General features: G+C 64.3%; 209 protein-coding genes, 3 tRNA genes and 1 pseudogene (1 of these 213 cut by a window edge). 109 read left to right on the top strand and 104 right to left on the bottom strand.

The annotated features are described in order from the left end of the window. From AC3G7M_RS16730 to AC3G7M_RS16710, 5 genes are all read left to right on the top strand, one after another. Window positions 1–517: the 3' portion of an ABC transporter ATP-binding protein gene (locus tag AC3G7M_RS16730; protein WP_489213259.1), read on the top strand. 185 nt of this gene lie to the left of the window's left edge; only the last 517 of its 702 coding nucleotides appear in the window; its start codon lies beyond the left edge, outside the window; its stop codon occupies window positions 515–517. A 114-nt stretch (window positions 518–631) separates the two neighbouring features. Continuing rightward, window positions 632–2,149 carry a sodium:solute symporter family protein gene (locus AC3G7M_RS16725; protein ID WP_489213258.1) on the top strand — a complete coding sequence of 506 codons (1,518 nt, stop codon included), beginning with the start codon at window positions 632–634 and terminating at the stop codon, window positions 2,147–2,149. A gap of 77 nt (window positions 2,150–2,226) precedes the next feature. Further along, window positions 2,227–2,460 carry a hypothetical protein gene (locus AC3G7M_RS16720; RefSeq protein ID WP_489213257.1) on the top strand — a complete coding sequence of 78 codons (234 nt, stop codon included), beginning with the start codon at window positions 2,227–2,229 and terminating at the stop codon, window positions 2,458–2,460. After that, entirely contained in the window at window positions 2,457–4,040 is a 1,584-nt protein-coding gene (locus AC3G7M_RS16715; protein ID WP_489213256.1) for a GMC family oxidoreductase, read from the top strand. The genes AC3G7M_RS16720 and AC3G7M_RS16715 overlap by 4 nt, the downstream gene beginning before the upstream one ends. Further along, complete coding sequence (locus AC3G7M_RS16710) at window positions 4,040–5,143, top strand: class II histone deacetylase (RefSeq protein ID WP_489213255.1); 1,104 nt, start codon at window positions 4,040–4,042, stop codon at window positions 5,141–5,143. Before AC3G7M_RS16715 ends, AC3G7M_RS16710 begins: the two co-directional genes overlap by 1 nt. Window positions 5,144–5,170: 27 nt before the next feature. On the opposite strand, the gene AC3G7M_RS16705 is transcribed toward AC3G7M_RS16710, so the two are convergent. After that, complete coding sequence (locus AC3G7M_RS16705) at window positions 5,171–5,629, bottom strand: MarR family winged helix-turn-helix transcriptional regulator (RefSeq protein WP_489213254.1); 459 nt, start codon at window positions 5,627–5,629, stop codon at window positions 5,171–5,173. A 256-nt stretch (window positions 5,630–5,885) separates the two neighbouring features. Here AC3G7M_RS16705 and AC3G7M_RS16700 point away from each other — a divergent pair, with 256 nt between their 5' ends. Beyond that, window positions 5,886–6,725 (top strand): alpha/beta fold hydrolase, encoded by an 840-nt coding sequence (locus AC3G7M_RS16700; RefSeq protein ID WP_489213253.1) that lies wholly within the window; start codon window positions 5,886–5,888, stop codon window positions 6,723–6,725. A 67-nt stretch (window positions 6,726–6,792) separates the two neighbouring features. Here the strand turns inward: AC3G7M_RS16700 and bfr are convergent, their stop codons facing one another. From bfr to AC3G7M_RS16685, 3 genes are all read right to left on the bottom strand, one after another. Further along, on the bottom strand, window positions 6,793–7,278 hold the full coding sequence (gene bfr / locus AC3G7M_RS16695; protein ID WP_489213252.1) for a bacterioferritin: 486 nt from the start codon (window positions 7,276–7,278) through the stop codon (window positions 6,793–6,795). 95 nt (window positions 7,279–7,373) lie between these two features. Then, window positions 7,374–7,562 (bottom strand): (2Fe-2S)-binding protein, encoded by a 189-nt coding sequence (locus AC3G7M_RS16690; RefSeq protein WP_489213251.1) that lies wholly within the window; start codon window positions 7,560–7,562, stop codon window positions 7,374–7,376. Window positions 7,563–7,758: 196 nt separating this feature from the next. Then, the gene (locus AC3G7M_RS16685) at window positions 7,759–9,363 is read right to left on the bottom strand and encodes a transglycosylase SLT domain-containing protein (protein WP_489213250.1); all 1,605 of its coding nucleotides are present in this window, start codon (window positions 9,361–9,363) and stop codon (window positions 7,759–7,761) included. A 337-nt stretch (window positions 9,364–9,700) separates the two neighbouring features. Here AC3G7M_RS16685 and AC3G7M_RS16680 point away from each other — a divergent pair, with 337 nt between their 5' ends. The 6 genes from AC3G7M_RS16680 to AC3G7M_RS16655 all read left to right on the top strand — a co-directional run bounded on the left by AC3G7M_RS16680 (window position 9,701) and on the right by AC3G7M_RS16655 (window position 15,033). After that, complete coding sequence (locus AC3G7M_RS16680; RefSeq protein WP_489213249.1) at window positions 9,701–10,159, top strand: hypothetical protein; 459 nt, start codon at window positions 9,701–9,703, stop codon at window positions 10,157–10,159. Between the two features lie 104 nt (window positions 10,160–10,263). Next, on the top strand, window positions 10,264–11,139 hold the full coding sequence (locus AC3G7M_RS16675) for an ABC transporter permease (protein ID WP_489213248.1): 876 nt from the start codon (window positions 10,264–10,266) through the stop codon (window positions 11,137–11,139). A gap of 2 nt (window positions 11,140–11,141) precedes the next feature. Further along, a complete protein-coding gene (locus AC3G7M_RS16670; RefSeq protein ID WP_489213247.1) occupies window positions 11,142–11,933 on the top strand; it encodes an ABC transporter ATP-binding protein in 792 nt (263 codons plus the stop codon). Window positions 11,934–12,027: 94 nt separating this feature from the next. Further along, the gene (locus tag AC3G7M_RS16665) at window positions 12,028–12,984 is read left to right on the top strand and encodes an acetyl-CoA carboxylase carboxyltransferase subunit alpha (RefSeq protein WP_489213246.1); all 957 of its coding nucleotides are present in this window, start codon (window positions 12,028–12,030) and stop codon (window positions 12,982–12,984) included. Window positions 12,985–13,093: 109 nt separating this feature from the next. After that, entirely contained in the window at window positions 13,094–13,996 is a 903-nt protein-coding gene (locus AC3G7M_RS16660) for a glycosyltransferase family 2 protein (protein ID WP_489213245.1), read from the top strand. A gap of 113 nt (window positions 13,997–14,109) precedes the next feature. Further along, on the top strand, window positions 14,110–15,033 hold the full coding sequence (locus tag AC3G7M_RS16655) for a hypothetical protein (protein ID WP_489213244.1): 924 nt from the start codon (window positions 14,110–14,112) through the stop codon (window positions 15,031–15,033). Window positions 15,034–15,050: 17 nt separating this feature from the next. Here the strand turns inward: AC3G7M_RS16655 and bcsD are convergent, their stop codons facing one another. From bcsD to AC3G7M_RS16605, 10 genes are all read right to left on the bottom strand, one after another. After that, window positions 15,051–15,560, bottom strand: a complete 510-nt coding sequence (gene bcsD, locus AC3G7M_RS16650) for a cellulose biosynthesis protein BcsD (RefSeq protein ID WP_489213243.1) — start codon at window positions 15,558–15,560, stop codon at window positions 15,051–15,053. Between the two features lie 62 nt (window positions 15,561–15,622). Continuing rightward, a complete protein-coding gene (locus AC3G7M_RS16645) occupies window positions 15,623–19,519 on the bottom strand; it encodes a cellulose biosynthesis protein BcsC (protein ID WP_489213242.1) in 3,897 nt (1,298 codons plus the stop codon). Beyond that, a complete protein-coding gene (gene bcsA, locus AC3G7M_RS16640) occupies window positions 19,516–24,063 on the bottom strand; it encodes a UDP-forming cellulose synthase catalytic subunit (RefSeq protein WP_489213241.1) in 4,548 nt (1,515 codons plus the stop codon). Before bcsA ends, AC3G7M_RS16645 begins: the two co-directional genes overlap by 4 nt. A 29-nt stretch (window positions 24,064–24,092) precedes the next feature. Next, complete coding sequence (locus tag AC3G7M_RS16635) at window positions 24,093–24,944, bottom strand: cellulose synthase operon protein YhjQ/BcsQ (RefSeq protein WP_489213240.1); 852 nt, start codon at window positions 24,942–24,944, stop codon at window positions 24,093–24,095. Between the two features lie 58 nt (window positions 24,945–25,002). Further along, window positions 25,003–26,067, bottom strand: coding sequence for a hypothetical protein (locus tag AC3G7M_RS16630; RefSeq protein ID WP_489213239.1), 1,065 nt, complete (start codon window positions 26,065–26,067; stop codon window positions 25,003–25,005). Window positions 26,068–26,087: 20 nt separating this feature from the next. Further along, on the bottom strand, window positions 26,088–27,113 hold the full coding sequence (locus tag AC3G7M_RS16625; RefSeq protein ID WP_489213238.1) for a family 8 glycosyl hydrolase: 1,026 nt from the start codon (window positions 27,111–27,113) through the stop codon (window positions 26,088–26,090). A gap of 284 nt (window positions 27,114–27,397) precedes the next feature. After that, a complete protein-coding gene (locus AC3G7M_RS16620; RefSeq protein ID WP_489213237.1) occupies window positions 27,398–28,453 on the bottom strand; it encodes an NAD(P)-dependent alcohol dehydrogenase in 1,056 nt (351 codons plus the stop codon). 158 nt (window positions 28,454–28,611) lie between these two features. Continuing rightward, window positions 28,612–28,755: a hypothetical protein gene (locus tag AC3G7M_RS16615; protein ID WP_489213236.1), complete on the bottom strand. Its 144-nt coding sequence runs from the start codon at window positions 28,753–28,755 to the stop codon at window positions 28,612–28,614. 24 nt (window positions 28,756–28,779) lie between these two features. After that, window positions 28,780–30,366 (bottom strand): phosphoglycerate dehydrogenase, encoded by a 1,587-nt coding sequence (serA, locus tag AC3G7M_RS16610; RefSeq protein WP_489213235.1) that lies wholly within the window; start codon window positions 30,364–30,366, stop codon window positions 28,780–28,782. 6 nt (window positions 30,367–30,372) lie between these two features. Further along, window positions 30,373–31,557: a phosphoserine transaminase gene (locus tag AC3G7M_RS16605; protein WP_489213234.1), complete on the bottom strand. Its 1,185-nt coding sequence runs from the start codon at window positions 31,555–31,557 to the stop codon at window positions 30,373–30,375. 211 nt (window positions 31,558–31,768) lie between these two features. Here AC3G7M_RS16605 and AC3G7M_RS16600 point away from each other — a divergent pair, with 211 nt between their 5' ends. The 3 genes from AC3G7M_RS16600 to AC3G7M_RS16590 are packed head-to-tail and all read left to right on the top strand — an operon-like array spanning window position 31,769 to window position 33,443. Continuing rightward, entirely contained in the window at window positions 31,769–32,356 is a 588-nt protein-coding gene (locus AC3G7M_RS16600) for a sigma-70 family RNA polymerase sigma factor (protein ID WP_489213233.1), read from the top strand. Further along, complete coding sequence (locus AC3G7M_RS16595; protein WP_489213232.1) at window positions 32,349–32,993, top strand: NrsF family protein; 645 nt, start codon at window positions 32,349–32,351, stop codon at window positions 32,991–32,993. Before AC3G7M_RS16600 ends, AC3G7M_RS16595 begins: the two co-directional genes overlap by 8 nt. A gap of 30 nt (window positions 32,994–33,023) precedes the next feature. Next, window positions 33,024–33,443 carry a DUF6314 family protein gene (locus tag AC3G7M_RS16590; RefSeq protein ID WP_489213231.1) on the top strand — a complete coding sequence of 140 codons (420 nt, stop codon included), beginning with the start codon at window positions 33,024–33,026 and terminating at the stop codon, window positions 33,441–33,443. Here the strand turns inward: AC3G7M_RS16590 and AC3G7M_RS16585 are convergent. The 23 genes from AC3G7M_RS16585 to der form a co-directional block, all read right to left on the bottom strand. After that, a complete protein-coding gene (locus AC3G7M_RS16585) occupies window positions 33,429–34,154 on the bottom strand; it encodes a DUF1223 domain-containing protein (protein WP_489213230.1) in 726 nt (241 codons plus the stop codon). The genes AC3G7M_RS16590 and AC3G7M_RS16585 overlap by 15 nt on opposite strands. A gap of 54 nt (window positions 34,155–34,208) precedes the next feature. Next, entirely contained in the window at window positions 34,209–35,282 is a 1,074-nt protein-coding gene (locus AC3G7M_RS16580; RefSeq protein ID WP_489213229.1) for an acyltransferase family protein, read from the bottom strand. Further along, window positions 35,279–36,109, bottom strand: coding sequence for a bifunctional hydroxymethylpyrimidine kinase/phosphomethylpyrimidine kinase (gene thiD, locus AC3G7M_RS16575; protein WP_489213228.1), 831 nt, complete (start codon window positions 36,107–36,109; stop codon window positions 35,279–35,281). The genes AC3G7M_RS16580 and thiD overlap by 4 nt, the downstream gene beginning before the upstream one ends. Beyond that, entirely contained in the window at window positions 36,109–37,506 is a 1,398-nt protein-coding gene (gene glmM / locus AC3G7M_RS16570; RefSeq protein ID WP_489213227.1) for a phosphoglucosamine mutase, read from the bottom strand. The genes thiD and glmM overlap by 1 nt, the downstream gene beginning before the upstream one ends. Window positions 37,507–37,695: 189 nt before the next feature. Beyond that, window positions 37,696–37,962 carry a hypothetical protein gene (locus tag AC3G7M_RS16565; protein ID WP_489213226.1) on the bottom strand — a complete coding sequence of 89 codons (267 nt, stop codon included), beginning with the start codon at window positions 37,960–37,962 and terminating at the stop codon, window positions 37,696–37,698. Window positions 37,963–38,047: 85 nt separating this feature from the next. Continuing rightward, window positions 38,048–38,881 carry a dihydropteroate synthase gene (gene folP, locus AC3G7M_RS16560; protein ID WP_489213225.1) on the bottom strand — a complete coding sequence of 278 codons (834 nt, stop codon included), beginning with the start codon at window positions 38,879–38,881 and terminating at the stop codon, window positions 38,048–38,050. A 69-nt stretch (window positions 38,882–38,950) separates the two neighbouring features. Continuing rightward, window positions 38,951–40,891 carry an ATP-dependent zinc metalloprotease FtsH gene (gene ftsH / locus AC3G7M_RS16555; protein WP_489213224.1) on the bottom strand — a complete coding sequence of 647 codons (1,941 nt, stop codon included), beginning with the start codon at window positions 40,889–40,891 and terminating at the stop codon, window positions 38,951–38,953. 182 nt (window positions 40,892–41,073) lie between these two features. Then, on the bottom strand, window positions 41,074–42,408 hold the full coding sequence (gene tilS / locus AC3G7M_RS16550) for a tRNA lysidine(34) synthetase TilS (protein WP_489216089.1): 1,335 nt from the start codon (window positions 42,406–42,408) through the stop codon (window positions 41,074–41,076). Window positions 42,409–42,431: 23 nt separating this feature from the next. Next, entirely contained in the window at window positions 42,432–43,316 is an 885-nt protein-coding gene (locus AC3G7M_RS16545) for a tol-pal system YbgF family protein (protein WP_489213223.1), read from the bottom strand. 220 nt (window positions 43,317–43,536) lie between these two features. Further along, on the bottom strand, window positions 43,537–44,046 hold the full coding sequence (locus tag AC3G7M_RS16540; protein WP_489213222.1) for an OmpA family protein: 510 nt from the start codon (window positions 44,044–44,046) through the stop codon (window positions 43,537–43,539). A 193-nt stretch (window positions 44,047–44,239) separates the two neighbouring features. Beyond that, a complete protein-coding gene (gene tolB, locus AC3G7M_RS16535; RefSeq protein ID WP_489216087.1) occupies window positions 44,240–45,568 on the bottom strand; it encodes a Tol-Pal system beta propeller repeat protein TolB in 1,329 nt (442 codons plus the stop codon). Between the two features lie 85 nt (window positions 45,569–45,653). After that, entirely contained in the window at window positions 45,654–46,853 is a 1,200-nt protein-coding gene (locus AC3G7M_RS16530; RefSeq protein ID WP_489213221.1) for a hypothetical protein, read from the bottom strand. A 102-nt stretch (window positions 46,854–46,955) separates the two neighbouring features. After that, window positions 46,956–47,459, bottom strand: a complete 504-nt coding sequence (gene tolR / locus AC3G7M_RS16525; RefSeq protein ID WP_489213220.1) for a protein TolR — start codon at window positions 47,457–47,459, stop codon at window positions 46,956–46,958. Window positions 47,460–47,462: 3 nt separating this feature from the next. Then, on the bottom strand, window positions 47,463–48,179 hold the full coding sequence (gene tolQ / locus AC3G7M_RS16520) for a protein TolQ (RefSeq protein WP_489213219.1): 717 nt from the start codon (window positions 48,177–48,179) through the stop codon (window positions 47,463–47,465). Between the two features lies 1 nt (window position 48,180). Next, complete coding sequence (gene ybgC, locus AC3G7M_RS16515) at window positions 48,181–48,651, bottom strand: tol-pal system-associated acyl-CoA thioesterase (RefSeq protein WP_489213218.1); 471 nt, start codon at window positions 48,649–48,651, stop codon at window positions 48,181–48,183. Beyond that, complete coding sequence (gene ruvB / locus AC3G7M_RS16510) at window positions 48,648–49,715, bottom strand: Holliday junction branch migration DNA helicase RuvB (protein WP_489216085.1); 1,068 nt, start codon at window positions 49,713–49,715, stop codon at window positions 48,648–48,650. The genes ybgC and ruvB overlap by 4 nt, the downstream gene beginning before the upstream one ends. A gap of 50 nt (window positions 49,716–49,765) precedes the next feature. Then, entirely contained in the window at window positions 49,766–50,380 is a 615-nt protein-coding gene (gene ruvA, locus AC3G7M_RS16505; protein WP_489213217.1) for a Holliday junction branch migration protein RuvA, read from the bottom strand. After that, window positions 50,377–50,892: a crossover junction endodeoxyribonuclease RuvC gene (ruvC, locus tag AC3G7M_RS16500; RefSeq protein WP_489213216.1), complete on the bottom strand. Its 516-nt coding sequence runs from the start codon at window positions 50,890–50,892 to the stop codon at window positions 50,377–50,379. Before ruvC ends, ruvA begins: the two co-directional genes overlap by 4 nt. A 29-nt stretch (window positions 50,893–50,921) precedes the next feature. Beyond that, window positions 50,922–51,674, bottom strand: a complete 753-nt coding sequence (locus AC3G7M_RS16495; RefSeq protein WP_489213215.1) for a YebC/PmpR family DNA-binding transcriptional regulator — start codon at window positions 51,672–51,674, stop codon at window positions 50,922–50,924. Window positions 51,675–51,806: 132 nt separating this feature from the next. After that, window positions 51,807–52,097 carry a type II toxin-antitoxin system RelE/ParE family toxin gene (locus AC3G7M_RS16490; protein WP_489213214.1) on the bottom strand — a complete coding sequence of 97 codons (291 nt, stop codon included), beginning with the start codon at window positions 52,095–52,097 and terminating at the stop codon, window positions 51,807–51,809. After that, window positions 52,090–52,332, bottom strand: coding sequence for a type II toxin-antitoxin system ParD family antitoxin (locus AC3G7M_RS16485; RefSeq protein WP_489216083.1), 243 nt, complete (start codon window positions 52,330–52,332; stop codon window positions 52,090–52,092). The genes AC3G7M_RS16490 and AC3G7M_RS16485 overlap by 8 nt, the downstream gene beginning before the upstream one ends. A gap of 76 nt (window positions 52,333–52,408) precedes the next feature. Beyond that, on the bottom strand, window positions 52,409–53,149 hold the full coding sequence (gene lexA / locus AC3G7M_RS16480) for a transcriptional repressor LexA (protein WP_489213213.1): 741 nt from the start codon (window positions 53,147–53,149) through the stop codon (window positions 52,409–52,411). Between the two features lie 193 nt (window positions 53,150–53,342). Next, complete coding sequence (der, locus tag AC3G7M_RS16475; RefSeq protein ID WP_489213212.1) at window positions 53,343–54,716, bottom strand: ribosome biogenesis GTPase Der; 1,374 nt, start codon at window positions 54,714–54,716, stop codon at window positions 53,343–53,345. A 147-nt stretch (window positions 54,717–54,863) separates the two neighbouring features. On the opposite strand from der, the gene AC3G7M_RS16470 reads away from it, so the two are divergent. Both AC3G7M_RS16470 and AC3G7M_RS16465 read left to right on the top strand, forming a co-directional pair. Further along, entirely contained in the window at window positions 54,864–56,084 is a 1,221-nt protein-coding gene (locus AC3G7M_RS16470; RefSeq protein WP_489213211.1) for an MFS transporter, read from the top strand. 100 nt (window positions 56,085–56,184) lie between these two features. After that, on the top strand, window positions 56,185–56,841 hold the full coding sequence (locus AC3G7M_RS16465; RefSeq protein ID WP_489213210.1) for a hypothetical protein: 657 nt from the start codon (window positions 56,185–56,187) through the stop codon (window positions 56,839–56,841). A 16-nt stretch (window positions 56,842–56,857) separates the two neighbouring features. On the opposite strand, the gene rnd is transcribed toward AC3G7M_RS16465, so the two are convergent. Further along, on the bottom strand, window positions 56,858–58,078 hold the full coding sequence (gene rnd / locus AC3G7M_RS16460; protein WP_489213209.1) for a ribonuclease D: 1,221 nt from the start codon (window positions 58,076–58,078) through the stop codon (window positions 56,858–56,860). A 47-nt stretch (window positions 58,079–58,125) separates the two neighbouring features. Next, on the bottom strand, window positions 58,126–58,563 hold the full coding sequence (locus AC3G7M_RS16455; protein WP_489216081.1) for a winged helix-turn-helix transcriptional regulator: 438 nt from the start codon (window positions 58,561–58,563) through the stop codon (window positions 58,126–58,128). A 114-nt stretch (window positions 58,564–58,677) separates the two neighbouring features. Between AC3G7M_RS16455 and AC3G7M_RS16450 the strand changes: the two genes are divergently transcribed. Continuing rightward, entirely contained in the window at window positions 58,678–59,556 is an 879-nt protein-coding gene (locus AC3G7M_RS16450) for an NmrA family NAD(P)-binding protein (protein WP_489213208.1), read from the top strand. A 140-nt stretch (window positions 59,557–59,696) separates the two neighbouring features. Continuing rightward, entirely contained in the window at window positions 59,697–60,002 is a 306-nt protein-coding gene (locus AC3G7M_RS16445) for a hypothetical protein (protein ID WP_489213207.1), read from the top strand. Window positions 60,003–60,055: 53 nt separating this feature from the next. Here the strand turns inward: AC3G7M_RS16445 and glgX are convergent, their stop codons facing one another. Together glgX and AC3G7M_RS16435 are read right to left on the bottom strand one after the other, a co-directional pair. Then, window positions 60,056–62,416: a glycogen debranching protein GlgX gene (gene glgX, locus AC3G7M_RS16440; RefSeq protein WP_489213206.1), complete on the bottom strand. Its 2,361-nt coding sequence runs from the start codon at window positions 62,414–62,416 to the stop codon at window positions 60,056–60,058. 69 nt (window positions 62,417–62,485) lie between these two features. Beyond that, window positions 62,486–62,788 carry a hypothetical protein gene (locus AC3G7M_RS16435; RefSeq protein WP_489213205.1) on the bottom strand — a complete coding sequence of 101 codons (303 nt, stop codon included), beginning with the start codon at window positions 62,786–62,788 and terminating at the stop codon, window positions 62,486–62,488. A gap of 243 nt (window positions 62,789–63,031) precedes the next feature. On the opposite strand from AC3G7M_RS16435, the gene aspS reads away from it, so the two are divergent. Together aspS and AC3G7M_RS16425 are read left to right on the top strand one after the other, a co-directional pair. Further along, window positions 63,032–64,819: an aspartate--tRNA ligase gene (gene aspS, locus AC3G7M_RS16430; RefSeq protein WP_489213204.1), complete on the top strand. Its 1,788-nt coding sequence runs from the start codon at window positions 63,032–63,034 to the stop codon at window positions 64,817–64,819. Between the two features lie 272 nt (window positions 64,820–65,091). Further along, entirely contained in the window at window positions 65,092–65,652 is a 561-nt protein-coding gene (locus tag AC3G7M_RS16425; RefSeq protein ID WP_489213203.1) for a phosphorylase family protein, read from the top strand. On the opposite strand, the gene hpnH is transcribed toward AC3G7M_RS16425, so the two are convergent. Next, a complete protein-coding gene (gene hpnH, locus AC3G7M_RS16420) occupies window positions 65,593–66,765 on the bottom strand; it encodes an adenosyl-hopene transferase HpnH (protein WP_489213202.1) in 1,173 nt (390 codons plus the stop codon). The two genes, AC3G7M_RS16425 and hpnH, sit on opposite strands and share 60 nt — an antisense overlap. 19 nt (window positions 66,766–66,784) lie before the next feature. Continuing rightward, window positions 66,785–67,714, bottom strand: a complete 930-nt coding sequence (gene ispH / locus AC3G7M_RS16415) for a 4-hydroxy-3-methylbut-2-enyl diphosphate reductase (RefSeq protein ID WP_489213201.1) — start codon at window positions 67,712–67,714, stop codon at window positions 66,785–66,787. A 384-nt stretch (window positions 67,715–68,098) separates the two neighbouring features. On the opposite strand from ispH, the gene AC3G7M_RS16410 reads away from it, so the two are divergent. From AC3G7M_RS16410 to AC3G7M_RS16375, 8 genes are all read left to right on the top strand, one after another. Next, window positions 68,099–68,734 (top strand): ABC transporter substrate-binding protein, encoded by a 636-nt coding sequence (locus AC3G7M_RS16410; protein ID WP_489213200.1) that lies wholly within the window; start codon window positions 68,099–68,101, stop codon window positions 68,732–68,734. A 27-nt stretch (window positions 68,735–68,761) separates the two neighbouring features. Further along, window positions 68,762–69,964, top strand: coding sequence for a bacteriohopanetetrol glucosamine biosynthesis glycosyltransferase HpnI (gene hpnI, locus AC3G7M_RS16405; protein WP_489213199.1), 1,203 nt, complete (start codon window positions 68,762–68,764; stop codon window positions 69,962–69,964). After that, the gene (gene hpnJ / locus AC3G7M_RS16400) at window positions 69,961–71,391 is read left to right on the top strand and encodes a hopanoid biosynthesis associated radical SAM protein HpnJ (RefSeq protein WP_489213198.1); all 1,431 of its coding nucleotides are present in this window, start codon (window positions 69,961–69,963) and stop codon (window positions 71,389–71,391) included. The genes hpnI and hpnJ overlap by 4 nt, the downstream gene beginning before the upstream one ends. Before the next feature lie 8 nt (window positions 71,392–71,399). Beyond that, a complete protein-coding gene (hpnK, locus tag AC3G7M_RS16395; RefSeq protein WP_489213197.1) occupies window positions 71,400–72,281 on the top strand; it encodes a hopanoid biosynthesis-associated protein HpnK in 882 nt (293 codons plus the stop codon). 116 nt (window positions 72,282–72,397) lie between these two features. Then, a complete protein-coding gene (gene dapD / locus AC3G7M_RS16390; RefSeq protein WP_489213196.1) occupies window positions 72,398–73,252 on the top strand; it encodes a 2,3,4,5-tetrahydropyridine-2,6-dicarboxylate N-succinyltransferase in 855 nt (284 codons plus the stop codon). Further along, window positions 73,252–74,382 carry a succinyl-diaminopimelate desuccinylase gene (gene dapE / locus AC3G7M_RS16385; RefSeq protein ID WP_489213195.1) on the top strand — a complete coding sequence of 377 codons (1,131 nt, stop codon included), beginning with the start codon at window positions 73,252–73,254 and terminating at the stop codon, window positions 74,380–74,382. The genes dapD and dapE overlap by 1 nt, the downstream gene beginning before the upstream one ends. Window positions 74,383–74,393: 11 nt before the next feature. Then, on the top strand, window positions 74,394–74,984 hold the full coding sequence (locus tag AC3G7M_RS16380) for a hypothetical protein (protein WP_489213194.1): 591 nt from the start codon (window positions 74,394–74,396) through the stop codon (window positions 74,982–74,984). After that, complete coding sequence (locus AC3G7M_RS16375) at window positions 74,981–75,589, top strand: hypothetical protein (RefSeq protein WP_489213193.1); 609 nt, start codon at window positions 74,981–74,983, stop codon at window positions 75,587–75,589. Before AC3G7M_RS16380 ends, AC3G7M_RS16375 begins: the two co-directional genes overlap by 4 nt. Window positions 75,590–75,660: 71 nt before the next feature. Here the strand turns inward: AC3G7M_RS16375 and AC3G7M_RS16370 are convergent, their stop codons facing one another. Together AC3G7M_RS16370 and AC3G7M_RS16365 are read right to left on the bottom strand one after the other, a co-directional pair. Beyond that, on the bottom strand, window positions 75,661–76,545 hold the full coding sequence (locus AC3G7M_RS16370) for a DUF2076 domain-containing protein (protein WP_489213192.1): 885 nt from the start codon (window positions 76,543–76,545) through the stop codon (window positions 75,661–75,663). Window positions 76,546–76,660: 115 nt separating this feature from the next. Continuing rightward, window positions 76,661–76,978 carry a CoA-binding protein gene (locus tag AC3G7M_RS16365; protein ID WP_489213191.1) on the bottom strand — a complete coding sequence of 106 codons (318 nt, stop codon included), beginning with the start codon at window positions 76,976–76,978 and terminating at the stop codon, window positions 76,661–76,663. 580 nt (window positions 76,979–77,558) lie between these two features. Here AC3G7M_RS16365 and rplM point away from each other — a divergent pair. The 7 genes from rplM (at window position 77,559) to AC3G7M_RS16330 (ending at window position 82,358) form a co-directional block, all read left to right on the top strand. Next, entirely contained in the window at window positions 77,559–78,023 is a 465-nt protein-coding gene (gene rplM, locus AC3G7M_RS16360; RefSeq protein WP_489213190.1) for a 50S ribosomal protein L13, read from the top strand. Between the two features lie 2 nt (window positions 78,024–78,025). Further along, a complete protein-coding gene (gene rpsI, locus AC3G7M_RS16355) occupies window positions 78,026–78,520 on the top strand; it encodes a 30S ribosomal protein S9 (protein WP_489213189.1) in 495 nt (164 codons plus the stop codon). 32 nt (window positions 78,521–78,552) lie between these two features. Next, window positions 78,553–79,488, top strand: a complete 936-nt coding sequence (argC, locus tag AC3G7M_RS16350; protein WP_489213188.1) for an N-acetyl-gamma-glutamyl-phosphate reductase — start codon at window positions 78,553–78,555, stop codon at window positions 79,486–79,488. Window positions 79,489–79,493: 5 nt separating this feature from the next. Beyond that, window positions 79,494–80,015, top strand: a complete 522-nt coding sequence (locus tag AC3G7M_RS16345) for a gamma carbonic anhydrase family protein (protein ID WP_489213187.1) — start codon at window positions 79,494–79,496, stop codon at window positions 80,013–80,015. A gap of 74 nt (window positions 80,016–80,089) precedes the next feature. Beyond that, window positions 80,090–80,650, top strand: coding sequence for a hypothetical protein (locus AC3G7M_RS16340; RefSeq protein ID WP_489213186.1), 561 nt, complete (start codon window positions 80,090–80,092; stop codon window positions 80,648–80,650). A gap of 92 nt (window positions 80,651–80,742) precedes the next feature. After that, window positions 80,743–81,258, top strand: coding sequence for an adenine phosphoribosyltransferase (locus tag AC3G7M_RS16335; RefSeq protein ID WP_489213185.1), 516 nt, complete (start codon window positions 80,743–80,745; stop codon window positions 81,256–81,258). A gap of 20 nt (window positions 81,259–81,278) precedes the next feature. Next, window positions 81,279–82,358, top strand: a complete 1,080-nt coding sequence (locus tag AC3G7M_RS16330; RefSeq protein WP_489213184.1) for a hypothetical protein — start codon at window positions 81,279–81,281, stop codon at window positions 82,356–82,358. Window positions 82,359–82,409: 51 nt separating this feature from the next. Here the strand turns inward: AC3G7M_RS16330 and AC3G7M_RS16325 are convergent, their stop codons facing one another. Beyond that, entirely contained in the window at window positions 82,410–82,739 is a 330-nt protein-coding gene (locus AC3G7M_RS16325) for a DUF2934 domain-containing protein (RefSeq protein WP_489213183.1), read from the bottom strand. A gap of 221 nt (window positions 82,740–82,960) precedes the next feature. Here AC3G7M_RS16325 and AC3G7M_RS16320 point away from each other — a divergent pair, with 221 nt between their 5' ends. Beyond that, complete coding sequence (locus tag AC3G7M_RS16320; protein ID WP_489213182.1) at window positions 82,961–83,737, top strand: gamma-glutamyl-gamma-aminobutyrate hydrolase family protein; 777 nt, start codon at window positions 82,961–82,963, stop codon at window positions 83,735–83,737. A 6-nt stretch (window positions 83,738–83,743) separates the two neighbouring features. On the opposite strand, the gene AC3G7M_RS16315 is transcribed toward AC3G7M_RS16320, so the two are convergent. Beyond that, window positions 83,744–84,853, bottom strand: coding sequence for a potassium channel family protein (locus AC3G7M_RS16315; RefSeq protein WP_489213181.1), 1,110 nt, complete (start codon window positions 84,851–84,853; stop codon window positions 83,744–83,746). A 155-nt stretch (window positions 84,854–85,008) separates the two neighbouring features. Between AC3G7M_RS16315 and AC3G7M_RS16310 the strand changes: the two genes are divergently transcribed. The 5 genes from AC3G7M_RS16310 to cyoD all read left to right on the top strand — a co-directional run bounded on the left by AC3G7M_RS16310 (window position 85,009) and on the right by cyoD (window position 89,924). Beyond that, a complete protein-coding gene (locus tag AC3G7M_RS16310) occupies window positions 85,009–85,557 on the top strand; it encodes a cysteine hydrolase family protein (protein WP_489213180.1) in 549 nt (182 codons plus the stop codon). A gap of 395 nt (window positions 85,558–85,952) precedes the next feature. Then, window positions 85,953–86,882, top strand: a complete 930-nt coding sequence (cyoA, locus tag AC3G7M_RS16305; protein WP_489213179.1) for a ubiquinol oxidase subunit II — start codon at window positions 85,953–85,955, stop codon at window positions 86,880–86,882. Window positions 86,883–86,909: 27 nt separating this feature from the next. After that, a complete protein-coding gene (gene cyoB / locus AC3G7M_RS16300; RefSeq protein ID WP_489213178.1) occupies window positions 86,910–88,910 on the top strand; it encodes a cytochrome o ubiquinol oxidase subunit I in 2,001 nt (666 codons plus the stop codon). Further along, the gene (gene cyoC / locus AC3G7M_RS16295; protein ID WP_489213177.1) at window positions 88,900–89,526 is read left to right on the top strand and encodes a cytochrome o ubiquinol oxidase subunit III; all 627 of its coding nucleotides are present in this window, start codon (window positions 88,900–88,902) and stop codon (window positions 89,524–89,526) included. Before cyoB ends, cyoC begins: the two co-directional genes overlap by 11 nt. Next, window positions 89,526–89,924, top strand: coding sequence for a cytochrome o ubiquinol oxidase subunit IV (cyoD, locus tag AC3G7M_RS16290; protein WP_489213176.1), 399 nt, complete (start codon window positions 89,526–89,528; stop codon window positions 89,922–89,924). The genes cyoC and cyoD overlap by 1 nt, the downstream gene beginning before the upstream one ends. Window positions 89,925–90,011: 87 nt before the next feature. Here cyoD and AC3G7M_RS16285 read toward each other — a convergent pair whose 3' ends face one another. Beyond that, complete coding sequence (locus AC3G7M_RS16285; RefSeq protein ID WP_489213175.1) at window positions 90,012–91,304, bottom strand: MFS transporter; 1,293 nt, start codon at window positions 91,302–91,304, stop codon at window positions 90,012–90,014. 179 nt (window positions 91,305–91,483) lie between these two features. On the opposite strand from AC3G7M_RS16285, the gene AC3G7M_RS16280 reads away from it, so the two are divergent. Next, window positions 91,484–92,719, top strand: coding sequence for an MFS transporter (locus AC3G7M_RS16280; RefSeq protein WP_489213174.1), 1,236 nt, complete (start codon window positions 91,484–91,486; stop codon window positions 92,717–92,719). On the opposite strand, the gene AC3G7M_RS16275 is transcribed toward AC3G7M_RS16280, so the two are convergent. Both AC3G7M_RS16275 and AC3G7M_RS16270 read right to left on the bottom strand, forming a co-directional pair. Further along, window positions 92,705–94,549: a glycoside hydrolase family 15 protein gene (locus tag AC3G7M_RS16275; RefSeq protein ID WP_489213173.1), complete on the bottom strand. Its 1,845-nt coding sequence runs from the start codon at window positions 94,547–94,549 to the stop codon at window positions 92,705–92,707. The genes AC3G7M_RS16280 and AC3G7M_RS16275 overlap by 15 nt on opposite strands. A gap of 93 nt (window positions 94,550–94,642) precedes the next feature. Then, window positions 94,643–95,317 carry a DUF1028 domain-containing protein gene (locus AC3G7M_RS16270; protein ID WP_489213172.1) on the bottom strand — a complete coding sequence of 225 codons (675 nt, stop codon included), beginning with the start codon at window positions 95,315–95,317 and terminating at the stop codon, window positions 94,643–94,645. A gap of 77 nt (window positions 95,318–95,394) precedes the next feature. Here AC3G7M_RS16270 and AC3G7M_RS16265 point away from each other — a divergent pair, with 77 nt between their 5' ends. Further along, window positions 95,395–96,219 (top strand): Cof-type HAD-IIB family hydrolase, encoded by an 825-nt coding sequence (locus AC3G7M_RS16265; RefSeq protein ID WP_489213171.1) that lies wholly within the window; start codon window positions 95,395–95,397, stop codon window positions 96,217–96,219. A 15-nt stretch (window positions 96,220–96,234) separates the two neighbouring features. On the opposite strand, the gene AC3G7M_RS16260 is transcribed toward AC3G7M_RS16265, so the two are convergent. Together AC3G7M_RS16260 and argE are read right to left on the bottom strand one after the other, a co-directional pair. Then, entirely contained in the window at window positions 96,235–100,053 is a 3,819-nt protein-coding gene (locus AC3G7M_RS16260) for an autotransporter domain-containing protein (RefSeq protein WP_489213170.1), read from the bottom strand. Between the two features lie 119 nt (window positions 100,054–100,172). Then, window positions 100,173–101,309 carry an acetylornithine deacetylase gene (gene argE / locus AC3G7M_RS16255; protein WP_489213169.1) on the bottom strand — a complete coding sequence of 379 codons (1,137 nt, stop codon included), beginning with the start codon at window positions 101,307–101,309 and terminating at the stop codon, window positions 100,173–100,175. 93 nt (window positions 101,310–101,402) lie between these two features. Here argE and AC3G7M_RS16250 point away from each other — a divergent pair, with 93 nt between their 5' ends. The 4 genes from AC3G7M_RS16250 to AC3G7M_RS16235 are packed head-to-tail and all read left to right on the top strand — an operon-like array spanning window position 101,403 to window position 106,266. Then, window positions 101,403–102,293 (top strand): ABC transporter permease, encoded by an 891-nt coding sequence (locus AC3G7M_RS16250; protein ID WP_489213168.1) that lies wholly within the window; start codon window positions 101,403–101,405, stop codon window positions 102,291–102,293. An 8-nt stretch (window positions 102,294–102,301) separates the two neighbouring features. Next, entirely contained in the window at window positions 102,302–103,102 is an 801-nt protein-coding gene (locus AC3G7M_RS16245) for an ABC transporter ATP-binding protein (protein WP_489213167.1), read from the top strand. Between the two features lie 23 nt (window positions 103,103–103,125). Then, entirely contained in the window at window positions 103,126–105,240 is a 2,115-nt protein-coding gene (locus tag AC3G7M_RS16240; protein WP_489213166.1) for an oxidoreductase, read from the top strand. Between the two features lie 27 nt (window positions 105,241–105,267). Beyond that, window positions 105,268–106,266, top strand: coding sequence for an ABC transporter substrate-binding protein (locus AC3G7M_RS16235; RefSeq protein ID WP_489213165.1), 999 nt, complete (start codon window positions 105,268–105,270; stop codon window positions 106,264–106,266). Window positions 106,267–106,363: 97 nt separating this feature from the next. Here the strand turns inward: AC3G7M_RS16235 and AC3G7M_RS16230 are convergent, their stop codons facing one another. Next, complete coding sequence (locus tag AC3G7M_RS16230) at window positions 106,364–108,214, bottom strand: DEAD/DEAH box helicase (protein ID WP_489216079.1); 1,851 nt, start codon at window positions 108,212–108,214, stop codon at window positions 106,364–106,366. A gap of 238 nt (window positions 108,215–108,452) precedes the next feature. Between AC3G7M_RS16230 and AC3G7M_RS16225 the strand changes: the two genes are divergently transcribed. Genes AC3G7M_RS16225 through AC3G7M_RS16210 form a run of 4 tightly spaced genes read left to right on the top strand, consistent with a single transcriptional unit; the run spans window position 108,453 to window position 112,527 of the window. Continuing rightward, entirely contained in the window at window positions 108,453–108,731 is a 279-nt protein-coding gene (locus tag AC3G7M_RS16225; RefSeq protein ID WP_489213164.1) for an exodeoxyribonuclease VII small subunit, read from the top strand. A gap of 26 nt (window positions 108,732–108,757) precedes the next feature. Beyond that, the gene (locus AC3G7M_RS16220; RefSeq protein WP_489213163.1) at window positions 108,758–109,669 is read left to right on the top strand and encodes a polyprenyl synthetase family protein; all 912 of its coding nucleotides are present in this window, start codon (window positions 108,758–108,760) and stop codon (window positions 109,667–109,669) included. Between the two features lie 6 nt (window positions 109,670–109,675). Further along, complete coding sequence (gene dxs, locus AC3G7M_RS16215) at window positions 109,676–111,601, top strand: 1-deoxy-D-xylulose-5-phosphate synthase (protein WP_489213162.1); 1,926 nt, start codon at window positions 109,676–109,678, stop codon at window positions 111,599–111,601. Further along, window positions 111,601–112,527 carry a flavin reductase gene (locus tag AC3G7M_RS16210; protein WP_489213161.1) on the top strand — a complete coding sequence of 309 codons (927 nt, stop codon included), beginning with the start codon at window positions 111,601–111,603 and terminating at the stop codon, window positions 112,525–112,527. The genes dxs and AC3G7M_RS16210 overlap by 1 nt, the downstream gene beginning before the upstream one ends. Window positions 112,528–112,615: 88 nt before the next feature. Here the strand turns inward: AC3G7M_RS16210 and AC3G7M_RS16205 are convergent, their stop codons facing one another. Beyond that, complete coding sequence (locus tag AC3G7M_RS16205) at window positions 112,616–114,523, bottom strand: hypothetical protein (protein WP_489213160.1); 1,908 nt, start codon at window positions 114,521–114,523, stop codon at window positions 112,616–112,618. A gap of 226 nt (window positions 114,524–114,749) precedes the next feature. Here AC3G7M_RS16205 and AC3G7M_RS16200 point away from each other — a divergent pair, with 226 nt between their 5' ends. Beyond that, the gene (locus AC3G7M_RS16200; RefSeq protein WP_489213159.1) at window positions 114,750–116,042 is read left to right on the top strand and encodes an MFS transporter; all 1,293 of its coding nucleotides are present in this window, start codon (window positions 114,750–114,752) and stop codon (window positions 116,040–116,042) included. On the opposite strand, the gene AC3G7M_RS16195 is transcribed toward AC3G7M_RS16200, so the two are convergent. Beyond that, complete coding sequence (locus AC3G7M_RS16195; protein WP_489213158.1) at window positions 116,039–116,734, bottom strand: MarC family protein; 696 nt, start codon at window positions 116,732–116,734, stop codon at window positions 116,039–116,041. The two genes, AC3G7M_RS16200 and AC3G7M_RS16195, sit on opposite strands and share 4 nt — an antisense overlap. 12 nt (window positions 116,735–116,746) lie before the next feature. Beyond that, window positions 116,747–117,454 carry a MarC family protein gene (locus AC3G7M_RS16190; protein ID WP_489213157.1) on the bottom strand — a complete coding sequence of 236 codons (708 nt, stop codon included), beginning with the start codon at window positions 117,452–117,454 and terminating at the stop codon, window positions 116,747–116,749. A 116-nt stretch (window positions 117,455–117,570) separates the two neighbouring features. On the opposite strand from AC3G7M_RS16190, the gene AC3G7M_RS16185 reads away from it, so the two are divergent. Continuing rightward, on the top strand, window positions 117,571–118,389 hold the full coding sequence (locus tag AC3G7M_RS16185; RefSeq protein WP_489213156.1) for a bestrophin-like domain: 819 nt from the start codon (window positions 117,571–117,573) through the stop codon (window positions 118,387–118,389). 28 nt (window positions 118,390–118,417) lie between these two features. Here the strand turns inward: AC3G7M_RS16185 and AC3G7M_RS16180 are convergent, their stop codons facing one another. From AC3G7M_RS16180 to AC3G7M_RS16155, 6 genes are all read right to left on the bottom strand, one after another. After that, window positions 118,418–118,660, bottom strand: a complete 243-nt coding sequence (locus AC3G7M_RS16180) for a type II toxin-antitoxin system PemK/MazF family toxin (protein ID WP_489213155.1) — start codon at window positions 118,658–118,660, stop codon at window positions 118,418–118,420. Window positions 118,661–118,757: 97 nt separating this feature from the next. Continuing rightward, window positions 118,758–119,051, bottom strand: a complete 294-nt coding sequence (locus tag AC3G7M_RS16175) for a hypothetical protein (RefSeq protein ID WP_489213154.1) — start codon at window positions 119,049–119,051, stop codon at window positions 118,758–118,760. A gap of 68 nt (window positions 119,052–119,119) precedes the next feature. Beyond that, on the bottom strand, window positions 119,120–121,156 hold the full coding sequence (locus AC3G7M_RS16170) for an ABC transporter ATP-binding protein (protein WP_489213153.1): 2,037 nt from the start codon (window positions 121,154–121,156) through the stop codon (window positions 119,120–119,122). Then, on the bottom strand, window positions 121,149–122,036 hold the full coding sequence (locus tag AC3G7M_RS16165) for an ABC transporter permease (protein WP_489213152.1): 888 nt from the start codon (window positions 122,034–122,036) through the stop codon (window positions 121,149–121,151). The genes AC3G7M_RS16170 and AC3G7M_RS16165 overlap by 8 nt, the downstream gene beginning before the upstream one ends. Then, a complete protein-coding gene (locus tag AC3G7M_RS16160) occupies window positions 122,033–122,992 on the bottom strand; it encodes an ABC transporter permease (protein WP_489213151.1) in 960 nt (319 codons plus the stop codon). The genes AC3G7M_RS16165 and AC3G7M_RS16160 overlap by 4 nt, the downstream gene beginning before the upstream one ends. A gap of 26 nt (window positions 122,993–123,018) precedes the next feature. Further along, on the bottom strand, window positions 123,019–124,683 hold the full coding sequence (locus AC3G7M_RS16155; RefSeq protein WP_489213150.1) for an ABC transporter substrate-binding protein: 1,665 nt from the start codon (window positions 124,681–124,683) through the stop codon (window positions 123,019–123,021). 376 nt (window positions 124,684–125,059) lie between these two features. Here AC3G7M_RS16155 and AC3G7M_RS16150 point away from each other — a divergent pair, with 376 nt between their 5' ends. Continuing rightward, entirely contained in the window at window positions 125,060–125,986 is a 927-nt protein-coding gene (locus tag AC3G7M_RS16150; protein WP_489213149.1) for a LysR substrate-binding domain-containing protein, read from the top strand. Further along, window positions 125,983–127,131: an alpha-hydroxy acid oxidase gene (locus AC3G7M_RS16145; protein ID WP_489213148.1), complete on the top strand. Its 1,149-nt coding sequence runs from the start codon at window positions 125,983–125,985 to the stop codon at window positions 127,129–127,131. The genes AC3G7M_RS16150 and AC3G7M_RS16145 overlap by 4 nt, the downstream gene beginning before the upstream one ends. Window positions 127,132–127,211: 80 nt before the next feature. Here the strand turns inward: AC3G7M_RS16145 and AC3G7M_RS16140 are convergent, their stop codons facing one another. Then, window positions 127,212–127,877, bottom strand: a complete 666-nt coding sequence (locus tag AC3G7M_RS16140; protein WP_489213147.1) for an alpha/beta hydrolase — start codon at window positions 127,875–127,877, stop codon at window positions 127,212–127,214. Window positions 127,878–128,238: 361 nt separating this feature from the next. Between AC3G7M_RS16140 and cysE the strand changes: the two genes are divergently transcribed. The 4 genes from cysE to AC3G7M_RS16120 are packed head-to-tail and all read left to right on the top strand — an operon-like array spanning window position 128,239 to window position 131,588. Then, window positions 128,239–128,919 carry a serine O-acetyltransferase gene (cysE, locus tag AC3G7M_RS16135; RefSeq protein ID WP_489213146.1) on the top strand — a complete coding sequence of 227 codons (681 nt, stop codon included), beginning with the start codon at window positions 128,239–128,241 and terminating at the stop codon, window positions 128,917–128,919. Then, the gene (locus tag AC3G7M_RS16130) at window positions 128,916–130,043 is read left to right on the top strand and encodes a cysteine desulfurase family protein (RefSeq protein WP_489213145.1); all 1,128 of its coding nucleotides are present in this window, start codon (window positions 128,916–128,918) and stop codon (window positions 130,041–130,043) included. Before cysE ends, AC3G7M_RS16130 begins: the two co-directional genes overlap by 4 nt. Then, complete coding sequence (locus AC3G7M_RS16125) at window positions 130,040–131,206, top strand: cysteine desulfurase family protein (protein WP_489213144.1); 1,167 nt, start codon at window positions 130,040–130,042, stop codon at window positions 131,204–131,206. Before AC3G7M_RS16130 ends, AC3G7M_RS16125 begins: the two co-directional genes overlap by 4 nt. Before the next feature lie 52 nt (window positions 131,207–131,258). Beyond that, complete coding sequence (locus AC3G7M_RS16120; RefSeq protein ID WP_489213143.1) at window positions 131,259–131,588, top strand: ferredoxin family 2Fe-2S iron-sulfur cluster binding protein; 330 nt, start codon at window positions 131,259–131,261, stop codon at window positions 131,586–131,588. Window positions 131,589–131,645: 57 nt separating this feature from the next. On the opposite strand, the gene AC3G7M_RS16115 is transcribed toward AC3G7M_RS16120, so the two are convergent. Beyond that, on the bottom strand, window positions 131,646–134,471 hold the full coding sequence (locus AC3G7M_RS16115) for a phosphoenolpyruvate carboxylase (RefSeq protein ID WP_489213142.1): 2,826 nt from the start codon (window positions 134,469–134,471) through the stop codon (window positions 131,646–131,648). A gap of 221 nt (window positions 134,472–134,692) precedes the next feature. Here AC3G7M_RS16115 and AC3G7M_RS16110 point away from each other — a divergent pair. Next, window positions 134,693–134,768, top strand: a tRNA-Glu gene (locus AC3G7M_RS16110). Window positions 134,769–134,800: 32 nt separating this feature from the next. On the opposite strand, the gene AC3G7M_RS16105 is transcribed toward AC3G7M_RS16110, so the two are convergent. Beyond that, a complete protein-coding gene (locus AC3G7M_RS16105; RefSeq protein ID WP_489213141.1) occupies window positions 134,801–135,253 on the bottom strand; it encodes an Lrp/AsnC ligand binding domain-containing protein in 453 nt (150 codons plus the stop codon). Between the two features lie 126 nt (window positions 135,254–135,379). Here AC3G7M_RS16105 and putA point away from each other — a divergent pair, with 126 nt between their 5' ends. Further along, complete coding sequence (gene putA / locus AC3G7M_RS16100) at window positions 135,380–138,886, top strand: bifunctional proline dehydrogenase/L-glutamate gamma-semialdehyde dehydrogenase PutA (protein ID WP_489213140.1); 3,507 nt, start codon at window positions 135,380–135,382, stop codon at window positions 138,884–138,886. Between the two features lie 4 nt (window positions 138,887–138,890). Here putA and AC3G7M_RS16095 read toward each other — a convergent pair whose 3' ends face one another. The 3 genes from AC3G7M_RS16095 to AC3G7M_RS16085 are packed head-to-tail and all read right to left on the bottom strand — an operon-like array spanning window position 138,891 to window position 142,245. After that, entirely contained in the window at window positions 138,891–140,612 is a 1,722-nt protein-coding gene (locus AC3G7M_RS16095; RefSeq protein WP_489213139.1) for an IlvD/Edd family dehydratase, read from the bottom strand. A 37-nt stretch (window positions 140,613–140,649) separates the two neighbouring features. Next, window positions 140,650–141,447: a carbohydrate ABC transporter permease gene (locus AC3G7M_RS16090; protein ID WP_489213138.1), complete on the bottom strand. Its 798-nt coding sequence runs from the start codon at window positions 141,445–141,447 to the stop codon at window positions 140,650–140,652. Between the two features lie 27 nt (window positions 141,448–141,474). Continuing rightward, window positions 141,475–142,245 carry an SDR family NAD(P)-dependent oxidoreductase gene (locus AC3G7M_RS16085; protein WP_489213137.1) on the bottom strand — a complete coding sequence of 257 codons (771 nt, stop codon included), beginning with the start codon at window positions 142,243–142,245 and terminating at the stop codon, window positions 141,475–141,477. Window positions 142,246–142,463: 218 nt separating this feature from the next. Between AC3G7M_RS16085 and AC3G7M_RS16080 the strand changes: the two genes are divergently transcribed. From AC3G7M_RS16080 to AC3G7M_RS16065, 4 genes are read left to right on the top strand one after another with little or no spacing between them, the layout of a single operon-like run. Continuing rightward, a complete protein-coding gene (locus AC3G7M_RS16080; RefSeq protein ID WP_489213136.1) occupies window positions 142,464–143,711 on the top strand; it encodes an ABC transporter substrate-binding protein in 1,248 nt (415 codons plus the stop codon). Between the two features lie 35 nt (window positions 143,712–143,746). After that, window positions 143,747–144,667 (top strand): carbohydrate ABC transporter permease, encoded by a 921-nt coding sequence (locus AC3G7M_RS16075; protein ID WP_489213135.1) that lies wholly within the window; start codon window positions 143,747–143,749, stop codon window positions 144,665–144,667. Continuing rightward, the gene (locus AC3G7M_RS16070; RefSeq protein ID WP_489213134.1) at window positions 144,664–145,431 is read left to right on the top strand and encodes a FadR/GntR family transcriptional regulator; all 768 of its coding nucleotides are present in this window, start codon (window positions 144,664–144,666) and stop codon (window positions 145,429–145,431) included. Before AC3G7M_RS16075 ends, AC3G7M_RS16070 begins: the two co-directional genes overlap by 4 nt. Window positions 145,432–145,435: 4 nt before the next feature. Further along, window positions 145,436–146,098 (top strand): RraA family protein, encoded by a 663-nt coding sequence (locus AC3G7M_RS16065; RefSeq protein WP_489213133.1) that lies wholly within the window; start codon window positions 145,436–145,438, stop codon window positions 146,096–146,098. 24 nt (window positions 146,099–146,122) lie between these two features. On the opposite strand, the gene AC3G7M_RS16060 is transcribed toward AC3G7M_RS16065, so the two are convergent. Continuing rightward, window positions 146,123–146,899, bottom strand: a complete 777-nt coding sequence (locus tag AC3G7M_RS16060) for a hypothetical protein (RefSeq protein WP_489213132.1) — start codon at window positions 146,897–146,899, stop codon at window positions 146,123–146,125. A gap of 271 nt (window positions 146,900–147,170) precedes the next feature. On the opposite strand from AC3G7M_RS16060, the gene greB reads away from it, so the two are divergent. Together greB and AC3G7M_RS16050 are read left to right on the top strand one after the other, a co-directional pair. Further along, window positions 147,171–147,707: a transcription elongation factor GreB gene (greB, locus tag AC3G7M_RS16055; RefSeq protein WP_489213131.1), complete on the top strand. Its 537-nt coding sequence runs from the start codon at window positions 147,171–147,173 to the stop codon at window positions 147,705–147,707. Between the two features lie 309 nt (window positions 147,708–148,016). Further along, entirely contained in the window at window positions 148,017–148,769 is a 753-nt protein-coding gene (locus AC3G7M_RS16050) for a hypothetical protein (RefSeq protein ID WP_489213130.1), read from the top strand. Between the two features lie 45 nt (window positions 148,770–148,814). Here the strand turns inward: AC3G7M_RS16050 and AC3G7M_RS16045 are convergent, their stop codons facing one another. Both AC3G7M_RS16045 and AC3G7M_RS16040 read right to left on the bottom strand, forming a co-directional pair. Further along, window positions 148,815–148,973 carry a hypothetical protein gene (locus tag AC3G7M_RS16045; protein ID WP_489213129.1) on the bottom strand — a complete coding sequence of 53 codons (159 nt, stop codon included), beginning with the start codon at window positions 148,971–148,973 and terminating at the stop codon, window positions 148,815–148,817. 590 nt (window positions 148,974–149,563) lie between these two features. Continuing rightward, a tRNA-Thr gene (locus AC3G7M_RS16040) sits at window positions 149,564–149,638 on the bottom strand. Window positions 149,639–150,065: 427 nt separating this feature from the next. Between AC3G7M_RS16040 and AC3G7M_RS16035 the strand changes: the two genes are divergently transcribed. Both AC3G7M_RS16035 and AC3G7M_RS16030 read left to right on the top strand, forming a co-directional pair. Continuing rightward, a complete protein-coding gene (locus AC3G7M_RS16035) occupies window positions 150,066–151,037 on the top strand; it encodes a S1C family serine protease (RefSeq protein WP_489213128.1) in 972 nt (323 codons plus the stop codon). 164 nt (window positions 151,038–151,201) lie between these two features. Further along, entirely contained in the window at window positions 151,202–151,336 is a 135-nt protein-coding gene (locus tag AC3G7M_RS16030; RefSeq protein WP_489213127.1) for a hypothetical protein, read from the top strand. Between the two features lie 99 nt (window positions 151,337–151,435). On the opposite strand, the gene glnA is transcribed toward AC3G7M_RS16030, so the two are convergent. Together glnA and AC3G7M_RS16020 are read right to left on the bottom strand one after the other, a co-directional pair. Continuing rightward, the gene (glnA, locus tag AC3G7M_RS16025) at window positions 151,436–152,860 is read right to left on the bottom strand and encodes a type I glutamate--ammonia ligase (RefSeq protein ID WP_489213126.1); all 1,425 of its coding nucleotides are present in this window, start codon (window positions 152,858–152,860) and stop codon (window positions 151,436–151,438) included. 109 nt (window positions 152,861–152,969) lie between these two features. Beyond that, window positions 152,970–153,308 (bottom strand): P-II family nitrogen regulator, encoded by a 339-nt coding sequence (locus AC3G7M_RS16020; protein WP_227306787.1) that lies wholly within the window; start codon window positions 153,306–153,308, stop codon window positions 152,970–152,972. A gap of 300 nt (window positions 153,309–153,608) precedes the next feature. On the opposite strand from AC3G7M_RS16020, the gene AC3G7M_RS16015 reads away from it, so the two are divergent. Beyond that, window positions 153,609–154,808 carry an aminotransferase gene (locus AC3G7M_RS16015; RefSeq protein WP_489213125.1) on the top strand — a complete coding sequence of 400 codons (1,200 nt, stop codon included), beginning with the start codon at window positions 153,609–153,611 and terminating at the stop codon, window positions 154,806–154,808. 62 nt (window positions 154,809–154,870) lie between these two features. Beyond that, window positions 154,871–154,946: transfer RNA gene (locus tag AC3G7M_RS16010), tRNA-His, on the top strand. A 138-nt stretch (window positions 154,947–155,084) separates the two neighbouring features. On the opposite strand, the gene AC3G7M_RS16005 is transcribed toward AC3G7M_RS16010, so the two are convergent. Continuing rightward, on the bottom strand, window positions 155,085–155,651 hold the full coding sequence (locus tag AC3G7M_RS16005; protein WP_489213124.1) for a biotin transporter BioY: 567 nt from the start codon (window positions 155,649–155,651) through the stop codon (window positions 155,085–155,087). Between the two features lie 314 nt (window positions 155,652–155,965). Here AC3G7M_RS16005 and hemA point away from each other — a divergent pair, with 314 nt between their 5' ends. From hemA to AC3G7M_RS15980, 5 genes are all read left to right on the top strand, one after another. Then, window positions 155,966–157,177: a 5-aminolevulinate synthase gene (gene hemA, locus AC3G7M_RS16000; protein WP_489213123.1), complete on the top strand. Its 1,212-nt coding sequence runs from the start codon at window positions 155,966–155,968 to the stop codon at window positions 157,175–157,177. A 109-nt stretch (window positions 157,178–157,286) separates the two neighbouring features. Then, the gene (locus tag AC3G7M_RS15995; protein ID WP_489213122.1) at window positions 157,287–157,751 is read left to right on the top strand and encodes a CHRD domain-containing protein; all 465 of its coding nucleotides are present in this window, start codon (window positions 157,287–157,289) and stop codon (window positions 157,749–157,751) included. 428 nt (window positions 157,752–158,179) lie between these two features. Then, window positions 158,180–158,839 (top strand): DUF3313 domain-containing protein, encoded by a 660-nt coding sequence (locus AC3G7M_RS15990; RefSeq protein WP_489213121.1) that lies wholly within the window; start codon window positions 158,180–158,182, stop codon window positions 158,837–158,839. 8 nt (window positions 158,840–158,847) lie between these two features. Continuing rightward, window positions 158,848–159,048 (top strand): hypothetical protein, encoded by a 201-nt coding sequence (locus AC3G7M_RS15985; RefSeq protein WP_489213120.1) that lies wholly within the window; start codon window positions 158,848–158,850, stop codon window positions 159,046–159,048. A gap of 198 nt (window positions 159,049–159,246) precedes the next feature. Beyond that, complete coding sequence (locus tag AC3G7M_RS15980) at window positions 159,247–159,822, top strand: TetR/AcrR family transcriptional regulator (RefSeq protein ID WP_489213119.1); 576 nt, start codon at window positions 159,247–159,249, stop codon at window positions 159,820–159,822. Here AC3G7M_RS15980 and AC3G7M_RS15975 read toward each other — a convergent pair. The 7 genes from AC3G7M_RS15975 to cysQ form a co-directional block, all read right to left on the bottom strand. Continuing rightward, window positions 159,773–160,762, bottom strand: a complete 990-nt coding sequence (locus tag AC3G7M_RS15975; RefSeq protein WP_489213118.1) for an ABC transporter permease — start codon at window positions 160,760–160,762, stop codon at window positions 159,773–159,775. The two genes, AC3G7M_RS15980 and AC3G7M_RS15975, sit on opposite strands and share 50 nt — an antisense overlap. Continuing rightward, window positions 160,759–161,775, bottom strand: a complete 1,017-nt coding sequence (locus tag AC3G7M_RS15970; RefSeq protein WP_489213117.1) for an ABC transporter permease — start codon at window positions 161,773–161,775, stop codon at window positions 160,759–160,761. The genes AC3G7M_RS15975 and AC3G7M_RS15970 overlap by 4 nt, the downstream gene beginning before the upstream one ends. Before the next feature lie 18 nt (window positions 161,776–161,793). Continuing rightward, entirely contained in the window at window positions 161,794–163,293 is a 1,500-nt protein-coding gene (locus AC3G7M_RS15965; protein WP_489213116.1) for a sugar ABC transporter ATP-binding protein, read from the bottom strand. Window positions 163,294–163,295: 2 nt separating this feature from the next. Continuing rightward, window positions 163,296–164,393 (bottom strand): sugar ABC transporter substrate-binding protein, encoded by a 1,098-nt coding sequence (locus AC3G7M_RS15960; protein ID WP_489213115.1) that lies wholly within the window; start codon window positions 164,391–164,393, stop codon window positions 163,296–163,298. A gap of 207 nt (window positions 164,394–164,600) precedes the next feature. Further along, window positions 164,601–168,356: a glycoside hydrolase family 99-like domain-containing protein gene (locus AC3G7M_RS15955; RefSeq protein ID WP_489213114.1), complete on the bottom strand. Its 3,756-nt coding sequence runs from the start codon at window positions 168,354–168,356 to the stop codon at window positions 164,601–164,603. 99 nt (window positions 168,357–168,455) lie between these two features. Then, window positions 168,456–169,436 (bottom strand): L-threonylcarbamoyladenylate synthase, encoded by a 981-nt coding sequence (locus AC3G7M_RS15950; protein ID WP_489213113.1) that lies wholly within the window; start codon window positions 169,434–169,436, stop codon window positions 168,456–168,458. Beyond that, entirely contained in the window at window positions 169,433–170,212 is a 780-nt protein-coding gene (cysQ, locus tag AC3G7M_RS15945) for a 3'(2'),5'-bisphosphate nucleotidase CysQ (protein WP_489213112.1), read from the bottom strand. Before cysQ ends, AC3G7M_RS15950 begins: the two co-directional genes overlap by 4 nt. 128 nt (window positions 170,213–170,340) lie before the next feature. Here cysQ and AC3G7M_RS15940 point away from each other — a divergent pair, with 128 nt between their 5' ends. From AC3G7M_RS15940 to ygfZ, 4 genes are read left to right on the top strand one after another with little or no spacing between them, the layout of a single operon-like run. Beyond that, a complete protein-coding gene (locus tag AC3G7M_RS15940; protein WP_489213111.1) occupies window positions 170,341–171,813 on the top strand; it encodes a leucyl aminopeptidase in 1,473 nt (490 codons plus the stop codon). Between the two features lie 49 nt (window positions 171,814–171,862). Beyond that, a complete protein-coding gene (locus AC3G7M_RS15935; protein ID WP_489213110.1) occupies window positions 171,863–173,326 on the top strand; it encodes a leucyl aminopeptidase family protein in 1,464 nt (487 codons plus the stop codon). Window positions 173,327–173,348: 22 nt separating this feature from the next. Further along, window positions 173,349–173,798, top strand: a complete 450-nt coding sequence (locus tag AC3G7M_RS15930) for a DNA polymerase III subunit chi (protein WP_489213109.1) — start codon at window positions 173,349–173,351, stop codon at window positions 173,796–173,798. Continuing rightward, window positions 173,780–174,628 carry a CAF17-like 4Fe-4S cluster assembly/insertion protein YgfZ gene (gene ygfZ, locus AC3G7M_RS15925; RefSeq protein WP_489213108.1) on the top strand — a complete coding sequence of 283 codons (849 nt, stop codon included), beginning with the start codon at window positions 173,780–173,782 and terminating at the stop codon, window positions 174,626–174,628. Before AC3G7M_RS15930 ends, ygfZ begins: the two co-directional genes overlap by 19 nt. A gap of 22 nt (window positions 174,629–174,650) precedes the next feature. On the opposite strand, the gene AC3G7M_RS15920 is transcribed toward ygfZ, so the two are convergent. After that, window positions 174,651–175,184, bottom strand: coding sequence for a hypothetical protein (locus AC3G7M_RS15920; protein ID WP_489213107.1), 534 nt, complete (start codon window positions 175,182–175,184; stop codon window positions 174,651–174,653). 198 nt (window positions 175,185–175,382) lie between these two features. On the opposite strand from AC3G7M_RS15920, the gene AC3G7M_RS15915 reads away from it, so the two are divergent. Then, a complete protein-coding gene (locus AC3G7M_RS15915; protein ID WP_489213106.1) occupies window positions 175,383–175,688 on the top strand; it encodes a hypothetical protein in 306 nt (101 codons plus the stop codon). Between the two features lie 82 nt (window positions 175,689–175,770). Here the strand turns inward: AC3G7M_RS15915 and lpdA are convergent, their stop codons facing one another. The 10 genes from lpdA to rfbB form a co-directional block, all read right to left on the bottom strand. Beyond that, complete coding sequence (lpdA, locus tag AC3G7M_RS15910) at window positions 175,771–177,162, bottom strand: dihydrolipoyl dehydrogenase (RefSeq protein WP_489213105.1); 1,392 nt, start codon at window positions 177,160–177,162, stop codon at window positions 175,771–175,773. Window positions 177,163–177,289: 127 nt separating this feature from the next. Beyond that, on the bottom strand, window positions 177,290–178,816 hold the full coding sequence (odhB, locus tag AC3G7M_RS15905) for a 2-oxoglutarate dehydrogenase complex dihydrolipoyllysine-residue succinyltransferase (RefSeq protein WP_489213104.1): 1,527 nt from the start codon (window positions 178,814–178,816) through the stop codon (window positions 177,290–177,292). 41 nt (window positions 178,817–178,857) lie between these two features. After that, window positions 178,858–181,764: a 2-oxoglutarate dehydrogenase E1 component gene (locus AC3G7M_RS15900; protein ID WP_489213103.1), complete on the bottom strand. Its 2,907-nt coding sequence runs from the start codon at window positions 181,762–181,764 to the stop codon at window positions 178,858–178,860. A 214-nt stretch (window positions 181,765–181,978) separates the two neighbouring features. Continuing rightward, complete coding sequence (gene sucD / locus AC3G7M_RS15895) at window positions 181,979–182,854, bottom strand: succinate--CoA ligase subunit alpha (RefSeq protein ID WP_489213102.1); 876 nt, start codon at window positions 182,852–182,854, stop codon at window positions 181,979–181,981. A gap of 1 nt (window position 182,855) precedes the next feature. Then, window positions 182,856–184,052, bottom strand: coding sequence for an ADP-forming succinate--CoA ligase subunit beta (gene sucC / locus AC3G7M_RS15890; protein WP_489213101.1), 1,197 nt, complete (start codon window positions 184,050–184,052; stop codon window positions 182,856–182,858). A gap of 485 nt (window positions 184,053–184,537) precedes the next feature. Continuing rightward, window positions 184,538–185,476 (bottom strand): glycosyltransferase, encoded by a 939-nt coding sequence (locus AC3G7M_RS15885; RefSeq protein WP_489213100.1) that lies wholly within the window; start codon window positions 185,474–185,476, stop codon window positions 184,538–184,540. 8 nt (window positions 185,477–185,484) lie between these two features. Further along, a complete protein-coding gene (rfbD, locus tag AC3G7M_RS15880; protein ID WP_489213099.1) occupies window positions 185,485–186,384 on the bottom strand; it encodes a dTDP-4-dehydrorhamnose reductase in 900 nt (299 codons plus the stop codon). Window positions 186,385–186,399: 15 nt separating this feature from the next. Continuing rightward, window positions 186,400–186,966, bottom strand: coding sequence for a dTDP-4-dehydrorhamnose 3,5-epimerase (gene rfbC / locus AC3G7M_RS15875; protein WP_489213098.1), 567 nt, complete (start codon window positions 186,964–186,966; stop codon window positions 186,400–186,402). A gap of 191 nt (window positions 186,967–187,157) precedes the next feature. Beyond that, complete coding sequence (gene rfbA, locus AC3G7M_RS15870) at window positions 187,158–188,030, bottom strand: glucose-1-phosphate thymidylyltransferase RfbA (protein WP_489213097.1); 873 nt, start codon at window positions 188,028–188,030, stop codon at window positions 187,158–187,160. A 67-nt stretch (window positions 188,031–188,097) separates the two neighbouring features. Beyond that, window positions 188,098–189,153 carry a dTDP-glucose 4,6-dehydratase gene (gene rfbB / locus AC3G7M_RS15865; RefSeq protein WP_489213096.1) on the bottom strand — a complete coding sequence of 352 codons (1,056 nt, stop codon included), beginning with the start codon at window positions 189,151–189,153 and terminating at the stop codon, window positions 188,098–188,100. A 336-nt stretch (window positions 189,154–189,489) separates the two neighbouring features. Here rfbB and ykgO point away from each other — a divergent pair, with 336 nt between their 5' ends. Then, window positions 189,490–189,615, top strand: coding sequence for a type B 50S ribosomal protein L36 (ykgO, locus tag AC3G7M_RS15860; RefSeq protein WP_227306753.1), 126 nt, complete (start codon window positions 189,490–189,492; stop codon window positions 189,613–189,615). A 136-nt stretch (window positions 189,616–189,751) separates the two neighbouring features. On the opposite strand, the gene AC3G7M_RS15855 is transcribed toward ykgO, so the two are convergent. Next, on the bottom strand, window positions 189,752–191,041 hold the full coding sequence (locus tag AC3G7M_RS15855; protein ID WP_489213095.1) for an adenylosuccinate synthase: 1,290 nt from the start codon (window positions 191,039–191,041) through the stop codon (window positions 189,752–189,754). 31 nt (window positions 191,042–191,072) lie between these two features. Beyond that, window positions 191,073–192,221, bottom strand: coding sequence for an ATP phosphoribosyltransferase regulatory subunit (locus AC3G7M_RS15850; protein ID WP_489213094.1), 1,149 nt, complete (start codon window positions 192,219–192,221; stop codon window positions 191,073–191,075). A 170-nt stretch (window positions 192,222–192,391) separates the two neighbouring features. On the opposite strand from AC3G7M_RS15850, the gene AC3G7M_RS15845 reads away from it, so the two are divergent. The 4 genes from AC3G7M_RS15845 (at window position 192,392) to AC3G7M_RS15830 (ending at window position 197,658) form a co-directional block, all read left to right on the top strand. After that, window positions 192,392–193,837 (top strand): MBOAT family O-acyltransferase, encoded by a 1,446-nt coding sequence (locus tag AC3G7M_RS15845; RefSeq protein WP_489213093.1) that lies wholly within the window; start codon window positions 192,392–192,394, stop codon window positions 193,835–193,837. Between the two features lie 6 nt (window positions 193,838–193,843). Further along, window positions 193,844–194,845, top strand: coding sequence for a hypothetical protein (locus AC3G7M_RS15840; protein ID WP_489213092.1), 1,002 nt, complete (start codon window positions 193,844–193,846; stop codon window positions 194,843–194,845). A 32-nt stretch (window positions 194,846–194,877) separates the two neighbouring features. Further along, window positions 194,878–196,971 (top strand): ATP-dependent helicase, encoded by a 2,094-nt coding sequence (locus tag AC3G7M_RS15835; protein ID WP_489213091.1) that lies wholly within the window; start codon window positions 194,878–194,880, stop codon window positions 196,969–196,971. Between the two features lie 75 nt (window positions 196,972–197,046). Continuing rightward, window positions 197,047–197,658, top strand: coding sequence for a YceI family protein (locus AC3G7M_RS15830; RefSeq protein WP_489213090.1), 612 nt, complete (start codon window positions 197,047–197,049; stop codon window positions 197,656–197,658). Here the strand turns inward: AC3G7M_RS15830 and AC3G7M_RS15825 are convergent. Further along, window positions 197,633–198,361 (bottom strand): metallophosphoesterase, encoded by a 729-nt coding sequence (locus AC3G7M_RS15825; RefSeq protein WP_489213089.1) that lies wholly within the window; start codon window positions 198,359–198,361, stop codon window positions 197,633–197,635. The two genes, AC3G7M_RS15830 and AC3G7M_RS15825, sit on opposite strands and share 26 nt — an antisense overlap. A 179-nt stretch (window positions 198,362–198,540) precedes the next feature. Here AC3G7M_RS15825 and AC3G7M_RS15820 point away from each other — a divergent pair, with 179 nt between their 5' ends. Beyond that, window positions 198,541–199,605 carry an aldo/keto reductase gene (locus tag AC3G7M_RS15820; RefSeq protein ID WP_489213088.1) on the top strand — a complete coding sequence of 355 codons (1,065 nt, stop codon included), beginning with the start codon at window positions 198,541–198,543 and terminating at the stop codon, window positions 199,603–199,605. A 46-nt stretch (window positions 199,606–199,651) separates the two neighbouring features. Here the strand turns inward: AC3G7M_RS15820 and AC3G7M_RS15815 are convergent, their stop codons facing one another. Further along, window positions 199,652–202,192, bottom strand: a complete 2,541-nt coding sequence (locus tag AC3G7M_RS15815) for an HWE histidine kinase domain-containing protein (protein WP_489213087.1) — start codon at window positions 202,190–202,192, stop codon at window positions 199,652–199,654. After that, entirely contained in the window at window positions 202,189–202,740 is a 552-nt protein-coding gene (locus AC3G7M_RS15810) for a biliverdin-producing heme oxygenase (RefSeq protein WP_489213086.1), read from the bottom strand. Before AC3G7M_RS15810 ends, AC3G7M_RS15815 begins: the two co-directional genes overlap by 4 nt. A 302-nt stretch (window positions 202,741–203,042) precedes the next feature. Between AC3G7M_RS15810 and AC3G7M_RS15805 the strand changes: the two genes are divergently transcribed. From AC3G7M_RS15805 to AC3G7M_RS15735, 15 genes and pseudogenes are all read left to right on the top strand, one after another. After that, on the top strand, window positions 203,043–203,807 hold the full coding sequence (locus AC3G7M_RS15805) for an SDR family oxidoreductase (protein ID WP_489213085.1): 765 nt from the start codon (window positions 203,043–203,045) through the stop codon (window positions 203,805–203,807). Between the two features lie 141 nt (window positions 203,808–203,948). Then, window positions 203,949–205,457 (top strand): sugar ABC transporter ATP-binding protein, encoded by a 1,509-nt coding sequence (locus AC3G7M_RS15800; RefSeq protein ID WP_489213084.1) that lies wholly within the window; start codon window positions 203,949–203,951, stop codon window positions 205,455–205,457. Window positions 205,458–205,468: 11 nt separating this feature from the next. Continuing rightward, on the top strand, window positions 205,469–206,515 hold the full coding sequence (locus AC3G7M_RS15795; protein ID WP_489213083.1) for an ABC transporter permease: 1,047 nt from the start codon (window positions 205,469–205,471) through the stop codon (window positions 206,513–206,515). 49 nt (window positions 206,516–206,564) lie between these two features. After that, window positions 206,565–207,671 (top strand): substrate-binding domain-containing protein, encoded by a 1,107-nt coding sequence (locus AC3G7M_RS15790; RefSeq protein WP_489213082.1) that lies wholly within the window; start codon window positions 206,565–206,567, stop codon window positions 207,669–207,671. A 60-nt stretch (window positions 207,672–207,731) separates the two neighbouring features. Beyond that, on the top strand, window positions 207,732–208,637 hold the full coding sequence (locus tag AC3G7M_RS15785) for an SMP-30/gluconolactonase/LRE family protein (RefSeq protein WP_489213081.1): 906 nt from the start codon (window positions 207,732–207,734) through the stop codon (window positions 208,635–208,637). A gap of 13 nt (window positions 208,638–208,650) precedes the next feature. Then, window positions 208,651–209,697 (top strand): LacI family DNA-binding transcriptional regulator, encoded by a 1,047-nt coding sequence (locus AC3G7M_RS15780; protein ID WP_489213080.1) that lies wholly within the window; start codon window positions 208,651–208,653, stop codon window positions 209,695–209,697. A 95-nt stretch (window positions 209,698–209,792) separates the two neighbouring features. After that, window positions 209,793–209,876 (top strand): annotated as a pseudogene (locus AC3G7M_RS15775) (hypothetical protein); the annotation flags it as partial. Between the two features lie 9 nt (window positions 209,877–209,885). Beyond that, a complete protein-coding gene (locus AC3G7M_RS15770) occupies window positions 209,886–210,038 on the top strand; it encodes a hypothetical protein (protein WP_489216135.1) in 153 nt (50 codons plus the stop codon). A 3-nt stretch (window positions 210,039–210,041) separates the two neighbouring features. Beyond that, window positions 210,042–210,470, top strand: coding sequence for a type II toxin-antitoxin system VapC family toxin (locus tag AC3G7M_RS15765; protein ID WP_489213079.1), 429 nt, complete (start codon window positions 210,042–210,044; stop codon window positions 210,468–210,470). 102 nt (window positions 210,471–210,572) lie between these two features. Then, entirely contained in the window at window positions 210,573–211,616 is a 1,044-nt protein-coding gene (locus AC3G7M_RS15760) for an MBL fold metallo-hydrolase (RefSeq protein ID WP_489213078.1), read from the top strand. An 82-nt stretch (window positions 211,617–211,698) separates the two neighbouring features. Continuing rightward, a complete protein-coding gene (locus AC3G7M_RS15755; protein WP_489213077.1) occupies window positions 211,699–211,884 on the top strand; it encodes a DUF4089 domain-containing protein in 186 nt (61 codons plus the stop codon). A gap of 10 nt (window positions 211,885–211,894) precedes the next feature. After that, window positions 211,895–213,298: an AtzE family amidohydrolase gene (locus AC3G7M_RS15750; RefSeq protein WP_489213076.1), complete on the top strand. Its 1,404-nt coding sequence runs from the start codon at window positions 211,895–211,897 to the stop codon at window positions 213,296–213,298. 11 nt (window positions 213,299–213,309) lie between these two features. After that, entirely contained in the window at window positions 213,310–213,714 is a 405-nt protein-coding gene (gene hpxZ, locus AC3G7M_RS15745) for an oxalurate catabolism protein HpxZ (protein ID WP_489213075.1), read from the top strand. Between the two features lie 13 nt (window positions 213,715–213,727). After that, window positions 213,728–214,618 carry a 2-dehydro-3-deoxygalactonokinase gene (locus AC3G7M_RS15740; protein WP_489213074.1) on the top strand — a complete coding sequence of 297 codons (891 nt, stop codon included), beginning with the start codon at window positions 213,728–213,730 and terminating at the stop codon, window positions 214,616–214,618. A gap of 16 nt (window positions 214,619–214,634) precedes the next feature. Then, a complete protein-coding gene (locus AC3G7M_RS15735; RefSeq protein ID WP_489213073.1) occupies window positions 214,635–215,252 on the top strand; it encodes a 2-dehydro-3-deoxy-6-phosphogalactonate aldolase in 618 nt (205 codons plus the stop codon). Here AC3G7M_RS15735 and AC3G7M_RS15730 read toward each other — a convergent pair whose 3' ends face one another. Then, complete coding sequence (locus AC3G7M_RS15730; RefSeq protein WP_489213072.1) at window positions 215,253–215,768, bottom strand: LysR substrate-binding domain-containing protein; 516 nt, start codon at window positions 215,766–215,768, stop codon at window positions 215,253–215,255. Continuing rightward, on the bottom strand, window positions 215,768–216,154 hold the full coding sequence (locus AC3G7M_RS15725; protein ID WP_489213071.1) for a LysR family transcriptional regulator: 387 nt from the start codon (window positions 216,152–216,154) through the stop codon (window positions 215,768–215,770). Before AC3G7M_RS15725 ends, AC3G7M_RS15730 begins: the two co-directional genes overlap by 1 nt. Window positions 216,155–216,244: 90 nt before the next feature. Here AC3G7M_RS15725 and betC point away from each other — a divergent pair, with 90 nt between their 5' ends. From betC to AC3G7M_RS15710, 3 genes are all read left to right on the top strand, one after another. Next, window positions 216,245–217,786, top strand: a complete 1,542-nt coding sequence (gene betC / locus AC3G7M_RS15720) for a choline-sulfatase (RefSeq protein ID WP_489213070.1) — start codon at window positions 216,245–216,247, stop codon at window positions 217,784–217,786. 1 nt (window position 217,787) lies between these two features. After that, entirely contained in the window at window positions 217,788–217,910 is a 123-nt protein-coding gene (locus AC3G7M_RS15715; RefSeq protein WP_489213069.1) for a hypothetical protein, read from the top strand. 95 nt (window positions 217,911–218,005) lie between these two features. Continuing rightward, window positions 218,006–218,707, top strand: a complete 702-nt coding sequence (locus AC3G7M_RS15710) for a YbhB/YbcL family Raf kinase inhibitor-like protein (protein WP_489213068.1) — start codon at window positions 218,006–218,008, stop codon at window positions 218,705–218,707. A gap of 37 nt (window positions 218,708–218,744) precedes the next feature. On the opposite strand, the gene AC3G7M_RS15705 is transcribed toward AC3G7M_RS15710, so the two are convergent. Genes AC3G7M_RS15705 through AC3G7M_RS15695 form a run of 3 tightly spaced genes read right to left on the bottom strand, consistent with a single transcriptional unit; the run spans window position 218,745 to window position 221,519 of the window. Continuing rightward, complete coding sequence (locus AC3G7M_RS15705; RefSeq protein WP_489213067.1) at window positions 218,745–219,773, bottom strand: SAM-dependent methyltransferase; 1,029 nt, start codon at window positions 219,771–219,773, stop codon at window positions 218,745–218,747. Next, the gene (locus tag AC3G7M_RS15700) at window positions 219,770–220,573 is read right to left on the bottom strand and encodes a DUF1295 domain-containing protein (RefSeq protein WP_489213066.1); all 804 of its coding nucleotides are present in this window, start codon (window positions 220,571–220,573) and stop codon (window positions 219,770–219,772) included. The genes AC3G7M_RS15705 and AC3G7M_RS15700 overlap by 4 nt, the downstream gene beginning before the upstream one ends. Before the next feature lie 7 nt (window positions 220,574–220,580). Beyond that, window positions 220,581–221,519 carry an alpha/beta hydrolase gene (locus AC3G7M_RS15695; RefSeq protein WP_489213065.1) on the bottom strand — a complete coding sequence of 313 codons (939 nt, stop codon included), beginning with the start codon at window positions 221,517–221,519 and terminating at the stop codon, window positions 220,581–220,583. 164 nt (window positions 221,520–221,683) lie between these two features. Between AC3G7M_RS15695 and AC3G7M_RS15690 the strand changes: the two genes are divergently transcribed. The 3 genes from AC3G7M_RS15690 to AC3G7M_RS15680 are packed head-to-tail and all read left to right on the top strand — an operon-like array spanning window position 221,684 to window position 225,083. Next, window positions 221,684–223,069 carry an NAD(P)/FAD-dependent oxidoreductase gene (locus AC3G7M_RS15690; protein WP_489213064.1) on the top strand — a complete coding sequence of 462 codons (1,386 nt, stop codon included), beginning with the start codon at window positions 221,684–221,686 and terminating at the stop codon, window positions 223,067–223,069. 17 nt (window positions 223,070–223,086) lie between these two features. Continuing rightward, a complete protein-coding gene (locus AC3G7M_RS15685) occupies window positions 223,087–223,863 on the top strand; it encodes a DUF1365 domain-containing protein (RefSeq protein WP_489213063.1) in 777 nt (258 codons plus the stop codon). Between the two features lie 2 nt (window positions 223,864–223,865). Continuing rightward, window positions 223,866–225,083 carry a class I SAM-dependent methyltransferase gene (locus AC3G7M_RS15680; RefSeq protein WP_489213062.1) on the top strand — a complete coding sequence of 406 codons (1,218 nt, stop codon included), beginning with the start codon at window positions 223,866–223,868 and terminating at the stop codon, window positions 225,081–225,083. Window positions 225,084–225,095: 12 nt separating this feature from the next. On the opposite strand, the gene AC3G7M_RS15675 is transcribed toward AC3G7M_RS15680, so the two are convergent. Together AC3G7M_RS15675 and AC3G7M_RS15670 are read right to left on the bottom strand one after the other, a co-directional pair. Then, on the bottom strand, window positions 225,096–225,668 hold the full coding sequence (locus AC3G7M_RS15675) for a histidine phosphatase family protein (RefSeq protein WP_489213061.1): 573 nt from the start codon (window positions 225,666–225,668) through the stop codon (window positions 225,096–225,098). Between the two features lie 8 nt (window positions 225,669–225,676). Then, entirely contained in the window at window positions 225,677–226,609 is a 933-nt protein-coding gene (locus tag AC3G7M_RS15670; protein ID WP_489213060.1) for a ribose-phosphate pyrophosphokinase, read from the bottom strand. Window positions 226,610–226,657 lie beyond the last annotated feature (48 nt).

The following is a 226,657-nucleotide window of genomic DNA, read 5'->3' as shown; positions in this document are numbered from 1 at the left end:
GCGCAGCCTCAAAGGCCTGGCGCCGACGGCGCGCGCGCGCATGGGGATCGGCTACGTACCCCAGGGGCGCGAGATCTTTTCCAGCCTCAGCGTCTACGAAAATCTGCGCATGGGCTGCCTTCTGGCGAAGCAGCCGGAGAAGCCTACCATTGACTCCATCCTGACGGATTTCCCGCGTCTGGAACGGCTGTTGGAGCGGCCGGGCGGCGCACTTTCGGGTGGCGAACAGCAGCTGCTGGCACTCGCCCGCTGCCTGTGCGGCGGCCCGAAATTCATCCTGCTGGATGAGCCGACGGAAGGCATTCAGCCCTCGATCATTGAGGAGATGATCGAGACGCTGCAGAAGCTGGGACGGGAGCGCAACCTGACTATTCTCCTCGTCGAGCAGAATCTCAATTTCATCACCTCGCTGTCGCAGCGGGTGCTGATTTTGCAGAAAGGTCTGATCATCCGCGAAGTGCCGCCCCATGTCGCGAAGGATCGCGCCATGATGGAAGAATTCGTCGGCATGGTCTGAGACCGACGGAGCGCTGCCATTTCTTTCCACGATGGCAGTGTCTCTGACTTGTAACGGTTCGATGATGTGCTAGGCTGAAAGGATTGCGTCATCACTTTCAGCAATGGCGGCACCATGATCATTACCTTTGGCTTGGTTGCATTATTTTGCCTCGCGGTCATCGTCGTTTTGCAGATGGCCCATGTGACAGACAAATCCTTCACCGATTACGCAGTCGCGAACCGCTCGTTCGGCCCCTTCTATCAGGCGATGTCCTTCCTCAATACCTGGTGGCCGGGCGGCATCTTCCTGGCCATTACAGGCCTTGCCGCGAGCGGCGGCGTGATCTCCTTCTATTTCCTGGTCTACAGCCTGCTGACCGTCGTGCTGATGTATGTGATGGCGGAGCGGGTCTGGACCTGGGGCAAGCTGTTTGACCTGAAAACCCAGCCTGATCTTTTTGCATTGCGGTATAACTCGCACGGCCTGTCAGTGATCGGTGCCATCGTCGGCATCATTTCGGGAATCCCCTGGCTAATTCTGGGCTTCAAGGGATTGGGTGATCTGTTCCAGGCAATGTCCTTCGGCAAGATGGGCGCCACGGAAGCGGTGATCGCCGGCGTGCTGCTGATGGTGATCCGTCAGTTCTGGACCATCCGCATGGGCATGCGTGGTGTCGTCATTTCCGACATGCTGCAGGGGCTGGCCGCCTATATTGGCGGCACGGTCATCATCATCGGTCTGATCCTGTGGCTTGTCTTCGGCCATGGTTTCAGCCTGGCCAATTTGCATCCCGCCCAGGTGACGCTGCCGGGGCTCGGCTCCGCTGTCGGTCCGCTGTATGTCTTCGCTATTATCTTCTCGGGCGCCCTGGGCGGCTGGTGCTGGCCCAGCATCTTCGTTCGCCTCTATACGGCCGACAGCGTGCGTAGCGTGCAGCGTGCCGGCGCCTTCGGCGCGCCGCTGTCCTTCCTCTTCGCCGGTGGTCTCGTCATACTCGGCCTGCTCGCGAGCTTCCTGCCAGAAGTTGCCAAAGCACCGGAAGCGATGTGGTTCACCGTCTGCCAGATGGCCGGTGGGCCCTTCCTGCTGGGCCTGGGTGGCGTGGTCGTGCTGGCTGCAACCATGGGCAATGTCGACGGCAATATTCAGGCCTCCGGCGCGCAGATCGCCAACGACATCGTGGGTGTCTACAAGCCGCTGGATCACAAGCAATCGGTCGTGATCGCCAAGATCGGCATGCTGGTGGTGACGATCGCTTCAGCATGGCTTTCGACCATTGCCATTCCGCATCTGTTCATGCTGGCGATCCTCTCCTACCAGGGCATCATCCAGCTCGCCGTGCCGCAATATCTCGGCATCTTCTGGAAGCGCGGCAACAAGGCCGGGGCGATCGGCGGCGTGGTCGTCGGCTTCATCGCGGCGGTGATCCTGCAATCGGTTTATCCCACCAGCATCGGCTGGGCCTGGGGGCTGACCTCGGGCGTCATCGCGCTCGTCATCAACTTCCTGATCTATGCCGCCTGCGCGGTCTTTCTGCCGGTCTCGGCCGCCGAAAAAACCCGTGTTGACGGGCTGTTTGAATTGACCGCAGCCAAAACCCCGACCGCCGGCGCCATCAGCGCGCTGGCGCTGAAACCGCGCCGCGCCTAGCCGGCGGCGCCTAGCCGGCGGCGCCTAGCCGGCCGCGCCTGATCCCACCACCGCTTTCGGAAAGGTACGCATCTGCCATGCTTCCTGTCACTCCGCGGTCCAGTTTCGTCAGCATCTGGTTCATCCTGGATGCCGTGCTTGCCCTCTTTCCGCCGGTCTATTGGGTAGCGGGAGGGCCGACGCCACTCATCGCCGGCATTCCCTGTTCCATCGTCTATTTCGTGCTGCTCACCGCCTTCATCTGCGGCAGCCTGATCGCCGCCTATATCGATGACGAGAAGCGGGGAGCCTTCCGGGTCTCTACGCCATGAGCTTTGATACGATCATCGTGGGTGCCGGCTCCGCCGGCTGCGTGCTCGCGAACCGCTTGTCGGCCGATCCGGCGCGGCGCGTTCTGGTGCTGGAAGCCGGACGTGCGGCGCCGCTGAATTCGGACATTCCGGCGAATTGGCCGGCGATGTTCAATACCCATGTCGACTGGGGGTATCATACCGAGCCGCAGGCCGGCTGCCGCGGCCGGCGCATCTACTGGCCGCGCGGCAAGATGGTCGGCGGATCGGGCGCGCTCAACGCCATGATCTATATCCGCGGCCTGGCCAGCGATTATGACGGATGGGCGGCAGCAGGCTGCGCTGGCTGGGGCTGGCAGGATGTGCTGCCGGTCTTCCTCAAATCCGAGAATAACCTGCGTCTCGGCAATGCGCCGCTGCATGCCGCGGGCGGTGAGCTGACGATTTCCGACCCGGCCTATATCGACCCGCATGAGCCGCTATGGCATCAGGCGGCGCAGGCGGCAGGCCTGCCCAACAATACCGATTTCAATGGACCGGTGCAGGAAGGCGTCGGCTGGTTCCAGCTCACCGTCAAGGACGGTGAGCGCTTCGGCACCGGCAAGGCCTTTCTCCGCCCGGCGCTGGACCGGCCCAATCTGACGCTCCGCACGGGTGTGACGACGACGCGCATCCTGATCGAAAACGGACGGGCGAGGGGCGTCGCCATCCTCGATCGTGGCGTGCCGGAAACGATCTATGCCGATGAGGTCGTGCTCTGCGCCGGCAGCATCGGCTCGGCGCAATTGCTGCTGCTGTCGGGCATCGGTCCGGCGGAAGAACTGGCCGAGGTCGGCGTGACCGCGGTCCACAACCTGCCCGGCGTCGGCAAGACGCTGCGGGACCATATCAATATTCCGATCAGCTTCGCGGCGCGCGAGAAAATCGGCATCGGCGGCATGACCGGCGCCGAGCTTGATGCGGCGACAGAGCAATGGCTCGCCACAAAGCAGGGGCCGCTTTCTTCGATCTGGGTGGCGGCCGGTGGTTTCGCGAAATCGGCGCCCGATGTGACGGACCCGGATATTCAGCTTTACGGCGTCATTTCCGGCCATCGCGATCATGCCCGCTATATGGCATCGGGCCCCGGCATCACCCTGCATGCGACGCTGCAGCGGCCCAACAGCCAAGGCGAATTGCGCCTGCGTTCGGCGGACCCCTTGGAGCATCCGAGCCTCGACCCGCGCTACTTTTCGTCCGACCCTTCCGGCAGCGATCTGGCAACCATGGTTGCGGGGGTAAAACTGAACCGGCGCATCGCCGCGCAGTCGCCTTTAGCCGAGCTGATCAGTCACGAAATCACGCCGAGTGCGGAAGCGGTGACGGATGAGGCGATCAGCGAGTTCATTCGCGGCCATTGCACCACGCTCTATCATCCCACCAGCACCTGCCGCATGGGTGTCGACAGCATGGCGGTGGTCGATCCGCAATTGCGCGTGCATGGGCTGGAAGGGCTTCGCGTTGCCGATGCCGGGATCTTCCCGAATATGATTTCCGGCAATACCAATGCACCCACGATCATGGTGGCGGAACGCGCTGCGGCTTTCATGGGAGCGGTGTGATGGCCAAGAAAATCGGCTTCGTCTGGCACGAGCGCTATATGTGGCACAACACGGGCATGGCGGCGGGCTCCATGCCTGCGGGCGGCTTCCTGGAGCCCGACATCCATATCGAAAACCCGGCCGCCAAGCGTCGTATGCGCAATCTGCTGGATGTCACGGGGGTGCTGGATCATCTCACCACCATCAAGCCCCGCCCTGCCACGGAGGAGGAGGTGCTGCGCATTCATACGCCTGACTATTTGGAGCGTGTGAAGGCGATGAGCGCGCTGGGCTTCGGCGATGGCGGCGAACTGGCGCCCATCGGCAAGGATTCCTGGGAAATTGCGCTGCTCTCGGCCGGCGGCTGCATCGAGGCGGCCGACCGCGTGTGGCGGCGCGAATTCGATCAGGCCTATGCGCTGGTCCGCCCGCCTGGCCACCATGCCGAGCGGGATCGCGGCCGCGGCTTCTGCCTGCTTGCCAATGCGCCGATCGCGATCGAGCATCTGCGCCATACCTATGGCGTCAAGCGGATCGCGACGGTCGATTGGGATGTCCATCACGGCAATGGCACGCAATGGATCTTTTATGACGATCCGGGCGTGCTTTCGATCTCGCTGCATCAGGACCGCAACTATCCGCGCGAGTCCGGCGGCATTGAGGAGCGCGGAACGGGGCCAGGCTTCGGTGCCAATCTCAATATCCCGCTGCCGCCGGGTTCGGGCCATGGCGCCTATCTCGCGGCCTTTGACCGTGTCGTGCTGCCGGCGCTCGCGCGCTACAAGCCGGACATGATCATTGTGCCGTCGGGCTTCGACGGCTGTGCCATGGACCCGCTGGGGCGCCAGATGCTGGTCACCGATACCTATCGCGACATGACGGTGCGTCTGGTGCAGGCCGCCGACACGCTATGCGGCGGACGGCTGATGTTCACCCATGAAGGCGGCTATTCGCCGGCCTATGCGCCCTGGTGCGGTCTGGCGGTGATGGAGACGCTGGCCGAGCTGCCGGCCACGCCCGATCCCTTCGTCCATTTTCATACTATGGGCGGGCAGGAGTTGCAGCCCTGGCAGGCCGCGGTGCTGGATCAGGTGGCAGCGCTGATCCCGGAAATCCCGGCCTGATTATTGTCCCGCGTCCGGGGCGGCGGCCTATGGCTTGCCGCCGCCTTCCTTCGCCCGGTTCTGGGCGGCGTGAAGCGCGGCATGCAGGCTTTGCAGCTGGCGATTGAGCGCGTCGATGTCGTCCACGCTGAGGCCAGATTGCCGTAGCAGGGTTTGATTGAGGCAGTCGCTCTCCCGCAGCGTGTAGCGGCCGGCGGCGGTCAGAAAAACCTGGACCAGCCGCTCATCCGCATCTGCGCGGCGGCGGGTTACAAGCCCCGCCTGCTCCATGCGCTTGATCGGCGGCGTCACCGTGCTTGATTCGAGGCCAAGCCGGCTTGCGATGGCGCCCACCGTCATGCCGTCGGCCTCACCCAGCGCCGTGAGCACCAGATATTGCGGATAGGTCAGGCCCATCGCGTCCAGCATCGGCTTATAGGTGCGGTTCACCTCCAGGCTGGTGGCATAGAGGGTGAAGCAGAGCTGGTCGGTCAGTGGTAGGGGCATGATGTGGTCTCGTCCCAGGCGCACCTTGTCTTAGCATAGAAACTTTATCGCGATAACGAATGGCTTGACCCATCTTAGTTGTCCCGTTAAAAACTTATCGCGATAATAAATATCTCGATAAATCATCAATTTCAGAATAATGTCTTTGTGGCAACGGTCGAATTGCGCTTTGCTGCCGTCGTTTCGTATCTGGTCTTTGCCGCATTCAGCATCTCCAATGCCTTTTCATCTTGTATCATCAATGGGAGCCAGCCTCATGAGCAGCGGTTTCGTCATAACGGCCGATAGCACGCAGATTTTCTACAAGGATTGGGGTCCGAAATCCGCACAGCCGATCGTCTTCCATCATGGCTGGCCGCTGAGCGCGGATGACTGGGACGCTCAGATGATCTTCTTCCTCAATGAAGGTTTTCGCGTCATCGCGCATGACCGGCGCGGCCACGGCCGCTCCACGCAGACCGATACCGGCAATGAGATGGATACCTATGCAGCCGATGTCGATGCGCTGGCGACCCATCTGAACCTGGCAGGGGCTGTTCATATCGGTCATTCGACCGGCGGCGGCGAGGTGGCCCATTACGTTGCCCGCTACGGCGCCAAGCAGAAAGTGGCCAAGGCCGTACTGATCGGCGCCGTCCCGCCGATCATGGTCAAGTCTGATGCCAATCCGGGTGGCCTGCCGATCGAGGTCTTCGACGGTTTTCGTGCCGCCCAGGCGGCCAACCGTGCGCAGTTCTTCCTGGATGTTGCGAGTGGCCCTTTCTATGGCTTCAACCGGCCGGGCGCCCAGATCTCCGAAGGGGCCATCCGCAACTGGTGGCGCCAGGGCATGATGGGCGGCACCAAAGCCCATTACGACTGCATCAAGGCTTTCTCGGAAACCGATTTCACGGAAGACCTGAAGGCGATTGAGGTGCCCACACTCGTTTTGCACGGTGAGGACGACCAGATCGTGCCGATCGCGGATTCCGCTCTGCTCGCCATCAAACTGCTCAAGCATGGCGAGCTGAAGACCTATCCCGGCTATCCGCATGGCATGGCGACGACCCATGCCGATGTCATCAACAAGGACCTGCTCGCCTTCATCAAGGCGTAAGCATTCGCGCACGAAAAAGGGGCGGCACCTTGCGGTGCCGCCCCTTTTTTATGGGTCTGGCTGAAGGCTATTCCTGTTCGGGCGCCGGCGCGGAGTTCAGCTGAATGTAGTTCTCAAGCCCGATCAACTTGATCAGGTCGAACTGGCGCTCCAGGAAATCGAGATGCTCCTCCTCATTCTCAAGAATGGCGGAGAGCAGGTCGCGGGAGACAAAATCCCGCACGCTTTCGCAATAGGCGATGCCCTCGCGCAGGTCCTGGGTCGCCTTCAGCTCGATGTTGAGATCGGCCTGCAGGATCTGCTCGACCGTTTCGCCGACCTGAATGGCGTTGAGGCGCTGCACATTGGGCAGGCCGTTGAGGAAGAGGATGCGCTTGATGAGGTCATCCGCGTGCTTCATCTCCTCGATGGACTCGGCATATTCATGCTTGCCGAGCTTGGTCACACCCCAATGCTGCAGCGTGCGCGCATGCAGGAAATACTGGTTGATCGCGGTCAGCTCGTTCGTGAGCTGGGTATTCAAATGTTCGACGACTTTTGGATCGCGTAGCATCGGGGCTCCACCGCTTCAGTATGATCCGTCGCTCAATGACGACGGCCCTTTAGTTTTATCGCCAAGTGTGAAGGGCGGATCAAGGGGAGACCCTGTTACGCGCCTTGCAGCGAGCCCGGCGCCTCATCCGGCCGAATCAGCTGGAGCAGTTTCTTGATGCAGCTGCCGCATTGGGCCCGGCAGCCGCAGGCGGCATAGACCTCGCTCGGCCGCGTGGTGTTCGCGGCCTCGGCCGCGGCCTTCACCTGACGATCGGTCAGGGCATTGCACAGACAGACATACACGGTCAGGCATCTCCACGGCTGCAATTGCGAGTGACTTGCAAGTCTTTAGCAGCCGCGGCGCAGTTTTGAAAGTGCGAATTATTATCAATCGTTGCAGCCGGTCCTGTCCGGGGCGCTGTGGGCCATGGCCCAAACGAAAAGAGGCCCCGTGCCGGGCACGGAGCCTCTTCAGATTATGTCTGTGCGAGGAGGGGTATCAGTCGCTGATCGCGTCCGGGGACAGCACCATGCAGGGCGAGCGGCCACGAATTTCCTGGCAGGCATTGACGGCCGCATTCTGCGACAGCCCGGCGAGGCGTGCCCGATACAGCGTACGCTGAGACACCTGCACCGGCATGACGATGGATTGAGCGGAGGCGAGCTGGTAGCGCTCGGCATGGCGGGCCTGTTCCACCGCATGGCGTGCGTCACTGGCCGATCCATAGGCGCCGACCTGGATGCCCCAGCCGCCGGTCTTTCCGGCACTGGCGAATTGCGGCATTGGCGCCGCCTCGGCAGGCGCGATCAGATGCAGGCCGCCGGAGGACTGCGGCCGATAGGTGGCACTCGAGACCGGCTGATTGATCTCGGACGCTAGGTCCTGGACGCCACCGGCCGCGATGACGCGCGGGCGGGTATAGGCGGGCGGCGGCGGCGGGGTCGCCAGGCTGTTTTGCGCAAGATGCGTCCCGCTCGGGACCGGGGCCGAGGGGGCTGCCTGGTTCTGATAGGCGGGCGCCACCTGAAACACCGGCTGCACGGCGGGCAGGGGAGCGGCCGCGACCGCAGATTGTACGACCACAGGCGGCTGATAGGCGCCGACGGCCGGCTGATAGTTGGCCGCCTGCTGCACGGCCGCCGGCGCGTCGGCCTGACCCTGCGCGACGGCGGCGTCAGCCGCCGCTTCCTGGCTATCGACCTGCGCGGGCGTCGGGCGGGGGTCGTTGCTCGCCACCATCAGATCGGCCGGCACGGCACCACCACCATTGGCAAGCAGCCCAGCGCTATGATCGGTGACCTGCTGGGCATTCAGGGCGTCGGTGCTGGAATCATCAGAGGCCGGAGCGGCGCTGATGGGCGCGACCACCGGGGTCTGGTTCATGGCAACCATTGCAGCGCCGCCGCCGCCGCCGCCATGGCTGCCCGTCGTGCTGACGAAGCCGGTACTGCCGACAAGGCCGCCACCGGTATTGGCGAGGCTGCCACCGTCATCCGTGCCGCCACCATTATAGGGGGCGGCACTCGCGGCGCTCATGCTGTTCATGGCGAATTGGTCAGCCGGAGAGCGGCCGCCCGGCATATCGCCCTGAATATGCGGCTCGATCATCGCCAGGTAATGCGTCGTCTCCGCCGGCAGCGGCCGCCCATCGGTCAGATACTGGTTCAGACGCTGCGGTCCGGCATTATAGGCGGCGAGGAAGCCCGGCGAACCGAAGAGATCGTACATCTCCCGCAGGTAAGCGGTGCCCGCCATGATATTGTCACGCGGATTGTAAGGGTCGTCGCCCAGCCCGTACTGGGCCTGCAGTTCCTGATAGGTTTCAGGCATGAGCTGCATCAGGCCCATGGCGCCCGGACCCGAGGTGACGAGCTGTCCATTGATATATTCGTTGCCGCCGGATTCCACGTGGATGACGCTGCGAATCCAGCTTGTCGGTACGTCGAAGCGCTGGGAGGCTGCCACGATATAAGGGCCCCAGGGGTCGGAGGGCGGTCCGGGCGGCGCGTAATCGCCCCGGGCATTGTCCTTGTACTCGATCGCCTGCTGCGAGGAGGAGAGATGGGAATGATGTCCGGCGCAAGCTGCGAGCAGGCTCATCATGACAAGGCCGACGCCGCAGCGCAGGCGCCTTGCTCCGACCGTCAGGACGGAGGAAGAAGAGCACAGCGTCACCGCGAGAGAGGCACGCGAAGGAGCGTTATGGCCCACAAGACGAGTGCCAGTCACATCTCTTGGAGCATCAGGCGCGGTCACAGCAGCCTCCGTCGTGGCGCGGCCCCGGGGCCGTTGAGTCACGACGGCGTGTGTGCCGTCGCTTTCAAAGATTGCTTAATCCTGCTGGTCAGGAATTCGCTCTAACGCACTAATGGAAGACGAAGTTTGGTGCAACATGAACCAGCATCGACAGAGGCATGGTATGGCGAAAAGATTGCGTGCAATGCAGAAAGCTGAGAACGGCCATGGCCGAGGCGCCATGATCACAATATCGCGTGAGTTGGCCGGCGGCCCATTGGGTCTGCGATTTGCCGCTCTGCCTGCGCGTATTGCGGCATGTGTGCTTCTGGCCGCGCTGGCAGGCTGTGCCGCGCCTCCGCGCCATGTGGTGGCGCCTGGGCCGGAGGCCGTCATTCCGGGGCGTCTCGAGGCGACCGTCGTCGCCGTCCGCCCGGTGCCACCCGCGACACCGCAGGGCAGCGGCGCTGTGCTCGCCGCCATGGGTGCGCCCGCCGGCCAGACCGATGGGAATGCCGAAGTCATTCTGCGCACCGATCAGGGCAGCGTGCTTTCCATCGTCCAATTGGGGAGCGTGGGGCTGATGCCGGGTGCGCGCGTTGTGGTGGTGACGAGCCCGCGCCTGCAGATCGTGCGGCCTGGTTATGCGGCGCCGGCCAGCTGAGCGATTCGCAGGCGGCCGACAGGCTGCGGATTTTGAAGGCCGCGCGGCGGCCATGTCAGAGCGCAGTTGCAGCCGCGGGGCGGATCGGCTATCGGCGCCGACACATGAACGCCATTTCGGGTCCTCAGACTTTGATCTCAGCGGAAGCCGACCAGGGCTTTGCGATCGACCTTCGCCACGGCCTTGGGCTTGGCGCCCGCAACGCTATGGCGGTCCAGGACGTCAAGCGTGGGCTCGGCCTGTGGCGCCTGGCGTTCATGCTAAGCTGGTTCGATATCCGGCTCCGCTATCGCGGTTCGGTGCTCGGGCCTTTCTGGCTCACGCTATCGACGGCGGTGATGGTCGGCACGCTCGGCTTCGTCTACGCCTATTTGTTTAAGACGCCGATCCACACCTATCTGCCTTATCTCGCGCTGTCGTTGACGCTGTGGAACTTTCTGGCCGCCATCGTGAATGACGGGTCCACCGTATTCACGCAGGGCGAGGGCATGGTGCGGTCCATGCGCGTGCCGTTTTCGCTGTTTATCTTCCAGCTGCTGGCGCGAAACGTGTTGATTTTCGGCCACAACGTCATCGTGATCGTCGTCGTCTTCCTGGCATTTCAGTCGCCGGTAAGCTGGTCTTCTTTCGCCGCTCTTCCGGCCCTGCTGCTCTGGATGATCGACGGCGCCGCGGTGTCGCTGATGCTGGGTGCGATCTGCGCGCGCTTCCGCGATATTCCGCCTATCGTCGCCAGCGTCATGCAGATCGCGTTCTATGTGTCGGGCATCATGTTCAAGCCGTCGATGCTCGGACGGCATAGCGCCTATCTGATCTTCGACCCTTTCTATAGCATCATGGAAGTGCTGCGGGCTCCGTTGCTGGGGGCCTTGCCGTCTAAGGCGACCTATGTCAGCGCGCTTGGTTTTTCTGCGCTGCTTTGCGTGCTCGGGTGGTTCGTCTTTCTTCGCGTGCGTCACCGTATCGCTTTCTGGGTGTGACCATGGCAGCGCGTATCGAGGTCGAAGACCTCCGCATCGATTTTCCGCTCTATCACGGGCAGTCCCGCAGCCTGAAGCGCAGCATTCTGGCGCGCGCGACCGGCCGGCGGCTGCAGCAGAATGAAAATCATCGTCTGGTGGTCGAAGCCCTGCGTGACCTTACCTTCACCCTGCAGCCGGGTGAGCGGCTTGGTCTGGTCGGGCACAATGGTGCCGGCAAGACGACGCTGCTGCGGGCACTGGCCGGCGTCTACGAGCCGGTGGGCGGCAGTGTGCGCATTCAAGGCACGCTGAACGCGCTGCTTGACCCCAATCAGGGCATGAACCCGGAATTGACCGGGCGAGAGAATGTGGCCCTGCGCGGCCGCTACCACCATATGGACCGCACCGCCGTCGAGGCGCTGCAGGAAGATGTGCGAAGCTTCGCTGAGCTGGGCGACTTCTTCGATCTGCCAGTGCGCATTTACAGTTCGGGCATGATCATTCGGCTGGCTTTCGCCATGGCCACCGCCATCCGCCCCCAGGTCCTGCTGATGGACGAATGGTTCCTGGCGGGTGACGCATCGTTCCGGGAGAAGGCGCGCGAGCGGCTCGAGACCATGGTGCGCGGCGCCGATATTCTAGTCCTGTCGACCCATCTCAACGATATCGTGCGCTCCTGGTGCACGCGCGTCATCTGGCTGCAAGACGGGCGTGTGCGCATGGACGGCCCCGTCGATGCCGTCATGGATGTCTTTTCCGGCAATACATTGAGCCCAGCCCTGTTCCCAGAAGAAGCGGTCGCAGTCAGCTGAGATCGGGCGGGGCGGCGTCGCAAAGGGCACGTCCCGAGAGCTTCGCTGCGCGCCAGCCCTTGCCCCCTGAGAAAATTCCGCTAAGCACAGGCCCATGCGTCATTTCCTGGATTTCGAGAAGCCTCTCGCCGAACTCGAGAATAAGATCGAAGAGCTGCGGCGGATGCCGGGGCCCGAAGGTCTGAGCATCGCGGATGAGGTCACGCGCCTGTCGGAGAAAGCCGACCGGCAGCTGCGCACGCTTTATGCGAAGCTGACACCCTGGCAGAAAACCCTGGTCGCTCGGCACCCTGACCGGCCGCGGGCGCTGTCCTATATCGGCGCGCTGATCACCGATTATACGCCGCTCGCAGGCGACCGCGCCTTTGCGGAGGATGCGGCAATCGTCGGCGGCCTCGGCCGCTTCCGTGGCCATGCCGTGATGGTGCTGGGCACCGAAAAAGGCACCGATACCGAAAGCCGCATTAAGCATAATTTCGGCAGTGCCCGGCCCGAGGGCTATCGCAAGGTTCGCCGCCTGATCGAGATGGCGGGACATTTCAAGCTGCCCATCTTGAGCTTCATCGATACATCCGGCGCCTATCCGGGCGTCGATGCCGAGGCGCGCGGCCAGGCCGAGGCCATTGCGCGCGCCATCGATGCAGGGCTGGCCGCGCCCGTGCCCTTCATCGCAACGGTGATCGGCGAGGGCGGCTCGGGCGGTGCCATTGCGCTGGGCGCCGCCGATCGCGTGCTGATGCTGGAGCATGCGATCTATTCCGTGATCTCCCCCGAAGGCTGCGCGTCCATCCTGTGGCGCGATGCGGCCTCTGCCCCACTGGCAGCCGAAGCGCTGAAGCTGACGGCCGATGACCTGCGGCGCTTCGATTTGATCGACGGCGTTATCCCCGAGCCCTTGGGTGGTGCCCATCGTGCGCCCGAAGAGACGATCGCCGCCGTGGGTGAGGCGATCAACACGGCGCTCTCGCCCCTGTTGAACCAGACGCCTGAGGCGCTGCGTGCCCGGCGCCGCGAGAAATTCCTTGCCATGGGCCGCGAAGGCCTCGCCTAACCTTCTGCTTCGGCGCTGAGGCTGCCGCCCCGTTGCATTGGCCGCCCGCTTCATGGAAAGCTGGTGGCACGGAGTGGCTGCCGTCGGGCCCTGGCCGGAGGAGGTGCGGATGATCATTGCCGCCGTCACCTGCGTGCGTGACGAGGCCGATATCATCGAGGAATGGATCGCCCACCACCTCGCCCTCGGCATCCTGCGCATCCATATTTTCGATAATGGCAGCGAAGATCAGACCCGCGCCAAGATCGACGCGATCGCCGTCCATAATCCCGGCGTGACGGTCCAATCCTGGCAGCCGGATTCGGGAGAGCCGCAAAAGGCCGCCTTTGAGGCCGGCCTTGCCCTGATGCGCGCGGAGGCCGTGGATTGGTGCGCCTTTCTCGACGCCGACGAATTCATCGTCAACGGTGCAGAAGACCAAGACTCTGCGGCGGTCCAGGAAAGCTTCACTGATTTCCTGATGCGTCACGAGGCGCATGCCGCGATCGGTTTGAACTGGGCGGTTTTTGGCAGTTCCGGGCATAAGACCCGCCCATGGGGATTGGTGCAGGAGGCGTTTCTACGCCGGTCGGACCCGGGTTTCTCCGTCAACCGGCATATCAAATCCATCGTGCGGCCGCGCTTGACCAAGGGCGTTCATCACGTCCACGGCTTCGTCCTCGACCAGCCCTATTTCAATGCGGATGGACAGGAAATCGTTTGGCGCACCTCCGAGCATGGCGGCCCGGTGCAGCCCTTCGCTTATACCGAGAACTTCCCCAGCCTGACGGGCTGGCGCATCAACCATTATTTCTGCCGCTGGCGCGGCCGCTGGGAGGAGAAGGTTCGCCTCTCGCGCCTGCGTGACGTCTTCTGGCGCTCTGAGCAGGATTGGGAGCATCATGATCGAAACGAGGTTTTCGATCTCTCAGCCTTGCGCTGGTCGCCCCGCGTGCGGGAGACAATGGCGTCCCTAGGCGCCACACCCTACGTGCCGGGGCTGGACGCTCATGCGAGAGGATGTGGCGGGTGAGACCTATCTTGCGATGGCTGATGGATCGGCTCGGCTGGCGGGCGCGTATGACCGAGCAGACAGCCCCCGCGATCGACCGCCCGCAGACAGTGACGGTGCTGCCCGATCCCGTCGTGGAGCGGGTGGCGGAAAGACCCAAGGTTGACGTAGCGATATGCATCTATGGCAAGCCGTTTCACACGGCACTCACGATCGCATCCTTGCTGCATCACAGTGGCCAGCATATCGGGCGGATATTCCTGCAGCGGGAGGCAAGCCAGCCGCATGGCATCGATATCGTGCCGCTCATGAAGACTTTCTCGGACGAGAGATTTGTCCATGTCATGCCAAGGCAGCATCTGGGCATCGCGTTTTCAAGCGGCGCGGATTTCGCGGATAACGATTACCGAAGATCTATTCGCTATCAGCAGGCTTGGGAAGATAGTGATGAGGACTTCATATTCATCTCGCATAATGACTGCAATTACTTGGCCGATGTCATCGGCGGCATGCTGTCGCGAATGACGGCGGGGGCCTATACTGGCGTCGGGCTGATCGGGCAGTGCTGGAACTGCCCCGCCCATCACGCTCAGATCTGCGGCCATGACAAATTCGGATCGGTCAAACTGTCATACGAACAGGCGATCACCATCGTTCGAGATTATCCCGGCCCGCGAACGATTGAGCGTGGAATTGAACCGGATTATCCGACGCTGTTTCCAGAATGCCGTCTGAATGAATTCGCTTGTCTGATCGACATCAAAAAGGCCAGACCCGACACGGAACCCTTCGGCCGTGCGCCGCCTTTCGCGACACTCTACACGGATACGGGCACCGAATGGTTTCGTCACATGGTCCGCAAGGGGCACCGGTTTTTCAACTGGTTCGATGGCGTAGTTCACGCGCCCTTCAGCGATAATGGCAATGGCTTTGCAGCAGATCGTGATGCCGACATCTACCGAACATCAGAGGCGCGTGCGGAAGCCTATCTTAAGGGTCATTATCCTGAGACCTATCAGGCGCTTGTCGAGACAATGGGCGAGGCCGTTCGACCATAGGCGTTGCAGGCGCCGCCTCAACCCTTGCCGTAGCGGATGATCACCACGCCCGCGTCAGTCATCGGCACGCGGCGGGCGACGAGGGTCGCATCCGACCCTGGCTGCTTGGACAGCCAGCCCTCGTAGAGCCCCTCCAGCACACCCGCGAGCCAGGTGCCCGGCGGCTCTCCGCGGCCGCCGATGCGCGGCAGGTTGCGATGGGTCAGAACCAGACAGGCTTCCGCAGGCGCGAAGGCGATGCTGACATGGCCCCAGCCGGTATCCTCCAGCACTTCGTTCATTTCGAGCGCCAGCGCCGCGGTCGAGGTCTGCGGAGTCAGCGGATGCTGCAGCGCCATCTGCCGGCCGACGCCGTGCAGCAGGGCGTCCCGCCCGGCGGCGCCGGCCACGGCATCCAGCTCCTCCGCCAGTGCGCGCAGGAAGGGGCGCCAGTCCGGCGCCGACCGGCTGGTGCCGTCGCGCCGCGGGTCCGCCTGCCGTTCATTGGGTTCACTGGACGTGGTCGCTGTCTCCTCGATATCGAGCATAGGGATGCAATCCGTTGGTGTGCGAGGTTATGCGGTCGTGGAGGGGCGATGGGATCGCCAGTTTATTCCGAATCCGTAAACGTATAGCGGGCGAAGGCCATCAGATCCGCCTGGTTCCAGTTGCCCGATTTCTGATAGCCGCCCGAACCGCCGACCGTCAGCATCGGCGTCAGATGATATTCAAAGCTGCCGCTGACCCCACCGGCGATACCGGTGACGCTCTGGCTGTCATAGGTACTCTGCACCTGGGTATTGACCGCCGCCAGAGCTTCCGCCCCGGCTTGCAGCGAGGCATTGGTCGGGAAGATGGCACCAGCATCGGCGTTGAAACTCTGCAAGCCCACGGAGGCGCCCAGCTTGTAGGTCATCAGGCCACGGGTCGCCGTCCAGTTGACGGGTATCATGGCCGCGACATAGGTCTGCGGGCTGAAATAGCCGCCATAGCCCAGCGTGAAGTGATCCTGGTTCTTGGAATAGCCGAAATAGATGAGGTCCAGGCCGACGCGCACTTCATCCGCTGGCGTTTTATAGACCGGGTAGCTGCCGCCGGCGCCGAGTTCGACCTCGCTATTGCTCAGGACGTTCTGACCCTGCAGCCAGTCATAGCCACCGCCGGCATAGAAATTGGCCTGACCCGGATTGAACTCCAGCTGGCCATGCACGCGGGTGCGGGTGACACCGCCCCAGGTGGTGCCGGTACCGGGGTCATTGGTCCCGGCATAGGAGAGCAGGCTGTCCGTCACGGCGCGGCGTTCGCCGGTCAGGCGGAAGATCACGTTGTTGGCGATCTGCGGCGCGATTTCCGCGCCTCCGACGACGTTCGTAATGTCAAAGCCCAGCGGCGTTGTACCGATATCGGCAGTGAGCCAGCTTACCTTGTAGGCGGCGTCAAGGCCGATACCTGTGGCCGTCTGATTGCCCGGAGCGGCGGCACCCGTGTACTGGTTGAACAGCGCGCTGCCGAATTGTTCGCGGTCATAGATCGCGGTGCCGACCGTGCCGGCATCGAGATAGGTCGGCGTCGCCGTCATCGTGATGCGGCCAACGCCGCCGGGCGAGAAGCTCGCCTCAATCGGCACGCCGAAAGTCGCAAGCTGGCTGGTGCCGGCACTGCCCGAGCGCAGCTGCAGCACGGTGCTGCCACCGACATAGGGAGCGATATCCGTCTTGATGGCCATGATGCGCGTGTCGAGATCGGCGATCATCGGGTCATTGCCGGCGGCGGTATCGCCCGTTGCGGCTAGGCTGGGTGCGGCGCTGGCCAGGGTGTTGCCCGCGACCAGTCCGCTGCCGGCGAGGACGCCGCTGGAGATACTACCGCTGGTGCTGGTGTCGCCGCTGTCGGGCGCATTGCGGAAGGGATTGGCCGAGACGGCGCCGAGCGCGGTGGCCGCATTGCCATTGGTGGCGACCATGAAGCTGGGATTGGCGCCGCCCTGCACCGTTGCATAGCCCAGCTGCTGCTCGCGGAGGGCGCGCGCCTGCCGCAGATCATGCAGCGCATCGCCCTTCAGTCCCCGTGCCTGGGCGATATCGGCGGCCAGAATCCAGTTCTGTGGATCGTTCGGATTTTGCGCCATGTTATCGGTGACCAGCCGGGAAGCGAGGCTATAGTCGCCGGTCTGAATAGCGGCGGCGACCGCACCCTGCCGGGCATCCGGGTTATTCGGATCGACCGCCAGGATGCGCTGATTGATGGCCAGCGCCTTTTGCGGCTGATCGGCGGTTTGATAGAGACGCGCAAGGGCGCTGTTCAGCGCCGGGTCATTCGGGCTGCGCGACAGGGCCGGTGCAAGCTGGTCATAGGCATCCGCGGTGCGCCCGGCGGTGTTGAGATTATCCGAGCTACGAATCGCGATGCCGTTGCGCAAGCCACTCAGGGCCTGCTGCTGGTCGGGGGTCAGCTGATCAGGCGAGATTGCCGCCAGCATGGTCGCGGCAGCCCCCGGATTGCCGGCCGCGAGCAAGCCCTGCGCCCAGTTCAGCCTGGCAGACGCGCTGGCGGTCGGGTTGGTGGCGGCGGCTGTATTGATCGCGACGACCGCGTCATTAGGGTCGGAGAGCGCGACGAAGGCCTTCGCGATGGCAAGTCCGCGCGCCCCGGTCGGGTCGGGCCGGGCGGCGAGCAGCAGAAGCTGCTGCCGTGCATTGACAGGATCGGAGGGCGCCAGCGCGACGGCCGCCGAGATCTGGCCTTGCACCTGGGCCTGATCCAGAATCGCCTGCATCTCAGGCGTGCGCCGGCGCCGCGGCACCTGTTGGACCAATTGGGCGGCTTCGGCCGTGTTATTGGTCTCATTGGCGAAGATGATGCCAGCCTGCAGCGCCGAGTCCGATGGGCGGGACACATCAGTCACGGCCGACATCACCGACTGCGCCTCAGCGCCCTGGCCGTTCGCGACCAGCGCGCGGGCCAGATTGAGGCGTAGCCAGGGGTCTGAGGGTGCGGCATCAACCGCCGAGCGGTAAAGGGCAATCTTGCCGGCGGCGTCTGGCATATTGGCTGCCTGCTGCGCCAGAAGCTGCGCCCGCGCCTGCTGGGACAGGCTGCCGCCGGTCTGCTCCACCTGGGCGAGAAGCGCATTCGCGTCCGACTGATTGCCTTCGCGCGACAGCACGCCGGCCAGTGCCAGTTTGATGCCCGCATTATTGGGCTGCTGGGCCAGCAGGCGGCGATATTGCGCTTCCGCCGATGCGAGATCGCCGCGGCGGCTGGCGGCCTGGGCACTGGCAAAGGCGCCGCTGGTCTGTGCGCCCGCCAAGGCCTGCTGCAAGCCCGGCGCCTGCTTGGGATCAAGCGCGATGGCGCGATTGATCATCGTCGTCGCCTCGGCCGTGCGGCCCTGGCGCAGCAGGACCAGACCGAGGCCGGCCGTGGCCCCCGCATCCTTCGGATTGGCGGTCAGGGCTTGCTGGAACAGCGTCTGCGCCTGGGTGAGGTCGCCGCGATGGAAAGCGTCATAGCCTTCGCGTGACGCCTGCGAGCCGGGGGCCTGATTGGGCGGATTGATGGCGTTCGTCAGCAAGGTCTGGGCGGAGCTATCGTTCGGATAGCGCGCCTGATAGGCCTTGATCGCCGCAATGGAACTGGGGTCGGCCGGCAGCCAGCCCAGCGCCTGATGCCAGCTGTTCTGCGCCTGCACGCTAATGGACGGAATGGCGGTCAGCGCGGCCAGGCGGTCGATGCCCTGCATGCGCGTATCCTGGCGGTAGGTCAGCGCCTGGGCATAGGCGAGCTGTGCGCGCAGATCATTGGGATTGCGCCGCGCGGCCTCGGCCAGACCTTGCAGGGAGCCGGCATAGCCGTTCGAGGTCGCGCCAAGCGTCTGGTAATATTCGACGGCCATCGAATCAGGTGGCGCGCCGGTGCCGAAGACCGACTGATAGGCCTGCACGGCCTGCTGCGCATCACCCTGCTGGGCGAGCTGGCGGGCATTGTTCAGTGCGTCGGGGTTGATGGCGCCGACGCGGACCGCCTGCTGCACCTTGTCGATATCAGGGGCATTGGGATGGACGCGGCGCAGCAGGTCCAGCGTCTGCTGGGCCTGGCTCGCATTGCCGCTGCTGGCCTGGACCTCGGCGATGATAGCCAATGCCTGGGCATTGTTGGGGGATAGCTGCAGGGCGCGCTGCGCGGCGGCCATGGCGCGCGTGGCATTGTTCTGGTCGCGCCAATAGCTGGCCTGACGCAGAAGCACATCCAGCGCCGGGTCGCCGCTGGATACGGGCGCTGCCTGGGCGGCGGCCTGCTGGGCGGCCTGTTGCGCCCCCAACTGCACAGCCGCCTGCTGCGCAGCGGCCGGCGGCGTCGCGCCGGGCTGAAGGGTTGTCGGCTGACCGGCCGCGGGTGCGGCAGGCTGAGGTGCGGCCGGCTGCTGCTGCTGGGCAAGAGCTGCCACCGGCATCATGGCCGCCAGCGCGATCAGGGAAACCCCAGTATGGCGAGGCAGGCGGATCATTGCCGCTCCCCCAGTGCTTTCAGACGTTTGGCGGCGCGCCGGCCGAGCGTCGCATGCAGAACCAGCGTCAGCAGCACGCAGCCGATGATCATCACGATGACGATCATCAAGGGCTGGTTGCGCAGCATGTAGCTAGGCCAGATCCAGAAGGGAATCCAGCCGACGGTATAGGTCGACTGAATGCGGTAGGAAGTGACCTGACCGCCCGAGAGAATGCTGAAATCACCCTGGATCAGCGGGTTCAGCGTGGGATCGCTGAAGCCGGTCATGATGGTATCCAGACCCTGCGGCGTGCCGGCCAGCATGGCCACGATCGTGTGATGGCTTGACCCCCAGGGAGACAGGCCGCTCGCCACGATCGCCGTATCTTGGTTGGTCGCAGTCGAGAGCGTCGTCGCCGCACGCCGCTGGTCACCCCGATGACCGCCGGCGAAGAGCTGGTAGATGGTGCCAAGCGGCTGATCGCTGACCTTGAGCGTCGTCTGCCCGCCATCGAGCGAGACAGGCATATTCTGCATCAGGTCTGTCAGGCTGCCGAGATGGGCGATGGTGCCGAGGACCAGAATATCGTCGTCATGCAGTGCGGCTTCTTCTTCGGGACGGGCCACGGTGATGCGGAGAACCGGATAGCCGGTCCAATAGCCGAACCGGCCCATGAGGCGGAGATAGGCACTCAACTCGCCGGTTGCGGGCGTGTCGGGGATGACCACGGCGGTATTTGACAGATCAGCCATCCGCGAGAACGGAAAGCCGGCGCTGACGAAATAGGCGAGGTTCGGCATGGTGGCGAAATGGTACGCGCGGCCCAGGCTGATGGTGGAATTGGGGTCGATGCCAAGCGTCGGGTCCGACGGGGTCGCGACGCAAGCGCCCCGGTTCAGCGGCCGCGTGTCGAAGAAGAACTGCAGCGAGTTGGCGCCGAAAACGTCATAGGGCGGGATATAGGCGTCATGCAGCGGGCCGGTGGCCCCGATAACGGGCAGCCAGTTGCGCCACCAGGCATTGCTCTCGGCCTGCGCGAGCGGGATGGAATGCAGATAGATGCCGTTGATGCCGATATCGAGACGCGACACCGCCAGGTTTTCGATCGGTGCGGGCGGCGCGCGGAAGCCGATCCGCAGCGGGAAGCCACGATCACGCCAGGTGTACAGATCCGGCGGCGCGCGGAAGGCGACCTGAATCAGCGTGTCGTAGCCGGTGCCGTTCAGGTTGTGCATGTCGGTAATCTGGCCGAGACGCACAGGCCTGTCCGTCTGTATCCAGGCCGGCGCGTCATAGGGGACGCGCGCCGGGACATCCGGGGGCATCACCTGCAGGGACGCGCCTCCCATCGTGCGATAGCCGAGGGCCAGCGCGCTGGCCGCCTGGACGGCCTCCTGTCCATCGCGGCCGGCGATCACCAGCAGCGTGCCGAGCGGGTCGGTTGGATTGGCAATCAGGGCGAGGCTGGGGCCAGTGATGGGCGGCAGACCGGGCACATTGGCATTGTCGCCGACCACGACCATGACGGCATTGCCGCTCGGTGGCGTGGTCGAGACCGGAAAGCTGGCGCCGCGGAAATCAGCCTGCTGGCCGAACCAGGAGGCGACGATGCCGGCGGCCTTTACAGTGTCGTCATCCGGCTGGCCCGGCATGACGAACGGCAGCATCAGCATGCGGTTGTCGTGCTGGTCGAAGAAGGGCAGCGGCAGCTGCGCCAGGTCGCGCTGGGGCGGCAAATGCTGAACGGTCAGCGTGATCGTCGAGTTGTTGTAGACAGTGCCCCAGATCAGGCCACTCAAAAGATCGTTGCACTGCGTCGTATAGGCGCCGGTGAGGCGGAAGTTGAGCGCGTTTCCGGCCTGAAAGAAGACCGGATTGATCGGCATCGAGAGCGTGAAGGTGTTCTGATGCGGGACCACGGGAATGGTGCCGACATATTGGTCGTTCAGCGTCACGGTGATGTTGCTGAGATTGGGCAGCAGCGCGGGTGACAGAGCGCCGGTCAGATTGAGCGTTGCATTGATCACGACCTCGTCGCTGCGCACGCCGAATTGCACGCCCTGCAGCGAACTGGTGCCGCGCAGAGCCAGCTGATTGGTGGCGCCAAGCTGTTTCAGCGAAAAGGTTTCCGTCTCAACGCCGGCCGGTGGGGCGGCATTGGCATCGCTGGGGGGCGCGGCGGCGGCATTGCCGGCACCGGGGGTCGCACCCGTCACGGGCGTCTGATTGGGAGCCGCGGCCGGCGCTGCATTCGGCACCACGATCGTGGGCAGCGGCACGCCGTCATTGCTGCCCGTGGTGGCGGAGGGCATGGGCCGGATCGTGGTGGTCTGCGCATGCGCAGCCACAGGTGCCAGCGCAGCCACGAGCAGGATCAGGCCGGCAGCAGTCGTTGTTCTGACGATCGAGGACCCCTGCTCCATCTCCATATTGGAGCGGGCGAGGCCGCTGCGAATGGTCGCTTCAATCTGCGCCTTTTCCTGCGGGGTCGCGCGAATCTGTTCCGGGCGGCGGAACAGACCGCCGATCGACTGCAGCACATGCCAAAGGCTGACCAGCGGGCGGTCCTTGGGGAAGTCCGTCCAATCGACCCAGGCATCGGCACGGCCGAAAACGCATTGAATGATGGCCGCTTCATCAGCCAAGGTCTTCGGCTCAAAATTCAACAGCATTTCTTTTTCGTTCCAGCGCAGATAGCGGGACGGGATAAGGGCAGACCCGCTGGGCAGCGGAATTTCCAGGAGCACCTCAGAATCGTCAGGGAGTTCCTCGGGCCGGGCAACCAGGGTGCGCGCGCCGCTCTGCGACAGGTTCTGCACCGTGCCCGTGAAGACGCGGCCATCGCCCAGATGCACGATGGCCGGCAGATCGACGCGAACGCGGGCGCGGCCACGCAGCTGCTGCCTCTCCCGGCCCACGGCCAAGGCGGCGAGCAGGATAAGAAGGCTGATCGTGGCCCAGATGGTGTTGAGCAGAAGGGCCTGAAATTCCAGCGTCGTCGTCTGCGAAAAGATCATGCTGAAGACGCCGCGCAGAATGCCCAGAAAGACGACGGCCGCGCAGATGATGTTTGGATAGACCGCGCGCAGGTCGAAGAATCCCTGCGACAGCGTGCCACCCTTTTCGGTGACGTTGAACTTGCCACGGCGGGGACTGAGCATGGTCACGATGGTGACGCGCACCAGAAACAGTGCCAGCACCGTCTCGTAGATCTCGCTCCAGAACGAATGGCGCCAGTTGCGCTGGATGCGCGAGGCAGTCGCCACCGAATGGAAGATATGGGGCAGGGCGTAGGCGGCGATGGCGAAAGGCGAGGCTGCAATCATGTTCTGGAACAGCAGCAGATAGGCGAGAGGGGAAACCAGGAAGATGAGGCGCGGAATGCCAAAGAAGAAATGGACCATTGCGTTCATGTAGCAAAGCCGCTGGCCGATATGCAGGCCGGGACCCATCAGCGGATTGTCCAGTCGGAAGATCTGCATCATGCCGCGCGCCCAGCGAATGCGCTGGCCGATATGCAAGATCAGGCGTTCGGTCGCGAGACCGGCGGCGAGCGGGATTTTCAGATAGCCCGAATTCCAGCCCTTCCGGTGCAGCTTGAGCATGGTATGGGCGTCTTCGGTCACTGTCTCGGTCGCGAAACCACCGATCGACTCAAGCGCCGCGCGGCGGATGACCGCACAGGAGCCGCAGAAAAAGGTCGCGTCCCAGTAGTCGTTGCCGTCCTGCAGCAGGCCGTAAAAGAGGTTGCCCTCGGGCGGCACGCGCTGGCCGGCGGCAAGATTGCGCTGAAAAGGATCGGGGGAATAGAAATGATGCGGCGTCTGCACCATGGCCAGATTCTTTTCGCGGACCAGCCAGCCCACCGTGAGCTGAAGAAAGGCGCGCACGGGAATATGGTCGCAGTCGAAGATGGTGATGAACTCACCCTTCGTGACCGTCAGCGCATGGTTGAGATTGCCGGCCTTGGCGTGATGGTTATTGGGACGGATGAGGTAGCCAACCCCCGCCTCGGCCGCGAAGCGGCGGAACTCGTCACGCTTGCCGTCATCCAGAATGTAGACGCGGAACTTGTCGGACGGATAGTCGAGGGCGGCGCAGGCCAGCACAGTTGCGCGGACAACGTCCATGGATTCGTTATATGTCGGTATATAGACATCGACCGTCGGCCACTCGTCGGGTTCCGGCGGTAGCGGCACCGGCTTGCGGTTCAGCGGCCAGGCCGTTTGGATATAGCCCAGCACCAGCACAACGACGGCATAGAATTCGGCCATGACCAGCAATGAGCCCAGCAGCAGCTGCAAGGTGGTCTGAAAGGTCAGCGTCTCGGTCGCGCGCCAGTAGATGTAGCGGGCCGACATGGCGAGCGACAGGATGGACAGGAACAGCGTCACGCGCCGATCGCTGAAGCGGTTCGCGATGAGGAACAGAACCGCGGTGGAAATGCCGACGGCGGCCTGCTGGCTCACGGTTAGCGGTACGGTCGCGATGGAGGCCAGCATGGCCACCCCCACCACCAGGCAAATGATGCCGCCGATCTTGTTATTGAAAAACTCGGACATACGCGTTCTTCCGCCGGATACGTGGGCGCTCATGATGATTGCTGCGGTCTTCCCGCCGCGGCTGGTGCGATCGCGCCATCCTCAGGGGTGGAGTCGCTGCGCGGTCCGGCCGACATCATGGCGACGAGTTTCTGCGCGATGGCCGTGATGTCCTGGGCCGCCTTGCTGCCGGGCGCATAGCCATTGACGGATGACTGCCGGGCAAGGGCTTCGGGCACGTGCTCATCGCGGTAGACGCGGCCCAGCAGGCGGCTGCCCAGATGCCGCTCTGCGGCTTCGGCCGCAGCACGGGACAAACGGCTGCGCATGTCGATCTGGTTGACGATAAAACCCGTGCGGTCGATCGGAAATGGGGTGCCGGCGGCACTGCGATACATGCCGCGGCCGTCGATCTTGGGAAGCTGCACCACGGACGCGGCGTCAGCCAGCAAGACCACCACCATGAAGTCGGCGAGCGTCGCCACAACCGAGGAAGCGACACCCGGGCCGGGCGGCGTATCGACGATGATCACGACCTCGGGGTCTTCCAGAATGTCGCGCAGCGGCGCCAGCAGCAGGGCAGGGGTCTCGATCAGATCGGTGTTGATCGCGAAACTCTGCTGAAACGTTGTGTAGCCATGAGGCAGTAGAGCGATGCCGGACGGCGTCATCTGCAGATGCATCTGCCAGGCGCGCCGGGGGTCGGGCGCGGTTTTAAGCGAGGTTACGAAACCCGCACGGTCGTACGGATCAGCCCCGAAATGCATGCCGAGGGCGTTCTGCGTATCGAGGTCGAGCGCCACCACGCGGTAGCCGGCGCGCGCGAATTCATGAGCGGTATTGGCGGCCAGGGTCGTCTTGCCGACCCCGCCTTTAGGAGAGGCGAAGATAATCAGCGGCATGGAATGCGACCGGAGGCGAGAAGGGATGACCGAAGATGGCCGGGAGGGGTGTGTGGCATCAGCGATTGCCGGACGGACCGTGACCGCCGCGTGCGCGCTGCAGGGCGGCAAAAATATCGGCGAGATTGGCCGGCTCGGCTGATCCGGGCGCCGGCGGCGCCGCGTAGCCAGGGGCTGCCGGCGGCTGAACGAAGGGCGCCGGTGGCGGCTGATAAGGATAGGCCTGCGGCGGATAGGCTGGCGGATAGCCCGGGGCAGGGGCATAGCCCATGGGCGGATAAGGGGCCGGCTGTGGCGGATAAGGATAGGCCGGCGGCGGATAGCCAGGCGGATAGCCCGGGGCGTAGCCCGCATAAGGATAGGGTGCCGGCTGAGGCGGATAGGGATAGGGCGGCGGTGGTGCCGGGTAATAGGCCGGCGGCGGGGGCATCGGCTGCGGTGCCCATGTCTGCGGTGCAGCCTGCTGCGGTGGCGCATAGGGCGCCGGATGCGCCGTGGCCGGCTGAGGAGCGGCCGGCTGGGGTTGAGGTAGGGCCGGCTGCGGTGCGGCCGGTTGGGACGACAGCGGCTGGATAATCTCCGCATGGCTGCGCAGAGCCGGCAGAGGCGCGGTCGGGTGAGGCGCGGCCGGCTGGGGGGTCGCGGGGGGCGCCTCGGCCTGTGCGGTCGATTCCGCCGTTATCGCCGCCGCGGACGCAGCCCAAGCGGGGGTCTGGGCCGGCGCCCCCTGGGAGGCGATTGGCGCGGGGGCGGCGCTCTGCCCGTGCAGATGGGCCTGGTCGGCCAGGGCCTGATCGAAGGGGGATAGAACGATTTCGGGCTCGGGCGGCAAAGGCAGTTCATCACCGGGCCGCTTCACCGCATCGACGGGCACATCGCCAACGGCGGGCACGGCACGCGACAACAGCGGAAAGATCTGCCGTATCTGGCCGCCGGCGCCGGGGGCGGGCGTTTCGCTGACCAGTTGCGGATCAGGTTGCACCGGGCGCAGCACGGCGGTTTCAAAAGCGCGCGCAGCGCTCTCGGCACCAATCACGGCGCGTTCCTGGCTTGCGCGATAGCGGATCGGGGCTGCGCCGAAAGCAGCCATCACCCGGTCGACATCGGTCTGAGACTTAGTCATTGCCCGAACCACCTCTGATGTTAGCCACCGCTACGACTTTCGGCCCATGCAATACGGCAAAGCAGGGTAAGTGCCGACGAATAATAATCCGTGCATTGCTGTACAAGCGGCAGCGCGGGAAGACCCAATTGGGGCGAAGTGGCGAGCGTAATCTCACGCACGGCCAAAAGACCGCCTGCTGCCGCGTAGGTTGATACGGCATTGGTCTTGAGATTGGCCCAGGCAGGCTGATAGCTCGCGGCCGTCGTCCAGAAGTTGTCAAAGGATGCAGCGACGGCCGGGGGAAGAGTCTGGGCCCAGGTCAGGTTCAGGGGAACCCGGATCGCGTCATAGGAACAGAGCGGCGCCCAGCCGGCGGCGATTGCGAGGTCGCCGCTCGTGCGTGGCACGGACAGCCAATCCGGCGGCAATTGCCAGCGGCCGAAACGCGCGGCTTCGATCAGCGCCATCCCGTCGAGACCCAATACCTGCCAGAGGGGCGAGGAATCGATGACGTTCAATTCGCGAAAAGCGACGAAATTATAATAAGATAGGTTGACGACCATGTCGTTTTTGCGGGCGAAGCCGTTGACGCCCGGCAATAGCACAAGCCGGCTGCCGGCATTGGCGATGAGCTTTTCCCGAATCGCCTGCGCAATGGCGCGCGCACCGCTTGCATCCTCCGGCCGGCCCCAGAGGGCTGCAGCCCGGCTCATTGCCATGGCGATGAGAAGATCGCCGTCGGTCGCGTTATTGTCGTCCGGCGTATGGTTTTTCTCATTGGGCAAGTAGCGCCAAATGTGAAGTGCATCCGTCGGCCGCGACAAATTTTTCTCAGTCCAGCCCTTGATCAGGTCAAAACTGGCCTGATCATTGAAGACTACGGCAAAGAGCATCCCATAGCTTTGCCCTTCGGAATGGGAAATGCCGTTATTGCCGGTGTCGATGACACGGCCCTCGGATGAAACGAACCGGTTTTTAAAAGAAGCCCAGTCCGGGTCATCGGCTGCGAAATGGGCGGAGGCCGCCGCCGCCGACTTGCCGCGAAGCAAGGTTAAGGCGGCCACTGCGCCACCGCCCATCATGTGTCGACGTGAAAGAGCCATCCGTCAGTAAAATGTCAGACTGGCTTTAGGCCAAAGGCCTGAGGCTAACCCTGCCGAAGAAAGCTGCCCTAGCCACGCCATCTGCAATCAAGTCCTACCTCTTTGTAGGGAATTATGGCGATTATAATAACTTACCGCAAAGCTTATATGCGTCTTTATGTGAATAGCTGAGACGGCCGGATACAGATTCTGAATGGTCCGATCTGTATCCGGGATGTCACAAAGCGGAGGCTTCGTCCAAAGGCCTAAGCAGAAGGCTGTAGGGACGTCATGTCGATGACGAAGCGGTATTTCACGTCACTCTTCAGCATGCGGGCGTAGGCTGCTTCGATCGCGTCGATTTTGATCATCTCGATATCGGCCGTCAGACCATGTTCGGCGCAGAAATCCAGCATCTCCTGCGTTTCGGGGATGCCGCCGATCAGCGAGCCTGCGAAGTTGCGACGCCGCCAGATGACGCTGAAGGCCGAGACCGACAGCGGGTTTTCGGGTGCACCGACCTGGGTCAGAGTACCGTCGCGTTTCAGCATGTTGAGATAAGGGTCGATCGCGTGTTCTGCGGCCACCGTATCCAGGATGAAGTCGAAGCTGTCGGCGTGCTGACCCATCTGATCGGCATTGGTGGAGATGATGACCTCATCTGCACCCAGACGGCGGGCGTCATCGGCCTTGCCGGCGGAGGTTGTGAAAAGAACCGTATAGGCGCCCATCGCATGGGCGATTTTCAGACCCATGTGGCCGAGGCCGCCCAGGCCCACGATACCGACCTTTTTGCCGGGTCCGGCTTTCCAGTGCCGCAACGGCGAATAGGTTGTGATGCCAGCACAAAGCAGCGGCGCGGCAGCTGCCAGATCCATGCCCTCGGGAATGTTCAGAACGAAGTGCTGATCAACGACGATGCGGTCTGAATAGCCACCGAAGGTCGGGCCGCCGATGACGGGATCGACGCCATTATAGGTACCGTTGAAACCAACTTCGCAGTAATTCTCCAGCCCTTCGCGACAGGCAGCGCAGGTGCGGCAGGAGCCGACCATACAGCCGACGCCGGCGGTGTCGCCGACCTTGAAGCGCGTGACATTGGCGCCCACGGTCTCGATATGGCCGACGATCTCGTGCCCGGGAACGCACGGGTACACGGTGTTGCGCCATTCATTGCGCGCCTGATGAAGGTCCGAATGGCAGACGCCGCAATAGGCGATCTTGATCACGACATCATCGGGACCTGGATCGCGGCGATTGAAGGAGATGGGGGCGACGGGCGCTGACGCCGCGGTCGCGCCAAAGCCGACACATTCCAGCATGGGGACGTCCTTTTATTTGGGGATCAGTACAAGCAGGAAAGGAGCCAGGCCCTGCGACCTTGCTCCTTTCTATACTCATCTAACCATGATGCACGGTGGTTTGGGAAGTCGGCAGGTCCTTCACGCTTTTGCGAAGCCCTGCCCCCCAAAAACAGCCGTCAGCAATTCATGTGGCCGGTGGCCACACAATCCTGTTTCTGCATGAAGTGGCTGATCGTCGGGAAGGCGAGCCAGCCGCCCACGAGGATAACGGCCGCGATGGCCAAGACGATCAAGCCGAGAATATTGCCGTTATCGCCCATTCTGTCTCGCCCCCTCTGGTGTTGCTAAAAGGTGAGGGCGGTCGCCTGAACGACCAGAGGGAGCGCCCGCACCATATCCAGCACCGCTTCCGGTACGTCCTCGTCAAGGGAGACGAGGCAGATCGCGTCGCCGCCGGTGGCTGCGCGGCCAAGGTGGAAGGTCGCGATATTGATGCCCGCGTCCGACAGGGTGGCGCCGAAGCGGCCGATGAAGCCCGGCTTATCCTGATTGGTGACATAAAGCATATGGCGACCGAAATCGGCTTCCACCGGAATGCCCTTGATCTCCACAAGACGCGGCTTGGAGCCGGCGAAAAGCGTGCCGGCGACCGAGCGGGTATTCGTCTTGGTCGCGATCGTCAGGCGGATGAGGGTCTGATATTCGCTCACCCGGTCATGCACCGTCTCGGCCACTTCGATGCCGCGCTCGCGCGCCAGAACCGGGGCATTGACCATATTGGCGCCGGTGATCATCGGCGCCATCAGCCCGGCGAGGGCCGCGGCCGTCAGCGGCTTGTGGTTAAGCTGGGCGACGGCACCCTCATACTCGATCGTGACATGGGTGATGACGCCGTCCTTGGCCTGAGTCAGCTGACCGGCGAATTCACCCAGGCGGCGGGCAAGCTCCATATAGGGGCGCACGCGCGGCGCATCCTCGGCCGAGATGGCCGGCACATTGATGGCATTGGCGACCGCGCCCGTCAGCAGATAGTCGCTCATCTGCTCGGCCACCTGCAGCGCCACATTCTCCTGCGCTTCGGCCGTGGCCGCGCCGAGATGGGGGGTGCAGACAACGTTATCGAGCGCGAAGAGCGGATTGTCGGTCGCGGGCTCGACCTCGAAGACGTCAAGCGCCGCCCCGGCCACCTTGCCGGATTTCAGCCCCTCGAGCAGAGCGGCCTCATCGATCAAGCCGCCGCGGGCGCAGTTGATGATGCGCACACCCGGCTTCATCGCGGCGATGGCCGCCGCGTTGATGATGTTGCGCGTGCCTTCCACCAGCGGCGTATGCAGGGTGATGAAATCGGCACGGGCGAAAAGCTCGGGCAGTTCGGCCTTTTCGACACCCAGTTCGACCGCGCGCTTGTCGGACAGGAAGGGGTCGTAGGCGAGCACCTTCATCTTCAGCCCGACCGCGCGGTCGGCCACGATCGAGCCGATGTTGCCGCATCCGATCAGGCCGAGCGTCTTGGCCGTCAGCTCGACGCCCATGAAGCGGTTCTTCTCCCACTTGCCGGCGCGGGTGGAGGCACTCGCCTCCGGCAGCTGGCGAGCGAGGGCGAACATCATGGCGACCGCATGTTCGGCCGTGGTGATGGCATTGCCGAAAGGCGTGTTCATGACGACGACGCCATGGGTGGTGGCGGCCTTGATATCGACATTGTCGACACCGATGCCGGCGCGGCCGACTACTTTGAGGTTGGGCGCCGCTTCCAGAAGTTCCTTGGTCACCTTGGTCGCCGAGCGGATGGCGAGACCGTCATAGTTGCCGATGATGGCGCGGAGATCCGCAGGGGCGAGGCCGGTCTTCACATCGGTCTCGACGCCGCGCGAGCGAAAAATCTCGATGGCGGCGGGGGAAAGCTTGTCAGCAATCAGAACTTTGGGCATCGCGCGTTACTCCGCAGCCGGAATGGTCGAAAATTCGGTCTCTACCTGGGCATGGGCCCAGTCGAGCCAGGGCAGCAGGGCCGCGATATCGGCCGTCTCGACCGTCGCTCCGCCCCAGATGCGCAGGCCGGGCGGCGCATCGCGGTAGGAGGCGATGTCGTAGGCGACTCCCTCCACCTCCAGCAGCGCGGCGAGACGCTTTGCCGCCTTTGCCTGGGCTGCGGCATCGAGCGCCGTGAACCAGGGCGCCGTGATGGTCAGGCAGATCGACGTCGAGGAGCGAATTTTAGGCTCTTGAGCCAGGAAGCCGGCCCAGTCGCTACCCGCAACCCAGTCGGCGATGCGAGCGAGGTTGGCCTGGCTGCGGGCAACAAGACCGGGCAGACCACCCACCGATTCGGCCCAGCGCAGACCGTCCAGTGCATCTTCGACGCAAAGCATGGACGGCGTGTTGATGGTTTCGCCCACGAAAATGCCGTCGATCAGCTTGCCGCCGCTGGTCAGGCGGAAAATCTTCGGCAGCGGGCGCGGGGCTTTGTAGGTGAGCAGCCGTTCCACGGCGCGCGGCGACAAAGCCAGCATGCCATGCGCGGCTTCACCCCCCAGCACTTTCTGCCAGGACCAGGTCACGACATCGAGCTTGTCCCAGGGCAGGTCCATGGCAAAAGCGGCCGAGGTCGCGTCGCAGATCACCAGGCCTGTGCGATCGGCTGCGATGAAATCGCCATCGGCGAAGCGGACGCCGGCGGTGGTGCCGTTCCAGGCGAGCACGATGTCATGGCTGGGATCGACGGCCGCGATATCAGGAAGCTGGCCGTATTCGGCGCCGAGCACGCGCGCGTCTGCGAGCTTGAGCTGCTTGACGATATCGGTCGCCCAGCCTTCGGAGAAGCTTTCATGGACCAGGATATCGACCGGCCGCTCGCCGAGCAGCGACCACAGCGCCATTTCGACGGCGCCGGTGTCTGAGGCCGGCACGATGCCCAGCTTCCAATCGCCAGGCATGCCGAGGATAGCGCGCGAGCGGGTGATGACGTCGTTGAGGCGGGCCTTCGGCTCTTTCGCGCGATGGCTGCGGCCGAGCATGGCGCCTGAGAGGGCGTCCAGACTGAATCCTGGCCGTTTGGCACAGGGGCCCGAAGAAAAATTGGGATTATGCGGACGGATGTCCGGCTTCGTGACGAGCGCCATTTTGGCTCTCCCTTTCAGAAGAGAAGCATCCCGGTGGGGGGATGTGACCCGCCGACGCATTTAGAGGAAGGCCGGCCTCTCTGCAATCGCTGTAACCGGGGGCTGGCTTGCGTCGAAATAAGTTTCGATAGGCCAAGACTAGGAGCGGGCTGCGCCAGCGTTTAGGTTGCCGGACGCATAAAGGATGGCAGCGCCAAGGTGATACCGCTTCATGGTTGAGCCGCTAGAGGATCGACTGGGTCAGCTGATGGCAGCGGCCCAGCGCGGCGACGCGGCCGCATACCGGCAAGTGCTGCGCGATGTGGTGCCGGTGATTGCATCTGCCGCCCGCAGGCGCGGGGTGAGCGCCGGTCAGATAGAGGATGTTGTGCAGGAGGTGTTGATCACCCTTCATCGCGCGCGCGCGACCTACGACCCGGCGCGGCCTTTTCTGCCTTGGCTGCGCGCCATCGCGGACCGGCGGGCGATCGACCTGCTGCGCCGCGTGGGCCGGCAGGCGAGCCGTGAAATCCATGATCCGCTGGCCTACGACAATTTTGCAGAAGAGCGGCAGGAGGCCGACAGCATGCTGGAGGCCGGCGACCGTGCGCGCGACCTGCGGCGCTCGATTGCAGATTTGCCGCCCGGACAGCGCCAGGCGGCCGAGCGGCTTGGCTTGGCGGGCGAGTCGCTGGACGAGGCGGCCGCCGCGACAGGACGTTCCAAAACTGCGCTGAAGGTCAATCTGCATCGCGCGCTGAAAGCTTTGCGGGGACGAATGGCAGGCAGAGATGGTGCGGAGGAGAGCGACGATGTCTGAGCGCCTTCCGCATCAGCAGCTGATCGACGACCTCAGCCGCGATCTCAAACCCGTCCGCCGCGTGCGGCCATCGACACTCGCTCTGATCTGGCTCGTGCTGGTTGCGCTGTTCGGGGACTACCTGGCGCTGCATGCCGACCTGCCGGCGATGATCGCCCGGCTGTCCGCGGCCCCCGATATGTGGCTCGCGGCTTCGGGCTCGGCGGTGACCGCCGTGCTGGCCGTGCTGGCGGCCTTCATCACCGGCATGCCCGGCCGCAGTGCGCGATGGGCGCTGCTGCCATTGCCGGCGCTTGCAGTCTGGATCTTTGAAAGCGGCATGGGTTGCCTGCGGGTCTGGCATATTCCGGGCGTCGATTACGCAACAATCAGCGACAGCCACGGCTGCTTTATGTTCATTGTACTGCTGTCCTTGCCATTGTCGTTGCTGCTGATGGTTTTGCTGCGCTGGACCTTTCCGCTGCGGCCGAATCTGACGCTGGCACTTGGCGGCCTCGCCGCAGCCGGCGCAGCTGCGACTTTGCTCAATTTCTTCCATCCTTACGATGCGTCGGTCGAAGATCTGCTGGCGCATGCTCTCGCCGTGGCCGTGGTGGTCGGTGCCAACCGCCTGTTCGCGGGACGCCTGTTCCGGTAGCGGAGGGGCTTACGATGCGGAGAGGTTTGGATGGGTGAGGGGAAGTTGTGGCCGGCAGGCGAATGGCGTCTGGTCCGCCGCATGCGCGATCTCAAGCGTCGCGAGATGGGCCGGCTGACCGGACGGGCGAGCTTTACGGCTGACGGACCCTGTGTGTTCGCCTTCGAGGAACAAGGCTTACTTACACTCGGAGCGATGCGGACCGAGGCGCGGCGCGCCTATCGCTATGAGATGACCGAGGCCGGATTCCGCGTCCTCTTTCCCGACGGCCGCTTTTTTCACGAGGCGAAGCTGGAGGATGGGGTCGCGCTCGTCTCCCATGACTGCGCCCCCGATCTCTATCGCGGCCGCTACTGCATCGCGAGTGCGGACCGGTGGAGTCTCTCCTGGCGCATCACCGGCCCACGCAAGGACCTAGTCATCAGCTCGGTCTTTTCACGATTGCGGTGAGGCGAGCGCCCGCGCCGCGCGGATGAGACCATCCGCCTGCTGCACCAGGACGGCGACGTGCTCGCCCGTCGGGTGTGCGACGGCAAGTGACACCGCCTGACCCTTCCATGTGCCAATCTTTGTAATTGATCGGACAATATTGACCTCACTTTCGGTCAGGCCCGTATTCTCGCCACGGCCGATCGCCGTGGTATGGCGGTCATCGTAGCCGACAAGCCAGATCGTGGCGGGGCCTTTGCCCGGACCGACAGAGACCTGCAACTGCGTGCCCTGGCCAGTGAGGGACAGCGTGATGGGCGCAGCCGCCTGACGATCGGTGACCGCGAGGCCGATCGCATCCTGCACGTCCATCCGCGCAGAGCCGATGGCTTGCTCTGACCCGCCCAGAACGAGCTGCGGCGTATAGAGGTCGGTATGCATGATGCCGGCGTAGAATTGCTGGCGCGCGGTCGCAGTGGCGAGCGAAAAGGGATCGTGCCAGCCGAGCCTGTCCCAGTAGTCGACATGGAAATCTAGCACCAGAAGATCGGGCCGCGTACGCTTCAGTTCGGCCAGATAGGCATCCGCCGGCGGACAGGACGAGCAGCCCTGGGAAGTGAAGAGTTCCACCACCAGCGGATCGCCCGGGCTCGCCGCCCGGACCGCGCGTAAAGGTGGTAAGGTGAGGGCGAAACACGCGGCGCCCAGCATCAGGCGAGTGATCATGCGCATGGACGAAACCCCTCTGGCGGTGTTGTCCTTTATTCGTGCGGGCAGCCCCGTTCGTTACCCGAAACGGCGTGCCAGTCGCAGGCCGATGCGCCGCGCCGGTTCCTCGACCAGACGCCAGGTGAGGGTCGCGAGGGCCAGCAGAATGGCCAGCACGAGGATCGTCCAGACCAGCGCGGTGAGGCCGTGGCCAAGCGGCAGCCCGAGGTCACGCGCGAGCGCCGCGGGTGGCAGCAAGGCGAAGAACAGGGCTGAGACCGTGGGATGGAGCAGATAGAGCGAAAAGGAAATCTGCCCGAGCCAGAACCAGACCGGACCCGACAGCACGCGGCTGAGCACGCCGCGCTCAGCCGCGAGGCCGTAGATGAGGAGTGCCGCCAGCAGTGGAATAACGGCAAGATCGCGCAGCAGGATGGCGACCAGCAGGAAACCGGCAGCTCCCAATTCCAGCCAGGTTGCCAGACGGGCGCTGGGCCGGCGAAACAGAACGGTCATCTGCTGCACCATCATGCCGAGGCCGAAGCCGGCGAGGCCGCGCGCGATGGCGTGCCAGCCCCAGATTGCTTCGGAATGGACCCGCTGCTCACACAGGCCCGCGATGATGAGGACGGCCAGGCTGACGACAAGGTTCATGCGACGCAGGACCAGGATCGCGAGCGGGAAGAGCGCATAGCACAGCATCTCTACCCCGATCGACCAGCTGACCACGTTCCAGTCCAGGTCATGGATCAGATAAGGCTGCAGCAGCAGGGCGACGATCGGCAGATGATCGAGAAACGGGGTGACAAGGGGCGCGCCCGCCAGATATTGTTCCCGCAACCAGATCGCCAGGATGATGCCAAGCACGAAAAGATGCAGCGGATAGATGCGGAAGATGCGGCGGATGAAAAAATTCGTGCTGCCGCTCGGCATCATGTCGCGATGCACTGCGGTGATGACGAAGCCGGACAGCACAAAGAAAACATCGACCCCGATATAGCCCGGACGGAACAGCCAGCCCGCATCGTGGTAACCCAGCAGGCCGAGCCCAAATTGCAGATGATGGCCTATCACCCACAGCGCCATGACGCCGCGGATGGAGGTAAGCGCCCGGTTCTGATGACGCAGCGGCGTTCCGGCAGTCGCGCTCACAGCGCTCTTAAGGCAGCAATGCGGGCAGGATCGATAGTGACATTATGGCCGAGCGGACCATGGCCACCCCCCAGCCCCGGCGCCGCGCGGATCGCGGCTGCCACATAGGCGCAGGCCCGGCGGACGGCATCTTCCAGACCCATGCCCTGGGCGAGGCCGGTCGCAATGGCGCTGGCCAGCGTGCAGCCGGTGCCGTGGGTACTCGTCGAATCGATGCGCTCGCCCGTGATCGCGATGATACCGCTCTGGGTCGCGAGCAGGTCCGTCACTGTCTCACCGGTCAGATGGCCGCCTTTGACGAGGACGGCCTGGGCGCCGGTCGCGAGCAGGGCCTGCGCCGCCTCGCGCTGGGCAGTCTGATCGTGGATTTTGCGGCCAAGGAGCAATTCAGCCTCGGGAATGTTCGGTGTGATGACGGTCGCAAGCGGGAGCAGCCGGGATTTCAGCGCGCTCAGCGCCTCGGCCGACTGCAAGCGGTCGCCGCTGGTCGCAACCATGACCGGATCCATCACGAAGGGCAGGCGGGGGGAAAGCCCCGCCACGAACTCGGCCACCGCCACAATGCTCGGCGTATCCGGCAGCATGCCGGTCTTGATGGCATCGGCGCCGATATCGCTCATCACGGCCGCGATCTGGGCTGTCAGGAAATCCGGTGGAATTGCCAAGACAGCGGTCACACCGCGGGTGTTCTGCGCCGTCAGCGCCGCGAGCGCGGTTGTGGCATAGCCGCCGAGCGCCATCACCGATTTGATATCGGCCTGAATGCCGGCGCCGCCGCCACTGTCTGAGCCGGCAATGACCAGAACGCGGCCTTGAGACGAAGGCATCAGGCCGCGTTTTCCGGCGTGCGGGCAACCGTCGCGATGACCTCGCACAATTCGCCCACAATGCTGGTGATCAGTTCCTTGTCATCGGCCTCGGCCATGACGCGGATCAGGGGCTCTGTGCCGCTGGGGCGGATGAGCAGCCGCCCTTCGGGGCCAAGCGCGGCCTCGGCCTGGGTGATCGCTGTCTTGACGCGTGCGTCGGCAAGCGGCGAGGGGCCGCTGAAGCGGACGTTGCGCAAGAGTTGCGGTGACGGCTGGAAGACGCGGCAAACTTCGGAAGCTGGCTTGCCCTGGCGCACCAGCACCGCCAGCACCTGAAGCGCGGCTACCAGCCCGTCGCCCGTCGTCGAGAAGTCTGACAGAATGACATGGCCTGACTGTTCGCCGCCAAGATTGATGCCAAGGGCGCGCATGCGCTCAGCGACGTAGCGGTCGCCGACCTGGGTGCGGTGCAGATCGAGCCCCAATTTGCGAAGATACTTTTGCAGTCCGAGATTGGACATCACGGTCGCAACGATGCCGCTGCCGGTGAGCCGATCGGTTTTGGCCCAGGAATTGGCGATCAGCGCCAGGATCTGGTCGCCGTCGATGATCTCGCCATGTTCATCGGACATGATCAGCCGGTCGGCATCGCCATCCAGCGCGATGCCGATATCGGCGCTGTGTTCGACCACGGCGGCACAAAGATGGTCAGGCACGGTCGATCCGCAGCTGCGGTTGATATTGAAGCCGTCTGGCGAGACGCCGAGCGGGATGACCTGGGCGCCGAGTTCCCACAAGGCGGTCGGGGCCACGCGATACGCGGCGCCATTGGCGCAATCAAGCACGATCTTCAGCCCGTCCAGTCGAAGTCCCTTGGGAAAAGTGCCCTTGACGCCTTCGATATAGCGGCCGGCGGCGTCGTTCAGGCGGCGGGCACGGCCCAGCGCATCCGGTGCCGCCATCTGGATGCCGAGATCGGCCTTCATCTCGGCCTCGATCGACGCCTCATGCGCGTCCGAGAGCTTCACGCCGTCGGGGCCGAACAGCTTGATACCGTTGTCTTCAAATGGATTGTGGGAGGCGGAGATCATGACGCCGAGATCGGCCCGCAGGCTGCGCGTGAGCAGGGCGATGGCGGGCGTTGGCAGAGGGCCGGCCAGCACGACATCCATGCCGGCGGAGAGAAACCCCGCCGTCAGTGCCTGCTCGATCATATAGCCTGAAAGCCGTGTGTCCTTGCCGATCAGCACCTGGTGGCGGTAGCTGCCGCGGGTGAACATCAGTCCGGCCGCCTGACCCAGGCGCAGCGCGGTTTCCGCGGTCATCGGGTGCGTATTGGCGCGGCCGCGAATGCCGTCCGTGCCGAAGAGGGCGCGGGCGGGCGCCGCCTTCGGGCCGTCGCTGCGGTTGCTCATAGGTGTATCCGCCTCGTGTCAAACAGTCTCAAGCGCGCTTGGTGTAGCGAGGCGGTGGCGGACAGGCAATTCAGGGCTGGTATCAGAGGGTTTCGAGGAGGGGGCATCGACGTCTGATCAAGAGATAGAGATGGTCTGGCGGTCCCGTTCTGCCTCTGGCGTCCACCGAACCAGCATCTGCTGGCCGAATTATAGCCGGACGCGACGCGCAGCGAAGTCGGCTTCGACCTCATCATGTGACCGGCCAAGACCGGCTTTTGCGGACAGAAATGCCTTTTCAACTTTAGCGCGCACAAAGGCCTCGTAAGCACGAGCCTCTTGCTGTCGCCCGACGAAATCCCGCATCAGCTCTTGGATAACGTCAGAGGCCCCGCGATGGGCAGCCTCAGCCTCGGCTAGGAATTCCCTCTGCAGGTCTATATCGACGGTCAGGGTCAGGCTGGTTTCCTGTGACATACCGAAAGCCCTTCAGTTCGGAGCCACAGAATAGCAACGGCTGGTCCCAAAGGGAAAAGGGAATGTCGAAGCCGGCCGTGATCGCTCAGGCTGCCAATCCCCGCCATACGCGCACGGCCTGCACCGTCTCCGCCACGTCATGCACGCGTAGGATCACCGCTCCCTGGGTCAGCGCAAACAATGCGGCAGCCAGCGACCCGCCGAGGCGGCGCTCAGCTACCGGCTCCCCCGCAAGCTGGCCGATGAAACCCTTACGCGACAGGCCGATCAGCATCGGATAGCCAAGGGCGCGGAGCGGCCCAAGACGGCGCAGCAGATCGATATTCTGCTCGCCCAGCTTGGCGAAGCCGAAACCGGGATCGGTCACGATCATCTCTGGTGCGATGCCGCCCGCGCGGGCGGCGGCGATCTGCTCGGCCAGCTCAGCCGCGACATCCGCGCCGATATCGCCATAGGTAGCGAGGCTGTTCATGGTCTGCGGGGTGCCGCGCATATGCATGAGCACCACAGGCGCGCGCCGCGCGGCGACCAGTGGCAGCGCCGCGGGATCATGGCTCAGTGCCGTCACGTCATTGATGATGCGCGCTCCCGCATCCAGGGCTGCGCCCATCGTCGTCGCATTGCGGGTATCAACGGAAATGACCGTCCCTTGTGCGGCGAGCGCGCGGATGACGGGCAGGATGCGGTCCTGCTCCTCACCGGGCGACACGAGGGTGGCGCCGGGCCGTGTACTCTCTCCACCAATATCCAGCAGATCGGCGCCCTGTTCCAGCATGCGGCGGCCTGCAGCGATTGCGGCCTCATGGCCCGCGTGGCGGCCACCATCGCTGAAACTATCCGGTGTGACGTTGAGGATGCCCGTGACGCGCGGGCGATCAAGGGTCAGGCCAGCCCAGAGGCGGGAAGCATTTTGGATCATGCCCGTCAGATAGCAAAAACCCCGGTCTTTTGGACCGGGGTTTTGCGAAGAGGATGCGGAGAGCGGATGTTACGCCGGATTGGGCGAGGGGCCGATACCGCCCGTAATCGGCGGCACCGGACGGCCGGAGGCCGGCACCGAGGCACGGCGATTTTCGGGCGGCACCACATCATCCACCGGCTTGCGCACGATCGGCTCACCGCGCAGCACACCACGGACTTCGTCACCAGACAGGGTCTCGAACTCCAGCAGGGCGCGAGCGATAGCATGCAGCGCGCTGATATTCTCGGTCAGCAGCGAGCGCGCCTTGGCATAGGCGGCATCGATGATCGACTTGATCTCATTGTCGATTTCGCGGGCCGTAGCTTCCGACACGTTCTTATGCTGGGTCACGGAATGGCCGAGGAAGACCTCCTGGCCGTTATCGCCATAGGCGATCATGCCCAGCTTATCGCTCATGCCCCATTCGGTGATCATGCGGCGGGACTGGTCCGTCGCCATTTTGATGTCACCGGCAGCACCATTGGAGACCTTGTCCGCACCGAAGATAATCTCTTCCGCCGCGCGGCCACCCATGGCCATCGTCAGCTCGCTGAGCAGTTTGGACTTGCTCTTGGAGTAGCGGTCGCCCTCGGGCAGGCTCATCACCAGGCCAAGCGCACGGCCGCGGGGGATGATGGTCGCCTTGTGGACCGGGTCGCATTCCGGCTCAAGCATGGCGCAAAGTGCGTGGCCCGCCTCATGATAGGCCGTCATCTTCTTTTCATCGTCACTCATGACCAGCGACCGGCGTTCAGCCCCCATCATGACCTTGTCCTTGGCATCCTCGAACTCTGCCATGGACACGACGCGCCGGCCGCGACGGGCGGCGAGCAGGGCACCTTCATTGACCAGATTGGCGAGGTCAGCGCCCGAAAAGCCGGGCGTGCCGCGGGCAATGGTCTTGGGGTCGACGTCAGCCGCCAGCGGCACTTTGCGCATATGCACGCGCAGGATGCGCTCACGCCCGTTCACGTCCGGGTTCGGCACCACAACCTGGCGGTCGAAGCGGCCGGGGCGCAGCAGAGCAGCGTCCAGCACGTCGGGCCGGTTGGTGGCGGCGATGAGGATGACGCCCTCATTGCTCTCAAATCCGTCCATCTCGACCAGAAGCTGATTGAGGGTCTGCTCACGCTCATCATTGCCGCCGCCAAGACCGGCACCGCGATGGCGGCCGACAGCGTCGATTTCGTCGATGAAGATGATGCAGGGGGCGTTTTTCTTGCCCTGCTCAAACATGTCGCGCACGCGGCTGGCGCCGACGCCCACGAACATTTCCACGAAGTCAGAGCCCGAGATGGTGAAGAAGGGCACATTCGCCTCACCCGCAATGGCGCGGGCCAGGAGCGTCTTGCCGGTGCCCGGGGGGCCGACCAGCAGCACGCCCTTGGGGATCTTGCCACCCAGGCGCTGGAATTTCTGCGGATCTTTCAGAAATTCCACGACCTCGCTCAGCTCGACCTTGGCTTCCTCGATGCCCGCGACATCCTCGAAGGTCACGCGGCCCTGCTTTTCCGTCAGCAGGCGGGCGCGGGACTTGCCAAAGCCCATCGCCCGGCCGCCACCGGACTGCATCTGGCGGAGAAAGAAGATCCAGACGCCGACGAAGAGCAGCATCGGGAACCAGGACAGCAGGTAATGCAGCAGCGGATTGCTATCGCCGTCCGCCGGCTTGGCGACGATCTCGACATTCTTGTCGGTCAGCGTCTGCACCAGCGTCGGATCATCCGGCGTGTAGGTCTCGAAGGCGCGGCCGTCTTTCAGGTCACCGCTCACATTGCGATCCTGAATGACCACGTCCTTGACGTCGCCCTGCTTCACCTGAGTCAAAAATTCGGAATAGGCCATCTGAGTGACATTGGAAGAACTGCTCGTTCCCCGCAGCCCACCCGGCTGGAACAGGCTGAAGAGCACCACCAGAAGCAGTGCGATAATCACCCATAACGCAAGGTTGCGACCGAAATTGCTCATTACTTCATCCAGTTCCTAACCGGCATACCGGCATTCCCCGCGCCAGCCCGTTCCCCTCACAAGGGAGCGAAAACGGTCTTTAGCATCGGCAGGCCTTCCACCCAAGGCTAGACCTCAGCGCATGTTATTCCGCCTTGTCACCTTAAAGATAGGAAGTCTTTCGCCGAAACGCAGCCCCATTCTCATGCCGGATCGCCGCGTCCGTCATGTTTCTGAGAGCGAACAGCCGAATCCGAGCTTAACGCTGGCAAAAAAGCGGCTCCGCTGGCGGCAACCGCCGGGGCAAATACCAGCGCGCGCGCTGTGGTTTTTTCATCCAGAGACCAGGCGAGATGAGGCACTGCCAGCAGGCGACCCGCCGTATCACGGAAGCAGGGCAGCGTGCGCAGCACCGCCGAAGGCAGGTCGGACACGCGTCGGAAGCGGGCGGCGTCTGCGCCCAGCGGTCCGATCATCTCATGTCGCCAGCCAGACTCGCTGGCCGGCAGCCTAAACCGGCCGTCCCACAGCGTGCCCGGCATGGCCGCGACGGGCGACGCCATGGCGGCGGCCTCGCGGCAGAGCAGAAAGCCCGGTCCCTGCCGTCCTGCAGGCAAAAGCTGCGCCCCGCCGAGTACGAGACCCCGGCCAATCCGCCCGGCCGGGTCGGCCGCAATCTGGGCACTGGCTGCCGGGTCAGGTGGATAGACCGCGCCGGTTACCATCCGCAAAGCCTGCGCAAGCGCGGCGGCGGGCCAAGGCCCATCCGATGCAATGCGCAGAAATCCCTCTGGCCTGATGACGGCATGGGCGCCCAGAAAGGCCGCACTCTCATGGTCGGCCTTGGCGCGGTGCAGGCCATGCCGCTGCGCAGCTTCCGCTAAGCCATGGGTCGCCGGCCCCACGCCCGCGGCATCGGCGCGGAGTGTGCGCAGACGGGCGCGGGTAAAGCGCGTATCGGCATTGGTCGGGTCTTCTACCCAGTTGAGCCCCGCCGCGCGCAGCGTGGCGCGCAAGCGGCCGGGCGCCACCGTCAGCACCGGCCGCAGCAGGCGCAGGGCGTCGGTCTCGGTGACGGCGGCCATGCCGGCCAGACCGGCGGGGCCACTGCCGCGCAGATGGCGCATGAGCAGTGTTTCAGCCTGATCGGCCGCATGATGGCCGAGCAGCAGGTGCATGATGCCGGCGTCGCGGCAGGCGCGGGCCAGAGCCTGATAGCGGGCGCTGCGCGCGCGGTCGGACAGGCCAGGGCCGGGTGCGAGATCCGACAGAGTGAGGATGCGGGTGGCGATGCCAAGGCTATGCAGAGTGGCCGCGGCCGTCACGGCTTCATCGCGGGCAGTCGCGCGCAGCCCATGATCGACGATGAAAGCCTGGAGCCGCCCGCCCTGTGCCTGAACCCAGGACCGCGCGAGGAGGGCGAGGGCCAGGCTATCGGCACCGCCCGAAACGGCGACCCCCAGACCGGGGTTGCGGCCGAAAGGGCCAAGTGGTTGGAGCAGAGACGCGAATTCCGCAGCCGAAACGGGCTGCGGAATCTCGCGCGTGGCGCCGCTTCCCGTCAGCAGCCCAGCCTTTTGTGCTGGGCCGCAATCGGCTCCACCAGATAGGCCGGAGGCTTCGGGAACTGGGCATGCAGGGTCGTCAGCGTGTCACAGGCCGCCGAGTTCTGCTTGATGGCGGCGAGCGTCATCGACAGGCCGAGAAGCGCATTCGGCGCCTTCTTGCCCTTATGGTTCATGTTGTAGGCATCATCGAAGGCGAGCGCCGCCTCCTGGTAGCGGCCCTGGCCCTGAAGCGACTGGGCCAGCAGATATTGCGCGTCATAGGCGCGCGGGCTTGTGCGGTGCTTGGCCAGAATCTCGCGCGCAACGCCTTCCGACGTCTGATACTTGCCGTCATGCAGCGCGATATTGCCCTGCTGCAGCAGGGTTTCGGGCGTCGCCGCGGCGATGGGACCTGCCCCCGGCGCGGCGGAAGCCGCGGCTGCCTGGCCCGCTGCGGCCCCAGCTGCCGCACCCGCGGCAGCACCGCCTCCGGCTGGGGCGCCCCCATTCTGCATCTGGAAGGTGATGTCGCCGATCTGCTTACTCAGCTGGGCGTTCTGGCTATTCACCTGATTCTGCAACTGCTGCATTTGCCCCGTCAGGGTGCGGACCTCGTCTTCGAGCGTGCTCACGCGCTGCAGAAGCTGCGTGGTCAGACCGCCGCCGCCGCCATTATCGGCCGGCGCCGGCGCATTGCCGCCACCGCCGCCGCCATTGGCCTGCACCTGTTGCAGCTGCGCCTGCATCTGCTGCAGCTGGTTCTGGACTGACAAAATCTGGTTTTGCAGCGCGATGCCTTCGCGACTGGTGACAGAGTCACTTTGCGCTAGTGCCAGGTGTGGCGGGAGCAGGAAGCACAGGGCACTGGCACAGAGCCCGGCGAGCAGGGTTTTCTTCATAGGGTGACAAATCTCCGAGGGCGACGCCTGGACCGCTTCTATCACCTGGGTTTCCGCGCGTCATGATCACAGGCTTACCAAAAGATTGTCATCCTGGCAGGCGTTGGACGGCGGACTGCATCAGGCTACGCCAAAGAAAATGGCGGGCAGCTTGCGCTGTCCGCCATTTTTAAACCTAGGCTCGATCTGGGTGGCGCCATCGCCACCCGAGACTGCGAGATTAGGAGGACGTGCCGGTGCCTTCCTGCGGGTTGTGGCCCTGCACGGAGGTGATGGCGTTACGATCCTGCTGGTAGGACGCTTCGTCGTTACCCTGCGCGACCGGACGGTCCTTGCCGTAGGAGATGGTCTGGATGCGCGAGCCATCAACGCCCTGGGCGACCAGGAAGTCACGGGCGGCGTCAGCACGGCGCTGACCCAGCGCCAGGTTGTATTCTTCGGTGCCGCGCGGATCGCAGTTGCCGGCCACGAGGACGGAAACCTGCGGGAACTTCTGCAGCCAACCGGCCTGATGCGTCAGCGTGCCGGTCGCGTCAGAGGACAGATTGGTCTTGTTGAAGCCATAGAACACGCGGTCGCCAACATTGGCGACCAGGTCTTCCTCGCTGCCCGGCGCCGGGCCGGAGGTGACGGCCTGGCCGGCACCGGTCGACATCCCGGTAGCGGCAGGCTTTGCGCAGGCTGCCAGCAAAGCCACGGCGGCAAAGGCGCCGAGCATCTTGATGTTCATTTCGATCGTGTCCCTAAGGGGGTTCGTGTTACAAAAACCGTCGCGTCGCAGAAAAAAACAACCGCAGAATCAACCTGTCTAATCAGGTCTCATCAGGCTATGGCGGCGCTTACAGCGTGCCATGGCTTACGGTCAAGCAATGTGGGGTTCATTCTCCGAAATGCAGCCCTTCGTGGATGAAATGCCACAGTTTTTAGGAAAGTAACGGTGACCAGGCGGGGTCAGAGGCACTTGTAGGCGTCTGCACGGCCTGCTCGTTGAAGCCCGTGATATCAATTGTCACCAACCGTGAGGCGGTACCCGCGCCGCGCTGGAACATGATCACGCGTCCATTCGGGCAGAAGGTGGGGCTTTCGACGTCGAAACTTTCCGACAGGGTGCGCTCGCCGGACCCATCAGGGGCCATGACGCCGACCGCGAAATTGCTGCCAAGCCGGGTAAAGGCAATGAGATCGCCGCGCGGCGACCACACCGGATCGGCGTAGCGGCCGGCGCCGAAGCTGATGCGCCGGACATTGGAACCATCGGCGCCCATAACATACAGCTGCTGGTCGCCGCCACGATCCGACTCGAAAACGATCTGGCTGCCGTCCGGGCTGTAGCAGGGATTGGCGTCGATCGCGCCGGAACTGGTGAGCGTCCGCACGCCGCCGCCATTCAGCCCGCAGCTGATGATGTTCGAGCCGCCGTTCTGATAGAGCGACATGATGATGCTGTTGCCGTCGGGCGCGAAGCGGGGTGAGAAGGTCATGGTGCGGAAATTGCCGACCAGAGAGCGGGTGCCGCTGCTGAGATCGAACAGATAGACGCGGACGACCTTGTTGACATAGCTGATGAAGGCCAGCTGATCGCGCGTCGGGCTGAAGCGCGGCCCCAGCGCCGTCCAGCTGCCATCCGTCAGAAACCGGTTATTGGCGCCGTCCTGATCCATGATCGCGAGGCGCTTGGTCGGGTTATTGCCGGGACCGGTGGTGGAGATATAGGCCACCCGCGTATCGAAATAGCCTTTTTCGCCCAGCAGCCGCTGATAGATGACGTCGGCGATGATATGGGCGATACGCCGCCAGTTGGAGGCGGAGGTCGTATAGGCCGTGCCCTGCAGCTGGGTGCCGGGCAGGATGTCCCATAGCCGGAATTCCACCCGCAGCTGATCGCCGCTCTGGGTGACGCTCCCGGTGACGAGTGCCTGCGCGCCGGTGCCCTTCCAGGCGCCAAAATCAGGGGCGCCACCGGCGGGCGTGGCCGCCACGCCCGAGGCATCGACGACCCGGAACAGGCCGCAATTGTTGAGATCGGCCGAGATGACGCTGACCAGATCGCCCTGGCTGGTGCCGCCGGCGAAAGCCGGAATGGCGATCGGAATCGGGGCCGTGCGCGCGCGGTTGACGTCGATGACCGCGGAGCCCGCGGCATCGCCGCCAGCGGGGGCAGCCGGCGCCGCACTCTGCGCGAAGGCCGGGGCGGCGAGGGCCGTCGCAAGCGTCGTGCCGATCATGCCGCGGCGGGTGATGCGGCGGATCATGCCTGGCACGGTTGGCGCCGCATCATCGGCTGTAGGAAGCCCAAAGCGATAGGGAAAGTCGGTCATACTTGTTCCTGCTTTCGTGTCACGGCCTGAACCGAAAGGTGAAGGTGTGAACCGCACCTGGGAGCGAGGGCGGCAATGGCAAGGGCGAGCAGTGGTAGTCGAGCACGGCGCGCACCGCGCGTTCCGCGAAGGCCTGCAACACCGGATTGCTGTTGACTCGACCCTGATCGGCTACAGCGACATTCGCATCATGCACAACGCCTGCGCTGTCCGTCGTCACCGTCAGCAGCACGCTCATGTTCTGCACGCCTTCGGCACCGCTATCGATGGTCCAGCAGGCGCGCACCTTATCGCCAATGGCGCCGCGCTGGGCCGATGTCAGCCGGGAGGTCTGGTCCGCGCTGTTGCGTGCGCCACCGGCATCCGGGGCGCCGCCCTGCGCCGGGTTATAGCGGGACGTCGGCGTCTTCTGGTTCAGGTTCATCGCGCGCAGCTTATCCAGCGTATTGAGCACGCTCTGGCTCATCGCTGCAGGGTTCTGCGTCGGATGCGGCTGCGTCGTCGGGCTCACCGGTGCCGGCGGCGCGGGCGGGGCCGGGGGCGGCGGCATCGGCAACGCGGGCGCGGCGTCGGCCGTGGTGTCCGGCGCTGGTTTCTGCGGCTGCTCGGTCTTTGTCGGCGGCGTCTGCGTCTGCTCGGGCTTCTGTTCCGGCTGCGGCTTGGTCGGCGTCGGCTTGGTCGGTTTCGGTGTCGGCTGCGCCTTGGGCGTCGACTGCGGCTCAGGTGGCGTCGGCGCAGGGGGCGGCGGCGGCGGCAGGGGCTCTGCATCCGGGCTGGGGGTCGTCTGCGGCAAGGGCGGCGGCGGCGCGGGCGTGGCCGGCGTCGGTGGGGTGGGCGTCGTGGGCGTGGGCGGCGTCGGTGTCTGCGGCGCCGGCGGTGTCGGGGCCGGGGGCGGCGGGGTGGGCACCGGCGGCTGCGTCGTCGGCGTCACAGACGGCGGGGGCGGCGGCGGCGGCGGAGGCGGTGGCGCGTCGCTCAACGGTTGCGGCGTCGGTGCCTGGGTCGCTTTGGGTGCCTGAACGGGGGTCGGCGTCTTGGTCGGCGCTGCCGTCTTGCCGGTCGCATCCGACTGCTGCACGGGCGCCGCGGGACCCACAAAATCGACCGAGACGGCCGAAAGGTCGGGCTGCTCGTCCGGCTTGCGGGACGGCAGGGACACGAGCAGGGCGACCAGGAGCAGAATATGCAGGCCAGCAGACACGCCCGCTGCCCGACGCATCGGAGGGTTCACGTGTGCCCCCATAGGCTGCGGAGGAGAGGCAGGCTGAAGGGCGACAAGGCGATATCCATGATCTGCCGGAGGGGGCGCAAGCAGGCGGCCTTACTGGCCGCTGCTGCCGGAGGGGGCGGTGGTGGCAGGCGCGGCGCTCGCAGGGGCGGCACTGGCGGGCGCACCGTTATCCGGCTGCTGCGCCAGCAGCGCGACCTTGGAGAAGCCGCCGGTCACGATGGTGCCCATGACCTGCATGATCTGACCGTAGGAGACCGACTGGTCACCGCGCACAAAGATGCGGCGATCGGTCTGTCCGTTGGTCGCAGCCTGCAGCTTGGCTACCAGGCCGGCGATATCCACGGGATCGTTCTGCACGAACACCTTGCCCTCGGCATTGACCGAGATGGTGATCGGCGTGCTGTCGGCATTCACCGGATTGGCGCTGGTCTTGGGCAGATCGACGGTGACGCCGGAGGTCATCAGCGGTGCGGTCACCATGAAGATGATCAGCAGCACCAGCATGACGTCCACCAGCGGGGTGACGTTGATTTCCGCCAAGGGGCGATAGCGCCCCCGGCCGTGACGGCCGCCGCCCATCGTGCCCATGGCCATATCTTAGGTCCTTTCTTCGGTCTGGCGCGACAGGATGGCGCTGAACTCAGTGCCGAACCCCTCAAGCCGGGCCGCGAAGCGGGAAAGGTCGGTGCTGATCGCGTTATAGGCGAGCACCGCGGGAATAGCGGCGACGAGGCCGATGGCGGTCGCGAACAGCGCTTCGGCGATGCCGGGTGCGACTACGGACAGATTGGTATTATGCATCGCGGCGATGGCCGAGAAGCTGTGCATAATGCCCCAGACCGTGCCGAAAAGGCCGACGAAGGGGGCCGTCGCACCCACGGAGGCGAGGAAGATCATCCACCGCTCCATCCGCTCCATCTCGCGGTTGATGGTGACATTCATGGCGCGATCGACGCGTTCGCGGACAGCGGTATGGCCGATATCGGCCCCCGCGACGCGCGCGGTGCGCCGCCACTCGCCCATCGCGGCACCAAAGACGGCGGCGATCGGGTTGCTGGGCTTCTGCCCCTCATGCTCATAAAGCTCGTCCAGGCTGCCGCCGGACCAGAAGCGGTCCTCGAATGCATTCGCCTCACGATTGGCGCGGCGCAGGCTCGTCGTCTTCTCGAAGATGATCGCCCAGACCCAGATGCTCGCCGCCAGCAGGCACAGGATGACGAGCTTGACGACGATATCCGCTTGCAAGAACAGACCCCAGAGCGACAGGCTGCTCCCGGGTGTCGCCAGCTGCGTGGCATTCACCGCCTGATCCAAATTACGAAACCCCTATGTTGTCAGTGGCCTGGGCATTTTCTTCTGCCCGGACCATCGTCGTTAGCGCGTCACGCCACGCAGCCGGAATGCGGTCCGCGCGTCCTGTATCCTGTCTGACGCTGACCAGCGTCACATCCACCACCACAAGCGTCTCCGCACCGCGCAGCACCCGCTGGCGCAGCTTGGCCGAGGCACCCCGCACCGCGACGGCGGTCGTCTCGATCACCAGCGAATCGTCGAGCCGGGCAGGGCGCTGATAGTCCAACTCCGCGTGCCGCACCACGAAGATCATGCCATGCCGCAACATCATATCGGAATGGGGCAGGCCCATGGCACGCAGGGCTTCTGTTCGGGCGCGTTCGGCAAAGCGCAGATAGTTGGCGTGATAGACGATGCCGCCGGCATCCGTGTCCTCGAAATAGACGCGCACCGCGTGGCGGTGAACGCCATCCTCCCGCATGCTGTCGCTCATGATGCAGCGGAGTCCTTGTCCTTCGCCGTGAACAGATCCGGCGTCAGCAAAGCTTTCTGCTCGGGCGACAGTGGGGGCGGCGCCATGTCCAGATGCCGCCAGCCAGGTTCGCCCAGCATGCGGCCGCGGCTGGTGCGCAGAATGAGCCCCTCCTGGATCAGATACGGTTCGATCACATCTTCGAGGGTATCGCGTGCCTCAGCCAGGGCAGCGGCCAGTGTCTCCACCCCCACCGGGCCGCCGGCGTGATGCTCGGCGATCCGTCGCAGATAGCGGCGATCCATGGCATCCAGCCCGCGATGATCGACCTCAAGCCGGGTCAGCGCCGCATCCGCGATGGCGCGATCGACGTGGCCGCGTCCTTCGACGGCGGCGAAATCGCGCACCCGGCGCAGCAGGCGGCCGGCAATGCGCGGCGTGCCGCGGCTGCGGCAGGCGATTTCCTGGGCGCCATCGGCGGTCAGATCAAACCCGAGCAGACGGGCGCCGCGCGCCACGATCACGCGAAGTTCATCCGGCGTATAAAGGACCAGTCGCATCGGAATGCCGAACCGGTCTCTGAACGGGGTCGCCAGCAGCCCAGACCGCGTGGTCGCGCCGACGAGCGTGAAGGGTGGCAGATCGATGCGCAGGGAGCGCGCCGCGGGGCCTTCGCCGATCACCAGATCGAGCTGGAAGTCTTCCATCGCCGGATAGAGCACTTCCTCGATCGCCGGCTGCAGGCGATGGATTTCGTCGATAAACAGCACGTCGCGCGGCTGCAGATTGGTCAGGATCGCTGCGAGATCGCCGGACTTCTGGATGACCGGACCCGAGGTCGCGCGAAAGCCCACGCCCAGTTCACGCGCCACGATCTGCGCCATCGTCGTCTTGCCGAGGCCAGGGGGCCCATGCAGCAGGACATGGTCGAGCGCCTCACCCCTCGCGCGCGCGGCTTCGATGAAGATCGCGAGGTTCTGACGGTTGCCTTCCTGGCCGATGAAATCCGCCAGCGTCTGCGGGCGCAGGCTGGCCTCACCGGCGTCTTCCACCGCACGGGCGGGGGAGACTTCGCGCTCCTCCATCTCCTCGGAGACCTCGGCGCTCGGACCTTTGCGGCTGCGCGGGCGGGTGGTCATCGCGCCAGCTCCCGCAATGCTGCCGGGATGAGGGCCGCGACATCGGGGTCATCGCCCAGCTTGGCGGCCGCGCGGTTGAGCGCCGCCTGGGCTTCCGGCCGGCGATAGCCAAGATTGAGCAGGGCGGAGAGCGCGTCGTCCAGGACGCCTCCCGGGGCGGCGGCGGGCGCGATGATGCCATCGGCGAGCGACACCGGCAGCGGCAGGGTGCCAGCCTTTTCCTTGAGTTCGAGGGCGAGGCGGGCGGCAAGCTTCGGACCCACGCCAGAGGCACGGCCGAGGGCGGTGCGGTCCCCAGAGGCGATCGCCAAGGAAAGCTCGTCCGAAGAGAGCGCCGAGAGGATGGCAAGGGCCACTTTCGGTCCCACGCCCTGCACGGTCGTCAGCAGCCGGAACCAGGCGCGTTCCGCGCCGCTCGCAAAACCGTACAGCGTGATCGCGTCTTCGCGCACGAAGGTTTCGATCAGAAGACGGACCATGGCGGGGGCGGGTGGCAGGGAAGACAGCGTGCGGGACGAGGCCTGCACCAGATAGCCGACGCCGCCCGACGTCTCGATGACGCAATGGCCGTCATCCTGGGATTCGACGATCCCGCGCAGGCTGCCAATCATGCCCGCACCGCCTGCGCGGCCGCCCGGCTCCAGGCATTGCGGCTGGCACGGTGATGGGCGTGGCAGATGGCGACCGCCAAGGCGTCGGCCGCGTCGGCCCGCTTGAGCGTGGCACCCGGCAGCAGGCGGCGGACCATGAGCCCGACCTGGTTCTTATCCGCGCCACCGGTGCCGACCACCGAGAGCTTGACCGTTTTGGCACCGTATTCGGCGACGTCCAGGCCGGCGAGGGCCGGGGCCAGTAGAGCGACGCCGCGGGCATACCCGAGCTTGAGCGTCGCGGTCGCATTGGTATTCACATAAGTCTCTTCCACAGCCGCTTCCTGCGGGCGGTGCAAGGTGATGAGAGCCGACAGCGCCTCATGCAGCGCGCGGAGGCGCGTCGGCACGCTGGCCGCGCTGTCGGTCATGACGATCCCGTCCGCTATATGGCGCAGGCGGTTGCCGTCAGACTCCACCACACCCCAGCCAGTGATGCGCAGGCCTGGATCGATGCCTAGGATTCGTATCAAGGCCAGCGCGTCATCCTCTCGGCGTGGAATCAGGTGGACAGCTTTTGCAGCAGCGACTCGGGCAGATCGAAGTTCGCATAGACATTCTGCACATCGTCGAGTTCGTCCAGCACATCCAGGAGCTTGAAGACAGATGTTGCCGCTTCTTCATCCAGCGGTACGCTGGTGCGCGGCCGCCAGTCGAATTTGGCACTGTCGGAAGCACCGAACCGGCCCTCCAGCGCATCCTGCATGGCAGCGAGACTGTCCGGCGCGCCGGTGATCTCATGCCACTCGTCCGCACTTTCGACATTGTCGGCGCCCGCCTCGATGGCGGCATCCAGCATATCGTCCGCTGAGGCAGCCGTGGCCGGATAGCGGATCACGGCCAGACGGTCGAACAGGAAGCTGACGGAATTGGTCTCGCCCAGAGCGCCGCCGTATTTGTTGAAGGCCGCGCGCACTTCGGAGGCGGTGCGGTTGCGGTTGTCGGTCAGCGCCTCAACGATGACGGCCACACCGCTGGGACCGTAACCCTCGTAGCGGACTTCGATATAGTCATCGCCGCCGCCGCCGCCGGTCGCGGCCTTCTTGATGGCGCGATCGACCGTGTCCTTGGGCATGTTTTCCTTGCGGGCAGCCTGGATGGCGGCGCGCAGGCGCGGATTGGCGGCGGGGTCGGGCAGGCCCTGCTTGGCGGAGACGGTGATTTCGCGGATGAGCTTGGCGAACTGGCGGCCCCGCCGGGCGTCCTGCGCCCCTTTGCGGTGCATGATGTTTTTGAACTGACTATGGCCAGCCATGGTGAAGGCTCCGGGACGGCGTGTGACTGTAATTGTGACGATTGGGCTGGTCTCTCCGCCAAGCCGGGGGGCGGCGTCAAGTCTGGCGGTGTGGGCCAGTATCTCGCCGACAGCCGCGTTCCCTTGCCATGATCAGAGATAGGCTGGCGGCAGCTGTCGCCGATGCAGGACCCGAATGACGATGATGCCAGTCGAACTGCGCTGATAGAAGACGACGTGGCTCTCATGCTCGAAGCGGAAATAGCCGGCGCGGATCGTCCCGATATCCCGTCCCAGGGCAGGAAAACCGGCGAGCGTTTCAAATGCCCGGTGAAGGTCCATCACGTAGGCCTCGGCACGACCCAGGCCCCATGTCTCGATGGAAAGGCGAGCGATCGCTTCAATATCGTGGTCCGCGGCGAGGGTAAGCTTGTAGTCAGCCACCGCGCTTGCCAGCAGTGGCCTCGCGTGCGGCTTCAAAAATCTCAGGCACCAGACGCTCACTGACGCCACTGGTCTCGCCCGCGGTCAGCGCAGCGATCAGAGCTTCGCGCTCATCTGTTTCGCTTTGATCTCGTCGCACGAGATCCCGCACATAGTCGCTGACACTCGCGTAATGGCCGTTGTCAATGCGCTGTTGAATCCACTCGCGCATGGGATCGGGTAGGGATACGTTCATCGTCGCCACGACGATACCTCCAACCGAATAGCAATAATGGCAAAAATTGCCATTATTGCTCCGTCAGTGCAATCTCTCAATACCGGCGCATCAGCGCGACGAGCCGACCCTGCACGCGCACGCGCTCGGCCGGGAAAATACGGCTTTCATGGCGGGGATTGGCCGGTTCCAGTGCCACTGAATTGCCGCGGCGGCGCAGACGCTTGAGGGTGACTTCCTCCTCATCGACCAGGGCAACCACGATCTGCCCATTTTCCGCCGTGTCCGAGCGGCGAATGACGACCGTATCGCCGTCCCAGATGCCGGCGTCGATCATCGAATCACCGGCCACTTCCAGGGCGTAATGCTCGCCGGTGCCAAGCATGGCGACGGGCACTTCTATATAGGTCGACGCATCGCGCATCGCCTCGATCGGCAGGCCGGCCGCGATGCGGCCATAGAGCGGCAGTTGCACGGCACCGACTTCCGGCGCGGCGCGAACGCCCGGCAGGCGGGCTGAGAAATCACCCTGAATGACGGTGGGCGCGAAGCCGGGCGCGGGCTCGGCCCGTTTGGGCGCATCTGCAATATCGGGCCGGGGGCTGGTGAGGGCAACCGGTGCCTCGCCGGGCAGGCGCAGCACTTCAAGCGCGCGCGCCTGATGATGGCGGCGGCTGAGGAAGCCGCGCTCCTCCAAAGCGGAGATCAGCCGGTGAATGCCGGATTTGGAGCGGAGGTTCAGCGCCTCCTTCATCTCATCGAAACTCGGCGAATAGCCGGAGGCTTTGAGATGACGGTCAATGAACATGAGCAGCTCGTGCTGCTTGCGCGTCAACATGATCGGGCCCTTTGGCTGCCTCGCTGCGCTGCCATTGGCCGGAACGGATGGTGACCGAACGGTGAAAGTCCGTAACGTCACGAAACCGAACGCGAACAAAGCGGCAACTTTGTTCTTCTACGGAATCGCGACGCGTCGCGTCAAGCGCCAGGACGGCGGATGCTTCTCGCTAACCTGCGGAAATCGAAAGAAATTACTCTTTGTCGTCGTAGGGGTTCACGGTGCCGCGGAAATCCAGCCGGATCGGCGTGCCGGGCAGATCGAAAATATCCCGGATCTCATTGACGAGATAGCGGCGGTAATCCTCCGGCGTGCCCTCCGCACGGGTGCCGAAAACGACGAAAGTCGGCGGACGCGCGTTCGCCTGCGTGACATAGCGCAGCTTCAAGCGGCGCCCCGCCACATTCGGCGGCGGATGCCGGCCGAGCGCATCTTCAAACCAGCGGTTGAGGGCGGAGGTGGTAATGCGCTTGTTCCAGGTGTCATAGACGCGGCGTACCGCGGGCAGCAGTTTCTGCAAGGACGAGCCGGTCAAAGCGCTGAGCGTGACGACCGGTATACCCTTAAGCTGCGCCAGGCTGCGTTCCAGCCGGTCCGACACGGCCTTGCGCGTGGCATCGCGGTCTTCCACCGCGTCCCACTTGTTGAGTACCACGACCATGGCGCGGCCCTCACGCTCCACCAGGCGCGCAATCTGCAGGTCCTGGTCATGCAGACCGTCGACTGCATCGACCACCAGGACGACCACTTCGGCGAAGCGCATCGCATTGATGCTGGCACCCGTGGACATTTTTTCGACGTCGTTCTGCACGCGGGCGCGGCGGCGAAGGCCCGCGGTATCGACGAGCTGATAGGCGTTCCCGTCGCGATCATGCAGAGGCAGCATGATGGCATCGCGGGTGATGCCGGGTTCCGGCCCCGTCAGCATCCGCTCCTCGCCCAGAAGCCGGTTGACCAGGGTGGACTTGCCGGCATTCGGCCGGCCGAGGATGACCAGCCGCAAGGGCTTGCCGGGGTCATCGGCGGCCGTCGTCTCATCCGTGTCCTCATCCCGCGGCGCTTCCACGGGCGGGGGCAGGGCCGCGGCGATGTCGGCCATCAGCGAGCTGATGCCTTCGCCATGTTCGGCCGAGACCAGCAGCGGCTCGCCCAGACCAAGGGCATAGGCCTCGATCGCATTGGCGTAACCGACCCGGCCTTCTGTCTTGTTGGCGACCAGCAGCACGGGCTTGCCGAGGCGGCGCAGCCAGGCGCCGAAATGGGCGTCAGGCGGCAGAATGCCGGCGCGGGCGTCGACCACGAACAGGATGAGGTCGGCTTGTTCCAGAATCGAGGCCGCACCCTGGCGCATGCGCCCGGTGAGGCTTTCCGGGGGCGCTTCTTCAAGCCCCGCCGTGTCGGCAATGCGGACCATGCGGCCGCCGATACGGCAGGTCGCATCCTGACGGTCGCGTGTAAGTCCTGGCTGATCTGCGACCAACGCCTGTCGCCGCCCAATCAGGCGGTTGAACAAGCTGCTTTTGCCGACGTTCGGGCGTCCGGCGATGACGACAAGCGGGGTTTCCATGCGCGAGGGGCAATACTGCCAAAGGATGGTTACGGGTAAGTGGTTATCTGGAATGTGTGGTCAGCGCCAGACGGGCGGGACAAAGCCTGCGTCTGATGGGGGAGGGATACTCTCCCGCTATCGGGCTGGCCGAGGAGGGGAAAAGGCATGAGCAGCACGACGAGTGATCCGCAAACGCGCACCTTGCCGCCGGAGGGCGTGGTTTTGGCGGTCCTGCTGGCGATCAGCTTCTCCCACTTCCTCAACGATACGATGCAGTCCCTGCTGCCGGCCATCTATCCCAATCTCAAAGAGCAGTTTCAGCTCAACTTCGTGCAAATCGGACTTTTGACCTTTGTCTTCCAGGTCACGGCCTCGCTGCTGCAGCCTCTGATCGGCATGGCGACCGACAAGCGGCCGCAGCCCTACTCGCTGTCGGTGGGCATGGGTTTCACCATGATCGGCCTGATTTTGCTGTCCCGCGCCAGTAGCTACAGCTTCCTGCTGGTGGCGGCCGCGATGATCGGCATCGGCTCATCCATTTTTCACCCGGAATCCTCCCGCGTGGCGCGACTCTCCTCCGGCGGGCGGCATGGGCTGGCGCAATCCGTCTTCCAGGTTGGCGGGAATTTCGGTACGGCGCTCGGCCCCGTGCTCGCGGCCTTCATCGTGGTGCCGCATGGCCAGCGCAGCATCGTCTGGTTCTCGGGCATCGCCCTGCTTGGCATGATGGTGCTGGGTGCGGTTGGCCGCTGGTATCAGCAGAGGATTGCGCATAACCGTCGCCGGCCGCGCGTGCACATGCATGCCCATGAGGCCCTGCCGCCAGCCCGCGTCGTTGTCACCATGACCATTCTCGTGGCGCTGGTTTTCTCGAAGTTCTTCTACCTGGCGAGTATTTCCAGTTATTACACCTTCTATCTGATCCATCAGTTCAAGGTGTCGGTGCAGACGGCGCAGTTGCTGCTGTTTGTGTTTCTGGGGGCGGCGGCGCTCGGTACCGTCCTGGGCGGCCCCATCGGCGACCGTATCGGTCGCAAACTGGTCATCTGGGTTTCCATTCTGGGCATCCTGCCCTTCACCCTGGTCCTGCCCTATGTCGGCCTGGGCTGGACGGTGGCGCTCTCTTTCGTCATTGGATTCGTGCTCTCCTCCGCGATGCCGGCGATGATCGTCTATGCCCAGGAACTGGTGCCCGGCCGCGTGGGGCTGATTTCGGGCCTGTTTTTCGGACTGGCTTTTGGGATGGGCGGCCTTGGCGCCGCCGCCATCGGCGTCATTGCCGATCATTACGGCATAGTTACGACATACGAGATCTGTTCGTTTTTGCCGGTGATCGGTCTGTTGGCGGCTTTCCTGCCGCATATCCGCACACCCCGTCCGGGCTAGCCGACCGCGTGCAACGTTTGAACAGGGCCTGGTGACAGCTCCTGTTCAAACGTCAAATGCGATGGCGCCAGCCTCATCCGATCCTTCCCAGGGTCTTGGAATGCGACAATGGCAGCGCAATCACATCCAGATCAGGCAAAGCCGGGAAGCAGATCCCGAAAGGCTGACTCACCATCTATTTTTGCATCTACGCAAAAAATGGCTGCGTAAACCCTCGACCTATCGCGACCCCGATCACATATCCCGCATCGGTGCGAACGCATGTGTTGAGAACCGCAAACTTCAGGAGGGTTATTATATGGCCCGCACGCCGACAACAAAGTCCAAATCTACCGGCCGCGTCAAAGCGACGACGGCCACCCGTACGGGGGCCAGCAAGTTACAATCCGCCTCCCCGGCGCGCCGCGCGGCCCTGAAAACGGCCGCTTCCTCCCCGGTCGCCAGTAAAGAGGACCTTCGCGCGCGCGTTGAAAAGCTCGAACGGGCGAACGCGACATTGCGAACCAAAAACAAGGATCTACGGCTGGCGCATGTTGCCGCCGCGGAACAGGTGGAGGCGCTGACCCTCAAGCTTGAAAGTCTCGAGCGTCGCGCGGAGCGTCAGGCCCGTCAGGAGACGTCGAAGACCGCTGGCACGCCAAAGCCGCGCCCTGCCTCGCCTGCCGCGCGCCGCGGACGGAGTGGCCCGCCGGGGCAGGCCGGCGATCTGTCGCCGGACAGCCATGCGGCTGAGGTTGATGAACTGACCGAGGCGTAACCCCCCGGGCGTCGCTTCAGGCTTCGGCCTCGCTGGCCGGAGCTGCGGCATCCAGGTGGATCAGCCGGATGCGCTTTCCCCGCGTGGCAAGCGCCACGCGCCCGTCCCGCAAAGCCATCGCATCTTCGCCGAACATCCGCCGACGCCATCCCTGCGTCGCGGGGATGGAGGGCTCGGCCTCTGTCGCCAGCCGGTCCAGGTCATCGGACGAGGCGAGGAGCCGGGGTGCGACATCATGCTCCTCACTCTTCGCGGCCAGAAGTACGCGGAGCAGAGCGATCAGCGCAGGCGAGGGACGCGGGCCCTCACGCTCTCCGCGGGCCGCGACCTCCGGCAAAGCATCCTCCGGCAAAGCGGCCGCCTCGGCGATGGCGGCAAGCAGCGAGGTGCCGCTTTTGCCTTCGGCAAAGCCGCGCGTAATGCCGCGGGCGCGCGTCAGGGCCTCGGGGCTGTCCGGGGCGAGGGCGGCGATTTCCGGTATCGCCTCATCCTTCAGCAGCCGGCCACGGGGAATATTGACGCGCTGGGCCTCACGCTCCCGCCATGCCGCGATGGCGCGCAGCAGACCTGCCTGGCGGCGGTTCGAGGGGCGCAGCTTCAGACGCAACCACATCGTCTCAGGGTCTGAGCGGTACAGGCTCGGCTCGGTCAGCGCCGCCATCTCCTCCTGCACCCAGTCGGTCCGATTCTCACGCTCCAGCCGTACCAGCAGCTTCTGATAGACGAGTCGCAGATGGGTCACGTCGGCCGCCGCATAGGCGAGCTGCGAGGCGGAAAGCGGACGCGCCGACCAGTCGCTGAAGCGGTGAGATTTGTCGATCTGGGTGCCGGTCAGCGACGAGACCAGCGCATCATAGCCGACCTGATCGCCGAACCCTGCGACCATGGCCGCAATCTGGGTATCGAAGATCGGGGTCGGCGTGGCCCCGAACATGAGCAGGAATATCTCCACATCCTGCCGTGCCGCGTGGAAGACCTTGGTGACCGCCTGATTGGCCAGCAAGGCGCCCAAGGGCGCCATATCGATGCCAGGCGCCTGGGCGTCGATGACCGCCACATCCTGCGCGCCGCCGAGCTGGACGACGCAGAGTTCCGGCCAATAGGTGCGTTCGCGGATAAATTCCGTATCGATGGTGACGAAAGGCTCCTCCGCCAGGCGCGCGCACAGCGCAGCGAGCTGATCGCTTTCGGTGATGAAGACGGGGGTCGGAAATTCGATACGGGGCGGACGCGACATGGAACCTTTCTATAGGGCCATATCCTGCTGTCAAAGCCTGACATGGATCATGGATCGGCCACGGGGTCGCGCCCATAGGCGACATCGTCGAAACGGGCGCGCGCCTGGCGGATTGCCCCGAAATTGGCCTCAGCCCAGCGCGTCAGGGCTTGCAGCGGTTCCAGCACTGAGGTGCCGAGGGGGGCAAGGCGGTATTCGACGCTCGGCGGCGTCGTCGGGTAGACATGACGGGTGACCAGCCCGTCCCGCTCGAGAAGGCGCAGCGTCTGAGTGAGCATGCGTTTGGAGATATCGGGCACCATCCGCTGCAACATGCCGAAGCGGCGCGGCTCGGCGGCCAGTGCGACCAGGACCAGCATGGTCCATTTATCCCCGATCCGATCCAGGACGTTGCGCACGGGACAGCCTGCGGCATCGAAGCCGCGTGCCTCCCATACCGCAAACTGCGTCGTGATCCCGGCAGTCCGCGGATCGATGTCGGTCACATCGGGCAAGGTGGTTATCCTTTGGTAACTAGGGGAGGAAAACCTGCCGTCTTCCGCCTGGGCTGGGAACCCCTTATACACGGTCTCACTTTGAGACCTTAAAGGAAATATCATATGTCAGATCATCATGCACCGATCGCCGTGACGGGCGCCAGCGGCCAGCTTGGCCGGCTTGTCATCAGCGAATTGCTGAAAAAGGTCGCGGCTGACCGCATCATTGCCCTGGTGCGCAGCGACGCGGCGGGAGCTGATTTTGCGGCCCAGGGCGTTGCCTGGCGGATCGCCGATTACAACCGCCCTGAGACGCTGACGACGGCTCTCGCCGGGGTCGGCCGCCTGCTGCTGATTTCCTCGAACGATCTTGCCCACCGCATCGGCCAGCACAAGGCCGTGATCGCTGCCGCCAAGGCGGCCGGGGTTTCCTTGCTCGCCTATACCAGCGTGCTGCATGCCGATATCTCGCCGCTTGGCCTGGCCGCAGATCACCGCGCGACCGAAGCGGCCATCGTTGAGTCGGGCCTCCCTCACGCGTTCCTGCGCAACGGCTGGTATACGGAGAATTATCTGGGTTCCGTGGCGCCGGCCTTGGCCCATGGCGTGGTGCTGGGTAGCTCCGGTGCGGGCCGCATCTCGGCCGCAGCCCGTGCCGACTATGCCGCAGCAGCGGCTGCGGTTCTGACGCAAGCCCAGCCTACCGCCGCCCAGATCCTGGAGCTGGCCGGCGACACGGCCTTCACCCTCACAGACTTCGCCGCAGCGCTGAGCGAGATCAGCGGCAAACACGTCGCCTATCAGGATCTGCCCAAGGCCGAGTACAAGGCCGCCCTTCTGGGCGTGGGACTGCCTGAGCCCGTGGCCGAGCTGGTCGCCGATAGCAGCGCGGCCGCGGTGAGCGACACTTTGTTTGATGACAGCCGCGTGCTGTCCGGCCTGATTGGCCGGCCGACCACGCCCTTGGCGGAGAGCCTGCGGGCGGCCCTGGCTGGCGCCTGAAGATATCGATTACGCAAATATCAACTAGCAGCGCGGGCCTTCTCCTCTACCGGCCGGGCTCTTGCAAACCCCGCCAATGGCGCCAAGTCGAGACGGAGTGAGCGGCACAGGCCGCCTGAACCGATAGAGGAGACTTTGCCATGAACACCACCAAGCTGCTGTCTGCCCTGGCCGTCGCCGGTGGCCTGATCGCCAGCACCGGCGCTTTCGCCCAAAGCGCGTCGCAGAATAGCCTGGTCAGCGGCGCGACGACCGGTCTCGGCGCGCATCATCGCTTTTCGACCGTGGCCGCCGCTCAGGATCATTGCCCGGACGATACCATCGTGTGGTCCAATGGCGTGAGCAAGACCTACAAGGTCGTCCAGGCCGGTTCGACCAAGTCCGGTCACGGCTTCTATGCCTGCAAGATGGAAGCCGATACCGCGGGCTTCAGCCAGGGCGGCTAATCGCCCGGCTCGTGACGTGAAAAGGGGGGAGGCCGTTCGGCCTCCCCCCTTTTTTATGCCGTCTCTCCGTCAGCCGTTTCGGCTGGCATATCATCGGTCACGACCGTGATCGCCTCTGGCTCCTCCGCGAAACCCATGACCGGATAAGGCTCCGGCTCCGCTGCCGGGTAAGCGGTCTCAATCTGTGCGATGCCTTCGGACACCGCGGTCGCGAGCGGTGCGGGAGTCGGCCGCACATGCACGGCGCGCCGCTTGGTGCGCGCACTGCCATAGGTCGGCTCCAGCACCAGTTCCAACAGCAGCAGTGACCGGCCGGTCACCTCGTAGCTATGGTCGAAGGCAAAATGTGGCTCGGGATCGACGGCTTCGTCGGCCAGGTTGGTATCGACCAGCAGGCGCCATTCCCGGCCGCCCACAACCTCCGGCAGCGTGAAGGCCACCACATCGTGATAGGCGTTGAGGATCAGCAGCAGAGTCGCATCATGGCCGCGCTGGACGATGCCGGTTTCCTGTGCGCGTCCATCCAGCAGCACGCCCATGCAGCGCGCGTGACCTTCGCCCCATTGATCATCGGCCATTTCGGTGGCGTCCGGCGCGAGCCATGTCACATCCTTGAGGCCGAGCGCTTCATCCCATTGGCCGTTGAGAAAGCGCCCGCGGATGAGCAGCGGAAAGCGGCGGCGGAGGGCCGAGAGACGGGCGGTGAAGCGCATCATGGACTGGGCCTCGGCTGTCGGCTCCCAGTTCAGCCAGCTGATCTCGTTATCCTGGCAATAGGCATTGTTATTGCCTTGCTGGCTGCGGGCCATCTCGTCGCCGGCGAGCAGCATGGGCGTGCCTTTGGATAGGAACAGGGTCGCCATCATGTTGCGCATCTGGCGAATACGCAGGGCCTGAATGTCAGGATCGTCGGTCGGGCCTTCCGCGCCGCAATTCCAACTCAGATTATGGGAATGGCCGTCCTGGTTGTTCTCGCCATTCGCCTCATTGTGCTTATCATTGTAGCTGACGAGGTCATGGAGGGTGAACCCGTCATGGGATGTGATGAAATTGACCGAGGCCCATGGCTTGCGTCCGCGTCTGCCGAACAGATCGGCCGAGCCGGTGATGCGGGAGGCGAGATCGGCGATTTGCCCATCATCGCCCTTCCAGAATCCGCGCACGGTGTCGCGGAACTTGTCGTTCCATTCCGCCCAGCCTGGCGGGAAGCCACCGACCTGATAGCCGCCGGGGCCGCAGTCCCAGGGTTCCGCGATGAGCTTCACCGCGCTCAGGACCGGGTCCTGCTGCACGGCTTTGAGGAAGCCTGACTGCTCGTCGAAGCCATGCGGTTCGCGCGCCAGGATAGTGCCGAGGTCGAAGCGGAAACCGTCGACATGCATCTCCGTCACCCAGTAGCGCAGGCTGTCCGTCACCAGCCGGATGACGGCGGGATTGCTGAGGTTGAGCGTATTACCGGTGCCGGTATCGTTGATGTAGTAGCGTTTCTGATCGGGCAGCAGGCGGTAGTAGCTTGCGTTGTCAATGCCCTTGAAGGACAGGGTGGGTCCCAGCTCATTGCCTTCGGCGGTATGGTTGTAGACGACGTCTAGAATGATCTCGAGGCCGGAATCATGCAGGCGCGCGACCATTTCCTTGAATTCGGCATAGGCCGTTTCAGGCACCTGTGCGTAACGCCGGGCGGGGGCGAAGAAGCTCAGCGTATTGTAGCCCCAGTAATTGGTAAGCCCCTTTTCGACGAGATAGGAATCGTCGGCGAAACGGTGAATGGGCAGGATTTCGATCGTCGTCACCCCAAGCCTGCGGAAATGCCGCAGCATGGGCGGGGAGGCGAGGCCGCGGAAGGTGCCGCGCGTTTCCGGCGGCAGATCAGGATGGAGGCGCGTCATGCCGCGGACATGCGCTTCATAGACCACGGTGCGCTCCCAGGGCACGGCCGGCGGCAGGTCGCGGCCCCAGGTGAAGGCCGGATCGATCACCCGGCAGCGCGGCATGAAAGGGGCGCTGTCACGCTCATCGTAGGAGAGGTCGGCGTCCGCGTGGCCGATCGTATAGCCGAACAGAGCGTGATCCCAGGTCAGTTCGCCGACCACCGCCTTGGCATAGGGGTCGAGCACCAGCTTGTTCGGATTGAAGCGATGCCCGGCATCCGGCTCATAGGGGCCGTGGACGCGATAGGCATAGAAGGTGCCGGGCCGGAGGTCCGGGATGAAGCCGTGATAGATTTCGTTCGTATATTCGGGAAGCGGGATTCGTTCGAGTTCGCGTTCGCCCTGATCGTCGAACAGGCAGAGTTCGACCTTCGTCGCATTGGCCGAGAATATCGCGAAATTGACGCCGAGGCCGGTCCAGGTCGCGCCGAGCGGATAGGGGAGGCCCTCTCGAATGGTGCCGCCGAAAAGTGCCATGCCCATGCTCCGTTACCGTTCGACCTGCACCGGAGATGGGGGCGGCGGGCTCAGGCGCAACGCAGGGCGATGCCGTCAGCCGGGGTGATGGGGCTGGCGCGGCAGGCGCAGCCCATGCGGACCCTCGGGCGTGGCACCATGGATCGGATAGTGATGGGTCTTCCCGCGACCATCCTTGAAGGTGACGAAAACCCAGGGGTGGTGGGGGATATCGGACGTCGTCAGACCGGAGATGAGAAAATAGGCGTCCTCGATGCCGTTCCAGGCCTGGACAAGTTCGACCCAGCGGCAGGGCAGGGTGATCTTGTGGCTATGGCCGTCCTCCTCCCGGCAGATCAGCTCGATCTCCTTCGCGGCCCAGCCGGAATCATTGTCCATGGTCTCTCTCGCTTACGATGACGCAAGGATAGACCCGACCTTCGGCAGCGCAACCTGCGAAAATTGGGGGCGGCCTTCCGGTCCCTGCGGGCCGTTCATCGCACAAGCCTGTGGGACAGATGGACCAGCGCAGCCCCACTTGCCACAGCTGGAGCCGGTCATGTCCGCTATCCGCTTGACAGAGAAGGAAGCCCGCGCCTTGTGTGCCCGCCCGGCTTTGTCGATCACCAGGACCCTTCGCTCATGCATTCCTACCGCACCCATCATTGTGGCGCTCTGCGCACCACCGATGCCGGCGTCACCGCCCGGCTGTCCGGCTGGGTTCACAGCAAGCGCGACCATGGCGGCCTGCTCTTCATAGACCTGCGCGATCATTTCGGCCTGACGCAGATTGTGCTGCCGGCGGGGTCCGAAGCCTTCGCCGTGGCCGACAGCTTGCGCGTCGAAAGCGTCATCACCGTCACCGGTGAGGTCGTGCTGCGCGAACCGGCGACCGTCAATCCGCGCCTGCCCACGGGGGGCATCGAGCTGCGCGTCCGCGCGCTGGTGGTCCAGTCCTCCGCCGATGTTCTGCCCATTCAAGTGGCCGGCGAGCAGAACTACCCGGACGATCTGCGCCTGAAATACCGCTTCCTGGACCTCCGCCGGGATCGCGTTCATCGCAACATCATGCTGCGCGCCCAGGTCATCGCCTCGCTCCGTCGCCGCATGGTCGAGCAGGGCTTCGTCGAGTTCCAGACCCCCATTCTGACGGCCTCCTCGCCGGAGGGGGCCCGCGACTTTCTGGTCCCGGCGCGCAATCATCCCGGCAAGTTCTACGCCCTGCCGCAGGCGCCGCAGCAGTTCAAGCAGCTGGCCATGGTCGCGGGCTTCGACCGCTATTTCCAGATCGCGCCCTGTTTCCGCGATGAAGCCGCCCGTGCTGACCGCTCGCCGGGCGAGTTCTACCAGCTCGATTTCGAGATGAGCTTTGTGACGCAGGAAGACGTCTTCAATACGATCGAGCCGGTTATGGCGGGTGTCTTCGCGGAATTCGGCAATGGCCGCACAGTGACGCCGACGCCGTTTCCCCGCATTCCCTATGCGGAATCGCTGCTGGTCTATGGGTCGGACAAGCCCGACCTGCGCAACCCGCTGAAGATCACCGACGTCACTGCCCATTTTGCGAATTCGGGCTTCGGCCTTTTTGCCAAGATCGCGGCTGCGGGCGGCATCGTGCGCGCCATTCCGGCGCCGGGCGCAGGGGGCAATCCGCGCTCCTTCTTCGACAAGCTCAATGAATGGGCGCGGGCCGAAGGCGCGGGCGGTCTGGGCTATATCACCTTCGACGCCGAAGGCCCGAAGGGGCCGATTGCCAAGAATCTGGAAGCCGATCGTGCGGCGGCCATCGCGGCCGCCTGCGGCGTCGGGCCCGGTGACGCCGTCTTCTTCGCCGCCGGCAAGCCGGATGTGACGCCGAAATTCGCGGGCGCGGTGCGCACCAAGATCGGCACCGATCTCGGCCTGATCGAGGAGAACGCCTTCCGCTTCTGCTGGATCACCGATTTCCCGATGTATGAACTGAACGAGGAGACGGGGCAGATCGATTTCAGCCACAACCCCTTCTCGATGCCGCAGGGCGGCCTGGAGGCGCTGAACAGCCAGGACCCGCTGACGATCAACGCTTTCCAATACGATATCGTCTGCAACGGCATCGAGCTGTCTTCGGGTGCCATCCGCAACCATCGCCCCGACATCATGCTGCGCGCCTTTGAAATCGCGGGCTACGGCGCCGATGTGGTGGAGGCGCGTTTCGGCGGCATGCTGCAGGCCTTCCGCTACGGCGCGCCGCCGCATGGCGGTTCGGCACCGGGCATCGACCGCATGGTCATGCTGCTCGCGGACGAGCCCAATATTCGTGAGGTCATTCTCTTTCCGCTCAGCCAGGGTGGCGAGGACCTCATGATGGGTGCCCCGGCCGAAGTGACTCCCGAGCGCTTGCGGGAACTGTCTTTGCAGATCGTGCTGCCGCCGAAGGTCGTTAAAAGCTGATCGCTATCAGCGAGACGATAGTCTGGACAAAACCTGGGCCCGGCGAGCCCAGGTTTTTTTTATGTGTTGCCGTCTAAGTTCTGGCATTGCCCAGCAAAGCTGCGCAATGTGGTGTGGTGGTTGCATAAGAAACGTTTCTTGTCTGGCTGTGGCGGGAGAGTGCTATTTCTGGTCTTGGTATTGTCGTTGGCATGGTCGCTGAGGCGCGGATTGCGCAACGTGCCGGCTGTGCCGTCGCAATTGGCGGCGGCACCCCCCGCGGTGCCCGGAAAATGGCTGAAAATCTGGCCAATGACGGCGCGGCTGCGCTGATCAGTTTCGGCCTCGCGGGTGGGCTTGATCCCAGGCTGGACGCCGGAGCCGCGCTGGTGCCGCGCCGCGTCTTGCATCAGGGAAGTGTCTATGACTGCGATCCGGGCTTGTTACGCCTGCTACAGGGTGCGGGGCTCGCGGTCGATCTGCTGCTCGCCGGAGACACGGTGGTCGGCACCGTCGCCGACAAACATCGCCTGTGGACGGACACGAAGGCTGCCGCCGTCGATCTTGAAAGTGGCGCCGTGGCTGAGGTTGCGGCAGCGCGTGGGCTGCCCTTTGCGGTCTTGCGCGCCGTCTGCGATCCGGCGCGACGCAACTTGCCCAGCGCTGCGATTGACGCCCTGGATCAGACGGGGCGAGTGGCGCCTATGAAAATGGCGGGCATATTGGCCCGCCATCCACAACAAATCTTTGGCCTTATTGCCCTCGGGCGCGATGCGGCCCGAGGGCGAAAAGCCTTAATCCGCGGTGCCGAAAGCCTCAGGGGCCTTGCTGCGGGTGACGCGGACCTTGGGTGACTTGGTCGCCAGCTCTTCCATCTTCTCTTCGACATGGCGGCTGAACACCGCATAGTCCGCCGGACGCTGGTTATCGAGCGGGATTTCTGCGGCCATCGCACCTTCGGTCTTGGGCCCGCGAATCGCCGAAACCGCCATCTTGATGGGATGACGGATGGCTTCCATCACCGCCGTCGCCTCATAGCCGGAATGGACCATGCAGTCGGCGCATTTCTCGTAATTGCCGGTGCCGTATTTGTCCCAGTCGGTCGTGGCCATCAGTTCCGTGAAGGTCTTGGCATAGCCTTCGCCGAGCAGGTAGCACGGGCGCTGCCAGCCAAAGACGTTACGCGCAGGCTTGCCCCAGGGCGTGCAGTGGAAGGTCTGGTTGCCAGCCAGGAAGTCCAGGAACAGCGACGACTGGTTGAACTTCCATTTGCGGCCTTTGCCGTAGCGGAAGATGCCGCGGAACAATTCCTTGGTCTTCTGACGGTTGAGGAAGTGTTCTTTGTCCGGGGCGCGCTCATAGGCATAGCCCGGTGAGATCATGACACCGTCGATGCCCAGCGCCATCGCATCATCGATGAACTTGCCGACGCGCTCGGCCTTGGCGCCGTCGAACAGGGTGGTGTTGATGCACAGGCGGAAGCCGCGCTTCTTGGCGTCCTGGATAGCGCGGACGGCGACGTCATAGGTGCCTTCCTGGCTCACCGCGTGGTCATGCATTTCCTTGTCGCCGTCGAGATGGATGTCCCAGGCGAAATTCTTGTGCGGCTTGTAGAGATCGATCTTCTTCTCAAGCAGCAGGGCGTTGGTGCAGAGGTAGATGAACTTACCGCGCTTCAGCAGCCCTTCGACGATCTGCGGCATTTCCTTATGCAGCAGGGGCTCGCCGCCCGCGATGGCGACGATCGGCGCGCCGCATTCATCGGCCGCTTCCATGCATTCGTCGTAGGTCAGGCGCTGATTGAGGATCGGCGCCGGATAATCGATCTTGCCGCAGCCGTTACAGGCGAGGTTACAGCGGAATAGCGGCTCCAGCATGAGCACGAGCGGATAGCGTTTGCGGCCGATGAGATGCTGTTTGACGACATAGGCGCCAACGCGGATCGCTTGATTGAGTGGAACACCCATAAGTGGTCAGCCCCTGTTGTTAAGCAACGTCCGCCACTTCGGGCGGTAGGCGGAAACGAACATCTTCCGGCACGCCATCCAGCAGGCCGACTTCGACCTCGCCGAACTGGCGCAGGCCCTCAAGCACGTTTTGGACCAGAACCTCAGGCGCTGACGCCCCTGCGGTCACGCCCACGCGTTCGATACCATCGAACCATTCGGGTTTCAGGCCTTTTTCATCGTCAATCAGATAGGACCGGCAGCCCAGTTCTTCACCCAGTTCGCGCAGGCGGTTGGAATTGGAGCTATTGCGCGAGCCGACAACCAGGATCACGTCGACTTCCCGTGCCAGATCTCGCACGGCCTGCTGCCTGTTCTGGGTCGCATAACAGATATCGCGCACATCCGGTCCCATGATGGTCGGGAATCGGGTCTGCAGCGCCTGGATGATGCCGCGGGTGTCATCCACCGACAGGGTCGTCTGGGTCACATAGGCGAGCTTCTCGGGATCGGCGACATTCAGTGTCTGGACGTCATCGGCCGTCTGCACCAGATGCACCTTGGCCGGAATTTGGCCGATCGTGCCCTCAACCTCGGCATGGCCGGCATGGCCAATCAGCACGATTTCACGCTCCTGGGAGGCATAGCGGCGCCCCTCGGCATGGACTTTCGCGACCAGCGGGCAGGTCGCGTCGATCACGGGCAGGCCGAGGCTGACGGCCTCGTCCTGGACCTTCTTGGCAACGCCATGCGCGCTGAACACGGTGATGGCGCCTTCCGGCACCTCATCCAGCTCATCGACAAAGACGGCACCGCGCTGCCGCAGATCCTCGACGACATGCCGGTTGTGAACAATTTCGTGCCGCACGTAGATCGGTGGGCCGTATTTCTTGAGGGCACGTTCCACGATATCGATCGCACGAACGACGCCAGCACAGAATCCGCGCGGCTGGGCGAGGAGGACACGCATATGTCTGGTCTTCTCCAAATTCCTTAGCCGGCAGTCCGGGGGACAGGGGGGACAACGGGCCTAAGTCATGATGGCTCGCAAGCCACTCACATCATGGGATAAGCAATTGCCGGAGCCGGGGCAAGGTTTTGCTGCGTTGCAATTGCTGTGTTCACAGAGCTGTGGGCAGCGAAGGGCACGGTCGCGGGGAGGGAGGCTTGTGTTCGGTCCGGCCTTCGGTACAACCGCGCCTCACATTTTAGCGGGCATCGTAGTGTAGACGCCGGCGACCGCCGAGATGTGGCACCCACTCCCCCTGCGTTCCGTGGCACGCCTGCGGCATCTGACGGCAAGGGTTGGGGGTTAAGGTATTTTGGGAGGGCGGCCTGGTGGTCGCGATACAGTATGATGATGGCGTCACGACGTGCTCTTCTGGCGGCCGCCTGTTCTGTAGCGCTCCTGCCCCGGGGGCCGGCTCATGCCCAGACGGCTGCGAACGCCCCAACGGCGCCGGTCGCGGCGCTGAACGCTGGCCTGATCGCGATCATGAAGGCAGGGGATCAGACCCCGTTCCTGCAGCGTTTCCAGACTCTCGCGCCTGTCGTCGATCAGGCCTTTGATCTGCCGCGGATTCTCAGGATCTCGGTGGGGTCCTATTGGAGCGGCCTGCCAGCGGCCCAGCAGCAGAAGCTGCTGGCGGTGTTTCGCAGCTTCATCATCGCGACCTATGTCGCGAATTTCCGTGACTATAATGGTGAAGTATCCGCCGTTTCCCCCCAGACCCGCAGCGTCGGGGCAGAGCAGGTCGTCACCAGCACGCTGGCCAAGCCCTCCGGGGACAGCCTGCGCATCGATTATGTGATGGGGCAGGCGCCAGGAGGCTGGAAAATCCAGGATATTTTGCTAGACGGAACAATCAGCCGTGTTGCGGTGCAGCGATCGGATTTTGCGTCTCTCCTGGCAGACGGTAACGCCACGCAGCTGATCGCCAGCCTGGAACAGAAGGTCTCGACCTTGTCTGCTGGTGCCATCAGTGCGTGACCCCTTACAGGCGGGAGCCTCTCTGCCTTGACCCTGCTCGCTGACGCGACGGCACTTTGCTCCTTGGCTGGCCTGGTGCAAGCGGGCAGCGGGTGGCAGGCTTTGAAGCGCTTCAACCAGCGGCCCCGGCCCCAGTTGCCGGCCCGGCCAGCTGTGACCGTGCTGAAGCCGCTGAAAGGCGATGAGCCGCTGCTGGAAGCCGCACTCGCCTCCTTCTGCACGCAATCCTATCCCGATTATCAGATCGTCTTCGGCGTTCAGGACGCCAGTGACCCGGCGATTGCCGTGGTCCAGAAACTGCAGGCCCTTTTCCCCGACCGGGACATAACACTTATCATCGACTCCACGCAGCACCACGGCAACCGCAAGGTCGCGAACCTCATCAACATGTGGCCTGCCGCCCGGTACGACACGATCGTGCTGGCCGATTCGGATGTGCACGTGACGCCGCATTTTCTGGACCGTGTGGTCGCGGCCCTTGACGAGCCGGATACCGGCCTGGCGACGGCTCTCTATACCGGTGTCGGCGCCAGGCCAGGCTTTGTCGCGTCTTTCGGCGCCGCGCAGATCAACCATCTTTTTCTGCCCGGCGTGATGGTTGGGCGGATGCTGGGCCGGCAGGACTGCCTGGGTGCCGCCGTCGCCTTGCGGCGCGACATGCTGGAGCGCATCGGCGGCTTTGCGGCTTTGCTGCCGCATCTGGCTGACGACTTCTTCCTGGGCCAACTCGTACGCGGCACCGGACAGCGCGTCGCCCTCATCTCGGGCCTGGTCATAACCACGGTGTGCGAGGAAACGGTTGGGGCGCTCTTCGCGCATGAATTGCGCTGGGCGCGGACGATCCGCGCGCTGGAGCCCGTGACCTACGCGACGACGGTTTTGCAGCTCTCCGTCTTCTGGGGGTTGCTGACTGCCTTGACCGCGGGCTTCGCCTGGTGGTCTGTCGCGTTCGTGGCCTTGGTCTGGGGCCTGCGCGCCATTTTGCTGCATGCGGTCGCGCGCCAGATCGGCAGGGGCGGTTTTTCCGCTTGGCTGCTTCCTTTTCGAGAAATCTTTTCCCTGCTGGTTCTCGTTGCCAGCTATCTTGGCAATCGTGTTGTCTGGCGCGGTGATAGCATGGCGGCGGTTGCCGATCGTCGGCACGTCAAGCCCCGCACCGGCAAAATGACTTTCGGCAGACTACGCTTCGGCAAGACAGGCCGCCTTACGCGAGGTATCAATCAGCTATGATGAAGACACTTTTTCTGCAGCCGCCGTCCTTTGACGGTTTCGACGGTGGTGCAGGCTCACGCTACCAGGCGCGGCGGGAAATCAAATCCTTCTGGTATCCAACCTGGCTGGCCCAGCCTGCCGCCCTTGTGCCCGGCAGCCGCCTGATCGACGCGCCGCCGGCCCGCATGGGCATGGCGCCGATTCTGGAGGATGTGAAGGATCGGGAGCTTGTCATCATCCATACCTCGACGCCGTCTTTCCAGAACGACGTGAAGGTGGCGGAACAGATCAAGGCGACCAATCCGGCCATCAAAATCGGCTTCGTGGGTGCCAAGGTCGCCGTGCAGCCGACCGAAAGCCTGGCGGCGTCCACAGCGATCGATTTTGTCGCCCGCAACGAATTCGACTTCACGATCAAGGAAATCGCCGAGCGCCGCGACTGGGCGGAGATCGACGGCATCTCCTACCGCGATGCGGCCGGCGAGATTAAGCACAACCGCGACCGTGCGATCCTGGAAGACATGGATCAGCTGCCCTTCGTGACCGAGGTCTATAAGCGCGACCTGAAGATCGAAGACTATTTCATCGGCTATCTGATGCACCCGTACATTTCGATTTATACGGGGCGCGGCTGCAAGTCCCGCTGTACCTTCTGCCTGTGGCCCCAGACGGTCGGCGGCCATCGCTACCGCGTGCGCAGCCCCGAGCATGTCGCCCAGGAAATCCGCCAGGCGATGAAGGACTTCCCGCAGGTGAAGGAGTTCTTCTTCGACGACGACACCTTCACCGACAACCTGCCCCGCGCCGAGGAAATTGCGAAGGAACTGGGCAAGCTCGGCGTCACCTGGTCCTGCAATGCCAAGGCGAATGTGCCGCGCAAGACTCTGGAAGTGCTGAAGGCCAATGGCCTGCGTCTGCTTCTGGTGGGCTATGAGAGCGGCAATCAGCAGATCCTGCACAATATCAAGAAGGGCATGCTGGTCACCACGGCCGAGCAGTTCACCCGGGACTGCCACGAACTAGGCATCAAGATCCACGGCACCTTCATCCTCGGCCTGCCAGGCGAGACGCGGGAGACGATCGAGGAGACGATCCAGTTCGCGACCCGCATCAACCCGCATACCATCCAGGTCTCGCTGGCTGCGCCCTATCCAGGCACCGCGCTCTATAAGCAGGCGCTGGAAAACGGCTGGCTGGATGCGAAACACGCCGAGCTGATCGACGACAGTGGCATTCAGATCGCGCCGCTGAGCTACGAACATCTGACGCACCAGGAAATTTTCGATAACGTGGAAGTCTTCTACAAGCGGTTCTATTTCCGCCGCTCGAAGATCGGCTCCATCGTTTGGGAGATGCTGGGCAACCGGCAGATGCTGGTGCGCCGCCTGCGTGAAGGCGTGGAATTCTTCCAGTTCCTGCGCGAGCGCCACAAGATCGCCGCCTGATCGGAGCCTTGTCGCCTATAACGACGGATGGCGCGCATCGGCGCGCCATCTTCTCGGCCGATGATTTCGGCCTCTCCATTGCCGTCAATGACGGTATCGAGCGCGCGCATCGTGAGGGCTTGCTCTCCACCGCCAGCCTGATGGTGGCAGGCGATGCGGCAGCGGACGCCATCCGCCGTGCGCGCCAGATGCCCGATCTCAAGATCGGCCTGCATCTGGTGGCGATCGAGGGACCGGCGGTCCTGCCGCCCTCCGAAATTGCAGCTCTGCTCGATGCCGAGGGGCGCATTCCGTCGGACCAGCTTGGTCTCGGCCTGCGCTATGCGTTCAGTCGCCGCACCCGCGCCGCACTCGTCCGGGAAATTGCCGCGCAGTTCCGCGCCTTCGCGGCGACCGGTCTGCCGCTCGACCATGCCAATGCCCACAAGCACATGCATCTGCATCCCTTTGTGGGCGCGCGGCTGGTGGCAGAAGGCAGCGCGCATCGGCTGCAGGCGATGCGCATTCCGGCTGAACCTGCCGCGGTGATGACGGGGCTCGGTATACCCCAGGGCATCGGTGCGCGGGCGCTGCTGGCCTGGACCCGCCTTCTGCGCGCGCAGGCGCGGCGGGCCGGTCTGTTCACCAATGACCATGCCTTCGGGATCGCTTGGAGCGGCGGCATGACCGAGGATCGGCTGCTCCAACTCATTCCCCGCCTGCCGCCAGGGCTTTCGGAAATCTATTTTCACCCGGCCGCCGGGCGGGACGCGCTGCTTGACCGGCTGATGCCTGGCTATGCCCATGAAGAGGAGATGGCGGCGCTGCTCAGCCCCATTCTGCCGGGGCTGCTGCACCAGCAGCGGGTCCAGCCCACAACCTATTCGCGCGAGCGCGGGCTGTTAGGCTGATGCGGAAGCGCGCAGGTGCTCGCCAGCCTGGCCGCAGCGGCTGGCCACTGGGCATCCCGCGTTGACAGGACCGTCCGGGGGCTTAAAGGTCCGCCGCTTCCCGGATGGAGACTGATATGACGAGCGCGAGTCTGGCCGCCTCTGACTTGGCCAAGCTGATCGATGCCCTGTGGGACCGCCGCACCGAGATTTCTTCCAAGACGAGCGGCGCGGACCGCGATGCCGTCGACCAGGCGCTCTCCCTGCTGGAAGCGGGCGAGGCGCGCGTCGCCGAGCCGACGGAGAGCGGCTGGCAGGTCAATCAGTGGCTGAAAAAGGCCGTGCTGCTCTCGTTCCGGTTGCAGGACAGCGTGCCCATGCCGGGGCCAGGCGGCGCGCCCGTCTATGACAAGGTGCCGATGAAGTTCGCGGGCTGGGGCGAGAACCGCTTCGCCGAGGCCGGCTTCCGCGCCGTGCCGGGCGCGGTCGTCCGCCGTTCGGCCTTTATCGCGCGCAACGTCGTGCTGATGCCCTCCTTCGTCAATGTCGGCGCCTATGTTGGCGAGGGCACCATGATCGACACCTGGTCCACCGTCGGTTCCTGCGCCCAGGTTGGGAAAAACTGCCATATCAGCGGCGGCGTCGGCTTGGGCGGCGTGCTGGAGCCGCTCCAGGCAGGCCCCGTGATCATTGAGGACGACTGTTTCGTCGGCGCGCGCTCCGAGGTTGCGGAAGGCTTCGTCGTCGAACGCGGCGCCGTCATTTCCATGGGCGTGTTTCTGGGCGCCTCCACCAAGATCATCGACCGTGCCACGGGCGAGATCTTTCAGGGTCGCGTGCCGGCCTATTCGGTCGTGGTGCCGGGTACATTGCCGGGTAAGCCGCTGCCGGACGGCACGCCCGGCCCGTCGCTCGCCTGCGCGGTCATCGTCAAGCGCGTGGATCAGCGCACGCGTGAGAAGACTTCCGTCAACGAGCTGCTGCGGGCGTGATGACGCCTGCCGCCCTGACCGATCCCTTGCCGCTGGCGCAAGCTTTGCTGCGCTGCGCCAGCGTGACGCCGGCTGATGCCGGCGCGCAGGATGTGCTGGCCGAGGCGCTGGAAGCCTTGGGCTTTACCCTCCATCGACTGACGTTTGGTGAGACGCCGAACCTCTATGCCCGGCTTGGAGACGGAGCGCCGCATATCTGCTTCGCGGGGCATACCGATGTTGTGCCCGCGGGCGAAGGCTGGACGCATGATCCTTTCGGCGGCGTGGTCGAGGATGGCGTCCTCTATGGCCGTGGCGCCTGCGACATGAAGGCGGCGATTGCGGCTTTCGTTGCCGGGGTCGCCCAGGCCAGGCAGGCCGGCCGGCTTCCCGGCTCTGTCTCTTTCCTCATTACCGGGGACGAGGAAGGGCCGGCGCAGGACGGCACCGTACGCGTCGTCGACTGGATGCGCGAGCAGGGAGAAATCCCCGATTTCTGTCTGGTGGGTGAGCCGACCAACCCCGAGCGGCTGGGCGACATCATCAAGATCGGCCGTCGCGGCAGTCTGAGCGCAGAACTCTCGGTGCCGGGCATTCAGGGCCATGCTGCCTATCCGCATCTGGCCGACAATCCGGTCCACAAGCTTCTGGCCCTGCTGCAGGGGCTGGTGACGCACCGGCTGGACGAGGGCAATCGCTGGTTCCAGCCGTCGTCGCTGCAGGTCACAAGCGTCGATGTCGGCAACCCGGCGACGAACGTGATCCCCGCCGTGGCGACGGCCAAGCTCAATATCCGCTACAATGACTCTCATACCGCCGATAGCCTCGAAGCCTGGATTCTGTCCGAAGCGGCTTCCCATGCGCCGGGGACGCGCATCACCTTTCACCGCTCGGGGGAGAGTTTCCTGACCGATCCAGGCGGCGAGGTGGAAATTTTGGCCGAGGTTCTGGCTGGTGTTTTCGGCACGACGCCGAAGCTGGATACCGGCGGCGGCACATCGGACGCCCGCTTCATCACCCATCTTTGCCCTGTCGCGGAATTCGGCCTCGTCGGCCGCAGCATGCATAAGGTAGATGAGCGGACGACGGTGGCCGATCTTCACGCGCTGGCCGGCGCCTATGCGGCTGTGTTGGAGCGTTTCTCGGCATGATGGGACAAGGCATGAACGCGAAGCCGGGCCGCGCCAATATTTTGCGCGGCATCTTCCTCATCTGCCGCGGCCGTGCCGGGGGGCTGGCCGAGATCGGCAACGGGCCGGACGCTTTTCTGTCGAGCCTGGCGCCGATGATCGCCTTTCCGCTGGTCGGCTGCTTGCTGATGGCAGCCCAGGGACGCATTCGGGAGGGTGTGACGGATTTCCTCGCTTCCCTCGTGGCCATTCTGGCGCCGCCGGTGCTGTCCCATTTCATTGTGAAGCGCTGGGGCAAGGAAGCGGGCTGGTTCCGGTTCGCGACGGCCTTCAACTGGTGCCAATGGATTCTCCCCGTATTGGGGGCCGTGCTGGTGGTCCTGGCCGGCATTCTGGTCCAGGCGGGGCTGCCGCTGCGCCCGATCGTGATCGTCCTGTGCTGCCTGCTGCTGGGTTATGCCTTCTGGCTGCACTGGTTTCTGGCGCGCCACGCCCTGGTGCTGTCCGCGGGCCGTGCCGCCGCTCTGGTCGTAATGATCAACCTGATCACCATCGCGCTTGTCGCCGGACCGCAACTTCTGGCCGTGGCGGCCGGCGGCGCGTCGCCCTTCGCCGCCGGATGAGCGACGGGGCCCGCCAGGTCCTGCGCCTATGGGGTCGCGAAATCGCGCATTCCGCGCGCGGCATCGCCCTGCTGACCTTTGGCCGCCCGGAAGGGGCAGGCTATTTTACCAATGACCTGGGGGCCACGCGTCGCAGCTTCATTACGGCGCTGTTCGCCTTTCCCATTTTTCTTGTCTTTCACTACCTCGACTGGCTGGCCGGCACGGGCCCTCTGGAGGGCACGCATGCCCTGATCCTCGATCTGCTGACTTATCCTATTTCCTGGGCCGGATACGCGCTCATCGCCCTGCCGCTGCTGCGCATGCTGGGCCTCGAGCGGATGTGGCCGCGGTTCATCACCGCCTGGAACTGGAGCAATCTTGCCCAATACGGGCTGCTGCTGGTGACGTCACTGCCGCTGCTGGCCCACGCGCCGTCTATCGTCTCTGAGACGGCGGCGCTGGTGGGCTACGGCTGGGCTTTGTGGCTGGAATGGTGGACGGCGCGGCTGGTGCTGGGTCTGTCACCGAGCGGGGCGGCGCTGCTGGTGCTGGTCGATGTCGGCTTCAGCGCCATCGTCTCTCTGGTCACGATCTATCCCATGCCGGGGATTTCGCTGGGCTGAGGCACGAGGGGCGCAGGCGTGGACAATCTCAGGGCCAGGACAGCTGGCCCTGAGATGGAGCGGCTGGAGCGTCAGACCCAGTCGTCACTCCCGCCGCCGCCGCCGCCGGTATCATCCCAGCCGCTGTCAGTGCCCGTCGCCTGATCATCCTGCCAGCCCGTGCTGTCCGGCGTGCTGCCGCCCTGCGTGCTCTGGTCGGGCACGTTCTGCCAGCCGCTATTGTCGACGCCGCTGCCGCCCCAGCCAGTATTGTCGGCCGAGGCCTGGTCGGGCAGGGGCGCCCAGCCGGTCTGGTCGAAGCCGCCGCCCGCCTGGTCCGCGCCGTAATTGCCGGCCGCGACCTGTTCCGCACCGCGATTGGAAAAAAGCCCCTCGATGGCGTTGAAGGCGAGCATGCCGCCAGCAACGCCAGCGGCCGTGGTCAGTGCCGAGCCGAGGAAGCCGCTGCCACCGCGCTGGGCCATCATGCCCTGCTGGCCGGAGCCATAGCCACCTTGATTATAGCCCGGCGGCGGCGCGCCGAAGCCCGGCTGCTGCTGCGCGTAACCTTGGTTCGGGTAAGGCTGGGCATAGGGCGGCTGCTGATAGCCGCCCGGCTGCTGCTGGGTGCCGCCACCGAACATGCGGCTGAAAAATCCGCCGCCCTGGCCCTGCGGGCCTCCGGCCAGCTGCTGCGGCGCGCCGCTTTGCACCTGCTGGCGCAGCTGGGCATTCTCCTGCTGCAAGGTCGTGATCTGCTGGGCGGCCCCTTGCAGTGCCTGTTCCTGGCCGAAGGCGAACTGCGTCATGCGGTAGCGGGCTTCGGGATATTGCTGGAACAGGCCCGCGAGGTGGCTGTCCGCCTCATAGTCGACCGGGGGCAGGGAGGTCTGCGTGCTGGGAACCGAGCCCGCCGATGGCGCGCCGGCCACTCTCTGCACGAAGCGGGAGATGATATCGCGTTCCTCGGGGCTCATGGGGGGTGTCCTGTTCAGGAGAAGTGTGTTGCCCATAGACTTGGGCACGCGGGCAGGCTCTGTCTATCGCGCCCGCGTCATCTTACCGAAAAGACAGCTCCGGGTCAGCTTCGCCTCATCCTGCAGTCAGGCCAAGCCGCGGCCATTCGATTGCCGGACAGCGGTCCATGATGACGGTCAGCCCGGCCTGACGGGCGGCGGCGGCGGCATCCTGATTGACCACGCCGAGTTGCATCCAGATGACGTGGGCACCCAGCCTGATCGCGTCCGCGACCACCGGCCCGACCTGGTCGGAGGCACGGAAGATGTCGACGATCTCCAGCGGGCCAGCCTCTTCAAGACTGGCGACTACGGTCTGGCCCTGGATGCTCTGTCCGGCAATTCCCGGGTTGATCGGGGTCACCACGAATCCGTGGCGCAGCAGAAATCCCATGACGCCATGCGAGGGGCGCTCAGATTTAGGGGAGGCACCGACCAAAGCCACGCGTTTATAACGGGTCAGAACCTCACGGATAGTAGCATTGGTAGCCTCTGCGGACGCGGAGGCAGGTGATTGGGTATTCATGAAACGGTTTGTTCCGGTTTTCATAATGATAGGTCGGCGGTCGGCAAAAGGTAGTACCGGCCGGAGCCTGGAATAGACTTGCCCAATTGCAACAATTTAGCCACAGTCTCTTGGCCGAAGGGGTCTCGAGACGACGAATTTCGGCAGCCAAGTTTAGGGAGACGTCCGGCGGACTGGTTTTCAGACCAGTCATGCTCGGCTGACAAAGATCAGCCGGAATGAGCAGGGGTTGGCCGACACCCAATCCCTGCTTGTTCGTGCAATCACAGATTCCAATTTTAAAATTCCCGAGCTGTGAACTTAGGTTTTGGGGTTCACCATGAGGGCTGGGGCCATGAAGACCGGCGCCGGCCACCTCATGTGGTATTCGGTTACCACAAGCGGAAAGCCTTGACCGACCAAGGGGAAGCGGCCATAAGCCGCGCACTCTTAAAGGAACCGAGTTCGGATGAAGACAACCCTCTCGCTGAAGCCCGTTGAGGCTCGCAAGAACTGGGTGCTCATCGACGCGGAAGGTCTGGTTCTCGGCCGCTTGGCGGTCGTTGTTGCCAACCGGCTGCGTGGAAAGCACAAGCCCCAGTTCACCCCGCATGTCGATTGCGGTGACCATGTGATCATCGTGAATGCCCGCAAGGTGCAGGTCACGGGCAAGAAGGCGGAGCAGTCTGTCTTCTACTACCACACCGGCTATGCCGGCGGCATCAAAGGCCGGACCGTTGGCCAGCGCCTGGCTTCCGCCCACCCCGAGCGGGTGATCGAGAAGGCGGTCGAGCGCATGATCACGCGCGGGCCCCTGCAGCGCCAGCAGATGCGTCACCTTTATGTCTATGCCGATGACGCGCATCCGCATGAAGGCCAGCAGCCGACCAAGCTCGACGTCGGTGCCCTCAACTCCAAGAACCGGAGGGCCTGATCATGTCAGAGACCCAGACCCCGACCCGCACGCTGGCTGATCTTGCTGGCGCTCCGATCGCGACCAGCACCGACGCGCTGGCGACCCGCGTCGAGCCGAAGCGCGACGAATTCGGCCGTTCCTACGCGACCGGCCGCCGCAAGGACGCGGTTGCCCGCGTCTGGATCAAGCCCGGCAAGGGCGAGATTTCCGTCAACGGCAAGAAGGCGGCGCAGTATTTCGCCCGTCCCGTGTTGCGCATGCTGATCACCCAGCCTTTCCTCGTGGCTGACCGCTACAACCAGTTCGACGTCATCTGCACGGTGAACGGCGGCGGTCTCTCCGGCCAGGCCGGTGCGGTCCGCCACGGCATCAGCCGCGCGCTGACCTATTACGAGCCGGAACTGCGCGGCATCCTGAAGGTCGCCGGCTTCTTGACGCGTGACAGCCGCACGGTTGAACGTAAGAAGTATGGTAAGGCTAAGGCCCGCCGTAGCTTCCAGTTCAGCAAGCGTTGATCTATCCGTCGGCACCACCTCTCCCGGAGCCGATGGGCATCCAGGAGAGTGTGGTGCCGACAATCTTTATCGACGGCGAGGCTGGAACCACGGGCCTTGGCATTCGCCAGCGTCTGTCCGGCCTCCCCGATATCCGCCTCCTCAGCATCCCCGATGCCGACCGGAAGAATCCGGCCGAGCGTCAGAAGCGGATGGCCGAGGCCGATCTCATCATCCTTTGCCTGCCCGATGCCGCCGCGCGCGAAGCGGTGGCCCTGGCCGCCGCCCTGGGCCCCGATGCGCCGCGCGTCCTGGACGCGAGCACGGCCTATCGCATAGATCCTGACTGGACATTCGGCTTTCCCGAACTGACGGCTGGACAGGCGGATAAGATCCGCGCCGCGTCCCGCGTCTCCAATCCCGGCTGCTACGCCACGGGCGCGATCGCGCTGCTGCGCCCGCTGATCGAGGCCGACAAGGTCGCGCCCCATACGCCACTCACCATCAACGCCGTCAGCGGCTATTCGGGTGGCGGACGCCATATGATCGAGGCGCATGAGGCCGAGGGCGGGCCGGCCTTCGAGCTATATGCCCTCGGTCTGACCCATAAGCATGTGCCGGAAATCGAAATCCAGGCGGGGCTGAGCCGGCCGCCGGTTTTCGTGCCTTCGGTCGGTCATTTCCGCCAGGGCATGCTGGTCTCGATCCCGCTTCATCTCGACACTCTGCCCCGCTGCCCGACCGCCGCCGAACTGGCCGAGGTTCTGGCCGCGCATTATGCCGATGCGCCGGAGATCGAAGTGTCGAGCGAGCCGCCGGCCCATCTGCGGCCCGAGACCTTCAACGACACCAACCGCATGTCGCTGCATGTCTTCACCAATGAAGCGCGCCGCCATGCCCTGCTGGTGGCTAGGCTCGACAATCTCGGCAAGGGCGCCTCGGGCGCGGCCGTGCAGAACGTCAGGCTCATGCTCGGGCTGGACGGCTGAGCGGCATGGCGCCGACCATCCTGACGTTTGAGGGGACGGCGCCGCGCATCGATCCGACGGCCTGGGTGGCGCCGACGGCGGCGGTCATCGGCGATGTCGAGATCGGGGCAGGGTCCAGCGTCTGGTACCACTGCGTCCTGCGCGGCGACACCAATTTCATCCGCATCGGTGCGCGCACCAATATCCAGGACGGGTCCATCCTCCATGTGAACCGCGAGACCTTTCCCTGCATCCTGGGCGATGATGTGACGGTGGGGCACGGCGCCATCGTTCACGCCTGCACGGTGGAGGATGGCGGCTTCGTTGGCATGGGTGCGACGGTACTGGATGGTGCGGTCGTCGGCCGTGGCGCGGTGCTGGCGGCAGGCGCCTTGCTGACGCCGAACAAGACGATCGGGCCGGACGAGCTATGGGCCGGCAGCCCCGCCCGTTTCGTCCGCGTGCTGGACCAGGGGGAGAGGGCGCGCTTCACCGCCGTCGGCGCGCATTACGTGGATCTGGCCGTCCGTCACCGGCTCGGCACCTAAATCTGCATCCGGGCAGCGCGCCGGGCCGTAAGGCTAGCGTAACAGTCTCCGACTTTCAGAAAAGGCGTACCCCCATGATGCGCTCGCTCTTCCTTGCCGGACTCGTCAGCACTAGCCTGCTCGCGGCTTGCGCCTATGCCGAGCCGTTGCCATCGACGGCGGTTCTTCAACCCGAGGCGCTGCAGACCAATGGTGACGTCGATATCCGCGCCATCAATCTCGTCGCCTATGGCTTTGCTCATTATCGGGAACTGCAGGCTGATCCCGCGACTGCAGCGGAGACGGTCGCGGCTCTTGATTACCTCGGCGGCCAGCTGAACACGTCGCCGCGCTGGATCAACATCCCGTCGCTCTTCCGGCTCCAGATGCTTGACGCGCGCAATACGGTGCGTGGCTTGATCGGCGTCAGCCCGGACGCGCCCTCGCAGGCGGTGGTGAATACTCTGATCGGTCTGGCAGGCGCGTATCGGGCCGGCAATCAGGCCCAGGTGAACCAGTTGCTCGCCTCGTCGATCTTCACTGTGCCCCCGGCGGAAGTCGCGCAGCGCCTCGTCAGCATTCCCTATCTGGCGGGCGTCAACAACGCCGCGACCCATACAGCCCAATATGCCTTCGGCGCGCCCTTCCCGAGCTGACCCATCAGCGCCAAGATGGGGCAAAGGTTGCTGCTGACAGAAAATGCGGCAGCAGCCTTTGCCCCCATGCCTCCCTCCGCTATACAGCCGGCATGGACCTTAAAGCGCATATCCGGTCGATCCCGGATTTCCCTAAACCCGGCATTCTTTTCTACGACATCTCCACGCTGTTGCGGGATGCCGATGCCTGGCAGGTCGCCATGACCCGCATGGCGGATATCATTCGCGACTATAAGCCTGACTATCTGGCAGGGCTTGAGAGCCGTGGCTTCCTGTTTGCCGCGCCCCTGGCGCTGAAGCTTGGCTGCGGCTTTGTCATGCTGCGCAAGCCCGGCAAGCTGCCAGGCAATGTGGTCGGCTTGGACTATGACCTTGAATACCGGTCAGACCGGATCGAAGCGCAGGCTGATGCGGTGCCCCCCGGCTCGCGGGTCGTGGTGGTGGATGATCTGCTGGCGACCGGCGGCACGCTCTCGGCCGGCATCCGTCTGCTGCGCATGTTGGGTGCCGAAGTGCCGGCGGCCGTCACTCTGATCGAGCTGTCCTTCTTGGCTGGCCGCGATCTGCTCGACGTGCCGGTCGCGTCCCTGCTGCAATACGACAGCTGACGCGCGATCGGGATCGGCGCATGTCGCGTTCAGGATTGTCACGCCGCGGCTTTCTGAACCTCTCCGGCCTTTCACTCGGTCTTGCTGGCTTGCCGGATATGGCCCAGGCGCAGACATCCGCCCCTGCCGTTTACGCCAATGGCGTCTCGGTCTTGAGCAGCGGACCGGCCTATGGCTATGTCGCCGGCTGGGCCAAGCTGCTGACGCCCAGCCTGCTCAGCGGGCTTGCAGCCCATGACGTGACATCGACCTTCGATGCCATGGGTGGCCCGGATGGCGTGACGGTTGGCAATGCCTTCGGCGCGCGGATGGACCCTGACGGCAGTACCTTGATGTTCGCCCCGGGCGCTGCTCTGCTCGCCTGGCTTGAGGGCGACAGCCGCGTGAAATATGCGCCTGACCACTGGATTTCCATACTGGTCGGGCTGACGCCGGGGGTGCTGGTTGGCCGCCGCGGGCTTGCCCTGAAGCCAGGTCAGCAGCGTCCTTTGCGCATCGGCGCCACCAACCCGCTGGGACCGGAACTGGCGGCCCTGCTCGCACTGGACCTGATCGGCGTGCCCGCTGTCCCTGTCTTCGGCATGGGGGACGCGGTGAGCCTCGCTGAAGGATTGCGCCGCCATACGATCGACCTGGCTTTTCTGTCCGGGCCCAAAATCAAGCAATCTCTGGCCTTGGTAGCAGGCTCCGGCGCCGCACCGCTGTTCTCGACCGGCGCGCAGGCGTGCGACGGACCAGCCGTGCGAGACCCGCTTGTGCCCAATGTGCCAAGCTTCGTGGAAGCCGCCGGGACACTCGCCGTCGATGCACGCCAGATGCCCGGCTTTGCGGCCTATTCCGCCGCGGCCGCGGCGGCTTCGGTCTGCTTTACGGCGGTCCTGCCCGATCTTGTCCGGGGTGAGACGGTCGCGGCCTGGCGACACGCTGCCGAGGCTTGCACCGACAGCCTGTCCCTCGCGACCGTCGCGGTGCCGCAAGGGGTCCGCTTTTTGACGGGGACCTGCGCTTCCGCCTTGTTTGCGCAGTTGGCCGGCGCACCGATGATGACGACCAGCCTGCGTGCCACCATCGGGCAGCGCTACGGCTGGTACGCCTCCTGATCCACGGCTAGGCGCCGCCGGCTAGGCGCGGCCGGCTTAGGCGCGGCCGGCCTAGGCGCCCGCGGCCTTTTTGCGGCTTTTGCGCGGGCGCGGCGTGGGGGCGACATCGCCCTGGTCGGTCAGTTGGCCCGGAAATTCGCCCAGATTGTCCTGAATAGCGGCCTCTTCCACACCGTCGGGCGCCGACGGGTCGCGCCCCTCGGCGATCGGGTTTGGCAATTGGCCGGGATTGCCGCTTTCTTCCATGAGCACCAGTTCAGACGCGCGTTCCCAGAACTCTGCGGCACGGCCATGCGGCCGCCCCTCATTTTCCCACAGATGATAGGCGCGCGTGCGAATCGCCTCCTCGCGGGCGGGGTCGAATTTCAGGGGGTTTGTCATCTTTTCGTCTCCATCCAGGCCAAGACCGGCCATCTTTCTCACATAGTGCTTTGGCTGCGGTCTTGGAGATGGCTCCCCGAGCCGGCCGGGCCCAATCTGTATGCGCAGGCCTCCAACGCTTTTGATTTAAGACAAAGCAGGGTTGCCATAATTGAAATCATTTTCCGCCATACCGTAGAATCGCTTTTGTTGCGCACAACTTCTGGCCCATTGTCATCCAAATGAAGCCGCTGATCGGAATCTCCTGCTGCCAGAAAGCCTTCGGGCGTTTTTCGATGCTGAACCACGCAGTATCGGACACCTATGTGCGTGCGGTGGGCGAGCTGGTCGGCGGTGTTCCCATGCTGATTCCCGCCAATGGGTCGCGTGCGGATATCGATACGCTGATCGAGCGGCTGGACGGCATTATCCTGACCGGCAGCCCCTCGAATGTCGAGCCGGCGCTCTACGGCGGCGATCCCCATCCGCCTGAGACGCCGGAGGATCATTGCCGTGACGCCGTCACCCTGCCGCTGGTGCGCTCGGCCATTGCGCTGGGCGTGCCGCTGCTGGGGATCTGCCGCGGCTTTCAGGAAATGAATGTGGCTTTGGGGGGCACCCTGTATCAACGGCTGCAGGACCTGCCCGGCCGGATGGACCATTCGACGCCGATGCAGCCTTTGGCCCTGATCCGCCACGCCAAGGCGCATGCTGTTCGGGTCGTGCCCGGCAGCTGGCTGCACCGGGTGGCGCAGGCGCGCGAGATTGCTGTCAATTCGCTGCATAATCAGGGCGTCGATCAGCTGGCGCCGGGTCTCGTCGCCGAAGGCATTGCGACCGACGGCACCATTGAAGCCTTCCGTGTCACGCAGAGAGCCGGTTTTGCGGTCGGCGTGCAGTGGCATCCAGAATACGACATGGAGACGGACCCCGTGTCGCGCCGCATCTTCACCGCTTTCGGCGATGCGGTTGCGGCCTATCGCTCGGGCGAAGCACGGCTGTCGACAGCGGCGGACTGACGGCGTTCAGATCGTGCTGCGCTGGGTGCCGAAGATCGAGGCGATGGCCTGCGCGTGCCCGTCGCGGCTGACCAGCACGACGCCATCTCCGGCCTGAAGCAGCATATCCGCAGGCGGCCGCGTGACCGTGTGGCCGTCCTGCCGCTCCAGCCCCACGATGAAGAAGCTGCCGCCGGCCTCGGCCTCCACTGCGGCGATGGATCGGCCGACGCTGCGGCTTTCGGCGGCGACCGGATGCGTCAGCACATTCAGCCCCAGGCTCAGCAGCTGGTTCTGGAAGATCCGCCGCCGCGCGCCTTCGCCCAGGAAATCCGCCGTTTCAGGAAACAGCACCATCTGCGCGATGCGCTCGGCGCCGATATGGGCGGGCATGACGACCCGGTTCGCCCCGGCCTGGAGCAGCTTGCGTTCGGTCGAAGCGACTTCGCCACGGGCGATGATTTCCAGGTCCGGGTTGAGGCTGCGGGCGCTGAGGGTGATGAAGACATTGGCCGCATCGTCCGGCAGCACGGTCGCCAGCACGCGGGCCCGGGCAACGCCCGCTTGCTGCAGCGTCAGCTCGTCGGTCGCGTCGGCCTGAAGGCAGAGGTAACCCAGATCCCGCGCTTCCGTGAAACGCCGGTCGCTGCGTTCCAGGACGATAAAGGGCGTCTGCCCGGCGGATAATTCCTGCGCCAGCATCGACCCGATGCGGCCGAAGCCGCAGACGATAACATGGCCGTCGAGCTGGTCGATCTCGTTCTTCATGCGCCTGGTGCCGAAAAGCTGTTGGAACTGGGTGATGGTAATGAACTGCACCAGCGCGCCGGTGAGGAAGATCATGCCCGTGCAGCCGAGCACGATCAGCATCATCGTATTGGCACGCAGGAAGGGCGTGCTGGTCGCCCGCACCTCGTCATAGCCGACGGTGTAGATGGTGATGACGACCATATAGAGGGCGTCACCCAGGCTCCATCCGGCCGCGAGATAGCCGCAGGTCGCGGCGGCGCAGACGGTCAGAACGAAAGCACCGCCCATGACGAGGTTGCGGATCGGGGAGGTGAGCAACTGGTGCAGCCAGATGCGGCCTGAAAGCCTGCGCTTGCCGCCGGCGCGTGAAGAGGGCCGTCCCGCCATGCTGCCTCGTCATCCAGATGCCGGACTGTAGCGACCTTTCTGCCGCGTGCCGGGGCCGCGGTCCAGCACTTGCGCGGAAAACCATGGCGTCTTCGCGCTGGACGGGTCGGGGTGACAGTTCTATCGGCTGATCCTGCGACTGAGAGGGAAAGACAGTGCCGGTCCCGGATGATGAATGGCTGCTGGTGATCGATATGCAGCAGGTCTTTGCTGATGCCCCCAGCCCCTGGGCGTCATCTGATTTCTATCAGGCTCTGCCGCAGGTGCGGCGTTTGGTCGGGGCCTATCGCGGTCGCGTCATCCTGACCCGCTATGTGGCGCCCATCCCGCCCACCGGGGCCTGGGAACCCTATTTTGCGGCTTTCCCGGCGGTCCTGCGACCGGATGACGATCCTATCTGGGATCTGAAACTGCCGGCGGGTGATGGCTGCCTGATCGAGACGCGCACCACCTTCAGCAAATGGGACGCGCGGATGGCCGAGCTGGTGGGGCCTGGCAGCCGCATCGCGGTTTGCGGTGTCGCCACGGAATGCTGCGTGCTCGGCACTGTGCTGGGTGCGGTCGATGCCGGGCGATTCGTGCGCGTCGTGACTGATGCCTGTGCCGGCGGCGCGCCCGCCGCCCACGACCAGACGCTCGCCATCCTGGCCGGCTTTGCGCCCATGGTGAGCCTGATCACCACGGAGACCTTGCTGGCCGGGTGAGATCCGGGCCTGCCGCGGGGGGACCGCACGGGTCATTCGGCCCGGTCATTCGAGAAAAAATAGGTTTCTGATGGCAGTCTAGGCGCGAACCGTCCTGAGGCGCGGGAGGACGCGATCGTCGCTCAGCGCATGGCCGTTCCTGCGGGTGATGATCGTCATTGACAGGCGCCGTTCTAAAAGACACCTACCGGGGAGATATCCCGGAGATTGACGTTCCTCCATGTTCGGGCAGCCGCGACGCGTGGTGGTCAGGTGGCTGATCGAGGCGACGGATGCATTCCACCCATGCCGCCCAGGCGAGGGTACCGATGGCTAGAAGCTTGACCTACTCGCCCTGGCGCGCTTTCAACGGGTTTCCAGATTTCAAAAATGATTGAAATGGCAAGAGATTCACGATGAAAGACTTTCTCAGGCAGGTGGCACGGTCCAAGCCGTTGCTTTTCCTCCCTTTGCTGCTTCTATCCGGCTGTAAATGGGCCCTGATGGACCCGCAGGGTCCGGTTGGCCAGGCGGAGAAGAGCCTCGTCTTCACGGCCGTGATTCTCATGCTGATCGTCGTTGTGCCGGTCATCGTCCTGACCCTGGTTTTTGCCTGGCATTTCCGCGCCAGCAATAAGAAGGCCACCTACCGCCCGGACTTCCATCACTCGACGACGATCGAGATCATCGTCTGGGTCGTGCCTTGCCTGATCGTTCTGGCGCTCGGCATCCTGACCTGGAAAACCACCCACGCTCTTGATCCCTACAAGCCGCTGGTCGCTGAGAACAATGCCAAGCCGATCGACGTCGACGTCGTCGCGCTGGACTGGAAGTGGCTCTTTATCTACCCCGAACTGCATATCGCGAGTGTGAACGAGCTGGCGATGCCGGTCGGCACCCCGGTCAACTTCCACATCACCTCTGCGACAGTGATGAACGCGTTCTTCATACCGCAGCTCGGAACCCAAATTTATGCGATGGGTGGAATGCAGACAGAGCTGCATCTGCAAGCCGATCACGCGGGTATCTACCATGGTCTGTCCGCCAACTTCAGCGGCGATGGCTTTTCCGGGATGACGTTCAACGCAATTGCGTCTGATCAGGCCGGATTTGACGCCTGGGTACAGAAGGTCCGTCAGTCAGGCCAGACACTCGACACGCAAAGCTATGCGCAACTGTCCAAGCCCACGCAAAACGTCCCCCCGACGTATTATGGTACAGTGAATGGCGATATTTTTGGCGATCAGATCGCCGCTTTCATGGGACCGATGAAGTCCATGACAGGCAAAGGCGACCAGGCCTCCACGAAGACTACGGGCGGCATGAACGGCATGAGCGGGATGTGAAGCTCAGCGAGATGAAGGTGCATTAACATGCTCGGAAGATTAACCTGGTCGGCGATCCCGTTCGGCAATCCCATTGAATTGGGTGCCGTTGGTCTGATGGGTATCGTCGTGCTTATCGTGCTGGGTTTTGTGGCCCGGTACAACCTGTGGGGCTATCTCTGGAAAGAGTGGATCACCACGATCGATCATAAAAAGATCGGTATCATGTATATCCTGATGGCGCTGGTGATGCTGCTCCGCGGCTTCGTCGATGCCATCATGATGCGCACCCAGCTTGCTTTCTCGCACGGTGCCAGCCACGGCTATCTGCCGCCGGAACATTACGACCAGATTTTCTCGGCGCATGGCGTCATCATGATCTTCTTCGTGGCGATGCCCTTCGTCATCGGGTTCATGAACGTAGCCGTGCCGCTGCAGATCGGCGCCCGCGACGTGGCCTTCCCGTTCCTGAACTCGATCAGCTTCTGGCTGACCTTTGTCGGCATGGCGCTGGTTAATATGTCGCTCGCCATCGGTGAGTTCGGACAGGCCGGCTGGCTCGCCTATCCCCCGCTCTCCGAGCTGAAATACAGCCCCGGCACCGGTATCGATTACTGGATCTGGTCGCTGCAGATTTCCGGTATCGGCACCCTTCTGACCGGCGTGAACTTTTTCGTCACCATCGTGAAGATGCGCGCGCCGGGCATGACCTACATGAGGATGCCCGTCTTCGTCTGGACCATCCTCTGCACCTCCGTCCTTATCATGGCCGCCTTCCCGGTGCTGACGGCGACCATCGGCATGCTGACGCTGGACCGTTATCTGGACTTCCACTTCTTCACCGATGACGGTGGTGGCAACCAGATGATGTATGTGAACCTCATCTGGGCCTGGGGGCATCCCGAGGTCTATATTCTGGTGCTACCGGTCTTCGGTGTCTTCTCCGAAGTGGTCTCGACCTATGCCGGCAAGCGGCTGTTTGCCTATACGTCGATGGTCTGGGCGACGCTCGCGATTACCGTGCTCTCCTTCGTCGTCTGGCTGCATCACTTCTTCACCATGGGGTCGGGCGCTGACGTGAATGCCTTCTTCGGCATTTCCACGATGATCATCGCCATCCCGACGGGCGTGAAGATCTTCAACTGGCTGTTCACCATGTATGGCGGCCGCGTGCGCTATGAGCCCGCCATGCTGTGGACCATCGGCTTCATGGTGACCTTCACCATCGGCGGCATGACGGGCGTCATGATGGCCGTGCCCGGCATCGACTTCATCGTCCATAACAGCCTGTTCCTGATCGCGCATTTCCATAACGTGATCATCGGCGGCGTCGTCTTCGGCTGCATGGCCGGCCTGAACTACTGGTTCCCGAAGATGTTCGGCTTCCGGCTGGAGTCCAAGTGGGGCACACGCTCCTTCTGGTTCTGGCTGGTGGGCTTCTACTTTGCCTTCGTGCCGCTGTATGCGCTGGGCTTCATGGGCGCGACCCGCCGTATGGAGCATTACGACAACCCCGCCTGGGTGCCCTATATGTGGGTCGCCCTGTTCGGTGCCTGTCTCATTTTCTGCGGGATCATCTGCTCGGTTCTGCAGATCGTCGTCTCTATTCGTGACCGCGCTCAGCTGCAGGACGTCACCGGCGATATCTGGGGCGGCCGCACGCTGGAATGGGCGATCTCTTCGCCGCCGCCGTTCTATAACTTCGCGACCACCCCCGAGGTTCACGACGCTGAACCGCTATGGGATGCGAAGCAGCGCGGCACGATCGAGCGCCAGGCACGCGATCACTACGAAGACATCCACATGCCCAAGAACACGGGCGCCGGCTTCATCATTGCCGTCTTTGCCGGTGTCTTCGGCTTTGCCATGATCTGGTACATCTGGTGGCTTGCCATCGCGAGTGCCATCGGCATCGTGCTGACGCTGATCATCCGCACCTGCAATGACGACATCGACTACTACGTGCCGGGTGAAGAGGTGGCGCGCATCGAAAAAGCGCACTTCCTGAAGGTCGCCTCGCTCGAGACGGAGAAACAGCATGCCGACTGATGCCGTCGCCGCCCACGGCGGCCACGACCACCACCACGATCACGCGCAAGAGCAGCTGGCCAACAAGGTCTTCGGCTTCTGGCTCTACCTGATGACTGACTGCGTGCTTTTCGCGACCGCCTTCGCAGGCGTTGCGGTGAACGGCCACTCCTATGCGGGTGGCCCTTCGGGCAAGGATGTCTTCGAGCTGAATGGCGTTATTCTGGAAACCGCCTGCCTTCTCATCAGCTCGGTGACCTACGGTTTCGCCATGCTGGGCGCCCACCGCCACAACAAGTCTCAGGTCATGCTGTGGCTCGGCATCACCTTCCTCTTCGGCCTCGGCTTTATCGGGCTTGAAGTGAAGGAATTCATCCATCTTGTCTCCGACGGCAACGGGCCGTCGCGCAGCGCCTTCCTGTCGTCCTTCTTCCTGCTGGTGGCCACCCACGGCTGCCACGTGACCGCGGGCCTGTTGTGGATGGGCACGCTCATGGTCCAGCTCGGCATCATGGGTAAGCCGCTGAACACGACATACATGAGCCGGCTGACCTGCCTGAGCCTGTTCTGGCATTTCCTTGACATCGTCTGGATCGGTGTCTTCACGGTCGTCTATCTGTTCGGGAGCATGACCTGATGGCCAATGCACATGCCGGTCATGGCCATGGCCATGACCACACCGATGCCGCGGGCCAAAGCCATGGCAGCCTCGGTTCCTATGCTGTCGGCTTCGTGCTCTCGGTCATTCTGACGGCTGCCGCCTTCTGGGCCGTGATGTCCCACTCGCTGTCGCCGTCCGCGGCGGTCACCACGATCTTCGTCCTGGCGATCGTGCAGATCGGCGTGCATCTGGTGTTCTTCCTGCACCTGAACTTCTCGTCCGAGCAGCGCTGGAACGTGACGGCCTTCGCCTTCGCCGTTCTGGTCGTCTTCATCGTCATCGGCGGTTCGCTGTGGATTATCCACAACATGACCGACCGTATGATCCCGCAGATGCAGCAGACCCTGCCGCCTCTGCAGCAGCAGCAGGGGTAAGACGCGCAAGCGCAGTCATCCCAGGCATTAGGCAGAAGGGGGAGCGGGCAGCCGCTCCCCCTTTTTGTTTGAGGGCTTGCGGGGGGTTCAGGCCAGCCGTTCGGCCGCGCGGCGATCGGCATTGCCGATGAAGACCGACAGAAAGGCAGCCACCACCCCGAGCATGCCGGCAAAGAGAAACGCCGGCAGATAGGTGCCTTCCAGCGACCGGCTGAGGCCCGCGATATAGGCGGCGCTCGCCGCACCCAGCTGATGGCCGGCGACGATCCAGCCGAAGATCACCGGCATGCGCAGGTCGCCGAAGGCCTCGGTCGCCAGACGCACGGTCGGCGGCACGGTCGCGATCCAGTCCAGGCCGAAGAACACGCCAAAGGCCGCCAGGCCATAAAGGCCGAAGCCTGAATAGGGTAGATAGATCAACGCCAGGCCACGCAGTGCATAATACATGAAGAGCAGCTTGCGGCTGTCGAAGCGGTCGGTCAGCCAGCCGGAGAGTGTGGTGCCGATCAGGTCGAAGAATCCCATCATGGCGAGTAGGCCGGCGGCGCGGGTTTCCGGGATGCCGTGATCGGCGCAAAGCGCGATCATATGGGTGCCGACCAATCCGTTGGTGGTGAAGCCGCAAATATAGAAGCTCGCGAAGAGCAGCCAGAAGGTGCGGCTTTTGACGCCGAGCATTAAGCCGCCGAAGGCCTGGGCAAACAGCGACCCTGTGGGTGCTGCGGGGGGCAGGGTGCCAGGTTTCGCGCCCCAGGGCACCAGGCCGATGGCAGCCGGACGCTCAGGCAGCAGAAAGAAGATGACCGGGATCATCAGCGCCGCCGCACACGCGATGATCAGCACCACCGGCCGCCAGCCGTCCGATATCGCAACGGTCGACAAAATCGGCGTGAAGATGAGCGTGCCCGTGGCCGTGCTCGCGGTCAGCAGCCCCATGACCAGGCCGCGATGGGTCGTGAACCAGCGTGTCGCAATGATCGCCCCCAGCACATTGGCGACGCAGCCGGTGGCCAGGCCCGAGAGCACGCCCCAGGTCAGGATCAATTGCCAGGGCTGGTGCATGAAGCTGCTGCCGAAGATCGACAGCGCCAGCAGGCTGAAGGCCAGCATCGTCACATGCCGCACACCGAAACGCTGAATGAAGGCGGCGGCAAAGGGACCGCACAGCCCGTAGAGAAAAATACCGATGGCCGCCGCCAGGCTGACGGTCGCGCGGCTCCAGCCGAAACTGTCCTGCCAGGGGATCATCAGCACGCCCGGCGCGCCGCGCACGCCCGCGGAGACGAGCAGGCAGACAAAGGCCACGCCGATGACCACGAAGGCATAGCGCGCACCAAAGGGGCGGGGTACGGCAAGAATGGGGGCGGGGGACTGTGACATGGGATGAGATTACGCGGCTGGTGTGGAATGGCCAGTCATGCGGTGCCGGAGCGCGGGGTGGTTGAGCGGTCTTTTACAGCATCGCCGTCATGCATATGTCGCCGAGCCATTCAATCGTGCGAAGTTTTCGCGTTATAGGGAAGGTCTTCTGTGTCTCCCCCATCTTGGCGGGCCTTTGCATGACGGTGACGACCTCTACGACGGCTCCGATGCCGCACCGTGCCAGCAGCCGGGCGGCAGCGCGGCAGATTCTGGCGACCGTCGTCTTCACGTTCGTCGCCTATCTCATCGTCGGGCTGCCGCTCGCGGCCCTGCCGCCTTTCGTGCACGACCGGCTCGGCTACAGCTCGGTGCTCGCCGGACTTTCCGTCAGCGTCCAGTATTTGGCGACCTTCCTGACCCGTGCGCCAGTTGGGCGCATGACAGATACGGTCGGGCCGAAGCAGATGGTGCTGTTCGGCCTGATCTCATGCGCAGCCTCCGGCCTTTTCACGACTCTGGGCGGCCTGCTGGCGCATCACCACGCAGCGAGCCTCACGCTCATCCTGGTCGGGCGGCTTTTCCTCGGCGCGGGGGAGAGTGGAGTCGCGACCGGGGCCATCTCCTGGGCCATCGGCCGCACCGCGCCCACCTTTAGCGCCAAGATCATCTCCTGGAACGGTGTCGCGACCTATGGCGCCATCGCGCTCGGCGCACCTTTAGGCATACTGATCGAAAACCTGGCCGCTTTCTGGATGATCGGCGTCGCCATGATCCTCCTGCCGCTCATTGCCTATCCGTTTGCGGCGAGGGGACCTGTCACCAAGCGCATACGCGGCGAGCAGTTGCCGATGAAAAGCGTCCTCGGCCGTGTTCTGCCCCATGGTATCGCGCTTGCCCTCGGTTCGCTCGGCTTTGGCACCATCGCCTCCTTCGTCACGCTCTATTTCGCCAACCGGCATTGGGATGGTGCGGCGCTGGCCGTGACAGCCTTCGGCGTGCTGTTCATTGTCTCCCGCCTGATGTTTGTCAGCAGCATCGCGCGGGAAGGGGCGCTGCGCGTCAGTTTCTTTTCCTTTCTGATCGAAGGGGCGGGGCTGCTCACGCTGACACTCGCGTGGTCGCCGGTCATCGCGACGATCGGTGCGGCCGTTACCGGTGCGGGCTTTGCGCTGATCTTCCCGGCGCTGGGCGTGGAAGCCTTCAACCGCGTGCCGCCGACCAGCCGCGGCGCCGCGATCGGCGTCTTTTCCGTCTTTCTCGACGTGGCCTTGGGCCTGACCGGGCCGGTGGCCGGCATTCTCGTCGGCTTCTACGGCTATGCCTCCATTTTCCTGGTCGCGGCTTTTGCGGCCGTGGTGGCAGCCGTCATGATGCTGGGCCTGGGTGCCCGGCCCAGGCGTCCACCTGCGCAGGGCGCGTCATCCGTGGTTTGACCGGCCATCGACGCGATGGGCGCCGCGCTGACCGCGATCCCCGTCGGTGATCGCAAAGGCCGTGTTGACGAGCGCCACATGGGTGAAAGCCTGCGGGAAATTCCCCATCTGGCGGCGGAGTTCAGGTGCATATTCCTCGGCGATCAGGCCCAGGTCATTGGCCAGGGCCACCAGCCGGCGAAACAGCTCGGTCGCCTCCGCCATGCGTCCCTGAAAAGCGAGATTGTCGACCAGCCAGAAGCTGCAGGCGAGGAACACGCCTTCGCCCGGCGGCAGGCCGTCATTGCTCTCATGCGTGTCGTAGCGCCGTACCAGCCCGTCGATGACGAGTCCTTTCTGGATGGCCTCGACGGTGCCGAGCATGCGCGGGTCGCGCGCTTCCAGAAAATGCACATGCGGAATCAGCAGCAGGCTCGCATCCAGCTCTTCACCGTCAAAGACCTGCGTGAAGCTATTGAGCGTTTCGTTGAAGCCACGGGTGAGGATTTCCGCGCGCACCGCCTCCCGCTCAGCCCGCCAGCGCTCCACCGGCGCCGTGAATCCATGTTCCTCGACATCTTTTATTGACCGGTCAAGCGCCACCCAGCACATGATCTTGGAAAAAGTGAAAGGCTGGCGCCCGCTGCGAACTTCCCAAAGCCCGTCATCATTCTCGCGCCAGATGTCACAGACATGATCGGTCAAGGCGCGCTGCAGGCCCCAGCCGTCCGGCGTATCCGACAGGCCCAGACGGCGCCCGGCCGAGAGCACCGACATGACCTCGCCATAGACATCGAGCTGCAACTGCCCGGACGCCGCATTGCCGATGCGCACGGGCGCCGAATTCTCGTAGCCCGGCAGCCAGGGAATTTCCCATTCGTCCAGCCGGCGCTCGCCCGCAATGCCGTACATGATCTGGATCTGTTCCGGCATGCCGGCCGCGGCCCGCATCAGCCAGTCCCGCCAGTCCCGCGCTTCCGTGCGATAGCCTGCGCGCAGGAGGGAGCCGAGCGTCAGCGTCGCATCGCGCAGCCAGCAATAGCGGTAATCCCAGTTGCGCGGGCCGCCCAGCTGCTCAGGCAGGGATGTGGTCGCGGCGGCGACGATGCCCCCCGTGGGCGCATAGGTCAGTGCTTTCAACACGATGAGGGAGCGGCGGACTTCCTCTGTCCACTCCCCCTCATAGGTCGAGACCTTTGACCAGTCCTCCCAGAATAGGAGCGTGTCGGCGAGTGCCTTTTCAGCATCCATAGGTTCGGGAATGCTGAGGTGAGAGGCATTATGAGACAGGCAGAAGGTCTGCTTCTCTCCCGCCGTCACGGTGAAGCGCGCCGTCGTCACCATATGCTCGCCGATCAGCGGGACCGAGGAGAAGAGCGTCACGCGATCCGGTCCGCAGATCGCCTGCAATCCGCTTTGATCATCCAGGCCGATGACCCAAGGCACGGCGCTGCCGTAGTCGAAGCGCAGGGTGAGATCGAATGCGATCTCGACCTCGCCCGTCAGGCCTTCGACGATGCGGATGATGGCGGTTTCGGTAGCACCGACCGGCATGAAATCCGTTACCCGTGCGCGGCCTGAATCGGTTTCGATGATGGTGTCGATGACGACGCTGCCGTCGCGGTAGCTGCGGCTGATGCGCGCCCCCGCCGTGGCGCTACCCAGGCGCCAGCGGCCATGCTCGGCCGTGCCCAGAAGGGCGGCCATGCAGGCCGCACTGTCGAAGCGTGGCAAGCAGAGCCAGTCTATGGACCCATCCCGGCTGACCAGCGCGCAGGTGCGGCAGTCGCCGATCATGCCGTAATCTTCGATCGCGGCGGGCCGGTAGAGGTCGCTTTGGGCGTCGGGCATGGACAGCCGTCTCCTGAAACAGGACATCAGATTTTGGCGCGGCGACCTGGAAATAAAGGCAGTCGCGATGGGATGCAGCCAGACGACGGGTGCTTACGCGTCGCCCGGCACACCATAAGACGGGGCGGCGATCGGATTCAGGGCCCGTGTGACATAGGCGTCCATCTGCGGCTTGTAGATCCCCCAGATCCGGCCGAGTTCAGCGATCGGCGCGTCATGCCAGTCAACCCGCAGGTCCACGATCGGCCAGGACACCTCACCCACGATCTGCAGTCCGGCGGAATGGATTGGCCCGGCTTCGCCGCCGGCCAGCAGCCCTGCTGTCATGGCGGCGATGACACGGTCGCCCAGATCTGGCCCGGCGCTCGCCTCGAACGCGGTGACGATGGCCTGGGGCACGCCCGGATTGGCCAGAAGATTGCCGGCCGAGACCACATCGCGGCCCTGGGCCTCGGCATGCACGCCCAGCGTCCCGCTACCCGAAAACACCGCGGTGCGACCCTGGGCATCGATCATCGTCAGCTGGCGGTGCGCGATATGGGGCGTCGTCCCCACCAGAATATCCCGCGCCACGGTCGCTGTGGCGCCAAGCGCCATCAGGTCCAGCGCCTGGGGCCCCAGCCGCGGGTCGGTCACGTTTTGCGTGGTGGCGGCCCCTATGCCGGCGCGGGCATAGGCGCAGCGGGCGGCGACCGCGGGGGAGGAGGAAGCGACGGCGACCGCAAAGCGGCCTGTCCTCACGCAGCGGGCGGCGATGGAGAATGTCATATGTCATTCCTGCCTGCCTTGACCCTGGCGCGGCAAGCCCCTCATTTTCAGGCGCGTCTTTTCCAATGGGGGCCAGCATGAGCGGCGTCACACTCTCCAAACCCATCCGTCTCGTCATCAGCGATGTCGATGGCACTTTGGTCCGCAAAGACAAGAGCCTGCACCCGGAGACCATCCGTGCGGCGCAGGAGCTGAAGGACGCGGGCATCACACTTTGCCTGGTGTCCTCCCGTCCGCCGCGAGGCATGGAAATGTATCTGGAGCCGCTCGGCATCACCACGCCCCATGCCGGCTTCAATGGCGGCCAGATCGTCGCGGCCGACAACACGACGATCCTCGACGAGCTGGTCATTCCCGAAGCCGCCGCCGCCGAGGCGGTCGCGCATATGACTGAGGCCGGCCTCGATGTCTGGCTTTTCGCGGGCAGCGGCTGGTATGTGCGCAGCCCCCTCGGCCCCTATGTGGCGCATGAGGCGGAAGTCACGCAGAATACCTATACGATCGTGGATGACTTCACGCCCTATCTCGGCGAGACCATCAAGATCATGTCCTCATCGAAGGATTTTGATCTCGTCGGGCGGGTGGAAGCGGAATTGCAGGCATCCCTCGATGGTCGCGCATCGGTCAACCGGTCGTCCAACTACTATTGCGATGTCACTCATATCGCGGCGAACAAGGGCCATGCGGCGCTGGCGCTGGCCAAGATCGCGGGTGTCACGCCCGAGGAAATGGCCTGCCTGGGCGACATGAATGTCGATGTGCCGATGCTGCGCGTCGCCGGGCTCTCCATCGCCATGGGCAATGCGGCGGACAGCGTGAAGGCGGCCGCCATGGTGGTGACGGGCACGAATGACGATAGCGGCTGGGCGGATGCGGTTCGGCGCTATGTGCTGAACCGCTGACGCCCGCGCGGCCGCTCAGAACAGCAAAGCGAGATTGCCGGAGATGGCGCTGTTGGTGGCGCCATTGCCATATTGGCCGCCATAGCTGAGCGAAACGCCCGCGGCCTGCGAGATCTTCATACCCAGCCCGACGCCCACGGCAGCAGCATTGGTTGCGAGCGGCACGCCCGAGATGGCGAAGGGATTGCCGCTCAGCGCCAGATCCGTGCTGGGCGTGGCGGCCCCGATCAGGCGCTGCCAGCCGACGCTGCCGGAGAGCGTCATGCCGATACCTCTGACTGCGAAGGGTAGGGTGGCTTTGAGGCCGAGCGTGCCATAGCCGTTCGATTGCGTGGCGGAGTCACCCGAAAGGGCAGCCGCCGTGCTCCCGGCGGAGCCGGTGCCGGCGCTTTCGGTGAAGGAGGGCGTCTGCGCGCTGACAAAGGCGAGCTGGGCAAAGGGCGTCAGCGTCACACGCGGCAGCGGCACGGCGTAATCGGCCTCCGCCCAGCCCTGCGCGGTGCCTCCGCCCAGATCGGTCTGTGTCGCGCCGGCAAAGCCTGGAAAGGTGACTGTACGGCTGACGGTGAGATTGCTGAATGTATAGGCCGCACCAAGGCTGAGGGAGAACGGCCCGAGGCGCTGGGCGCCATAAAGGGCAATCACCGCCTCATTGCCGGTCGCCGAGGCGGCATTGCCATTGGTGTTGAAATTGCTCTGGTCATAGCCCACGGCGAAGCCCGCGCGGCGGCCGCCCGGCAGCGGCAGATCCGCGCCCAGCAGGTAGCCCGCCTGGGTCTGGTTGACGGCTGTGGCATTGCCCTGGCTCGCATTGTTGCCGGTGGCGCCGAGCGCCTGCTGCCAGAAGGTGATGTGGTGACCGGTGCCACCGTCCGCGGTTGCGGGGCCTGCACCTGTTGCACGGTCATCATCGCTCTGATCCAGGCGGCTTTGAATCGTACTGCGCACGGCGATGGATTGCGCCTGCAGCACCGTGCGGTCGGACGCGTAGATGTCACCCGAGAGGGACGCGAGAGCGGCAGGCGCGGTCGTATAATTCAGCAGCGATATGGACTGCAGAAGAGAGGCGCTGAGCGGCAGCGCGTCGACCGCGCGGCCCGCGGCCATTTCATTATCCGTCTGGCCGGCGCCGGCGAGGCTTGCACCCCGGCCGACGACGAGATTCACGTCCGTGCCCGCATAAGTCAGGCTGGTGCCAAGAAAGGGCGTGTTGCTGCCGGCAAAGGGATTTGTCACGTCAGCGAACTGCCCGCTGATACCCTGGGCCGCCTGCAGAATGGAATAAGTACCGAAGCCGGGGACATAGTCTGAGCCGAGATTGACGGAGACGGTGCCCCCGGTCAGCGTCACTGTGCCGGTCGTCAGAATGCGGCCGGTGCTGCCGCCCGCACCGAGCTGCAGGATGTAGGTCGAACCCGGCAGGACGGTGACGGGGCCGGCGGCCTGGATGATGGCACCGGTGCCCTTGCTGCTCGTCGTTGGGGCGATGCGTCCGCCAATCGTCATTCCCGAAAGGTAGCGGCCCTGGCCGAGGATCGTGCCCGTGGCCGTTTCCGTGACCAGGCCTGAAATGCTGCCGACATTCACCAGCAAACCGCTGTCACTGACGGTGCCAACCAGCGCGCCGCGATTGGTGACGCTGCCGCTATTGATGACGGTGCCGGCAATCGTGCCGCTATTGGTAACGCTGCCGCTATTGGTGACGGCGCCGTCGAGCAGGCCGCCATTGGTGAAGCTACCGCTATTGGTGACGGTGCCGTCGAGCAGGCTGCTATTGGTAAAGCTACCGCTATTGGTGACGGCGCCGGCCAGCGCGCCGCTATTGGTGACGCTGCCGCTATTGGTGACGGCGCCGTTGATCAACCCGCTATTGGTGATGCTGCCGCTATTGGTGGCAGCGCCGTCGAGCAAGCCGCTATTGGTAAAACTGCCGCTATTGGTCAGGGCGCCGACGAGCGAGCCGCCATTGGCAAAGCTGCTGCTATTGGTCACGGTGCCGGTCAGCGTGCCGCTATTGGTGAAGTCGCCAGTATTGGTGACGGCGCCGGTCAGTGTGCCGCTATTGGCAAAGCTTCCGCTATTGGACAGGTCGCCGAGCAGGAGGCCGCTATTGCTGGCCGTGCCCGCGTTGGAGAGCGGCGTATTGACCTCCACGAAGGTGCCGGCATTGGCCAGGCTATTGCCGCTGGCGACGGAATAGCCGCCATTGCTGACGAATTCGGCGCCCTTCGCAATCGTCAGATTGCCGCCGAGCGTACCGGTGAGGGCAAGCGTGCCGCCCGCAACCGTGGTGCCACCCGTGTAACTGTCATTGCCGGCCAGAACCAGCGTGCCGCTGCCCTGCAAAGAGAAGCTGCCGGCGCCACCGATATCATTGCTCCAGATGTCGAAGGCGTTGAACCCGCCGAGCGCGCTGTTGAGGGTGATGGATACGGGGCCGGTGAAGGCGCCATAGCCGCTGGCGGCGGCATAGAGATTGAGCCGGTCCCAGCCCGCATAGGCGCCGGTCACATCGAAGACGCTGCCTGAGGGAATCTCAGTTGAAGCCAATACCGCATTCAGCTGCGACTGGTTCAGATAGGGAAAGCGGCTCTGGATCAGGACATAGGCATCCTGTGGCACGACGGGGGCCAGACCGGTCGGGGTCACATTCGGCAAGCCATAGGTCAGGTAAAAGGTGTAGGCGGCAAGATTGGCTTCGTAGGTTGCGGCACTCGGAATGACGTTATTGGCCACGCAGCCGACAATATTGCTGGCGCAGGCGGCATAGGGCGATTGCTGGCTGGAGGTGAAGCCCGCGCTGCTGAGTTCACTGGCAAGCTCGGCGCTGAGCGCAGAGAGGTTGTCGCTGTTGAAAACGGCGTTGCCGGTTGCGTAGTATGGGTTGTTGCCTGCCAGAGACTCGGCCACGGCATAGGTCGCGATGATGCGTCCGGCAATCGTATCCGTCGGGTAATGGACGCCGAAGATATTGCGGCTGAGTGCGAACTGCACCCCTTCGTTGACGAGCTGCTGGTAATAGCCAGGCGCCAGGATCGCCAGCATGATGCCATCGACATTGCCGGCTATCGAGTGGCCGCTGGGGAATGCCGGAGAGTCTTCGTATTCAGTCCAATCCTGGCTAACATTTTGCTGCTGGGTATTATAGGCGAAGATGGACGTATCGAGAGCAGTCCAGGCCTGTCCACCGATGATGCTCGAAGTCTCGAAGGGGCGCGGTTCGCCATTATACTCGGAAGGGTTATTATAGTAACTTGCGCTGGAATACTGAGTGTCCTGGTAAGTTGATGCGTAGCCAAATGCGTTCAAATAAATATTGTCGTAGTTGTAATAGCTTTTGAGTTCCTCTCCGGCACCGAGGCCTCTGATCGTATTCAGGGCGCTTTCAAGTGGCGAAGTGGTGTTCAGAATCTCGTTGCCGTCGTAGAGCCCGGTTACGCCGCCGCTTATTTGCCCGCCTGTCGTCGTATAGTAGAATGAGGTGTTGGTCGGAAAAGCCCCTACCAGGACATTGGCCGCAGTATTGTCAAAGTTGCCGCTGCCGTAGCTATATAAGGCGTTCTCGGCGGCTATAATGCGCTGCTGGGGCGTTGCGTTCTGATAGATGTTCTGGTCCACAATCAGATCTTGCGCCAGGAAATTGATGCCAGCAGGTGTTGAAAGAAGGCTCGCGAAATTATTGAGCAGATTGGTTTCTTGAACGCAGCTTTCCACATCCGCCGCACTGCCGCCGTTTGACGCGCAGGATTGGGCCCGGGCCAGATGCCCGGTGCCGATCAGGGCGAGAGAGCCGAGCGCAAGGCTCCATCCAAGCCGGCTAAAGAGCCTCGCCATAGACAATCCTCTCTATCGCATCGATGTCTGTATCACCGATAGCTTTGGATCGATGCAGTATCAATAGCGACAGCGAAAGATTTAATTTACGATCTCAAAACAATATATCGTTTTGACAATCATTCTTCTAAAGAGCGTACGATATGTGACAGAAAGACATCGCCGGCCGCAAGTTCCGCTCGGGTGATGAACTCATCGGGCTTATGGGCGCGGTCGATGGAACCGGGGCCGCAGACGATGGTGGGCAGGCCGAGGATATCGCGGAACAATCCGGCCTCGGTGCCGAAATCAAGTTTTGTGTAATCGGTCGAGGCGCCGGCGGCGGCGGCCAGCGCGGCGGCGGGTGAGGTTTCCAATTCTGCGAGGCCCGGATAGGCGTTCGTCACCGTGACCGTGATCTCCCCTCCGCGCGCCGCCGCAATCTCCGCCGCGCGGGCGCGCAGGCGGGTCAACAGAAGCTCAACATCCTCGCCGGCCGGGAAGCGGATCTCGAAAGCCAGGCTCGTCTCCGCGGGCACAATATTGAGCGCGGTTCCGCCCTGGATGGTGCCCACCTGCGCCGTGCCATGCGGCACCGCATAGGACGCGTCCCGCAGCCCTTCCGCCGCCAGCCATGCCGCCAGTGCCTCAATCTCTCGCACCATTGCGGCGGCCAGGCCGATAGCATTGATACCGAGGCCAGGATTGGCGGAATGGGCGGCCTTTCCCCGGCAGGTGACCCGCGCGGCCACCTTGCCCTTGTGACCGGTGGCAATGGCAAGGCCGGTCGGCTCACCCACGATGCAGGCGCGGGCCTGGAAGCCCTCGGCCGCCAGCGCCTGCAGCATCGGCCGCACCCCGACGCAGCCGATTTCCTCGTCATGCGACATGGCGAGATAGAGGGGGCGGCGCAATGGCCGCCGGCTGGCACTGGCCGCCGCGGTCACCATGCCGGCCAAAAAACCTTTCATATCCACGGACCCGCGTCCGTAAAGGCAGCCGTCACGCTCCGTCAGGCGAAAGGGATCGGATGTCCAGGCCTGGCCAGCAACGGGCACGACATCCGCATGCGCCGACAGAACCACGCCGTCCGGTCCCTTCGGGCCAATTGTTGCCCAAAGGTTGATCCGGTTCGCATCGGTTCCGGGCATAACGCGCACATCGGCGCCGACCTCCCTCAGGCGCTGCTGCAGCCAGTGCATAAGGTCCAGGTTTGGGCCGCCGGTCACGGTCGGGAATCCGACGATTGCGTTCAGGGTTTCGGTCGTATCCATCATAACCTGCCTATCGCATGCCCAAGCCACCCGCCGGCCATAGCCAGGATGGCAATGATGTCCTTAAGTTGGAACGGTTCTTGCGTGGAGCCTGCCATGAGATTCGATAAGACATTCGCGCCCGCCGATGGTGGCTCCGGCGCGCCCGCCATCCCGAGCGCTGAGAGCGTGACGCCGTTGCGGCCCAAGCGCCGCCGCGGCTTCGTCGATCGTGCGCTGACCCCGCGCGCCCCGATTTCGTCGCGCGCGACGCTGATCGCGGGTCTGGTCGTCTGGGCCATCGTCATCGGCATCTGGTCGCTGCTGACCTATGGCGGCGTGATGCCGGATATTTTCCTGCCGTCGCCGACCGCGGTGATCGAACGCGGCATCCTGATGGTGTCCGACGGCACGATCTGGCCGAATATGTGGTCTTCGATCGAAGTCATCCTGCTCGGCTTCGCGATTTCCTCGGTCATCGCGGTGCCGCTCGGCCTGCTCATGGGCACTTTCCGCATCGTCCAGGCAGCGCTGGAGCCGATGGTCAATTTCATCCGCTACCTGCCGGTCACGGCCTTCGTGCCGCTGTTTATCCTCTGGATCGGCCTCGGCCTGTCACAGCGCGTCGCCATCATCATCTTCGGCACCTTCTTCCAGCAGCTGGTGATGATCATGGATGGCGTGCGGGCGGTGCCGGAAGACATGCTCAACGCCTCCTATACGCTGGGCTCCTCCCGCCGGGACGTGCTGACCCATGTCATTCTGCCGGCCGCCAAGCCCGGTATCATCGACACCCTGCGCATCACCATGGGCTGGGCCTGGACCTATCTGGTGGTCGCCGAACTCGTCGCCGCTGACAGCGGGCTGGGCTATATGAGCATGCAGGCGATGCGCGGCTTTCAGGTCGACAAGATCTTCCTGGCCATTGGCATTATCGGCATTCTGGGCCTGATCACCGACAGTTTCTTCCGGCTCTTGCGTGCCAAGACGGCAGGGTGGGCGGCATGAGCGCGGTCATGAGCACGCCCGCAACGCAGATGATCGGCGCCCCCCTGCTCGAAGCCCGGTCGGTGGAACTGCGCTACAATAGCGGCGACAGTTCGGTGCTCGCGCTGGACCGCGTGTCCTTTGAAGTGCGGGAAAAGGAGTTCGCGGTCATTGTCGGCCCCTCGGGCTGCGGCAAGTCCAGCCTGCTCTATCTGGCCGCCGGTCTTCTGGAATCGACGGGCGGCGAGATCATCGTCGGTGGCGAACATGTCGATGGCCCCGGCCGCGACCGCGGCATGGTCTTCCAGGCCTATACGCTGTTCCCCTGGCTCACGGTCGCCGAGAATGTCGAATTCGGCCTCAAGCGCCGCGGCCTGCCGGCGGCCGAACGGCGCGAGATTGTCAGCTACTATCTCAATGAAGTGGGATTGTCGCAATTCGCGAAACATTATCCGAAACAGCTATCGGGTGGCATGAAGCAGCGTGTGGCGATAGCGCGCAGCCTGGCGAATGACCCGAAGATCCTGCTCATGGATGAGCCTTTCGGCGCGCTCGACAGCCAGACCCGCGCGACGATGCAGAAGCTGCTGCTGCGCGTCTGGGACCACAGCCACAAAACCGTGCTTTTCGTGACGCATGACATCGATGAGGCCATCATCCTGGGTGACCGCGTCCATGTGATGACGGCCCGTCCGGGCCGCATGAAGGCGACGGTCGATATCGACATTCCCCGCCCGCGTTCGCTCGACATGATGCTCGATCCCGAATTCATCGCCATCAAGCGCCAGATTCTCGGTCTGCTGCATGATGAGATCGACGAAGATCATTGAGCGGGAAGGCTGGCACCGAGAGCATGACCCGCGATCCACGCTACGATATTCTGTTCCAGCCCGTGCAGATCGGGCCGGTGACAGCGAAGAATCGCTTCTTCCAGGTGCCGCATTGCAACGGCATGGGATACCGCGACCCGTCGGCGCTCGCCACCATGCGCGCGATCAAGGCGGAAGGCGGCTGGGGCGTCGTCTGCACGGAACAGGCAGAGATCCATCCAAGTGCGGAAATCTGCCCCTTTATCGAGCTGCGCATCTGGGACGATCAGGACCTGCCGGCGCTGGCCCGCATGTCCGCATCGGTGCATGAATATGGCGCGCTGGCGGGCTTGCAGCTTTGCCATAACGGGATGAATGCCCCGAACCTCTATTCGCGCGAAATTCCCATGGGGCCGGCGCATCTGCCAGTGGCCAGCGTCTTCAATGACCCCGTGCAGGCGCGCGCGATGGACCGGCAGGACATCGCCAATCTCAGGCGCTGGCACCGGGAAGCGGCGGTCCGCGCCAAGCGCGCCGATTACGACGTGGTCTATGTCTATGCCGGCAAGATGTTCGGCGGGCCGATGTTCTTCCTCTCCCGCCGCTACAACACCCGCACCGACGAATATGGCGGCAGTCTGGAAAACCGCGCGCGCCTGCTGCGCGAGCTGATTTCGGACGTTCGTGACGTGGTGGGAGATCGTTGCGCGGTCGCCTGCCGCATTTCGGTCGATGAGCTGATCGGCACCGAAGGCTTTCATGCTGCCGAGGCGCGTGACCTCATCGCCCATATGGGCGAGCTGCCGGATCTGTGGGATCTGACGCTGTCGAGCTGGGACAATGACAGCCAGACCTCGCGCTTCGCGGAAGAGGGCTATCAGGAACCCTATATCACCGGCATCAAGCAGTTGACGACGAAACCTGTCGTCGGTGTCGGCCGCTTCACCTCGCCCGATACCATGGTGCGCATGGTCCGCCAGGGGCTGATGGATTTCATCGGCGCCGCCCGGCCTTCGATCGCCGATCCCTTTCTGCCGAAGAAGATCGAGGAAGGCCGCATCGAGGATATTCGCGAATGCATCGGCTGCAACATCTGCGTCGCGGGCGATCACACGGCCTCCATTATCCGCTGCACGCAGAACCCGTCGATGGGCGAGGAATGGCGGCGCGGCTGGCACCCGGAACGTATCCGGCCGCGCGCTTCGGATGACAACGTGCTGGTCGTGGGGTCAGGTCCTGCCGGGCTCGAAGCCGCGATGATGCTCGGCCGCCGTGGCTATGAGGTCGCACTCGCCGAACGCGGCACCACGCTTGGCGGACGTGTCGCGCGGGAGCGGTTGTTGCCCGGTCTATCCGCCTGGGGACGGGTCGTCGATTACCGCCTCGGACAGATCACGACCATGCCGAATGTGACGATCTATCGCGACAGTGACCTGACGGCCGAGGATATTCTGAGCATGGGCTTCGCGCATGTCGCGGTCGCCACCGGATCGCGCTGGCGGCGGGATACCGTTTCCCGCCATGTCGTGACACCGATGCCGATTGCCGCCGCGGCCGATGTGCTGACACCGGACGACCTGATGGCCGGGCTGCGGCCCACCGGCCGCTCAGTGCTGATTTACGATGACGACCACTATGTCATGGCCAATGTTCTGGCCGAGCTTCTGGTCAGCGAAGGCTATAGCGTGACCTATGTGACGCCCGTGGCCGAAGTCGCGACCTGGACGCGCAATACAATGGAGCAGCATCGCATTCAGGCGCGGCTGATCGAACTGGGCGTCACCATTCAACCGCATCGTGTGCTGGCCGCCGTCGATAGGGATGGTGTGACGCTCACCTGCACCTTCACCGGGCGGCAGGAGAGGCGATCCGCCGAGAGCGTGCTGCTGGTCACCGCCCGGCTGCCCGACACCGATCTCTATGACGCGGTGACAGCGCGCCGGGACGAGTGGCAGGCGGCTGGCCTGCGCAGCGTGACCCTCATTGGTGATGCGCTGGCACCCGGTACGATTGCCGCCGCGACCTGGAGCGGCCGCCGCTATGCCGAGGAGCTGGATATGCCAGTGTCCTCCGACCCTGTGCCCTTCCGCAGGGAAGTCGCGGCACTTCTTCCGTTCGACGTTCGTCAGATTGTCGACGCAACGCTGCCCCAAGCCTGAACGCAGATGCAAGGAGAGACGACTGAGATGAAAACCTTCAATTGGCGCCGCTGTGCCGGTGCTGCCCTCGGCCTCGTTATGGCCGCCGCCGCGACCGTCGGCGTGGCGAAGCCCGCCGAAGCCGGCAAGCTGACCCTGTCCATGACTGTCTGGGTGGGCTACGGCCCGATATTTCTGGCCCGCGACATGGGCTATTTCAAGAAGCGCGGGCTCGACGTTGACCTGAAGATCGTGAGCGATTCCTCGCTGTCCATGGGCGCGATGGCGGCCGGCCAGATCCAGGGCACGGCAGTGACGCTGGACGAAATCCTGAAATACCGCTCCCCCGAATTCTGCTTCAAATCCGTGATGGCGCTGGATGACAGCCATGGTGCGGATGGCATGGTGGCGGGCAAGACCGTCACCAGCATCGCGGAGCTGAAGGGCAAGAAGATCGCGCTGAATGAAGGGTCCACCAGCCAGTTCTGGTTCAACTACCTTCTGGCCAAGCAGGGCATGACGCAGAGCGACTTCAAGGTCGTCAATATGACGGCCGATGATGCCGCCGCCGCCTTCATCGCCGGCCGCGTGCCGGCAGCCGTGACCTGGGAGCCGAACCTCTCCTTCGTCAAGGAGCATGACAAGGGCAAGGTCCTGATCAGCTCCGCGGCAACCCCGGGCGTTATTCTGGATGTGCTCGCCGTGCGCTGCGACACCATCAAGAACGACCCGCAGGATGTGCAGGCACTGGTGGACGGCATTCTTGAAGCCGTTGACTATACCAACGCCCATCCGAAGGACGCCTATACCGATATGGCGAAAAGCGTCGGCGGCTATCTCTCCAACCCGGCTGATTTCGCGTCCGCCGCCGCTGGCGTGAATTTCTATACCGCCGCCCAGAACAAGAGCTATTTCGGCACCGTCGCCAACCCTGGCGAGGCGAATGATGTGATCAAGCTCGGCCTGCAGATCTGGGGCAAGCTGTCCACGATCAAAATGCCGATCACCTATCCTGACGTTATCGATCCGACCTTCATCGACAAGTAAGCAGCGCGCGGTCAGACCCAAGCAAAACGCGCCGGGGATTGCTCCCCGGCGCGTTTTTCATGTTCAGGCGGTATCAGTCTGGTCGCGTGACGGGTGATCAGCCCTTGGCGCGGTTGCGGAAGCTGCGGGGGCCATCGCTTTTGACGAAGCCCGGCTTCTTACGCGCAGCGAAATCCGGCCGGTCGCCGTCACGGCGCGGCGGACGGCTGCTGCGGTTGAAGTCACCGCGCGGACGCGGGCTTTCCTGCGTCGGCGGGCCATCGGCACGTTCGATGCGGATCTCGTTATCGCCCGCTTCGCCGACCGAGGAGACGAAGCTGTCAACGGCCGCCGCGGCGATCTGGAAGCGCGTCTCGTGATCGGTGATGCGGATTGCGCCTACTTCACGCTTGCTGACGCCGCCAAGACGGCAGATCAGCGGCAGCAGCCACTTCGGATCGGCCTTTTTGCTGCGGCCGACGCTGGTGCGGAACCACACCATCGGCTCGCCGTCATTCTCGTAGAAATTCGGACGCGGACCCTGGTCGGGCCCCGGCGCAGCGCCGCGGTCATTGCTGCGCTCGAAGCGGTCGCGCCGTTCGGCATAGTCGCGCGGGGCACGTTCGCGCGGGCCACTGGCGGCACGCGCCTCCTCAAAGCCGGGGCGGGCGCCTTCGATATCAGCCGGGGCGGGCAGGGACTGGCGGCGCACGCGGATAAAGGCGGCCGCCATGGCTTCCGCGCCGTAGCGCTCGGCCATCTGATAGGCCAGCGCGGCATCCTCCTGGGAGGCCGGTTCGGCGATGATCGCGTCATTCAGGAGACGCTGCTGGTCCTGCTCGCGGATCTCCGCGGCCGAGGGTGCCGTGCTCCAGCGGGCGGTGATGCCGGCCGAGCTGATCAGCATTTCGGCCCGGCGGCGGCGGGAATGCGCCACCATCAGCACGCAGATGCCCTTGCGGCCGGCGCGGCCGGTGCGGCCGGAACGGTGCAGCAGCGTTTCCTTGTTCGTCGGCAGGTCGGCATGGATAACAAGGCCGAGTTCCGGCAGATCGAGTCCACGGGCGGCGACGTCGGTCGCGACGCAGACGCGGGCGCGGCCGTCACGCACGGATTGCAGCGCGTTATTGCGCTCCTGCTGCGACAGATCGCCCGACAGGGCGACAGCCGAGAAGCCGCGGGCGTTCAGGGCATCGGCCATGGTGCGCACACCGTCACGCCGGGCGCAGAAAATGATGGCCGGGCTGTCGATCAGGCGCAGCGTATTCACCGTTGCCGCTTCGACCTGGGACGGGTCGATTTTCATGGCGCGGTATTCGATATCGGCATGCGGCTGGCTGCGATCGACGGTGTCGATGCGCAGCGCATCCTTCTGGAACTTCCGGGCCAGCATCGCGATGTCACGGGCAATGGTGGCAGAGAACAGAAGAGTACGCCGCTCGGCCGGGGCGGCATCGAGGATGAATTCCAGCTCCTCGCGGAAGCCGAGATCAAGCATCTCATCCGCTTCGTCGAGCACAACCACACGTAATTGTGAGGGATCGAGCTGCCGGCGCTCCAGATGATCCTTCAGGCGGCCGGGGGTGCCGACCACAATATGGGCGCCCCGCGAGAGCGCACGGGCTTCCGTGCGTGCATCCATGCCCCCGACGCAGACCACAATCCGGGCGCGCGCCTCAGCATAGAGCCAAGTCAGCTCGGTATGGACCTGCTGGGCCAGTTCGCGCGTCGGCGCGATGATCAGGGCCAGCGGCGGGCCGGCGGGCGGCAGCTGCTCGGCACCTGCGAAAAGGGTCTCGGCGAAGGCCAGGCCATAGGCGACCGTCTTGCCGGAACCGGTTTGGGCGGAGACCAGCAGGTCCCGCCCCGGTTCAGCTGTCAGAATAGCAGCCTGGACGGAAGTCGGTTCGGAATAGCCGCGCGCCTCGAGGGCCTGCGCCAGAGTGGCGTGGGGGGTCGGAAAGGGCATATTGGTTTCGGGAATCCACCAGCGAAAGAAGCGCGTCATAGACCAAAGGGTCGGCGTTTCGCGACCTTTTCCGTGACAGGGGAGGCGTGCGTCAGGCACTGCCTTGTTTTTGTCACATCGATGAGGGCCTGCTGGCCCCGCGTCTGGGGTTAACGGGGGGTTGGCGCTCTCGGCCCAAAAGGATTACGAGAATGACCATGTTCCAGCTCTGGCTCTGTCCGCGCGAGTGCATCTCCTGATGTCTGCCTCGTCCGTATCCGATTCTGTTCAGCCTGCCGCCCCGGTTCCGGCTGTCGATGTCTCTCATCTGTCCTTCGAGGAGGCTTTGGCCGAACTCGAAAAAATCGTGCGCGGCCTGGAGACCGGACAGCAGAAGCTGGAGGAAGCCATCGCCGCTTTTGAGCGCGGCAGTCAGTTGCGGCGCCATTGCGAAGCAAAGCTGGCTGAGGCTGAAACGCGAATCCAGGCCATTGTGGAACGGGCGGACGGCAGCCTTGCCACGCGGCCCGTTGAATGAACGACTCTGAACAAAATGGAATTGGGATGCAGGTAGTCGGAAGCGAGCACACGGCGAAGCTCGCCGAGGTCATGAAGAAGCGGGCGCAGGAGGTCGAGCATGCGCTGGACGTCCTGCTGCCGCTGCCCGAAGGCCCGGAAAAGCGCCTGATTGAGGCGATGCGCTATGCTGTGCTCGGTGGTGGCAAGCGCCTGCGCGGCTTTCTGGTGATGGAAGTCGCGAGCCTGTTTTCAGTCGCCCCGGCCTGTGCTGCACGAGTCGCTGCGTCCGTCGAGATGCTGCATGCCTATTCCCTGGTGCATGACGACCTGCCGGCCATGGACGACGATGATCTGCGCCGTGGCCAGCCCTCCTGCCATAAGGCTTTCGACGAGGCGACCGCCATTCTGGCCGGTGACGCCCTGCTCACGCGGGCCTTTGAGGTGCTGGTCGATGTCGACACCCATTCCGATTCGCAGGCCCGCTGCGAACTGGTCGCGGCCCTGGGCGCCGCTTCCGGCGCGCGCGGCATGGTCGGCGGCCAGATGATCGACATGCTGTCGGAAGGACAGACGCTGTCGGGCGCGGAAGTCACCAGGCTGCAGGCGCTCAAGACCGGGCGGCTGATCCAATATAGTGCCGAGGCCGGCGCCATTCTGGGGCGCGCGCCGTCGCATCAGCGCCACCTGATTGCGGCATTCGGCCGCGATCTCGGCGCCGCTTTCCAGATTGCCGACGATATTCTCGATGCCGAGGGTACGGAGGAGGAGATCGGCAAGACCGTGGGCAAGGATGCCGCTGCGCATAAAGCGACCATGGTCTCTATCATGGGGCTGGAGCAGGCGCGGGCCCATGCCAATATGTTGGCCGACCAGGCTGCGGGCTATCTCTCCAGCTTCGGAGAGAAGGCCGCTCATCTGGTTGCCCTCACCGAGTTTGTGGTTTCGAGACGGAGCTGATTGCCCATGCCCCCGCACACACCGCTCCTCGACCGCGTCACCTATCCGGCCGATCTGCGCAATTTTTCAGCGGAACAACTGGCCCAGGTCGCAGAGGAATTGCGGGCGGAGGTGGTCGATACCGTCTCCGTCACCGGCGGTCATCTGGGTTCCGCCCTTGGCGTCATCGAACTGACGGTCGCGATCCACGCTGTCTTCGATACGCCGCGTGACCGGCTGATCTGGGATGTCGGCCATCAGGCCTATCCGCACAAAACCCTGACCGGCCGCCGCGACCGCATCCGCACCCTGCGCCAGCCGGGTGGGCTTTCCGGCTTCACCCGCCGGTCCGAGAGCGAATACGATCCCTTCGGCGCTGCCCATTCCTCGACCTCCATCTCAGCAGGTCTCGGCATGGCGGTCGCCCGCGATCTCAAGGGCGAAAACCCCGACCAGCAGATCATCTGCGTCATCGGCGACGGCTCGATGAGCGCCGGCATGGCCTATGAGGCGATGAACAATGCCGGGTCGATGAAAAGCCGCCTCATCGTCATCCTGAATGACAACGATATGTCGATCGCGCCGCCGGTGGGGGCGATGAGCGCCTATCTGTCGCGGCTGATCTCCTCGCGCTCCTTCCTCAGCCTGCGCGATCTGGCGGCCAAGATGGCGAAGCGCTTCCCGCGCTCCATCGAGCGCACGGCCAAGCGCGCGGAGGAATACGCCCGCGGCATCCTGACCGGCGGCACGCTGTTCGAGGAACTGGGCTTCTATTACGTCGGTCCCATCGACGGCCATAATATGGACCATCTGCTGCCCGTGCTGCGCAATCTGCGCGACCACGAGGAAGGCGGCCCGGTTCTGCTGCATGTCGTGACGCAAAAGGGCAAGGGCTATGCCCCAGCCGAGGCGAGCGCCGACAAATACCACGGTGTCACCCGCTTCAATGTCGTGACCGGCGAGCAGGGCAAGGCGCCCCCGGGGCCGCCGAGCTATACCAAGGTCTTCGCCAACGCGCTGATCGCAGAGGCCGAGGTCGATCCCCGCATCGTGGCGGTGACGGCGGCTATGCCTTCCGGCACCGGGCTCGACAGTTTCGCCAAGAAATTCCCCGAGCGGACCTTCGATGTCGGCATTGCCGAGCAGCACGCCGTAACCTTCGCCGCAGGCATGGCGACGGAAGGCATCAAGCCCTTCGTCGCGATCTATTCGACCTTCCTGCAGCGCGGCTACGATCAGGTGGTGCATGACGTCGCCATCCAAAGCCTGCCGGTGCGCTTCGCGATGGACCGTGCGGGCATGGTCGGCGCTGACGGCCATACCCATGCCGGCGTCTATGACCTGTGCTTCATGGGCTGCCTGCCCGGCATGGTGGTGATGGCGCCATCGGACGAGCAGGAACTGATGGACGTGGTCGCGACCGCCGCCGCCATCGACGACCGGCCCAGCGCCTTCCGCTATCCACGGGGCGAGGGTTTCGGCCTGGAATTGCCGGCACGCGGCAAGGTGCTGGAACTCGGCCGCGGCCGCGTGATGCGCGAAGGCAGCAAGATCGCTGTTCTGGCCCTCGGCCCGCGCCTCTATGAGGCGCTCAAGGCGGCCGACGAACTGGCGGCGCGCGGGCTCAGCACGACCGTCGCCGATGCACGCTTCATGAAGCCGCTGGATACCGATCTTATCCGCCAGCTGGCAAAGCATCATGAAGTCATCATCACCATCGAGGACAATGTCTCTGGCGGCTTCGGGTCCGCCGTGCTGCATTACATGGCCGTTTCCGGCCTTTTGGATGGTGGAGTGAAGGTGCGTCCCATGGTGATTCCCGATCGTTTGATTGACCACAACACCCCGGCTGCCCAGTCCATCGAGGCCGGTCTGACCGCCAAGGACATCGTGGCGACGGCGCTCACGGCGCTCGGTGTGGCCGATGCCTCCGGGTCCGCGGTGCGCGCCTGATGTCTGCGACCGCCGCCTTGGACAAGGCTCGTCAGTTCCGCAATGCGCTCGGTTCCTTCGCGACCGGCGTCACCATCATCACCACGCAGTCAGCCGACGGCACCGATGTCGGTGTCACGGCCAATAGCTTCAACTCGGTCTCGCTCGATCCGCCGATGATCCTGTGGAGCATCGGCAAGAACTCCTCCAGCCTGGCTGCCTTCATGGCGGCGGAGAATTTCGCCGTGCATATCCTGGCGACCGATCAGGAGCATCTCTCCGGTCAATTCGCCAAATCGGGCACCGACAAGTTCGCGGGCGTCGCGATCGAGCGCGGCCATGCCGGCGTTCCCCTGCTGAAGGGCTGTGCCGCGCGTTTCCAGTGCCGCACGGCGTTTCGGCATGAGGCCGGCGATCACTATATCCTGGTCGGTGAAGTGGATGATTTCGATCATGACGGCCACGCGCCATTGGCCTTCCATGGCGGGCGCTACGGCATTTTTCTGCGCAACGATGCGCCAGTGCAGCCGCCGGCCGAGGAGGCTCTGCTGTCGGAACTGCTGGTCCGGGCCGAAGACGGTCTCATTCGCCAGATCGAAACGGAGCTGAGCGAGGCCGAGATTTCGCTCGCGGAATTCGAGGTGCTGCGCAGCGTCTCCGACAGCGCGATGAGCGTCGAGGAGCTGGAGGAACTGGCCGGTCCCGGACAGGACACGGCAATCCTGGTGCTGGTCGAGGACCTGGCCGAACGCGGTCTGGTTCTGGCGCCCAAGGATGGCGCCATTTCGCTGACCGCAGACGGCGCGGCAGCGCTGAAAAGCGTCACGGCGGAGATTGGCGGCATTGAACAGTCGGCGCTCGACGCCCTCTCGCCGCTCGAAGCAGCGCTGTTCCGCCGCTTCCTGAATAAGATCGTCCATAGTTTCGAGGACGAAGCCGAAGGCTGAGCCTTCAGTGCGCGGGCCTTGGCCCGCGCTTTCATTACCCGATCGACACAGGTGACCATGACGCCCGCAATTGCGGGCGTCATGCTGTTCAATCCGCCGTTAGATGCAGGTTCAGCGCCGCCTGCGCCGCGCGCAGATTGCTGGATGTGAAGGCGGAGACCGGCACCGGAGCGGCAGGTGCGGCCGTCAGGGTCACCGTCTTTGGGTTGGCCAGGAAGTTCGCGATCTGCTGCCCGGCATCGGCCTGATCCGGCACCAGGGTCGCGGCAAAGAAGGCCGCAGCCGCACGGGCGCCGTCCGTCATCTCGGCCGGTGTCTTGCCGGACTGTTTGGCCAGCATCGCGATGATGCGCTGCACCAGGCTCTCATTGCTGAAACTGACGCGGAACGCGCCGATTTTCGTCTGACCCAAAGCTGCCATGACATCGCCATCCGCGCCAAGGCCGTGCGGCAAGTTGGTGAAGTCCCCACTCAGGCTCAGGCTGCCGAGGTCCTGGGCGGCAAGCGTGGATGACGCGATGTGGCTGTCGCCGGTGGTGGGGTTGTAGCTGCCTGTCTCGGCGGCCGAAAGCACCAGCGGGTCTATGTCCAGAGGCTGCAGCAATTCATGCAATTCCGGTGTCGCGCTTGCCGGAACGCTCAGGCCGTTCATGGTCATCTCCGTCTGGACGCTGCTGCCGTAAGAGACGCTGTCCTTCAGATCCTTCAGCTGGACGGTGCCGCCGGTCGGCAAGGACAGTTCAAGACCGGCGATATTGAGGCCCGAGAGCTTCACGCCGCCGTTTTGGGCGGTAGCCAGCAGCGTATCCAGCGAAGCGTCCGGGGGGGCATGCAGCAGGGCGGTTGTCACCAATCCATTAAGTTCGACATGCTCGAGGCTGGCGGCCGCCTTGCCATTCTCCTGAACCGCCACATGGCCGAGCGTGAACCGGCCGAGGGCGCCGTCCGTATAGCCGGTGAGCGCCATGTGGCCGATCGTGACGGTCGTCGCCGTCTGAGCGTTTTGCAGGCCGACCACCCCTGGATTGACAATACCCCCAGCTTCCGCCGGATCATCCGTCGTGACGGTTGCGGTCGTGCGGTTGTCCTGCACGCTCAGGTTGAGCAGTGTCGCATTGCCAATACCAATGGCTTGCGCCGCGTCCCGTGCGAAGGCCTCGGTCTTTACGGTCTCCGGGGTTGGCGCCGAGGCGAAGGGGCGGCCGGTCAGACCGTCGATCGTCAGATGGTCAAACTGGCTGACGCCACGCTCGCCTTTGGCGACAAGGTTGGCGATTTCCAAATGCCCGAGCAGCGGGCGCGGTGTGGCCCAGGAAGGCGCGTCCGGGGTATAGCGCGCCGGATTGAAAACGCGGTCCAGCGCGTCGAGATCGATGGCGGCTGCTGCCGCGCTTTCGATCGTATTGCCGCGGCGATCAGCATAGTGGCTGAAGCTCATGTCGCGCAGTTGTCCGCTCATATAATTCGACAGCGACAGGGCGACGATGCTGGTGCCCTGGTCGTCGCTGATGGTGTCGGCCTGGACGGTGCCGAAGGCGATGGGCGTGCCGTCCTCAGGTGCGGTCAGCCAGCGCGGCGTGCCGGCGGGTACGGGCTCTCCGGGGGCAAGGATCGCCATATCCTTCGCCGCGATAGTGCCGATTTTGACATGATGGGTGCCACGCCAGACATCGATGCCGACCAGGGTCACCGTCCCCGTATGATAGGGATTCTGGGTCGAACCATCGCCGGAGAGATGATGCAGCACCAGGTCCCGGATCGCGAGCTGCGGCTGGCCGGCGCGCTGCACGGTGAAGCCTGAGAGACGCAGCGTCTGCGTGAACAGGTTGTAGCCGAGGCTGTCATAATGGCCCGTCGCGCCGGCGGGCAGAGCCGCCAGCGTCTCATCCACGCGCAGGCGCGCCTGGCGCTCTGCCCAAAGCTGGGCGCCCCCAGCCGCGACCGCGACCAGGACAATCAGGGACGGGATCGCAATGCGTGCTTTTTTGAACGGCACTGTCTTTTCGCTCCTGCGGTCTGGGTTCCTCTTCTCCATTGGCGGCGCCATGCGCGCAAGAGGCGGGACCCGCAAATGCATGGCACCGCGGACCGGTGTGCAGCCGCGGATAGGGCGGTGCCAGTGGCAGATGCGGGGCCGGAAAGTGCCCGTTTGCGGCTGAAACGCCCCTTGGCGCCAGCGGCCTGGACCTGTTTAGTAAATCCTATCCGAGCAGGAGCGAGAGATGGCGGGACGGGTCGCAGAGGCATTGCCGCAGCAGGGAGGCGTGCCGCGTCTGACGATACTCGCGGGTGCCGTCGGCAATATTCTGGAATGGTATGATTTTGGGGCCTACGGCTTTTTTGCAGCCACGTTCGGGCGCAATTTCTTTCCCAATTCAGATCATATCGTCTCCCTTCTGTCGGCCTTCAGCGTCTTCGCGGCAGCCTTCTTCATGCGCCCGCTGGGCGGCATCGTCTTCGGGCATATCGCAGACCGGTTCGGCCGTGGGCGCGCGCTGACGCTGTCATCCATCATGATGGCGGCGGCAACTTTCCTAATCGGCTGCCTGCCGACCTATGCGAGCTTAGGCCTGGCGGCGCCGCTGCTGCTCATTCTTCTGCGCTTGCTACAGGGCCTGTCGGTGGGCGGCGAATACTCCGCCTCCATCACCTTCCTCGCGGAATCCAGTAAGCCGCAGCGGCGCGGCCTGGTCAGCAGCCTGGCCGCGATGGGGGGCACGCTCGGCACGCTGCTCGGCTCCTGTATGGGGATGGCGATCACCCTCATCCTGCCCGCTGACGCGGTGGTGGCCTGGGGCTGGCGGCTGCCGTTTCTGTTTGGCATCGTGCTGGGCGGCTTCGTGTTCTGGCTGCGGCGGCTGCAGCTGACGGAGCCGCAAGCGCGGCCGGCGCGTGCCGCGTTTCCCTTGCTCGCCGCGTTTCGCGCCGATTGGCGGGCGATGCTGCGCGGATTTCTGCTCAGCGGTGCCTTGCTCGCGTATTTCTACATTCTCTTCGTCTATTTCGTGACCTTTGCCAGCGAGGTGGACGGGCTGGCCGGCTTCGGCATTTTCACGATCAACACGACCTCCCTGTTCGTCTGCGTGCTTCTGGTGCCGCTGTTCGGTCATCTGTCGGACCGCATCGGCCGCCGCATCATGATCATCCTGGGTTTCAGCGGCCTCGTTTTATTGACCTGGCCGCTGTTCCGGTTGTTCTCCAGCCATCATGTCGAGCTGAAAGTATTGGCGGGGCAGGTGGGGCTTGCGGCTTTGCTGATGATCGTGGGCGCACCACTGCCCGCGGTCCTGGCTGAGAGCATGGGACGCACGGCGCGATGCTCGGCCGTCGCCGTCAGTTACAATCTGGGCGCGGCATTGGGGGGCGGTCTCTCACCGCTCGTCGCCGCGGCGCTGGTTAATCCCCATGACCGTCACCCGATGGCGCCCGCGCTGTATCTGATCGTGTGGGCGGCGCTTGCTTTGCTGGCGGCGCTGACCTTGCCGCGGCGCCAGGTTGTGGATCTGCCGGCTTAAGGCGCGGTGTGGAGCGCGCTCTGCAGGAAAGGCACCAGCAATGCCTGCAGGCCGAGCGCCATGATCTGCACGCCGATCGAAAGCAGCAGCAGCGCCACCAGCCGCTTCACGGCGCGGGAGCCAGCGGGGCCCAGTGCGCGCCCGATGAGACCGGCCGAGCGGAACAGCAGGACGATGATGGCGCAGACGATCAGCGCCGCAAGCGACGCGCCCGCGAGATACGGAAGTTGCAGCCCCGGTGGCGTTGCCGCGCCGAGGGTGATGGCGACCGAAATGGCGCCCGGGCCCACGACCAGCGGCATGGTGATGGGAAAAAAGGCGAAGTCGGCGGCTGAGGGGCGCAGGGAAGGAGACTCATCTTCCCCTGGCGCCTGCTCTTCTTCGGAGAACAGCAATCGCCAGCCATTGGCCGCGACGACCAGCCCGCCACCGACTTTCAGCGCGGGCAGGGTGACGCCGAAGAAATGCAGTACTGGCGAACCCGCCCATAGGGCGGCGAGCAGGAAGATCGCCGCGTAAAGGCCGACACGGATGGCAATGACGCGCCGCTCGGGGATGCTGCGGTCTGCTGTCATCTGGCTGAAAATGACCGAGTTGCCGATCGGATCGGTGATCGAAAACAGCGCCGGAAAGCCGAGCAGCAGGCCCTGTGGCAGGGTCGAAAAGGCGCCGAGGGATGAGATGAATGCCATGCCCGTCGCCTCTCAGCCCTTGGCCGCCGCGATCATCGGCAGCAGCAGCGCCTCGACACCGGCGGCTACAATCTGCACGCCGATACAAAGCAGCAGTAGCGCGAACAGCCTCGTGATGGCGCGCGTGCCGGTGCGGCCAAAGACGGGCGCTGTGCGATCGGCGAAGCTGAAGATGATCCAGATCGTCACTGCCATGAGGATGGCAGACGCGCTCAGCGCCAGAAGATAAGGCAGCGGACTGCCATTCGTCGGACGGTTCGCGCTGAGCGTTATGCAGACCGAGATGGTGCCCGGTCCGATCGTGAACGGGATGCTGACGGGAAAGAAGGCGATGTCGTTGACGTTCTCGGCCGCGACCGTGCGGCCGTCCTGCCGCACCTGGGTCTGTTTCTCGGCTTCGCGCTGTTCCGGGGCATGCAGCAGGCGCCAGGCACCGACGGCGATGATCAATCCTCCCGCCACCTGCAGCGCGCCGAGCGAGATGCCGAAGAAATTGAGCACATAGGAGCTGACCCAGAGCGAGAAGAGCAGCAGAGCGAGGGAATAGAGGCCGACTCGCCGGGCCAGCCGCATCCGCTCGGCATGCGTTCGGTCAGCCGTGATCTGCCCGAAGATGATGGCATTGACGAGAGGATTGACGATCGCGAAGAGCGCCGAAAAGGCGAGCAGGACGGTGTGATAAAAATCCGCCGCGGCGAGAGGCAGGACGATGGATGGCATCCGGTCTCCCATTCGTTTTTACACGGTATTATCAAGGACAGGTCGGGCGGCGCGGTCAAGGTAACGCATTGATCCAGCTTCGCGTATAAACGTACTGACACGGGAAGGGCCGTTCAATGCTTGCAGGCTTTGCGCAATTTCTGTGCCTGATGCCCACGAGCCTGGCCGTGCTGATCGCCGTGGTCGGGTCGGCGGCGCTCGCTATCGGCGCGCTGTTGCTGATCCATGCCGTGATCCCGCATCGTCTGCGCAGCCAGCATAATGACCTGGCAGGTTTCGTACTCGCGATCGTCGGCGTCATCTATGCTGTGCTGCTGGCCTTCATCGCGGTCGCCGTTTGGGAGAGTTACGCGGAGGTCGGCAATCTGGTGCAGACGGAAGCCAATATGGTGGACGATCTGTATCGCGACACCATCAGCCTGCCGCCTGAGCTTGCCCTGCATCTGCGCAAGGACCTGTTCGACTACACCGAAACGGTCGTGCAGAAGGAATGGCCGCATATGGAAGCGGCGATGCCGTCACATCTCAAAGGCTGGCGCATTCTGGATGATTTTCATCTCGCACTGGTTGCCTACGCGCCGGGCGACGGACCTGGCCTCGCGGCGCAAAGCACGATGCTGAATACGCTGACGAAGCTTTATGACGTGCGGCGCGGACGCTTTCATGCAGCCCAGGACGATCTGCCCGCCGTGGTCTGGTGGAACCTCACCATCGGTGCCGGCATTCTCATCGGTTTCAGCTGTTTATTCGGGGCGGTGCGGCTGGTGATGCACGCTGCCATGGTCGGGTTGCTCGGCGCCTCCATCGGCCTCGTGCTCATCGTCATCGTGCTGCTCGACAATCCCTTCCTCGGCTCCAGCCATGTCTCGGTCGAGCCCTTCCAGGCGCTGACTATGGCAGTGGAGACGATGGATTATCCCAAGCCGGGGAAGTGAGAGCGCTTTCGAGCGATACCGCGAGGCTTCAGGTCGTCATGGCATCCAAGCCTAGAAAGGCCATCAGTGCGCGGCTGACGGAGGACAGTGTGGCGTCATCCAGCTTTCCGACGGCTTGGCCGATCTTCTCCCTGGGAACCGATACGGCCTTGTCGATCATGATCTGAGATGTGCAGCGCAGCCCGTTTTCAGCCGAGGGTTCCACGGTCAAGCGGGTCAAAGGTGCGGCGACCAGATCGCTCGAAAGCCGCAGCACGGTGATGGATGGCAAGGCGCTAAAGGCATTCGCCTGAATCACAAGCGCGGGCGTGGTTTGCCATAGTCGCCGCCGACCGCGATCGTCACCAGATCACCGCGTGCGGCGCTCGTCATTCGTGCCAAAACCGCTCGTCCTCAAGCTCGGTGTCGATCTCACGCATGACGGCATGATCGTCCCGCGCAGGGTCGCGTGCCGCGGCGGCAATCAGCAGCGATTGCCGCCGGGCCTCAGTCTCGAAGGCGCGCCGTTCCCGTTGTTTTACATAGGCCCGCATGAAATCCCGGACGACCTGCGCGGCGGGCCGGTCTTCCGCCTCAGCCGCGGCCGTGAAGGCAGCCTTCAACGCTGGGTCTATCCGCAGGTTGAAGCTGGTATCCTTTGGATTCTGGCTAGTGCGAGACATGAAAGCATCCGTAACTGCTTTATGTAGTTATAATGCAGTTACATAATGCACTCAACGACGCAGTGGCGTCACCCCTCAATCACTATCGCCCGGCCCATCTGCCCAAGCTCCAGGTGGCAGCGGATGCCGTGGTCGCCCTCGCGCTGGATCAGCGCGGGCTCCGTCGTCTCGCAAATCGCGCCGATTTTCCGCGGACAGCGGGTATGAAAGACGCAGCCTGAGGGCGGCCGCATGGCACTCGGGATTTCGCCCTGCAGCCGCAGCTGGCCGGTGGCTTCCTCCGCCGCAGAGGCCGCCATCAGGCTTTCCGTATAGGGGTGATGCGGTCCGTTGAAGACCGCCTCGGCCGGGCCGATTTCCATCAGTCGACCGAGATAGAGCACCGCGATCCGGTCGGAGATATAGCGCACGACGCGCAGGTCATGAGAGACGAAGAGGTAGCTGACACCCTGCTCGGCCTGCAGATCGGCCAGCAGGTTGAGGATGGCCGCCTGCACCGAGACGTCGAGCGCCGAGGTTGGCTCATCGCAGACGACGATGCGCGGATCGCCGGCAAAGGCGCGCGCAATCGCCACGCGCTGCTTCAAGCCGCCCGACAGCTGCCGCGGCCGCATGGGCAGATAGCGCTCGGCCAGGCGGATATGGCTCATCAGGCCGCGTAGCCGGTCAGCCAGGGCGGCACCCCGATAGCCGCCCAGCTTTTTCATCGGCCGGCTGATGATGCCCCGGATGGTCTGGCTGCGATTGAGCGCCGCATCCGGGTTTTGGAAGACGATCTGCAAGGCTTCCAGATCGGACGGCTGCCGCGCGGTCGCGAGGTGGGCGAGGCGCTGCCCGTTCAGCTCGATGACGCCGTTATCGTCCGGCGGAGTCAGGCCCATGATGAGCTTGGCAAGCGTCGTCTTGCCGCTGCCGGATTCACCCACCAGTCCCAGCGTCTCACCCGGCCAGATTTCGACCGAGACATCCCGCAGGGCATAGACCGGGGCACCGGCATGGCCGAAGGTCTTGCTGATATTGGCGGCACGGATCACCGGCCGGAAGGCCGGAATCTTCTTGCGGTTCGTGGGCGGCGCGGGCGGCGTGGTGCGCGGCAGGTCCGGCGCCTGCTCATGAAAATGGCAGCGGCTGACACGCCCGTCTGCGACCGGGATCAGCGGCGGTTCATCGGTGCGGCAGAGATCCTGCGCCAGACCGCAGCGCGGCGCGAAAACGCAGCCCTGCACATCTGCCAGGCTGGTCGGCAAAAAGCCCGGAATAGTATCCAGCCGGGTCAGATGCTTGGACAATCCCGGCCGCGGCAGGCAGCGCAGCAGGCCGACCGTATAGGGGTGGCGGGGCGCGCTGAAAATCTCGCGTGTCGGCCCTTCCTCGACCAGCGTGCCGGCATAAAGCACACCGACGCGCGCGCACATGCGGCGGATGACGGCCAGGTTATGGCCGATGAAGAGCACGGAACTGCCCATCTCCGCCCGCAGGGCCTCGATCAGATCCAGCACTTCGGCTTCGACGGTCGCATCCAGCGCCGTTGTCGGCTCATCCAGAATGAGCAGTGTCGGGTCCACGGCCAGCGCCATGGCAATGACGACACGCTGCAGCATGCCGCCCGAGAGCTGGTGCGGATAGCGGCTCATCACCCGTCCGGCATCGACGATGCGCACACGGTTGAGAATGGCCTCCACCCGGTCCATGCGTTCGGAGACCGGCACGCCCGCGACCTCGAAAACCTCGGCCAGCTGCGCACCGATACGGATGGACGGGTTCAGCGCGCGGCCGGGGTCCTGATAGACCATGGAGATGCTGCGCGTGCGGAAGCGGCGGAGCATCTCCCCCTTCATGGCCAGCGCATCTTCGCCGCCGATATGGATCGAGCCCGTGCGCACGCGGCCATTGTCGGGCAGATAGCGGGCCACCGCGAGGGCGACGGTTGACTTGCCACAGCCGGACTCGCCTACAAGCCCGAAGGTCTCGCCCTGGCCGATACGGAAGGAGAGGCCGCGGATGACCTGCCGGTCGCGGCGGCGCACGCGATAGGCGATGTCGAGATCGCGCACCTCTAGCGCTGCGGCGGTTGCGTCCTGCATGGGGCTCAGCGCGTCAAGCATCGATCACCGATTGCACACCATCCGCTGTGAGATTGACGCCGACGACCAGGCTGCCGATGGCCAGCGCATAGAACAGCACCGTCCACCAAAAGCCGCCGCCGATCAGACCGTAATTCTGCGAAATCGAAAGCCCCCAATCCGGCGAGGGCGGCTGAATGCCGAGGCCCAGGAAGCTGAGCGAGGCCACGGTGAAAATAGCATAGCCCAGCCGCACTGTCGTCTCCACCAGGATGGGCGGCAGGATATTGGGCAGGATTTCCACGAACAGAATGTAGATGGGCTTTTCGCCGCGCAGATTGGCGGCCGCGACATAATCGAGATCGCGTTCGCCGAGCACTGCGGCCCGCACCGTGCGGCCGACGATGAGGCCGAAGGACAGCCCGATGACGATGATCACCGTGGCGTTAGACGCGCCTAGGGCGGTGATGACCAGCATGGCGAGGATCAGCAGCGGCAGTGCGAGAAAGGCCTCGACGATGCGGCTGACGATATCATCGGTCAGCCCGCGCGCGTAACCAGTGATGAGGCCGAGCACGGTGCCGACCAGGGTACCCAGCAGCGTCGCGAGCGGTGCCACGATCAGAATGTCGCGGGACCCGACAATGACGCGGGAGAAGATGTCGCGCCCGAACTGGTCAGTGCCGAACCAGTGGTCGGCGTCCGGGCTTCCGAGCGTATTCAGCAGATCCGTATCGTCCGCGCCGTAAGGCACGATGAGCGGCCCGATGATGGCCATCACAACCCAGAACACCAGAATTGCGATCCCGACCATGAAGGGCGCCGAGCGCATCAGCATCGACACGCGCTCGCGCCAGATGCGCTTGGGCGTCTCCATCGCCTGTTCGGCGGTGGGGGACGCCACGGTTACCTGTGCGCTCATCCGCGGCCTCCAAAGGAGATGCGTGGATTGAGCGCGGAATAGAGCAGGTCGGCAATGAGGTTGACGCTGACATAGACCGTGCCGATGACCAGGATGCCGGCGGCGAGCATGGGAAAGTCCTTTGCCTTCGCCGCGGCGAATATCAGACTGCCGATGCCGTGGTAGTTGAACAGCGTCTCGACCACTACAAGGCCGCCGATGAGATAGCCGCATTGGGTGGCGATGACGGTGATCGTCGGCAGCAGCGCATTGCGCATGACATGCCGCCAGATCACCTGACGGCGCGTCAGGCCTTTAAGCACAGCTGTCCGCGTATAGTCGGAGTTCAGGGCTTCAATCATGCCGGCGCGCGCCATGCGGGCGATATAGCCGAACAGAATCATGAAAAGCGGGATCGAGGGCATCAGCAGGTAATAGATCTGCGTCAGCACGCCGGCCTGCCGCGGCGCCGTGCCTGTCAGCGGAAAGACATGCAGCCAGATGCTGAAGACCATGATCAGCACGATGCCGGAGACGAATTCCGGCACCACCGTCGCCGACAGTCCCGCGATGACGATGGTGCGGTCGATCCAGCTATTCGCCTTCAGGGCCGCGACGACACCGCCCAGAATGCCAAGCGGCACCACCAGCAGGAAGGCGATTGCCGCGAGCTTCATCGAAGTCAGCATGGCGTGGATGATGAAGGGTGCCACCGGTGCGCGATAGGTATAGGACATGCCCATGTCACCCTGCGCCATGCCGGTGATCCAGCTCCAGTATTGCACGAGTAGCGGACGGTCGATGCCAAGCTGATGGTTCAACGCCGCGACCGCGCGGGCATCGGCGAAGGGGCCCAGGATCGCGCGGCCAACATCGCCGGGCAGGATCTGGCACCCGGCAAAGACGATCATGCTGAGCAGCAGGAGGGTGACGACCGCCAGAACCAGCCGGTACAGAATCGCGCGATACAGACCCATACTGGCTGTCGTCTCCCTTTTGTGGCTTAGCTCTGGGCGATGCTGACCGTCTGCAGGAAGGGGCGGTCGCCGACGGGCAATACACCCGAGACGGCTTTCGATGTGGCATAGAGATAGTTGTAGAAATAGCCGAAGATGATCGGTGTTTCGTCCAGCAGCAATGCCTGGATCTTGCCCGATGCGGCCTTCTGGCTGGTGAGGTCCAGCGCCTTGACGTAATCGGTGACCAGCCCGTCATAGGTCGGGTTCTTGAAGCGCGCGGCATTCCAGGTGCCGGTGCTGGTGAGCGGTGCATTGAGGAAGACGTTCGGCACGCCGCGATTGCCGTAATCGGTGATGCCGAGCGGGACGTCCAGCCAGTCGGACTGGCCGGGCACGGCCTTGCCGTAATAGGCATCCTGGCTTTCGATATGCAGCTTGATATCGATGCCGATTTTCTTCGCAAAGCTCTGGATGAGCACGGCGTAATCGGGGATTTCCAGGAATTGCTCCGTGGTCAGCGTGACCGAGAAGCCATGGCCGACGCCCGCCTGTTCCAGCAGCGCGCGGGCTTTCTTGAGATCCTGGTCGCGCTGCGGCACGGAGAGATCGGTCGAGGGGAAGGCAGGACAGAAGGGGCTGTCATTGCCGATATCGGCATAGCCCTGGAACAGGCCCTTCACTAAAGCCTTGCGGTTCAGCGAGAGAGCCAGCGCCTGACGGACGCGCTTGTCCTGGAACGGTCCGGCGTCGCACTGCATATGCACCTGCTCATGCGCGCTCGACTTGCAGCGGATGATCTTGAATTGCGGATCATGCAGAATGGCGCGGCCAGCGGCCACCGGCATCTGCGCCAGCATATCGACCTGACCACCCTGAAGGGCGAGCACCTGCGGCTGCATGTCGGTATAGAAGGTGAATTCGATGCGGTCGAGGAAGGGCTTCTGCCCCCAGTAGCCATCGTTTCGCACGAAGGAACAGCCGACCTTCGGGATATATTTTTCAAGCTTGAACGGGCCGGTGCCGACGAAGCTCTGCTCGAAGCCACCGGTATAATTCGCAGGCAGCATAACGAGGTTATAGTTATCGGAGGAAAGCGTATAGGGGAAGTTGCCGCTCGGCGCGTCCAAATGGAATGCGACCGTATAGTCGTCAATCTTCTTCGATGAGCCAGGCGAGAGAACGCCCTTGAAGGCAGACAGCGCGTTCGAGGCGTTCTTGGGATTGACCAGTCTTTCGACACTTGCCACGACCGCATCGGCATTCAGCGGCTCTCCGTTGGAGAACTTGACGTTCTGCCGGATCTTGAACGTCCAGACCGAGCCGTCCTGGTTGGGCGACCAGCTGGTCGCCAAGACCGGGCGGAGTGTTGAATCAGGATTAAGCGCGCACAGAAACTCACCGGTTTGCATCATCACCATCAGGCCCCCGTCGTCGGCGATCGTCACGGGGTCGATGGCGCCGGCCGGCACGGTCATGGCGATGCGCAAGGTGCCGCCCATGGTGCCGTCGGCGCGGGCCGGGCGCACGGCGCCCATGCCCATCGCGCCCGCCAGCGTGCCGAGTAGCGGCAGGGACAGGCCAAGCCGGGTGCCATGCGCCAGAAAGCTGCGGCGATCAATTTGGCCTGCGACGGCATTATCCATGAGGTCGTTCTCGACCTCCGACAGATTTCGGCGGATGGCGGAGATCAGCTTATCGCGCTTGGACATTGCACCCTCATGGTTGAGCCGCAGTCAGGACAGGACGGCAGGAAAGCGGAAAGGCTTCGCAGTGGGATAATTCTTGTTGAGCGCCTATGCGCTAAGGGAACGGATCACGGCCGGAAATTCCACCCTTGTCAATTCGTATGGCTCATGCTTCCGGCGGAAGGCACGATATTACAATGACTGCGATCAGACGCGGGCACTCTGCCGGCTCAGGAAAGGTCTCAGCAAGGATGATGCCAGCCGGTGCGATGACCGATCGGCTTGCAAAAACCGACGGGCCTGCCGCGGTATGGCGGTCTCTTGCACGATCACTAGGCAAATGCCTAGACAATAGCGGCGTAGTGGGGCCTCGGTGCCGCATGGTGACGGATGACAATGAATGGCGGTAATTGACCGGCGGTGGCTGCCGCTGAATGCCCTCAGGGCCTTTGAAGCGGTTGGCCGTCAGCTGAGTTTCACGGGCGGCGCCCAGAGTCTGCATGTGTCGCAGTCGGCCCTTAGCCGCCATGTCGCTTCGCTCGAAGATTTGCTCGGCCGGCCCTTGCTGGAACGCCGCCCATCGGGCCTGGCCTTGACGCCGGCTGGTGCCGCGCTGCTGCCGGTGGTGCGAAAATCCTTCGATCGGCTGGAAGAGGTGATGAATGACATCCAGCAGGAAGAGGCCGGCCACCAGCGCCGATTGCGCGTGCATATGCCCCCAAGCTTCCTGCATCAGGTCGCGCTGCCGATTCTGGGCGACTTCCGCCGCGAATTTCCCGATATCCTGATTGACGTGTCGAGCAGCCTTGGCACCGGCCTGCCGCCGACAGAGGTTGATGTCGCGGTCGTCTACGACCGGCCGCAGGGCGGCGACACGGTACGCGATCTGTTATGGACGGTGCGCGTCTGTCCGGTTTGCGCCCCGGCCGTCGCCCGTCTCGCGGCCGGCGTGGACTTGCCGGACTTCCTGCGCCAGCAGGAACTGCTGCATGTCAAACTGCCGGGGGCGCCCATCGGGGCCCCTTGGGCGCGTTTCGCCCGTGTCCAGGGTTTCTCGCTGGATACCGGCCGGGGCATGGCTTTTGAAACGGTAACCCTTGCCGTGCAATATGCCATGGCGGGGCAGGGGGTGGTGCTGGCCGATGTCGATATGTTCGCGGCCGATATCGCCGCCGGGCGGCTGGTCGCACCCTATGAGGCGATCGCGGAAGATGGCTACGGCTATTACCTGGCTTTCCACCCGGAAGATCTCGGCGATCCGGCGATCAGCGTGTTTCGGTCCTGGATGATCGCGCGCCTTGGGCGCGGTATGCGGAAGGCTTCATGAAAGACTGCCATAATATCGAAGACCTTCGCCTGGCGGCGGTTCAGCGCATTCCACGCATCTTTGCCGATTATATCGAAGGCGGCTCGAACAGCGAACTGACGCGGGCGGCCAATGAGCGCGATTTCGCGCGCTGGCGTGTGCGCCAGCATGTGCTGCGCGATGTCGCCGAGCGCGATCTGTCCGCGACCTTCCTGGGCGCCAAGCATGCCTTGCCGCTGATGCTGGGGCCGGTCGGCTTCCTCGGCATGTTCGGCCGCCGGGGTGAGGTGGCGGCGGCACGGGCCGCCGGGCGGGCCGGCGTGCCCAGCTGCGTCTCGGCCTTCGCCATTCGCCCGATCGACGAAGTCGCGCGGGACAATCCCGAGACCACGCTCTACTCACAGCTTTACGTGCTGAAGGATCGGGCGCTGACGGAGGCGATGATCGCGCGCGCCGACGCGGCCGGGGCGGAAGCGCTGTTCCTGACCGTTGATACGGCCGTGACCCCGCTGCGGGAACGCGATGCCCGCAACGGCTTCCGCAACCTCACCCGCCCGACGCTCGGTCAATGGCGCAATATCCTCAGCCGACCCGCCTGGTGCTGGGCCATGATGCGGGACGGCAGGCCTGAGGTCGGGCATGCGCGGGCCGCGGGCTTCGGCCGGGGCGTGATGGAACAGGCCGGCCATCTGGCGCGCCAGATCGACCCGGCGCTGAACTGGGCTGATGTCGACTGGCTGCGGCGGCGCTGGAACCGCAAGCTGGTGATCAAGGGCATCATGGAGCCGGAAGACGCGCGCCGGGCGGCCGAAGCCGGCGCGGACGGCATTGTCGTCTCCAATCATGGTGGCCGCCAGCTGGACGGTACGTCCTCCACCATCATGGCGCTGCCCGCCATCGGCGAGGCGGTGGGCGGCAAGCTGGATGTGCTCGTCGATGGCGGCTTTCGCCGCGGCTGGCATATCGCGCTTGCCTTGGCGCTGGGCGCTTCTGCCGTTTCGCTCGGCCGTCCCTATGCCTGGGGCCTGGCCGCCGGCGGAGAGGCCGGCGTCGCGCATGCGATCGGCCTTTTGGCGGCCGAGCTGGACAGCACGCTGGCTTTGATGGGCATGCGGAGCGTGGCCGAATTGCGCGCCGCCGGCCGCGCTATGGTTCATTTCGATTAAGAATTAAAGAGGCTCGATATGCAAACCGGGTGGCATGGTGCCATGCTACCCGGTTTGCATCATGCACAGGATTCGGGCGATCAGTCTGCGGCCAGCGCCATCTGCTTGCGCGCCATGGTCTGGCGCACATACTCTTCCAGGTCGGTCCCAATGCGGTCGGCATAATTCGCCATCACATGATCCGCGCCCTCATAGACACGATAGTCGATGGAAACGCCCTTCTGGGTATTCAGCTTGTCGACCAGCTTACGCACGCCCGGTTCGGCCACCATTTCGTCGGCATCGCCATGGATCAACAGACCGCCCGTCGGACAAGGGGCCAGGAAGCCGAAGTCGTAATGGGTCGCCGGCGGGGCGACGCTGATCCAGCCCGAGATTTCAGGACGGCGCATCAGCAGCTGCATGCCGACGAAGGCGCCGAAGGAATAGCCCGCGATCCAGAGACCGGCCGAGTTCGGGTTGACCGACTGCATCCAGTCCAGCGCGCCCGCGGCATCGCTGATCTCGCCGATGCCACCATCATAGCGGCCCTGGCTGCGGCCGACGCCGCGGAAGTTGAAACGCATCACCGAAAACCCAAGGCGCTGGAAAGCCTGGAACATCGAATAGGTGATACGGTTGTTCATCGTCCCCCCATGCAGGGGGTGCGGGTGAAGCACGAGCGCGAGCGGGGCGCCCGTCTCCTTGCTGTGGTGGTAGCGGCCTTCCAAACGACCGTCTGGGCCGGCGAACATCACTTCAGGCATGGCGCTCAAAACCTATCTTCGATAACGATTGGGCCCCCGGGTTGCCCCAGCGGCCTGACAAGTCAGTCCCTTCGATAACGGCACGTCCCCGCGGCTGCACTCAAATTCGCGCAGCCCCCCTTCACATCCCAGGGACCGAAACTCCAGCGTGCCGCGCCACGACCGTGGTGCGGCGGTCTCCGAAAAGGCTGACTGACGATGACCCTGCCTGGGCGAAACGCTATGGCGTCACCCTCCAGGCGTGAACGGGAAGCAGAGGAAGGCATCAAGGGATGGCAGCTGCCCCGGCAAAGCCTTTCCTATGTCGAGGACACGCATGATAATAAGGCGCCGGGCTGCCGAATTCATATGGAAATGTCGCATGGCCTTTATGTTTCTGCGGGAAAGCATTGCCGCCTACCGGGAAAAGGACCCTGCCGCCCGTTCCGGGGTCGAGGTTCTGTTCTGCTACCCTGGCCTGCACGCCGTTATGTGGCATCGCCTCGCGCAACGTCTTTGGCATGCTAAATGGACCTCTGCCGCCCGTTTTACAGCCCATATCAGCCGCTGGCTGACGGGCATTGAAATCCATCCCGCCGCCCGGCTGGGCCGCCGGCTGGTCATCGACCATGGCATGGGCCTGGTAATTGGCGAGACCGCGGTCGTTGGCGACGATGTCACGCTCTATCATCAGGTGACGCTGGGGGGCACCAGCCTCAGCCATGGCAAGCGGCACCCCACCATCGGCAACAACGTGATCATCGGCGCCGGGGCCAAGGTGCTGGGGAATATCACGGTAGGCGACGGCGCCCGCATCGGCGCCAATGCCTTGGTCATCAAGCCTGTTCCGGCCGGCACCACCATGGTCGCGGCCCCCGCCAATGCGCTGGACCGGCAGCACCGCGACCCCTGTTTCGACTCCTACGGCACGCCCTGCTCGGAAATGTCGGTCGATCCCCTGCTGCAGGATATTGAGAGCCTGCGGGCCGAATTGGCCGAGCTTGAGACGCGCGTCGCCGCCCTTTCAGCTCTGGCCTATCCGCGCCTGGAACCTGCCGAATGACCCTGGCGCCGCGCGTCTATCTGGACGCCAATGCGACAGAGCCGCTGCGGCCGGAGGCGCGGTCCGCGGTGCTGGGGGCGCTGGATACACTCGGTAATCCATCGTCGATCCATGGCGACGGCCGCGCCGCGCGCAAAATCCTGGAAGATGCGCGGGAGGTGATCGCTGGCCGTTTCGGTGGCCTTGCTCGCCACCTCGTCTTCACCTCCGGCGGCACGGAGGCCAATGCCATCGCCATCCATGGCCTCGCGCGCGGTGGCCGGATTCTGCGCGGTGCCACCGAACATGCCGCCGTGATCGCGGCGGCCGGTGAGGCGGCCGGCGTGCTGCCGGTCGATCGGGAGGGCGTGCTGAGTCTCGACACCCTTGCAGCTCTCCTGGCGAGTGAGCCCGCGGCGCTGGTTTCGGTCATGCTCGCCAATAATGAGACCGGCACCATCCAGCCTGTAGCTGAGATTGCGCGGCTTTGCCGCGCGGCCGGCACTTTGTTCCATGTCGACGGGGTGCAGGGCGCGGGCCGCATGGACGTGGATCTGGCTTCAATCGGCGCCGATTGCCTCACGCTCTCAGCCCATAAGCTGGGCGGGCCGCCGGGCGCGGGCGCGCTGATGCTGACCTCAGAGGCCGCCGAGCGCCTGACTCCGCTGGTTTTGGGCGGCGGGCAGGAACGGGGACGCCGTGGCGGCACCCATGCGCTGCCCAATATCGCCGGTTTTGCGGCGGCCGCCGCGGCCTGCCGGCCGCAGGATGCGGCGCGTCTGGCGCCGCTCCGGGACAGGATGGAGGCGGCGGCGGTCGCTGCCGGCGCCATCGTCATCGGTGGCGGCAGCGCGCGCCTGCCTAATACGACCTGCCTTGCCTTGCCCGGCGCGCGGGCCGAGGCGCAGGTGATTGCCCTTGATCTCGCCGGTATCTCCGTCTCGGCCGGTGCGGCGTGCTCCTCGGGCAAGGTCGCGCGCAGCCACGTGCTGGAGGCGATGGGCGCGGGGGATCTGTCCGCCCAGGCGATTCGCGTCTCGCTGCCCTGGTCCGCGACCGAGGATGATGCGGCGGCCTTCATCCTGGCCTATCAGGCCATGGCGGCCCGCATGGGCGGCCGCGCCCATGCGGGCCGCGCAGCATGATCTATCTCGACAATCACGCGACGACGCCTTGCGACCCGCGGGTGGTCGCGGCCATGCTGCCCTGGTTCACCGAACATTTCGGCAATGCCGGCAGTGTCGAGCATGGCATGGGGCGCAAGGCCGCCGCCGCCGTTGAGGCGGCGCGGGCTGAGGTGGCAGCCCTGATCGGCGCGGCTGCATCCGAGATCATCTTCACCTCCGGCGCCACCGAATCGAATAACCTTGCCATTTTCGGCGCCGCCCGCTTCGCGCGGGCCATGGGCAATGACCGCCGCCGTGTCATCACCCTCGCGACCGAGCATCATGCCGTGCTCGACCCTGTGCGGGCTCTGGCCGAGGAAGGGTTTGAGCCGGTCGTCCTGCCGGTGCAGGCGAACGGGCTGTTGGACCCGCAGATTCTGGCCGATGCGCTGGCCGTGCCGACGCTGCTTGTCTCCATCATGGCCGTGAATAATGAGATCGGCGTGATTCAGGATCTGTCCGCGCTTGGCCGAATGGTGAAAGCAGCGGGCGCGTCCTTTCATATCGATGCAGCCCAGGCGGGCGGACGCCTGCCGCTCGATATGATTGAGATCCCGGCCGATCTGCTCTCCCTCTCTGCCCATAAAATGTATGGGCCGAAGGGCATCGGTGCGCTCTATCTGCGCCGCCGCCCACGCATGCGCATCAGCCCTCTGATCGCCGGCGGCGGGCAGGAGCGGGGGTTGCGCTCCGGCACTTTGCCGGTCCCGCTGATCGTGGCCTTTGGTGAGGCCGCGCGCCTGGCGCGAAGCGAAGGTCCGGCCGAAACCGGGCGCATTCTTGCCCAGGCCCAGCGCCTATTGGCCCTTTTGCGGGCCGGAATCCCTGACCTGGTGATGAACGGCGACGCTGAAAGCCGCGTCGCGGGCAATCTCAACCTGACCTTCCCGGGGCGGAGCGCGGCGGCGATTCTGGCCGCTGTGCCAGAGCTTTGCCTCTCCTCCAGCTCAGCCTGCACTGGTGCAGCCGACGGCTCAGTGGGTGCCAGTCACGTGCTGACGGCGATCGGCCTGCCGGCCGAAGCGGCCCTCCGCAGCTTGCGCATTGGGATAGGACGATTTACCTCCGACGCCGATATTGATCGGGCCGCAGCTCAGCTTATTGCAGCAGCCCAGGCACACCACGCCGCTGCGGCGGAATGACAGGTTTTCCGCCGGTCGTCCGACCGGTCTAGAAAGAGGAATTAAGACGCCGATGCCGAAGATGACCTTCATCGAGCGCGATGGTACGCCCCGTGATGTGGACGCGCCGCTCGGGCTGTCCGTTCTGGAGGTTGCCCATAAGCACGGCATCGACCTCGAAGGCGCCTGCGAAGGCTCGCTCGCCTGCTCCACCTGCCATGTCATTATCGACCCGGATTGGTTCGAGAAGCTCAATCCCCCGTCCGAGGACGAGGAGGACATGCTCGACCTCGCCTTCGGGCTGGAGGAGACCTCCCGTTTGGGCTGCCAGATCGTCATCAACGAAAGCCTGGACGGTCTGGTGGTGAAGCTGCCCTCGGCCACGCGCAACGCCCAGGGCTAACGCCGTGACTTGGGGGTTGCCCGCGGACCTGATCCGCGGGTGAACCTGCCGCGGCGCCTATCCGAAGGCGCCGACTTCATGGCTGACCGCCGTGCTGATTTCGCGCACCAGCGCGAAATAGCGGGCGATCGGCGAAAAGATCTCATCATGTTCCCGCCCGTAGCCCAGGCTGTTGGGTGAGGTGCCGGGCTCCCCGAAATCGGTGCCCGTCGTCTCATCCGGGGCCTTCGGGAAGATGCGGCCCAGCGTCTGCAAGGCCGCCGGCACGTCCAGCCGCAGCAGGCGCTGCTGCAGGCCGGTGCGCATGACGCCGAGGCGCGGCGCGAAATCCGGGATCATCGCAGTCAGAATCCAGATGCGGTGAATGGCGGCCAGCCGCAGCGCATGCAGCAGCAGCTCCCGGTCATTCATCTGCGGCGCATCCGCCCAGGCGGCGCGCAAGGCAAGATGGTCGGCATGGACGCGGCGGAACATGGCCAGCACGTCCGACCAGATATTGAGCTGTTCCAGCCCGGTGGCGACCGCCATCAGCGCCTCTCGCCGGCCGGGAATGGTGCTGTGCCCGGCGCGATCCAGCCAGGTGCCAGGGTCGAGCGTTTCCACCACCGCACGCAGCACGTCGAGATGGGAATGGCGCATGGCGTGGGAAGCGAAATCCATCGAGCGGCGGAAACGCGGGCTGGTGCGCCGCAGCTCCGTCACCGCATCCGGGTTGCGGCTGGCCGCGAGCCCCAGGCCCTGCAGCGTATTCGCGCACCAGCCGAGCTGCTGCAGGATCGCGTTGTTGGGGATCGCGCGCAGCTCGCGCGGATGGCTGATGATGGCGGGACCGCCCGAGGTATCGCTCTGACGCGCCGCAGGGCGGGACCCGGTGCGGTCGATCAGTGCGGGGCCGAACGTGCCAAGGATGGCGGCATAGCCGGGATCTTCGACCAGCTCTTCCATGCTGGAGCGGATGGTCGCGAAGAAATCGGCCGCAAAATCCGCGTCCTGATAGATCGGGTCCTCACCCTCATCGGTGCGGATAAGGGCAAATTCCGCAATCTTGAGGATCGTCGCCTGGGCCAGCGCCGGCGTGCCGAACAGCATATAGCCGTCGCCACCCTGAAAGGCGCTTTCCTCCCGGTAGCTGATTCCGGCATCCTCGAAAGCGCGTCTGCCGGCCGCGGGGGAGAGATAGGACAGCCGATCCGTCAGCGACCCCGGATGCGCGCCGCGGCCGATGCTCTCGCCATGGGTGTCGAACAGAACCAGTTCCACATCCGTCAGCCCATGCTTGACCATGGCTTCGCTGATTTTCAGCCGCAGCCGCTCAATCAGATAGGTCGCTGCAATCTGGCCAACATAGCGGCCCGAATCGGAATAGCCGAACTGGACCGCGAGCTTGCCGGTGCGGCGCAGATAGGCGCGGTAATGCGGGCTGCGCAGCGCCTCTTCGATGATGCGGTTGCCCTGGGACAGCGCTTCCGCCGTCTCGAACAGGGGACTGATTTCGATCTTGTCGTCGATCCCGAACAGCTTCGCGAAATAAAGCGCGGTCAGCAGCGTGTAGCCGGTTTCGGTTTCCGCGATGAGGAAACGGACGGGGCTCGCGCCGTCGATATGCTTGATCATCTGGGCGACCGTCATCATCAGCCGCGCGGCCGAGGCCTGCTCCGCCATCAGCGTGCCGAAGTTGATGGCTTCCGGCTTCACCTCGTCCAGGGCCGTGTTGATGGCACCGAGCAGGATGCGGCGGCGGGACGGATCGGCGGGTGGATCGGCCAGGCCCAGGCGCTGGCGGGCGGCATTGTGCAACTGGGCGGAGTTGAGCCGCACATGAGTATGGGCGAGGCCGAGATTGTGCGAGGTGAGGCCGGCGCGTGCAATCAGCAGCGCCCGCTTCTCGGCCTCGTCTGCGATTGCGAGGGCGGCCGGGAAAAGGGCCAGCAGCGGCTCGGGCGTGGCCAGCGCCTGGTCCTGCAGGTGGATCAGGGTGCGGCCAAATTCGCCCACGGCCGCGACATCGGTGCCGTTGGGTGCGGCGGCGATCTCTGCCTCGACCGCGGCGATCGCAACCTGGACCCTGTCCAGAATGGCGGAAGCACTGTGCAGCGGGGCCAGCTGCGCTTCGACGCGCTGCAACTGATACAGCTTCATGCGCAGGCGCAGACGCAGCGTATCCCACCAGCCGATATCGGTGCGGCCGTCGGTGTCATAACCGACCCAGCTCGCCAGTGTGACGGGGCGCGGCGCGAGATCGAGCCAGCGATGGGCCCAGGTCTCCCGCGCGGCATCCAGAATGGCGCCGGTCAGCAGGTCAATTGCGTCCCGTCCGCGGGCGATGGCGGCATGGGCCTGGTCGAACTCGTCTTCCAGGGTCACCGGTGCGGGGCGATGGGAGGTGAAACAGGCGGTGCCGACCTCGCCCGAGGCGGCGCGGGCCAAGGCATCCCCCACGGCATAGGGCAGGGAAAAGGTCGGGTGTGCGGTGAACACCGCTGAAAACCGCGTGCGCTCGGTCGCGCGGCGGAACTGGGCGAAGGGCACGGCGCTGTCATTCGGGTCAGGCCGTACCAGCAGCGTGGCCAGCCTGTGCATGGCGGCGGCCGGGTCTATCCCGGAGGAGAGACCGACATAATCGGCCAGCCGTTCCGCCCGCTGCTGATAGGCTTCGTCGCGCAGCCAGCAGACCAGCCCCTGCAGGTCGGCGTCCGTCAGCTGTCCCTGGTCGATACGCCGGGAAATGGCGAGTGCGGTCGTCATGACCGGGTTACTGAACGGGTCCTCCGCCGCGCGGGCCAGGGCGTGATTCATGACGCCGAGCAGATCGGCCGCCAGCGCCGCGATCTGCGCCGGCTGTTCAAGAGGGAGATCGCTCAGGGGTGCAAGTTGGTCTGCCATGGCTACTATTGTGCATCGCAACGCCACGGGAGCAACGATTACGTGATCCCAGCCGCTCGTTTTATGGAGAAATTTTCGCTGTGACTGGATGCAGCCGGGCGCTCTCCCGGCGCGTATCGGCCATGCGGCCAGAAAATCCGGGCGGCCTCACCATGGCCCTTGCTCGGGACGCATGAGGTCTTTATAGACCCGCTCCACGCCAAATCGGCGCTTGCCGGCCTGTCCCGCTCGTCTAGAGGCCTAGGACACCGCCCTCTCACGGCGGTAACAGGGGTTCGAATCCCCTGCGGGACGCCAGGTTTTTCAATGCATTACTGAGATAGCCGCCGCTACAGCGGCAGTTCGGTGGTGTTTTTGACCTCCTCCATCACCGTATAGGTATGGGTCTGGCGGATGCCGGGCAGGCGGGCGAGGGTTTCGCCCAGGAAGCGGCGATAGGCCTCCATATCCTGCACCCGCACCTTCATCAGATAATCGAAACCGCCGGCCACCATATGGCATTCCAGCACCTCGGGCGTGCGGCCGATGGCGGCGGCGAATTCATCGAAGGCCGCGGTGCTCGTGCGGTCGAGCGTGATTTCGATGAAGACCAGCAACCCCCGCCCCAGCTTGGCGGGGTTGAGGCGCACGGCATAGCCCTCAATCACCCCCTCGGCCTGAAGCCGCCGAACCCGCTCATGGGTCGCGGCTTGGCTGAGATTGGCCTGGCGCGCGAGTTCCACATTCGTCATGCGGCCATCGCGCTGCAACAGGCGCAGCAGTTTTCTGTCGGTGTCGTCCATGAATGAAGAGTTCCGCGAAACTATCGACACAAGCCAGCGAATCTTCGGCTGAGCGGCCCAAAATCCGAACCACCTGCCGAAAATAGGGCGATATCTTGGGCAAGGCATCGCTCGAGGTTTCGCTTGATGACAGCGCTGGCTCCTTTCTCCGCCTTCACCTCCGGCCTGGGTCCCCAAACCGCCTTGCGGGCGGCGATCACCCGGCAGACTCGCGCGCCCGAGGCGGCGTGCGTGGCCGACCTCGCCAAGGCGGCTGCCTTGCCGGTCGAGACGGCGGAGCGCGCGCGGCAGACGGCGACGGCCCTGGTGAGGGCGCTGCGCGCCAAGGGCGGCCGCGGTCCTGTGGAAGGTCTGGTGCGGGAATATGACCTCTCAAGCCAGGAGGGCGTCGCGCTGATGTGTCTCGCCGAGGCGCTGCTGCGCATCCCCGACACGGCCACGCGCGACACGCTCATCCGCGACAAGATCAGCACGGGGAACTGGCGCGGTCATCTCGGGCATTCCGCGTCCCTCTTCGTCAATGCCGCGACCTGGGGGCTGGTCGTCACCGGCAAGCTGACCGGCAGCGCCCATGAGACGGGTCTGGGGGCGGCGCTGACGCGTCTGATCGCCCGGGGTGGCGAGCCGGTCATTCGCCGCGGCGTCGAACTCGCCATGCATATGATGGGGCAGCAATTCGTCACCGGCCAGACGATCGCGGAGGCTTTGCGCCACGCTCACAGGCTGGAGGCGCGCGGCTTCCGCTACTCCTATGACATGCTGGGGGAGGCCGCCGTCACGGCGGCGGACGCAGCGCGCTATTACGATGAGTATGAGGCCGCGATCCATGCCATCGGCACGGCCGCCGCCGGACGCGGCCTTTATGATGGTCCTGGCATATCCATCAAGCTTTCGGCGCTGCATCCCCGCTACAGCCGGGCGCAGCGCGACCGCGTGATGGCGGAACTGCTGCCCCGGCTGCAGGCGCTGGCGCCGCTCTGCCGGCGCTACGATATCGGCCTCAATATCGATGCCGAGGAGGCAGACCGGCTCGAACTGTCGCTCGATCTGCTGCAAGCGCTGTGTTTCGACGACAGGCTCGCGGGCTGGAACGGCATCGGCTTCGTGGTCCAGGCCTATCAGAAGCGGGCCTTTTTCGTGCTCGACTGGATCATTGACCTTGCCCGCCGCAGCGGGCACCGGTTGATGATACGACTGGTCAAGGGCGCCTATTGGGATAGCGAGATCAAAAGCGCGCAGGTCGATGGACTGGACGGGTTTCCGGTCTTTACCCGCAAAATCCATACCGACATTTCCTACCGCGCCTGTGCGGCCAGACTGCTGGCCGCCCCCGACGCGGTCTTTCCGCAATTCGCGACCCACAATGCGCAGACGCTCGCCGCTATTCATGCCATGGCGGGCGCGGACTTTCAGGTGGGGCTTTACGAGTTCCAATGCCTGCATGGCATGGGCGAGGCTTTGTACGAAGAGGTGGTGGGGACCGAGACACTCAACCGGCCCTGCCGCATCTATGCGCCCGTGGGCACGCATGAAACGCTGCTCGCCTATCTCGTGCGGCGCCTGCTGGAAAACGGCGCCAATTCCTCCTTCGTCAATCGCATTCAGGACCCAGCGGTGCCGGTTGAGGCACTGGTCGCCGATCCGCTGGACGATGCCAGCCTCGGCACGCCGCATGAGCGGATCGCTTTGCCGCGCGATCTGTTCGCGCCGGTGCGGACCAATTCGGCCGGTCTCGATCTGAGCGATGATGTTCAACTGGCAGTCCTTGCTGACAGGTTGCAGAAAAGTGCCGCAACCACGTGGTCGGCAGCACCGGCACAGGGTGCGGCGGCAATGCCGCAGGCCGTGCGCAATCCCGCTGACCGGGGCGACGTTGTCGGCAGCGTTGTTGAGGCAACACCAATGCAGGTCGAAGCGGCCATCACCGACGCGACGGCAGCGGCTTTGTCCTGGGCCGCGACGCCTTCCGCCACACGCGCAGATTGTCTGAACAGGGCCGCTGATTTGCTGGAAGCGCGGATGCCGGACCTGCTTGGCCTCATCATCCGCGAGGCTGGCAAAACCCTCGCCAATGCGGTCTCTGAAGTCCGGGAGGCTGTCGACTTCCTGCGTTATTATGCGGAACAGGGAAGGGCACTCACCGCGGAGAACAGCAGGCCGCTGGGCGTTGTCACCTGCATCTCGCCCTGGAATTTTCCGCTCGCGATTTTCACGGGACAGGTGGCGGCATCGCTCGCCGCCGGCAATTGCGTGCTGGCCAAGCCGGCGGAGCAAACGCCCCTGATCGCGGCCCAGGCGGTCGCTCTGCTGCATGAAGCGGGTGTGCCGCATGACGTGCTGCAGCTTCTGCCGGGGCAGGGTGCGGTCGGCGCGCACTTGGTCGCTGACGCGCGCACGCGCGGCGTGGTCTTCACCGGATCGACCGACGTCGCGAAACAGATCCAGCAGGTTCTGGCGCGGCGGCTCAACCCGGACGGCACGCTGGTGCCGCTGATTGCGGAAACCGGCGGCCAGAATGCGTTGGTTGTCGATTCCTCGGCGCTGACGGAACAGGTGGTGGCAGATGTGCTGGTGTCCGCCTTCGACAGCGCCGGGCAGCGCTGTTCGGCGCTCCGGGTGCTGTGCCTGCAGGAGGAGATTGCCGACCGGACGCTCACCATGCTGCGCGGCGCCATGGCCGAACTGTCCGTCGGCAACCCGGACCGCTTGTCCACCGATATCGGTCCGGTCATCACGGATGAGGCGCGGGACAATATTGCGGCCCATGTCGCCGCGATGCGCGCGGCCGGCTGCGCCGTGCATCAGCTGCCCTTGCCGGAGGCTTGCGCTGCAGGCAGCTTCGTCGCACCCGCGATCGTCGACATACCGAACATCGCTGTGTTGAAGCAGGAGGTTTTCGGCCCCGTTCTGCATGTGCTGCGCTATCCGCGCGATGGGCTGGATGCTCTCATCGCCGCTATCAACGCGACCGGATATGCGCTCACTTTCGGTCTGCATACGCGTATCGATGAGACGGTGGCGCGTGTCACCGCGCGGGCGGGTGCGGGCAATATCTATATCAACCGCAACCTGATCGGTGCCGTGGTCGGTGTGCAGCCCTTCGGCGGCCACGGCCTGTCCGGCACCGGGCCCAAGGCCGGCGGGCCGCTGTATCTGCGCCGTCTGCTTGCGCGGCCTCCTGCAGCGCCCACGCCGGGCATAGGCACGGAGCAGGCACTGCCCGGCCCGGTCGGCGAGCGCAATCTGTATGTGACGGAGGCGCGGGGCACTGTTCTCTGCATCGCCTCTGATCGGGCAGAATTATTGCGCCAGATCGATGTGACGCTTGAGACCGGCAATCGCGCCCTGATCACCCAGGGCGCATTGACGGATCTACCGGCCCATCTGGCGGGGCGCGTGCAGATCGCCGACGACCCTTGGGCGGAGGACTTCGCCGCCATCCTGTTCCACGGGGAGACCGCTGACCTGCGCGCTGTTAACCAACGCGCCGCAGACCGTACCGGACCGATAATCTCCGTCTACATCCGCGCGGCGGACGGAGAGTATCCGCAGGAGTTTCTTGTCCGGGAGCGCTCCATCAGCATCAACACCACCGCCGCCGGCGGCAATGCCCATCTCATGATGATCGGTTGATCCATCAGTGCGAATGGGCGGGCACATCCGCGCCCCGGCAGCCCACCAGAAAGTCGAAATCCGCGCCGCGATCGGCCTGCAGCACATGCTGGATATAAAGGCTTTGATAGCCTGAAATCGGCGGGGCGACCGGCTGCCACTCCGTCTGCCGTCGTGCCAGTTCCGCCTCCGGCACTTCCAGCACCAGGGACCGGTTCGCGACATCGAGCGCGATCATATCGCCCTCCCGCACCAGCGCGAGCGGCCCGCCGGCGGCCGCTTCGGGTGCGACATGCAGAACGACCGTGCCATAGGCGGTGCCGGACATGCGGGCGTCGGAAATGCGCACCATATCGGTGATGCCGCGGGCCAGGATTTTTGGCGGCAGGCCCATATTGCCGACCTCCGCCATGCCGGGATAGCCGCGCGGCCCGCAATTGCGCAGCACCATCACCGAGGTCTCGTCGATGTCGAGATCAGGATCGGTAATGCGGCGATGATAGTCATCGATCGTGTCGAACACGACGGCGCGGCCACGATGCTGCATCAGCGCGGGCGTCGCGGCAGAGGGTTTGATGACAGCACCGTTCGGCGCCAGATTGCCCCGTAGCACGGCAATGCCGCCTTCCGGGGTCAGCGGGTTATTCAGCGTGCGGATGACCTCGGTATTGAAATTCTCGGCCATCTGGACATTTTCCCAGATGGTCCGGCCAGTGACGCTGGGCGCATCCCCTTCCAGCAACCCGGCCTCAGCCAGCGCCTTCATGACGACAGGCAATCCGCCCGCGTAGCAGAACTCTTCCATCAGAAAACGGCCTGACGGCTGCAGATCAACGATCGTGGGTATATTGCGGCCGAGGGCATCCCAGTCATCCAGGCTCAACGGCACACCGATACGCCCGGCGATGGCGATGAGATGCAGAACGGCATTGGTTGATCCGCCAATCGCCCCATTGACGCGAATGGCGTTGCGGAAGGCGGCCGGGGTGAGGATGGAGGACAGCGTCTGATCGTCCCGCACCATATCGACGATGCGCCGGCCGGTGAGCTGAGCCAGAACGCCCCGGCGGGCGTCAACCGCCGGCAGAGCCGCGTTTTCGGGCAAAGCCACGCCCAGCGCTTCGACCATGCTCGCCATGGTCGACGCCGTGCCCATGGTCATGCAGCTGCCGGCCGAGCGCGCCATGCCGGCTTCCGCATCCATGAAGTCCCGCAGCGTCATGCGCCCGGCCTTCACGTCCTCGCTGTAGCGCCAGACGGCGGTGCCCGAGCCCACGGGCTCCCCGCGCACGCGGCCGTTCAGCATCGGACCGCCTGATAGCACAATCGTTGGCAGGTCGCAGGAGGCCGCTCCCATCAGCAGCGACGGCGTGGTTTTGTCACAGCCCACGAGCAGCACGACACCGTCGATCGGATTGCCGCGGATGGATTCTTCGACATCCATCGAGGCCAGGTTGCGAAACAGCATCGCCGTCGGACGCAGATTCGATTCGCCCAGCGACATGACGGGGAATTCGACCGGAAAGCCGCCCGCCTCATACACGCCGCGCTTCACCCGCTCGGCCAGATCGCGCAGATGCGCGTTGCAGGGTGTGAGTTCCGACCAGGTATTGCAGATGCCGATGACGGGACGGCCGTCGAAGGCATCCGGCGCCATGCCCTGATTCTTCATCCAGCTGCGATACATGATGGCATTCTTGCCATCGCCACCGAACCAGGCTTGGGAGCGCAGGCGCTTGGCCGTCATGGATAGTCTCCGACAGAAAAGGGCAGAGAAGGGGTGCTCACTTGCCGATACCGAGTGTAAGGCCACCGATCAGGGCACGCTGGAACAGAAGATAGGCGAGCATCGCGGGCAGGGCGCTCAGCAGCGACCCGGCAAGGAGCACGGGAATATCCAGCACCCGGCCTGATTGCAGCACCGCGAGTCCCACAGTGATGGTCCGCACCGCGGGCTCCTGCAAAAAGATCAGGGCCACCAGAAGGTCGTCCCAGATCTGGATGAATTGCAGCACACCCACGGCCAGCAGCGCCGGTGCGCTGAGCGGCAGGATGACATTCGCAAAAATGCGCCAATAGGGCATGCCGTCGATCTGTGCGGCCTCCACCAGCTCGTCCGGCAGGTCGCTCATGAAGGACGTCATGAGGAAGGTGCCGAAGGGAATGCCGAGTGCCGCATAGGTCGCGATGACCGACAGATAGTTGTCGGAGGCGCCGAGCGCGGCGAAATTGATGAACTCGGTCAGGATCATCGACTGCATCGGAATCATCATGCTGGCGCCGATCAGGCCCAGCAACGCACCACCCCTGGGGATATTGAGCTTTGTCAGCGCAAAGGCCGCGAGAGAGCTGATGATCAGAATGACGCCGACGGAGCCCACGGTCACGATGGTCGAATTGATCAGCTGCTGCAGGACGGGCAGGTTTTGGAACAGCACCTGCCAATTGCGCCAGGACAGGTGTCCGGCAAATTCCATCGATCCACGGCCGATCGTATAGAAGGGAAACAGCATGACGATGAGGACAAGGCCAAGAAGCGCACTGGCCATGACGCGGCCGCGCGGCCCGAGAAGCGTCTTCATGCCGCGATCACCCTGCGCGCCACAACCTCAGATCCAGCCGGCATCGACGACGAAATGCTGGGCGGTACACATGCGGCTGTCATCGGCCGCGAGCCACAGCACCATGCGCGCGAGATCGGCGGGCATCAGCTTGTCCGGCAGGCATTGACGTTCCTTGATCTGCCGCTCGCCATCGTCGTCCAGCCATAGCGCGATCTGACGCTGCGTCATCACCCAGCCGGGTACCACGGCGTTGACGCGAATACGCTCCGGCCCCAATTCGCGGGCCAGGCCCTTGGTCATGCCGCTGATCGCCGCTTTCGCTGTGACATAAGCGATGTAATTCGATTCGCCAGCGAACCAGCTGATCGAGCTGAAACAGATGATGGAGCCGCCGCCCGCCGCCTTCATGGCTGGGCGCACCGCCTGGGCCGCGAAGAACTGATGGCGCAGGTTCGTCTCCATCCGGTTCTGCCAGTACTCCGGCGTCACGTCTTCGATCTTATGGCGGTCGTCATTGCCGGCATTGTTGATCAGCGCCAGCGGCGCGCCGTTGGTGGCAGAGGATAGCGCGACGGCGGCCTTCAGCGCGTCCAGATCCTTGAGATCGCAGGGAATGAACAGCGGCCGATCCAGCCCGCGCGCCGCAATCCGGTCCGCCACCGCCTGGCCCGCATCTTGTTGCAAATCCAAAAACGTCACCCGCGCCCCCTGTGCGGCGAAGTGCTCGACGACACTTTCGCCGATGCCCGAGGCGCCCCCGGTGATGAAGACGGGACGGCCTTTCAGGCTGGGATAGGACGCATCTTGGGCTTCCACGGCGCACTCCTCGGGCAAATTGCACTGCAGCATCGCTGATTTCGATTGACAGCGGCCGTCGCAGATTAAAACATATCATATGATTTTTCCAAGGGTGATTTCGACGCCATGTCGATTGCCCGGTCTGGCGTGCCTGCAACCACTTTTTGGAGGGAGCGTTCATGTCGCGACATCAGACTGGCCCATCTGGATCACGCCTGAGTTTCCGGGCGCGACTCATGGGACTCGTATTCGGGGGAATCGCACTCGGCGCGCTGGGCGCGACCGCCGCCCCCGCCGACGCCGGCACCATCACGATCTGGCATAATTACGGAACGGAAGTGAACGCCACGGCCTTGACCGCCGTGGTCGCGGCCTTCGAGAAGGCCGATCCCGATGTTCAGGTGAAGGTCATCAGCCAGCCGGCCGACAATTATTTCGCGCTGCTGACGGCGGCGTCCATCTCCCACTCGGCGCCAGATATCGCCGTCATGTGGACGGGCGTATGGGATCTGAAATACGCCCATCTTCTGGCCAATCTGCGGCCCTTGCTGCCCGCGGACACGCTGGACCAGATGAAGGGTCTGCGCTGGGCGTCGCAGGATTATGACACCAGCAAAGCCCTCTATGTCCTGCCGCTGGAAGACCAGTTCTATATCGGCTTTTATAATAAGGATCTGTTGAAGAAAGCCGGCTTCAATGCGGCGCCGCGCAGCTGGTCCGAACTCGCCGATGTCTGTCAAAAGATCCGCGCGACCGGTGTCGATCCCATGCTCTATGGCAGCGATAGCCAGGCCTTAAGCTCGGAATTCTATCCCTTCTACGATCTCAGCTATCTGATGGCCGGCGCCTATCCGGTGGATCAGTGGAGCGGCCTGGTGGACGGCAAGATCGCCTGGACCTCCAAGCCTATCGCCGATCAGTTGCAGAAATGGGCCGATCTGCACAAAAATGGCTGTACCAATCCAGATGTTCTGACAACGACCGATATCCTGACGAAATTCGGTGCTGGCAAGGCCGCGATGATCGTTGATGGCAACTGGAACCTGCAGCAGCTTTACGACAAGATGGGCAGCAGCCTGGGCGTCTTCCCGCTGCCCTTCTCCGATTCCCCGACCAAGACCGTGGTCGAACTGCCGGGTGACGGCCTCTCCCTGCTCAAATCCTCCCAGAACAAAAAGGATGCGGTTGCTTTCCTGACCTTCCTGATGAGCGGCGATGCGCAGAAAATTCTGGCGCAAAGCGGGTTGGTGCCAGCGCGTGAGGGCTATGCCGCCACCAATCCGCTCTATGCGGATCTGTTCGCACTGACCGAGAAGGATGGCTTCACCGCGGCCCCGATGATCGACAACGTCATCCAGCCGCCGCTCGTCGATGTCGGGCAGCGGGTGCTCAATGCGGCCTTCGCCCAGCAGATGACCGTGCCAGACGCTTTGCAGAAGATGCAGGATGCCTGGAACAATCTGCCGGCCGATCAGAAGCACTGATCGAACGGTAGGCGGGATAGGGACGGAGCGCGGTCATGAGTGGGTTAGCAGAGGCGACGACCGTTCGTGCTCCGTCCTTGCGAAAGGGGGGCTTTCACCGGCATCGCCAGCGTGCCGGTCTGGTCTTTCTGGCGCCGCTGCTGGTCGTCTGGGGCCTGTTCCTGATCCTGCCGATCTGCGAGACGGCTTATTACAGCCTGACGGAATGGGACGGGCTGTCATCGACCTGGAACGGTATCGGCAATTATCTGCATTTGTTGCGCAGTCCCGATTTCGGCAGTGTTTTCTGCAATAACCTGCTTCTGCTGCTCTCCGTGCCTTTTGCAGTCTTCATACCGCTCTGCATCGCGATCGTCATTGCGATGGAGCCGCCGGGCTGGCGCTGGGTACGGGCGCTGATCTTTCTGCCCGCAACGCTGTCCTGGGTTGTCATCGGCATCGTCTGGCTGCGCGTCTATTCCTCGGACGGTCTCATCAACCAGATGCTCGATGTGCTCGGCCTGCATCGCTTCCATATCGACCCCCTGGGCAGCGTGCGCACGGCCATCATTCCGATCGCGCTGACCTTTATCTGGTCTCAGGTCGGCCAGAATACGCTGATCTTCCTCATCGGCCTCTCCGGCATCGATGCCGCGATCTTTGAAGCGGCGACGATTGATGGTGCGGGGCTCCTCGCCACCATCCGTCAGATCGTGCTGCCGCTGATGACGCGCTTCCTGGTCTTCACAACCATCATCACGCTGATCGCGGCGTTCACGGCGCTGTTCAGCCTCATTTTTGTCATGACAGGCGGCGGACCCGGCTTTAGTACGACCACCATGGAATTCTATATCTATCGTCTGGCGTTCAACCAGACCGACTTCGGCATGGGGGCGACCGTCGGTATCGTCCTCCTTCTCGTCATCGCAGTGGTCACCACGCCGCTCATGATGCTCTACCGGAGGACATCGGCATGACCGGCGTCATCCGCCGCCGTGGGCGGTCTCTGGTCGATCAGGTCGTTGACACGATCGGCCAGGATATCGTTGCCGGCCGCTATCCCGTGGGCTCCCAGCTTCCCAATGAAACGGAATGGGGTGAGCGTCTGCAGGTCAGCCGCAGCGTGCTGCGCGAGGCGCTGCGCGTACTGGTCAGCAAGAACCTTATCGATATTCGGTCCCGCGCCGGCGGCCGGGTGCGCAGTGACGCGGACTGGAACCTGCTTGACCCGGATATTCTGCAATGGCGCTCGCAAAGCAGCGACCAGGGCAGCTTCGTCACCGAATTGTTTGAACTCCGCCGGGTCATCGAACCCGCAGCAGCCGGCCTTGCCGCGACACGCATCGCCCAGGGGCAATTGGGCGAGCTATCAGCGGCTTTGGCCGAGATGATGGAAGCGGGCGAGGATAGCGACCGCTTCCTGGAACCCGATGCCCGCTTTCACCGCATCATTCTGGCGAGCGTTGGCAATTCCCTGTTTCGCGCTCTGGGCCAGGCCGTGACGGTCGCGCTTGATATCACGCTGCGCCTGTCCCTCGACGCACCGCAGGGCCAGCAGCAATCCATGCCTTTCCACAAGACCGTGCTGGATGCCATTGCCGCCGGTGACAGCGCGGCGGCCTCCGCCGCCATGCTCGCCCTTGTCAACGCATCCGAACGCGATGTGGCCGAAGCCCAGGCCACAACAGCCAAGAACCGGCGTCCGCCCAGGCGGGCGCCCAGCAAGACAGCCAGGAGATAGTCCGATGACCGCGACCCCCAGCATGGCGCAGCTGTGCCAGACCCTTTTTTCTTCTCTTCTGTCGGACTGTCTGGATCAGGCAGGCCTTCGGCGCCAGGCCATGCCGTCCCGCATCCGGCCTTTGGACGAGGCGCAGATCCTGGTCGGCCGCGCGCGCACGGCCGCCTATATGGAGGTCTATCACGTCGAAGAAGGCGTGAACCCCTATGACCTGGAAATCACGCTGATCGACAGTCTGCAGCCCGACGAGATTCCGGTTTTCGCCTGCAGCAACCCGGCCCGCGTGGCTCCCTGGGGAGAGCTTCTCTCAACCGCGTCGCAGGTGCGGGGCGCGGCGGGCGCGGTGATGGACGGCTGCGTGCGCGACATCAAGGCGATCCGGGAGATGGGTTTTCCGGTCTTCCATGGTGGCATCGCACCGCTGGACAGCAAGGGCCGCGCCTTGGTGATGGCGATCGACGTGCCGGTCGAATGTGCGGGTGTCGCCGTTGAAAGCGGGGATCTGGTCTTCGGTGATGCGGATGGGCTGGTGATCGTGCCGAAGCGCGCGGAGGCGGAGGTGCTGCGCCTTGCGGCCGAAAAGTTGCGCGGTGAGAAGGATACCCTGGCCGCCCTCCGCGCCGGCACCTCTCTGCGCGAGGTCTTCGAGCGCTACGGCATTCTGTAGCGCTCATGCCGGCTGCCTCGCGGCTCAATACCAGATGGCCGCCAGCTGGCTGGAGAGCGGTCCGCGCTCAGACCGCGGGATCAGCGTCATGCTGATGATCCGTCCGTCCGCGCCAAGCCCGGCGCGGCAGATGGCATCCGCTTCCACGACCAACTCGTCCGGGTGGCGGATGTGCAAATGCAGCCCGATCACGGCCTGCGGATCTTGCGTCAGCCGGTCGCCGGTCGCGTGAATCTGGGCGATATCGGCGGCCATCACAAAATTGGTGAAGGGCCGATGCAGCAGGGATTCCGGCGCGAAGCCAAGAATGGCGGCGGCGTTGCGGCTGATCGCCCTGATCAGGAATGCCGTATCGAGAATGCAAAGATAGTCTGGATTGTCGGTCTGATCTATGGCGGCGGGCGCTCCCGGACCCGGTGCCGGCAACGGCCCGGCGTGGGTGCTTTGTGCGAAAGGGTCGCCAAGGCCGCCGAACGGGGTCTGGGTCTGGGGTCCGGCTGGGGGTTCCGAATACAGGCGGGGTGGCACTGGCCTGTCCGTTGCCGCATAGGACAGCAAAACTGCCAAGCCATAGGCCAGGGCTGCTGTGGGATAGGCTACGACCGCCAGTCTGACCGCGGTGATGACATCTGGATTGGCGTACCAGACCGGGTAGAATAACTGGGTGAGGTCGGCGCCGTTCAAGGCACCGGTCGGCTGTCCCTGATCGGTGAGCGCAATCAGCAGCATCAGCAGGACATAGGCTGAGGTCAGCCACATAATGCCGATGCTCAGTCGCCGTAAGAACTTTGCATAGCTCATGGTAACAAGCGTGCCTGAGAACGAGAGTTGATGGGCAAGATCGTTTTGTTTCGGCGTCGGGCATCATTCTATGGCTCGCGCAGTGTGATCGCTACCATACAAAATGATGGTCATAAGACGAAAAAACGAAGGCCTCGTTAGCGTGGGCTCTGGCCCTGGCTGGGAACCGATCAGAAACAGCTTCACTGAGACGGCGTTTGTCCGCGCGGACAAACTCTAGTCTAAAGGCAGAGGCCAAGACTGGGCCTGGATTTTGAGGATTGGCGGGGCGATGGGTTTTCAGGAAGACGAGGAGGATGACGGGCCTCCCCAGCTGCCGGGCGGGAAATTCTATATGACACCCGCCGGTTTCAGGCGGCTGGAGGCGGAGCTTGCGGCCCGGCGGGAGGAACGCCACCGGGTGGTGGAGATCGTTTCCTGGGCGGCCGGCAATGGCGATCGCAGCGAGAATGCCGACTATAAGGAAGGAAAGCGGCGCCTTCGCGAAATCGATCGGCGGCTGCGTTTCCTCATGCGCCGCCTGGCCCATGCCGAAGTGGTTGATGCCGCGGCTCAAACCCAGCGCGACCGCGTCTTTTTTGGCGCGACCGTGACCTATGCCAATGAGCGCGACGAAGAAAAGACGGTGACGATCGTGGGTGTCGATGAAGCCGATATGGCGGATGGCAAAGTCAGCATCGGCTCGCCGATCGCGCTGGCCTTGCTGCGCGCCCGCCAGGGCGACGAAGTCATGGTGCGGACGCCGCGTGGTCCAGAACGCATCGAAGTGATTGAGATTTCCTATCCCTTGCCGCAAGCTGCCGCCTGAATGCGCCAGGCTAGAATTTGATGGCAAAGATATCGGGTCTTTTACAATTTTTAATCCTCTCCAGCTTAGGACGTTCGTGAATGATCGTAACGTAACGTCTAGAGAATAAAAACGGATGCATGAGCAGGGGCTGGCGCTTACAGCGCGATGACCGAAGGCGGAATCGCCGAAGGTCTGAATCGCCGAAGGTCTCAATGGCGCGATCAGACAAAGAGCTAAAGCGGCCTGTGGGAGCGCGCGCGACGGCATCCCGCTCCAGCGGGCAGACTTTTGTCAATGGATGCTTAGAGCAAGGGTAGGCGTTTCGGTATGGCATCTGTCCTGAACCTTGCCGGATTGGGGCAAGTGACCGTCGATCGTCGCCCCGATATTTGCCCGATCTGCCATACCCGGATCACGCCGAATCTGATCGCGGGGGGACCGAGCGGACGCATCTTTGGCAGCAATCTGACCGTTGTCTTCGTATGCCCGAATGAAAGCTGTCGCGAATACTTTCTGGGCTATTTCGACAAGCGCGGAAATGTCTACAACTTTCAGACCTGCCGCCCGTCCGAACCGGTTTTGCCACCGCTGCCGGATTTCGTAAGGCGAATATCTCAGAATTATAGCGAAATGTTTACGGAATGCCTGAAGGCTGAGGCGTCAGGGCTAAAGCAGCTGGCGGGCGTCGGCTACCGCAAGGCGCTTGAATTCCTCATCAAGGACTATCTGATTTCGCGGCGGCCGGAGGATCGTGAGGCTATCGAAAACAGACCGCTCGCGGGCTGCATCGAAAGCTATGTCACGGATAGCAATGTGCGGGATGTCGCCAAACGCGCGATCTGGCTGGCCAATGATGAGGCCCATTACCAAAGAAGTTGGCAGGATAAGGACCTGCGGGACCTGAAGGCGGTTCTGGAACTGGTCTTGCGATGGATCGAAACCGAGTATCTGACCGAAGAATTGCTCAAGACCATGCCGCCGGCGCGCGCGCGCCACGGTGATGAGGGCAGTCTTGATTTTGGTCCCTCGGCCGCGGCCGCTTCGGCTCACGCGGCGGTGGCACCGCCTGCATCCGGTTGAGCGGTCACGACAGGTATCGCCGCCTGCCGCCTCCGCTCACGCCGGCTAGAAACTCTGGCCGGTGCCCAGGCGGTTCGGACCCTCGATGATTTGCTGATTCTCGAGGCTCTTCTGGTGCTTCTTGTATTTATGCGCCTTGTAATGGCCAGTGCCGCAGCCGCCGATGGTGCCCGGTTCCGTCGGATTCGCAGCATTATGGTTCATGTCTGTCTTGTCCGCTTCCGAACACCCATAGCTCCCTGCCCAGGCTTGGCCGCCACAAGCGCAGGCGGCTAGGAGAAGGGCAATTCCGAAAGCTTTCATCGAGGGCACTCTGGATGACATGGCTGGAAGATCGACATCCTTCATCCATGCCATGGATCGACTGAACCGACAATCGCAGCACCGGGACCGCCATCGGAGAAGGCTGCCGTGATTCTGCGCCTGTCGGGTGGCCGTATTCGTTATAGTGAATATTGAAACATTATTACGCCAGTATTACTGGCGGAGAAAGAATCACTTGTCAAAGCAGGGTGGAAGTGCTCTAGAGGCCTCGCCTTAGACAAAAAAAAGGCGGCACGCAGGTGCCGCCAAGTTTAGGGAGGAAACGTCCAAGAAAGCAGCGGCACGATCGAAGACCGCCGCCAGCTGCTCCAAATTTCCTACTGCATATGTGTGATTTAGGCAAGCGCCTTTTGTGGGGCGTTAGGACATTTGTGATCTGAGGGTCGCTCTCATGGGCGGCGTGCGATTTGGACGGATGGCGGGGCCGCAGCGCGGCGCCATCCGCCATATTCTGACAGGCGCTGACAAAATGGTGCCGGGTGAGGGATTTGAACCCCCGACCTTCGGTTTACAAAACCGCTGCACTACCACTGTGCTAACCCGGCGCACCGGCCAGCAGACCACAATCCTTGCGGGCCGCGGCATGGCCGACATCATCAGATAATCGGCTGGCCGGGCTTTTAGCCCGCTTTGCCCATAGCTTGCAATGATCTGGGCCGCCCGTGCCATCCGTGTCGTTTCACCCGCTTTTCAGACCGCGACGGTGGCAGACAGCGCGTGCAGCGGTGGGCTTGCGCCGCTCCAAACGCATCCCGATATGGTGGCCCTGCTCGACAGCCTGGGGTCCGCTAAATCATGGGACTGCCGCAGGGGAGTTGCGCCCTGCCGCGGGCCAGATCATTCTCTTGTTCCAATGGTGGCTTTGGGCATCATGCCTGGCCGCCATCGGCGGCGGGCGATCCGATGCGCCGTCAGGGCACCGGGCCGTCGCGTCTCATGCCCGTCCGACTTGCCGTATCTGGAGCCGTGATCATGCCCAAGGATAATGCCGTCCCCGCCAATCTGCAGCCCGATCCGGCGCACTATCCCTTTGACCTGGAAAACGCCTTGGCTTCCATCGTGGGTTTGCGCGTCGGTGCCCCCGCGGATGCCTTCACGGCGTCAGCGCTGGGCACCGAGCGCGAGGGTTCCGGCGTGGTAATTCGGGAAGACGGGCTTATCCTGACCATCGGCTATCTCATCGCCGAAGCCGAGACGATCTGGATATCCACGGGTGCTGGTCAGCTTTTGCCCGGTCATGCACTGGCCTATGACGCGGAGACCGGCTTTGGCCTGGTCCAGCCGCTTGGCCGGCTGACGGCCCCTGCGATGGAACTTGGCCGCAGCGCGGAGGTTGAGATCGGCCAGCCGGCCATTTTCGCCTCGGCCGGGGGCCGCCGCATGGCGATCGAGACGCGCATCGTCGGCCGGCAGGAATTTGCCGGCTACTGGGAATACCTGCTCGATGACGCCTTCTTCACGGCGCCTGCGCATCCCTTCTGGGGTGGGGCCGCGCTGATCAGCCGGACGGCGAAGCTACTCGGTATCGGGTCGCTCAGCCTGCAGCAGGATGATGCCCGCGGCAACCGGCTGGACATGAACATGGTGGTGCCGATCGACCTGCTGCATTCGGTCTTTGGCGATCTGACCCGCTATGGCCGCGTCAACCGTCCGGGTGCGCCTTGGCTTGGCATCTACGCCATGGAGGAAGAGGAGCGGGTGCTCATCGGCGGCGTGGCCGAGGGTGGTCCGGCGGATCTTGCCGGGTTGCGCCAGGGTGACCAGGTTCTGGCCGTGGAAGGCGAGGAGGTTCTCAGCCTCGCGCATCTTTGGCGCTCGCTGCGCGGTCGTGGACCGGCCGGCGCGAAGCTGGTGCTGTCCGTGCAGCGGGATGAGCGCGAGATGCGCGTGCCGATCACCAGCGTGGACCGCCATCAGCTGCTCAAGGGTCCGCGCCTCCATTGAGGAAACGGCCGGATAGCGCATCACCAAGGATGGCTTCTTTGCGCGCCGCGTGACAGTTTAGGGCTCCAGCTGATGGCTGGCGCCGAGCACTGGCCGCGCCGCTGTTGTAGCAAGCGGCCGGCAAGCGCCTGCGAGGCAGCGTGAACAGCCGAGGAGAGCCCAGCATGGCCAAAGGTCGAGACAAGGGCGGGCGCGAGCCAAAGAAGCCCAAGGCGAGCAAGAAGACGCTCGCTCCAGCGCAGTCACCCTTCAAGCAGACAACGGCTCTGCCCACCAAGGGCAGCGCCAAGAAGGACTGATCATCCTGCGATCGGCCGGCCCTCCTTTGTGGCGCCGGCTGAAACGCAAAAGGGGGGAGCCATTGGCTCCCCCCTCTGCTTTTAGCCAGGCCGACAGCCTTAGGCGGAGTAGTACATCTCGAACTCGACCGGATGCGGGGTGTGCTCGAAGCGGTACACTTCCTTCCACTTCAGTTCGATATAGGCTTCGATCATGTCCTTGGTGAACACGTCGCCCTGCAGAAGGAATTCGTGGTCGGCCGCCAGCGCGCCCAGCGCTTCGCGCAAGCTGCCGCAAACGGTGGGGATTTCCTTCAGCTCTTCCGGCGGCAGGTCATACAGATCCTTGTCCATGGCGTCGCCCGGATGGATCTTGTTCTTGATGCCGTCGATGCCCGCCATCGCGATCGCCGAATAGGCGAGGTAGGGGTTGGCGGTCGGGTCCGGGAAGCGGACTTCGACGCGCTTGGCCTTCGGGCTGGTGGTGTAGGGGATGCGGCAGGAGGCCGACCGGTTGCGCGCCGAATAGGCGAGCAGCACGGGAGCTTCAAAGCCGGGGATCAGGCGCTTGTAGCTATTGGTCGAGGGGTTGGTGAAGGCATTGATGGCCTTCGCATGCTTGATGATGCCACCGATGAAATACAGACACATCTCGGACAGATCGGCATAGCCATTGCCCGCGAAGAGCGGCTTGCCGTCCTTCCAGATGGACTGGTGGGTATGCATGCCCGAGCCGTTATCACCATAGATCGGCTTCGGCATGAAGGTTGCCGTCTTGCCGTAGCTATGGGCGACGTTGTGCACGCAGTATTTGTAGATCTGCATGTCGTCGGCCATCTTGGTCAGCGTCTGGAAGCGTGTCCCAAGCTCATGCTGGCTCTGCGCCACTTCGTGGTGATGCTTCTCGATGATGAGGCCCATCTCGCCCATGGTGGACAGCATCTCGGCGCGCAGATCGACGTCGCCATCAACCGGTGCGACCGGGAAATAGCCGCCCTTGACGGCCGGGCGGTGGCCCATATTGCCTTCTGGATAGTCCTTCAGGGACGAGCCGGGGCCTTCAATGCTGTCGAGCTGATAGATGCCGTAATTGCCGCCGGTGCCAAACTTCACGCTGTCGAAGATGAAGAACTCGGCTTCCGCGCCCACCACGATGGTGTCGCCGATGCCGGTCGCCTTCAGGTATTCCTCAACGCGCTTCGCGGTCGAACGCGGGTCGCGGGCATAGCCCTGGCCGGTCGAGGGTTCGACGATGTCGCAGAACAGGATCAGCTGCGGCTTGGCAGTGAAGGGGTCCATGACGGCCGTGTCCGGGTCCGGCATCAGGATCATGTCGGATTCGTTGATCGCCTTCCAGCCGGCGATCGAGGACCCGTCGAACATGATTCCATCGACGAAGGAATCTTCGTCGATCGTCGAAACATGCTGGGCGGTGTGCTGCCATTTGCCCTTCATGTCGGTGAAGCGCAGATCCACATATTCGACAGAATGTTCCTTGATCAATTCCATGACCTTCTGAACACCCGTCAGGGACTCACTCGCCATCCTGAAATCCTCGTACATGCATGTTTAAGGCGTCTTGATCTGCAGTGACGCAGACCGGGTCATCATGGCCGCGCGCAAAGGCACGGCCGCTTCGGCACGTCTTTCAGCGTCAAACGGCGTCTGCGCCGCGTTCCCCTGTCCGAATGCGAATCACTTCTTCAACCGTGCTGATGAAGATCTTGCCGTCTCCGATACGGCCGGTGCGGGCGGCGTTCATGATCGCCTCAACCGCACGTTCAGCGACGCTATCTTCGCAGACCAGCTCGATTTTAACTTTGGGCAGGAAATCCACCACATATTCGGCGCCGCGATACAGCTCCGTATGGCCCTTCTGGCGGCCGAAACCCTTGGCTTCCACGACGGTAATGCCCTGCAGGCCAACTTCATGCAGAGCCTCTTTCACCTCATCGAGCTTGAAAGGTTTGATAACGGCCTCAATTTTCTTCATCGCATCCTCGTAGCGGGTCGGATGAGCCCGGCCTCAAACCCCATGCAAACTGGCGGCCATAACGCTGCGGGCACCTTCCATGCGGCCGCAAGCTCGCACGCCCAGCCTTGGCCTGCAATCGGCAGCGCGGTGTCTGACGCGTTTTTCATGAAGGAAAGCGCGGAAAGCCTGCCGTTTAGGCGATTGCCTGCTTGTTTTGCCCGCAAAGCGTACAAAGAATCGCAGGGCCGATTGGCGGTGAGAACGATTGTCCCGTGCCGCTATTTTCGGCAAACTACGCAGCGTTGAGGGAGTTCTGACGTGAAGCCTGCTAATAGCCTGCTCGCCAATACGGGAACCACCATTTTCACGGTCATGTCCGCCTTGGCGGTCCGTCATCAGGCGGTCAATCTGGGCCAGGGGTTTCCCGATACGGATGGGCCTGCCGATATCGTGGCCGCCGCTGCTGCCGCGCTGCAGGACGGCCGCAATCAGTATCCGCCGCTAACCGGCGTGCCGGAATTGCGCCAGGCCGTCGCTGCCGCCAATGCCCGCTTCTATGGTCTCGACATCGACCCCGATCGCGAGGTCGTCGTCACCTCGGGCGCGACTGAGGCGATCACCGCATCGCTCATGGCTCTGATCGATCCGGGCGATGAAGTCATTTTGATCGAGCCGCTCTATGACACCTATTTGCCGGTCGTGAAGCTGCTCGGCGGCGTGCCCAAGCTGGTGCGGCTGGCGCCCCCGGCATGGGATCTGCCGCGGGCCGAACTGGCCGCGGCCTTCACGCCGCGTACCAAGGCGATCCTGCTCAACAGCCCGATGAATCCGATCGGCAAGGTCTTCTCGGCCGAGGAACTGGGCTTCATCGCGGGTCTGGTGCAGCAGTATGACGCCTATGCTGTCTGCGACGAGGTCTATGAGCATCTGGTTTTTGACGGTTTGCGCCATATCCCGTTGATGACGCTGCCCGGCATGCGCGAGCGCTGCCTGCGCATCGGCTCGGCCGGCAAGACCTTCAGCCTGACCGGCTGGAAGGTCGGCTATATCACCGGCCCGGCCGCACTGATGAGTGTGGTCGCGAAGGCGCATCAAAATCTGACCTTCACCACGCCGCCCAATCTGCAGCGCGCGGTCGCCCTGGGGCTGGCGAAGGACGATAGCTATTTCGCTGGCCTGGCGGCCGATCTGCAGGCCCAGCGGGACCATCTGGTGGCGGGTCTCACCGCCGCCGGCTTCAAGACGCTGCCCTCAGGCGGCAGCTATTTCGTGCTCGCCGACTATGCGGCGCTCGATTCGGACGGGGATGACGCGGCCTTCTGCATGCGGCTGGCCGAGCGGGCAGGGGTCGTCGCCATTCCGCTCTCGGCCTTCTATGCGGGAGAAAAGCCGCGCCACCATGTGCGTTTTGCCTTCTGCAAGCAGACCAAGGTGCTGGACGAGGCGATTGCACGTCTTACCCGCTACTTCGGCGCGGGGCAGAATACCGCCCAGCTGGCGTTGACGGCTGCGGACTGATCGGTCTAAACGGCGGACCTCAGCGCTTTGATGACAACATCAAGGCAGCCAGAGACCGGGTGGCGGTCGTAGCTCAGTTGGTAGAGCGCCAGGTTGTGGTCTTGGATGTCGTGGGTTCGAGCCCCATCGATCGCCCCAGTCTCCCGGTCTTCTGCTCCTTCCGAAATAACCGAGGTTAAGACGCGCGCCTGATCGGGGCGCGTTTCGCGTTTCGCACAAAAAAAACCGCGCCCGGTTGCCCGGAGCGCGGTTTGCGTGAGCGATGCGGGCGCCGCTTCAGCCAGCGCGCAGCATACGGCCCGCGCGATAGAGCAGGATCGCCATGGCAAGCTTGGTTGCTTCGGCCGGCAGGAAGGGCACCAGGCCAAAGGCCATCGCCTTGTGCGGCCCGAACAGCACGGCAAGCCAGGCGACGCCGGGCAGGTAGATCAGCGCAAGCCCGGCCACGAAAGCGGCGATGGTACCCATCCAGCCACGCATCAGCCCGCGGGAAGCGCAGAAGCCCATCAAGGCTGCCGCTGCCAGGAATCCAAGCAGATAGCCGCCGGTCGGGCCGACCAGATAGGCGAGGCCCGCGCCGGACGCGAAGACGGGCAGGCCGAGCGCACCGGCGACGATGTAGGCAGCCAGCGTCGCTTCGGCCAGGCCGCTGCCATAGACCGCAGAGAGCAGCAGGATCGTGCCGCTCTGCATCGTCATCGGCACAGGCCAGAAGGGGATGGAAATATGGGCGGCTGCGGCAATCACGCATACGCCAAGGCCAATGGCCACGGCCCGCAGGGGCAAAGGCAGCGCATTGGGCCGAGGACGTCCGACGGTGGTGGTTTTCGCCTGTGCGGGCATGAGCAACTCCAAAAAAGGCCAGACGCGGAGGTTGAACAAAGCCTCAGGGCTGAGCTTGGGCCAAAGTCTTCATACACCGCGTGAATGCATATGCTGCCCGTCCTCACGCTTCCGCGCAAGCAAGTCCTGCATCCAGGGCAGGCACAGCGCGCCAAAATTCACCGAAAAGAGCCATGTCGCCGATGGTCGTTCGCGTTCGGTCACAGTTCAGCAGGCTGCCTCTGCTATGGCCGCGCGGGACGGCAGGCATTCGTCCAGTCCGGTGTCCGGCCTGATGGGTGAGCGCGTATTGTGCGGTGCGGGAGATTTGCCGAATGACCGATTTCATCACCCATTGCCGGACGCATCTGGCCGATATCAAAGCCCAGGGGCGCTATCGTCACTTCACGCCCCTGCAGCGCGAGGCTGCGACCTTTCCCGTCTACAGGATGCACCAGAACGGCGAGGTCCGGTCCGTCACCGTCTGGTCGGCGAACGACTATCTGGGCATGGGCGTCGATCGGGCGGTCATCGCCGGTGCGCGCGATGCGCTGGAACATTTAGGCGCGGGGGCCGGCGGCACGCGCAATATCGGTGGCACCTCGCCACTGCATGATGCGCTGGAGGCCGAACTGGCCAGCTTGCATGGCAAGGAGGCGGCCCTGCTGTTCACCTCCGGCTTCGTCTCCAACCAGGCGACGCTGAACGCCATTTTGCGCAGCCTGCCCGGTTTCATCTGCTTTTCGGACGAAAAGAACCACGCGTCGATGATCGCCGGCATCAAGACCAGCCCGGCGCAGTGCCATGTCTTCCGCCACAATGATCTGGCGCATCTGGACGAGCTTCTGGCAGCCGCGCCCGCCGATGCGCCGAAGCTGATCGCCTTTGAATCCGTCTATTCCATGGACGCCGATATCGCGCCGATCGCGGCCATCTGCGATCTCGCGGACAAATATGGTGCGCTCACCTATCTCGACGAGGTCCATGCCGTCGGCATGTATGGCCCTCATGGCGGCGGCGTATCGGAGCGCGACGGCGTCGCCCATCGCCTGACCGTCATCGAAGGCACGCTGGCCAAGGCCTTCGGCGCCCATGGCGGCTATGTGGCGGCCGATGCCGTGGTGATCGACTTTATCCGGTCCACCGCCCCGGGCTTCATCTTCACAACCTCCCTGCCGCCGTCGGTCGTGGGGGCGGCGCTGGCCAGCATCCGCCGCATTCGACAGGACGACGCGCTGCGGGCCGCGCTTTTCGCCAATGCCGCGCGGCTCAAGACAAAGCTGGATGCGGCCGGATTGCCGCGCTTGCCGTCCGTCAGCCATATCGTGCCGCTAATGATCCGCGATGCCGATCTGTGCCGCGACGTCAGCCGTCTGCTACTGGAGCGCTACGGCCATTATGCGACGCCGATCAATTACCCGACCGTGCCGCGTGGCACCGAACGCCTGCGGCTGACGCCCACACCGCTGCATACAGACGCGATGATGGATGATCTGATCGCGGCGCTCACTGAAATTTTCGCGACCCTGGGCCAGAAGGCGGCTTAAGCGTATAAAAAGGATCGGTAATCTTCCTGTCATCCAATCCTGTACAGGATAGGGCATGAAGAATGCCAGGCACCTGCCTGCCTAAGTCTCAGACCCCAAGGAAGATATTATGAAGCAGTCGATCGTTTCATCTAGCCGCCGCGGCCTTTTGTCGCTTGCGGCGGTCGCGGCCTTCGCCGTGGCTGGGCTTGGCGGCGTCTCGGTCGCCCATGCCGATCCGGTGACGCTGACGGCGAAGCTGGTGCCGGTGCCGGGCGCGCCCCCGACCGGCATTGGCCATGCCACCGCGACCTATGACCCTGCGACCCTGACGTTGAGCTGGCAGGTCGATTATGCCGGCCTCTCGGGCCCCGTGCTCGCCGCGCATATCCACGGCCCCGCCACGCCGGGCATGGATGCCGGCGTTGTTGTGCCCTTCCAGCCGCCTTTTCCGAGCCCCTTCACCGGCAGCGCCAAGCTGACGCTGGATCAGGTTTCGCAGCTTCTTGGCGGCCTCTATTACGTCAATCTGCATACCCAGGCTTTTCCGAACGGCGAAATCCGCGGCCAGCTGAACGTTCAGCCGAGCAACTGAGCAGTAATCAGTCGCGCCTTCCATTGGGGTCAGAGCAAACCCCAATGGAAGGAGAGTGCGATCAGCAATGCCGGGTGTAGAAGAAGCACTATCCATAAAAGGATAGGGAGCATGTCGCCGAGTTGTCGTGTCAGGGCGGGCGTCGCTTCGGTGCGCGATCCGCTCATCTCGGATTGGAGGGCGTGGCGGTCGCCATCCAGATATCCGGGCCCGGACAGCCTCTCTGAATCAACCGTTATCCTTAAATCGGCAGCCGGGGCAAACGACGCCATCTGAGCACCTCGCATTCCGCGAGGCGTTATACGGTCCCACTACAAAACCGTCCAGACGGTTTATTTTTAGCGACCAATAAAATACCGTCTAGACGGTTTTTATTTTACCGCCTATGGAGCGCTTCCAGAACCTGATCATGGGTGAGGAGTGGAAGCGTGAACGCGTATCTTATGAAATCGATCCCGGCTGCGGTCGGATGCCTGCTGCTGGTGAGTTGCGCTGGCCCGCAGCCCGCCCCGTATGCGGGCCTCTCATCCAGCGCCTATCTCAAACCCAATCACGGCGCTGATTCGGGAAAGATTCCCTATCGCTACAAAACTGCCGTGGATTGGTCCCGCTATCAAAACGCTATCATCGACCCAGTCGTGATCTATAGCGGACCGGACAACCAGTTCGGGTCCATGAGCGATAAAAGCAGGCAGGACCTTGCCCAATACGCGCAAACCGCATTCACCAATTCTTTGACGAGGCGCTTTGTCCTCGTCAAAGATCCAGGTCCAGGAACGGTCCGCATCAAAGTGACGTTGACGGGCGCCAAAGCCAGCACACCGGTCATCAGCAGCCTGGCGCATCTCGATATCGGCGGAAATCTCTATAACGGCGTGCAGGCCATCAGCGGCGGGGGCGGCCTGATGACCGGCTGGGTGATCTATGCGGTCGAAATTCAGGATGCATCAAGCGGACAGCTGCTCGAAGCATACGAGGAAAAACAGTATCCGAATGCTCTTAACCCGATGGCGACATTCGGGTCTCTCGCTGCCGCCAAAACCGGCATCGACAAGGGTAGCGATGCTTTGGCCAATCGGCTGCAATGATCATGACCGTGTCAGCGAACTTGTCCCAGCGGCCCGCGGATGAGTTCAGCTATCCGCGCCATCCTCTGATGAAGATCATCTTCTGGTCATCGACCGCGCTGTTCATCGGCTTCAGTCTGGGCGTGGTTGCCTGCCATATCGCGGCGATGCAGCAGCCGAAATGCATCGAAGGAAAAAGCGAGATCGCGCGCGGTCCCTTCTCGAGTTAAAGCTTGTCCGCGCCGATCCGGCCGATGGGCCACACAAAAAAGATGCGCGGACTGTTTTTGCGCAGGAAGGTGCGGTAGCCTTGCACACCGACAGGATAGAAGAGACGCGTCATGGAGAATTCCCTTCGGTCCAAACGGACCCGCGACGCGGCGATCGCGGCCGCCCTTGCGGTCGTCACGCGGGAGGGGGCGGCCAAATTGACCATCGACGCCATCGCGCGGGAAAGCGGTGTCAGCAAGGGCGGCGTGCTGCACCATTTCCGCACCAAAGAGGCTGTGCTCAAGGCTTTATTTGAGCATCAGATCGAGAAGGGGACGGCGCTCTATCAATCCTTGTTGGAGGCGATGCCGCCGCAACAGCCCGAGCGTCATCTGGCGGCGCAAATAGCGGCCTTCAGGACCTCGGTTTCTCATCCGAAATCGGCGACTTTCGCGATCGCCACGGCCATGGCGGAAGCGCCGGAACTGGTCGCAGGGATCAGGGAAAACGACGCCCAGCGGGTGGAGATCGTGAAGGCGGAAGCGCCTGACCCGACCATCGCTCTGATCCGCTGGTCTGCCGCCATGGGGCTGGCCTTGTCAGAGATACTGGGGATTTGTCCGGTATCGGAGCCAGAGCGCGAGCGTCTGTTCGATTACCTGCAGAATGACAGGCACTGGTCGAACAGCGCGCCCGCGGCGCCGGTTCGGAAGCCTTCGGCAAAGACTGATGCTGATGCGGCCGTCAGCTACTCTCCTCCTCGCGGCCGTAAAGTAGCAGCAGCGCGAGGATGACGAGGCCATAGACGATGCTGCGGCCGTAATCCGGCATGTTGAAGGCGAGCAGCACGCTGACCAGAACGGTCAGGCTGATGGCGCCTGCAACCGAGCCCAGATAGTGGCCGCGGCCGCCCAGAATATAGACGCCGCCGATGACGACGGCGGCGATCGACTGGAACAGGTAAGGGTCGCCCATGCCGAGGGCGGCCTGACCGCCGAAGCCCACCAGCATGATGCCGGCGAGTGCCGCGAAGAAGCCGCTCAGCGCATAAAGGGCGATGGTCACGGCCGAGACATTGATGCCAGCCAGGTGGCTCGCGCGGGCATTGTTGCCGACCGTATAAGTCGTCCGCCCGAACCGCGTCATGGCGAGCACGAAAGACACCACGATGATGACGGCGATCCAGATCCACAGCACGATCGGCAGGCCGAGGAAGCTTTGATGCACCGCCGCCTGCACCACGGGCGGCGCATAGGCGCCGCAGCTGGTGCAGGTCATGCCGCCGGACAGGCCCAGCGTCAGTCCCTGCATGATGCCGTTCATGGCGAGAGTCATGACGACGGCGGGAATGCCGAGCAGGGCAATGCCGGCGCCGTTGATGGCGCCGATCGCTGCCCCCATGCCGAGTGTCAGAGCGAGCGCCGGGATGGCGCGCGCATCATGGCCCAGGGAGCTTGTCACCATCAGGATGGCGCCGGCATTCAGCACCCAGGGCACCGACAGATCGATGCCGCCGATGAGGATGACGAAGGTCTGCCCGGCCGCAACCAGGCCCACGAAGGACGCGACCACCAGGATGGAGCGGATGCCGCCGAGCGAGGCGAATCCCGGCCGCACCAGCTCTCCGATGATGAACAGCAGGATGGCGGCCAGGAAGGCATAGAGGATGCGGCGCCGTTCCCGGTTGAGAAGGGGCTGCCGCCTGGCCGGGGTCTTGGTCTCTGCGGCACTCATCGCCGGCGCCTCACGATTTGACCGATAATATTCGCGGCGACGACCGCGGCGAGAAGGAACAGTCCTTCGTAGAAGGTCTGATAGAGCGGATCGATATGGGCGAAGAACAGGATGTTCACGACCATCACGGTCACGAAGGCGCCGAACAGGGCGCCGAGGCCGCTGCCGCGTCCGCCGAACAGGCTGACGCCGCCGAGCACGGCGGCGACGATCGAGGTCAGCGTATAGGTGTCGCCCGTCGTCGCGTCGCCTGCGGTCGCATTGGCTGCCAGAAACAGCCCGGCGCAGGCCGAGGCCACGCCGCCCAGCATGTAGGCCAGGATGGTCGTGCGCCGGACGGAGATGCCGTGGCTGCTGGCCGCCATCGCGTCATTGCCGACGGCATAGACGGCAACGCCCAGCGATGTGCGCCGGAAGATCGCCCAAAGGATGCCGATGATCGGAATATAGATCAGCGACAGCGGCACATTGGGATTGGCGAGCACGGCCGTGAAGCCTGGCGGCATGGCACCACCCGGCTGCGGCAGAATCTTGATCGCGATACCCTGGAAAATCGACAGCGTGGACAGCGTCACCAGGATCGGCTGCAAGCGGCCGATCGCGACCAGAACGCCGTTGACCAGGCCACATAGAGCGCCGATCAGCAGAATGGCGATCGTCCACAATGTGGTCACAACGGGACCGCCCATCAGCGTTTGTGCGGCGACCGCGTTGGTCAGATCGATGACGCCGCCAACCGACAGATCGATGCCGCGTGTCAGCACAACCAAGGTCTGTGCTAGGGCCGCGAAGGCTAGCGGCATCGTATTGTCAATGGTCGAGGTCAGCTCGAAACCGCCCGGCAGCCGATGCTGCGTCACGATGTAAAGGACGCAGTAGAGCAGGATACAGGCGGTCAGCAGCGCTATGACCAGGGCCAGGCCGACATTCTGCGACAAAGCGTGCGAAAGGCGCGAGCGGCGTGGGCTGCTGGCCGCCAGTATCGTCTCGGGTGGGGAAGCCGGATTGGGCATATTGGGGCTCAAATCTTCTCAGGCGGCACGATGATCGCGCACGGCGGCGGAGACGATGTCTTCGGCAGTGATGCCGGGGGCGTGCAACTCGGCCGCTACGACGCCCTCGCGCATGACAAGGACGCGGTGACACAGATGTGCCAGTTCCTCGGCATCGCTGGAATAGAACAGGATGGCGTGACCGTCGCGGGCAAGGGCGGAAACAAGCTCGTAAATCTCATGCTTGGTCGCGACATCCACGCCCCGCGTCACGTCATACAAAAGAAGAATCTGGCATTCGGTCGCGAGCCACCGTCCGAGCAGAACCTTCTGCTGATTGCCGCCCGAGAGGGCGCCGACCGCGAGGTTGATTCCCGCCGTGCGCACGCGCAGCGAATCAACCACCTTCTGCGCCTCGCGGCGCTCTTCCTGCGGCTTGAGAATGCCGAACCGCGTCAGCCGCTTGAGAATGGCGAGCGACGCATTATCCCGCACGCTCATGCGCAGCAGCAGGCCTTCGGTCTTGCGGTCTTCCGGCACCAGCGCGATGCCGGCAGCGATTGCGGCGCGTGGCGAGCGGAATTTTTTCTCCTCACCCTGCACGCTCAGCGTGCCGCCGGCGGCATGGGCGTCGCCGAACAGCGTGCGAAACAGCTCGCGATGGCCGTGTCCGGCCAGACCGCCGATGCCCAGCACCTCACCCCGATGCAGCGCGAAGGAAACCTGATGCAGATTGTGCCCGGACAGGTCGCGGGCTTGCACCATCACCGGGGCATCGATCGGCTGCGGCGTGAGGGGCGGGTACAGCGCTTCAACCCGCCTGCCGGTCATCAGCCGCACGGCCTCGTCTTCGTCGATATCGGTGAAGGTGCCGACATCCTGGCCACCCCGAAAGATCGTGATGCGGTCGGCTATGCTGCGGATTTCCGCCCAGCGGTGCGAGGTGAAGACAACGCAACAGCCTCTGTCGCGCAGACGGCGGATCTGGCCGAACAGCCACTCAACCTCGCGCTCGACCAGGGAGGAGGTCGGCTCGTCCAGAAACAGGATTTTGGGATCGTGGCTGACGGCGCGGACGATTTCTACCGTCTGACGCTCAGCCAGAGAGATGTCTTCCACAAGCGCGCGCGGATCGATATGCAGCACGCCGAACTGGGCCAGCAGCGCGTCTGCTTCCTGCAGCGTCGCCTGCCGGTCGATCAGGCCGAGGCCGCTGCGCGGTTCCTGCCGCAGCAGCAGATTTTCCGCGACCGTCATCCAGGGCAGCAGGGTCAGTTCCTGAAATACCGTCCAGGCACCAAGGTGATGCGCGGCAGCAGGGCCCGACAGTGAAACGGCCTGGCCGCCGATACGGATCTCTCCGCTGTCCGGCCGCACCCGCCCGCCCATGATCTTGATCAGGGTCGATTTGCCGGCGCCATTTTCGCCGACGAGGGCATGAACCTCGCCGGCGCTGGCGGTGAAGGACGCTTTCGTGAGCGCCGCAACACCGCCATAGGCTTTGCCGATATCGACCGCTTCAACAGCGGCAATGGTCACGATCAGGCAGCCGGCAGATTGATGATGAGTTTCTGGTCGGTGCAAGCCGTGCCGTCGATCGCGGCTGACGCACAGATATCGACCGGCGTCGTCGGGCCACCGGCCGTAAAGTCATCGAAGAAACTGTCGGGCTGATCAGCGAAGACATTCACCCCAAGCTTCAGGTCGGCATTCGCCAGGAAGACGTTGGGCACATCGATGTTCTTCTTCGGATAGGTTCCGTTGAGGATACGACGGGCAAGTTCCAGCGCCATCAGAGAAAGATAGGGCGGGCTGCCGGCAGAATAGCCAGTCACCGTATGGCCGCCGATGCCCAGCATCATCTTGCGGAAGCCGTTCTCCGCCTCGCCTGCCGTCGGCGGCAGCGGACGGTTGGCGGAGATGAACGCTTTCAGCACGCCGTCCGTGCCGCCCTGGCACCAGATGGCGTCGATCTTGGGCAGGGACGGCAGCACGGCGGCCGTATTGCGCTCGGCGGTTGAGGAGTCCCACATGCCTGTGAATCGGTTCACGACCTTGATGCCCGGATGCTGCGCCCAGACGCTGTCGGCACCCTTGTTGCGGTCAAGATCGACTTCCGTCCCGGCCACGCCTGTCACCATGATGACATTGCCCTGGCCATTGATCTGCTTGACGATCCATTCGGCCCAGCCCTTGCCCAGCTCATACTGGCTGATATTGACCTTGATGGCAGAGGGGGCGGTGACACCGCTATCGAAGCTGACAACCAGAATGCCGCGCGACGTCGCCTGATGGATGATGCCGTTCAGGGCGGTGGGCGAGGCCGCATCGATCACGATGGCGTCCACGCGCTCCGCGATCATGTTGGAAATCTGCTGCGATTGCTTGCTGACGTCATTGCCGGAATTGTAGATCGAGCCGACCACCTCGGTCTTGAAAGGGTCCATCGCGAGGGCCGCCTTGAAGACGTTTTCCATCTCCAGGCGCCACTTATTGCCGATATAAGAGTTCGACAGGGCGATCTTGTAGGTCTTGCCCGCGCTTTGAGCAAAGCCTGGTGACGCTACCATCAGCGGCAGGGCAGCAAGCCCGAAACCCGCTGTCTGCAATAGATGGCGACGCGTGGCCTGAATGGTCATGGTCAAAGTCCTCCCCGTTGTCTCTGCGGACGTGTTTCGCGGACAATCTTGTGTTGTAGACGTTTCTTGTGGACGTTTGCCGATATGGGATCGGTCGGCACATAGCATTATGCGCCGCCATGCCTTTGTCCAGAGACCAGGCGCATAAATCAGATCGTTTCACGCCAGGGGCGGACAAGGCCCCCCTGCGCAGGCTCCTGTGCCGGTCTAATGAAGGATGAGCTGTTCGGTTACTTCATCCAGATAAATCGCCTGGCGCCGCTTCAGCTTGGCATCGGCCTTCAGACGCCGGGCGATGAAAGCCTGGACTTCGGCGATTTCGTCGACATGGCGGCGTCCGTCAAGCGCGTGGGTCACGCTGCTCGGATGCCGGCGATGACGGTTCAGCGGCTCGGCCACATAGGCGATGCGCGCCGCCGGCTGGCTGAGGATATCGGCGTAGAGATACCAATCGCCCGCGATTCGGAAATTCCCCAGGGCGTCGGCGCAGCGGTCAAGCGCCGCCAACAGTGCGGATCGCCGCCACAGCACGCTGCTGACGTTCAGGATGAGATTGCGCTCGGCCAGGCACCGGCGCAGGAAATCCCGCCCCGCGAAATCCCCGTCCACTTCCAGAAGGGCCGGGGCCGCGCGATTGTAATAGGTCTTGTAGCTGTCGCTCAGGATCGTGCCGTCCTGGTCGATGGCGATGCTGTCGCAAAAGGCCATGACGTTGTCGGGATTGGCCTTCAGCCGCGCGAGAAGATGGATCAGGAAGCGCGGATCGCTCTCGTCATCGGCCTCCGCAATCCAGAGGTATTCGCCGCTGGCGGACTCTGCCGCCCGCCGCCATTGCGCGAAGACCGAGCCCGCATTGCTCGCATTGGCGATGATGGTGATGGCGCGATCGGCCTGCAGGGCGGTGGTGGCGGCCACGCTCAAACTGTCGTCGGTGGAGCCGTCGTCGAGCAGCAGGATCTCCCGCACCGGGTTCCATTGGCTGAAGATCGTGCCCAGCCGTGTCGGCAGATGCCGTGCGTAATTGTAGTTCGGCACGGCGACGGAGAGGGTCAGCAGCTCTGGCCCTGTGAGGTCGATCAGCTTTTCGGAATAGCGCTGGAAATTGAAGTCGCGCTCGGCGATCTCAGACAGCCGGGTCCTGCGGGCCCGGATGTCCGCCTCCTTTGGGAGGACGAGAGCGGCGGCGGCCTTCGCCATGGCCGCAATATCGCCCCGCGCCACCACGCGCCCCGCGTCATGGGCCTCGATCAGATCGGGAATGCCGCCGGTGCCGGCAAAGGCCACGATGGGAATGCCCGCACTCATCGCTTCCAGGGCGGTGGACGGGAAGGGGTCCTCGCGGGAGGTCAGGATGAAGACATCGGCGGCCGACAGCAGCGCGTCGACATCCTGGCGGAAGCCCAGCAGGTGAAACCGGCCGCTTGCCGCGGCGGCCTCGATGTCCGGGCCAAAATAGCTCGCCATTTCCCGATCCATATTCCCTGCCCAGGCCAGGTGGGCGCGGGGCAAAACCGCCTGCAGGTGCTGCCAAAGCTGCACGAAGAGATCGAATCCCTTGCGCATATCGGCATAGCCCATGCCCACAAGCAGCGGCGCTTTCGGCGGTATGCCCAGGCTGCGGCGCATCGACACGCGCTTCGCCGCCTCGAAGGTGATGGGCGTATAGGTGCCCTGGGGCTGTATGATGGTCTTGGCGGTGAAATCCTCGCCGGGCGCCGCGACATGCGCCAGCACGCCGTCGCGCACGGCAGGAGCGGGGAAGACAATTGTCTGCGTCGCGATCAGGCCGCGCCGGGCAAGCTGGGTGAGGTTTTTTTCCCGGATCAGGCTCGGCAGTTCATGCACCAGCAGCGTCGTCGCAATGCCGGCCTCTTCCAGAACGGGGCAGGCACCGCCGGCCGCGACCGTATTGACGATAGCCCGGCGGAAGCCGCGGGCTGCGAATTTGCGGGCCTCGACGGCGAGGTCGGCCGAACGCGTCAGCACGGTCACCGCCGCTTCCGCATCGTAGTCCGGGACCATCGGGCCGCCTTCCAGCAACAGGATTTCTACGGAAATCCCATGCAGGCGCCGGAAGTGCCGGGCGATCGCCAGGAGCAAGGTCTGCGCGCCGTGGCGATGGGCGTCATGCCCGACCAGCAGGATCTTGCCATGCCCGATCCCGGGCGCCTCTGCGCTGATGGCGCGGGACAGCGCGTTGAGATAGGCCGAGCCGAAATGCAGGTCCGGCTCCAGATAGGCGCCCTCCGCCCATTCGTTCCAGGCGTTGATGCAGATGATGGGATGGCCGAAAACCGGATTGGCCTCGGCGTCGCGCACGAGCGCGGACACCCACTCCCCGAAGGCGGCCGGTGTGCTGCCGTGCAGCACCAGGCCGCGCCCTTCGCGCCGCGCGTCATTGTCCCAGGACGGCACCGCCGTCTTGATCAGCGGAAAGGGCGGCCGCGGTTCTGCGAGCGAGACCGCGACCGTATCCTGATAGCTGACGACGTGATTTTTGGCGTCCAGGTCCAGCCATTCCAGACTGTCGTTGATCTTGGGCAGGCTGGCGGTGAGCTTGTGCGGCGGGAACTCGATCGCGGCATCAAGCCCGTATTCCCGCGGATCAAGGGCATCGAAGCCCTGGCCCATGAAGAGGATCGGATTTTCGCCGCAGAGGTCTAGAAACAACCTGCGCCAGCGGGCGATCGTGGCCCGTGCATCCGGGATCAGGCCAGGACGGTAGATCATCAGAACCGGTCTGCCATCCAGGCGGATATAGCGCGGATCGTTGAAATGGCGGCCAAAGGTGCGGATCAGATCCTCGTCCTCGCCGCGCCTGTAGTCCTGGCTGATGAGGATTTCCTCGTCATGCCCGTCCCAGCGCCGCGTCCAGTTTTCATTCGCCCACATCAGGCAGAAGGGCATGTCGAGGCTTGGGTCCGCGAGAAGCATCTCAAGCGGCTTTTCCATCAGGCGGTGGCCGTTGAACCAGTAGAAGTAAAAGATGAATCCGCCGATGCCGGCGGCCTGCGCCATGTCGATCTGCCGGCGCAGGGTGTCAGGCTTATCCAGCGAATAATGGCCCAGGTCGCGCGGCGTGCGCGGCTGATAATGGCCAGAGAAGCGCGGCATGGCGCGCGACAGATTGGTCCATTCCGTAAAGCCCCGGCCCCACCAGGCGTCGTTCTCCGGCATGTGATGATATTGCGGCAGGTAGTAAGCCAGTGCCACTGCCCGCAGGGGCGTGCCGGCGGGCAGCGGTTCAAAGGGTTCAAAGGCCTCACCGGGACGGTTGAACCGCGCGACTTCGCCGGGAATAGTGGCTTCCCGCACGGGGCGTTTGGGGAAGACCCCGGTTTCGTCCCGCCGCCGCTGATAGTCCAGCAGCGGATTGACCCCGGGCTGCTGCCGCAGGTAGCGGCTGCGATAGAAGCCGGTATCGAAGTCTGGCGAAGGATCGCGATCCTCCCGGAAACCGATTTCCATGAAATGGACGAAGGCATCTACTGCCGCCGACGCGACATCGGCATAGGTGCTCAGATAGAATCCGGTATCGAAATCAGGATTGGGATTGACGATGCCGGTCAGCCGTTCGCGCAGGTAATGCGCAAGGCAAAGCTCGTTGGGGCCAAGGTGGAAGGTCTCGCGATACCAGTCGGGATCGAACAGTTCTGACGGACGCCGCCCCTCCCGCTCGCCGAACTGGATGTAATGGACAAGCGGGTTGTTCCCGGTCGCCGCCACATCCGCGTAATAGGTCAGGTACCAATTGGTATCGAAATAAAAATTGGGCTGTTGTCCCTGGCGCCAGCCGACGGTCGCCCAGGTATAGAGCGCCGTCGCCGGCTCAGCCTTATAGGTGCTGCAATACCAGGCAAGATCAAAAAGCCCGCTTTTTTCAATGAAATCATAGGTTTGGGAATCGAGCCCTTCGGCCTCGATGTCCGCATCATCCCACTCAGCGCCTGGGCTACGATCCATCACAAGTGTGTCAATTGCAGCATGGGCCCATAATGCGGAGAGCGCGGCCGACGAGCAATGGTTTCTTCTCGTTTTGTCGTCTTCTTGCGGCCGGGCAGCTCAGTGGCCGCCCCCATGGGCCGCGCGGCGCAGACGATCGTTGATTGCGCATCCAATCCCATAATCCGGCACGGCCATGGCCGCGATGCCACGCAGGCCCTGAACGCGGCCCTCGGCGTCCAGCCAGCGCAGGCCCGCGAACAGGCGGGCCGCCGCTTCTGCCAAATCGCCGCTGGCGCTGAGATTGAAGCTGGTCGCAGCCGCGGGCAAAGGCGGCCCGAAGGCAAGCAGGGCCTCGTCGGCCGCGACCGTGTCGGCGCCCAGGCGCAGCGGCAGGTCCGGTGCGTAATGGGCGAGCAGCTGTCCGGGCGACCGAGGTGCGGCCTGATCCGCGGCCTCCGGCACCCAAATGTCCGGTGCGAGGGACGCGAGCATCTCAAGCGTGACCCCGCCCGCCCGCAGCAAGGCGGGCCGCGGGCCCGACAGATCCACCACCGTCGATTCCAGCCCGACGGCGCAGGCGCCCCCGTCGATCACCGCGGCGATCCGTCCGGCGAGGCCATCCAGCACATGGGCTGCCGTCGTCGGGCTGACGCGGCCCGAGCGATTGGCGGAGGGCGCGGCGACCGGGCGGCCTACGGCGGCTAACAGCCTTTGGGCGAGGATATGGGACGGCACCCGCACCGCCTGGGTCGAGAGGCCGGCGCCGGTGATCTCTGCCACCCGGCATCCAGGGCGGCGGGGCAGCACCAGGGTCAGCGGTCCCGGCCAGAAGGCAGCAGCCAGGCGTTCCGCCAGGGGCGTCGCGATGACATCGGCGAAGGCCGCCTCAGCATCGGCGTAATGCGCAATGAGCGGGTTGAAGCTCGGCCGCTCCTTGGCGGCATAAATGCGGGCGACGGCTGCGCCATCGGTCGCGTCCGCGCCCAGCCCGTAGACGGTCTCGGTCGGAAAGGCGACCAGAGCGCCGTCGCGCAAAAGCTTGGCCGCACGGTCAATGCCGATCGCGTCATCGGTCAGCACGGGCGTTTCCAGGGTCATGTGCGGCCCATGCAAAAGAAGCCGGGATTGTCCCAGCCGGGCTTGCCATAGGTGAGACGGCGGCCGTCATCCAGCCGGCAGACATGGCCGCCGGCGGCTTCCACCAGGGCCTGCGGGGCGGCGGTGTCCCATTCCATGGTGCGGCCACGGCGCGGATAGAGATCGGCCGCGCCCTCGGCGATACGGCAGAACTTGGCGGCCGAGCCCATGGGAATGGTCGCGGCGATCGGCTGGCGGGCGAGGGCGGGGGGCAGATTGGGCTGCCAGTCACCGTGGAAGCGGGAGACCACAAGGGTGAGGCCCTCGGCCGGCGGCCGGCGCGCGGCAATCTGCCTTTCTCCGTCGGCGTCCCGCCGGAAGGCGCCGAAATCCTTCATGCCGAAATAGACCTGACCCAGCGCAGGCACGGCGACCGCGCCCAAAACCGGCTCGCCATCACGCACCAGGCCGATATTCACCGCGAAATCATCCAGCCCGGCGACAAAGTCGCGGGTCCCGTCCAGCGGATCGACCAGCCAGACTTCGTCGGCATGGTCAGGCGCGATGCCGGCGGCAGCCTCCTCTTCGGCGATCACGGGCACGCCGGGGTCCGCGCGGCGCAGCGCGTCCAGGATCAGCGCTTCGGCGGCGTTGTCGGCATCGGTGACGAGCGAGTGGTCGGCCTTGCGGTCGACGGCGATGCCGCGGGCGCGGCAGTCCAGGATAAGCGCACCGGCACGATCCGCGATGGCGGCGGCCAGGTGCAGCAGGGCTTCGTCGGATGGGCGGTAGGTCATGCACGGGTGATAGCCGGGGTGGGTGGCGTGGCAAAGCGCGGCGTTGCTGTTAGAGTTGCATATCGACCATCTTCCGTATCCCTCCGCCAGCGCAGGCTGTGCGGCGGGTGCAGTGCAAGGAATCGTTCATGCTCGACGTCGCCTTCTCCAAGCTCGCCGCGCCCAAGGCCGGCGCGGTCGTCCTTTTATTGGCTGAGGAAGAGCAGCTGTCCGGTATTGCCGCAGCCTTGGATGCGGCATCGGGTGGGGCGATCGCGCGGGGCCTGGAGGTCGCGGCCTTCAAGGGACAGAAGGCGAAAACCGCCCTGCTGCTCGCGCCCATCGCGGGCCTGACACGCGTGCTGGCGATCGGACTCGGCAAACGGAGCGAGCTGAAGACCGCAGTGCTGGAGGAGGCAGGCGGCCTCCTGGCCTCAGCCCTCGCGGCCGAGACGCAGGTGACGATCGTCGCGGAAGGCATTCCCGGTGCGGACGCGGCCCATATCGCCTATGGCGCCATTCTGCGCAGCTACCGTTTCGATCGCTACCGCACCAAGGAGAAGCTTGAGGATAAGCCCAAGCTGGCCGCGATTGCGCTCCAGGTCGCGGACGCCGCCAAGGCCCGCGCCGCTTATGCATCGCTCAAGGCCGTGGCCGAAGGCATCTTCCTGACCCGCGATCTGGTGACGGAGCCGCCGAACGTGCTGACCCCGGCGGTGATGGCGGAGCGCTGCAAGGAGCTGACCAAGCTTGGCGTCAAGGTTGAGGTGCTGGGGCCGAAGGAGATGGCCAAGCTCGGCTTCGGCGCGCTTCTGGGCGTGGCCCAGGGCAGCGTGCAGGAACCGCGTATGGTGGTGATGCAGTGGAACGGTGCCGGCACGCGCCGGTCGCGCAAGCCGCTGGTCTTCGTCGGCAAGGGTGTCACCTTCGATACCGGGGGCATCTCCATCAAGCCTGCGGCCGGCATGGAAGACATGAAGTGGGATATGGCGGGGGCCGGTGCGGTCATCGGCCTGATGGCTGCTCTCGCCGGCCGGAAGGCCAAGGCAGATGTCGTCGGCCTCGTCGGCCTGGTTGAAAACATGCCTTCCGGCACCGCGCAGCGCCCGGGCGACGTCGTCACCAGCTATTCAGGCCAGACCATCGAAGTGCTGAACACCGATGCCGAAGGCCGTCTCGTGCTGGCCGACGTGCTTTGGTATGCGCAGGAGAAGTTTGACCCCGCTTTCATGGTCGATCTGGCGACCTTGACCGGGGCCGTCATCGTCTCGCTGGGGCAGGAACATGCTGGCCTTTTCAGCAATGATGACGAGCTGTCGCAGAAGCTGCTCGCCGCCGGGCTCGATACCGGAGAGACGCTGTGGCGCCTGCCGCTGGGTGAGGCCTATGACCGCGCCATCAAGTCCGATATCGCCGATATGAAGAATATCGGTGGCCGCTACGGCAGCGCCATCATCGCCGCCCAGTTCATCCAGCGCTTCGTCAATGGCAAGCCCTGGGCGCATCTCGATATCGCAGGCACCGCCTGGTCTTCCAAGGATACGGCGATCACCCCGAAGGGGGCGACGGCCTACGGCGTGCGGCTGCTCGACCAGCTGGTACGCAGCCACTACGAAAGTTGATTGCCTGGGGCCAGACCCGCGCCCTGGGACGAACGAAAGACTACCGCTGATGCTGCCTTGCCAACCGGCCCTGTCTTTAGTCGGACCCGACGATCTGGCGGCGCAGGCGGCGCTCGTGCTGCCGCTGCGGCCGGGTGCCATTCCTGTGGAACTGGCAGCGGCCGCAGCCGCGGGGGATTTCACCGCGGCGCGTGGCAAAACCCTGCTGCTGCACAGCCCGTCGGCCGCCCATGCGGGGCGGTCGGTGTTGCTGCTTGGTCTGGGGGAGGATGAGCTGGCGGAGCGCGACGCGGAAGCGGCCGGCGCGGCCGCGGCGGCCGTGCTCACCGACCTGCGCCATATCGCGATCGAAGGACGCTTCCTGCCGCGCAGCCTGGCCGTCTCCCTGGCGCTCGGCGCCGCACTCCGCGCCTGGCGCATGCCGCAGCAGCGGCAGCGCCCGATGCCGGACGACATCTGTCTGATCGACCGCATCGATCTTGTGGTGGATGACCCGGAACGACTGGGCCGCCGTTTTGAGGAAGCCCGGATCACGGTAGAGGCCGTGGGTTTTGCCAAGACGCTGATTGCCGAACCGTCGAATGTCCTGACGCCAGCCGTCTTCGCCAAGCGCCTCCGCGCGCTCGAGAAGATCGGCATCGCGGTTGAGGTCATTGACGGCCGCGCTTTGGCGCGGGCGGGGCTCACCCTGCTCGCTGCCGTCGGCCGGGGCTCGGCCAATCCGCCGGCGCTGGTCGTGCTGCGCTGGCCAGGGACCCTGGACGCGCCGCCTGTCACGCTGGTCGGTAAAGGGGTGACCTTCGATACGGGCGGCATCTCGATCAAGTCGGCTGATCATATGTGGGACATGCGCGGCGATATGGGGGGGGCTGCTGTCTGCGCGGGCGCGCTGGTGGCCCTGGCCCGCCGCAAGTCGCCGGCGCCCGTTGCCGCCGTTCTGGCGCTGGCCGAAAACATGGCCGGCAGCGATTCCTACCGGCCCGGCGATGTGCTGCAGAGCCATGGCGGCCTGACGGTTGAGATCATCGACACGGATGCCGAAGGGCGGCTGGTTCTGGCGGATGCGCTGTCCTATGCCGTGACCCATCTCAAACCCCGCGCGATCATCGATGTGGCGACGCTGACTTATGCCGTCGGCGTGGCACTCGGCCATGAAATGGCCGGCTTCTATGCCAATGATCATGTTCTGGCGGCCAATCTCGGCGCGGCCGGCGAAAAGGTATCGGAACGCGTCTGGCGCTTGCCCTTCACGGATCGGGACCGCGATGCGCTCGCCTCCGACATTGCCGATATCAAGCAATGCCTGACCGGCAAATTGGTGCCCGATGCCAATCTCGCAGCTGCTTTCCTGCATCGCTTTGTGGGCGATACGCCCTGGGCCCATATCGATATCGGCGGCACGGACGCGCGGGAGACGGCGGATAGCCGCCACCCCGCCGGGCCCACGGCATTCGGTCTGCGGCTGCTCGATCAACTGGTCGCTCTGCGCTACGAAGACCCGGACCATCCCTGAGGCTGCGTGAAGGCAGACGGCCATGGCCGAGATCGGCTTCTACCATCTGACCCGGACCGCCAGCCAGGACGCTCTGCCCGCGCTGCTGGGCCGGACGTTGGGCGCCGGTCAGCGCGCCATGATCCTGTGCGGCAGCGCGGAGCGTCTGGCCGCTCTCGATACCGCGCTGTGGCAATGCCAAAATCCTGACTGGCTGCCGCATGGCTCGGCGGCCACTGGCCATGCGGCGCAGCAGCCGATCTGGTTGACGCTGACGGATGAGGAGGCGCCCAATGGCGCCAGATTCCTCTTTCTCATCGATGGCATGTCGAGCGCGCGGCTGGACAGGTTCGACCGCGCTTTCGATCTGTTCGATGGCAATGACGAGGCAGCGGTCGTGGCCGCCCGCGCGCGCTGGGCTTCGGCCAAGGCTGCCGGTCACACGCTCAGCTATTGGCAACAGGGACTTCAGGGATGGGAGCGCAAGCAGTGACCCGTATCGCGACACTGGACCATCGCGCCGTCATCGCCATCGCAGGCGACGACCGCGTATCCTTTCTGCAAGGCCTGGTCAGCCAGGATGTCGAGAAGGCAGAGGTGGGCCGCGCGCTGTGGTCCGCGCTGCTGACGCCGCAGGGCAAATGGCTCGCGGAATTCTTCATCCTGCCGGACGGTGAGAGGCTGCTGCTGGATGTGGAAGCGGAGCAGCGCGAGGACCTGATCAAGCGGCTGTCGCGCTTTCGGCTACGCGCCAAAGTGACCGTCACGGCTGACGATTATGTGGTGCAGACGGCTTGGAACGGACCGGCGCCGGTCATGACGGACGGTCTGGCGGCTGCGGACGCACGCCTGCCCGAGGCTGGCTTTCGTCTTTACAGCCGCGCGGGCCTTACCCCGAATGCGACGCTCGTGGACTGGGACGCGCATCGCCTGGCGCTCGGCCTGCCAGACGGCGTGCGCGATCTGGAGCGCGAGAAGACCGTGCTGCTGGAAGCCGGTTTCGATGAGCTTGGCGGCATTTCCTGGACCAAGGGCTGCTATATGGGTCAGGAGCTGACAGCGCGCACGCGCTATCGCGGCCTGCTCAAGCGCCGTCTGGTGCCGGTCGAAATCGACGGACCGGCGCCCGCTGCCGGCACGATCGTCCTGACGGACGAGGGGCGGGACGTTGGCACCATGCGGTCATCCGAGGGGGCGCGCGGCCTTGCCGTGTTGCGCCTGGATGTTCTGGGCGGCGCGGTCCCACTGACGGCGGGGGAGGCGCGGCTGACGCCCCATGTGCCGGGCTGGATGAAGCTGCCGGAACCCCCGCCTGCTCCGTAACGGCCTGATCGGCCGCACCCGCTCAGCCGTTGAAATTCAGGTCGTTCAGAACGGCATCGGCGCGCGTTGTCACGGCATTGAGATTGGCGTTGTAGGGAATGTCATTCAGTCGGTCGGCCACCACGGTCGGGGGCACCGTAAAGATCGGCGACGCCAGCAGGCGCTGCACGCTCGCCGTGTCGTGCGTCTGATAGGCTTGGGCCAGGCCCAGCATGGTATTGACCACGGATTGCGCTGAGGCCGTGGCATTGATGCCGAGCTGCGCTCGCATCTGCTTTCGCCAGTCCAGCATCTCCAGTCGCGTCAGGGCGTCCATGTCGATCCAGCGTGGACTGCTGTTCAGCTCGCCGCCTAGATAGTCGAGAGCTGCGACCGCCGTGGCGGCCTTGGACGGATTGCCCTTGATGGCATGGGCGAAATCGAAGGCCGCAATATCGAGCGCCCGGACATCGACGTCGCCATTAGTGCCGAGTGCGCCCGGCGGCATGACGGCCGTATCGGGCGGCAGGTCGCGGTGCAGGCAGCCGCTGAGCGCCAGCACGCTGAAAATAGTCACATTCCTCAGTCGCTTGCCCACGGCAGATTGGCCTTATGCGTTACGGCAATCTCCTAGTAGGCGGCCCGTCGCATGACGTCGCCCGAAGATCACGGAGGTGCATTTCACATCTAAGGGAGCAGACCTGCAAGAAGCTGGAAGGTGTCTGACAAAGGGTAGACGGTGTCACCATATGTAACCTGCTGAAACAAGTCGGATGTGAAAAAGGAGACGCTCCCGATGCGCATTTCGAATCCGAAAATTGTGTCGAGTGCCATCGCGGTGGCACCGGTAGACGCCGAGGCTTCTATTGCAGGCCGGCGCAAGGAATTGGCGGCGCTGATCCAGGCCGCTTTGAAAGTGGGGGCCGATCTGGCCTCTCGTGAGGCCGGGCGACGGGCCTTTTCCGAATTTATGAAACTGGTGCCTGATTCGCAGCCGGCCAGCGGTGTCGACCTGGCCGCCTCAGGTCAGGTCATGTTCGCCGTGCAAAAGCGCAAAAAGATGCGCGGCGCGGTCCTGTAGCGCCAATATCGGGCGCTTGACAGCAAAAGGGGCGGCCGGACGTGATGTCCGGCCGCCCCTTTGCGTTTGGATATGACTGAAATCAGATATGGATGGCGCCGCCTTCAAGGGCGAGGGCGGCTTCCTTCACCGCTTCGCTGAGCGTCGGATGGGCGTGGCAGATACGGGCCACATCCTCGGCAGATGCCCCGAATTCAATCGCAGTGACCAGTTCGGCAATCAGCGTGCCTGCATCGGGTCCGATGATCTGCGCGCCCAGCAGCTTGTCCGTGGTCTTGTCCGCCAGCAGCTTCACATAGCCGTCGGTGGTGCCGATAGCCCGCGCGCGGCCGTTGGCAGAGAAGGGGAATTTGCCGACATTATAGGCGACGCCGGCCGCCTTCAGTTCGTCCTCCGACTGTCCGACCGCCGAGACTTCAGGCCAGGTGTAGATGACGGAGGGGATGGCGTCGTAATTCACATGTCCTGCCTGGCCGGCCAGAATTTCGGCCACGGCGACACCTTCATCTTCGGCCTTATGCGCCAGCATCGGGCCTTCGCGCACATCGCCGATGGCATAGATGCCGGGGACATTGGTCGCGAAATGCGCGTCGGTAATGACACGGCCGCGGCCATCCCGCGCGACGCCGGCCTCATCCAGGCCGAGGCCGTCCGTGAACACCCGGCGGCCGATGGCGAGCAGCACGATATCGGCGTCCACCGTCTCAGCCTCACCGCCCTTCGCGGGTTCCACCGTCAGCGTGACGCCGGCTTCCGACGTCTCGGCCTTGGTCACCTTCGCGCCCAGCTTGAAGGTGAATCCCTGCTTTTCCAGGATGCGCTGGAAATCCCGCGCCACATCGATATCGAGCGTCGGCACGATGCGGTCGAGGAATTCGATCACCGTCACCTCTGCCCCCAGCCTGCGCCACACGCTGCCGAGTTCGAGACCGATGACGCCCGCGCCGATGACGACAAGGCGTTTGGGCACCGCAGACAGTTCCAACGCACCGGTTGAGGTCACGATGCGCGTCTCATCCACCGTCACGCCCGGCAGCGGCGTGCTTTCGCTGCCCGTGGCGATGACGATGGCCTTGGTCGCGTATTCGGTGCCGGCGACATCGACGCGGCCCTGGCCCAGAATCTTGCCCGCGCCTTTCAGCCAGGTGACCTTGTTCTTGCGGAACAGGAATTCGACGCCCTTGGTATTGGCCTGAACCACGTCCAGCTTGCGCGCCATCATGCGCTCCAGATCAAGCGTCACGCTGTCGATCAGGATGCCGTGGTCCTTGAAGCTTTCAGAGGCCTCATGAAAATTCTCGGAGGACTGCAGCAGTGCCTTGGAGGGGATGCAGCCGATATTGAGGCAGGTGCCGCCCAGCGTCTCGCGCTTCTCCACGCAGGCGACTTTCAGGCCAAGCTGGGCCGCGCGAATGGCGCAGACATAGCCGCCAGGACCGGAGCCGATGACGATCAGGTCGAAGGCTTCACTCATCTTGATAATCTCCACGGGACTTTTGCGTCATGCGCGGCTGCATGCCGCGCATCTATCCGTTTGGGCGCCCCGACGGGTAGGCCCGCGGGACGAGCCCGCGGGCGACAGAGTTTAGTCCGAAACGTGATTAAAGCCCGAGCAGCAGCCGGCGTGGATCTTCGATCGATTCCTTGACGCGCACGAGGAAGGAGACCGCTTCCTTGCCGTCAATGATGCGGTGGTCATAGGTCAGGGCGATGTACATCATCGGCCGGATCTCAACCTTGCCGCCGATCGCGACCGGCCGCTCCTGGATCTTGTGCATGCCCAGAATGGCCGATTGCGGCGGGTTGATGATCGGCGTCGACATCAGCGACCCATAGACGCCGCCATTGGTGATGCTGAAGGTGCCGCCGGTCAGTTCGTCGAGCTTGAGCTGGCCGTCACGGGCACGCTTGCCGAAGCTGGAAATCGCACCCTCGATTTCGGCGAAGCTCATCTGATCGACGTCGCGCACGACGGGGACCACAAGTCCGTTCGCGCCACCGACCGCGATGCCCATATGGACATAGTTCTTGTAGACGATGTCTTCGCCATCGATCTCGGCATTGACCGCCGGAAATTCCTTCAGCCCGGCGACGCAGGCGCGGACGAAAAAGGACATGAAGCCCAGGCGAATGCCGTTGTTCTTCTTCTCGAACGCGTCCTTGTAGCTGGCGCGCAGCGCCATCGCCGCCGACATATCCACCTCATTGAAGGTGGTCAGCATGGCCGCGGTGTTCTGCGCTTCCTTGAGCCGGTTGGCGATGGTCTTGCGCAGGCGCGTCATCTTCACGCGTTCGTCGCGCGGCTCATCCGCACGTGCGGCTTTGGCAGCGGGCGGTGCGGCTTTGGCGGGAGCCGGCTTCGACAGGAAATCGAGCACGTCGCCCTTGGTGATGCGGCCATCCTTGCCGGAGCCCGCACCGATGTCGCTGGCGACGATACCGGCTTCGGTGATGCGCTTGGCGGCACTCGGAAAGGCGGCGGCGGGGCTCGCCGGACGGGCGACCGGGCCTGAGGCCGGCGGCGGCGGATTGACGCCGGCATCCGGCTTCGCGGCCGGCTTCGGCGCGGCGGCAGCGCCCGCACCGGTCGTAATGGCGCCCAACACGGCGCCCACTTCGACTTCGCCACCATCCTTGACCAGGATCGTGCCGAGCGTGCCGGCGGCCGGGGCATTCACCTCGACCGAGACCTTGTCGGTCTCGAGTTCCAGCAGGGCCTCGTCGGCGGCGACGCTGTCGCCTTCCTTCTTCAGCCAGCGGGAGACAGTGGCCGAGGTGACGCTTTCGCCCAGCGTGGGGACGACGATATCGACCGACCCACCGGCAGCAGGCGCCGGCTCGGCGGCGGCAGCGGGCTTGGGCGCGGCGGCTTTCTGGCCAGCAGAGGCGCCGGAGTCCGAAATCTCACCGAGAACCGCACCGACTTCAACCTCGGCACCGTCTTTCTGCAGGATGGCACCCAGGACGCCGGCGGAGGGCGCATTGACCTCGACCGTGACCTTGTCGGTCTCCAGCTCGACCAGGGCTTCATCCGCCGCAACGGTGTCGCCCTCCTGCTTGAGCCACCTGGCGATGGTGGCGGAGGTCACGCTTTCCCCCAGCGTCGGAACCTTAATCTCGGTCGGCATCGTCGCTCCTGATCGGACTGACTGAACTACGCGTTCATCTGTTATTGCAGGGCGGCGGCAACCAGCGCCGCCTGCTGTTGGGCATGGACCTTGGCGGAACCCGTCGCCGGGCTGGCCGCTTCTTCACGGCCGATATAACGCGGCCGCTTGCTAGGCGCGTCAATCGCCACCAGGACACGCTCCAGCCGGCGATCGACGAAGGTCCAGGCGCCGCTATTCTCGGGCTCTTCCTGGCACCACACGACCTCGGCATTCGGATAGGTCTGCAGCAGCGTGCGCAGGCCCATCGCCGGGAAGGGGTAGATCTGTTCCAGCCGGACCAGCGCCACATCGTCGATCGCACGGTCGCGGCGGGCCGCCAGCAGGTCGTAATAGACTTTGCCGGTGCTGATCACGACGCGGCGCACGTTCTCGTTCGGGGCCAGCGTGTCGATCTCGCCGATCACCTTGCGGAAGCTGGTGCCTTCGGCCATTTCGCTGAGCGGAGAGACCGCCAGCTTGTGCCGCAGCAGGCTTTTCGGCGTCATGATGATGAGCGGCTTGCGGTAGTTCCGCTTCATCTGGCGACGCAGCGCGTGGAAGTAATTCCCCGGTGTTGTGATGTTGCAGACCTGCATATTGTTCTCGGCGCAGAGCTGCAGATAGCGCTCCAGACGGGCGGAGGAATGTTCAGGACCCTGGCCTTCCTGGCCATGCGGCAGCAGCAGGGTCAGGCCCGACATGCGCAGCCACTTTGTTTCACCGCTGGCGATAAACTGGTCGATCACCGCCTGGGCGCCGTTGGCGAAGTCGCCGAACTGGGCCTCCCACAGCACCAGCGTGCGCGGATCAGCGACGCTGTAGCCGTATTCAAAGCCGAGCACGCCGACTTCCGACAGCAGCGAGTTGTAGACCTCGATCTTCGCCTGCCCGTCGCGAATATTGTTCAGCGGCGTGTATTCGTTCTGGTTGCTCTGGTCGATCAGCACAGCATGGCGCTGGCTGAAGGTGCCGCGCTGGCAATCCTCACCTGACAGACGGACGCGATGGCCGTCCAGCAGCAGCGTGCCATAGGCCAGCGCCTCGCCGGTTGCCCAGTCGATGCCTTCGCCGCTGGCGATAGCGGTCTTCTTGGCTTCGAGCTGGCGGGCGATCTTCGGATTGACGTCGAAATCGGACGGCACGCGGGAAATCGCGCCACCCACTTCGCGCAGGGTGTCCAAAGCAACACCGGTGGTTTCCTCGGACTTCGTCTCGTCGTCCTCGCCGCGGTTGAGACCGGTCCATTTGCCTTCCAGCCAGTCCGCCTTGTTCGGGCGGTAGGACTTGGCAGCCTCGAAGGCTTCTTCCAGCCTGGCGTTGAACTGGTCCCACACGCCGCGGGCTTCGGCTTCGCTCAGCACATGGTCGGCGACCAGCTTTTCCGCGTACAGGGTGCGGGTCGTTTTCAGCTGGTCGATGGCCCGATACATGATCGGCTGAGTGAAGGCGGGCTCGTCCGATTCGTTATGGCCATGGCGGCGATAGCAGACGATATCCAGCACCACGTCGACCGCGAATTCCTGGCGGAATTCCGTCACCAGCTGGGACGCGAAGTAGACCGCTTCCGGGTCGTCGCCGTTCACATGCAGGATCGGGGACTGAACGGATTTGGCGACGTCGGTGCAATAGAGGCCGGAATAGGCATGCGCCGGCACGGTCGTGAAGCCGATCTGGTTATTGGTGATGACATGCACCGTGCCGCCGGTGCGGTAGCCGATGAGCTGGCTCATCGCGAGCGTCTCATAGACGATGCCCTGGCCCGCGAAGGCGGCATCGCCATGCAGCAGGATGCCCATGACCGAGCGGCGGTTGCGGGTGTCGCCGGCTTCGTCCTGGCGGGCACGCACCTTGCCGACAACGACCGGATCGACGACTTCGAGATGCGACGGATTGGGCTGCAGCGACAGGTGAACGCGGCGGCCTTCGATCTCGAGATCGGTTGAGGTGCCGAGATGGTATTTCACGTCGCCCGAACCCTGGACATCGTCCGGCTTGGAGCTAGCGCCGCCGAATTCGCTGAAGACGGCGGTGAAGGGCTTCTTGACGACATTGACGAGCGTGTTCAGGCGGCCGCGATGGGCCATGCCGATCGCCATCTCATGAACGCCGTCACGGGCGGCGGTGCGGATGATGGTGTGCAGGGCGGGAATGGTCGCCTCGCCACCTTCCAGGCCGAAGCGCTTGGTGCCGACATAGCGCTTCTGGCAGAAAACCTCGAAGGCCTCGGCCTCCGTCAGTTCCTGCAGCAGCTGCTTCTTGATGCTGGCATCGATCTGCCGGCGCCAGGACGCGTTTTCGATGCGGCGCTGCAGCCAGTCCTTCTGCGCCATATCCTGAATATGCATGAACTCGATGCCGATCGAGCCGCAATAGGTCTCTTCCAGGACAGCCAGGATTTCACGGATGGTCGCGGTCTCGCGGCCCAGCAGATTGTCGATGAAGATCGGCTTGTCATAGTCGGCCGGCGTGAAGCCGTAGGTTGCCGGATCAAGCTCGGGATGGTGGCGCCGCTCAGACTGATGCAGCGGATCAAGCTTCGCGTTCAGATGCCCGCGCACGCGGTAGGCGCGGATCAGCATCAGGGCGCGGATGGAGTTGATCGTATCTTCGTGGGCATGGGCGCTGGCCTCGGCGCGGGGCACCGGGATGCCGGGCTGCTGCGCCGAAGGCTGCGGCTTGGCAGCGTCGGGCTTCTTCGCGGGGGCAGGGGCGGGGCCATCGGCCTCAATCGCCCATTGGCGCGGCGCCCAGGATGCGCCCGAGGCATCGGTCAGAATCGACCGTGCCTCATCATTCAAAGCCTCGAACAGGCTTGCGAAACTCTGATCGACCGAGGCGGGGTCGCGGACCCAGCGCGCATAGAGGTCGGCGATGAAGGCCGCGTTGGCACCATTAAAGGCGGTAGCGAGGATATCGACGCCTGGCATAGGGGCTCCGTTTAAAACAGTCCCACCCGGACCGGGCGGGGCCGCCGCTGTCTGGCAAGTGCTATAGGCTGCGGCGCCCTTCAAAAATAGTGCGTGCCGGTTGATTAGGAGACAACACAGTCAAACGCCTGGGTTGACCCCTACGCATAGTAATGCCCTGCTCTAGCCGTATTTCGCAGAGCAGGACATTTGTTCACTTCAACGAGCTGTCGGACTAGCCGCCGAGCGCCTTGATCATGGTGCTGCCCAGGGACGCGGGGCTGTCGGCGATATGGATGCCGGCTTCGCGCATCGCCTCGGTCTTGGCGGCGGCGGTGTCCTTGCCGCCGGAGATGACGGCGCCGGCATGGCCCATACGGCGTCCCGGCGGGGCGGTGGCGCCTGCGATGAAGCCCACCACCGGCTTCTTGGTGCCGCTGGCCTTGATGAACTCGGCCGCCACGACTTCGCTCTCGCCACCGATTTCGCCGATCATGACGATTGCCTGGGTCTCGTCATCTTCCAGGAACATCGCAATGACGTCCTTGAAGTCGAGACCTTTCACCGGATCGCCGCCGATGCCGACGCAAGTGCTCTGGCCAAGGCCGGCCGCGGTCGTCTGGGCCACGGCCTCATAGGTCAGCGTGCCCGAGCGGCTGACGATGCCGATCTTGCCACGGCGATGGATATGGCCGGGCATGATGCCGATCTTGCAGGCATCCGGGGTGATGACGCCGGGACAGTTGGGCCCGACGAGGATCGACTTGCTGTCGATCAGCGCGCGCCGCACCTTCACCATGTCCAGCACCGGAATGCCTTCAGTGATGCAGACGATCAGCGGGATCTCGGCATCGATCGCTTCCAGGATCGAGTCCGCCGCGAAGGGCGGCGGCACGTAGATCGCGCTCGCAGTGGCGCCGGTCTTCTCCCGCGCTTCGCGCACGGTGTCGAAGACGGGCAGGTCGATATGGACCGAGCCGCCCTTGCCGGGTGTCACGCCGCCGACGACCTTGGTGCCGTAGGCGATCGCCTGTTCCGAGTGGAAGGTGCCCTGGGCGCCGGTGAAGCCCTGGGTGATAACGCGGGTATTGCTATCGACGAGGATGGCCATGTTATGCGGCTTCCTTAACGGCGCGGACGACCTTTTCGGCAGCATCCGCAAGGTTGTCGGCCGCGATGATCGGCAGGCCGGACTTCGCCATGATTTCCTTGCCGAGAGCGACATTCGTGCCCTCGAGGCGGACCACGAGCGGGACGGTGAGGGAGACTTCGCGGGCCGCCGCGATCACGCCTTCGGCGATGACGTCGCAGCGCATGATGCCGCCGAAGATGTTCACCAGAATCCCCTCCACGTTCGGATCGGAGAGGATGATCTTGAAGGCCGCGGTAACCCGTTCCTTCGTGGCGCCGCCGCCGACATCAAGGAAGTTGGCAGGCTCGCCGCCATAGAGCTTGATGATGTCCATCGTCGCCATGGCAAGGCCGGCGCCGTTCACCATGCAGCCGATGGTGCCGTCGAGCGCGACATAGGAGAGGCTGTATTTGTTCGCTTCAAGTTCCTTGGGGTCTTCCTCGGCCTCGTCGCGCAGCTCTTCCAGCTCGGGATGACGGAACAGTGCGTTGTCGTCGAAGCTCACCTTGGCGTCGAGCGCCACGACCTCGCCCGCCTTGGTGACGACGAGCGGGTTGATTTCGACGATCGCGCAATCGAGTTCGACGAAAGCTTTGTACATCGCCAGCACAAATTTCGTGAACGAGCCGACCTGCTTGCCGGCAAGGCCGAGGCCGAACGCAAGGCCGCGGGCATGGAAGGGAGAGATGCCGGTCGCCGGGTCGATGGCCACCCGCAGGATTTTCTCAGGCGCGTGCTCGGCGACCTCCTCGATCTCCATCCCGCCTTCGGTCGAGGCCATGATGAGGATGCGCGAGGTGGCGCGGTCAACGAGCAGGGAGAGATACAGCTCGCGGGCGATATCGCAGCCGGCTTCGACATAGATGCGATGGACGGTCTTGCCGGCGGGACCGGTCTGCTTGGTGATCAGCGTATGGCCGAGCATCGCGTCGGCCGCCTGGCGGACTTCCTCATGCGATTTGGCGAGGCGGACGCCGCCCTTGCCCTGCGGGTCATCGGAAAAGCGGCCCGCACCGCGGCCACCGGCATGGATCTGTGACTTGACGACAAAGATCGGCCCAGGAAGCTTTTCTGCAGCCGCGACCGCCTCATCAGGGGTCCAGGCCACGTAACCATCGAGCACGGCCACGCCTGCGGCCTTAAGAAGCTCTTTGGCCTGATATTCATGGATGTTCATGAGGGTCAGCCCACCAGTTGCTTGGATACTGCGATCAAGGAACGCACGGCGCCGGCGCGGCTTATAAGGCCTGGCCGCGCCGTCCCGTTCGGCTTGATGTCAACGGCACGCGCCACACCGCTTCCCCAAACTGGGGCAAGCCGGGTGGCGCACGCGTTAATTCGGAGAGAAGAGAGCCGATTTGCCGCCAGGGTCCGGCGGCGGTCATCAGAAAGACGCCCCGCTGATCCGGGTGCCGCGCATGTCTCACCTCGTTGGGCGCACATGCCGGCGGCAGGCTGGTCAGTCTTGGTCCGGGCCATAAAGGTCCTTCCACGGAGGTTCGGGAGGCGGACGGGATGGTTGGGCCAAACCCGCCGGATAGGGGCCTGGGCAGAATTGAATTGGCTTTCTGCTATCGTAGTTGTTGCAGTGCGACAAGCTGGCCGTAAGCGCATTGGTTGGAACATTTGCTGCGGGTCTGCACTGTCAAGATTGCGGGACTGTCATTGTCCGATCAGAAACCAGACACGAAAGAGCGCCGTTTGCAGAGTGCTATTGCGATGGAAGCCTGAAAGGCTCAAGGCGCGCAGGCGCGCCAGCCGGCCACCGTTTCTACTTTGAGTAATGATTTCAAGTTGCTGACGCACTTGGGGGGTAAAGCTGCCGCTTTCTCTTTGCAGTGCTTCTACATTTTTCCAAAATACTTGCATAAATGCAGATGGGCCGCGCCGGATGGCGGCGAGGGCGCGGCGCGGTGCCGAGGTGGGCGCGCCGACGACATTGGCATCATGCTGTCGATAAAGAATGACACCGCGATCATCGCGCAGCACCCGGCCGCCGGACGCTGTGACCATCAGATAGCACCACCAGTCATGCCAGCAGTCCCGCGGCGGCGCGGTCGGCGCCACCAGCGCCATCGCGGCGCCGTTGAGGATGACAGTGTTCCCGGTCGCGATATTCTGCGTCAGGCTGGACGGAAAGGCAGCAGGCCCGGCGAGCGGCGCAGAGAGGCCGATGCGGCGCAGATTGCCGTCCACCAGCACCTGCCGCGCGCAATAGAGCGCAGGCTCCGCCGCCGGCACCGCTGCGAGCGCTGCCAAACCCCAGGCAAGCTTGTCGGGCAGCCAGACGTCGTCCTGATCGGCGAAGGCGGCGGCCGTGAAGCCTGCGGCCTGTCCCGCGACCAGCAAGGCCATGAAACTGCCCGTGACGCCCTGGTTGCCCGCAGGCTCGACGACTTCCGCAAACCGATCAGGATGCGCCGCACCCCAGTCCCGCATCAGGCCTGGCGTCTCGTCCCGCGATCCGTCGTCGCGCCACAGCAGAACCCAGTTCGGGTGCGTTTGGGCCAAAAAACCGTCAAGCAGCGCGGGCAGGAAGGCCGCGCCATTATAGGTCGATAGCAGGATCGCGACGCGCGTCCGATCCCCGGCGGTCGACATGGCGGCGCTCAGCCCTGCGGGCCCAGGAGTTTGTCCACGGTCCGGGCCAGGCTCGCGCGCCAGTCCGGCAGACGAATCCCGAAGACCTGGGCAAGCCTGGCATTGTCTAGCCGGGAATCAGCCGGTCGCTGCGCCGGCGTCGGCCAGTCGGCGGTGGTGATAGGCTCGACCTCGGGGAAAGGGCCGTTATGGCGCTGGGCTTCCTCGAAGGTCGCGACGGCCAGACCATGCCAGGTCGTCTCGCCCGATCCAGTGGCATGGAAGATGCCGGCGAATTCCGGCTGCCAGCCGCGGGACCGGATGACGGCGATGATGTCCAGAATGGCGGTCGCGAGATCGGCCGCCGCCGTCGGGCTGCCCTTTTGGTCGGCAACGACGCGCAGCTTCGGCAGTTTCGCGCCGGCGGCGAGCATCGTTTTCACGAAATTCTTGCCGGTATCGGCATAGACCCAGGCCGTGCGCAGGATCACCACTTGGCCGCCGGCGGCCAATACCCGCGTCTCTCCGTCGCGCTTGGTGCGGCCATAGGCGCCTGTCGGATTGGTCGGGTCGGTTTCCTGGTAGGGCGCGCCCTTGGCGCCATCGAAGACGTAATCCGTGGAAATATGGATGAAGGGAACGCCCGCAGCGGCGGACAGCTCAGCGAGCAGGCCAGGGCCGTCACGATTGGCGCGTTCGGCGCCCGCTTCATCGGCTTCAGCCGCGTCCACCGCCGTATAGGCGGCAGCATTGACGACGATGGACCAGGGCCGGCTGGCGAAGACCGCGCGGATGGTTTCAGGCTGGTCGAAGTCGAAGTCGGGGCGCCCGACGACCACGGCTTCGATATCCCGGCCTGGGGCCAGGCGTTTCAGCGCCTGCGCCACTTGGCCTTGGCCGCCGGTGACAAGGATGGGACCGATGGTCATGGCGCTTTCCTCGGATCAGGCCGGATAGGTGAAGAGCGTGCCGGCATCGCGCAGCATCGGCAGCAGGCGGTCCTTGTCGGACAGTACGACCTCATCCGGGCTCACCGGCCAGGGTAGAGCGAGATCAGGGTCATTCCAGATGATTCCGGCCTCGCTCGCCTTATCGTAGTCGCCCGTCACCTTGTAGACGACCTCGGTATTGGGCTCGAGCGTGCAGAAACCATGCACGAAGCCCCCCGGAATCCACAGCTGCTGCCAGTTCTCGGCCGAAAGCTCGGCCGCCACCCATTTGCCGAAAGTGGGCGAGCCGACGCGCGCATCGACCGCGACATCCCAGATCGCTCCGCGCACGCAGCGCACCAGCTTGCCCTGAATGAAGGGGGCAAGCTGGCAATGCAGGCCGCGAATGACGCCCTTCTGGACCGAAAGGCTGTGATTGTCCTGCACGAACTGGCCGTCGATACCGGTTGCCGCAAGCAGCTTCTTCGCGTTGAAGGTCTCTGAAAAGAAACCCCGCGCATCGCCGAATTTCGGCGGTGTGATGAGCAGCACCTCGGGGATGGCGAGCTTTTCGACCTGCATGGATGGCTCCGTATTCTCAGCAGAAGTCTGTAGGCCGGTTTGAACATCCGCGAGGACGAGCGAGAGGCGATGAAGGCGCCGCCCGGCGTGGCGTGTGAGAACCGGAGCGGAGCGGCCGTGAAAGGCCTGGAGCACCGGAAGTGCAAAACGTCGCGTCGGATCGCTGTCCTAGTAGCATGTGCGGAGCGGCCTTAGACGTGGCCGTCGGCGACTTCGTTCAGGAAACGGCCAAGCTCGGTCTTGCCCAGAAGCTTGGCCTGGGCGCGCAGCTGGGTGGCATCGATGAAGCCGCGGCGGAAGGCGACTTCCTCGGGGGAGCCGACGAGCATGCCCTGGCGGGACTGGATAGTCTGCACGAAGGTCGCGGCCTGCATCAGGCTGTCGGTCGTGCCGGCATCAAGCCAGGCGGCGCCGCGGCCCAGACGCTCGACATGCAGCGTGCCTTCCTCGAGATAAAACTTATTGAGGTCGGTGATCTCCAGCTCGCCGCGCGGCGAAGGCTGGATCGCCTCGGCAAACTGCGTCACGCGCTTGTCGTAGAAATAAAGCCCCGTCACCGCCCAGTTGGACTGCGGCGTCGTCGGCTTTTCGACGATTTCCAGCGCATGGCCAGCTTCGTCGAAGCTCACCACGCCGTAACGCTCGGGATCACGTACCTGATAGGCGAAGACGGTGGCACCCTCGGGCCGGGCGGCGGCGGCGCGCAGGAGGACGGAGAGATGCTCGCCATGAATGATATTGTCGCCCAGCGCCAGCGCGCAGGCGTCGCCCGCCAGCCATTCCTTGGCGATCAGGAAGGCCTGGGCGATGCCATCTGGATTCGGCTGTTCGGCATAGGTGAACTGGATGCCGAAGCGCGAACCGTCACCCAGCAGACGCTTGAACTGCGGCAGGTCGGCGGGGGTCGAGATCAGCATGATCTCCCGGATGCCGGCCAGCATCAGCGTCGTCAGCGGGTAATAGACCATCGGCTTGTCATAGACAGGCAGTAGCTGCTTCGAGGCCGCGAGGGTCATGGGATGCAGCCGCGTGCCGGAGCCGCCCGCGAGCAGGATGCCTTTCATGGTCTATCTCATTCTTCCGTAAAGGTTGTCAGTCAGTCTGCGCGATGATGCGGAACGGGCGGCGGTGTCAGGCCGCCGTGCCCAGCCGCTGGCCCTGATACTTGCCGGCGCGGATCTTTTCCCACCAGGCCCGATTGTTCAGATACCAGTCGATCGTCTTGACCAGGCCCTGCTCGAAATTATGCGCGGCGGTCCAGCCGATGGCGGCTTCGGCGCGAGAGGGGTCAATTTCGTAGCGGAAATCATGGCCCGGCCGGTCGGTGACGAACTGGATGAGGCGCGCGCGGGGGCCGGCGGGATCAGGAATGCGGCGATCCAGCTCGGCGCAGATCGCATGCACCACTTCCAGATTGGTGCGCGGCTGGCGGGCGCCGATGCAATAGGTCTCACCCGGCTCGCCTTGGATCAGCACCTTCACCAGCGCCACAGCATGGTCTTCCACGAACAGCCAGTCGCGCTTGTTGGAGCCATCGCCATAGACCGGCAGGGTCTTGCCTTCGAGCGCATTGAGAATGACCAGCGGAATCAGCTTCTCGGGGAAATGCCAGATGCCATAATTGTTCGTCGTATTGGAGACGAAGGCCGGCAGGCCGTAGGTGTGGTACCAGGACCGCACGAGGTGGTCGGACGCTGCCTTGGAGGCGGAATAGGGGCTCCGCGGATCGTAGGGCGTGGTTTCGCTGAAGGGCGGGTCATTCTCCTCCAGCGCGCCAAAGACCTCGTCGGTCGAGACGTGGTGGAAGCGGAAATTGTCGCGCTTCTCGCCGGTGAGCGTGCCGTAATAGCCGCGCACGGCTTCCAGCAGCGTGAAGGTGCCTATTATATTGGTGCGCATGAAATCGCCCGGCCCGTCGATCGAACGGTCGACATGGCTTTCCGCCGCGAGATGCATCACCGCATCGGGCTGATGGGTCGCGAACACATCCCGCATGGCGGCGGCGTCCGCAATATCGGCGCGGACCAGCACATGGCGCGGATCGGTCAGGGCTTCTTCCAGCGCGTCTTCCGACGCGGCATAGGTCATGGCATCGACATTGATCACGGAGTGATCGGTATCGCGGATCAGGTGGCGAACCACCGCCGAACCGATAAAGCCACAGCCACCCGTAACAAGCAGACGCATCGCGATCTCACCCTAAAACTTCAGCAAGGCTTTTGAACTGGCATGTTTGCGGCAGTGCGGCAAGCGTTTACCGGACTCGGCGATGACCGTAAGGCGCTGACCATAAGGTCAGGTCTGCAAGCTTGGTATCAGGCCTGTGCGGGAGGATTTCTGCCGTCGCAGGGCTCCTTCGCCTGGAATGATGAGCCGGGACGGCCTGGATTGATTGACAGCGCGGGCGCGCCTCCTTATGCACCAGCCCCAGGACGACAGGGCCGGGAGACCGGCCTTGTTCTTTTTTAGAAACTCCATCCCGGGCCGCTTGCGGTTCCGGCTTGCCAAGATCGGGCCTAAACAATGAAGGTGCGTAACTCCCTCCGTTCCGCGAAGACCCGCGACAAGAATTGCCGCGTTGTCCGCCGCCGTGGTCGCGTCTACGTGATCAACAAGAAGAACCCGCGCATGAAGGCCCGCCAGGGCTAATCTGCGGGCCGCTGCATCTGCGCGGCCTGGCTTCTGAATAAGAAAAGGGCGGATGGTGCATCACCATCCGCCCTTTTCGCGTTTCCCGAAGAGGCGTCACCCGCGGGACGAGCCCGCGGGTGACGCCTCTTCGCCTTTACCCCTCGAAGGGGTCCTTCATCAGGATGGTGTCGTCGCGCTCCGGGCTGGTGGAGAGCAGGGTCACCGGACATTCCACCAGCTCTTCGATTCGGCGGACATATTTGATCGCCTGGGCCGGCAGATCGGCATAGGAACGGGCGCCGCGGGTCGAATCCTGCCAGCCTTCCAGCACCTCATAGATCGGACGGGCTGCGGCCTGCGCGCCCATCGCCGCCGGTAAGTGTCGCACTACCTTGCCATCAATCTCGTAGCCCGTGCAGACCTTCAGCTCGGCAAATCCGTCCAGCACGTCGAGCTTGGTCAGAGCCAGACCCTGAATGCCGCCGACCTTTACCGCCTGCCGCACCATGGCGGCGTCGAACCAGCCGCAGCGGCGCGGCCGGCCCGTCACAGTGCCGAATTCATGCCCACGCTCGCCCAGAAGCCTGCCGGTCTCGTCGAAAAGCTCGGTCGGGAAGGGACCCGAGCCGACGCGGGTCGTATAGGCCTTGGCAATGCCGAGCACCGTGCCGACGACGGAGGGACCGACACCCGAGCCCGAAGCCGCCGTCGCCGCAACGGTGTTGCTGCTGGTCACGAAAGGATAGGTGCCGTGATCGACATCCAGCATCACGGCCTGGGCGCCCTCGAACAATATGCGCTTGCCGGCGCGGCGGGCGTCATCCAGCAATTCCCAGACCGGTTCGGCGAAGGGCAGCAGCAGGGGGGCCAGTTCCAGCAGCCGGTCGAGCAGCGCCTGCTTCTCAAAAGGCGCCGCACCCAGGCCGATGAGCAGGGTGTTGTGATGCAGCAGCAGCTCATCCAGCTTGGCCGACAGCGTCTCGGGCTCGGCCAGATCGCAAAGCCGGATGGCGCGGCGGGCGACCTTGTCCTCATAGGCCGGGCCGATGCCGCGGCCGGTGGTGCCGATCTTGTGCTCGCCGCGCGCGGCCTCGCGCGCACGGTCCAGTGCGCCATGCAGGGGCAGGATCAGCGGCGCGTTCTCCGCGATGCGCAGCGTCTCGGGCGTGATCGTCAGCCCCTGAGCTTGCAGCCGCGCCATCTCGGTCAGCAGTGCCTCGGGGTCCACCACGACGCCATTGCCGATAATGCCGAGCTTGCCGCGCACAAGGCCGCTCGGCAGCAGCGACAGCTTGTAGGTCTCATTGCCCACCACCAGCGTATGGCCGGCATTATGGCCGCCCTGGAAACGCACGACGATATCGGCGCGGCTGGCAAGCCAGTCGACCACTTTGCCTTTGCCCTCATCGCCCCATTGGGCGCCGATGATCGCGACATTCGCCATAAGCGGGTACTCCAGACTTCTTCTTATAAGTTCAGGAAAGAGGTTCTGCCGCGCCATCTTTGAGCAGATGGGTGCAGAGAAGGCGGCGGGCCTCGGCGGTGACGTTTTCCGGCTCCCCGCCCAAGCCCGCGATGGTCGCAAAGCCCTCGGCCCGGAAGCGGGCGGAAAGGAGAGGATCGGTGTCGGCCGGCACATAGAGGCGCGGCCGCAAGGCGGGTGCGCGGGCCGCTTCCAGAATGGCATCGGGGAATAGCGTCAGCCCGGTGGCGGGCTCACGCTCGCCGCTGATGTAACGGCCGCCGCGGCCCAGCTCCTGCTGATGGCCGAGCGCATAGACGGTAACGCAGGGACCGGTATGATAGCGAAACCCACGGAATTCCAGCGGGTCGACGGTCAGACGCAAGGCCGGCGCGCGCGCGCGGATGGCGTCCACGACGGCCGCCAGCCGATCGGCCAGCGCTCGTGCCTCGGGTGGCAGGTCAACCTCCCGCAGTGCCGCAAGCGCCGGGCTCGCCGGGCCTGCGGCCAGCAATAGCCGTGTCAGGGTGGTCGCCATGCGGCCGCCGAGTGCGGTGACGGCCGCCGCATCCTTGCGGTCCAGCGCATGGGCCAGCGCCGCACGGCGCTCGGGCGGCAGCCCGGCGCGATCCAACAGCATTGCCGCCATGGTCGGCATGGTGAGGTCAAAACTGACCTCGGTGAGGCCGAGCACGGCCAGCGCTTCCGCGCCGGCCAGGACGATCTCGGCATCCGCGTCCACCGCGTCTGAGCCGATCAGCTCGATCCCCGCCTGGCTGACCTGACGGTCGGGCGCCAATTGGGTGCCACGCACGCGCAGGCACAGCTCGGCATAGGACAGGCGTAGCGGGCGCGGCGCCTGGGCCAGACGGGTATTGGCGATGCGGGCAACCTGGGGGGTGGTATCGGCGCGCAGCCCCAGCATGCGCTGGCTGTCCGGGTCCATGAGACGGAAGGTTTGTTCAGAGACCGCGGCGCCCGATCCGGCCAGCAGATTATGCTCGAACTCCACCAAGGGAGGACGGACACGCTGGTAGCCATGGGACGCGAAGCATTCCATCATCGCTTCGATGGAGCGCGCCTCGATTTCGGCGGCGGGCGGCAGCAGGTCGCGCAGACCGGCCGGAAGCAGCGCTGGGTTGGGCAACAGGTCGTCGGTCACGATGCGTCTCTTTCAGGTCGCATCAGCCGCGCGCCCGTCGTGATCAAGGTCCGCCTTGGTCAGGGTGGGGGTGATGCCGCAGCGCTATAGCATCCTGAGCCGCGATGACAAAACGGCGACGATATAATAATCCGTTTACGAAACGAAATTCCTGTGCTCAAGCTTTTGGCATGCTCTTCGGCACGCCGCTTTTCCTGCTCGGCTTCCTGCCGCTGGCCCTGGGCTGCTTTGCCCTGGCCGCGCGGATCTGGGGCGGAAACGCCGCTCTGGGCGTGCTTCTGTGTGCCAGCTTCGTCTTCTGTGGATATGATAATAAAGCAGATTGTCTGCTGCTTGCGGCATCGATCCTGGGCAATTGGTGGATCGCACCGAAGGTCGCACAGCGGTCCTGGTTCGTCGCGGGAATCGCCGCCAACCTCGGCTTGCTCGGCCTGTTCAAATATGGCGGCCTGATCGCCCGTAGCCTCGATCTGCCGGCACCACCTCTGGTACTGCCCCTCGGGATCAGTTTCTTTACGTTTCAGCAGCTTATGGTGCTGCGCGCAGCCCGCAATACAAGGCCGGAGCGCGGCTTAAGCGGGTTTCTGAGCTACGCCAATTGCATTGCCTTTTTCGCCCATCTGCTGGCCGGTCCGCTGGTGCGCCCGTCTGAGATCATACCGCAGATCGAAGCCTCTCCGCGGACGGCGCTGCGCGCGCAGGATGCGGCCGAAGGCTTGATGCGCATCTTCCTCGGCCTCTCGAAAAAGCTGGTCCTGGCGGATAGTTTTGCCCCGCTGGCGAACCAGGGTTTTGCCGCCGCCGACCATGGCATGGTGCTGACGCTGGTCGAGGCCTGGGTTGCTTTGCTCGCCTTCGGCCTGCAGATCTATTTCGATTTCTCGGGCTATTCCGATATCGCCATCGGCCTCGCCCGGCTGTTCGGCATCCGCTTTCCCGAAAACTTCGATAGCCCCTACAAGGCACTGACAATACAGGATTTCTGGCGGCGCTGGAATATGACGCTGAGCCGCTTTTTGCGCGACTTCGTGTATATCCCGCTGGGCGGCAACCGTCACGGCGCGCCGCGGCGCCTGGCCAATCTCATGCTGACCATGCTGCTCGGCGGGCTGTGGCATGGGGCGGCCTGGCGCTTTCTGCTCTGGGGCGGGCTGCACGGGCTTTATCTCGTCCTCCATCAGCTTTGGGATCGTGCGGCGCCGGCCTGGGCGCGACTGCCGCGGTTTTTGGCCCACGGCATGACGCTGGTCCTCGTGCTGCTCGCCTGGGTGCCCTTCCGTGCGCCCGATATGGCGGCGACCGTCGCCATGCTGCGCGGTTTGATCGGCCTGAATGGTGTCGCGCTGCCTGCGCCTTTGATCGCACTGGTTCCGGCACTGGGCCGCATCGTGGGCGCCGCGCCGGTACTGCCGGGCCTCGGCGATGCGCGCACGCTGAGCCTGCCGGAGGCCGCGGCGCTGCTCGCGTTCGGCTGGTTCATCGTATTGGCTTTGCCCAATCTGAGTCAGGCCTCGGCGCGACTGCGGGCGGCGGGCCTGCTTGCGAGCGGCGGCTTGATGATCCAGGCGCTGTTCTTCGCCGGTATCGCGGAGCCCTTTCTCTATTTCCGGTTCTGACGGCCGATGCGGCCGCTGCTGCGCCTCGCAGCCCTGCTGCTGGCCTCCATCCTGCTCTACGGCGCGGGTTTCGCCTGGCTGCTCGATCGGCCGCTCAGCCTCGGCACGCTGCGTGACACGCTATCCCGCAAGATCGCGATGGCCGCCGCCAAGCCGCCGCCACGGCTGATCATCCTGGCCGGATCGAACGCGCTCTTTTCCCATTCCTGTGCCGTCATGGGGCCGATGCTGGATATGGCCTGCATCAATGGCGGCGTCGCGGTGGGCCTTGGGCTCGACTACCAGTTCGCCCTCTGGAAACCGGTGCTGCGGCCAGGCGACACGCTCTACATGCCGATGGAACTGGAGCAATATTCCCGCCGCCGCGGCGCGGCGCGGCTGGGGCCGGATGCGGCGCTGATGCTGCAGCGGGACCGCGGTCTTCTGCGCGCGCCCGACGCCGGGCGGATCTTGCCGGCCCTCTTCTCCGGCACATTGCCCGATGCGGTCGCGGCCGTGGTTGAGCAGGCGGCCGTCGCCCTTCGCCCGGCCCTCGCCAGACCCGCCTTCGCAGACATGAATGCGATGGGTGACGGGCTCGGTCACAGCCTCGTCAAAGCGCAGGCAAATCGGGCCTTTCTGGCGAACCTGCACCGCGCCGACCCGCCGCTGGCTGCGATCCGTGACGGCTACGGCACGCAGGAAATCCAAAACTTCCTCGGCTGGGCGCGCGGGCATGGGATCAGGGTCGTCGGCGGCTTCCCGACCGAGTTTGCAGACAGGCCGCCGGACCCGTCGCTGGGCCCGACCCTGGCTGGCATCTATGCCAGCGGCGGCGGGCAATTTCTCGCTTTGCCGGGCGAAGGCCGCTACAGCCGGGCCGATTTCTTCGATGCCCAGGATCATCTGGTGACGGAGTGCCAGATGCGGCATTCCATTCGTCTCGCCCGGGCGCTCGCCCCCTTGCTGGGACGGCCCCTGCGCCCGCCGCCCGCGCGCGCGATGCTGCTTGCTGCGAACTGCCCCTGACTTCCGGCCGAGCGCATGATACCAGCCCGGCCATGTCGGATCATCTGGAGGGGCTGAACGAGTCGCAGCGCGCGGCCGCCATCGCCCCGGCGCCCCAACTCGTCCTCGCAGGTGCGGGCTCCGGCAAGACGGAAACCCTGGCCCGCCGCGCCATCGACCTGATCCTGCAGCGCGACGAGCGGCCGGAGCGGCTGCTCTGCATCACCTTCACCAATCGCGCGGCCGCCGAAATGCGCGCCCGCATGGCGGCGAAGCTCGGTCCCCGCGCGCCGCATTGGGTCGGCACCTTCCACGCCTGCATGGCCCGGCTATTGACCGAGGATGCCGGGATGGTCGCCGAGGCGCCGCGCGGCTTTACCATTTTGGACCCGCCGCGCGCCCGCGCCCTCATCGGCCAGCTGACGGGCCTGCGCGACGCCAAGGAAATGGCCATGGTGCAGGAAGCGGTTTCACTGATGCGCAATTACGGCGTGCAGCCGAAAGGACGCCCGCCCAAGACGCCGGCCCTCACGCGGTTCGAGGGCGACGTGCTGGATCAGGCGGTCACCGTCATGCCGGCCTATGTCGCCGAACTCCGCCGCCAGCGCGTGCTCGATTTCGATGATCTGCTGGTGGTGCCGGCTGAGGCGATGGAGAAGGACCCCGGCCTCGCCGCGCGCTGGTCCGCCCGCTGGAGCGAAATCCTGGTCGATGAATATCAGGACACCAATGCCGCCCAGCACCGCCTGCTGCGCCTGCTGGCGACCGGCCACGGCCGCGTCTTTGCGGTGGGGGACGACTGCCAGTCAATCTACGGCTGGCGCGGCGCCGAAATCGGCCATATCCGCCGCTTCGGCAAGGATTTTCCGGCATCTCCGCCGGCGATCAAGCTGGAGACCAATTACCGCTCCACCCGCACCATCCTGGCCGCCGCCAATGCCATTGCGGCGAAAGACCCCGAAGCCCTGCGCAAGACGCTCCATTCTGGCGCGCCTTTGGGCGTGGCCGGAGATGCCATCGCGCTGCGCGGCGTCGAAACCGCGGAGGAGGAGGGCCGCGCCGTGGTCTCCTGGATACGCGGCCTGCAGCACAAATCGCGCGACCAGAGCTTGCGCGAATGCGCTGTCCTCGTCCGCGCCGGCTTCGTCGCCGAGCCCATCATGGAAGCGCTGCGGGAAGCCGGATTGCCTGCCCAGATGGTGAGCGACCGCGAGGCCGAATTGCCGCGCGAGGTGCTGGCCGCCATTGCCTGGCTGCGTCTCGCGCTCAGCCGCGATGCCCATGAGAACCAGGAACGCTGGGACGCGGCGGCCGATGACGCGTTCCGGCGCGCCTGTGTCCTGCCGCGGCGGCCGGTGACGGGCCAGGCCTTTGCCCGGCTGCGCCAGCACGCCACGGAGCAGGAAATCGCCTTTGCCGATGCCGTGCCCACCGCGCCGATCAGCGAGCCGGAGCGCAAGGCCTTCTCAGCCGTGCTGGATGTCGCCCGCCGCATCGGTGACCGCATCGCCGCGCGCCGCGCCAAACCCTCTGAGGCTTTGCAGATCGCAGCCGGGGAAAGCGGCCTCGCCGATGACCTGAGTGACCGTGCGCCGCTGCGCCGGTCCTGGCAGGCGCTGCTCAGCCGTGCCGACCGTCTGGGCTCCGTCGCCGATTTTGCCGAGGCCGCTGCCTTGGGCGCGCTCGATGCCGAGCCCGAGGGACCGGACAGTATCCAGGTCATGACCCTGCATCGCGCCAAAGGGCTGGAATTCGACCATGTCTTCATGGCGGGGCTGGAGGAGGGGGTTTTTCCCAGCCGCCGGGCCGAGCCGCAGGGCTCGCTGCCGGAGGAGCGCCGGCTTTTTTATGTCGGTCTCACGCGCGCCCGCTACACGCTCTCGCTCAGCTACGTGCATCGCCGGCGGCAGTGGAAAAGCCACCCCTCCCGCTTCATCGCCGAAATTCCGCGTAATCTGCTGACCGGCTCGGTGCCGGACGCGCGGTCCGAGTCCCCGTCCAAAGGTCGCGCCAAGTCCGCGACGCGGGCATCCGGGGCGCGCAAGCCACCCGCCGACACTGGCCGCATCCTGCCGGACGAGGCGGAAACGGCGCGGATGGTCGCGGCTTTCAAGTCCAGGCAGCGCCTTCCCTCGGGTCGCGGCTGAGCGCGTCGGTGATTGCTGGGGGTAACTTTAATTGGTGCGTCGCGTAGTCCTGTCTGGCGGAGCAGGGTATGGAGCATGACCGTCGTGTCAGACGGCAGGGGAACCGATATGGGCGGCACTGCAGGTCGGTTGGTCGCTTGCCTGCTAGGGGTTCTCATGCTGGGTGCCATGACCGCCGCGCGGGCTGCGGTGATCGACTATCCGATCGGTCCTGGCAGCGCTGATATCCGCTTCCACACCCAGGTTGCGCGGGTCGTGCCGGTGGACGGCGCGTTTAACAGCTTTGCAGGACATATCCTGTTCGACACGGCCCATCCCAGCGAGGTCAGCATCGACGTCGTCGTGGACGATGCTGCCATGACGGTGCCCTTTGGCGGCGCGCAGACGCTGCGCTCACCACCTTATTTCGATCACGCGTCCTTCCCGACGATCCATTTTCAAAGTGATCATGTGCAGGTGACGGCGGAGGACCGCTTCACGGTGACCGGACGGCTGACCATCCGTGGCGTGACGCAGCCCGCCACGCTGCAGGGCAGGATGACGCGCCTGACCCTGTCCGGCGTTGCGGCCATCCGCGTTGCCGCGACCAGTACGCTGAACCGCACGGCATTCGGCATGGTGGCAGACCGGCCGCTGATCGCCGATCAGGTTGACCTGCGCATCACGGCGACGCTGCGCGCGCCCTGACCGCATCTTCCAGTGGCGGCAGATCGATCCAGGACAGATGCCCGCCCTTGCCGGCGCCGGTATCAAGAAAGACAGCGCGCCCGCCGCTGCGGGACCATTGCTCCAGCGGCCGTCCGTCCTGGCTGCGGCGGTCATGGCCGACATAGACGGTAACGCCTGCCGGAATGCGATGCACCCAGCGCAGGCTGCGCTCGGGGAAGCCATCGGTCTGTGTCTGGCCGGTCGGCTCGCCGAACAGCGCGCGGGCCGGAACGCCGATCGCCCGCCCGATTTCCATTTGCGGCGAAGGCCCCAGCAGCATGTCGGTATGAAACCCGGCATGGATGAAAAGCCGCAGCCCGCTTTGCAGCCATAGCGGCGCGCGGGCGGCTTCCGCCAGGAAGCGCTGCCGCAGCGGCTCGTCCATCTGGCGTCGGGTCGCGACAAGCTCGGCATTGCTGCGCACCTTCTGGCCCAACAGAAAGCGCGCAAGTTTGAGATCGTGATTGCCCAGCAGGAACAGGCCCTGGCCATGATCGATGAGGTTGAACATGATGCGCAGGACGCCGGCGCTGTCCGGTCCGTAATCGACCAGATCGCCCAGCTGCACCAGGAACCGGTCCGTATCGGCGGCATAGGCAAAAGCGCTCGCATCGCCATGGACATCGCCGACGACACGCAGGGGACGACTAGCGGGAATCGATAGCGGAGCTTCAACCATCATTGCATTTATAAGCATGTCTTTTGCCAATGCGTGAGAGGTTGCTGCACGCATGGCTGGATGTTTGGGCTGCGTCGGCCACCGGGTCTGGTAGCGCTACCCCAAACGCCATAGGCTGGTGGGGACGCTGGACGGGGCCGTCCGCCGGCGAATAACGCAGCAAGACGTTTGAGGAGAAACTGGTGGAATACCGTATTCTAGGCCGATCGGGCCTTAAGATCTCCGTGCTGACCTTCGGCACCATGACCTTCGGCGGAGAGACCGTCTTCGCCAAGACCGGCTCGACCGATCTGGCCGGCGCGCAACGCCAGCTGGACCTGTGCCTCGATGCCGGGGTCAATATCGTCGATACCGCCAATATCTATTCCCAAGGGCGTTCGGAGGAGATCCTCGGCGAAGCGCTGGAAGGCCGCCGCCACCGCCTGCTGGTCGCGACCAAGGCCCGCTTCCCGATGGGTCCGGGGCCGAATGACGCAGGTCTCTCGCGCTATCATCTGATCGCCGAATGCGAGGCGAGCCTCCGGCGTCTGCGCACTGACCATATCGATCTCTACCAGCTCCATGAATGGGACGGGCTGACGCCGCTGGAAGAGACGATGGAGGCGCTGGATACGCTCGTGCGCTCCGGCAAGGTGCGCTATGTCGGCGCGTCCAACTTCTCGGGCTGGCATCTCATGAAAGCCATGGAAACGGCGCGGTCAAACGGGTTCGTGCCGCTGGTCAGCCAGCAGATCTATTACTCGCTGCAGTCGCGCGACGTGGAGAATGAGCTGGTGCCAATCAGCCTGGATCAGGGCCTTGGCATCCTGGTCTGGAGCCCGCTCGCCGGCGGCCTGCTCTCAGGCAAATATCGTCGCGGCCAGGGCGCGCCGGAAGGCAGCCGCCATTTCCAGAACTGGGGCGAGCCGCCGGTCCACGACGAAGCCAAGCTTTACGACACGATCGAGGTGCTGGTGGAGATTGCCGAGGCCCGCGGCGTGTCCCCCGCGGCCGTGGCGCTCGCCTGGCTGCTGGGCCGGCCGGCCGTGACCTCGGTCGTCATTGGCGCACGGACGGACGAGCAGCTCACGATGAACCTCGCCGCCGCCGACCTGAAACTGTCAGCGGACGAGCGGGCCCGGCTGGACGCCGTCAGCCAGCAGCCATTGCAATATCCCTACTGGCATCAGGCCAAGACTGCGGCGGACCGCCTCGGGCCGATCGATCTCACCTTGATCGGGCCGCATCTGCAGACGTCCGGGACCTGACGCGGTCCCTGCCGGCGCACGATCCGTCGCGCGCCGGCGATTGCGCTCAATCGCTTTCCAGGAGGCGGGACAGGCTCGCGGCCGTATAGGGCTTCTTGACCGTCGGCGTGCCGGCATGGGCTTCGGGCAATCGCAGCTGATCGCCATAGCCGGTGGCGAAGACATAGCGAACGCCGGCCGCCTTTAGGGCGTCGGCGACGGGAAAACTGGTTTCTTCGCCCAGATTGATGTCGAGCACGGCAATGTCCGGCAGCGCCGTCCTCAGGGTTTCCAGGGCCTGCGCGACGTTTGAAACCGTCAGAACAGCGGTGGCGCCCAGCTGCGTCAGGATATCTTCCGCATCCATGGCGATGATCAGGTTGTCTTCGACCAGAAGCACCCGGCCCGAGAGCGGCGTTCCGCTATCGGGCGTCTGCGGGGTCTGCGCGATCTTGACCAGCCGCGGGTCCTCTATTGCCAGCCGCACATAGCGCGCCGGGATGATGAACTGGGCCTCGAAACCGGCTGGCTTGTACCAGACCTGGGCCTGGCCTTTGAGGTCATAGGGGACCGAGCGCTGGATGATGGTGGTGCCAAAACCCTGCCGCAGCGGCGCCTGCACCACGGGGCCGCCGAATTCCAGCCAGTCGATGATGAGGTCGCCCGCGGCATCCCGCTTCCAAGTCACGCGAACACCGCCGCTATCCGACAGGCTGCCATATTTCGCCGAATTCGTCATCAGTTCGTGGATGACCAGGGCCATGGTCGAGAAGGCGGAGGGTTCCAGCAGCACCGCATCGCCCTGTATGTCCATCCGCCCGCGCTTCCCGCCGAGATAGGCGGCGGCCTCGGTTTCGATCAGCGACCGCAAAAGGGCCGGGGCCCAGTTGTCCTGGGTGATCTGGTCATGCGCACGGGCCAGAGCCTCGATGCGACCTTCAAGAAGGGCGATGTAATCGGACGCCTGACCCGTGGGATGGCGCGATTGACGCACCAGCCCACGGATCAGCGCCAGAATATTGCGCACGCGATGGTTCAGTTCCGCGATCAGCAATTCCTGTCGTTCGGCCGCGGTCTGCCTTTCGCTCTGGGCGGCATCCGACAGACGCAGCACCACTTCGATCAGCGATCCCCGCAGCGTTTCCGCGATCCGCTGCTCGGCGGCGCTGAAGGGTTCGCTGCGGTTGCGGATTTCCTGGCGCCATTCGGCGAAGCTTTCGCGCGGTGTCAGGCGCGCGCCGTGCGCGCCGTAACTGACGGGCTTCTCGGGGTCGCCCGCCCAGCGCGCCTGGCGCACCCGCTCCTCCCGGAACAGCAGCACATAATCCCGCGGCGTGCGGGAGATCGGGATGGAGAGAACGCCCGCCGCCTGCGCCGCATAGGCTTCCGCCCCCGGCACGATGGCGGCGAGGTGATCGGTTGCGAAGACGCGCCCGGCAGCCAGGGTATTGAGGCGGCGGGCAATGGCAGGGATGGCATCGGGCGGCGGCGCCGAGCCGCCGCAGGCGCTCTTGGTTCCGATCCAGATCCCGATTCCATCGCAGGGAATGATGGTGCGCAGCATCTCCCCGACCCATTCCGGGTTGTCGAGCAGGGAGACGTCGCTGGCGACCGATGCCAGCAGGCGGTCGGTCACATGGCGGGCATTGATTTCATAGGCCGCGGCTTCCTGGCGATCGCGGCTTTCCAGCTTCAGCGCGAACATCTGGCCGAAAAGTTCCGCGATGGTGCGCTTCTGAAAGGATGGGCAGAGCGCCGCATAGTGATGGCAGGCAAAAAGCCCCCATAATTTGCCTTCGATGATGATCGAGACCGACATCGAGGCCGCGACGCCCATATTCTGCAGATATTCGATATGGATGGGAGAGACCGAGCGCAGCACCGACAATGACATGTCAAGCAGGCCGCCTGCCGCATCGCGCGCGGGCAGGACCGGCACCGGCTCCGCCGTGACATCGGCGATGATGCGCAGCGGCGTGCGCAGGTAAAGTGCCCGGGCCTGCTGCGGAATATCGGATGCCGGGTAGTGTAGGCCAAGGAGACTGCCGGCATCGTGGCGCGCCGCTTCGCCCACCACCTCGCCGGACCCGTCGGCATCGAAGCGATAGACCATGACACGGTCGAAACCGGTGAGAGCACGCAGCTGGCGCGCGGCGGCTTTGAAATAGCCGGCACGGTCGCTCGGCTGATCGAGCCGCGCCATCATGGAGCGGATGGTGGCGGCCGAATCGACATAATCCTCGTGCCGGCTGGGCTCGGCCTCGATGACGATTTTATCGTCCGAAAAATGCAGCGCACAATCGAAGAGCTGGTCCGGTCTGGCGTCGATGCAGCGGAGCGATAACACTCGCTCGATGGCATCGGGCCCCTGAAGACCCGTCAACCTGTTGCGCAGATCATGCAGTGCCTGCGGCGCGAAAATCGCGGTCGCTGGCAGACCGATCAGATCGTCGGCACTGCGGCCGAGAAACGCCATCACATTGGCTGAGGCCCGCGCGATCAGCCAGTCTGCGGTCAGGCAGATCAGGAAGCCTAAGGGCTGGATTGCCCCTAAAAGGTGAATGGGCTCCCGGTCACAATTGGTCAGATCGACCTGGGTCCCGCTCATGCCGGAGATCCGGGGGCCGATGTCCGACCGGCCTGCGCGAATCGCTCAAAGGTCTGCAGGGCAGCCGTTATCGCAATCTCTTCTGATATCTCGTCGCGGACGATCTCATCCAGGCGCTGCATCAGGCCGGGCCAGCTGGGCGCGTTGGCATGGGGCGTCAGATAGGTGGCCGGCAGGTCAGCCGGAACCTGCCGGGCCAGCACCCGTCCGCCGAGACGAGAGCCCTCGACGACATAAAGAACGCCGATGACGGCGGCCGGGTGGCTGATACTGGTGAAAGGTGCCGCCGCCGCCATGGGCGTGGTCAGACCCAGCACTGCGAGATCGTCCGCCAGAAACTGTGCCCTGCGGCGCGATGGCCAATCCGCGATCACGCCCGGGGCATGGCTGTCGAGCCAGGCTTCGACCGGCAGCAAGGCCTCTGCGTGAGCTGCCAGAAAATCCCGGTAGCCGGCCTGGCTGGATAGGTCGAAGCGCGAGAAAATCTCATCGACTTCGGCATGGGCGGGGGCCGTGGCGGCGCGCAGCCGGGTGCGGGCGGCCAACATCAGGTGAGCGAAGCACAGGGACGGGGGCGGCGTTGGACGAGCATTTATCCGATTTTCTGAGAGAGGCTGAACATGCAGATCGAAACAATCGTGTAAATCCGCCAGTGTGAGACGCACCGGGAGCAGCGACCGGGACGACGGACGCCTGATACTCTAGCGCTTTGTAGCGCTTCCGTCGCCTATGGTCTCGTGCAGGCGGTGCCCGGCCGCTCACCATCGCTTGACAGCGTTATCGTTATCGCTAACATTCCTCGCACAAGCACCGCTTCAGACGGGCCGCAAAGACTGAATTGGGGAAAAGGTTGAAGCTCTTCGATCTCACCGGCCGTATCGCGCTCGTCACGGGTTCGAGCAAGGGCATAGGGTTCGCCATCGCGGAAGCGCTTGCGGAAGCGGGAGCGAAGGTTGTGCTCAACGGCCGTGACCGGCACGCGCTGATTCGGGCCCAGGCTGATCTCGCGGATCGTCGCGGCTTCGCCGTGCAGATCGAAGCCTTTGACGTGACCGACCCAACTGCGGTGACCGAGGGTGTGGCGGCGGTCGAGCGCGAGATCGGACCGATCGAAATCCTCTTCAACAATGCCGGCATGCAGCATCGCGCGCCGTTGCACGAGTTCCCGCTCGAAGCCTGGGTGAAGATCACCACCGTCAATCTCGACAGTGTCTTTTTCGTAGGCCAGGCCGTGGCGCGGCATATGATTCCGCGCGGCCACGGCAAGATCATCAATGTCTGCTCGGTGCAGAGCGAACTCGCCCGGCCCGGCATCGCGCCCTATACGGCGACCAAAGGGGCGGTGAAGATGCTGACCAAGGGCATGGCGACCGACTGGGGCAAGCTCGGTTTGCAGATCAACGGGCTGGGGCCCGGTTATTTCCGCACCGAACTCAATCAGGCGCTGGTCGATGACCCGGCGTTTTCCGGCTGGCTCGCAACCCGCACGCCGGCCGGCCGCTGGGGGGAGGTCGCCGAACTCGGCGGCGCCGCGGTTTTTCTGGCCTCTGACGCATCGAGCTTCGTCAATGGTCATATCCTGTATGTCGATGGCGGTATTACCGCCAGCCTGTGAACGACGCGCCTGCAGACGCACGTCGTGAAGTAACGCCTGAATAAAACGTCCAGGCCGGCGCCATCTTCGTCAAGAAGACGTGCCGGCGCCGACAAGAGCCTTGCATAGAATGAGGGGCGTAAGCCCCCGGGGGAGGCCGTGATGAGTGGGGAAGGCAGGCTGAGGTTTGACGGCATCGTCAAAACCTTCGGCGGCACGCGGGCCCTGAAAGGGGTGAGTTTCGATGTGCCGCGCGGTGAAGTCGTCGCCCTTCTGGGGGAGAACGGCGCCGGCAAATCGACGCTGATCAAAATTCTGGGCGGCATTGTCCGGGCGGACCAGGGCACGGTCTCCATCGACGGCGTGCCCTATCGGCATCGCGTGCAGAGTGCCGGCGGTGCCGGCCATCGGGTCGCCTTCATCCATCAGGATCTGGGTCTGATCGAATGGATGACGGTTGCCGAAAACATGAGCCTGGCGGAAGGTTTCGCCGCCCGGCCGTCTTTGTTCGGCGCGATCGACTGGCGCCGCACGGAAGAGCGCGCGGCGGAAGCTTTGGCGCGCATCGGTTGCGATATCGACCCCGGCAGCCGTGTGCACAGCCTCAGCCGCACGGAGAAGTCGCTGGTCGCCATCGCCCGCGCGCTGGTCGTGGACTGCGACTTCCTGGTGCTGGACGAACCCACGGCCAGCCTGCCTGCCAACGAAGTGGAGCGGCTGTTCACGGCCATCCGCACGCTGCGCGCGCGCGGTGTCGGCATGATCTATGTCTCCCACAGGCTGGATGAGATTTTTCGGATCGCTGATCGTGTTGTCGTCATGCGTGACGGCGCGCTGATCGGCGAAAGCCTGGTTGCAGAAACAACGCCGGATGCGCTGATCGCCTGGATTGTCGGGCGCTCCAATCTCAGCCTGTTTGAGAAGGCGCCGCTGCGTCCGGGCGCCACCCGGCTCTCCGTCCGCCGCCTGACCACGCCCAATGCCGGACCGGTCGATTTTGATCTGCGCGAGGGCGAACTGCTGGGTCTGGTCGGTCTGCGCGGTGCAGGGCAGGAGGAGGTGGGGCGCGCACTGTTCGGCACATTGCCGCACCGGGGCGAAATCCTGCTAGACGGCAAGGCGCCGGATCTGTCCTCCACCCGCGCGGCGCTGGGCGCCGGTATTGGTCTCATGGCGCGTGACCGGGCCGAGGAATCGATCGCATCGAGCCTGTCCATCCGCGAAAACACCTTCCTCAATCCGGGTGCTTCGGGACGGGGTCTGTTTCAGCCACTGTCGCCGCGCAAGGAGGCAGCGGCCGCCCGTGCGCTCGGCGCCTCTGTCGGCCTGTCGCCGAACGATCCCGATCTCGCCATCGAAGGCCTCTCGGGCGGCAACCAGCAGAAGGTGGTGGTCGGCCGCTGGCTCGCGACGGGTCGGCGCCTGCTGATCGCGGAAGACCCCACGGCGGGCGTCGATGTCGGCGCCAAGGCCGAAATCTACCGGCTGATCGCGCGCGCGCTGGACGCCGGCCTCGCCGTGCTGGTCGTGTCGACGGATTTCGAGGAGATCGCGCATATCTGTCACCGTGCGCTGGTCTTCAATCGTGGACAGATCATCGCCGAACTCAAAGACAACGCGCTGACGACGGAGGCGGTAATCGCGGCCGCCTCTGCCTCCGAAGCCGCATAAGGAAACGAACCATGGCAATTAACTCGGTGCGCTCGGACGCGCTGGAGCCGACGGCCAAGGAACTGGCCGGCGCCAGCCCGCTTGAGAAGCTGGTACGGCTGCTGCCAGTCTATGGCCTGCCGATCCTCATGCTGGCCTTGATCCTGCTGTTCTCCCTGCTACTGCCGGATACCTTTCCGACCATGCTCAATCTGCGGTCGATCATCGCCGATAAGGCGATCATCGCGCTGCTGTCGCTCGCTGCGATGATCCCGATGGTATCGGGCAAGATCGATCTGACGGTCGGCTATGGTATCGTCCTGTGGCACATCCTGGCGATCAGCCTGCAGGTCAATTACGGCATCAGCTGGCCGGTGGCGGTCGCGGTCGTGATCGCACTCTCCGCCTTTGTCGGACTGCTCAACGGCATCCTGGTCGAAGTCGCGCGCATCGACAGTTTTATCGCGACCCTCGGCACCGGCACGGTCCTCTATGCCATCGCCCTGTGGCATACCGGCGGCGAGCAGGTCGTGGGCGTGCTGCCGCACGGCTTTCTGGCGCTGAACGCGACGCGCATCGCCCATCTGCCGATCACCGGTTTCTATGTCCTCGGGCTCGCCGTCGTGCTCTGGTTCGTGCTCGAGCATCTGCCCATTGGGCGCTATCTTTACGCCATCGGCGCCAATCCGAAATCGGCGGCGCTGAACGGTATCCCGGTGCAGCGCTATACGATCGGCGCCTTTGTCACCTCGGGGCTGCTGACGGGCGTGGCGGGCGTGCTGCTTGCCTCCAAGCTCCGCATCGGTCAGGCGAGCGTCGGTCTGGAATATCTGCTGCCGGCGCTGGTTGGCGCCTTCCTCGGCTCGACCACCATCAAGCCGGGCCGGGTCAATGTCTGGGGCACCATGGTGGGTGTCGCGATCCTGGCCATCGGCATCGCCGGCATTCAGCAGTTCGGCGGTTCCTTCTGGGTGGAGCCGATGTTCAACGGCGTCACCTTGCTGATTGCGATCGGCATCGCGGGCTATGCGCAGCGCCGGCGGGGGGCGGCGCGTCTGCGGCCCAAGACATCAGCCTGACGACGACAACGACAACAACAAAAACAATCGAAAACGGAGGATTGAGGCCATGACGATGATGCAGCGGCTGCGGGCGTGCTCGGCGCTTGCCTTTGTGCTTGGCGCCGGGATTGGCGCCGCCCATGCCGATCCGATGGCGGATGCCAAGGCGTTCATTGCCAAATATGCCGGCCATGTCACGACCTGGGACGGACCCACGACAGGACCCAAGGCCGAAAAGGGCAAGACCATCGTGGTGCTGGCCGGCGACATGAAAAACGGCGGCATCCTCGGCGTCACCAACGGATTTCTGGAAGCGGCCAAGACGATCGGCTGGAATGTCCGCGTGATTGACGGCGCCGGCACCGTGTCCGGCCGCACCTCGGCCTTCAGCCAGGCGCTTGCCCTCAAACCCGATGGCATTGTCGTCGAAGGCTTCGATCCGATCGAGCAGAAGCCCGGACTGCAGGCGGCCGATCAGGCCCATATTCCGATCGTCGCCTGGCATGCCGGTGCGGCGCTGGGCCCCATCGCGGGGACATCCGTCAAGGTCAATGTCTCGACCGACCCCATGCTCGTCTCCCGGGCCGCCGCCGACTGGGCCTATGTCGATGCGGGCGGCAAGCCGGGTGTCGTCATCTTCACCGACGGGCAATATCAGATCGCCGTCGCCAAGGCCAAGGAGATGGAGAAAATCATCCTCGCTTTGGGCGGCAAGGTCCTGGCCTACGAAGACACGCCGATTGCCGACACATCAAGCCGCATGCCGCAGCTGACGACATCGCTGCTGCAGAAACTCGGCGCGAAATGGACGCATAGCCTCGCCATCAACGATATCTATTTTGATTTCATGGGCCCGTCTCTGGAAGATGCCGGGATCGACGGCACCGGCAGTCCGAAGGCGGTCGCGGCGGGCGACGGCTCGAAATCGGCCTATGAGCGGATACGCGCCGGCCAGTATCAGTCGGTCACCGTGGCCGAACCGCTGAACCTGCAGGGCTGGCAGCTGGTGGATGAGCTGAACCGGGCTTTGGCCGGGCAGAACTGGTCGGGCTATGTGGCACCTTTCCATGTCGTGACTCAGGCGAATATCGCCTATGACGGCGGTCCACACGATAATTTTGACCCGGATAACGGCTATCGTAACCATTACAAGGCCATTTGGGGCGTGCAATAAGCCGAGCCGGCCGGCCGCAGGGCGTTCCTGCGGCCGGAATGCAGATCACGAGGATGCCCCATGACCTATGAAATCCTTAACCCCGTCTTCAACCAGCTGATCATCGGCCATGCCAAGCTTGAGCGGCTTTACACCGGCACGCGCTGGGCTGAGGGGCCGGTCTATGTTCCCGCCGCGAAAAGCCTGCTGTGGTCCGATATTCCGAATGACCGGTTGATGCGCTTTGACGAGACGGATGGCTCGGTCAGCGTTTTTGAATCCCCCTGCGGCCATCAGAACGGACATACCCTGGATCATCAGGGCCGGGTTGTCGCCTGCGAACATAGCGGGCGGCGCGTCTCCCGGCTGGAGCATGATGGACGCTGGACGACGCTGGCCGACAGTTTTGAGGGCAAGCGCCTCAATTCCCCCAATGACGTCGTGGTCAAGCGTGACGGCAGCATCTGGTTCACCGACCCGACCTACGGCATCGATTCGGAATATGAGGGCCATGCTGCGAAATCCGAAATCGGCGCGTCCAATGTCTATCGGATCGATGGCGATACGGGTGAGATCACGAAGGTCCTCGATGACTTGGTGCGGCCGAACGGGATCGCCTTCTCGCCCGAGGAAGACCTCCTCTATGTCGCCGATACCGGCCAGACCCATGACCCGAGCTGCACCCCCAAGATCGTCGCCTATCATGTGGCACCCGATGGACGCAGCGTGAACCGCAAAAGTGTCTTCTCAACGCTCGACCGTGGGCTCTACGACGGTTTTCGTATCGACCGCGACGGCAATGTCTGGACATCGGCCGATGATGCGGTCGCAATCTATGCCTATGACGGCACCTTGATCGGCCGCATTCCGGTGGGCGAGACAGTAGCAAACCTCACCTTCGGCGGGCCGAAGCGCAACCGTCTGTACATCACGGCGCAGACCTCGCTCTACGCCATCTATGTCAATGCCCATCCCTACGGCTTCTGAACCGGCGGTCGCGGTGACGGAGGCGGAGGAGGCACGCCTGCCTCCCCGCGCCGCGCCGAAGATGACCGATGTCGCGAAACGGGCCGGCGTTTCCGCCATGACGGTATCGCGCGCGCTCAAGGCGGACGGTGCTGTCTCCGACACGACGCGCCTGCGCATCCTCAAGGCGGTGGAGGAGCTAGGTTATGTGCTGGACCAGACGGCCGGCACACTCTCCTCCAAACGCTCCGGTTTTGTCGCGGCGCTCATCCCCTCGCTCAACAACTCCAATTTCTCCGATACCGCGCGGGGCATGGAACTGGCTTTGGAACAAAGCGGCCTGCAGCTGCTGCTGGGCGCTACCGACTACGTGGCAGACAAGGAGGAGCGGCTGGTCCAAGCCATGCTGCGGCGCCGGCCGGAAGGGATCATCGTCACGGGCGGCGACCATTCCCCGAAACTGCGGCGGCTTTTGCAGGGCGCGGGCGTGCCGGTGGTGGAAACCTGGGACCTGCCCGATGACCCGATCGAGCATGTCGTGGGCTTCTCCAATCACGCGGCCATGCGGGCGCTGGTGCATCGTCTGTATGAACGCGGCTATCGCGAGATCGGGTTTTTGGGCGGCGCCAGCCTGCGCGATACGCGTGGCAGCGCGCGGCGGGCCGGTTATGAGGCCGCGATCGCTGAACTGGGCCTGCCGCAGGGCCGCACCATTGCCTTTGGCGAAGCGCCGATCAGCATGGATCATGGCAGCGCAGCACTGACGCAGATGATGACACAATGGCCGGGTGTGGACGCCGTGGCCTGCGTCTCTGACCTGTCTGCTTTCGGGGCATTGACGGAATGCCAGCGCCGCGGCTGGGCGGTGCCGGGCAGGATCGCCATAGCGGGCTTCGGTGATTTCGAGGTCGCGCGCTGCTGTCATCCCCGCATGACCACGGTCTCCGTCGATCCCATGGGCATCGGCCGCAGCGCGGGTGGCTTACTGTGGCGCGCGATCGAGGCGGCGCGCGCCGGCCTTCGCCTGCCGCCGGAGCGGCGTCTCATCCGCTATGAGATCATCGAGCGGGAAACGACGTGAGCGGCCGTGCCGAGGCGGTCGGATGAAATGGGCGCCATGACTAATAGCTTTGACCATGAGTTATCGGAGGCTTATTCTAAACTCGTGATCATTGAGTGAGGCGTGTCGCGAAAACGATTAACGTTGTCGAGGCCCAAGCGCATTTTTCTTCCGTGTTGACGGAAGTGGAGGCGGGCGAGGAGATCGCCGTGACTCGGAATGGAAAGATCGTGGCGCGGCTGGTGCCGGATCGTCCCTGTGTGGCTGCAGACGCTTTTCGCGATCTTTGGGCTGAAGACGATATCCATCTCGATGCGCCACTCGACAGGCCGGCCGAGGCAGTGGCCACGTTGGACGATTGAGGCTTGTCCTCTCTCTATCTTTTGGACAGCAACATTCTTATCGCCGCGATGAATGGGCATCCGGCGGTTCGTCAGCGTCTGGAAGCCTTGCCGCTGACCAGCCTGCGTTTGTCGGCTATTGTCCTGGGCGAGTTGGAGTTTGGTGTCGAAAAAAGTGCTCAGAGCCAGCGTAATCGCACGCGGCTCGCTACTATCGCCCAAAGATTGCCTTTGGTCGGCATCGATGCAGAAACCACACGCCGCTATGGGCAGATTCGCTGGCATTTGGAGCGGCAGGGCAAGCCAATCGGCGCAAATGACACCTGGATTGCAGCTCAGGCATTGGCGATCGAGGCGACGCTTGTCACAGACAACCAGCGAGAGTTTAGCCGCATCCCTGCTTTGCCGCTTGAAAACTGGCTCGTCATGGAATGGACACCGCCCCAAAGTTAAACCTCTGACAGGCTCCGATCCTTCTCCCTGCCCCCTATAGCCACTTCGCTGGGACCTCCTACATAGTCGAGGCTAACCTCTACCGCAGAGAGATCCAGCCTCTTGCCTCAGCCGCCCGCCTATCCGGTTTCGGACCATTTTGACGGTACGATCTTCTTCAACCCGCCTGCCATGGCGGCGGAGGGGCATATTCCCCCGGTCGAGATGCCGCCTGAGGCTCATCCCGGCCGCCGGCCCCGCAAGCGCGGCGGATTGATCAGCATTTTGAAGTGGCGCTTCCGTGAGGATCGGCAGCCCTGGCCGCAACTGCCGCCGGACCCGCCGCCCAGTGGCGACCCGCACCGTCTGCCGCCGCCGGGCGCCGCCTCCGTCACCTTCATCGGCCATAGCAGCTTCCTCATCCGCCTGCCGAACCTGACCATTCTGACCGATCCGGTCTTCAGCGAGCGCTGCTCGCCCGTCTCCTGGGCGGGGCCAAAGCGCGCGCGGCCGCCCGGCCGGCGGTTCCATGATCTGCCTAAAATCGATCTGCTGCTGCTCTCCCACAACCATTACGACCATATGGATTTCCCCAGCCTGCGGGCGATCCGGCGGCGGGATGATCCGGCCGTCATCACGCCGCTGGGCAATGCCCGTCATCTCGCCAAGGTCGGGCTGCACCGCGTGATGGAGCTGGATTGGTGGGGTGCCACGCGCCTGGCCGACGGCACAGGCGTCACGGTCACGCCCGCCCGCCATTTTTCCGCCCGCAGCCTCTGGGATCGCGGACATAGCCTGTGGGGCGGCTTCATGGTCACGGTCGGACAGCATCGCCTGTTCTTTGCCGGCGATTCCGGCCATGGCACCCATTGGGCGGATATCGGCGCCCGCCTCGGCTCGCCTGATCTCGCCCTTATTCCGATCGGCGCCTATGAGCCGCGGCACATCATGGCGGCGGTCCATGTCAATCCGGCCGAGGCGGTCGCGGCCCATGTCGCGATGGGCGCGCGGCAATCCATCGGCATGCATTTCGGCACCTTCAAACTCACGGATGAGGCGATTGACGCGCCACCGACGCAGATGGCAGCGGCACGGGCGAAAGCGGGGCTGCCGGACAATACCTTCGTCACCCTCGGCTTCGGCGAGACCCGGCTCTTCTCCCTCTAGCGATACAAAATCGCTGGAGTGACTGGCGGTGCTGGTCTCCCTCGGGCAAGCTCTCACGCGACGCTATTCAGGAGATCCGGGCATGGAAGAGGCAACTGATATCGCGGCCTATGTGCGCGCCGCCGCCAGTGTGCAGGGGCTGGGGCTGGACGAGGCGGAACTCGCCCGCGTCACCGCCGCCTTCGCACTCGTGGCCCGCTTCGCGGAGCCCGTGCTGTCCTGGCCGGTCGAGGTCACGGTCGAACCCGCGCCCGTCTTCCAGCCCTGAGGCGCGGGGCATGTCCATCATCACCCAATCCGCCGTTCAAATCGCGCGGGAAATCAAAAGCGGCGCGATCTCAGCGACCGAGGTCGCAACGGCGACGCTGGCCCGTGCCCGCGCGCTGAACCCTAAGGTCAATGCTTTCACGGCTATCACCGAGGCGCGGGCCTTGGCCGATGCGGCCGCCGTCGATGCCGCGATTGCGCGCGGCGAAGCGGTCGGGCCGCTGGCCGGCGTGCCCTACGCGGTCAAGAACCTGTTCAACATCGAAGGAGTGACGACGCTCGCGGGTTCCACGATCGAGGCGGATAATGCGCCTGCTTCCGCCGACTGTTTTGCGGTCGCGCAGCTGAAAGCCGCGGGCGGCGTCTGCATCGGCGCGCTGAACATGGACGAATACGCCTACGGCTTCACGACCGAGAACACCCATTACGGCCCGTCGCGCAATCCGCATGACCTCGGGCGGAGTGCCGGCGGCTCCTCCGGCGGCTCGGGTGCTGCGGTCGCCGCCGGTCTGGTGCCGCTGACGCTCGGGACCGACACCAACGGCTCCATCCGCGTGCCGGCCAGCGTCAACGGCATTTTCGGCCTGAAACCGACCTATGGCCGCCTGTCCCGCGCGGGTTCCATCGCCTTCGTGCCCAGCCTGGATCATATCGGCCCCTTCGCCCGCAGCGTCGCCGACCTCGCCATCGCCTATGACGTGATGCAGGGGCGGGACGCGGCGGATGCCGGCCAGACGCCGCGCCCGGTCGAGCCTGCGCTGCCGGGTCTGGGTGGTGACATCGCTGGGCTGCGCTTCGGCCGCCTCGGCGGCTATTTCGATGCGCCGCTGAGCGACGCGGCGCGTCATGCGGTCGCGACCGTCAGCGCGGCCCTGAAGGCGGCAACCGTCGCTGCGCCCGAGATCACGGCGGCCGGCCGCTCCGCCGCCTTCGTCATTACGGGCGTGGAAGGGGCCGGGCAGCACCGCGCCCATCTGCGTCATCGTCGGGCGGATATGGAGCCGCTGTCGCGCGACCGGCTGCTCGCCGGCGCGCTGATCCCCGCCGAATGGTATTTGCAGGCGCAGAAAGTCCGCGCTTTGTGGCGGGCCGAAATGGCAGCGCTCTTCGCCGATTATGACGTGCTGATCGCGCCGGCGACGGCCGTGCCAGCGCAGCCGATCGGCCAGGACATGCTGACGGTCGATGGGCTCACCATGCCGCTGCGCCCCGCCTTTGGTCTCTTCACCCAGCCGATCACCTGCATCGGTCTGCCTGTGCTGGCCGTCCCGCTGCAGAATGCCGAAGGCGCCCTTCCGATCGGCGTGCAGCTGATCGCGGCGCCCTGGCGGGAAGATCTGCTCATCCGTGCGGCTGCCGTGCTGGAAGCGATGGGCATCTGCCAGGCGCCCATCGCGCCCGCTTTCCAGGACTGAGGACAGACATCATGGAGATCAACAAGCCGGGGCCGCTGGCCGAACTGACGGCGGCGTTCCAGCGCTATGAGGTCGCCCTCGTCGCCAATGACGTCGATACCCTGACCGAACTCTTCTGGGAGAGCGCCCACACCATCCGCTATGGTGGCGGGGAAAATCTCTATGGCGCGGCGGAGATTGCCGCCTTCCGCCAGGGCCGTGGCACGGGGGATCTGGACCGTGATCTGGCGCGCACGGTGGTGACGACCTTTGGCGAGGATTTCGGCACCGCGAGCACGCTCTTCCGCCGCCGGTCAACCGGCAAAACGGGCCGGCAGATGCAGACCTGGGTGAAGCTCGACGGCCATTGGCGGATCGCGGCCGCGCATGTTTCGATACTGGACTTTCCGTTTCCCGAAGCAGAGCCGAGCGCATGACGAAGGTGTCTCAATGATTGGTGTTGACTGGGGCACGAGCAGCTTTCGCGCCTATCGTATCGGGCCGAACGGCCAGGTGCTGGATAAGGCGTCCGCCCATTCCGGCATCATGTTCGTGGAGAATGGGCGCTTCGGGGACGTGCTGCGCCGCACGATCCAGCCCTGGGTGAACGGCGGTGAACGCCGCGTCCTGCTCTCAGGCATGATCGGCAGCCGGCAGGGCTGGGTGGAAGCGCCTTACGCCAAATGCCCGGCCGGGGCCGCCGATCTTGCCTCTGCCACCATCCCCGTCACCTATGACGGCGCCGAGGTCCGCATCATTCCCGGCGTGACCAGCGAAGAAAGCGGTGTGCCCGAGGTGATGCGCGGCGAGGAGACGCAGATCATCGGCGCCCTGGCTGAATTCGGCGATAGCGGTGTCGCCTGCATGCCGGGCAGCCACTCCAAATGGGTGCGGATCGAAGGCGGTCGCATCACGGGCTTTTCCACCTATATGACAGGCGAGGGTTTCGCGGCGCTCAGCGGCCATACCATTCTTGGCCGCATGATGAAGGTCGATGCCCCGGCAGACCCCGACGCGCTGCGCCAGGGCTTGGCCCGCAGCGCGGATGCGGGCGGCCTGCTGCGCCATCTGTTCGGTGTGCGTACATTGGGTTTGTTCGGCCGGCTTTCGGAAACCGCGGCCGCGTCCTATCTCTCGGGACTGCTGCTGGGCCATGAAGTCCGGGCGGCGCTGGCGGCCCATGAAAACGCGGGCCCTGTCGTGTTGATCGGCGATCCCAAACTCTGCGGCCTCTATGCCGATGCGATTGCCTTCTGCGGCGGCCAGGCTCGCAATCTGACCTATGAGGCGGCGCCGGCCGGGCTGTTCCGCATCGGGCAGGACGTCCCCTGGGCCGCCTGACACAAGGATGAGTCTGATGAAGCAATGGTTTGAGAAATGCCCGTTGATCGCCATCCTGCGCGGTGTGCGCTCGGATGAGGTGTTGGGCATCGCCGCGGCACTCGAAGCCGCCGGCGTCGTGATCGTGGAAGTGCCGCTGAACTCCCCGCAGCCGCTGGAAAGCATCCGGCTGCTTGCCGAGCATTTCGGCGACCGCATGCTGGTCGGCGCCGGCACGGTGATGACGCCCGCTCAGGTGCATGAGATCGCGGCCGTCGGCGGCAAGGTCATCGTGACGCCGCATGCCGATCCAGAACTGGTGCGCACGGCGAAAAGCCTGGGGCTGCTGGCCGCACCCGGCTTTTTCACCCCCGCCGAGGCCTTCAGCCTGCTCAAAGCAGGCGCGGACGCCATCAAGCTGTTCCCGGCGGAAGCCGCCAACCCGGCCGCGCTGAAGGGCATTCGGGCCATCCTGCCGCCGGGCACTCTGGTCGTGCCGGTGGGCGGCATCACGCCTGAGAATATCCCCGAATGGATGGCGGCGGGCGCGGCCGGTTTCGGCATCGCCTCGTCCATCTACAAGCCGGGCGACACGGCTGAGGTCGTCGGCCGCAAGGCGGCGGCGCTGGTCGCCGCCCTCAGCAAGGCTGCGTGATCAGCAGGCCCTGCAGGCGTCCAGAAGCCAGGAGCGGAAGGCAGCGATCACTGGCCTTGCTGCGGCCTGGCGACCGATGATCAGCCGATAAGCGCGTTCCGTGCGCAGGGCGGTTCTGGTCATCGGCACCAGGCTGCCGGCGGCGATATGCCGCGCCAGCAAAGGCTGCCAGCTAAGGGCGGCGCCCTGGCCCAACATCGCCGCCTCCACCGCCAGTGGATAGGTATTGAGGTGCAGCACCGGCGCCCGCGCGGGCCGTGCCGCTAGCCCTGACAGGGCAAACCATTCCGTCCAGGTCATCCAGCGGTCAGGCTCCGGCGCATCAAGCTCCAGCAGCGGCAGCCGCGCCCAGTCCAGGCTGCCATCCGCGCGCTGATGGCGGGCGAGAAAGCCTGGTGCGCAGACCGGCACGACCTCCTCCCGAAACAAAATCTCTCCACCCAGGCTCACCGGGCCGAAGGCGATGGTGACATCGCTCTCCGGCATGGCACCGCGCGGCGCCTGCTGCCCGGTCATCAGCCGTACCTCGACCCCCGGCAGGCGGCACTCAGCGCCTCCAGCCGCGGCATCAGCCAGAAGGTCGCGAAACCAAAATCAGTTGCGATGGTCAGTGCCGGCGCGCGGCCATCGCGGCACAACTCCGCCAGCACCGTCTCGATCAGATCGAAGCCGCGGGCCAGCGCCGTCTGCAGCCTGATGCCGGCCTCCGTCAGCGCCACGCCGCGATGCAGGCGGCGGAACAGGGGCTGGCCGATGAACCGCTCGAGCCCCGCCACACGCTGGCTGACCGCTGCCTGGCTTTGACCGAGCTGCCGCGCTGCGAGGCTGAAATTCTCGGCACGCGCCGCCGCCTCGAAGGCGAGAAGGGCGGGCAGGGGCGGCAGATTTCGAAGCTTTGCCATAAGTCAGTCTGATAGCACCATAAGACCGCCGCGGCTTCACGCTTTCGCCGCAAAGGACGCATAATGCAAGGCGTAACGAGAGGAAGCCTTGTGAGCCAGCGGCCGAATATTCTTATTCTCATGGCAGATCAGATGACCGCGGGGGCGCTGTCCGCCTACGGCAATCGAGTCTCCAAGACGCCCCATCTGGACCGTCTGGCGGCCGAAGGCGTGGTCTTTGACGCCGCTTATTGCAACAGCCCGCTTTGCGCGCCGTCGCGTGCCATTCTGATGAGCGGCCGTCTGCCGTCTTCGACCGGCGCTTATGACAATGCGGTGGAATTTCCGTCCCAATCGCCGACCTTCGCCCATTACCTGCGCGCTGCCGGTTATCGCACCATCCTAGCCGGCAAGATGCATTTCTGTGGGCCCGACCAGCTGCATGGGTTCGAGGAGCGGCTGACGACCGACATCTACCCCGCCGATTTCGGCTGGACGCCGGATTGGACGAGGCCGGATGAGCGGCTGGACTGGTACCACACCATGGACAGTGTTACCCAGGCCGGCCGTTGCGTGCGCACCAATCAGATGGATTTCGACGAGGAAGTGGGCTTCGCGGCACGCCAGAAGATTTATGACATGGCGCGCGACCGCGACGACCGGCCGTTTTGCATGATCGTTTCCATGACGCATCCGCACGATCCCTTCACCATGGCCGACCCCTATTGGTCGCGCTACGCGGAGGATGAGATCGATATGCCGCGCGTGAGTGCGGCGGCATCCGACGATGACCCGCATGCCGCGCGACTCCGCCATGTCTGCGGACAGGATCTGCAGGAGATCACCCAGGCGAAGGTACGGGATGCACGTCACGCCTATTACGCCGCCTGCTCCTATTTCGACGATCATGTCGGTGGGATCATGGGTGCTCTGCGCGAAAGCGCGCTGGCCGATAATACCATCGTCATCGTTATCGCCGATCATGGCGAGATGCTGGGCGAGCGGGGGCTGTGGTTCAAAATGAACTTCTACGAAGGTGCGGCGCGTATCCCGTTGATCATGCATGCGCCGGGCCGTTTTCAGCCGCATCGTGTGGCGGCGCCTGTATCCCTGGTCGATATCCTGCCGACGCTCGCCGCCATTGCGGGGGATGGGCAGGAACCCGATTACGCGACCGAGCATGACGGCCGCAATCTGCTCCCCTATGCGCTGGGCGCAGACAATGAAGGGGAAGTGATTGGCGAATACTGTGCTGAAGGAGTGATCGCTCCCATGGTCATGATACGGCGCGGATCTCTGAAATATATCCACTGCCCGACAGATTTGGACCGGCTGTATGACCTCGCGGCGGACCCGGAGGAGCTGGACAATATCGCGGCCCACAGCCCGGAGGATGAGCGGCTGCAGGCCATGCAGGCGGAATGCGCCCGGCGCTGGGACCTGTCCCACCTGCACGCCCAGGTTCTGGCCAGCCAGAAGCGGCGTCATCTGGTGTCGCGAGCCCTGCAGCAAGGACAGCAGACATCATGGGATTTCCAGCCTGTGCGGGACGCCAGCCAGCTCTATATGCGCAATCACATGAAACTGGACGATCTGGAAGCGATGGCGCGGTTTCCGCGCGTAGCGCCGGCCGGGCCGGGCGAGGGAGGCTAGGATGGCGCAATCGACGGAGCCAGAGGGCGGCGCAGGCTTTAAGGCGGGTGGTATCCTCATCGCGCTGGCGCTGAGCCTCGCCCTCATTCTGCTATTCGGCTTGATGTCCCACGTGCATTTCTGAGCCTGGCCGTATCGTCTGCCGCTTGATTTCGCTCCCGAATCTTGGGATGCTGATCACATTGTTTTGTGATGGCAATGTAATTGGCGGTGATGGTTATGAAATCAAAACTGGTCGCGCTGGTTGTCGGCGCCATGACGACGCTTGCTGCGTTACCCGCGCTGCCGGGGCGTGCCGAGGCCGCAGGTCCGCCCCTTTTCGTTCATGTTGAGGGACTTGATCCGCCCGGCTATTTGCCGCTGTCTGCGGCTGGCTGCCCTGCTCCGGGTGCGGACGGGATGCCCCAGGACCGCAATCCCGGCATTTCCTGGTCGGCCGGCCCCAAAGGCACGGAATATTATGCGCTGATCATGGCTGATATGGTGCGCGGGCCCATCGTTCCGGCGCAGACAGGCTCGTCGCCGGCGCATAATCCGCCCAAGCATGTTTTTGTTCACTGGCTGCTCGCCAATATTCCCGTTGGCACCACTGCGATAGCAGCGGGGGCGGATAGCAACAGTTTCACGCCCGGCGGCAAGCCGGCGACGCCCGCCCCCGTGGGCCTGCGTGGCCAGAACAACTATGCACAGGTCTATGCGCATCATCCGGGTTTTCAGGGCCCCTGGGCGGGCTATGACGGACCTTGCCCGTCGCGGCATAAAAGCGTGACTAAGGGCTATGCCGTTATCGTCGTCGCTGTGGATCAGGCCTTGCCACTATCGCCCGGCTTTACCTGGCCCCAACTGGTCGCGACCTTCGGTGGCCATGTCCTCGCCGTCGGTGAGGCCACGGTGAAATTTTCCTTCGGTGTCAGCCGCTGACGCTTTCGGGGTGTCAGCCGCTGACGCTTTCGGGGTGTTATGCCGCCGGCCGCAGCCGGTAATGCGTCACACCCCATTCGGCACCGCCGGCATGGCCGAATAGGCCGGCGGTCGCCAAAAAGAACAGCCGCCAGCGGCGTTCCCACATGGCGACGGCATCCCCATAGACAGGCGTGAGGACGCTGCGGATGACGCCGCGATGCGCATCGAAATTGCGCAGCCAATCCTCAGCCGTGCGCTTGTAATGCAGCCCGCTCCACTGCCATTCCTCGGCGACAGTGAAGAGATCGGGAAACTGGTGCATCAGCCCCCGGCTCGGCATGATGCCGCCGGTAAAAAAGTGCTGCGCGATCCAATCGGCCTCGTCGCCGCTGTTGAAACGGTAGGGTGCGCTGCGATGGGTAAAGATGTGGATCATCGCCATCCCCGCCGGCCGCAGCCACCCGCGCATGCGGGCCAGAAGCGGTCGCCAATTCGCCATATGCTCGAACATCTCAACCGATACGATCCGGTCGAATTGGCTGTCGGCGTCGAAATCATTCATGTCGGCGGTGATCACGCGGATATTGGTGAGGCCGCGTCGGGCGGCTTCAGCTTCGATATGGGCGCGTTGGGACTGTGAATTGGAGACCGCGGTGATCCGCGCCGCCGGATACTGCTCGCCCATGAAGAGGGTAAGCGAGCCCCAGCCGCAGCCGAGTTCCAGAATATCCTGCCCGTCCGCCAGCCCGGCATGGGCCGCGGTCGCGCTCAAGGCCAGGATCTCCGCCTCACCCAGCGTCTCGGAGCCATCCGTATACAGGCAGCACGAATATTTGCGGCGGGGTCCCAGCACCGTGCCGAAGAAAGCCGCCGGCACTTCGTAATGCTGGGCATTGGCGGCGTCGGTATGCTGCGCGATCGGGAAGGCGGCCATTGCGGCCGCGAATGACACATCAGGCTCAGGTTCGCGCGCCAGCTTGCGCCGTGTCTGCTCCACCATCATGCCGATGCCGGCGCGGGTAAACAGGTCGGGGATCGGAAAGCGTTCGGCTGTCGCGGCGGCGATCGTCGCAAGCGAAGTCATCGTGTGGCTCTCTTTGGCGGCAGCGGGACAAATTTGGAGACGCGGCGTTGATAATCCCGAAAGGCTTCGCCGCGGGATTTCAGCATATGCTCCTCGGTCGGGGGAATGCCTGAGGCATGAACCAGGACCAGATACATCACGATCGGACCGAGCCAGGCGAGGACGCCCCAGAACCAGACGAAGCCGCTGATCGCAAACAGGGCATAGGCGACCCAAATCAGCCACTCGAAGAAGTAATTGGGATGGCGGGACCAGCCCCATAGCCCTATTTCGCAGATCTTGCCCTTGTTCGCCGGATTGGACGCGAAACGCGCGACCTCACGGTCAGCCACGGCTTCGCCGATGATGGACCCCGCAGCGACCAGCATCGCGATGATATCGAGCACGCCCAGACCGGGCGCCGGATTGCGGCCGGCCAGCATGATGAACAGAGCGAGGATGAAGACGCTGACCGCCTGCAGCTGCAGAAAGGCGGGCATTTTCCATACGTAGGCGGCGCCCCAGCTTTCCTTCAGTTTGGCATAGCGGGGGTCGTCGCGGCCGCGTAGCGCGCGCGACAGCAGATGAAGCCCCAATCGCAGCGCCCAGATCGCAACGATGATCGCGACGACGATCTGGCGGTCGGTCAGCGGTCCCTGGCCTGGCAGCGGCCAAAGGATGAGGGCTATCCCGGCGATACCGGTGCCAAAGGTCCAGGCGACGTCGACCCAGGTGCTATTCCCGCTGGCTTGCTGCACGCGCCAGGCAAGCAGCATCAGCAGACAGCAGCAGAGCAAGGTCACAAACAGAAGAAGCGCCATGCTGACCTTACGCTGGCTGGTGGGGAGCAGATGCGCGGGCCGCTGCGACCGCGCGGATGAAGGACACCGAGTCCGTCAGCGTGGGCGCAAGAAAGCGGAATGGCAAGCCGAATGCGCCGATGATTTCCCGGTGGTCCACCCCGGGATAGAGGCGTGACGAGACCGGGCCGCCGGCGTCGTGGATGCGGGCGGCGAGACGCGTCGTATTGCGGGGCAGCACGGTTGTGTCCTCGGTACCGGCCACCAGCAGCATCGGGGCGCTCTGCCCGTCGACATGATTGATGGGCTGGGTGCCGGGCGCCGTCGGAACGCCGAAGATCGCTTTCAATTCGGTGCTTTCCAGCGGCAGAAAATCATAGGGTCCGGCAATGCCGACGGTGCCGGCAGGCATCACGCGACTATTGGCTGCCCGCAGATAGGACGGATCGAGCGCCAGCATGGCGGCGTTATAGGCCCCGGCCGAATGGCCCATCAGGAACTGCGTGTCGCCACCGCCCCATTGGCCGATATGCTCCGCTGTCCAGGCAAAAGCGGCTGCGCAATCGTCCAGAAAGCTCGGGTAGCGTACCTCCGGGTACAGGCGGTAATCGGGAATGACCGTCACGCAACCGTGAGTTGCGAGCGCACCGCCAACGAAGCGATACATCTCTTTCGTTCCGCTATCCCAGCTACCGCCGTAATAAAAAACGACCACCGGGGCGGGTGCCTTGAGATTGTCCGGGACGTAGATATCAAGGCGCTGCCGCGGATCGCGCCCATAGGGCAGATCACGGGATGCCAGGCGGCGCGGGGCCATGGTATTCAGCATCGTCAGGGGTGAACACGCCGACGTCAAAGAGCTGATGAGGCCGAGACAGGTCAGTCCAAGGGTGGTGCGGTTAAGCCGACGGCGTGACGGGGTGGTGAACGCCGTTTCGATTTCAGTCTCATGCGTCTGCTGGGCCATGGGTTTCCGCGTGTCTGCTGCCGTCGTTCGTGAATGAAGCCTGTCCTTACGTTGTGGGCGAGAGCGGGCGTGGCAAGGCTGTTACCTGCATCCATGCCCCGACGCGCTGCGTAATCGTCAGGATGCCGCTAGGGCCCGTACGGGCTGGCCGATGGGATGGATGAATGTCTGTGAATAGCTTCGGTTCGGATGTTGCTTTGTCGGACGGGAACCGCTTGGACATAGCGGTGATCGGGTCCGGCATCGCGGGTCTGTCAGCCGCCTGGCTTCTCAGCCAGCGCCATCAGGTGACCCTCTATGAGGCCGATGATCGTCTGGGTGGCCACGGCAATACGGCGCGGGTCGAAAGCCCGTTGGGGGCGCTCGGCATCGATACCGGTTTCATCGTCTACAATGAAACGACCTATCCCAATCTCACGGCGCTGTTTCATCATTTGGGTGTGACGACGGAAGCGTCCGATATGTCCTTCGCTGTCTCGAAGGATGAAGGCGGTTTCGAGTATGCCGGGCGCGATCTGGCCGGGCTCTTCGCCCAGCCAAGCAATGTCCTGCGCCCGCGGTTCTGGTCCATGCTGCGCGATCTGCTGCGCTTCTACCGGGAGGCCCCGGCCGATATCGGCATGGTGGAGCGCGAGGGCATGAGCCTTGGCGCCTATCTCGATCTCCGCGCCTATAGCGCAACCTTTCGCGATGATCATCTTCTGCCGATGGCCTCTGCCATCTGGTCGACGCCCACCGCCGCCATTGCGGATTATCCGGCGGGTGCCTTTCTGCGTTTCTGTGTCAACCATGGTCTATTGCAGATTACCCGGCGCCCGGTCTGGCGCACCGTCTCTGGCGGGTCGGCCAACTATATCGTGCGCCTGCTCGCCGGCATTTCCGGCCGCGTCTATAAAAGCCGCCCGATCCGTAGCGTGGAACGCCTGGGTGGGTCTGTGCGGCTGCGGGATATGAGCGGCGAGGCGGTGGAGCATGATCATGTCGTCATCGCGACCCATGCCCATCAGGCGCTGGCGATGCTGACTGACGCGGATCAGATCGAGCGAGACCTCCTGGGCGCTTTCGGCAGCACCCGGAATTTGGCCGTCCTGCATACCGATCAAAGCCTGATGCCCAAGCGCCGTCGCGCCTGGTCATCGTGGAATTTTGTCGAATCGCGCAACGATGGCAGGGTATCGCCGTCCCTGACTTACTGGATGAACCGGTTGCAGAATCTGCCACGCGGCACGGAGTATTTCGTCACCATCAATCCGCCGCGGCCACCCAAGGCCGGCAGCGTTTTGCAGACGGACAGCTACGCACATCCGCTCTTCGATGCCCGCTCCATCGCGGCGCAACGGCGGTTATGGGATATCCAGGGCCGGAATCGGCTTTGGTTCTGTGGCGCGTGGTTTGGCGCGGGTTTCCATGAGGATGGGCTGCAGGCGGGTTTGGCCGTCGCTGAAGCGCTCGGCGCGGTCCGGCGGCCCTGGACGGTCGCGGCGGAATCGGGGCGCATTTTTCTGCCAGATGATACGGCGGCGCCCGCTTCCCAGATGCTGGCGGCATGACAGGCGCGGCCAGCACAATGCAATCCGCCCTCTATCCCGGTGTTGTGATGCATCAGCGCTATCATCCCGTGATGCACCGGTTGCAGTACCGTATCTTCTCCCTCCTGCTCGACCTTGACGAAATGGCGGCGATCGCTGCAAAGCTCCGTCTCTTTTCCATCGGCCGTTTCAATCTGGTGAGTTTTTTTGAGCGTGACCATGGGGATGGGCGCGAGCGCGGATTGCGCGACTGGGTGAGGGGGCAATGCGTGACGGCCGGAATAGACGCTGCCGGACCGATCCGACTGCTCTCCATGCCGCGCGTATTGGGGCATGCATTCAATCCGCTCAGCGTCTTCTTCTGTCACAATCCAGCAGGCGTGCTCACCGGCATTCTGTACCAGGTCAACAATACCTTCGGGCAGCGCCATTCCTATCTTATTGCGGTGGCGGCCGGTGATGGTGGTTCCATTCGCCAGTCGGCGCGCAAAATCTTCTATGTCTCGCCCTTCATGCCGATGGAGATGGACTATCGCTTCCGCGTCTCGCCGCCGTCTGACCGTGTGTCGGTTGTGATCGACGGGCTGGGTGCGATGGGCGGGACCATGGGAAAGCTGATCACGGCAAGTCTGTCCGGCCGCCGTGTCGAACTGACGGATCGGGCGCTGTTCGGCAGCGTTCTGCGATCGCCCGCCTTAAGCCTGAAGGTGATCGCGGGCATCCATTGGGAAGCCCTGAAGCTTTGGCGCAAGAAGGTCGGATTTCATCCGAAACCGGCCCCGCCGGCCCATGCCGTGACAATCGTGACAGGCTGATCATGTCCAGTTTCGTCGCTTCCGCCGCCATTCCTTTCGCGCCCGGCGCGCTCATCGGGCGTGCCGCTCTGGCCAAGCTGCTGCGCCGTCTGGCGCTCGGGCGGCTGATTGTGCGCCTGCCGGCGGGCGCCGAACTGGTGGGCCAGGGCGCCGAGCCCGGGCCCGAGGCGACCCTCGTGCTGCGCAACTGGCGCCCCTTGCTGATGCTGATGCTGCGCGGTGATGTCGGCTTCGCCGAATCCTATATGGATGGTGACTGGCACAGCCCGGACTTGCCGCTGCTGATCGAGCTTGCGGCCCGCAACCAGAGCGCACTCGGCAATTCTCTCGACGGCTCCTGGCTGACCCGCGCGGTCAACCGCCTGCGCCATGGCCGGCACGCCAATACAAGGCTGGGCGCGCGCCGCAACATCATGGCCCATTACGATCTCGGCAATGATTTCTACCGGGCCTGGCTTGATGATGGCATGACCTATTCCTCCGCGCTCTACGGCGATGCCGGCGCGACGCTGGAACAGGCGCAGACCGCGAAGCAGGATCGCATCCTGTCGCTGCTGGATCTCCGGGGCGGGGAAGAGGTGCTTGAGATCGGCTGCGGCTGGGGCGGCCTGGCCGAGCGGCTGATCGAGCGCGGCGCGCGGGTGACGGGGCTCACGCTGTCGCCCTCTCAGCTTGATTATGCAAAACAGCGGCTCGCCCCGTCTGTGCAGGCAGGACAGGCGGATTTGCGGCTGCAGGATTACCGTGACGTCGAGGGTCAGTTCGACCGCATCGTGTCCATCGAAATGCTGGAAGCGGTCGGCCGCGACTATTGGCCGGTCTATTTCGAAAAGTTGCGGGATTGTCTCAAGCCCGGCGGCGTCGCCGTGCTGCAGGTGATTTCAATTTCCGAGGCAAAGTTCGAGGCCTATCTGCGGGTGCCGGATTTCATTCAGCTCTACGTCTTTCCCGGCGGCATGCTGCCGACCGTGCCGATCATGGCCGCGGAAATTGGCAAGGCCGGTCTCACTTTGGACGCTCTGGAAACCTTCGGGCTGAGCTATGCCGAGACGCTGGCCGAATGGCGCCGCCGCTTCCATGCGGCTGTCCCCACGCTGCGGGCGGGGGGCATGGATGACGTCTTCAGCCGCCGTTGGGATTACTACCTCGCCTACTGCGAGGCCGGTTTCCGCGCCAGCGCGATCGATGTCGGGCTCTACCGGATCACCAAGCCCTTGTAGGCGGAGGCGGGGTTAGTGCCCCGTCTCGACCGGGGTCAGTGTCCAGGGCTCGCCGGGCGCGCTGGGCGGCTCGCAATAGATCGGCGTGGCATTGGGCGTGCGCACATTGGGCACCAGCCCCATGGCTGACCGCACGGCCCGGAACAGCGCGCCATGGGCCACGATCAAGACCGGCGCGGGATTCTCCAGGGCGCGGTTGATGGCCAGCGTCACGCGCTCGCGCAGATCGGCGAAAGGTTCTGCCCGCTCGGGCGTATAGGTGCCGGCGATCCAGTCATCGTACCAATCGCCCATCGGTTTGCCTTCCTGCTCGCCGAACTTCACTTCCCGCAGGCCGGCATCGGTTAGGACCGGCACGCCGGTCACCGCTGAGACAGCCTCGGCCGTATCGACGGCGCGCGACAGGTTGGAGGAGACGATGGCCGCAATCTCATGGCCGCGCATCAGTTCGGCCGCCTGCCGCGCCTGCGCCCGGCCATTGGCATTGAGCGGAATGTCGATATCGCCCTGCGAGAGGTTCTGGGCATTCCAGTCGGTCTCGCCATGGCGCAGGAACCAGAAGGCGACGGGCGTGATATCGGTCATCGGATGCCTCAGTCGAAAAGCGAGCTGACGGAGCTTTCGTCGGAAATGCGGCGGATGGCCTCGGCCAGCAGCGGCGCGATGGTCACCTGGCGCACATTGCTCGCCAGGCGCACCGCTTCGGTGGCCAGAATGGAATCCGTGATCGTCATCATCTCGATGGGGGAGGAGGCGATGCGCGCCACGGCCCCGCCCGACAGCACGCCATGCGTCGTATAGATGCTGGCGGACCGCGCGCCTTCCTCGATCAGGGCGGCCGCTGCGTTGCACAGCGTGCCACCGGAATCGACGATATCATCGACCAGAATGCAGTCGCGGCCGTCGACATCGCCGATCACGTTCATGACCTCGGACACGCCAGCGCGTTCGCGCCGCTTGTCGATGATGGCGAGATCGCAGTCGAGACGTTTCGCCAGCGCCCTGGCGCGGACGACGCCCCCGACATCCGGCGAGACGATCATCAGGTCGCGGCCGGCATAGCGGTCCTGAATGTCGCGCGCGAAGAGCGGCGCGGCATAGAGGTTATCGACCGGAATATCGAAAAAGCCCTGAATCTGCGCCGCGTGCAGATCCATGGTCAGCACGCGGTTGGCGCCGGCTTCGGTGATCAGGTTCGCCACCAGCTTGGCGCTGATCGGTGTGCGGGACCCGGACTTCCGGTCCTGCCGCGCATAGCCGAAATAGGGGATGACCGCGGTGATGCGCTTGGCCGAGCTGCGGCGCAGCGCGTCCAGTGTGATCAGCAGCTCCATGAGATGGTCATTGGCGGGATAGGCCGTGGATTGCACCACGAAGACATCCTCGCCGCGTACATTCTCATGAATTTCGACGAAGATTTCCATATCGGCGAAGCGCCGCACGGACGCTTTGGTCAGCGGCAGGTTGAGCGCGGCGGCGACCGCTTCCGCCAGAGGCCGGTTGCTGTTGCAGGCAACAATTTTCATGCGGCGGGTTCCGTCAGCAGCGGCGAGGAGGCGTGTTACGGGCGGCTT

This window comes from Acidisoma sibiricum, from assembly GCF_057837225.1.
Note: the sequence above shows the minus strand (reverse complement) of the source record. Positions and strands in the feature narration are given on the sequence as shown.

Coding starts and splice junctions, on each gene's coding strand:
- dapE (WP_489213195.1), top strand. CDS start 73,252: ATGACGCCTGCCGCCCTGACCGATCCCTTGCCGCTGGCGCAAGCTTTG.
- AC3G7M_RS15995 (WP_489213122.1), top strand. CDS start 157,287: ATGAAGCAGTCGATCGTTTCATCTAGCCGCCGCGGCCTTTTGTCGCTT.
- AC3G7M_RS16150 (WP_489213149.1), top strand. CDS start 125,060: ATGGCGGTAATTGACCGGCGGTGGCTGCCGCTGAATGCCCTCAGGGCC.
- AC3G7M_RS16330 (WP_489213184.1), top strand. CDS start 81,279: ATGTCGCGTTCAGGATTGTCACGCCGCGGCTTTCTGAACCTCTCCGGC.
- AC3G7M_RS16145 (WP_489213148.1), top strand. CDS start 125,983: ATGAAAGACTGCCATAATATCGAAGACCTTCGCCTGGCGGCGGTTCAG.
- AC3G7M_RS16700 (WP_489213253.1), top strand. CDS start 5,886: ATGAGCAGCGGTTTCGTCATAACGGCCGATAGCACGCAGATTTTCTAC.
- AC3G7M_RS15800 (WP_489213084.1), top strand. CDS start 203,949: ATGAGTGGGGAAGGCAGGCTGAGGTTTGACGGCATCGTCAAAACCTTC.
- bfr (WP_489213252.1), bottom strand. CDS start 7,278: ATGCTACGCGATCCAAAAGTCGTCGAACATTTGAATACCCAGCTCACG.
- AC3G7M_RS16275 (WP_489213173.1), bottom strand. CDS start 94,549: ATGCCCGACGCCCAAAGCGACCTCTACCGGCCCGCCGCGATCGAAGAT.
- dxs (WP_489213162.1), top strand. CDS start 109,676: ATGCCCCCGCACACACCGCTCCTCGACCGCGTCACCTATCCGGCCGAT.
- AC3G7M_RS15840 (WP_489213092.1), top strand. CDS start 193,844: ATGCGGCCGCTGCTGCGCCTCGCAGCCCTGCTGCTGGCCTCCATCCTG.
- argE (WP_489213169.1), bottom strand. CDS start 101,309: ATGATGGATACGACCGAAACCCTGAACGCAATCGTCGGATTCCCGACC.
- tolR (WP_489213220.1), bottom strand. CDS start 47,459: ATGGCCATGGGCACGATGGGCGGCGGCCGTCACGGCCGGGGGCGCTAT.
- AC3G7M_RS15735 (WP_489213073.1), top strand. CDS start 214,635: ATGAAGCAATGGTTTGAGAAATGCCCGTTGATCGCCATCCTGCGCGGT.
- AC3G7M_RS15755 (WP_489213077.1), top strand. CDS start 211,699: ATGGAAGAGGCAACTGATATCGCGGCCTATGTGCGCGCCGCCGCCAGT.
- AC3G7M_RS16465 (WP_489213210.1), top strand. CDS start 56,185: ATGCGACAATGGCAGCGCAATCACATCCAGATCAGGCAAAGCCGGGAA.
- AC3G7M_RS16665 (WP_489213246.1), top strand. CDS start 12,028: ATGCGTCATTTCCTGGATTTCGAGAAGCCTCTCGCCGAACTCGAGAAT.
- AC3G7M_RS16435 (WP_489213205.1), bottom strand. CDS start 62,788: ATGGACAATGATTCCGGCTGGGCCGCGAAGGAGATCGAGCTGATCTGC.
- AC3G7M_RS16245 (WP_489213167.1), top strand. CDS start 102,302: ATGAGCACGCCCGCAACGCAGATGATCGGCGCCCCCCTGCTCGAAGCC.
- AC3G7M_RS15845 (WP_489213093.1), top strand. CDS start 192,392: ATGCTCTTCGGCACGCCGCTTTTCCTGCTCGGCTTCCTGCCGCTGGCC.
- AC3G7M_RS16660 (WP_489213245.1), top strand. CDS start 13,094: ATGATCATTGCCGCCGTCACCTGCGTGCGTGACGAGGCCGATATCATC.
- AC3G7M_RS16615 (WP_489213236.1), bottom strand. CDS start 28,755: ATGGGCGATAACGGCAATATTCTCGGCTTGATCGTCTTGGCCATCGCG.
- AC3G7M_RS16335 (WP_489213185.1), top strand. CDS start 80,743: ATGGACCTTAAAGCGCATATCCGGTCGATCCCGGATTTCCCTAAACCC.
- AC3G7M_RS16070 (WP_489213134.1), top strand. CDS start 144,664: ATGACCGGCGTCATCCGCCGCCGTGGGCGGTCTCTGGTCGATCAGGTC.
- AC3G7M_RS16065 (WP_489213133.1), top strand. CDS start 145,436: ATGACCGCGACCCCCAGCATGGCGCAGCTGTGCCAGACCCTTTTTTCT.
- cyoA (WP_489213179.1), top strand. CDS start 85,953: ATGAAAGACTTTCTCAGGCAGGTGGCACGGTCCAAGCCGTTGCTTTTC.
- AC3G7M_RS15710 (WP_489213068.1), top strand. CDS start 218,006: ATGAAATCAAAACTGGTCGCGCTGGTTGTCGGCGCCATGACGACGCTT.
- AC3G7M_RS15815 (WP_489213087.1), bottom strand. CDS start 202,192: ATGAGCGGGACCCAGGTCGATCTGACCAATTGTGACCGGGAGCCCATT.
- AC3G7M_RS16340 (WP_489213186.1), top strand. CDS start 80,090: ATGATGCGCTCGCTCTTCCTTGCCGGACTCGTCAGCACTAGCCTGCTC.
- AC3G7M_RS16630 (WP_489213239.1), bottom strand. CDS start 26,067: ATGACTAAGTCTCAGACCGATGTCGACCGGGTGATGGCTGCTTTCGGC.
- AC3G7M_RS16140 (WP_489213147.1), bottom strand. CDS start 127,877: ATGCCTGAAGTGATGTTCGCCGGCCCAGACGGTCGTTTGGAAGGCCGC.
- AC3G7M_RS15715 (WP_489213069.1), top strand. CDS start 217,788: ATGGCGCAATCGACGGAGCCAGAGGGCGGCGCAGGCTTTAAGGCGGGT.
- AC3G7M_RS16045 (WP_489213129.1), bottom strand. CDS start 148,973: ATGAACCATAATGCTGCGAATCCGACGGAACCGGGCACCATCGGCGGC.
- AC3G7M_RS16190 (WP_489213157.1), bottom strand. CDS start 117,454: ATGCCATCCATCGTCCTGCCTCTCGCCGCGGCGGATTTTTATCACACC.
- AC3G7M_RS16320 (WP_489213182.1), top strand. CDS start 82,961: ATGAAGCCGCTGATCGGAATCTCCTGCTGCCAGAAAGCCTTCGGGCGT.
- AC3G7M_RS16060 (WP_489213132.1), bottom strand. CDS start 146,899: ATGAGCTATGCAAAGTTCTTACGGCGACTGAGCATCGGCATTATGTGG.
- ispH (WP_489213201.1), bottom strand. CDS start 67,714: ATGCGTGTCCTCCTCGCCCAGCCGCGCGGATTCTGTGCTGGCGTCGTT.
- AC3G7M_RS16720 (WP_489213257.1), top strand. CDS start 2,227: ATGCTTCCTGTCACTCCGCGGTCCAGTTTCGTCAGCATCTGGTTCATC.
- AC3G7M_RS16365 (WP_489213191.1), bottom strand. CDS start 76,978: ATGGGATTTCTGCTGCGCCACGGATTCGTGGTGACCCCGATCAACCCG.
- AC3G7M_RS16235 (WP_489213165.1), top strand. CDS start 105,268: ATGAAAACCTTCAATTGGCGCCGCTGTGCCGGTGCTGCCCTCGGCCTC.
- AC3G7M_RS16675 (WP_489213248.1), top strand. CDS start 10,264: ATGAACGCCATTTCGGGTCCTCAGACTTTGATCTCAGCGGAAGCCGAC.
- AC3G7M_RS16425 (WP_489213203.1), top strand. CDS start 65,092: ATGGCTGAAAATCTGGCCAATGACGGCGCGGCTGCGCTGATCAGTTTC.
- AC3G7M_RS16020 (WP_227306787.1), bottom strand. CDS start 153,308: ATGAAGAAAATTGAGGCCGTTATCAAACCTTTCAAGCTCGATGAGGTG.
- AC3G7M_RS16170 (WP_489213153.1), bottom strand. CDS start 121,156: ATGCTTGACGCGCTGAGCCCCATGCAGGACGCAACCGCCGCAGCGCTA.
- AC3G7M_RS15855 (WP_489213095.1), bottom strand. CDS start 191,041: ATGGCGAATGTCGCGATCATCGGCGCCCAATGGGGCGATGAGGGCAAA.
- AC3G7M_RS16130 (WP_489213145.1), top strand. CDS start 128,916: ATGACCCTGGCGCCGCGCGTCTATCTGGACGCCAATGCGACAGAGCCG.
- thiD (WP_489213228.1), bottom strand. CDS start 36,109: ATGCCTTCGTCTCAAGGCCGCGTTCTGGTCATTGCCGGCTCAGACAGT.
- cyoC (WP_489213177.1), top strand. CDS start 88,900: ATGCCGACTGATGCCGTCGCCGCCCACGGCGGCCACGACCACCACCAC.
- AC3G7M_RS16725 (WP_489213258.1), top strand. CDS start 632: ATGATCATTACCTTTGGCTTGGTTGCATTATTTTGCCTCGCGGTCATC.
- serA (WP_489213235.1), bottom strand. CDS start 30,366: ATGCCCAAAGTTCTGATTGCTGACAAGCTTTCCCCCGCCGCCATCGAG.
- rnd (WP_489213209.1), bottom strand. CDS start 58,078: ATGTCGCGTCCGCCCCGTATCGAATTTCCGACCCCCGTCTTCATCACC.
- AC3G7M_RS16670 (WP_489213247.1), top strand. CDS start 11,142: ATGGCAGCGCGTATCGAGGTCGAAGACCTCCGCATCGATTTTCCGCTC.
- AC3G7M_RS16095 (WP_489213139.1), bottom strand. CDS start 140,612: ATGACGGCCAAGCGCCTGCGCTCCCAAGCCTGGTTCGGTGGCGATGGC.
- sucD (WP_489213102.1), bottom strand. CDS start 182,854: ATGGCCATCCTCGTCGATAGCAATACCCGCGTTATCACCCAGGGCTTC.
- AC3G7M_RS15975 (WP_489213118.1), bottom strand. CDS start 160,762: ATGAGTGCCGCAGAGACCAAGACCCCGGCCAGGCGGCAGCCCCTTCTC.
- AC3G7M_RS15690 (WP_489213064.1), top strand. CDS start 221,684: ATGTCTGTGAATAGCTTCGGTTCGGATGTTGCTTTGTCGGACGGGAAC.
- AC3G7M_RS15700 (WP_489213066.1), bottom strand. CDS start 220,573: ATGGCGCTTCTTCTGTTTGTGACCTTGCTCTGCTGCTGTCTGCTGATG.
- AC3G7M_RS16680 (WP_489213249.1), top strand. CDS start 9,701: ATGCAGAAAGCTGAGAACGGCCATGGCCGAGGCGCCATGATCACAATA.
- AC3G7M_RS16375 (WP_489213193.1), top strand. CDS start 74,981: ATGAGCGACGGGGCCCGCCAGGTCCTGCGCCTATGGGGTCGCGAAATC.
- AC3G7M_RS16595 (WP_489213232.1), top strand. CDS start 32,349: ATGTCTGAGCGCCTTCCGCATCAGCAGCTGATCGACGACCTCAGCCGC.
- tolB (WP_489216087.1), bottom strand. CDS start 45,568: ATGATCCGCCGCATCACCCGCCGCGGCATGATCGGCACGACGCTTGCG.
- ybgC (WP_489213218.1), bottom strand. CDS start 48,651: ATGAGCGACAGCATGCGGGAGGATGGCGTTCACCGCCACGCGGTGCGC.
- AC3G7M_RS16050 (WP_489213130.1), top strand. CDS start 148,017: ATGGCATCTGTCCTGAACCTTGCCGGATTGGGGCAAGTGACCGTCGAT.
- ygfZ (WP_489213108.1), top strand. CDS start 173,780: ATGGGAGCGCAAGCAGTGACCCGTATCGCGACACTGGACCATCGCGCC.
- AC3G7M_RS15795 (WP_489213083.1), top strand. CDS start 205,469: ATGGCAATTAACTCGGTGCGCTCGGACGCGCTGGAGCCGACGGCCAAG.
- AC3G7M_RS16185 (WP_489213156.1), top strand. CDS start 117,571: ATGCTTGCAGGCTTTGCGCAATTTCTGTGCCTGATGCCCACGAGCCTG.
- AC3G7M_RS16410 (WP_489213200.1), top strand. CDS start 68,099: ATGATGATGGCGTCACGACGTGCTCTTCTGGCGGCCGCCTGTTCTGTA.
- glnA (WP_489213126.1), bottom strand. CDS start 152,860: ATGGCGAGTGAGTCCCTGACGGGTGTTCAGAAGGTCATGGAATTGATC.
- AC3G7M_RS16470 (WP_489213211.1), top strand. CDS start 54,864: ATGAGCAGCACGACGAGTGATCCGCAAACGCGCACCTTGCCGCCGGAG.
- AC3G7M_RS16035 (WP_489213128.1), top strand. CDS start 150,066: ATGCCCAAGGATAATGCCGTCCCCGCCAATCTGCAGCCCGATCCGGCG.
- AC3G7M_RS16715 (WP_489213256.1), top strand. CDS start 2,457: ATGAGCTTTGATACGATCATCGTGGGTGCCGGCTCCGCCGGCTGCGTG.
- odhB (WP_489213104.1), bottom strand. CDS start 178,816: ATGCCGACCGAGATTAAGGTTCCGACGCTGGGGGAAAGCGTGACCTCC.
- AC3G7M_RS15825 (WP_489213089.1), bottom strand. CDS start 198,361: ATGATGGTTGAAGCTCCGCTATCGATTCCCGCTAGTCGTCCCCTGCGT.
- AC3G7M_RS15830 (WP_489213090.1), top strand. CDS start 197,047: ATGACCGTCGTGTCAGACGGCAGGGGAACCGATATGGGCGGCACTGCA.
- hpnJ (WP_489213198.1), top strand. CDS start 69,961: ATGATGAAGACACTTTTTCTGCAGCCGCCGTCCTTTGACGGTTTCGAC.
- AC3G7M_RS16280 (WP_489213174.1), top strand. CDS start 91,484: ATGACGGTGACGACCTCTACGACGGCTCCGATGCCGCACCGTGCCAGC.
- AC3G7M_RS16250 (WP_489213168.1), top strand. CDS start 101,403: ATGAGATTCGATAAGACATTCGCGCCCGCCGATGGTGGCTCCGGCGCG.
- AC3G7M_RS16225 (WP_489213164.1), top strand. CDS start 108,453: ATGTCTGCCTCGTCCGTATCCGATTCTGTTCAGCCTGCCGCCCCGGTT.
- AC3G7M_RS16685 (WP_489213250.1), bottom strand. CDS start 9,363: ATGATGAGCCTGCTCGCAGCTTGCGCCGGACATCATTCCCATCTCTCC.
- lpdA (WP_489213105.1), bottom strand. CDS start 177,162: ATGAGTGAAGCCTTCGACCTGATCGTCATCGGCTCCGGTCCTGGCGGC.
- hpxZ (WP_489213075.1), top strand. CDS start 213,310: ATGGAGATCAACAAGCCGGGGCCGCTGGCCGAACTGACGGCGGCGTTC.
- rfbD (WP_489213099.1), bottom strand. CDS start 186,384: ATGACCATCGGTCCCATCCTTGTCACCGGCGGCCAAGGCCAAGTGGCG.
- AC3G7M_RS15685 (WP_489213063.1), top strand. CDS start 223,087: ATGCAATCCGCCCTCTATCCCGGTGTTGTGATGCATCAGCGCTATCAT.
- AC3G7M_RS15740 (WP_489213074.1), top strand. CDS start 213,728: ATGATTGGTGTTGACTGGGGCACGAGCAGCTTTCGCGCCTATCGTATC.
- dapD (WP_489213196.1), top strand. CDS start 72,398: ATGACGAGCGCGAGTCTGGCCGCCTCTGACTTGGCCAAGCTGATCGAT.
- AC3G7M_RS15835 (WP_489213091.1), top strand. CDS start 194,878: ATGTCGGATCATCTGGAGGGGCTGAACGAGTCGCAGCGCGCGGCCGCC.
- rfbB (WP_489213096.1), bottom strand. CDS start 189,153: ATGCGTCTGCTTGTTACGGGTGGCTGTGGCTTTATCGGTTCGGCGGTG.
- cysQ (WP_489213112.1), bottom strand. CDS start 170,212: ATGACCTACCGCCCATCCGACGAAGCCCTGCTGCACCTGGCCGCCGCC.
- AC3G7M_RS16345 (WP_489213187.1), top strand. CDS start 79,494: ATGGCGCCGACCATCCTGACGTTTGAGGGGACGGCGCCGCGCATCGAT.
- ruvA (WP_489213217.1), bottom strand. CDS start 50,380: ATGATTGGCAGCCTGCGCGGGATCGTCGAATCCCAGGATGACGGCCAT.
- cyoB (WP_489213178.1), top strand. CDS start 86,910: ATGCTCGGAAGATTAACCTGGTCGGCGATCCCGTTCGGCAATCCCATT.
- AC3G7M_RS16160 (WP_489213151.1), bottom strand. CDS start 122,992: ATGGGTCTGTATCGCGCGATTCTGTACCGGCTGGTTCTGGCGGTCGTC.
- glgX (WP_489213206.1), bottom strand. CDS start 62,416: ATGGGCATGGCACTTTTCGGCGGCACCATTCGAGAGGGCCTCCCCTAT.
- rplM (WP_489213190.1), top strand. CDS start 77,559: ATGAAGACAACCCTCTCGCTGAAGCCCGTTGAGGCTCGCAAGAACTGG.
- AC3G7M_RS16230 (WP_489216079.1), bottom strand. CDS start 108,214: ATGCCCTTTCCGACCCCCCACGCCACTCTGGCGCAGGCCCTCGAGGCG.
- glmM (WP_489213227.1), bottom strand. CDS start 37,506: ATGAGCAACCGCAGCGACGGCCCGAAGGCGGCGCCCGCCCGCGCCCTC.
- AC3G7M_RS15790 (WP_489213082.1), top strand. CDS start 206,565: ATGACGATGATGCAGCGGCTGCGGGCGTGCTCGGCGCTTGCCTTTGTG.
- AC3G7M_RS16710 (WP_489213255.1), top strand. CDS start 4,040: ATGGCCAAGAAAATCGGCTTCGTCTGGCACGAGCGCTATATGTGGCAC.
- AC3G7M_RS16210 (WP_489213161.1), top strand. CDS start 111,601: ATGTCTGCGACCGCCGCCTTGGACAAGGCTCGTCAGTTCCGCAATGCG.
- AC3G7M_RS16495 (WP_489213215.1), bottom strand. CDS start 51,674: ATGGCTGGCCATAGTCAGTTCAAAAACATCATGCACCGCAAAGGGGCG.
- AC3G7M_RS15885 (WP_489213100.1), bottom strand. CDS start 185,476: ATGTCGACCGCCGGGGATCGGACGCGCGTCGCGATCCTGCTATCGACC.
- AC3G7M_RS15670 (WP_489213060.1), bottom strand. CDS start 226,609: ATGAAAATTGTTGCCTGCAACAGCAACCGGCCTCTGGCGGAAGCGGTC.
- AC3G7M_RS16325 (WP_489213183.1), bottom strand. CDS start 82,739: ATGACAAACCCCCTGAAATTCGACCCCGCCCGCGAGGAGGCGATTCGC.
- AC3G7M_RS16585 (WP_489213230.1), bottom strand. CDS start 34,154: ATGCGCATGATCACTCGCCTGATGCTGGGCGCCGCGTGTTTCGCCCTC.
- AC3G7M_RS16240 (WP_489213166.1), top strand. CDS start 103,126: ATGACCCGCGATCCACGCTACGATATTCTGTTCCAGCCCGTGCAGATC.
- AC3G7M_RS16155 (WP_489213150.1), bottom strand. CDS start 124,683: ATGTCCAAGCGCGATAAGCTGATCTCCGCCATCCGCCGAAATCTGTCG.
- sucC (WP_489213101.1), bottom strand. CDS start 184,052: ATGAACATCCATGAATATCAGGCCAAAGAGCTTCTTAAGGCCGCAGGC.
- AC3G7M_RS16105 (WP_489213141.1), bottom strand. CDS start 135,253: ATGGACGACACCGACAGAAAACTGCTGCGCCTGTTGCAGCGCGATGGC.
- AC3G7M_RS16705 (WP_489213254.1), bottom strand. CDS start 5,629: ATGCCCCTACCACTGACCGACCAGCTCTGCTTCACCCTCTATGCCACC.
- hpnH (WP_489213202.1), bottom strand. CDS start 66,765: ATGGGTGTTCCACTCAATCAAGCGATCCGCGTTGGCGCCTATGTCGTC.
- AC3G7M_RS16005 (WP_489213124.1), bottom strand. CDS start 155,651: ATGCCCGCACAGGCGAAAACCACCACCGTCGGACGTCCTCGGCCCAAT.
- AC3G7M_RS16485 (WP_489216083.1), bottom strand. CDS start 52,332: ATGAACGTATCCCTACCCGATCCCATGCGCGAGTGGATTCAACAGCGC.
- argC (WP_489213188.1), top strand. CDS start 78,553: ATGGGCATCCAGGAGAGTGTGGTGCCGACAATCTTTATCGACGGCGAG.
- lexA (WP_489213213.1), bottom strand. CDS start 53,149: ATGTTGACGCGCAAGCAGCACGAGCTGCTCATGTTCATTGACCGTCAT.
- AC3G7M_RS16125 (WP_489213144.1), top strand. CDS start 130,040: ATGATCTATCTCGACAATCACGCGACGACGCCTTGCGACCCGCGGGTG.
- rpsI (WP_489213189.1), top strand. CDS start 78,026: ATGTCAGAGACCCAGACCCCGACCCGCACGCTGGCTGATCTTGCTGGC.
- AC3G7M_RS16530 (WP_489213221.1), bottom strand. CDS start 46,853: ATGCGTCGGGCAGCGGGCGTGTCTGCTGGCCTGCATATTCTGCTCCTG.
- AC3G7M_RS16075 (WP_489213135.1), top strand. CDS start 143,747: ATGAGTGGGTTAGCAGAGGCGACGACCGTTCGTGCTCCGTCCTTGCGA.
- AC3G7M_RS15785 (WP_489213081.1), top strand. CDS start 207,732: ATGACCTATGAAATCCTTAACCCCGTCTTCAACCAGCTGATCATCGGC.
- AC3G7M_RS16600 (WP_489213233.1), top strand. CDS start 31,769: ATGGTTGAGCCGCTAGAGGATCGACTGGGTCAGCTGATGGCAGCGGCC.
- AC3G7M_RS15675 (WP_489213061.1), bottom strand. CDS start 225,668: ATGACCGATATCACGCCCGTCGCCTTCTGGTTCCTGCGCCATGGCGAG.
- rfbC (WP_489213098.1), bottom strand. CDS start 186,966: ATGCAGGTCGAAAAGCTCGCCATCCCCGAGGTGCTGCTCATCACACCG.
- AC3G7M_RS16450 (WP_489213208.1), top strand. CDS start 58,678: ATGTCAGATCATCATGCACCGATCGCCGTGACGGGCGCCAGCGGCCAG.
- AC3G7M_RS16260 (WP_489213170.1), bottom strand. CDS start 100,053: ATGGCGAGGCTCTTTAGCCGGCTTGGATGGAGCCTTGCGCTCGGCTCT.
- AC3G7M_RS15940 (WP_489213111.1), top strand. CDS start 170,341: ATGCTCGACGTCGCCTTCTCCAAGCTCGCCGCGCCCAAGGCCGGCGCG.
- AC3G7M_RS16030 (WP_489213127.1), top strand. CDS start 151,202: ATGGCCAAAGGTCGAGACAAGGGCGGGCGCGAGCCAAAGAAGCCCAAG.
- AC3G7M_RS15955 (WP_489213114.1), bottom strand. CDS start 168,356: ATGGATCGTAGCCCAGGCGCTGAGTGGGATGATGCGGACATCGAGGCC.
- AC3G7M_RS16120 (WP_489213143.1), top strand. CDS start 131,259: ATGCCGAAGATGACCTTCATCGAGCGCGATGGTACGCCCCGTGATGTG.
- AC3G7M_RS16370 (WP_489213192.1), bottom strand. CDS start 76,545: ATGAGCCCCGAGGAACGCGATATCATCTCCCGCTTCGTGCAGAGAGTG.
- AC3G7M_RS16645 (WP_489213242.1), bottom strand. CDS start 19,519: ATGATCCGCCTGCCTCGCCATACTGGGGTTTCCCTGATCGCGCTGGCG.
- bcsD (WP_489213243.1), bottom strand. CDS start 15,560: ATGCTCGATATCGAGGAGACAGCGACCACGTCCAGTGAACCCAATGAA.
- AC3G7M_RS16620 (WP_489213237.1), bottom strand. CDS start 28,453: ATGCTGGAATGTGTCGGCTTTGGCGCGACCGCGGCGTCAGCGCCCGTC.
- ftsH (WP_489213224.1), bottom strand. CDS start 40,891: ATGAGCAATTTCGGTCGCAACCTTGCGTTATGGGTGATTATCGCACTG.
- AC3G7M_RS16220 (WP_489213163.1), top strand. CDS start 108,758: ATGCAGGTAGTCGGAAGCGAGCACACGGCGAAGCTCGCCGAGGTCATG.
- ruvB (WP_489216085.1), bottom strand. CDS start 49,715: ATGGAGGAGCGCGAAGTCTCCCCCGCCCGTGCGGTGGAAGACGCCGGT.
- AC3G7M_RS16540 (WP_489213222.1), bottom strand. CDS start 44,046: ATGAACATCAAGATGCTCGGCGCCTTTGCCGCCGTGGCTTTGCTGGCA.
- AC3G7M_RS15970 (WP_489213117.1), bottom strand. CDS start 161,775: ATGCCCAATCCGGCTTCCCCACCCGAGACGATACTGGCGGCCAGCAGC.
- hemA (WP_489213123.1), top strand. CDS start 155,966: ATGACCGATTTCATCACCCATTGCCGGACGCATCTGGCCGATATCAAA.
- ykgO (WP_227306753.1), top strand. CDS start 189,490: ATGAAGGTGCGTAACTCCCTCCGTTCCGCGAAGACCCGCGACAAGAAT.
- cysE (WP_489213146.1), top strand. CDS start 128,239: ATGGCCTTTATGTTTCTGCGGGAAAGCATTGCCGCCTACCGGGAAAAG.
- AC3G7M_RS16315 (WP_489213181.1), bottom strand. CDS start 84,853: ATGGCGGGACGGCCCTCTTCACGCGCCGGCGGCAAGCGCAGGCTTTCA.
- folP (WP_489213225.1), bottom strand. CDS start 38,881: ATGATCCAAAATGCTTCCCGCCTCTGGGCTGGCCTGACCCTTGATCGC.
- AC3G7M_RS15935 (WP_489213110.1), top strand. CDS start 171,863: ATGCTGCCTTGCCAACCGGCCCTGTCTTTAGTCGGACCCGACGATCTG.
- AC3G7M_RS16080 (WP_489213136.1), top strand. CDS start 142,464: ATGGGACTCGTATTCGGGGGAATCGCACTCGGCGCGCTGGGCGCGACC.
- AC3G7M_RS15730 (WP_489213072.1), bottom strand. CDS start 215,768: ATGACCGGGCAGCAGGCGCCGCGCGGTGCCATGCCGGAGAGCGATGTC.
- AC3G7M_RS15680 (WP_489213062.1), top strand. CDS start 223,866: ATGTCCAGTTTCGTCGCTTCCGCCGCCATTCCTTTCGCGCCCGGCGCG.
- AC3G7M_RS16175 (WP_489213154.1), bottom strand. CDS start 119,051: ATGTCTCGCACTAGCCAGAATCCAAAGGATACCAGCTTCAACCTGCGG.
- putA (WP_489213140.1), top strand. CDS start 135,380: ATGACAGCGCTGGCTCCTTTCTCCGCCTTCACCTCCGGCCTGGGTCCC.
- AC3G7M_RS16165 (WP_489213152.1), bottom strand. CDS start 122,036: ATGAGCGCACAGGTAACCGTGGCGTCCCCCACCGCCGAACAGGCGATG.
- AC3G7M_RS15725 (WP_489213071.1), bottom strand. CDS start 216,154: ATGGCAAAGCTTCGAAATCTGCCGCCCCTGCCCGCCCTTCTCGCCTTC.
- bcsA (WP_489213241.1), bottom strand. CDS start 24,063: ATGTCCGAGTTTTTCAATAACAAGATCGGCGGCATCATTTGCCTGGTG.
- AC3G7M_RS16380 (WP_489213194.1), top strand. CDS start 74,394: ATGAACGCGAAGCCGGGCCGCGCCAATATTTTGCGCGGCATCTTCCTC.
- AC3G7M_RS16200 (WP_489213159.1), top strand. CDS start 114,750: ATGGCGGGACGGGTCGCAGAGGCATTGCCGCAGCAGGGAGGCGTGCCG.
- AC3G7M_RS16635 (WP_489213240.1), bottom strand. CDS start 24,944: ATGCCGCTGATTATCTTCGCCTCTCCTAAAGGCGGGGTCGGCAAGACG.
- AC3G7M_RS16285 (WP_489213175.1), bottom strand. CDS start 91,304: ATGTCACAGTCCCCCGCCCCCATTCTTGCCGTACCCCGCCCCTTTGGT.
- AC3G7M_RS15950 (WP_489213113.1), bottom strand. CDS start 169,436: ATGACCCTGGAAACGCCCGTGCTGACCGATGACGCGATCGGCATTGAC.
- rfbA (WP_489213097.1), bottom strand. CDS start 188,030: ATGAAAGGCATCCTGCTCGCGGGCGGCTCCGGCACGCGGCTGCATCCC.
- aspS (WP_489213204.1), top strand. CDS start 63,032: ATGCATTCCTACCGCACCCATCATTGTGGCGCTCTGCGCACCACCGAT.
- AC3G7M_RS16090 (WP_489213138.1), bottom strand. CDS start 141,447: ATGAAGACGCTTCTCGGGCCGCGCGGCCGCGTCATGGCCAGTGCGCTT.
- cyoD (WP_489213176.1), top strand. CDS start 89,526: ATGGCCAATGCACATGCCGGTCATGGCCATGGCCATGACCACACCGAT.
- greB (WP_489213131.1), top strand. CDS start 147,171: ATGGGTTTTCAGGAAGACGAGGAGGATGACGGGCCTCCCCAGCTGCCG.
- AC3G7M_RS16195 (WP_489213158.1), bottom strand. CDS start 116,734: ATGGCATTCATCTCATCCCTCGGCGCCTTTTCGACCCTGCCACAGGGC.
- AC3G7M_RS16115 (WP_489213142.1), bottom strand. CDS start 134,471: ATGGCAGACCAACTTGCACCCCTGAGCGATCTCCCTCTTGAACAGCCG.
- AC3G7M_RS15695 (WP_489213065.1), bottom strand. CDS start 221,519: ATGGCCCAGCAGACGCATGAGACTGAAATCGAAACGGCGTTCACCACC.
- AC3G7M_RS16590 (WP_489213231.1), top strand. CDS start 33,024: ATGGGTGAGGGGAAGTTGTGGCCGGCAGGCGAATGGCGTCTGGTCCGC.
- AC3G7M_RS15810 (WP_489213086.1), bottom strand. CDS start 202,740: ATGTTGGCCGCCCGCACCCGGCTGCGCGCCGCCACGGCCCCCGCCCAT.
- AC3G7M_RS16265 (WP_489213171.1), top strand. CDS start 95,395: ATGAGCGGCGTCACACTCTCCAAACCCATCCGTCTCGTCATCAGCGAT.
- AC3G7M_RS16445 (WP_489213207.1), top strand. CDS start 59,697: ATGAACACCACCAAGCTGCTGTCTGCCCTGGCCGTCGCCGGTGGCCTG.
- AC3G7M_RS15930 (WP_489213109.1), top strand. CDS start 173,349: ATGGCCGAGATCGGCTTCTACCATCTGACCCGGACCGCCAGCCAGGAC.
- AC3G7M_RS16545 (WP_489213223.1), bottom strand. CDS start 43,316: ATGAAGAAAACCCTGCTCGCCGGGCTCTGTGCCAGTGCCCTGTGCTTC.
- der (WP_489213212.1), bottom strand. CDS start 54,716: ATGGAAACCCCGCTTGTCGTCATCGCCGGACGCCCGAACGTCGGCAAA.
- AC3G7M_RS16565 (WP_489213226.1), bottom strand. CDS start 37,962: ATGTCACAGGAAACCAGCCTGACCCTGACCGTCGATATAGACCTGCAG.
- AC3G7M_RS15750 (WP_489213076.1), top strand. CDS start 211,895: ATGTCCATCATCACCCAATCCGCCGTTCAAATCGCGCGGGAAATCAAA.
- AC3G7M_RS16605 (WP_489213234.1), bottom strand. CDS start 31,557: ATGGCGCTCGTCACGAAGCCGGACATCCGTCCGCATAATCCCAATTTT.
- AC3G7M_RS15960 (WP_489213115.1), bottom strand. CDS start 164,393: ATGACCATTCAGGCCACGCGTCGCCATCTATTGCAGACAGCGGGTTTC.
- AC3G7M_RS16270 (WP_489213172.1), bottom strand. CDS start 95,317: ATGACATTCTCCATCGCCGCCCGCTGCGTGAGGACAGGCCGCTTTGCG.
- AC3G7M_RS15900 (WP_489213103.1), bottom strand. CDS start 181,764: ATGCCAGGCGTCGATATCCTCGCTACCGCCTTTAATGGTGCCAACGCG.
- AC3G7M_RS15705 (WP_489213067.1), bottom strand. CDS start 219,773: ATGACTTCGCTTGCGACGATCGCCGCCGCGACAGCCGAACGCTTTCCG.